Source organism: Petrimonas mucosa (assembly GCF_900095795.1).
In the GTDB taxonomy this organism is placed as follows: domain Bacteria; phylum Bacteroidota; class Bacteroidia; order Bacteroidales; family Dysgonomonadaceae; genus Petrimonas; species Petrimonas mucosa.
Genome location: NZ_LT608328.1, coordinates 2,635,025 through 2,865,710, shown reverse-complemented (window position 1 = coordinate 2,865,710; position 230,686 = coordinate 2,635,025). Strand labels below are relative to the sequence as shown.

Below are 230,686 nucleotides of genomic sequence, written 5' to 3'. Positions count from 1 at the left end.
CGGCGTGCCAAGCACGCGGACGTTGTATTTTTCGAGTATCTTCTTTCTGTAGAGTGCCACACCGCAGTTGAGTGCCGTCTGTCCACCAAACGAGAGGAAAATGCTGTCGGGACGCTCTTTTGCAATCACTCGCTCTACAAATTCAGGTGTTACCGGCAGAAAGTAGACCTTGTCGGCAATACCTTCCGATGTCTGAACGGTCGCGATGTTCGGATTGACCAGCACGGTCTCGATACCCTCCTCCTTAAGTGCCTTCAGGGCCTGCGAGCCGGAGTAGTCAAATTCACCGGCCTCACCTATCTTGAGGGCTCCCGAACCCAGCAGAAGTACTTTTTTAACCTCCCCTTTTTCTACCCCCTGATAGATCTGCTTGGCGACCAATTTAGCATCGAGTTCATCTTCGATCAGTTTCGGGATCGAAACGTTTTCCTCCTCAAGTGTCCGGATGAAGACATCGAATAGAAACTCGGTATCGGTTGGCCCTGCCGATGCTTCGGGGTGAAACTGGCATGAAAACCAAGGCTTGCTCTTATGCCGGATACCTTCGTTCGTGCCGTCGTTCATGTTTACAAAGAGAGGCTCCCACTCCGAGCCCAACGACTCATTGTCTACTGCAAAGCCGTGGTTTTGTGAGGTGACGAAGGCCCGTTGTCTCCCTGCAAGCTGCACCGGCTGATTGCAGCTGCGGTGACCATATTTCAGTTTATATGTCTTTGCTCCTCCTGCCAGCGACAGCAACTGGTTCCCCATGCAGATACCGAATATCGGCTTGCCGTTCTGCATCGCCTTGCGGATGTTGTCTATGGTTGCTGTACAGTACGCAGGATCGCCGGGACCGTTGGAGATGAACAATCCGTCGAACTCCATGCTGTTGAAATCGTAATCCCAGGGTACGCGAATGACCGTAGTGTCGCGTTTGAGCAGACAGCGGATGATGTTGTTTTTCACGCCACAATCAACAAGGACCACCTTGTGTTTCCCGTTGCCGTATACAATCACCTCCTTGCAGCTGGCCTTTGCTACCTGGTTCTCGTCATCGGGATTGACAAACGGTATGTCGGGCTCATCCGGAAAGACCAGCTTGCCGAGCATTGTCCCCTTCTCCCTTACCAGTTTGGTAAGTTCACGGGTATCGATGCCGTATACTGCCGGTACTTTGTTCTCCTTCAGCCAGTCGCTAAGACTTTTTGCCGCGTTCCAATGGCTGTATTCAAAAGAAAAATCGGAAACAATAAGACCGCTTGCCTGTATTCTTTCCGATTCATAAAAAGTGGAAATACCTTGCGTTGTTTCCTCTTTCGGTACGCCGTAATTACCAATCAGCGGGTAAGTGAGCGTTAAAATCTGTCCGAGATAAGACGGGTCTGAAAGACTTTCGGTGTACCCGACCATTCCGGTGCTAAAAACAACTTCACCGGCAACCGGGGCCTCGTAACCAAATGATTTTCCTTTAAATACTGTTCCGTCTTCTAAAATGAGGTGGAGTGATTTGTTATACATATATTGTCTGATGTGGATCCGATACTTGAGCTGAACAACCCGCCGTATCAAAAAGTTTGGCAAATTTACAAATTCTCTTTCATTCTGATTCAAAAAATGCGGTATTTTTGCACCTCCAAAAATGTTGCAGGCGGCTAAACTCACGTTCCGCCGCCTGCTCATCGTTTAAATATAAAAAAGAAAAAAGTTATTTGTGTTTATCCGCTTGGATTAAACCGGATCAGTTTTCTCTATCGTTGTCCTTATTCAACAGCGGTTCTTCCGCCCTCTTCTCCTGCAATGAGTCGGAGAGTTTAGAGATCGAATTGAGATCTATATTGCCCGAAACGGTAATGATGGTCAGTTTGCTCTCATTATCCAAAGCAATAAGAATCAGGTCCTGCATCTTCTCATCGCTCTTCCTTAACAGGATATTTATTTGCGATCCCTTCTCGTTGATCGAAGCCAGCTCCTCGAAATCGCTGAATTCGGCGGCTGCCATCTCCTTTGCCTTGTCGTAATAGTGTCTTGAATCTGACCTGTTTTCCGTTGTAATAATGCGTATGCTCTTCAGTTCACGAAAGGTCGCTTTCAGCTCTTCATCGCTGGTGTTTGCCGCCATCTTGTCGAGCATTGCCTTTCCGATGTTGACATTGCTAACGGGGCGTTCCGGTTCGACGCACTCCTTAAGGAATCTCGTGATAAAATCGCCGGCAAAGGCGGAAGATGCCATAAACAGCGTTAACAGGAACAAAAAGATTCTTTTCATGCAATTATACTCTTTTCAATTCTTTTTAATGAAACTCGCTTTTTTGCAGGCCAGCCTTACAGTCGTCCGGGTTTGACATCCTTGTTGAAATCGGGATCTATTGGCACAATTTCGGTACTCAGGGAGTCAATTTCAGACCAGTCCAGCTCCAGGTTGTCCAGCTGTTCCAGCGATTTGAGTGATGCCTCTTCGGTGGCCTGAATGGCCCTCGATAGCTTGTCGAGCGCCAAAGTAGCCTGTTGCATGGCAGCTTCCGGGTCGTTGTATGTCTCGGCAAATACCTGGCTGTTCTGTCTGGAAAAGAGATAAACCGAGATTCCGATCCCCGTCACAAGGAGTACCGATGCTGCGATACGCAGGAGGGGTTCAAATATCCTGATGGTGATGTACCGGTTTTGACGCTCTGCCTTGCGGATCGATCCGACTAGCCTCTCTTCGAAGCCATCCCCCGGTTTAAGGGCCTGTAGATTACGTCTGTATGTAAAGAGCGTGACATATGGCTGCAACTTTTCGGGAACATTGCCCGACCTGAAGAACTCCTGCAGCTCCATCTCCTCCGAAATCGAGGTCTCGCAAGCCCAATATTTATCAAGTAATTCAGTTATTCTTCCGTTATTCATTCTCGTCTGCCCGATAATTGTTTTTTTAATCTCCCCCGCGCCCTGAAGAGGCTGACTTTTACCATCTCCTCGCTCATCTGGAGGGTGTCGGCAATTTCCCTGTAGCTCATCCCCTCAATCTCCCGGAGTTGGAACACCATCTTCTGCTTTTCAGGGAGCTGATCGATACAGTTATATAATAATGTGTATCTTTCAGTCTCCTCCAGTTTGTTGAACGGCGTTACACGATCGGTAAAGGTTGAACTCTCCAGCTCGGGTGAAATGTTCTCAGTTTTTCGAATCTCCAGCGACTCCATCCGGTCGAGCGCCAAATTCTTTGTGGCGCGGAAGCAATAGGCTTCCAGATTTTCGATGTTATCCCATTCGTCAATTTTTGACCAAAGCTTGACAAACATGTCCTGCACAATGTCTTCTGCTTCGGCGGAATCTCTCACAATGCTCCACGCAAGGCGGAAGAGTTTATCCTTTAGCGGTAGAATGATCCGATGGAATTTATCGCGACTCATTACAAGGATGACGGTTAAGTACTGAAAAAGTTACACAGTTTTGCGAAAATAGTTTTTTTTTCTCATTTTTTCCGGTTTGATGATTTTTTTAGCGAGGAGGTTTCGGTATATGGATTGGCCCTCATCTGTAAAAATAGTTGAAAAAACACCCCTTATAATTTGCATATCATATTGATTCTTTGTAATTTTGTGCCGTTTTTAACCCCAGAAATGTCGTTTTTCGATATTAATTATTTGATTATATTTTAGTTATAATTAAAGGGGGATTGTGTATAGGATTTAATTCATCAGTAAAATAAAAGACAAAAAGAAAGTAGAAAAATGCCTACAATTCAACAATTAGTAAGAAAAGGCCGTACGGTTATTGAAGAGAAGAGTAAATCCCGCGCGCTTGATTCGTGTCCGCAAAGACGCGGTGTATGCGTTAGGGTTTATACTACCACTCCGAAAAAACCTAACTCAGCAATGAGAAAAGTGGCCCGTGTGCGTTTAACTAACACTAAGGAGGTGAATGCTTACATTCCGGGTGAAGGGCACAACTTGCAAGAGCACTCAATCGTATTGGTGCGTGGCGGTCGTGTAAAGGATCTTCCCGGTGTACGTTATCACATTGTTCGTGGAACATTGGATACTGCCGGAGTAAACGGCCGTACTCAGCGTCGTTCCAAGTACGGGGCTAAGCGTCCTAAGCCGGGAGCTGCTGCCAACTCGGGAGCAAAGAAAAAATAGTTCCGCTCAATAGAAGTACGCTTTAATTTATCGTTAAATTCATGTAGAATCGCTGTTGGAATTTTTGGGAAAAGCTACTATAGGTTGAGTAAATGGTTCAGAGGAACCGTTGAAGACAGATAAAAACGGCAACCAAACACAACACAAATCAGTAAAAACAATGAGAAAAACAAAACCTAAAAAAAGACAGGTTCTTCCAGATCCTGTATATGGTGATGTAAGGGTGACAAAGTTTGTTAACCACCTTATGTATGACGGAAAGAAAAGTATCTCTTATGATATCTTCTATTCCGCATTGAACACAGTAAAGGCTAAATTGCCCAACGAAGAAAAATCGGCTCTCGAAATCTGGAAAGCCGCACTCGACAATATTACACCGCAAGTAGAAGTTAAGTCACGCCGTGTTGGCGGAGCAACTTTTCAGGTTCCTACTGAAATTCGTCCCGAACGGAAAGAATCCATTTCAATGAAAAACCTCATTCTTTATGCTCGCAAAAGAGGAGGAAAAACGATGGCAGACAAATTGGCTGCCGAGATTGTTGACGCTTTCAACAATCAGGGTGGAGCATACAAACGTAAAGAGGACATGCACAGAATGGCAGAAGCAAATAGGGCTTTTGCTCACTTCAGATTTTAATTTAAAGACGGATAGGTAAAAAAGATGGCAAAAGGTTCAAAAGAAGCATTAGTTTTCACTCGCAACATCGGTATCATGGCTCACATCGATGCCGGAAAGACAACTACATCGGAGCGCATCCTGTTTTATACGGGGTTGACACATAAGATTGGAGAGGTGCACGATGGAGCAGCCACGATGGACTGGATGGAGCAGGAACAGGAGAGGGGTATCACCATCTCTTCCGCTGCAACTACAGCGAACTGGAAATATAATGACAAGACATACAAGATCAATCTGATTGACACTCCGGGACACGTTGACTTTACCGTGGAGGTTGAACGTTCACTGCGTATCCTCGATGGAGCTGTAGCTGCGTTTTGCGCCGTAGGAGGCGTGGAGCCGCAGTCTGAGACGGTGTGGCGTCAGGCTGACAAATACAAGGTGCCGCGTATCGGTTACGTGAACAAGATGGACCGTTCAGGCGCAAACTTTTACGAGGTGGTTCGCCAGGTAAAAGAGGTGCTTGGAGCAAACCCCTGTCCTATTCAGATTCCCATCGGTGCTGAAGAGAAATTCAAGGGCGTGGTAGACCTGATCAGGATGAAGGCGCTTTACTGGCACGATGAGACGATGGGGGCAGAATATCACATTGAGGATATTCCTGCCGATCTGGTTAACGAGGCCAACGAGTGGAGAGAAAAGATGCTCGAAACCATCGCCGAGTTCGATGATGTGTTGATGGAGAAGTTCTTCGACGATCCTTCAACTATTACCGAAGATGAGATCAGGAGTGCTGTAAGGAAGGGAACCCTTTCGATGCAGATCAACCCGATGATCTGCGGTTCTTCGTTTAAAAACAAGGGTGTGCAGCCATTGCTCGATTCAGTATGTGCCTATCTGCCCAGCCCGGTTGATACCGAGGCTATCGAAGGTACTGATCCGCGTGACTCGGAAAAGGTTGTCGTACGTCATCCCGATCCAAACGAACCGATGTGTGCGCTGGCATTCAAGATTGCTACCGACCCTTATGTTGGTCGTCTCTGCTTCTTCCGTGTCTATTCGGGAGAACTTGAAGCCGGTTCATATGTCTACAATTCCCGTTCGGGGAAAAAAGAGCGTATCTCGCGACTGTTCCAGATGCACTCCAATAAACAGAATTCAAGAGATTTTATCGGTTGCGGCGACATCGGTGCAGGGGTAGGATTCAAGGATATCCGTACCGGCGATACGCTCTGTGATGAAAATCACCCGATTGTACTGGAATCGATGGACTTCCCCGATCCGGTTATCGGTATCGCCATTGAGCCCAAAACCCAGAAGGATCTTGACAAACTTTCGGTTGGTCTGGCCAAGCTGGCAGAAGAAGATCCCACCTTTACCGTAAAAACCGACGAGGAGACGGGTCAGACGGTTATCTCCGGTATGGGTGAACTTCACCTGGAGATCATCATCGACCGCTTAAAACGTGAGTTCAAGGTTGAGGCCAACCAGGGACGTCCCCAGGTATCCTACAAGGAGGCTATTACCAAGGCGGTTGAATTGCGCGAGGTATACAAGAAACAGACAGGTGGTCGCGGTAAGTTTGCCGATATCATCGTACGGGTTGAACCGGCCGATCCCGATTTCGACGGCGAACTGCAGTTTATCGACGAGGTGAAGGGAGGAAATATTCCCAAGGAGTATATTCCTGCTATCCAGAAGGGCTTCCAACGTGCAATGAAAAATGGTGTTCTTGCCGGATATGCACTGGATAAACTCAAAGTCACGGTAATTGACGGATCTTACCATCCGGTCGACTCCGATCAGCTGTCGTTCGAGATCTGTGCAATGCAGGCCTTCAAGAATGCCTGTGAAAAAGCAGGACCGGTTCTGATGGAACCGATCATGAAAGTGGAAGTGGTAACTCCCGAAGAGAGTATGGGTGATGTGATTTCTGACTTGAACAAGCGTCGTGGACAGATCGAAGGAATGGAATCGAACCGTTCTGGAGCACGCATTGTAAAGGCCAAGACTCCTATGTCGGAAATGTTCGGTTACGTGACATCATTGCGTACAATTACTTCAGGAAGGGCTACATCTACAATGTCTTTCGACCATTTTGAGGAAGTATCACCCTCTATTGCAAGACAGGTGTTGACGGAAATAAAAGGTCGCGTTGATTTGATTAAATAACAATATTAAAATAATATGAGCCAAAAAATCAGAATTAAACTGAAGTCTTACGATTACAGCCTGGTTGATAAATCGGCAGAGAAGATCGTAAAAACCGTAAAAGCTACGGGTGCAGTTGTTAGCGGACCCATTCCGTTGCCCACGCACAAACGCATATTTACCGTGAACCGCTCTACATTTGTAAACAAGAAATCGCGCGAGCAATTCGAACTCTCATCATTCAAGCGGTTGATCGATATCTACAGTTCGACAGCCAAGACCGTTGATGCATTGATGAAGCTTGAGTTGCCGAGTGGAGTAGAGGTAGAGATTAAAGTGTGATAAACAGGAGAAGAGAGCCAGGGAAACCGATTTTCGTGAATCTCAGCTCCTGGCTCTTGCATCTAAATATTAATTAATTAAACAACAGAGAAATGCCAGGATTAATTGGAAAAAAAATCGGAATGACATCCGTTTTCAGTGCCGAGGGAAAAAATATTCCATGCACTGTTATCGAAGTAGGTCCTTGCGTGGTTACTCAGGTAAAAACCGTTGAAAAAGATGGTTATGACGCTATTCAGCTCGGGTTTGAAGATAAGAAGGACAAACACACACCGAGTGGAGAAAAGGGTCATTTCAAAAAAGCCGGAGTTACCCCGAAGAGACACTTGGCCGAGTTCAAAGGATTTGGAAACGACTACAAGTTGGGGTCTGAAATCACTGTTGATCTTTTTAGCGATGCCGTTTACGTGGATGTAATCGGTACATCGAAAGGAAAAGGTTTCCAGGGTGTAGTAAAACGTCACGGTTTCGGTGGGGTTGGACAGTCTACCCACGGTCAGCATAACCGTTTGCGTGCTCCGGGTTCAATCGGTGCCTGTTCTTATCCCGCAAAAGTATTCAAGGGAACCCGCATGGCCGGACAAATGGGAAACAAACGGGTGACCGTTCAAAATCTTCAGGTGATTAAAGTTATACCCGAACACAACCTTTTGCTGTTAAAGGGTTCGGTTCCGGGATGTAAAGGTTCAATTGTAGCAATAGAGAAATAAAATGGAATTAAGCATATACAATATCAACGGAGAGGTAACAGATAAAAAGGTGACACTCAACGATTCCATTTTCGGAATTGAACCTAACAATCATGTTATCTGGTTAGACGTAAAGCAATATCTGGCCAACCAACGTCAAGGTACACACAAATCGAAGGAGAGAAGCGAGATAACCGGAAGTACCCGCAAGCTCATTCGCCAGAAAGGTAGCGGTGGAGCCCGTCGTGGTGATATCAAATCGCCAGTGATGGTAGGTGGTGGAAGGGTATTCGGCCCCAAACCTCGCGATTACAGCTTCAAACTCAACAAGAAGGTAAAAGCGCTGGCACGTCGCTCGGCACTTTCGTTAAAGGCTAAAAATGAAGCAATTCTGGTAGTGGAGGACTTCAGTTTTGATGCACCCAAAACCAAGAGTTTTGTAGAGTTGACAAAAAAACTGCAAGTGGCTGATAAAAAGCTACTTTTCGTTTTGCCAAGTCAAAATAAAAATGTATATTTGTCGGCTCGAAATTTGCCGGGAGTTGAAATTATAACTGCCTCAGATATAAACACATACAAAATTATGAACTGTGCAAGCCTGGTGCTTACAGAGTCGTCTGTTGCGGTGATTGATGATTTACTTAAAGCATAAGGAGAGAAAACAATGGGAGTAATAATAAAGCCAATATTTACAGAAAAGCAGACCGCCCTTACCGAAAAATTCGAAAACAGGTACGGTTTCATTGTTGTGCCCGGTGCTAACAAGGTAGAGATCAAGAACGCCGTCGAGTCCCTTTACAATGTTCACGTAGAACAGGTAAACACGATGAAATACGATGGCAAGATAAGAAACCGCTATACCAAATCGGGGGTAGTAACCGGCAGCACGCCGGCCTATAAAAAGGCAATCGTAACCTTGAGAAAAGGTGAGACAATCGATTTATTCAGCAATATCTAGTTTAAAAAATGGCAATACGTAAATTAAAGCCCACAACACCGGGGCAAAGACACAAGATTATCGGTTCTTTTGATAATATCACTGCAACAGAACCGGAAAAGTCTCTTGTAGTTGGTAAAAAAAGTACAGGTGGACGCAACAATTACGGTAAGATGACTATCGGTTACATTGGCGGCGGACACAAAAAGCGCTTTCGTTTTATCGATTTCAAGAGAACAAAAGATGGAATTCCTGCCGTTGTAAAAAGCATTGAATATGATCCCAACCGTTCCGCACGCATCGCGTTGCTCTATTACGCCGACGGAGAAAAGACATATATCCTTGCTCCCAATGGACTGGAAGTAGGAACCACAGTGATGTCGGGACCGGAAGCCGCTCCCGAAGTTGGCAACACGCTGCCGCTGGCAAACATACCTCTCGGTACTGTAATTCACAATATCGAGTTGCGTCCTGGACAGGGAGCAAAGATGGTACGTTCAGCCGGAACATTCGCCCAGCTCGTTTCGCGTGAAGAAAACTATGCGATCATCAAAATGCCGTCGGGTGAGGTTCGTAAAATTCTTGCTACATGTAAAGCTACTATAGGAAGTGTTGGTAATTCAGACCATGCTCTGCAACAATCAGGTAAAGCCGGTCGTTCCAGATGGCTCGGACGTCGTCCGCACACGCGCGGGGTTGTTAAAAACCCGGTTGATCACCCCATGGGTGGTGGTGAAGGACGTGCATCGGGAGGTCATCCGCGTTCGGCAAAAGGCATCTATGCTAAGGGCTTGAAAACAAGAGCTCCGAAGAAGCATTCTTCTAAATATATCGTTGAAAGAAGAAAGAAAAAGTAATCCCTGACTAATAAGTAAAGACTATGAGCAGATCATTAAAAAAAGGTCCCTATATCAACATAAAATTGGAGAAGAAAGTGATCGAGATGAACGAAAGCGGTAAAAAAGCTGTCGTGAAAACTTGGGCACGTGCTTCAATGATTTCCCCCGATTTCGTGGGCCACACGATTGCCGTACACAACGGAAACAAGTTCATACCGGTGTACATTACCGAAAACATGGTAGGGCATAAGTTAGGAGAGTTTGCGCTGACACGCACATTCCGTGGACATTCAGGCAACAGGAAGAAATAATCGGGGCTTAACTGAATAAAAAATAGTAAAGAGATGAGTGCAAGAAAAAGAATATCAGCAGAACGACGCAAAGAGAGCCGCAAAGAGGTTGCTTTGGCTGTGTTGAAAAATGCCCCTTCATCGCCCCGTAAAATGCGATATGTTGCAGATATGGTGCGTGGAATGGAAGTGTTTAAAGCATTGGGTGTTTTGAAGTTCTCCACCAAGGAGGCTTCGAGAAGAGTTGAAAAACTGTTGCTTTCGGCTATTTCCAACTGGGAACAGAAAAACGAACGTAAAGCCGAAACAGGCGAACTTTTTATCAAAACAATTTCTGTAGACGAAGGTTCTACGCTGAAAAGACTTCGTCCCGCACCGCAAGGCCGCGGTTACAGAATCCGCAAACGTTCGAATCATGTGACAATTGTGGTAGATACTTATAAAAAAGAACAAGAACAAAATTAATAGAGGCAGATGGGACAAAAAGTAAATCCGATTGCAAATCGTTTGGGTATCATCAGAGGATGGGACTCTAATTGGTACGGTGGAGATAATTACGGCGAAATGATGCTGGAAGACAGCAAGATTCGCACTTATTTGAACGCTCGTCTGGCCAAAGCAAGTGTTTCTCGCATTGTCATTGAAAGAACGCTGAAACTGGTTACCATCACTATATGCACTGCCCGCCCGGGGATTATTATCGGTAAAGGCGGCCAGGAGGTGGATAAACTGAAGGAAGAGCTGAAGAAGATTACCGACAAGGATGTCCAGATCAATATCTTTGAGATAAAGAAACCTGAAATCGATGCGGTTATCGTTGCCAATAACGTGGCTCGTCAGCTTGAAGGAAAGATCGCTTACCGCCGTGCGGTGAAGATGGCTATTGCTTCTGCCATGAGAATGGGAGCTGAAGGTATAAAGATTCAGGTCTCAGGCCGGTTGAACGGTGCTGAAATGGCCCGCTCGGAGATGTACAAGGAGGGAAGAACTCCGCTTCATACCTTCCGTGCCGACATCGATTACGCACACGCTGAAGCGCTGACCAAAGTCGGGTTGATCGGTATCAAAGTCTGGATCTGCAAGGGAGAGGTTTACGGCAAGAAAGATCTGGCACCCTCGTTTGCATCGGCAAAGGAGAGCCGCTCACAAGGCGGTGCTGGACGCAGCGACAGAGGTAACCGTCCCGAAGGAGGCAGAGCCAGAAGAAACAGAAGAAATAACAACAAAAACGCATAAACCAATATGTTACAACCGAAAAAAACAAAATTTAGAAGACAGCAGAAAGGTCGTATGAAAGGCCTTGCCAGTCGCGGTAATCAGTTGGCATTCGGTTCGTTCGGGATTAAGTCGTTAGAATCAAAATGGATCACCGGTAACCAGATCGAGGCTGCCCGTGTGGCCGTTACACGATATATGCAACGCCAAGGACAAGTTTGGGTACGCATCTTCCCCGATAAGCCAATTACCAAAAAACCTGCTGAAGTACGTATGGGTAAAGGAAAAGGTAACCCTGAAGGATACGTGGCACCTGTTACTCCCGGTAGAATACTGTTCGAGATTGAAGGGGTACCCTACGATGTAGCAAAGGAAGCTCTCCGCCTGGCAGCTCAGAAATTGCCGGTTACGACAAAATTTATTGTCAGAAGAGATTATGAACAACCTCAAAACTAATTCGTAAGGTATGAAAAAAAATCAAGAATACAAAGAATTGTCCGATAAGGACTTGAGGGAGAGATTGGAAGCTGAGCAGTTAGACCTGATTCAGACAAAGATCTATCACAGCACGACTCCGCTCGACAATTCGGGTTCGATAAGAGAAAAACGAAGAAATATTGCACGTATTCAGACCGAATTGCGCGCTCGTGAATTGAAAAAAGATTAATAAACAATAATGGAAACGAGAAATTTAAGAAAAGAAAGAATCGGGGTCGTTTTCAGCAACAAGATGGATAAAACCATCACAGTTACTGTAAAATGGAAAGAGAAACACCCTATATATGGGAAGTTCGTTAATAAAACGAAAAAATTTCACGCCCATGATGAAAAGAACGACTGTAATATCGGAGATACAGTGCGTATAATGGAAACGCGTCCTTTGAGCAAAACAAAGAGATGGAGAGTGGTTGAAATAATAGAAAGGGCCAAGTAAGATGATACAGCAGGAATCAAGATTGAACGTGACCGATAACAGCGGAGCCAAGGAAGCCCTTTGCATTCGCGTATTAGGCGGAACAAGAAGACGCTATGCGTCTGTTGGGGATGTAATTGTTGTGGCAATCAAAAGCGTAATCCCTTCGAGTGACATTAAAAAAGGGGCCGTATCAAAGGCTATCATTGTTCGTACGAAAAAAGAGATTCGCCGTGCCGATGGTTCATATATCCGTTTCGACGATAACGCCTGCGTGTTGTTGAACAATGCCGGCGAGTTGAGAGCAAGCCGTATCTTTGGGCCGGTCGCACGCGAATTGCGTGCTACGAACATGAAGATTGTTTCATTAGCGCCCGAAGTACTTTAATCTATTAAACAATCACACACAATGAGTAAATTACATATCAAAAAAGGAGATACGGTTTATGTGAACTCCGGTGAGGACAAGGGCAAGACGGGACGTGTGCTCGAGGTAATCGTAGCCAAGAACCGCGCCATTGTCGAAGGTGTCAACATCGTGTCGAAGCATACAAAACCCAATGCACAGCATCCTAACGGAGGCATTGAAAAGAAAGAGGCTTCCATTCATATCTCGAAACTGAATCTGATAGATCCGAAGACCGGCAAGCCTACTCGCATTGGTAGAAAACTGGACAGTAAAGGTAAGTTAGTACGTTATGCAAAAAAATCAGGGGAGGTAATTAAGTAATGGCTAAAGAAGTAAATAAGGAAAAAGCGGCAAAAGCCGCAGTTCAGAACGAGGCTCAGGCTGCTCCCCAAAAAGATGGCCAGGGTGTAAGTACCGTTACGCTCAAGAAAGAGTATGCCGAAAGGATCGTCCCTGCTCTGATGAAGGAGTTCGGATACAAGTCGGTCATGCAGGCTCCAAAACTTGAGAAGATTGTTATCAACCAGGGATTGGGTATCGGAGTAGCCGACAAGAAGATCATCGAGACTGCGATTAATGAATTGACGGCAATAACCGGTCAGAAAGCAGTAGCAACCTACTCGAGAAAGGATATCTCAAACTTCAAGCTGCGTAAAAAGATGGCCATCGGTGCCCGTGTCACGCTGCGTCACGACAAGATGTATGAGTTTCTCGAAAGACTTATCCGTGTTGCTTTACCGCGTATCCGCGACTTCAGGGGAATTGAAGGTAAACTCGACGGAAGAGGAAACTACACCTTGGGAATCCAGGAGCAGATCATCTTCCCGGAGATCAATATCGACAGCATCTCCCGGTTGCTCGGTATGAACATTACGTTCGTAACCACCGCCGCAACCGATGAAGAGGGCTACGCACTCCTCAGAGAATTTGGATTACCATTTAGAAACGAAAAAAACAAGTAAGAGATGGCAAAAGAATCAATGAAAGCCCGCGAGGTGAAAAGAGCTAAAATGGTTGCCCGTTATGCCGAAAAGAGAGCGAAATATCTGGCAGAAGGCAATTATGAAGCACTTCAGACCATCCCTAAGAATGCGTCGCCGGTGCGTCTGCACAACCGTTGCAGCATCACTGGACGTCCGAAAGGATATATGCGTCAGTTTGGCATATCGCGTATTCAATTCAGGGAAATGGCTTCAAAAGGGCTTATTCCCGGAGTGAAAAAAGCAAGCTGGTAATTTAATCGGTGAATATAATATCAGGATTGAAAACGTTTTACTTCGCTTTTCAAGCTTGATTGAAGAAAATAAGAGATAAATATTGTCCCGGCAGTCGGGATCAATTTAAATTTTTTAATAATGACAGATCCAATAGCAGACTATTTGACGCGGTTGAGAAATGCGATCCAGGCGAAACATCGCGTGGTACAAATTCCCGCATCAAACTTAAAAAGAGATATCACCAAGATTCTCTACGACAAAGGCTACATACTTAATTACAAGTTTGTAGACGACGGACCGCAAGGCTCGATTATGATCGCCTTGAAGTACGATCCGGTTAATAAAGTGAATGCGATCAAGAAACTGATCCGTGTATCAACACCAGGGTTACGTAAGTATACCGGCTACAGGAATATGCCTAGGGTACTGAACGGTTTGGGTATTGCCATATTGTCTACTTCAAAAGGAGTAATGACGGATAAAGAAGCTGCTGTTCAGAAGATCGGCGGTGAAGTATTGTGTTACGTTTATTAATCAGGAGGAGAACAGTATGTCAAGAATAGGAAAATTGCCCATAACATTGCCTGCCGGCGTCTCAGTAGCGGTAGGAGAAGACAACGTGGTTACGTTGAAAGGCCCGAAAGGGGAACTGACACAGCGTGTAAATCCTGATATTAAAGTGGTAGTGGAAAATGGCGTTTTAACCGTCGAAAGACCTACCGACGACAAAGAACACAGAGCCATGCACGGTCTCTACCGTTCGTTGCTCAATAACATGGTGATTGGTGTTTCTGAAGGATTTCGTAAGGAACTGGAACTTGTGGGTGTTGGGTACCGTGTAGCCAACAACGGACAAATTCTGGAGCTGTCGCTGGGTTATACCCATAGTATATTTATGCAGTTACCCCAGGAGATTAAAGTGGAAACCAAAATGGAGAGGAACAAGAATCCGCTTATTATTCTGGAGTCTTCCGACAAACAGCTGCTCGGACAGGTTTGTGCAAAAATCCGTTCGTTCCGCAAACCCGAACCTTATAAAGGTAAAGGTGTTAAGTTTGTTGGTGAACAGATCCGTCGCAAGTCGGGCAAGACAGCAGGTAAATAATTTACGTAAACAGAAATCGCTATGTTAACAAAAACTGAAAGAAGACTAAAGATCAAAACTCGTGTTCGCGGTAAGATCAGCGGGACCAAGGAGCGTCCACGTCTCTCCGTGTACAGGAGCAACAAACAAATATATGCGCAGGTTATCGACGATGTTAGCGGTGTAACACTGGCATCGGCCTCCTCATTGAAACTTGAGGAGAAACTTCCTAAGAAAGAGATGGCTGCAAAAGTTGGCGAGATGATTGCCAAGAATGCCCTGGAGGCCGGTATCGAAAAGGTTGCTTTCGACAGGAACGGTTACCTGTATCACGGACGTATAAAAGAATTGGCAGATGCCGCTCGTAAAGGAGGACTTAAATTTTAAACAACTATGGCAGGAACAGATAAAAGAGTAAAATCGACAAACGATTTAGAATTGAAAGACAGGTTAGTGGCGATCAATCGTACGACCAAAGTGACTAAGGGAGGTCGCACGTTTACGTTTGCTGCTATGGTTGTAGTTGGGAACGAGGATGGTATCATCGGTTGGGGATTAGGTAAGGCCGGCGAGGTCACTACCGCTATCGCCAAAGGTGTTGAAGCGGCAAAAAAGAACCTGATGAAGGTACCCGTCTACAAAGGAACCATTCCTCACGAGCAGACTGCCCGCTTCGGTGGAGCTGAAGTGTTCCTGAAACCGGCCTTTACCGGAACAGGAGTAAAAGCAGGTGGTGCCATGCGTGCCGTTCTTGAAAGTGCAGGAATTACCGATATTCTGGCAAAATCAAAAGGATCGTCCAATCCTCATAACTTGGTGAAAGCTACCATAGCTGCTTTGTGTGAATTGAGAGATCCCATCACTGTTGCCCAGAATCGTGGTGTAAGTTTGGAAAAAGTATTTAAAGGATAAACCTGGAGGATATTGAAATGGCTACAATAAAAGTAAAACAGACAACCAGCAGAATTAACTGCCCGAAGGTTCAGAAGAGAACGTTGGATGCGTTGGGATTGACAAAAATGAACAGAGTTGTTGAACATGAAGATACTCCCGCCATCAGAGGTCTTATCCGTAAAGTTCATCACTTGGTAACGATTGTAGAATAATTTAGTTTATAACGATAAAAAATAGATAATAATGAATTTATCGAACTTAAAACCTGCTGAAGGCGCAACCAAAACCCGCAAAAGAATTGGACGTGGTCCGGGATCGGGCAGAGGAGGTACTTCAACAAGAGGACATAAAGGTGCAAAATCAAGATCGGGTTATTCCAGAAAGACAGGATTTGAAGGTGGACAGATGCCATTGCAGCGTCGTCTGCCCAAATTTGGATTTAATCCGCTCAACAGAGTTGAATATAAAGCGATCAATATTGAAACGCTTCAGGTGTTGGCAGACTCTCTGAAAATTGAAAAGATCTCTCCGGAGGTTTTAGTCAACGCCGGCCTTATTTCCAGAAAACACTTGGTTAAAATTCTTGGTAGAGGAACACTTTCTGCAAAACTGGAAGTAGAAGCTCATGCTTTCTCCAAGTCTGCTGAACAGGCGATCACCTCTGCAGGAGGAACAGCCGTAAAACTCTGAAAAGATGGGATTTGTACAGACTGTAAAAAATATTTGGAAAATTGAAGACTTGCGGATGAGGTTACTCATCACGTTGGGTTTTGTAGCCATCTACCGGTTTGGTTCGTTTGTCGTACTCCCGGGTGTTAATCCGTTGGAACTCCAGGCCCTGCAGGCGAATGCCAGTTCAGGTTTGCTCGGATTGCTCGATATGTTCTCGGGAGGTGCGTTTGCAAACGCCTCAATCTTTGCGTTGGGAATCATGCCCTACATCTCTGCATCCATCGTGATGCAGCTGTTGGGCATTGCAGTTCCTGCATTTCAGAAGTTGCAACGTGAGGGTGAGAGCGGACGTACGAAGATGAACCAGTACACCCGCTACCTGACGGTTGCCATTTTGCTCTTCCAGGGTCCCGCCTATATTTATGGTGCTTTGGGATCAGCAATTCCGGGTGGTCTGTTCGATTGGGTTATTCCATCCACGATCATTCTTGCCGGTGGTAGTATGTTTGTACTCTGGCTCGGTGAAAGGATTACCGACAAAGGTGTTGGAAATGGTATCTCCTTCATCATTCTAATTGGTATTATCGCCCGTCTTCCCCACGCCCTGGTGGCTGAGGTTGACCGGTTACTGAACGCCCCTGGTGGACTGGTGCTCTTCCTTTTGGAGATCATTTTCCTGATGGTTGTTATAGCTGGTGCCATCATGCTGGTGCAAGGCACAAGAAAGATACCTGTACAGTATGCAAAACGTATTGTCGGAAACAAGCAATATGGAGGCGTTCGTCAGTATATTCCCCTGAAAGTGAATGCAGCAAACGTAATGCCTATCATCTTTGCACAGGCTATCATGTTTATCCCGTTGACAGTTGCCCAGTTCTCGGTTAAGGATGGAGGCGGTTTTTGGGCTTCATTGATGAATTATACAAGTTTTTCGTATAATTTTATCTTTGCATTGCTTATCATTGCTTTCACCTATTTCTATACGGCCATTACGGTTAATCCCGTTCAAATGGCTGAAGACCTGAAGAGGAACAACGGCTTTATCCCGGGCATCAAACCTGGTAAAAAAACGGCAGAATATATCGACCTGGTCATGTCAAGAATAACCTTTCCCGGTTCTCTTTTCCTGGCACTGGTTGCCATCATGCCCGCTTTTGCCGGAATGACCGGGATCAATTCGCAGTTTGCGCAATTCTTCGGGGGAACTTCGTTGCTGATTCTTGTCGGCGTTGTTCTCGACACCTTGCAACAGATCGAGAGCCATCTGCTGATGCGTCATTACGACGGCTTCCTGAAATCGGGAGCCCGGATCAAAGGTAGGACCGGCTCAATTGCGGCTTATTAAGTTTCTTGTGGGTAAATTGGAATGAATAGTAAAACGATCATACTGAAAACTGACGAAGAGATCGAACTGATGCGTCACAGCAACCGTTTGGTTGGAATGACTCTGGGTGAGCTTTCCAAACACATCAAGCCGGGAGTGACGACACTTCAGCTCGACAAGATTGCTGAGGAGTTTATCAGGGATCATGGAGCTATTCCCACCTTTTTAGGATACGGCGGTTTTCCAAATTCCATCTGTGCTTCTGTAAATGAGCAGGTAGTACATGGAATTCCCAATAACCTCCCCCTGAAAGAGGGAGATATCGTTTCAATCGACTGCGGTACATGCTTGCAGGGATATTGTGGTGATTCGGCATACACGTTCTGCGTGGGTGAGGTGAAGGCGGAGGTCAGACGATTGCTCGACGTTACCCGGGAAGCTCTTTACAAGGGAATTGAGCAGGCGTGCCAGGATAAACGGATAGGAGATATCGCTTCGGCTATCCAGACCTACTGCGAATCACACGGTTATTCGGTTGTCAGGGAGTTGGTAGGTCACGGGATCGGCAGAAACATGCACGAAGCTCCGGAGGTGCCAAACTACGGCAGAAGGGGAACAGGACCGTTATTGAAAAACGGTATGTGCATTGCCATCGAACCGATGATCAATATGGGTAGCAAGAATGTGGTGTTTGAAAACGACGGATGGACAGTGCGGACCAAAGACCGCAAGCCTTCTGCCCATTTCGAGCACACTGTCGCAATCCGGAACGGGAAGGCTGAAATATTATCAACATTTGAATTTATTCAGGAAACTAGCAACAATTAAAAGGAACTACAATGGCGAAACAGGCAGCAATTGAACAAGACGGAACAATAGTGGAAGCATTGTCCAATGCCATGTTCCGTGTAGAATTGGAGAATGGGCACGAAATTACCGCACACATTTCCGGAAAGATGCGTATGCATTATATCCGGATATTACCCGGAGACCGGGTGCGTGTGGAAATGTCGCCTTACGATCTTTCGAAAGGAAGAATTTCATTCAGGTACAAATAAAAACAGACATTTAGACATCAGATATCGGTCATTGCACTGAGATCTGATATCTGACATCTAAAAAATAGAAATATGAAAGTAAGAGCATCTTTAAAAAAACGTACGGCAGACTGCAAGATCGTTCGCAGAAAAGGCCGCTTATACATTATCAACAAGAAGAATCCCAAGTTCAAACAACGTCAGGGATAAGTTTAGAAAATAACAATTTAAAAAAATCATATGGCTATAAGAATTGTAGGGGTCGATTTGCCGCAAAATAAGCGAGGCGAGATAGCGTTAACTTATATCTATGGCATCGGACGCAGCTCGGCAAACAGTATATTGGAAAAAGCCGAAGTTGACAGGGATATTAAAGTAAAAGATTGGACAGATGATCAGGCTGCGCGCATCCGCGAAATCATTTCAACCGAATACAAGGTGGAAGGTGATCTTCGCTCTGAAGTGCAGTTGAATATTAAACGGTTGATGGATATCGGTTGCTACCGCGGAATCCGTCACCGCCTCGGACTGCCTGTACGTGGACAAAGCACCAAAAACAATGCCCGTACACGTAAAGGAAGAAAGAAAACCGTTGCTAACAAGAAAAAAGCTACTAAATAATAGATAAGGAATATGGCAAAAAGAACAGTTGCAGCAAAAAAGAGAAACGTTAAAGTCAGCGCCGAAGGTCAGGCTCATATCTCTTCGTCGTTCAACAACATCATCATCTCGTTAACCAACGATAACGGAGAGGTGATTAGCTGGTCGTCTGCGGGGAAAATGGGCTTCAGAAGTTCAAAAAAGAACACTCCTTATGCAGCTCAAATGGTAGCGTCAGACTGTGCAAAAGTGGCATACGATCTTGGTCTCCGCAAAGTGAAAGCTTATGTGAAAGGCCCGGGTAATGGTCGCGAATCGGCTATCAGAACCATTCACGGTGCAGGGATTGAAGTGACGGAGATCATTGATGTTACGCCAATTCCGCACAACGGTTGCCGTCCACCCAAAGCCAGGAGGGTATAATCTGTCGGTAAGGATCTGTTGTTGAAAGATAACCGTAGACCTAAATGAATTCAAAAAAGTAGTAAATAATCATAAGTTTCAATCATACAGAAACTTGAGCTGTGATTTTGATTACAACACTAACTTCTCTGTAATCGCGGCTGACACAGTTTAGGCTTCAGTAGAAAAAAGTTTAATTTGTAAAAATGGCAAGATATACTGGTCCAAAAACAAAAATCGCCCGTAAATTTGGCGAACCCATTTTCGGTCCCGACAAGGTTCTTTCCAAGAAGAACTATCCTCCGGGACAGCACGGGAATACGCGCAGACGTAAAACGTCGGAGTACGGAATTCAGTTGCGTGAGAAACAGCGTGCAAAATATACGTACGGAGTGTTGGAGAAACAGTTCCGCTTAACTTTCGAAAAAGCTGCCCGCAGCCGCGGAATTACTGGTGAAGTATTGCTTCAGTTATTGGAATCACGTTTAGACAACGTAGTATTCCGCCTAGGCATTGCACCTACAAGAGCCGCTGCCCGTCAGCTGGTTTCGCACCGTCATATCACTGTAAACGGCAAGGTGGTAAATATCCCCTCTTATAGCGTTAAAGCTGGAGAGATTGTTGGTGTGCGGGAAAAATCGAAATCTTTGGAAGTCGTGTCAAATGCACTTGCCGGTTTCAATCACAGCAAATATCCTTGGTTAGAGTGGGACAAGGCATCTATGAGCGGCAAGTTTCTGCATTTGCCCGAGAGAGCAGATATCCCTGAAAATATTAAGGAGCAGTTGATCGTAGAGTTATATTCTAAACAATAATTTCATGGCTATATTAACATTCCAGAAACCCGATAAAGTAATCATGATCCAGGAGAACGCGTTCTCTGGAAAGTTCGAATTCCGTCCGCTGGAGCCGGGGTATGGTATTACCATCGGTAATGCACTGCGCCGTATTTTGCTTTCTTCGCTCGAAGGATATGCAATTACATCGGTAAAGTTTGATGGTGTTGAACATGAATTTGCTACTATTCCGGGTATAATTGAAGATGTAACATCTATTATTCTCAACCTGAAGAAAGTCAGGTTTAAAAGAGTAGTAGAGGATTTTGATACGGAAAAGGTAAGTCTCAATGTATCGGGCACGAATGTATTTAAAGCCGGAGATATTGGTAAATTACTGACCGGTTTTGAGGTTCTCAATCCCGAACTCGAGATCTGTCATTTGGATAAGAAGGCCGAATTACGGCTCGAACTGACGATCAACAAGGGACGCGGTTACGTTCCCGCTGAGGAGAATCGTGCTATGCTACCTTCTGATGACGTGCAAACTATAGCCATTGACTCCATTTACACGCCCATCAGAAACGTAAAATATGAAATTGAGAACTACCGTATAGAGCAGAAGACCGACTACGAAAAATTGATCATCGAAGTTACTACCGACGGTTCCATCCAACCCAAGGATGCTTTGAAAGAGGCTGCCAAAATACTTATCCAGCATTTTGCACTCTTCTCTGACGAGGCCAAGATGATGGTTGAGACCACCGGCACTGAAAACATCGAGGAGTTCGACGAAGAGGTGTTGCATATGCGCCAATTGCTGAAGCGCAAGTTATCCGACTTGAATCTTTCGGTACGGGCACTCAACTGCCTGAAGGCAGCAGAAGTGGAGACCCTTGGCCAATTGGTTATGCACAACAAAAACGATCTGTTGAAGTTCAGAAACTTCGGAAAGAAATCGCTTACTGAATTGGAAGAGCTGCTTGATAATTTAAGCCTGTCGTTCGGTATGGACATCTCGAAATATAAATTAGACAAAGATTAACGAAATGAGACACAATAAGAAAAATAATCATTTAGGACGTAAGGCTGCACATCGTGATGCCATGTTGTCGAACATGGCAACATCGCTTATCATGCACAAGCGTATTTTTACTACTGTGCCCAAAGCCAAGGAATTAAGGAAATTTGTAGAACCCATTATCACCAAATCGAAAGAAGACACTACCAGCTCACGGAGACATGTTTTCAGCATCCTGCAAAATAAATTTGCAGTTACCGAACTGTTCCAGAATATTTCGCAGAAGGTTGCTGACCGTCCCGGTGGCTATACCCGCATCATCAAAACCGGATATCGTCTGGGAGACAATGCGGCAATGTGCTTTATCGAACTGGTCGACTACAACGAGAATATGCTCGGAGATGGGGCTGCCAAGAAAGCAAAAACTCGCCGTTCACGCAGAAAGGGATCAGGTGCCGCAGCTGCAGCAACCGAACCCAAAGCTGCCAAGAGTGCGGCCAAGAAAGCCGACGAGGTAGTCGAAGAGGTACAACAGTCGGAAGCTACTGCTTCTGATACTCCTGTAGCGGAAGAATCCGCTGCACAGGAGTAAACGAAATCGCTGAGGGTGCATCTGTTGAAGGTGAAGAACTAAAAGACTGAGCCCAGATGTAACTACAGCGTAGCTGTGATTTTTAAAATGTTAAACATTAAGGAAGCGCCGCGAGTGATTCGTAGCGCTTTCTGCTTTTTATATATCCCCGGAATCTGCTGAAAGAACTTTTACGTCATCCCGTGCGTTCTAAACAAAAGGTAAAACTCACCGGCACCTCTTGAACAATGAAAAAAATAGTAGTCATAGGATGCGGTTTCGGGGGATTGCAGTTTATACGGCACTTGAAAAAGGAGAGCTTCGATATTCTCATTATCGACAAGATAAATCACCACCAGTTTCCTCCTCTCTTTTATCAGGTTGCTGCATCTCAAATTGAACCGTCAACCGTATCATTTCCCATCCGCAAGATATTTCAGAACAGGAGAGATGTCAGGGTCCGACTGGCAAAGGTGTTGTCTCTTGACGCGGAAGAGAAGAGGATAGAGACATCTATCGGCCCATTTTCATATGATTACCTGGTTATTGCTACCGGATCGCGTACCAACTTCTATGGGAATCGTCAGGTGGAGGAGTACGCATTGGGACTGAAATCGACCTACCAGGCAATCAAGGTGAGAAATTTTATCCTGACCAACTTTGAAAAGCTGCTTTATGAGCCAGACAAGGAGGGATTGTACAATATTGTTATTGTAGGCGCAGGTGCTACTGGTGTAGAGCTGGCAGGAGCGTTTGTTGAGATGAAACGGGAAGTGCTTCCGAAAGATTACCCCAATATTGACTATTCCAAGGTCAACGTCTACCTCCTTGAGGGTGGGTCGAACACCTTGTCGACCATGAGCAGCTTCGCGCAGAACTATTCCGAAAAATATCTCCGAGAGATGGGCGTGATCGTGAAGACCGGAGTTACAGTGACCAATTACGATGGGGCCGAGATCACGTTGAATAATGGAGAGACGATACGTTCCAGATGCGTTGTCTGGTCGGCCGGTGTCATCGCAAACACTCCCGAAGGGATTCCCCGATCGGCCATTGCGCGTGGCGGAAGAATAAAGGTAGACCGTATAAATCGGGTTGAGGGGCTCAATGACGTCTTTGCCATTGGAGATGTGGCCTATATGGAAACCCCCCGTTATCCAGACGGACACCCCCAAGTAGCCAATGTAGCCATCGGACAGGGTAAGAATCTTGCAAAAAATATCCAACGAATCGCTCGAGGAGAGAACAACCTCAGGCTGTACGAGTACCGCAATCTGGGAGCCATGGCCACCGTCAGCAGAAACAAGGCGGTGGTAGACCTTCCTTTCGCCAGGTTCAAAGGCCGTTTTGCCTGGCTGGTATGGATGTTCCTTCATCTGATGCTTATTCTCAGCGTACGTAATAAGATCATCGTTTTTATAAACTGGGCATGGAATTATATCACCCGGAACAATTCACTGCGATTGATCTTGAAAGATCAGGATTAAATCTCTATATTTGTACCAGTGGAGAACATATACTTAGCAACATTGTCAACCAGTATGTTTCTCGTGGACAGACGTTTGTGTGCGGCTATTCAGCCCGTTCCCGATTGAGCAATCATGCCGAAATCGTGATCGGGAAAAATCACGGCAGAGTGGTAACTTAACGCTTCGCTACATATTGAAAAATGGCGGAGGGGATATTCCTTGATGGGTAATCAGCATTGGATTATGATGAAATCCTGTTATCTACTGTTGTTCTTCCTGTTTTCGTTGCCACCCTTTTCCCAAACAAGAACCTATACCGCTATCCGTACTCGGCATGCTCCCGATATCGACAGGCAATTGAGAGACGATTGCTGGTCAAATGCCTGTTGGGTAGGCGATTTTGTGCAGTTTGACCCCCATTCGGGCAGTGAGCCGTCTCAACAGATTGTATATCGCCATAGAGCCGTTCGATACCGGGAGACACTCCTCAATATATCCTTTCGTCCATCAACCAGCATACAGCATCGGTGACGGTCCGGATCAACTACGGCATCACTCCCGATATCTCCTTGCAGTGGTACGCGCAGCCTTATCTCTTTTCAGGAGATTGTTATGGTTTTAAAACCGTAACAGAGCCCAAGGCCTCAAGATTTAACGATCGGTTTACGTTCATGAAGGAGTATCCGTACGATAATCCCGATTTTCACTTTCTTCAGTTCCGTTCCAATCTCGTATGCCGATCAATGATTTTGTGACTATTTTTCCCATCTACTCCTCCCACACCAGGTAGGCCGAAACAAGCCAGTGATTGAGTTTGTTCTCCTCTATGCTTCTCGATTCGGGGATGCTTATGGTAAGGGTATGGTTGCCGGCGGCGAGATTGGGAAGTTCCACCACTACAGGTGTGACGTCACTGCCCGGACACCAGTTGCTTCGCGACAGGTCGGATGAGGCCAGCGGCTCTTCTATCTCTTTTTCGGCGCGCTTTCCCTCGGGAGTGATATATGCTACGGTGCGCTTCTGTAGCCATACGCCCGACGTGGGATTGAACCGACGGAACGAAGCGCAGTCGGTACGCCAAGGTACAAAGTTCAACACTTCACTGCCATCTATTTTCAGGATGTTTCGCTGCGGACGGAACTCATCACCGCCGGAATGCCCCCCATGTCCGGTTGCGATATATTTCAACCGGACATTTCTGGCTTTTCGGGGAATGGTGAAAGGTATCTCTACATCTTTTCGCGAGAAAATGTCGGGATGTTGCTGCCCAATGTAATAATTGGTGTTGATCAACGGCACCACATGAAGATCCGGTTTTTTGTCGTTACGCAGGTTGCTTTCGGTAAAGGTGAGCTGAAGATCAATGCGGTACCCCTCTTTTGTCCAGGTGTCGATATAAACGCCAATATAGACTTCGCCCTCAAGCAGGGGGAGCAGATCGGTTATCTCCTGCTTCCATACCACGTTTTCTGCCCATCCGTCCACATAGACCGGACGACGTTTGGTCGAAACCGGATCATCGTTACTGCTGAAATGTCCTACACCGAAGGGTGTCATGAATCGCATCAGTTCCACTGTCGGCAGGTAATCCTTCCCTTGTACAATCCCTTTCAGTTGCTCATACTTTATGGTGTCTTGCTGTGGATATACGGCACTGTTTCGGGCAATGTCAATCATTGTGATCTTCGATGCCCTGGGGATTACGAAGCAGGAGCCCGACTTGTCCCATGGATCGCCGTTTGAAACGAGTGTGACCCTGATCTCGGCTTCCGTATAGTTGTTGAACCGGGGCAGGTTGATTTTTTTCAATACGATCCGTCCATTTCCCAGATAGATCAACCCATTTTTCTCTGTCACTCCGTCGGGATAATCCGACGGATTAAAGAGGATGGGTGTCTGTTGGAATATAGGCAGGTGGACCGGCCCTTTGCTTCTGCTCTGAGCAACAACCGTCAGATCGAGAATCAGCAGGCATATTGCGGTGAATAATAGTTTTTTCATAAGGCTGGAAAAGCAAGTTACTTCTGATATGCTAATTTGTTTGACGCAAAAATACGAAAAATGACCTATATTTGTAGATAAAACCGATAGTTGTTATGCGTATAAAAGAGATTTTGCAAACAATCGAGGCACTGGCCCCCGTTCCACTCCAGGAAGATTTCGACAACTGCGGACTGCAGGTGGGCGACATGAACCGGGAGGCAACTGCTCTCCTGCTCAGCCTTGACGTGACGGAGAGCGTGATTGACGAGGCGATTTCATTGGGATGCAACCTGATCATTTCGCATCATCCGTTAGCCTTTAAACCATTCAAGTCGCTGACGGGCAGGACTTATGTCGAGCGGTGCATGATCAAGGCCATCAGGCACGATATCGCAATTTATGCTGCGCATACCAATCTCGACAATGTTTTGCAGGGGGTAAATTTCAAGCTAGCCGAAATGCTTGGGCTGCAACAACTCAGGATATTGAGCCCCAAGAGAGGGTTACTGCTCAAATTGGTAACTTTTGTTCCGGAGTCGCATGCCGAGTATGTCCGCAACGCACTGTTCAATGCCGGTGCAGGCAATATCGGCAATTACGAATCATGCAGTTTCAATCTGCACGGGGAGGGTACTTTCAAGGCCGGAGCGACTGCAAATCCATTTGTAGGAACGGTTGGCAAGCTCCACTTCGAGAAGGAGGTACGGATAGAGACCGTCTTGCCAAGATTCAAACAGCCTGAGGTGCTCAGGGCCCTGCTATCGGTCCACCCCTATGAAGAGCCGGCATACGATTTCTATCCGATTGAAAACGAATGGCATCAGGTCGGGAGCGGTGTGGTGGGCGTTCTGCCCGAAGCAATTCCGGAACAGGAGTTTCTTTATCTGTTGAAAGATGTCTTTAACCTGCCCACTATTCGGCACACCAAGCTTCAGAACAGGGATATTCACGACGTGGCCTTGTGTGGTGGAGCTGGTGCATTCCTCATTCCCCAGGCTATCGCCTACGGGGCCGATGCTTTTGTCACAGGAGAGGCAAAATATAATGACTTCTACGATGTGGACAGCCGTTTATTGCTCGCTGTTGTAGGCCATTATGAATCGGAAGTCTGTACAAAAGAGATCTTTTTTGATGCAATTACGAAAAAATTTCCTACCTTTGCCGTACATAAGTCGGCATTCGATTCGAATCCCGTGAAATACCTGTAAAAGAGAGCGGTCAGACATTGTTCCCGCTATTACAGGCAATGTAGTGACGAAACGGCAAATTGCGTTTGGTTACTGCATTTTTTTATAAAGGATCCAGCTAATCCGGATCTGCCGAGTAGAAGTGTGACATCAAAAAAATGATAATTATGGCAACTAGAAAAAAAGCAACCGTAGAGGATATTGCGGTAGACGAAAAACTAAAATCGTTGTACAAGCTGCAATCCTATCTTTCCGAAATCGACAAGATAAAGACGTTAAGAGGTGAACTTCCTCTCGAAGTGGCTGACCTTGATGATGAGATTGCCGGGTTGGGAACCCGCATCAACAAGTTTGAACTCGACTTGAAAGAGTTGAGCGAGATGACCAAGCAGGAGAAGATCAAGATCGAAAACTGCAAGGCCAAGATCGAGCGTTACAACAAGCAGCTGGAGAATGTGCGCAACAGCAAGGAGTTTGACCATCTCTCGAAAGAGGTGGAGTTTGAAACGTTGGAGATTGAGTTGGCAGAAAAACACATTCGGGAGAATGCGCAGGCCGAAAAACAGATCAAGGAGCAGATTGCTGCAGCTCAGGAGCAGTTGAAGGAGAAGAATCTCGACCTGGAGGCGAAGAAAAAGGAGCTCGATGATATTGTCTCGGAGACCAAGGCGCAGGAGGAGAAGATCAGGGAGAAGGCCAAAAAGACCGAAACCACCATCGAACCGCGCCTGCTTGCAGCTTTCAAGCGGATCCGGAAAAATGCACGCAACGGTCTGGGTATTGTTCCCATTCAGCGTGGAGCCTGTGGCGGCTGCTTCAATAAGATTCCGCCACAGAAACAGATGGACATCAAGATGGGGAAGAAGATCATCGTGTGCGAATATTGCGGACGAATCATGATCGATCCCGAACTGGCCGGATTGGTTACGGAATGATATAGCTTCCGATCATAAAGCGGAGGGTGATCCAGTGAGTGGTTCCGTCGAACATTGATCCCTCTTCTTTATAACTGGGAAATTGGCATTGGTACCGGAATCCGATTTTTCGGATCGGGCCGATGCTTTCACCGGTGGTGTCGTAGTCGAGACCTATTCCCAGATTGAGACCCATCCCGTTGACCTTGAGAGTACCCAGTGCCGGGTTGGAGTTTGCAGTTTCCAGATTGGGTTCGATGAAATTGTATGCAACTCCTGCGAACGGATAGATAATGAATGGGTCTACATCGAAATTCATCCCCAGATTGGTGCCAATAAAAGCATGAATCGATCCCGTGCCGGCCGGCCATCGACTCTCACCCACCGGGATATCTTTTGCAATCTTACTGGTAGAGAATCCCCCGTTGACCATCAGAAACAGGTCGTGGTAATATCCGCCAACTTCGGTATCCAGTGCAAAGCCGGGATTGAAATGTGTAGCCAGGTTACCCTGAGGAACCATCGTTCCCATTCCTACGCCCCATGAATATGCCCAGATGGGTTCACTCTTGAAGCCGTGCTGTGCGTTTGCCATGCCCGAAACAAGCAGCGCAGAGAGCAGCAATAGGGTTATCTTTCTCTTCATATTTTTCTCTCTTTTTGTTTTATCGATTTGAAGATAAGGTATATTGCCGTCAAAAGCATGATGGCCAGCGCGCTGAATGCTATGGTGTCGGTTGTTTTAATGCTTGCCGGCTCAAACCTGAACTCCACGGTATGTTTCCCCTCAGGTATCGGCAAGGCTCGAAGCGTATAGTTGGCACGCAGCATCCGAGCAGGTTCTCCGTCGATGGTAATTCTCCATCCCTTCGGATAATAGACTTCGGAAAAGATGGCCAGCTCCCCTTTCTTGGCATCCACCTCATAGGTGATGTAGTTGGAGTCGTAGTCAGAGAGTGTGATGGTTGATGCCGGGTCGGCAGGCGATAGATCGAACTTTTCCAGCAACGCTTCATATTTTTTGTCGGCAACAGCCTGTCGGCGTAGATCGAGAGTGGCCAGCGCATCGATCTCTTCATCCGCATTATCGACAAAGGCAATGGTGTCTACAAACCAGGCATTCCCCATCGCATACGGGTTTTCCACAGGTGCGGTTCCCCCCTGTGTTGGCATGATGATCCATTTGGCATTCAGCATGTTCAACACCTTGAAACCATCGCTGTTTACTGAATCCATACGGCCTTGTGTACGGATGATCTCCTGTTGCAGGACGCCCATTTCTCTGACCAGATGTATGTCGATCAGGTCTTGGTAGCGCCGCAGCTTGGCGGCATGGTAGCCGCCAATTGATTTGTGGTGATAGGGTGTAATCCCGTCGTCGAACGTATTGGTAGCCATGTTAAGCACCCGGTAGTAGGTGGTGTCCTGCAGAATATACTGATCGGTGGGTGTTTGGGCGAATATCTGCTGTTCGTTTGCTTCAGGCGTGAAATCCTTGTCGCTGAGATAACGTTTGTTTACACTCCACATGTCGGCCAGGCAAAGGAGCAGAATTGCGGTAACCGTCCACTCCGCTTTCAGTTTCCCGGACATGAAGGCCAGCAGTATTGTCATTCCGCCCAGGATAATGTAAAAACTTCGCCAGGCATCGGCCTTGAATATCACTATGCGCATCTCGGTCAGGTTGTTGATGATGGGCCTGATATGTTCTGCCGGCAGCGATTGCAGCTGCTGCATTTCGAAGTTCGAAACGAACGATGGGAAGAATGCTTTGGGCAACAGCCAGAACAGCAGTGCAATACCCCCTGTAAGCGCCCAGCTGGTACCTACCTGCTTCATATTTCTTTTCAGGATTTCCGGTTTCTGTATGATCTCCTTGACTGCCAGGCAAGCAAGCAGCGGGATGCAAAACTCTGCCACCACCAGGATCGAGGAGACTGTCCTGAACTTATTGTACATGGGAATATAGTCGATAAAGAAATCGGTGAGCGGCATGAAATTCTTGCCCCATGAGAGCAGTACCGAGAAGAGGGTTCCAGCCAGCAGTGCCCATTTCACCGGGCCTTTCACGATAAAGAGACCGAGGATGAAGAGCGTCAGCACAAAGGCCCCCACGTAAACGGGTCCGGCTGTCCATGGTTGTTCTCCCCAATATTGCCCGATCTGTTTGTAAAGCTCGCGATATTCGGGACGGGCTTTCTCCATCGCTTTTGCATGATCGGCCATCCGGTGTGAAGAGGATCCCCCTTTGGTGTTCGGGATGAGAAAGGTCCAGGTCTCGTCTACGCCGTAACTCCATGCCGTGATATAGTCGCGCTCCAGGCCGTTGTTCGACTTGTTTTCGGTTCCGTGATGGGAGAGTTCCGATTTGCCGCGCATCGTCTCTTTGGAGTATTCATATGTATGGTAGAGGTTGGAAGCATTTGCCAGAACACCTATCAGTCCAGCAATGACAACAACGGCGGTGGATTTTGCAAATTGAGAAAGCCGCTTCTCCCGGATGGCTTCCACCAAGAAGGCGATGACCAGGAACAACATCATGAAGCCGAAGTAGTAGCTCATCTGGATGTGGTTCGACGAGATCTGGAAGGCGGTGAAGATCATGATCAGCAATGCCCCCGGCAGGTATTTTTTCCTGTAGACATGTATCATTCCGGCAATAGTGGGGGGGATGTATGCCAGCGTTATGAATTTCCAGATATGCCCAGCAGCGATGAGGATGAAAAAGTAGGAGGAGAAGGCCCACACAACCGCTCCCAAGGCACTGACCAGCGGCGATGCCCGGAACGCCCGCATCAGGATGTAGAACCCCAGTAGCATGATGAATAGAAGGTAAACGTAGCTGGGCAAAAAGAGGGAGTAGACCCTCTTCGCCAGATCCTGCGGCTTGCTCGAGTCGTATGTGGGACTCATCTGATACGACGGCATTCCCCCGAACATCGAAAGATTCCACCGTGTACGCTCGCCATCGTGGCGTTTCATGAAATCGCGCTGCTCCTGCCCCTGTCCGATTGCGGCCAGTGAGTCTCCCTGGGTGATTACGCGACCTTCAGTTACAGCCGGTACAAAATAGATAAATGAGATGAGGACAAACGCAACGATTGCGATCAGGTCGGGAAGAGATTTCTTTAGTCGGATGGAATTTTTCATCGTGCTGTTCTGTAAACGTTAATTCTTGAGCAAATTTAAGGAATAAACCCGAATGCATCCCAATCCGGACAAATAAAAATAGCGAAACAGGATTGTTCCGCTATTTTTGTATCACTGTTCGGCAACACTCCCGGTTCGGCTCCGGCCCGGGCGTTCGGGGAGATATGATTTCTCTTTATGAGGACCTGTTTAACAGATCTGACTTCCCGGCAATACTGCTTTTGACGGTTCAATCAGTGACAGTGACCCGTCGGCGTTTTCTGCCGAAAGAATCATCCCCTCGGAGAGAATGCCCCGCAATTTTCTCGGTTCCAGGTTGGCAATAAAGCAGACCTGTTTGCCCACCAGTTCCCCGGGATTGGGGTAATGGGCTGCAATTCCAGAGAGGATGGTGCGTTTGCCGATACCGTCGTCGAGCAGGAACCGCAGCAATTTGTCCGCTTTCGGTACCTTTTCGCACTCCAGTACTGTTCCCACACGGATATCCAGTTTGCTGAAATCGTCGAAAAGAATCTTTTCCTTGATTGGCTTGGCCTGGTATGACTCCTGCTCGTTGGCCTCCCTGGTTGCGTGAAGTTTTTCCACCTGTCTGGCTATGGCCTCATCTTCGATCTTCTCGAAAAGGAGCTCGGCCGTACCTAACTGGTGGCCGGCGGGAAGCAGGTCGAAGCTTCCCAGTTTTTCCCAATCGAACTTCTCGGCAAGGAGGAACGAGTAGATCTTCTTTGCCGAGAATGGGAGAAATGGTTCGCAGACGATGGCCAAATTGGCGACAATCTGCAATGAGAGATTCAGGATGGTGGCTGTACGTGCCATGTCGGTTTTTGCCGTTTTCCACGGTTCTGAGTCGGCCAGGTACTTGTTCCCGATACGTGCCAGGTTCATCGCCTCTTTTTGTGCTTCGCGGAAGTGGTAATTCTCCAGGTTGTATTCCACCGCTTGTTTCACTTGCTGACATTCGGCAATGGTTGCGCGGTCGTAGTCGGTAAGTTGGTCAGAAGCCGGAACCCGGTTGTCGAAGTATTTCTGGGTAAGCACCAGTGCCCGGTTGATGAAGTTGCCCAGTACGGCTACCAGCTCGTTGTTGTTGCGTGCCTGGAAATCCTTCCAGGTGAAGTCGTTGTCTTTAGTCTCGGGCGCATTTGCAGTGAGCACATAGCGCAGCACGTCCTGTTTGCCCGGAAACTCCTCCAGGTACTCATGCAGCCATACCGCCCAGTTTCGGGAGGTAGATATCTTGTCGTTTTCGAGATTGAGGAACTCGTTTGCCGGAACATTTTCAGGCAGTATGTATGAACCTTCGGCTTTGAGCATCGCCGGAAAAACGATGCAGTGGAACACGATGTTATCTTTTCCGATAAAGTGAACCAGCTTGGTCTCCTTCTCCTTCCACCACTTTTCCCAATCGTCTGGCAGCAATTCTTTCGTGTTGGAGATATAGCCGATGGGGGCGTCGAACCAGACGTAAAGCACCTTTCCTTCAGCACCTTTCAGCGGAACAGGTATTCCCCAGTCGAGGTCCCGACTGACAGCCCGTGGCTGCAGGCCCAAGTCGAGCCACGATTTACACTGTCCGTATACGTTCGATTTCCACTCTTTATGATCCTCCAGGATCCACTGACGTAGCCATGCTTCATGTTCATTCAACGGCAGATACCAATGTTTGGTCTTTCTCATCACCGGAACACTGCCGCTCAGTGCCGATTTGGGATCAATCAGTTCGTTGGGGCTGAGGGAGGTGCCGCACTGTTCACACTGGTCGCCATAGGCGCGTTGGTTACTGCAATGGGGACATGTACCGGTAATATAGCGGTCGGCCAGGAACTGTCCTGCCTCCTCGTCGTAATACTGTTCGCTCTCAATCTCTTGAAATCCACCATTCTCGTAGATCTTCAGAAACATTTCCGAAGCTGTCTTTCTGTGAATATCAGATGTTGTCCGCGAATAGATATCGAATGATATTCCAAACTCCTCGAACGATTTTTTTATCAGCTCGTGGTAGCGGTCTACGATATCCTGGGGCGTAACACCCTCTTTCCGGGCACGAATGGTAATGGGTATCCCGTGTTCGTCCGAACCGCCTACAAAAAGAGTCTCTTCCCCTTTCAGGCGTAAATACCTGGCATAAATATCTGCCGGAACATAGACCCCCGCCAGGTGTCCGATGTGAACCGGTCCGTTTGCATACGGCAATGCCGATGTGATCAGCGTACGTTTGAATTGTTTTGACATATCTGGGTTACGGGTTACTGGTTTCGGATCCCGGGTGTTGCGGTCCGATGATGCCGAAACGGTTGTAATTATCCTTTTTTTGAGGTGCAAAGATACGAAAAATAGCTGTTTTTTGTTTATTGAACCTGAAATATAAAACAAGATTGATGCTTCTGCGTTATTAAGAAAAAAAGCGTATGGAGTTTGACATTAGAGGTAAGGTGGCCATAGTTGGCGGAAGCAGTAAAGGATTGGGCAAGGCGTGCGCCGTAGCGTTGGCAAAAGAGGGTGTGAATATTGTCTTGTGTGCCCGTCAGGAGGAGGCATTGCAGGGAGCCAAAACAGAGATAGAGGCGTTGGGTGTTGAAGTGTTGGCCCTGTCGGTCGACATGGCATCGGAGGATGACAACCAACGGATTATTGATGAGACTCTCCGTAGGTTCGGGCGTATCGATATATTGATCAACAATTCCGGAGGACCCAAACCGGGTACTTTCAGGGAGATTACCCTGAGCGATCTGGACGAAGCCTACCAATCGGTCTTGAAGTACAATATCCGGATGATTCAGGGTTGCCTCACCTACATGGAGAGGAACGGGTGGGGCAGAATCGTGAACATCACATCCATCACTGTGAAGGAGCCTGCTCCCAATATGGTCCTTTCGAATATTTTCCGCTCGGCAGTGGTCAGTTACGCCAAGACAATCAGCAAGGAGATAATATCCAAGGGAATCACCATCAATAATGTGTCGCCGGGTTACTTCAAGACCGACCGGGTTACGCAGTTGATGAAAGTGCGTGCCGAGGCCGAGGGTATCTCCATGGCCGATTATGAGCAGATGGCCATTCTCGATTTTCCTCACAAGCGTTATATGGATCCGCAGGAGCTGGGCAGTTTGGTCTGTTTCCTCTGTTCGGAACAGGGCCGATCAATCAATGGAACTACCATCCAGGTCGACGGGGGGTTGCTAAGCGGATTATTTTAGGAGAATAAAATCTGGCCTCCAGCCGTTTGAGGGACATGCAGGCCGAGGTTGAGCCTTTGGTTCAGTTTTTTTATGAGGTATGCGGAGAGAAGGGGAGAGGAGACCTCTACGTTTTGATGCACAAAAAAGTTGAGCTGCCGTAACCCTTTCCCGTACCACTTTTCAATGCGATCGACCCACCCGTCGATCCGCTTAAGATCAATCTCATCCACGTTGCATCCCACAAAACGGATAAAGGCATTGGGGGTGGTCAACCGCATGTGCAACATATCGCGCCGTCCGGCCGTGTCCACAATGACATTGGATATCTTCCGCCCTTCCAGGAAATTGCAGTAGTCGTTCCAGACGGCCTTGTCTGAAAACCACTCCCGGCCACGCACCTCCACTGCCAGCGGAATAACTTCCGGAAAACTTGCGATAAAAGCTTTCAGTTTGTCATATCTTTTGGGTCCGAAATTTTCATGCAGCTGAAGGAAGCAACAGCCCAACTTCTCCTCGAAGTGTGCAATGGCATCGCAGTAAGCTGTTGTCAGATCCTCAACATTTTCCAGTCGTCTCGTGTGACTGATGACCTGGTTGATTTTCGGGAAGAATCTGAACCCGTCGGGCGTCCTGTTTTTCCACTTCACCACCTGGTCGGCTTTAGGCATGTTATAAAAGAGGGAGTTCATCTCGATGGAGTTGAATTGTTGTGAATAATAGGTCAATTCATCTTTGGTCCCTCTCGGATAAAACCCTTTCAGGTCGTTCCTGCCCCATTTGGCACAACCAACAAAAGCAGTGAATCCGCCTCCCGATGCATTGGCCAGGATTCTCCCGGTACCCGTATCATCGGCGGGAATTCCAAAATCGATGCCATCCGTATCGTCTACTCTTCCATATTTCATACTGCCGGTCGTAGTGCCTTTCTACACTCCCAAGGTTATTTTCCAGATCGCCTCGATCCAATCATCCGAGTAGTTCAGCGAGGGCACGAAGACAAACTTCTCGCCCCCCGCTTTCATGAAGATTTCACGGGCCTGGATGTCGATGTCGAACAACGTTTCCAGATTATCCACAGGAAAGCCTGGAGCGATTACCGCCACTCTCTTCCAACCTAGTCGCGGCAAATCGGCGATATCCGTAACCAGGAAAGGCTTCAGCCAATTGTTGCCGCGTTGTGATGCATAAAGGAGCAGCGTGTATTGCAACGGGATCTTGATCTTCTCGCAAAACAACCGGTTGGTCTCTTTCACCTGATAGACATAATCGAACTCTTTCCCCTTTTTCCACGCTGCCTCTACCTGATCGACCGGTAAACTGTGGTAGCTGAATACCAGCTTGTCGATATCTTCCAGGTAAGGCGCGGCGTTTTTGACAAGCGCATTTATAAACGCGGGGTGATTGAAATAGGGCTCTACCAGCTTTAACCGGTATGAGTGTGCCCGTTTGTAGAAAATACGTCCGATTTCGTCGATGGTTGTTTGTGTTGTGGACTGAGCATAATGCGGATAGAGAGGAAATATTATCACTTCGTGGATGAGCGGGCACCTCTTTTCAAGTCTCTTCAATCCCTGTTCAATCGTCGGTTCACCATACCTCATGGCAATCTCTACAGGAATATTCTTTTTCTCCTCCAACGATTGTGCGAGCTTTTGCATATTGTAGATCAGGGGCGAAATCAGAGGCTCCTCCTTCCGCCAGATTTGACGGTATTTATTTAACGATCTGCCTGACGAAAAAGGAGCAATAATTTTTCTCGCCAGAAAACGGGAGATCCACTCCGGCATACCGGTGATGAGCGGATCACTGAGCATGTCGCCCATAAATTTTCCTACAGCCGTTTTGCTGCAGACCGCGGGTGTTCCAATATTTACCAACAGAATCCCTTTCATTCAGCTCGGGGGTTACATGTTTCGGGTGTTGAATATCACTCTACAAATGTTTCTAACAATTTTGAGTTCTTGCCGGGGATAATATGGAGCGATCCGGTGTCGGCCGGGATCAGGACACTCTCACCCTGTTCAACGGTAAGCGAGTTTCCCTTGTTATCTTTCAACATGCAGTCTCCCTGTATGCATATATAGATCACAAATGAGTCGATCTCCTCGTAGTTCCGTTCTATCGGGCGATCTATCTCCAGCAGGGTAGTCGTGAAATATTCACATGATGCCAGTTGTACCGGCTGGTTCGGAGCTGCCGTGTATTGGGTCCGGTAATCATTGAAAAGACGGTAGTCGATGGCATCCTTTGCCAGTTCAGTGTGCAGTTCCCGGGTGTTACCCTCTGCATCTTTTCTGTTATAGTCGTAGATGCGGTATGTAATATTCGATGTTTGCTGAATCTCGGCAATGAAACATCCTGCACCGATGGCATGGACCCTGCCAGCAGGCAGGAAAAAGACATCTCCCGGTTTTACTTCATATTTCTGTAGCTTATCGGTAAAGGTGTTGTTCGCTACGGTTTCCACATACTCGTCTGGTGTGATCCGGGAGGAAAAACCGGAATAGAGATATGCGTCGGATGTTGCATTGATCACGTACCACATTTCGGTTTTCCCGAAGGAGTTGTGCCGTTTCATTGCAAGCTCATCGTTCGGATGAACCTGAATGGAGAGGTCGTCACGTGCGTCGATAAACTTGATCAGGAGCGGGAAGGTATCGCCAAATCTGTCGTATACCTTTTTTCCTACCAGCTGCTCCTTGAAGATCCGCAGCACTTCGTCGATCGGTTTTCCTGCCAGTTCTCCGTTATCGATAACTGAAATGTTACCCTCAACACCCGATATTTCCCAGCTTTCACCGATACCTTCCTGTACCGGGCTGATCTTTTTAAATTTGCAGATATCTGATCCGCCCCAGATCAACGACTTGAGAATGGGTTTGAACTTCAACGGATATAGGGAGCACCCCTCTTTCCCCTTCAGGGATTGGCTGTTGTGTGGTTTATGTTCGGTAGTATTCATATTTTTTTTATAACAGTTTGCAATTTCAAGTTTCGCCGGGAAGAGGCTAAAGCCTCTTCAGTACAAGAGCAGAACGGGCTGGCAGGTATATCCTGATCCACCCTTTGCCCTCATTGGCATATAACGGATCGCGGTGGGTAAAATGATGAACGGTGTCATCGTTCAGCCCGAAACCGCCAAATTCAGGATTGTCGGTGTTGAGCACGATGCCATATTCGCCCTCGGGCACCAACATGCCGTAGTCGCTAAACGATTTTATCGGATTAAAGTTGAAGACAAACAACAATTTTTCCCGCATATAGGCCAAGACGTTGTCGCTCTCTTTTTCCCAGATCTTCACTACGGGAGTAAGCTGGAAATCTGGAACTGATTTGATGAGACCGATCATTGCTCTGTCGAAGTCGCTCAGATAGTGATACTTGAGATTTTGGTCGTCAGCCAGCTGCCACTGGCGGCGGGCATATTTATGCGACCAGTTATTCCCTTCACGCGGAAAGTCGATCCATTCTGGATGACCGAACTCGTTCCCCATAAAATTGAGGTACCCGCCGTTAATGGTAGTAGCTGTAACCAGCCGTATCATCTTATGCAGAGCCATGCCGCGGTCTACCCGGTATGAACTCTCCATCAGTTTCGACATGTACCAGTACATGTCGGAATCAATCAGTCTGAATATGATTGTCTTGTCTCCAACCAATGCCTGATCGTGGCTCTCCACGTAAGATATTGTCTTCTCATCTAAGCGGCGGTTGGTCATTTCCCACCAGATGGCCGCAGGCGACCACTCCTCATCTTTTCGTTCCTTGATGGTCTTTATCCAGAAGTCGGGGATATTCATTGCCATCCGGTAATCAAAACCGAATCCTCCCGATTCAATTTTTAGTCCCAGTCCCGGCATGCCGCTTACCTCCTCGGCTATGGTGATGGCATTGGGGTTTACCTGGTGGATAAGTTTGTTGGCCAGTGTCAGGTAGCAGATGGCGTCGGAATCCTGGCCACCGTCGTAATAATCGTCATACTTGGTGAAACTCTCACCCAGTCCGTGACTATAGTACAGCATGGAGGTTACTCCGTCGAAGCGGAATCCGTCGAAGCGGTACTCCTCCATCCAGTATTTACAGTTGGAGAGCAGGAAGTGGACAACCTCGTTCTTGCCGTAATCGAAGCAGAATGAGTCCCATAGCGGATGATTCCGGCGGGTGGGATCACTCGGGAAATATTGGTCGTATGTCCCGTCGAAGCGGGCTAACCCCTCACATTCGTTCTTGACCGCATGAGAGTGTACGATATCCATAATCACCGCTATCCCCATTTCGTGTGCCGCATCAATCAATTGACGAAGTTCGTCGGGCGTACCGCAGCGAGACGTAGGTGCGAAGAAGTTGGATACATGATAACCGAATGATCCATAGTAGGGGTGCTCCTGGATAGCCATCAACTGGATTGCGTTGTAGCCGGCCTCCCTGATCCGGGGGAGAACGTTCTCCCTGAACTCATTATAGGTGCCTACTTTCTCCTCAGCTGTAGCCATTCCTACATGACATTCGTAGATAAGCAACGGTGAAGTGTCAGGTTTAAAGTCGGTTATCCTGAAAACATACGGATTGTCGGGCTCCCAGACCTGTGCGCTGAATATGTGTGTCTGTGCATCCTGCACAACCCTCCGGCACCAGGCAGGAATCCGTTCTCCTGATCCCCCTTCCCAGCAGACGAAGAGCTTGTAGAGATCGAGATGGCGGATGGAATCGAGCGGAATCCTTATCTCCCAGACACCGTTTTCCACTCTTGTCAACCGATAAGCCTCCTCACGCTGCCAGTTGTTGAATGTGCCGATCAGGTAAATCTCGGTAGCGTTGGGCGCCCATTCGCGAAAAACCCAACCCGCATCTGTCTTGTGCAGCCCGAAGTATAGATATCCGGTGGCGAAGTCAGACAACCCGATCTTCCCGTTCTGTGTCAACTCCTGCTCTTTTCTTAGAAAGTGGTTGCGCCGCTCTTCAATGCGTTGTCGAAAGGGGCTGAGCCAAGGATCTTTTTTTATGATATCCAACATATGTAGCTGACAGTTATGAAATTATTGGACGGATACCTTCAGAATAACCTTCCGGGTATTACCTTCACCTATTAGCGGTGCATGTGCATCTTCAGGGAAGAAGATAATGAATTGCCCCGGATTGACACGGATATAGGCCGACGGTTCATCATCAAACAGTTGAAAGTCGTTCTGGCTGTCAAACTCCCCCATCGGATCATTCAAGGTCTTCAAGGATCTCCAGCCGAAAATCTCTTCCTTGGCAACAGGAATCTGAATATCGATAAACCTTCTGTGAATTTCCAGTCGCGCTTCGGTTCTGCTCTTCAGGTCGGCCGATACAACCGAGCCTTTCAGGCTGTCGCCCTCGATTTCGAAACTGCCATCCGGCAGATTGCTTGCATCCAGCTGTTTGATAAATTGAAACGCCTTTTCAAACAAGGGGTTCAGGCCTACATAACGGGTCGCATTTTCGATACTATCCAATACCATCTCTATCTCTTGTTTCTTATTGTACAAAGATAGCGGAAATTATGGAGAGTTGATTTCATTTTGTCTCAAAATAAGGTGCCGGCGGTTTCCAATCGAAAAAAAAAACGTATCTTTGTTGTTCGATAAAACAATATTGCAATGAAACGAAGAGTACCAGCATTCATTACACTATTAATACTATCCGTTGCCCTCTATTCTCAAAACGACCAGGTTGTCTGTAACCTGGGATTCACCTTTAAAATAAGCAATAATCCCAATTGGGGTAACAACGAGCCGGTAGTGACCGACATTACCCCCGGTTCACCCGCCGACAAAGCCGGTCTGAAGGTGAATGACATCATACTCGAAGTGAACGGCAACGGCACCTATCTGAAGCCTGCACACACCATCATGTCGTGGTTCATGGAGAGACCTTCGGAGATGTCGATCGCCATACGTAACTTCGAGGCATCTTTCAAACCGATGCAGATTGCCAAGGATTGCCGGTTGAAAAACGCATTGAACGAGACGCAGCTGGCTCCGGTATTTGCCTTTTACAGCCTGGAAGATGTTCAGGAAAGAAAATTTACCATTCCGGTAAGAACAGTAATCAACCCGGATGCCGATTTCTTCAATTACCGTACTTACGACTTTGTCCCTTCCGATGACTCCTCACAGGAGTTGGACGAACGTATCAACTCAATCTTCGTAAGGGCTTTGTCCAAACTTGGGCTCAAACGTGACAGCAACGATCCCGACTTCCTCATTCAGACCTTCTACAGTTTTCAAGGCAATCCGATGTACAAAGCAGACTCCCCGACACGTGGCACCTATTCAGGAACATGGCGGTACGATCTCCGAAACAACCGGATGGTAAAGATTCCCGTGTTCGACCCTGTTCAACCGGTAAGAATTGAGGATGTGATGTTCGACCTGGAGTTCGGATACCGTTTTTATGACAGGAAGTTTACAGAACCAGGCAAGCCGATGCTGGTATGGGAGAGCGAGGTTAAGGAGAAACTGAGCGATACATACGGTCTATTGGATTACCTGGAGATGAATCTGCCCCTGATATTGCTGAAGTTCCCCAATCCAGGCAGTCCGGATAAGGCTACTTACCGTGTAAACCATCTGCGATATAACTATACGGGAATCAGTTACGATCTGAATGATCTGAAGACGGTGGTTTCTGTCGATGCCGGATCTCCTGCCGCCCGTGCCGGAATCAGGCCGGGGGATGTTGTCTTGAGAATTCAGGGTCACAGTTTCAACCATGATGCAGCATCGCTCACTGCCAGCTATCGGCGCTTTATTGCCGAGACGATGAAATATCGCGATCCTGCTACAAAATATACCGACTCTAACGGGTTTCAGAACGCCATGTATTGGGATATTCTCCATTATAATAATGTATCGCGCGAGTTAAACGACAAGAAGAGATACAAGGCGGGCTTCTCTTATCTGTTCAATTTCAATCAGTATATCGATTGGAGTACTCCGGACATGCTGGATATCGAGATTGAAAGAAGCGGCGAGAAGCTCTCGTTTCAGGTTAAGCCGGTTTTAACCCGACACTCCCGGGTATTGGTGGAATAGCTCTGTTTTTAGGCATCTTAGCTATTTGAGGGGTAAAAAAATCGAGAAAAAATCGAGAAAAATTTTGGCGATAAGAAAATATGCACTATCTTTGTAGCCCTTTCGCAATAGTCGAAGGGGTTTGTTATCGAGTTAACAAACAAAATTGAAATTGTGAGGTTGTAGAAGCAGCTGAAAATTGGTTGAAAAAATATTTTTCAAAAAAATTCAGATTTTGTTTTGCTAATTCAAAAATAGTTTCTACCTTTGCATCCGCTTTCCGAAAGCAACGAGTAATCGGGAGCGACACAGACGATCTTTGAAAGTTTTTCATATACGTTTTAGAAAAGACAAGCAGTATATTTACAAGATATATTGGTACCCGTTCAATTTAAGAACAAGGAATGAAATAGATTCGTGAATCGAGGGTTTGGGGATCACCGATTTTTTCGGGTTGCGTTGTTTTTACCGTTACTACTTGCCGCCATTTCCGTTTACCGGGATAATCGGGCGATAGTTCTGGACAAATAACAACTATACAACGAAGAGTTTGATCCTGGCTCAGGATGAACGCTAGCGATAGGCCTAACACATGCAAGTCGAGGGGCAGCACATGAGTAGCAATACGATGGTGGCGACCGGCGCACGGGTGAGTAACACGTATGCAACCTACCTCTAACAGGGGGATAACCCGTTGAAAGACGGACTAATACCCCATAATACAGGGGCTCCGCATGGAGATATTTGTTAAAGATTTTATCGGTTAGAGATGGGCATGCGTTCCATTAGCTAGTTGGTGAGGTAACGGCTCACCAAGGCGACGATGGATAGGGGAACTGAGAGGTTTATCCCCCACACTGGAACTGAGACACGGTCCAGACTCCTACGGGAGGCAGCAGTGAGGAATATTGGTCAATGGAGGCAACTCTGAACCAGCCAAGTCGCGTGAAGGATGAAGGTCTTATGGATTGTAAACTTCTTTTGCAGGGGAATAAATAGCGGTACGTGTACCGTTTTGCATGTACCCTGCGAATAAGGATCGGCTAACTCCGTGCCAGCAGCCGCGGTAATACGGAGGATCCGAGCGTTATCCGGATTTATTGGGTTTAAAGGGTGCGCAGGCGGGAGATTAAGTCGGCGGTGAAATTTTGCAGCTCAACTGTAAAAGTGCCTTCGATACTGGTTTCCTTGAGTGTGGATGAAGTAGGCGGAATTTGTGGTGTAGCGGTGAAATGCTTAGATATCACGAGGAACTCCGATTGCGCAGGCAGCTTACTAAACCACTACTGACGCTCAGGCACGAAGGCGTGGGGATCAAACAGGATTAGATACCCTGGTAGTCCACGCAGTAAACGATGATTACTGGCTGTTTGCGATACAATGTAAGCGGCTGAGCGAAAGCGTTAAGTAATCCACCTGGGGAGTACGTTCGCAAGAATGAAACTCAAAGGAATTGACGGGGGCCCGCACAAGCGGAGGAACATGTGGTTTAATTCGATGATACGCGAGGAACCTTACCCGGGCTTGAAATGCGGTGGACCGGCGGAGAGATCCGCCTTCCCTTCGGGGCCACCGTGTAGGTGCTGCATGGTTGTCGTCAGCTCGTGCCGTGAGGTGTCGGCTTAAGTGCCATAACGAGCGCAACCCTCATCATTAGTTACTAACAGGTAAAGCTGAGGACTCTAGTGAGACTGCCATCGTAAGATGCGAGGAAGGTGGGGATGACGTCAAATCAGCACGGCCCTTACGTCCGGGGCGACACACGTGTTACAATGGGTGGTACAAAGGGCAGCTACCTGGCGACAGGATGCCAATCCCCAAAACCACTCTCAGTTCGGATCGGAGTCTGCAACTCGACTCCGTGAAGCTGGATTCGCTAGTAATCGCGCATCAGCCACGGCGCGGTGAATACGTTCCCGGGCCTTGTACACACCGCCCGTCAAGCCATGGAAGCCGGGGGTACCTGAAGTCCGTAACCGCAAGGAGCGGCCTAGGGTAAAACTGGTGACTGGGGCTAAGTCGTAACAAGGTAGCCGTACCGGAAGGTGCGGCTGGAACACCTCCTTTCTGGAGAACATTGCCTGTCCGGACACGGTCCGGCGACAGGGAGGTATGAATGACCCGACGGACCTTCACGGTCCTGGTCTTCAGACGCTCGTTCACGTTTTTTTCATTACAACGGGGTACCGCTGCGATATCTTTTCAAGAAGCGTATATAAAAATATATACTCACCGGGCAGAACCGTGAGCACGGAGGCCGGGTCTAGATCCGCCTTCAGATGCGGTCATCGGCCGACACTGCAACCAGCACAGTCCTATAGCTCAGTTGGTTAGAGCGCTACACTGATAATGTAGAGGTCGGCAGTTCAACTCTGCCTGGGACTACTAAAAGGGTCAGGAGTAATGGAAACCGGGGGATTAGCTCAGCTGGCTAGAGCACCTGCTTTGCACGCAGGGGGTCAACGGTTCGAATCCGTTATTCTCCACCTGGTAGAAAAAAATGGGTACGGCATGCGAGCCGCGCCAGTAGAAGCGAAAACAGTTTTTTTGGATGATGTTTGACATGTCCGTCGGGGACAGGTCCTGTGCAGGAATCAGCGCGATTCTCCCTTTCAGGGTGTTGCGCCATTGCGGGGCCGGCGGTTCGAGACCGTATCAGACAACAGTCGGCATGCCTTGTGGCATTCCGGGACGATCTTTGACATGATGAATTGAAAGTAAGAAGAGCAAGAAAATAGTAAGTAACAAAAAGCCAAGTATTTATCAAGCCCTGCTACCGTCAATGACGGTACAGTCGGCACAAATACGGAAAATAAAGTAGTTAAGGGCACATGGGGGATGCCTAGGCTCTGGAAGGCGATGAAGGACGTGATAAGCTGCGATAAGCTGCGGGGATTGGCAAATACGAATTGATCCGCAGATTTCCGAATGGGGCAACCCGGTACGGGAAGACCGTACCATTCCATGCATATGGAAGGCGAACGCGGGGAACTGAAACATCTAAGTACCCGTAGGAGAAGAAAACAATAGTGATTCCCGGAGTAGTGGCGAGCGAAACGGGAGAAGCCCAAACCGATGCTGTTTCGGCAGTATCGGGGTTGTAGGACTGAGTGGTGGCAAGAAACCAATGAAGCGGAAGCATCTGGAAAGTTGCATCGTAGAGGGTGATAATCCCGTACGCGAATCGTTGGCGAAGTCTATCAGTATCCTGAGTAGCGCGGGACACGTGAAATCCTGTGTGAAACCGGCGGGACCATCCGCCAAGGCTAAATACTCTCCAGAGACCGATAGTGAACCAGTACCGTGAGGGAAAGGTGAAAAGAACCTCGAACAGAGGAGTGAAATAGACCCTGAAACCATGTGCTTGCAAGCGGTCGGAGCCCCTTAGAGGGGTGACGGCGTGCCTTTTGCATAATGAACCTACGAGTTACTCTTGTTGGCAAGGTTAAGCGCAATGATGCGTGTCAGCCGCAGCGAAAGCGAGTCCGAACAGGGCGCACAGTCAGCAGGAGTAGACGCGAAACCAAGTGATCTACCCTTGAGCAGGCTGAAGTTTTGGTAACACAACATGGAGGGCCGAACCGGTAAACGTTGAAAAGTTTTCGGATGACTTGAGGGTAGGGGTGAAAGGCTAATCAAACTTGGAGATAGCTCGTACTCCCCGAAATGCATTTAGGTGCAGCCTCGGATCATGAGCTTACATGAGGTAGAGCTACTGATTGGATGCGAGGGCTTCGCCGCCTATCAAGTCCAGACAAACTCCGAATGCGTGTAAGTGATCTCCGGGAGTGAGGGCGCGGGTGCTAAGGTCCGTGTCCGAGAGAGGAACAACTCAGACCATCAGCTAAGGTCCCCAAATATGTGCTAAGTTGCATTAAACGAAGTTCTGCCGCAGCGACAGCTAGGATGTTGGCTTGGAAGCAGCCATTCATTTAAAGAGTGCGTAACAGCTCACTAGTCGAGTGGCGGAGCGTGGATAATAATCGGGCATAAGCACATTACCGAAGCTATGGAATTCTAATGAATTGGTAGGGGAGCATTCCTGTCGGCGTTGAAGGCGTACCGGAAGGTATTCTGGAGCGTCAGGAAAAGCAAATGTAGGTATAAGTAACGACAAAGGGGGCGGGAAACCCCCTCGCCGAAAGACTAAGGTTTCCTGATCAACGCTAATCGGATCAGGGTTAGTCGGGGCCTAAGGATAAGCCTAGAGGCGATTCCGATGGAAGAAACGGTTAATATTCCGTTACTGCTTTGACAAGTTAAGTGGGGACGCAGGAGTGACACCGCTGCCATCTGACGGAATAGATGGTTGAAGGGAGTAGGTGTTGAAGGATGTAGGCAAATCCGCATCCTGAGCCGAACCTGAAAGTATGGCAAGTCTTCGGATGAGCCAATAATGCGGGTAAGCAGACTGCCGAGAAAATCCGCTAAGCGTTAATTGTCAACGCACCCGTACCGCAAACCGACACAGGTAGTTGGGTTGAAAATACTAAGGCGCTCGAGTGATTCACGGTTAAGGAACTAGGCAAAATAGTCCTGTAACTTCGGGAGAAAGGACGCCCGCAGCAATGCGGGCCGCAGAGAATAGATTCTGGCGACTGTTTAACAAAAACACATGGCTATGCGAATTCGAAAGAAGCTGTATATGGCCTGACACCTGCCCGGTGCTGGAAGGTTAAGAGGAGATGTCATCGCAAGAGAAGCATTGAATTGAAGCCCCAGTAAACGGCGGCCGTAACTATAACGGTCCTAAGGTAGCGAAATTCCTTGTCGGGTAAGTTCCGACCTGCACGAATGGTGTAACGATCAGAATACTGTCTCGACCGTGAGCTCGGTGAAATTGTAGTATCGGTGAAGATGCCGATTACCCGCGATGGGACGAAAAGACCCCGTGAACCTTTACTATAGCTTTACATTGAGTTTGGGCATTTGATGTGTAGGATAGGCCGGAGGCAGTGAAGCGGTGACGCCAGTCATCGTGGAGCCGACGTTGAAATACGGCCCTTCGGGTGTTTGAATTCTAACTCCGCGATGCGGAGGACACTGTATGGTGGGTAGTTTGACTGGGGTGGTCGCCTCCAAAAGAGTAACGGAGGCTTCTAAAGGTGCGCTCGGGACGATTGGTAACCGTTCTTAATGAGTGTAATGGCATAAGCGCGCTTGACTGGGAGACTCACAAGTCGATCAGGTAGGAAACTAGAGCATAGTGATCCGGTGGTTTCAGAATGGAATGGCCATCGCTCAAAGGATAAAAGGTACTCCGGGGATAACAGGCTGATCATTCCCAAGAGCTCATATCGACGGAATGGTTTGGCACCTCGATGTCGGCTCGTCACATCCTGGGGCTGGAGAAGGTCCCAAGGGTTGGGCTGTTCGCCCATTAAAGTGGCACGCGAGCTGGGTTCAGAACGTCGTGAGACAGTTCGGTCTCTATCTATCGTGGGCGTTAGAGATTTGAGAGGCCCCGACACTAGTACGAGAGGACCGTGTTGGACAGACCTCTGGTCTACCGGTTGTGGCGCCAGCTGCATTGCCGGGTAGCTAAGTCTGGGCAAGGATAAGTGCTGAAAGCATCTAAGCACGAAGCCTACCTCAAGATGAGATCTCTTTTAAGGGTGGTTGTAGACTACGACCTTGATAGGCTGCAGGTGGAAGTGCGGTAACGTATGTAGCCGAGCAGTACTAATTGCCCGTAAGCTTTATTTTCGTGCAGAGGCACGGGTTTGATAAATGCGGTTTTGGTGACTTTTCTGCCAGTATTGATCTTTTTACTTTTCATCGTGTCAATTCCTACATGGCGGGCAGCAATGCCTGCCGTAATCGAATTAAGGTGGTTGTAGCGTTGGGGATCCACCTCTTCCCATTCCGAACAGAGAAGTTAAGCCCAATAGCGCCGATGGTACTGCATCATGTGGGAGAGTAGGTAGCCGCCGTCCTTATCGAAAGCCCCCGATAGAAATATCGGGGGCTTTTTGTTTGCTATGCATGTTCATTATCTATAGGGTTAAAGTCCCGAGCGGGCTTATTTTGGCGAGAACCGTTAGTTGATGGCAAGGGTGTTACCGCGAGGTATAACCTGAAAGAAGCCTAAAACAAAAGTTGGTACTAACGAACAGAAACTGCATACTAAGGCTTACCCGGGGGGTAATGTGGCAATAAACACAGACGCCCTAAAGCCGTCCGTAACCCGGGGTAGTAAATGCAGTAGTATTAACAGGAAGATAATGCACTTAACGTAGGAGGTCTCTAACCCGAAAGGGGCAGAGAAGTCAGCAGAGGCCATAGTACCGCTATAAATATTGAGTAACGTCAATACAGGGAAGGGCTGAATTTTCAATTAAGGAGCAGTTATTTTGTAAATTGTAACGACCATTATGAACCCAGGTAAACACGGGAACTTACAGATGAGTCTTTTTGACGAATGGGAGCGTGGCCAAAAGGTGAAGGGGACTGACGTATTCAGTTCAGGAAGCGGTTTGGTACGGGACGAGTGGTTGTCAGGTTGCAAAGAGGAACGAGCCTTAACCCAAGATTTAATGAGTGATATAACGGACTTAAAGAATCTTGATGCCGCATTGCGGCAAGTAATCAGTAACAGGGGAAGTGCGGGCATTGACGGGATGACCGTTGACGAACTTAGAGATTGGCTTAACAGCCACCACCGAGAACTTCAACGCCAGTTAATGACAGGCACATACCAAGTTACGGCAGTTAAAGAGGTATTAATCCCGAAGCCTGATGGCGGGAAACGCCAACTGGGTATTCCCACGGTCAAAGATCGCTTGGTACAACAAGCGATAAGCCAAGTACTGTCGAAACGTTATGACCCTATATTCTCCGAATACAGCTACGGTTTTCGTCCACGGCGTAACGCTCATCAAGCATTACGTAAAGCGGGCGAATACGTGGCCGAAGGAAAGGATTGGGTTATCGACATAGACTTGGCAAAATTCTTTGACGAGGTGAATCACGACCGATTGCTTTGGCAGTTAAGTACTCGCGTTGGTGACAAGCGCGTACTTAAGTTGATAGGTAAATTTCTTCGAGCAGGAATGCTAATCGGGGGGATGGCCAATCAACGGGTGAAAGGGACACCGCAAGGCAGCCCACTATCACCCCTGTTGTCGAATATCGTCTTAGACGAACTGGACAAGGAGTTAGAGCGGAGAGGACACTGCTTTGTACGCTACGCCGATGATATTATCATAATGGTCGGAAGCGAACCAGCCGCGGAGCGATCGATGCAAAGCCTCTCCAAGTTTATCGAAAATCGGATGCGATTAAGAATAAACAAGGAAAAGAGCCATATCGTCCGTCCTCATCAACTCAATTATCTCGGTCATACTATCTTAAAAGGCGGGAGTTTAGGATTAAGCCGAAAGAGCGAACAACGCTTCAAGGCGAAACTAAAATCGCTTACCAAACGCAACAGGGGCATTAGCTTCGATCAGTTAATAAGCGAGCTAAATCCCGTTCTACGAGGCTGGCTAAACTACTTCAAGCACGCAAAGATGAAAAGTCGTCTTCGCAACCTTGAAGCTTGGCTTCGTCGTAGATTAAGATGCTATCGTTTAAAACAATGCAAACGGGCGTTGGGCATAGCCAGGTTCTTGACCAAGTTGGGCGTTCCTTGGAACCGGAGCTGGACAACGGCGGGAAGTTCTAAGGGATGGTTTAGACTGTCAATGACCCACGCTGCACACGAGGGAATGAACCTTGAATGGTTCAAGAAAACGGGACTTTACAGTTTAACGGCCAATTACGGTTAAACATTGAAGAAACCGCCTAATACGAGAGACGTACGTTGGGTGGTGTGAGAGGATAGCAGAGTTAGGAGTAATTACCTATCTTTGCATCCTACTCGATTTTGACATAACAGAGGATAATCTTCAATTTACTGGATAAAAAGAGAAAGAGACTCTCTCATCAGAAGAAGCCTCTCACAAGAATACCTGTAACAGTTATTTAGGAGCGATCATGTATCGTACCTTACTTTGTCGAGGATGATGGGGAGAATCTCCATATTAACCCCGGCTTCCCGAAGCTCGTCGAGATCCTCATCAAACAGCGTTTGAAAAGTGGAGAGGCTGCCTGCCGATCTCACCGCCTGAACGTAGAGTTCTACCGCTTTTTTTGTGTTTAGGAGACAAAGCTCCACATGCCCGGCATTCAGATAGTCATGGGTGTTGGGCCTGTTTTCAATTATCTGCGCATAGTAACGCTGGGCTACATCGAACTTGCGCGACAGAAATGCGCACCAGGCAATGGAGCGCCAGGCCCGGGTATTGTCGTGACTCAACAGATCCACCTTGAAGTAATAGTTCAGTGCCTCGGCGTACTGGTCTAGTTCCAGGTAACAATGGCCAATATTAAGCTGAATATTGAGGTCGTCAGGCGTCAATTGTTCCAGCCGGCGATAATAGTGCAATGCACTTTCCGGCTCTTTCAACAGGCGATAACAATGGGCAATGCGACGCAACACCCAAGTGTTGTTCTCGTCCATCAGATCAGCCTTCAGGTAGGCGTCGAGCCCCTTTTTTACCATGCCCAGCATCTGGTAGCAGTAGCCGATCTTCTGCCAGGTTTCGTTGGTTGCACTTCCCATCCCTGTCAGCATCAGATAGGCATCGGCCGCCTCCCTGAAGTTGTTTTTCTCAAAATAATAGAGGGCTATTCGTTCGAGGTTCGCCGTACGCTGAACAACCGGGTATAACGGTTGAAGACGGTGGTAATCGAGGGGGGCGCTAAAGATATCAACGAAGTCGTTTCTCCTCTGGAAAAGTTTAAAGAAACGGTAGAGATCCTGGATATACTGCTTGCAGATGGTCTCCTCCTGTTGATTTGGATTAAGCAGTAGCTCCTCTTCTGTCATCTTTTTCAGTTCATCGCTTTCCGCACCCAGCTGCGTTGCCATCATGTTGCGGTATTGTTCCGGCATAAGCATGAGACTGAAGCAAAACGAGTATTTGTCGGAATTGCAGATCATCGTCGTATTGAGCAGGGTTGATAGCAGGTTGTCGTCCTCCGGTCTTTCCGAAAAGAATGAATGAAGTGAACTGTGGCGCTTATCGAATGGCAGGAACCAGTTGCTCATCTCGTTGAAGAACGGGTAGTTCTTCAGGTTGGAGAAAGTGGAATGGAAGACATCCGCGCCACCTAACTGCATGTCGGCAAACTCCTGCAGTTTGTCGGTCAATCCTGCCTCGTCCAAAATTTTCTGCCACTCGGGATTCTTCTCCTCCAGCCCGCTTTCACCCATCCACTCCTCCAGATTAATCTTTTTACCGATCATCGGACTCAGTTTCATCATCCCGGGAAGGATCTCCTCGGTAAGTTTTTTTGTGATCTTTTCCGTCTCGTGAGCCTGGATAAATTGAATGATAACCGAAACGAGCCGGCGCGAGAAGATCGCGTCATCCGCCATGACCGACAACCTGCCGGTAATTTCGGGATAATGGATCCACCGCTTTTTGTACTCCCTTAAGACCGGAACTATCCCAACGACGGCACGTAATGCAATCTCCGATTCCGGGTGATAGCAACTTTCCAGCAGAAAATCGAACTTTTTCGGATCGAAACGTTGCAGCAGATTCATTGTAAGGGCTGAAATCAACATGCATTTGACACTGGTCGGGATAAGCGTATGGGAAGTAAAATCACGGTAGGCTTTTACCTCTTCGTCTGTTGCCCTTGGCGATGAGAAGAGACTGTAAAAGAGATCCTGTACGGTCTCCTCCTGTTTGATGCTGTTCTGGTGGAGACGGCTCTTTTTCTCCTCACCCTCCGGCATCAGTTCGATGATGGCAGAGGTATCTACCAGCTGACAGATGATATCGCGGTATTCATTCAGTGACAAAGGTTGCCTGATATTGGCTATTCTTGCCTTTTCGAAAAAAAGAGCGGAGCTGTTGCGGATTTGCCACTGTTCCGACAGATCGTCGGCCAGCAGATATATGCCGCGAACCAGACGGGAGTATATTTTCTGCTGATCAGGATCCTTCTTCCCTTCAACCAGGTAGTGGATCATATACCGGTAGTTGGTCTCCAGCTCGGATATCTTCTCTGCTGCCGACCAGTTCTGTAGGGCGGCTGCCCACGACTTCAAGGTGTCAAAAGCATCCTTTAGCCTGTTATTTTCAACATGATCCAGTACAGCAGCATATATCTTTGAGGTTTCGTTCGGGTTCATTTGAGTGCCTGTTTGCTATCTTTGATAATCAAGACCGAAGGAAGATGGGATGTCCATGAGAGTGGCGAACCGATCAGCTTTTCCCAACCGTTGAACCCGATAATCATCAGATCCTGCTGCTGGATGAAGTCGAGTTCGATCTTTTTGTTGTTGTCCCATAGCTTCACCTCTCCATCCGTTTTCTTTACGATAAACTGAAAAAGTTTCTGAAACTTCGGATCACTCTCCATAAGGCCGATGGCATCCCATATGGTCACCGTCACATCAGGGTTTTTTGCCAACTGGTAGAGATAGGGGAATACATAGGCATCCTCCTGATATAAAAGGGGGACAAATATCCGGTTACCATCTCTATAGTTGTTGTCGAGGAATATGCCTATTGAAAGCCGGTTTCGTGCAAGCAGCGAGGAGAAATCCAGCTCTGACATGCTGCTGCTCTCTTTCAACTGGAGGTACTTGTGCCAGAGTGCGGGATTGAAGAGGGAGCTGCCTATCCCAAGCAACACCAGATTGCAGTCGTATTCCTCGGCGGTACGCAATATCTCTTCCACATAATTTTCAGACTCCTTCACAAATGTTCGGATCGAGAGTCTATTCGCTTCGGCCGATGGGATGATGCCGGAAAAAAGTTCAGTTTTGTATCTGTTTTCGTCCTCGATATCTCTGGCCTGCTCCTTGTCGATCAGGTTCAACAGGGTGACGGACGACTTGTCCGGCCTGAACCGGGCCATCCTGCTTATCAATGCGCCCAGAGCCTTTCCCGTTGTCACTTTTGAAAAGCAGATAAGGGCATTGACAGGCTTTTTCAGTTCATTTTCTCCTTCGATCCGCTTAAGTAGAATATCGACAAATTCCATACCAATCTTTTTAGTTGTTTAGAGCAGAAAACAGAACAGCAAGAGTTGGGACCAGCCGGTAACCCACAGGTAGTAAACGACGGATTAACTTAAATTATGGGCATTGATACCTGGGAATAGATATCTTCAATCACTTCTTTTCCTATCTTATTGAAATCCTCTTCGCGAGCCGTAATAATCAGTCCGGCCATATCGATGGCGCCCGGACTGACGAGCAGCTGCCGTTTGCCCGTTTCGTAGAATTGACGCGGGCGGTGAGCTTTACGTGGAAAAACATGCAGCATGTAGCGATTGCTTTCCACAAAAGCAATGAGATTGAACAACGGCTCCTCCTCATCGGGTTGACGGCTGTGCAGGTATTGATAAACGTCCTCGAAGCGCTCTTCTACCTCCTGTTTAGAGGAGCTTTCGATAATCAGGCAGGAACGGAGCTCGTTCTCCCCGGTCATCAAAATAGGCGCTTTCAGTCCTGCCTGCAGATGAAAATGGTCGGGTGCCGATGCACCGCATTTCGGACCGTTGTAAAATACAATGTAGTCGGGTAGCAGTTCGGCGAGTGTAAGCATATCGCCAGTTTTTCTCCGGATACGTTGCGGAACATGCGAATGGATGGCTACTGTTAGATGATTCCGCAGGATCGGAAAAGGATTGATCAGTATAATATATTTATCGAGGAAAGGTATCCCCGATTGGATTTTTGGACGGTTCTTCCCGCACAGGAAACAGGGACGCTCTTCTATACTGCTATTGTCCACCTGAGACGATACCGATTCAATACGTGACGGATTGAACTGGACATTCACGTTGAGCCCGCTTCCCCAATTGAACTCTTTTACCTTCAGCCGATCAAGCTGTTCGATAGAGCTTTTCAACTCTGTCCAGTCTCTTTGTTGTTCAATGAACAGCCGGTCGATTTTTTGTTGAAGATGCATGATGCAGTTGTTTGAGTGACAATGGGAAGAGTGAAACTAAATCTTTCCGCTTCCCTTCCGTTTGATATATTCGAATGTAGGTGAAATATCGAAGTAAAGCTTATCCACTCCAAACCGGTTGGGAGCAAGAGTCAGGGAGTTGCAGTTGCAATTTCTCTCGATCTTGTCCTCTCCGCCGAACTTGAATCCAAGGAATCCCAGCAGATCATATTCGTGTGATACTTTTATCACGTAATAGGGAGTGGATTTCGACATTCCGTCACCCGTACTGATGATTGCCTGCTGGACGATGTTTCTTTGCTTAGCCGTCCTGCGATATGCCTCCACGTTGTTCTTTTGTGCGAAAACCAACAATTTGGCGTTGAGAGCACGCATATTGAAGGGATCTTCTTTGAGCAGCGCTTCTGCGTATTGCAGCACCTCCTCATAATCCTGGTCGGAGAAATATTGCTTGTTCAAAACGGTAGCCATCCGGGTATTGTATTGAGATGTGTCTGCAGGGTTGTATGACGGTTGAAATACATAGCCGAAATAGAGGTGTCTCTTCTCATCTATCGTCATGGTGGAGTCTCCCATCCTGTAGCGTTCCATCAGTACTTCGTAATTGAGATGTGAGGAACTGTTGTTGATGTTTTTCTCAATCGACTTGTAATCGGGTGCAGTTGGCTCGTCATATTGAGCGGAAAGAGTAATACTGCAGCAGATAAGCAGGGCGAGAATCGCGATTTTTTTCATTTTCAAACTTATTGATCTATAGTGCGACAAATCTATTCTTATATTGGTTATTGTTTTCCAGAAACGGTGACGCTGTTGTCAATCTTGGAGACCAGTCCTTGCAGCACGTTGCCGGGACCAAGCTCCACAAACTCGGTGGCTCCGTCGGCAATCATCTGCTGAACCGATTGGGTCCATTTTACCGGAGCGGTCAGTTGAGCCACAAGATTTGCCTTTATCACCTTCGGGTCGGTTTCGCCAACTGTAGAGACGTTCTGATAAATCGGACAACCAGGTTTGAAGAAGGTGGTTGCGGCAATCGCCTCCGACAATTCTTCGCGGGCGGGTTCCATGAGCGGCGAGTGGAACGCACCTCCCACTTTTAATGGGAGTGCTCTCTTGGCTCCGGCTTCCTTCATCTTTGCACAGGCAAGCTCGATACCTTTCATCGATCCGGAAATCACAATTTGTCCCGGGCAGTTGTAGTTGGCCGGTACCACCACCTCGTCGATTCCTGCGCAGATCTCCTCTACCTTGTCGTCCGGCAGGCCCAGGATGGCTGCCATGGTGGATGGATTCTTCTCACATGCTTTCTGCATGGCGAGAGCCCGTTTATAGACCAGTTTCAATCCATCTTCGAACGATAATGCGCCGGCTGCCACCAGTGCGGAAAACTCTCCCAGTGAATGGCCGGCAGCCATGTCGGGAGTAAACTCGTCACCCATGCTTTTTGCCAGAATGACTGAATGGAGAAAGATTGACGGTTGTGTGACCCTGGTCTGACGGAGATCCTCTTCACTCCCCTCGAACATCAGGTCGGTAATCCTGAAACCCAGGATCTCGTTGGCCTGTTCAAACAACTCTTTTGCCAGTGGCAATGTATCGTATAACGCTTTTCCCATGCCGACAAATTGTGCACCTTGTCCGGGAAATAGATATGCTCGTTTCATAAATTCTATTTTCTATTTTTCTGTTTAACGTTTCAATTGTTCTTTTGTTTGGGATCAGTTCCGCTTTTCCCTGATCTCCACCCGCCGGATCTTTCCGCTGATGGTTTTGGGCAGTTCATTGACAAATTCAATGATCCGCGGATACTTATAGGGTGCGGTCACTTTTTTCACATGCTCCTGAATGTCGCGTTTCAGTTCGTCGGATGCCTTCTCCTTGTATTGAGGCGCCAGAACGATGGTGGCCTTGATCACCTGGCCGCGGATCTCGTCGGGAACACCGGTGATGGCGCACTCCACTACAGCGGGATGGGTCATGACTGCACTCTCTACCTCAAATGGACCGATGCGGTATCCCGAGCTTTTGATGATATCGTCCTTCCGGCCTACAAACCAGTAGTACCCATCTTCGTCGCGCCAGGCCATATCGCCGGTATGGTAGAGGTTGTCGGCATAGACACTGCGCGTAAGCTCTTCATCGCGATAATATCCCATGAACAGGGATAGGGGACGGCCCCCGTCGGTACGGAAAACAATTTCACCCTGTTCGCCATCCTCGGCAGAGCGGCCGTCGTGCGTGAGCAGATCCATCTTGTAGAGCGGATTGGGCACACCCATTGAGCCGGGTTTGGGTTCGATCCAAGGAAAGGTGACGACAGTGGGTGCCGTTTCGGTCTGACCGAACGCTTCCATCATCTTAATACCCGTTTTTCGGTAGAAGGTCTCAAAGACCGACGGATTGAGTGCCTCCCCTGCAGTGGTGCAGTATTCCAGTGCCGACAGATCATACTTCTCCAGCTCTTCGCGGATAAGGAACCTGAAAATGGTTGGCGGAGCACAGAGTGAGGTTACACGATACTTTGAAATCACCTCCAGGACATCGGCCGGGATAAATCGCCCCTCAAAATCGTAGACAAATACGCATGCCCCCACAATCCACTGTCCGTACAGTTTCCCCCACACGGCTTTTGCCCATCCGGTATCGGCCAGCGTGAGATGTATACTGTTCTCGTGCAGGTTGTGCCAGAATTTCGCGGTGGTGATATGACCTAGGGGATAGGTGAAATCATGAATGACCATTTTGGGTTGTCCTGTCGTGCCCGACGTAAAGTAGAGGAGCATGATCTCCCCATTTGATGTACCCTCTGCCGGACGGACAAATTCCGGAGCCTGTTCCACACCTTTACTGAAATCGATCCACCCTTCGGGAATGGTATCCCCGATCACGATACGGTATTTTACCGAGGGGGAGGAGGCCATGGAGCGGTTGACATGATCAACCAGGTTGTCGTCGTATGTGGCGATTATCGCCTTGATATCGGCCGCGTTGGCGCGGTAGATGATGTCTTTGTCGGTAAGTAGGTGTGTGGCGGGAATGGCTACGGCCCCAATCTTGTGCAAGGCCAGTATGGTATACCAGAACTCGATGTTCCGTTTCAGTATCAACATCACCATGTCGCCTTTCCGGATACCCAGATCGAGAAGAAACGATGCTGTCTTGTCGGACAGCTCCTTTAATTCGGAGAAACTCATATCCCGATGCTGACCCTTGTCGTTTGTCCAGCACAATGCCCGTTTGAGAGGGGCCCTCTTTGCCCACTCATCCACTATATCGTAGGCAAAATTGAAATTCTCGGGGACACGAATCTCATAGTTCTCTACAAAATCCTGATGCGACTTGAATGAGGTTTGCTTTAAAAATCGTTCTAACATAAGATGTTGTTTCCCTTAAATTTGTTTGCTTGCGTGTCGCTTTTACGGTTCGATTACCACAGCCAGAAATTTCACAGCCTTGTTGTTCAACGCCTTCATTCCGTGAGGAAGTGAAGAGTCGAAATAGATGCTGTCGCCTTCGTTCAAGGTGATATTCTTGCCGTTGTGGTGGAACAGGAGGCTCCCCTCGAGCACCATGTTGAACTCCTGACCCGGATGGATGTTCAGGAAAAAATCGGAATCCGTGGACTTGGGCTCGACGGTTACAATGAAAATATCGGCGATGTTGTGGGTAAATCCTGCCGTCAACGACTGGTACTTATATGCGGCGACACGTTCGACGGCGAGCCCCTGATCCTTGCGTGTTACGAAGTAGGAGCTCATCTTCGGTTCGGTTCCGAACATCAGTGTGGCCAGATCCACGTTGAACTCCTTTTCGATCCGTTTGAGAAGTGAGATTGAGATGTCACCCTCTCCCTGTTCGTAAGCCAGGTATGCGCCTGTTTCCAGCTCAAGTTGTTGGGCCATCTCATCGGGTGTGAGATCGAGAGCGTCGCGCAACCCCTTTATGCGTTCCCCGATTGCTTTAATGTCGGTTGTCATATTCTCCTGATGTTAACTGGTAAGCAAAGATAGTCATAAGTTTTGATGTCGCAGGCAAAATCAGATAAAGAGATAGAGGCTGATTGCCATAATCACCATTCCGGTAACCAGACCGATGATAGAGAGGTGATGCTTCCCGTACTTTTCGGCACTTGGAAGCAATTCATCCAGCGATATGTAGATCATTACTCCGGCAATTATGGCCAGAATAAGTGCATCGAGCACCGGGTTCCAGAACCTGATCAGGAAGAAGTAGGCGATAATGGCTCCTATCGGTTCAGCCAGCCCCGACGAGAAGGAAAGCCAGAATGCTTTTTTTCTGCTTCCCGTGGCGTGATAGATGGGCACGGCCACTGCGATCCCTTCCGGAATATTGTGGATGGCTATGGCTACGGTGATCGGTATGGCCACCTCCAGCGAGTTGACCGCTGTCATGAATGTGGCAATTCCTTCGGGAAAGTTGTGGATTCCTATGGTGAGCGCGGTAATGATACCGGTGTGCCTTAGCCGCTGAGTATCTCGCTTCATCTCTTCCACGCCGTGCATCTCGTGCGGATTGCTCGACTTGGGTACAAGCAAGTCGATAAGTGCGATAAAGGCGATTCCGCCAAAGAGAGCCAGGAAGGTATAGAGGTTTGCTCTCTTCTCACCGAATGTTTCGGTTAGCATATTGAGTGAGCTGGGCAGCATCTCCATAAATGAGACGTAGATCATTACCCCGGCCGACAAACCCAATGCGATACTCAGAAAATTGGTGTTGGTGCGTTTGGCGATCAGGGAAATCAAGCTCCCGATACCGGTTGAGAGACCAGCAAAGAGCGTTAGAAGAAATGCGGTAGTAACAACTTGACTTTCCATTCAATATTATTATAGATTTCGGGTTATTTTCTGCCGTAATTGATGATCTTTTCCATTATCTCCTGATGAATCTTTCCGTTGCTGGCTACCAACTCCTTGTTGAAGAGATAGTCGCTCCCCCCGGAAAAGTCGGTACATCTACCTCCGGCACACTCCAGGATAAAGGTTCCGGCAGCCACATCCCAAGGCGACAGGCCCGAATGGAAATAGGCATCGCTCCTTCCGCAGGCTACGTAACAGATCTCAATGGCTGCCGATCCTTTTATCCGGAAGCTGCATTTGCGGTACTGTTCCGCTGCATTCCTGAGTATCTGCTCTCCCTGTTCATCCATCGAGTAGGGGATGCCAAACCCGATATATCCGTTGGTGAGGGTTGGCTGCGAGCTGGTTCTGACCGGTTGTCCGTTGAGTGTGGCATCCCCTCTGCTGCATGCCGAAAAGAGTTCGTCGGCAACAGGATCATATACAACACCCAGAATGGTTCTGAGGTCTTTCATCAGGGCAATACTTACCGAAAAGGGGGTGTCGCCATGAACGTAGTTAGTGGTTCCGTCCAGCGGATCAATGATCCATGTATAACGTCCGTCGGCATACTCAACAGTACCCTCTTCAGTGAGGAAGGTGGCATCGGGGATGAGCCCGTCCAACTTTTCCACCACCATTCTTTCAGCCTCGGTATCGATATGCGTCACGAAGTTTCGTGTGCCTTTCAATTCGATATCCGATTGGCGCAGCGCCGACTGTTGCTCTTTCAGAAAACTGCCCGCGATACGGGCAATCTCTTCAACGTTGCTACGAAGCTTGTCAATATCAATCATGCTTGTTCTTCTTTGTTTCAGGAACTATTTCTCTTTCTCTCCCTCTCCGAACATTGAATCCCACCATCGTGAGTCGCCTTTCAACCACTTGGCAAACCATGCGTAAATCGCATTGTTCCACGCGATACGCTTGTCGTAATTGTAGATGGCATGGTTCTCGCCTTCCACCTGGATGAATTCAACCGGCTTGTTCAGCAGCTTCAATGCCGTGTACATCTGTATACTCTCTCCAATGGGAACATTCGTATCGGCCGTACCGTGCAGCAGCAACAGAGGGGTATTTATCTTGTCCGCATGGAAGAGGGGGCTTTGTTCCGTGTAGAGCTTTGGATTGTTCCACGGATAGCTGCCAGCACTAGCACCGGCACTGTATGAATAGCCCCAATACCCTTCGCCCCAGTAGCTGGTAATGTTGCTGATTCCTGCATGCGAAACCGATGCGGTAAAGATATCGGTTTTAGTAATCAGGTACTGGGTCATGAAACCGCCGTAGGAAGCACCTATGTTTCCGACCTTCGTGCCGTCGACAAAGGGATGGGCCGCAACAAACTGTTGCACGCCTTCAATGATCTCTTCAGCTGTCCGTTCTCCCCAGGCATTCACGTGCCGGGCAGAGAACTCCTGCCCGTATCCGGTGGTGCCACTCGGTTGCAGCGTATAGACAACATAGTCCTGGGCAGCATACACGTGTAGAGGATAGGTGCTTTCGAACCCGCGGGAGGTGGGACTTGTACCGCCATAGTAATATACGATAAGCGGATATTTCTTGGCGGGATCGAAGTTAGGAGGCAGATAGTACCTGCCGTCAATCTCATCGCCGAAGCTGCTGGTGAACTTCCAGTCTACCACTTCGCCCAGCTCCAGGGTGTTGAGCTGTTTGGCGTAAGGATCTGAGATAAGGGTGGATTCGCCCGTTTTCAGATCGAGCAGATACCCCCTGTTGGAGTTTGAAACGCTCACTCCCGTATAGGTAGCCCACCTTCCGTTTCTGGAAATGTCGAACGAGCGGATCACATCCTCCTTCAACGGGAGTTTTTCAAACTTTCGTCTGTCGGGCATGTAGCGGTATACGTTCACACGATCCGCCTCCTCCACGCGGTAGTAGATGAAGTTATCACCTGGATTCCACTCCTGGGCAGTGATCGACGGGTTGAAATATTTCGTTACGGGGTCAACCTTGCGGGTTGCCAGATCCATGATGAACGACTGCGTATCGTAGCTGTTGGCTATCTGCCCTTCGTCGATATTCAGTCCGATGCCGTTAAATGCTTCGGGAGCGCCGTGAATCAGCAATTTTTTACCATCGGGAGAAAATTGTGCCGAATAGGTGTAGGCCTGATCTTTCCATATGGTGTCAACGGTCATGGTGGCAAGATCGAGCATGTAGAGGCTACTCTTTCTGAATGGCCGTTGTGACAGGTCTTCTTCCGAGGTAGAGAAAAGCAGATACCTCACATCGTCGGTGATGTCGTTGAGCGAGGCGCTTTGCCTACCGAAAGTGATCTGCTGGACAACTCCTGTCTCGAAGAAATATCGGTAGATGTAGGTCCTGTCGCGGTAACCGGTCTGCCGGTCGTCGATACCGATCATCCTCCTTAGTCCGCTTGGCGTGGTGACCGAAAGGGTCTCTCTGGAGGAGTAGAACATCGATTTTTCGTCCGGTGCGATATGGAATCTTTCTTTGGGGAGCCGTTCCGCCATGACCTTTGTCTCCGATGTCAACGGATCTAGCAGGTAGATCGTTCTGCCATCGCTGTTGTCTGACACGTAGTAAAGCTGGTCGGATTTCGGCATCCAACCGAGTTGCGAACGGTTTGCAATCTCCGACAGGAGAGTACGCTTCTGTTTCGTATCGTAAATCTCTATATAATCGCGGTTTTCTCCACCTTTCATCGTCTCCCGCAGGTTGAGCAACAGAAATCTGCCGCTAGGCGAGATGGAAGAGCCGTTTATCCGTTTTCCCTCCAGGATATCGTTGATTGTAATGCGCCGCTTATCGGTGTTGTTGAAGGTGAATTGGAGCAGTGAGTCCTCCTGCTCGGGTTTCAGTTCAATCTTGACTGCCGGCCCGGCTTTGCTTTCTGCAGATGCCAGCAGTTTGATGATGACCCGTGCATTGTTTGTAAACCCGTTCAGGGTGGCGTCGACCGATCCCGAGTGATGCAGGCTGTCGTTTGCCGTTGTTTTGGTAGCTCGCTTTACGTCGTTTACGTACAGTTCAAGCAGATTAGGCGATGTGATGGTCAGCTTTCCTTTCCCGTAACGGTTGCCGTTAACGAAAAAGGAGAGCAACTGGAGCGTGTACCCCTTATCCGGTTTCGGTAGGTGGAAGAATCCGGCAGTGTCGGGCTTGAGTTCTGTAGTGAAACGCTCATGGGCCGGAAACGAAACGAAGTAGGAGAGCAGTGTCTCGTCTGAAAACTTGCTCGCTTTGAGATCGGTGCTGTCGAGTAATACCGGCTGATAAACGGTAACGGGCGCAAACGAACGGATGCCGGCAGGCATATATTTCTGTTGCGCTGAGAGCGGCAAAAGCATGCCGAGTGCGATCAATAGGATGTTATGTCTCATAATTCTTTGTTTTTCCATACCCAACAGTTGTCGAATCTGATCTCCGTCGCCTTCTCAAAAAGAGCATAAACCGAAGATCCGGAGCCGGACATGGAGGCATATAGCGCTCCGTTGGCGTACAATTCTTCTTTTATCTTGCAAATTTCGGGATATTTTTTGAAAACCGAGGGCTCGAAATCGTTTTTCATAAGTTCTTTCCACTCGGAGACCGGCCTTTTGACTACCTCCTCCAGCGGCACCTCGGGGATCGAAGGCGAAACCAGGGCGTATGCCTCTCTCGTTGAGACGGTAATGTTGGGTTTTACCAGCACGAAGAAGTAACCGCTCAAGTCGAGCTCAACCTCTTCCAACAGGTTGCCGATGCCTTTTGCCAGGGCGGGTCTGTTTCTGATAAAGAAAGGAGAGTCGGCGCCGATCCTTGCCGCCCTCTCTTCCAGCTCCGGCAAGGTGTAACCGAGCGAGAAGGTGTCGTTCAACAATTTCAGCATGAAGGCGGCATCGGATGAACCACCACCCAGTCCTGCTCCGAAAGGGATCCTTTTGAGCAGGTGAATATCGATGGCTGGAATTCTCTTTTCCGCCGAGATCACCTTCAGGGCCTTCACTACCAGGTTCTCCCCGGTCTCTCCCTCAATTTTCAGGCCTCTCTGAAAGAACCGGTATCCGGTATCTTCCCCCGTTGGAATGATCTCCAGTGCATCCCTTACCCCGACGGGATAGAAAAGGGTCTCAAGGTTGTGGTACCCGTCGGTTCGTCTCGAAACTATGTTCAGTCCTAAGTTTATTTTAGCGTTGGGAAAACAGATCATGCATGAAACTCTATATGGGTGTAACTTCTTCCCTGACCTCCACCATCAGCCGGTATAAGTCGGCCAGATGCGTAAAATCGTCTGCCAGCAGGCTGGCGAGTTCTTGGGTGTAAATTCTTTTGTCGGAGACGGGAAGCTTCTTCATCACGTAAACCGCCTTCCGGTTCATCCAGGGTTGAAAAAAATCGGGCAGCGAATTGTTGATCGGCTTTTTGTAGCATTCACCTTCGACTGAAAATCCGCGTCCGATCACCTTCTCCTCCACCATCTCCCGAAAGGCCCCGGGCTCGGTTTCAACTCTCTCCCTGAAGGCATCCATCACTTTCCGTTTGGGAGCATAGAGTCCCATACCCAACAATACCTGCTCGGTATTGAGTTCCATGAAATATCCCGGAAAATTCTCCCACGACGTACCCATACGCTGGAAACTCATCCAGAGGCAGGTGTTGTAGGGATCCTTGTTCCTTGAGAAGCGGATATCGCGGTAAATACGCGACAACACTTTGTGTGGACGGAGCTCAAACAACGGATCGATGGCATACATTACCGGTGATAGTGTGTTGACCAATGCCCGGAATGGCTGTAACAGTTCAATCTCGTAAAGTTCGCGATGATCCTCGAACCACTGGCGAAAGTTGTTCTCCTTGAGATCGACCAGAAACTGAATGGTGTCGGGGGTGAAACCCGAGAATGGAGGCACGCTTTTCATTTTTCTACAACACTGTAGGAGTTGGCAGCAATGTGATAGAACGAGAGGTAATCTTTCCCCTCAGAAGCTTTACGCTCGGCAAGCCTTTCCCGGAACTGGTTCACGCGATCCATTTCGGAACTGCCTGCCGCCACACCCTCGGCCTTCTGTTCGGTTTCGCAAGCTTCACCATCTTCACCATGGGTTACGGATCTGTTTTCGACAATCTCCTCCTCCATTTTCTTGAGATCTGCTTCGGTGATTTTCTCTTCTACCAGGATGCCTTTCACCACCACTTCATTATCTACACATGCCTTGTCGAATTTACCCAGCGTACTGTTCGACTCCACACGGATGGTATGGACCTCTCTACTCCCCTCCAAAAAAAGTTTCATCCCGCTTTTAGCACATACATGCGTGGCCTTTCCTTTTACGGTGACCGTCTGCCCTACATACTCATCCGGGGTTGTCAATATATTGTCTACCGTCAGGGGCTCTTTCTCTGCATTTGAGCAGCCGTAAAGCATCAGAAGCGAGAAAACGACAAAATAAAATGCAAATGAGGTGTTCTGTTTCATCTTGATTGATTCGATTAATGATTATTACCCAAAGGTATCGGTTTTTCGTCAAAAACAGAAAGATTGGATAGAAAAATTGAACTCCTTTTTTCTTCATTCGTCGGGGAAAATAGCCTCTTTTACCGATTTTCTCTTGTCATACCGTCACATTGTACCTATCTTTGTTTCAATTAGTTTTAAACGATGAGATCTATGGAAAATGGTAAAGAACAATTGAAATTGTCAGGCAGATCCAAAGGCGGCCTTTTCGGTTTTCTGCTTGTTCTGGTAGGGACGTTGCTTCTTGCATTTAATTTTGGCTGGATCGACCCTACATTGCGTTACGTCATCTTCTCCTGGCCCGCCCTGTTTCTCCTGTTTACAATTGTTGCCCTGTTCAGGAGAGAATTCCTGGCCATGTTTTTCTGGCTTGCCCTGGCTGCTTTCTTTCTGTTGCCCCGTATAGCACAACTCTACCCTGATGCTTTGCCGGGAGTGGACGAGAGTTTTGCCGAAACATACTGGCCTATACTATTGATACTTTTCGGAGTAGGGGTAATCCTGAAAATTGTGTTTGGTACAAAAAGTTGCCGGCATCGTCATCTCCATCGCCCGTATGAAAATGTGAAGGTGGATGGAGGCAACGGGGTCTATATCCGTGAAGTTCTCTTCAGCGGAATTGAGGATATCTTTCTCGAGCCTCTCTTCAGGGGAGGGCAGATACAGGTGGTTTTTGGCGGAGTTGAGCTCGACCTGCGTCGTACGACACTGCCCGAAGGCGATACCATCCTGCATGTGGAAGCTGTCTTTGGCGGGATTAAACTTTATCTTCCCGACGACTGGGTGGTAATACCGAAGGTAAGAACAGTCATGGGTGGAGTGGAGAATAAGCATTTCTCCAGATCGACGGGCGAAGGTGCCTCGCGCAGGTTGATCATCACGGGTGAGATGGTTTTCGGAGGATGTGAAATCGGGTAGCTTTTCGACAAGATGAGCCTCTTTCTTCCGAATAATCTCTCCCGTATGCTGGCGATATCGGGTCTCTGTATCGTCTATGCGACCGTGCAGGCATGGGCATTCGGTTGGCTTGTATCTTTCCCGTTTCTTCAGCTGATGTTGGACGGGATGGTGAACGGATTGTGTCTCACCGCTCTGAGCTACCTGCTCTGGAAGGTGATTAAATATGGAAATTTTGAAACACTGGAGTTTTACCAGCGGCTGATCAATTATGCCGCACTCGGTCTTCTGAGCATAGCAATATGGACAGGTCTCTGCTACCTCTCGGCCTATTCTATTTTCGATCCGGATAAATGGTCTGAAGCTATCAGCATGCTTCCGCTGAAAGCTTTCATTGCATTACTGATCTACCTGCTGATGATACAGCTTTTCAGGATGGGTCTTGCAGTAGCGGGTGTGGAGTCTCAACGGCAAACCGAAGAGGAGACCGAAGAGGAGACCGAGGAGGAGATAGCAGGTATGGATAACCACAGGACAGAAGAGATCGAGATGCTTGAACGCATTGTGGTAAAGTCGGGACAGAAAATAGATGTGATACGGGTTGCGGAGATTGTCTATTTTCAGGCCGAAGGTGATTATGTGAGGATTTTTACCGACTCCGGAAAGTATCTGAAAGAGGAAACCATGAAATATTTCCAATCTCATCTGCCAGACGGTCAGTTTATCAGGGTACATCGTTCTTATCTGGTCAACACATCGAAAATCCTGCGTATCGAGTTGTATGAAAAGCAAAATCAGTTGCTCACCCTAAGTAATGGCGACAAGATAAAAATCAGCGCTTCCGGCTATAAACGGCTACGGGAAAAGTTGGGCTTATAGCCGGCTCTTTATGTAAAGTATGTTAAAACTTAGAAAACCGATTTGATATTTTGAGTTTTTAGATTACCTTTGTGCCGCTTTTTTTTTAAAGAAAAAATGACACTAAAAGAACGAATCGTATCAAAAGCGGGCACTCTTTTTTACCAGTACGGAATTAAAAGTGTTTCCATGGACGACCTTGCCTCTTCCTTGGGGATCTCAAAACGAACACTTTACGAGAACTTCCGGGATAAGGAGGAGGTGTTGCTGACCTATCTGGCTGCATTGCGGGAGGAGAGGAACAACAAGATTCTGGAGGTAATAAACCGCTCGGAAAACATGATAGAGGTGTTTCTTTATTTCATTGAGTACCACAAGAACAAGGAACTGCCCTCCATCAAGTTTTATGAAGATATCTACAAATATTATCCCCGGATCTACAAGCTGATCCAACAGGATAATGAAGAGAACAAGGTACATATTAGGGAGTATCTTCAGAAAGGAATTGAGCAGGGGTATATCCGTGAGAACCTGAATGTGGATGTTGCGGCTTTTTTGGTTGAGGAGAGCACATATACCTATATCCGTGCCGCCTATCTCAAAAAACCACCTTTCTCTTTTCAGGAGCTGTTTTTTACGATGATGGTGAATTTTATCCGTGGAATCTCCACCCATAAAGGAATTCAGATCATTGATAATTATCTGGCAAGTAAATCATAAGAAAACAACTAAATTTTGTATATGAGAGTTAAACAGTTAAGCATCATTTTATTGATGGCCTGTGGAGGGTTGAGATTGTCCACAGCAGTTGCACAAGGTTCAGACAGTTTGCGGATTGATCTGAACACCGCTTTGGAGATCGCCCTCAGCGAGAATCCCAAGGTGAAGGTTGCCGATATGGAGATCACGAAAAAGGTGTATGCCAAGAAATCGGCCTATGGAGCACTGCTTCCACAGTTCGATCTCATCGGTCAATACCAGCGCGCCATACAACGTCAAACCGTCTATTTCGACGGGGGACTCGGATTGGGCGGCAGTATAGACCCGACCAAATTTACTGAAGATGAGTTGAAAATTGTGGAAACGGTGGGGAAGATGTTCGCGTCCGATCCGGAAAGTGCAGATGAGGGTTTTCAGATGGGTCGTCTGAATGTCTATACCGCCGGATTGAACGTAAGCATGCCGTTGGTTGTTCCCTCGCTCTGGAAAAACATTCAGATGAGCCAGGTAGATATTGAACTTGCCATGGAGAAGGCCCGTTCTTCGCGCATCGACCTGGCGAACCAGGTGAAGAAGTCGTTTTACTCCCTGTTGCTGGCACAGGACAGCTACGAGGTGTTCAAGAAGACATATGCCACCGATTCGCTCAACCTGGAAAATATCCGCGACCGGTTCAAACAGGGCATTGTAGCCGAATATGATGTGATTACTGCCGATGTGAGGCTTAAAAGCCTGATCCCAAGTATTCTCCAGTCTGAAAACATGATGAAGATTGCTGAATTGCAGCTGAAGATGCTTATGGGGATGGACAGCGATATCCCGTTGAAGGTTGTAGGGTCGCTCGACGACTACCGCGACTCCATGTTCGATACGATTATCCCCGCAGATACCACGCTCATGGATAATAGTGATATTAAACAGTTTGATCTGCAGACCGATATGGCAAGAAAGGGGTATGAGATGCAGAAACTGCAGTTTGCCCCTTCGCTTGTTTCTACCTTCAACTATCTCTACATGAGCCAGAACAACGACTTCAAGTTCGGTCAATACCGCTGGGATCCATATTCCACGCTGGGTATCACGCTCTCCATCCCGCTGTTTAACGGCGGACAGCGCTACAACAACCTGAAACAGTCTGGAATACAGCTCCATCAGCTGAGTGAGCAGCGAAAAGAGGTGGAGCGCGGCCTGAAACTCTCCATCAAGAACAATTGGAACCTGATGGCAAAAAGCATGGAGCAGGTAGTGGCCTCCGAATCGGCTGTGGAACAGGCCCGTAAAGGATACCAGATCACACAGAAACGGTACGAGACAGGTATGGGCACCATTGTTGAAGTAAATTCTGCGGCACTGGCCATTACCAATGCAGAACTGCAGTACCGCAATGCCATTTACGATTACCTGGCTGCCAAGGCCGACCTGGAAAAGGTGTTGGGCTACGATATTACACCATTGCAAATCAAGGAATGAATAAATAATAGATACAGATAACAGAGATTCAGATGAAAAAGCACAATTTAGTGAAGTTACTCCCTGTGCTGGCAGCAGCACTGCTTGCCTCCTGTGCAGGAAAAGGGGCTTCGGAGAATACCGAAGGCGAGGCATCCAAGAAGAGAAGCGTTCGTGTAGAGACGGTACAACTGGTACCCGTGGATCAGATTACCACTTTTACCGCATCGGTCGAGGCCGATCAGGTAAACAACATAGCCCCGGCCATGGGCGGTCGAATCCGTAAGATCTATGTGGATGTGGGTTCAAAGGTTCGCATGGGGCAAGCTGTCGCGGCCATGGATGCTGCAAGTTATACCCAACAGGAGACGCAGGTCTCCACACTCCGGAGAGATTTCGAACGTTACCAGGAGCTCTATGCAGTGGGTGGCATCTCCAAGCAGCAGCTCGACCAGCTCCGTACCCAGCTTGAAGTTGCCGAGACGGCCCTTAAGAATCTGGGCGAGAATACCACCCTGGTGAGTCCCATCAACGGTGTGGTAACCGCACGCAACTACGATCCGGGAGATGTGGCCATGCAGCTGCCTATCCTCACCATCGAGAATATCAACCCGGTGAAGGTGGTGGTCAACGTTTCGGAATCTTATTACAGCCGGGTCCAGTTGGGCATGCCGGTTGAGGTGACCGTCGATGCGCTGGGGAGTGAAACCTTTACTGGAAAGGTGTCGCTTATCCATCCGACATTTGATCCGGTTTCCCATACATTTACCGTTGAGATTTCCGTTGCCAATTCCGATATGCGGCTTCGTCCAGGGATGTATGCCCGCGTAAAGATGAACTTCGGTACCATCGAACGGCCCCTTATCACCGATATGGCGGTGCTGAAGCAGGTGGGTTCGAACGACCGTTATGTCTTCGTGGAGAAAGATGGGAAGGCCCACTACGTGGTAGTAGAGCTGGGCGCCAGGATCGGCAACAAGTATGAGATCATTTCGGGACTGAATGCCGACGACCGGATCATCATCCAGGGCAACAACGGCCTGATTGACGGAACCGAAGTTGAAGTGGTGGAATAAGCTATAAACCGAATAAAACAGAGATAACATATGAAACCATATGAAACCGCGGTGAAAAACCCCGTGGGGACGGCACTGATCTTTATCGGTGTCGTGCTGATCGGGTTGATGTTTTACCGGCAGCTGCCGATAGACCTTTACCCGAACATTGACATGAACATTGTTTCAGTAATGACCTCCTATTCGGGTGCGGGTGCTGAGGATGTTGAGGCAAACGTGACGCGTCCGCTGGAAGATGCACTCAACTCGACCGAGAAACTGAAGGAGATCACCTCCCAGTCGAAAGATGGAATCTCCATCATCATACTCGAGTTTGAGTATGGTACCAATATGGACGAGGTGATGAACGACGTGCGGGACAAGGTGAGCATGATTTCCGGTTACCTGCCGGACGGGACCGAGGACCCGATGATTCTCAAGTTCAGTTCCGACATGATCCCGGTGGTAATCCTTTCGGCTACGGCCCGGGAGAGTTCGGCCGCCCTGTACAAGATACTTGATGAACAGGTGGCCAACCCGCTCAACAGGATCTCCGGCGTGGGAACTGTCTCGGTGTCGGGTGCCCCGGAACGGGAGGTGCAGGTCAATGTGATTCCGCAAAAACTGGAAGCCTACAACCTGTCGGTCGAACAGATCGCGCAGGTGATTGCCGCCGAGAATGTGAACGTGCCGGCCGGTAACATCGATATCGGCTCACAGACCTACATGCTCCGCCTCGAAGGTCAGTTCAGCAACAGTGACCAGCTGAACAACATCATCGTGGGCAGCAGCCTGGGCAAACCGATCTACCTGCGTGATGTGGCCACGGTGAGCGATACACTCGAGTCGCGCATTCAGGAGAGCTATACCAATGGAGAGAGGAGTGCCACCATTGTAGTGCAGAAGCAGTCGGGTGCCAACTCGGTGCAGATTGCCGATGCGGTAAAGGCTGAACTCACCGTTTTGCAGAAGAACCTGCCGCCAGATATCAAGCTGGTGACGGTAATGGATACGTCGGACTATATCAAGGTGTCGATCAACAGTCTGCTGGAGACCATCATCCTGGCATTGATCATAGTGGGAATCATCGTGCTCCTCTTCCTGGGTAGATGGCGTGCCACCATCATCGTGATGGTGACCATCCCGATCTCGCTGATCGGCTCCTTCATCTACCTCTATCTTACCGGCAATACGATCAATATCATCTCGCTCTCGGCGCTCTCCATTACCATCGGTATGGTGGTGGACGATGCGATCGTGGTGCTGGAGAATATCACTTCGCATATCGAAAGGGGGAGCCGTCCGAAGCAGGCCGCTATTTACGGAACCGAGGAGGTATCCCTGTCGGTAATTGCTTCCACGCTGACCATCATCGCGGTATTCCTGCCGATGACCATGGTAGGCGGTTTTGCCGGTGTGATGTTCAAGCAGCTGGGCTGGATGGTGACCATCATCATCTCCCTGTCGCTGATCATCGCTCTTACACTTACTCCCATGATGAGTTCAGGTATGCTGCGTGCGACCAAGGATATCACAATGAACGGTTTCGACCGCTGGTACAGTCAACGGATATTGCCCCTGCTCGACGCGATCGACAATCTCTATGCCCGTTTGGTAAACCAGGTAGCTCGCAGGCGGAAGACCACTCTTGTTACCATTATATTGATCTTCCTGGTAAGTGTGGTAATCAGCGCCCTCACCCTGAAGACCGAATTCATGCCGGCATCCGACAACAACTCCATCGCCATAACAGTGGAGATGCCCACCGGTACCCGGATGGAGCTGGCCAGGGAGACTGGACACCGCTTTGCCGAACAGATGAAAGGCAAATATCCGGAGATCGAGATCATCTCCTTCAGCGTGGGTGCCGCCAGTGAGGATAATACCTGGGCTGCCATGCAGGATAACGCATCCAACATCATCACCTACCGGATCCGTCTCACCGAGGCGAAAAACCGGAAAAAGAGCATTTACGATGTATCTGACGAGATGCGCCAGGATCTGGCCGCCATGCCGGAGGTCCGCCGTTTCAAGGTGCAACCGGGCGGAGGTGAGATGGGAATGACCGGAGGCAGCAATGTGGAACTGGAGATTTACGGTTACGACCTGCTGCTGACCAGCAGGGTGGCCGAAGAGCTGCAGGCAAGAATGGAAGAGGTAAAGGGGTTGCGCGATATCACCATCTCCCGCAAGGATTACCGTCTGGAATACCAGGTGCAGTTCGACCGGGAGAAGCTGGCGCTTAACGGCCTTAGCATGAGTACCGCTGCAGGTGCCATCCGTAACCGGATCAACGGGCTTGTCCTCTCCCGTTACCGGGAAGAGGGCGAGGAGTATGACATCCGGGTGCGCTTTGACGAGAAGTACAGGGAGTCGATTGAAGATATCGAGAACATTCTGATCTACAATCCAATGGGTGTTGGCGTGAGGATTCGCGACCTGGGTACGGTAGTGGAGACATCAACCCTTCCGCAGATCGATCGTCAAGACCGCCAACGTATTGTGAAGGTGAGCGGTACAATCTATGGTCGTGCCCTGAGTGAGGTGGTGGCCGATGTGAACAGCGTGCTCGACAGCTATGATCTTCCCTCAGGCGTACAGATCGAGATCGGCGGATCGATGGAGGAGCAGCAGGAATCATTCTCCCAACTGGGGCTGTTATTGATCCTCGTTTCGTTGCTGGTCTACATCGTACTGGCATCGCAGTTTGAGTCGCTCACCTATCCCTTCATGATTATCCTGACGGTACCCTTTGCCTTCACCGGCTCGATCCTGCTGTTGTCGCTCTCCGGCGAACCGTTGGGAATCATGGGCTTCGTGGGGTTGATCATGCTGGTGGGTATGGTGGTGAAGAACGCCATCGTGCTGATCGACTACATCAACCTGAACCGTGAGAGAGGCATGTCGATCATCACGGCAGTAGTACATGGCGGACGCTCCCGCTTGCGGCCTGTACTGATGACAACCCTTACCACCATCCTCGGTATGATACCGCTGGCTATCGGTACCGGACAGGGCTCGGAGATGTGGAAGGCTCTCGGTATCTCCATTATCGGAGGTATGACCTTCTCCACCATCATCACGCTGGTATTGATACCGGCTCTCTATTCCATAATGGCGGGTAACGGTGTGCGCCGCAGACGCAGGAAACACCGCAATCTACTGGTAAAAAAACAGCTGAACGGATAACTTTAAAAACTAGATGAAATGAAGGCAGTAATGATTATGCTCGACCAGGCGCACTACGATCAGATCGTGGAGAACCTGAGCCGGCTCAATATACGCGGCTTTACCTCCTGGAAAGAGGTATACGGCAGGGGCAGCAGTGATGGTATTCCCCATTACGGGAGCCACGCCTGGCCCTCGGTGAACAATGCCATCCTCACCATCGTGGAGGATGATAAGGTGAGAAGCCTGTTGTCCTTCCTGCGGGAACTGGATAGTGAATCGGAAAACCTGGGTCTACGTGCATTTGTCTGGAACGTGGAAGGGATGATTTAATGGCCACCGGCAGTTATTGAAAAGGCAGTTGCCCGTCGGGGTAACTGCCTTTTTTGGTATGTCGGGCATGGTATTAAGCTAACAGGATGAAAGTTCCTGTATGTGCCGAGTTGATAGGAAACATTAGTGATTGGCAAAGGTGTTGCGGGCGACCGCAAATCTGAAAGAAGCCATTAGCAAATCTGCAGTTCTGACGAACAGAAACCAGATATAAGGCTCATTTGAGCGGGCAACCGAGCCATAGATTGGGAACGCCCAAAATTCAACCGTAACTCAACGTGAGTAAATCAGGCAGAACTCAGAGAAAGTTTAGTATCTTATCCCGAGAGGTCTTGCAGAGGCGCACCAACAGTGCACGAACAACAGCGATGTTGTTTTCACCTTTCAAGAAGTCAGCAGAAGACATAGTATTCGGTGTGTGTACACCATCGAAGAAGGTCTGAATCTTTTAATTTAAGGAGCAGTTAGTTCAAAATTTCTTTTATGGCGCAACCGCAAGCGATAACGTACCAATATGACCTGTTTAGTGAGCAGCGTCAGGATGTTATCCGCCCTTTTCCCACGAGTGAAACCGTATGTGGAGCTTCGGGAACAAAGGCGTTTCAAGTAAAAGAAGCAGGCGAACAGGAACGAGCCTTAACCCCCGATTTAATGAGCTTGGTGTTGTCTCACGACAATATCAAGGCAGCCTACAAACAGGTAAAACGCAACAAAGGCGTTGCGGGTATTGACCAAATGCCGACAGGAGATTTTGCTGAATGGTATTCTCAAAATGCAGAAACGTTGCAAAGCGAACTTTACAACGGCGCTTACCAACCGCAAGGGGTAAAACAGGTCGAAATCCCGAAACCCAACGGCGGCAAACGCAAATTGGGTATCCCGACGGTAACGGACAGGATAATCCAACAAGCGATTTCCCAGGTGCTCAATCCTATTTACGAACGAAAATTTTCCGACCACAGTTATGGTTTTCGCCCCAACCGCAAAGCACACCAAGCATTAAAGAAAGGCAGCGAATACGTATCAGAGGGTAGAGTAATCGTTGTAGATATGGATTTGAAAACGTTTTTCGATGTGGTCAACCACGACCGTTTAATGTATCTGCTATCAACCACCATCAGCGATAAAACGCTTTTGTGGCTGATACGCAAATACCTTCAAAGCGGTATACTGATAGACGGGGTTGTAAGCCAACGTACCGAAGGGATGCCGCAGGGCAGTCCTCTTTCACCCTTGCTGTCCAACATCGTTTTAGACGAACTGGACAAAGAGTTGGAAAGGCGGGGACACAAATTTGTTCGCTACGCGGACGATTGCAACATCTACGTACGCAGCCAACGGGCAGGCGAGAGATTGTTGGCATCGATAAGCGTATTTATCGAAACCAAGTTGAAATTACTAGTAAACAAAGAGAAAAGCCGGGTATGTCCGGTCAATCACACCAAATTCTTGGGCTATACCATTCAAAGGGATGGCAGTCTGAGCATAGCCAACGAAAGTGTAAAACGCTTTAAGGAAAAGGTACGGAAGTTAACCAAACGCAATAGGGGCGTGAATTTTGAACAAATTATTGTGGAACTCGAACCTGTGATGCGCGGTTGGCTTAACTACTTTCGGCATGCACGCTGTAAACGCCTGTTGGAGAATATAGATTCTTGGATACGGCGAAAACTTCGGTGCTATCGCTTAAAGCAATGCAAGCGTGTAATTACGCTTCAGCAATTTTTGAAAAGCCACGGTGTGGAGACTTGGCAAAGTTGGATATTGGCTCTTTCGGGGAAAGGGCTTTGGTGTAAATCGGGATGCCCGCAAGCGCATCAAGCCTTGTCCAACCGGTGGTTCAACGATGTAGGTCTTTACAATCTCTCATTAAATTATGCAAGGTTAAACCATTAAAAGAAACCGCCGTGTGCGAGAGCATGCACGGTGGTGTGAGAGGGCGGGGGAGTAATCCCCCTACCTACTCGATTAAAAATAGCTATCTTTGTGGTAAAAAATCAAGCAAATGATCTATATCGTCAACAAGTCTACAAAACCCGATTACAACATCGCACTGGAGGAGTATTGCTTTAAACGATTGCTGCAGCACGATAAGATATTTATCCTGTGGATAAATGAGCCGGCCATCATTGTAGGGAAGCATCAGAACACGATCGAGGAGATCAATCCCGAATATGTGAAAGAGCACGGCATCCATGTGGTGCGTCGCATATCGGGTGGTGGAGCGGTTTATCACGACCTGAACAACCTCAATTATACCATCATCTCAAACGAGGACAAGGGGGCAGATTTCGACTTCAGGAGTTTCTCGAAGCCGGTTATCGACACCCTGGCCGAATTAGGTGTAAAAGCCGAGTTTACAGGAAGGAACGACCTTGTCATTGATGGAAAGAAGATTTGCGGAAATGCACAGGCATATATTCCGGGTAGGGTCATGCATCACGGTTGCCTGCTTTTCAATACCGACCTGACCGTCCTCTCCAAAGCTCTTGAGGTACCCAAAGACAAGATCGAGAGCAAGAGCGTGAAATCGGTGCGCAGCGTGGTGGACAATATTCTGCCTCACTTGCCGGAAAAGATAACGATCAATGAGTTTGCCGATAAGTTGTTGGAGCAGATGAAAACCAGATTCCCGGAGATGCGCGGGTACTCTTTTACTGAAAAGGAACTGGCCGAGATTGAGCAGTTGCGGGCCACTAAATTTGGTACTTGGGAGTGGAATTACGGACACTCTCCCAAATTCGGTATCGAGCGGCAATCCCGTTTCACGGCCGGAAAGATTCAGGTCTTTGCCGATGTGAAGAATGCCAAGATTCAGCAGATCAGATTTTATGGAACCTTCTTCGGTAACAACAGCGACTTGTCGGAAGTGGAGAATCTGCTCGTTGGGGTCAGGTATACCCCTGAGGATGTCCGTGAAGCACTTTCCACCATCGGGTTCAACCACTACTTTGCCGGATTCTCGCTGGATGAACTGACGGAGGCAATTGTTGGGTGACCCTATTTTGATTTCCTGAACGATTCCGACAGGCGGTGATAGGCTTTGGTACGGAAAGCCAGCAGCGACAGGAGAAGCATGAAGATTCCGGACAGGAGGAAGGTGAGCGCGATACCCCGGGCATTGCCCTCTCCCAGCAGCCAGCCAAACGCCTCTTTGCCAGCACCACTCTCCATAAAGGGAATGATGGAAAATTGTGCGACAGGGCCAATCAGGTAGCTCGAAATGGGTGTGGCTGCCGACTCCACTGTCTGAGCAAAACCGAAAACCCGGCCCTGTTTGATCTTGGGTACAACGGTCTGTATGATGGTCTGCTCTGCCGCTTCAATAAACGGTACGGAAAACATGTAGAGAAAGATTCCTGCCAGAAAGAGCCATGGCCATTCGCGGATCGTGAAGAGCAGGCAGATAAGGCTTCCGATCACGTAGCCGTAGAGCAACGTCCGTAACGGTTGTTTACCCAATCCTTTTCTGGTAATCGCCATGCCCCCGAAAATAAAACCTGTGCCGGTGAAGCCCAGGAGGAGGCCCCACAACTCCACCGAAAACATTTCCAGTCCGTACGGATCGAGCAGAACCATGAATATACCGCCAATGAAGTTGTTGAAAGTAGTGAAAATGATCAGGGCCATCAATCCCGGAACAGAATGTATCGCTTTCAGGGCCCCTTTAAAGTCCACCTGCTTGTTCAATACTTCGGGATCGTGATGCAGCCGCTCTTCAGGTATCGGGACAAAGAAGAGGTGGATCAGTGCCGCGAACGACAACCCAACCGTTATGAAGGTAGCCCACTCGATTCCCAGTCTTCCGATGACCAGTCCGCTGAAAACAGTGTTGGCAATCATGCCAAAGCCTTGTACCATGCCCACCATCCCGTTTGCCCGGGCATAATCCTCCTTGGGTACGAGGATCGATACAGTGGTGGACAGCGCTATTGCACGAAGGTTACTAACCAGGGCACTCAACAGGATGGAAAGCGAGAAGATCCAGAAGGCGGGCGACGAGATATCGGCAATCGCTTCCCGGTCGTAAACCAGGAAAAGCGAAACGGCAAGCAACAGAAAGATGAGGGCAACTGCAGACGAAACGGCAATGACCCGCTTCTTCCGGTGTTTATCCACAATCGTGCCGAAAAACATGCCCGACAGGGTAACCAGTATCATGAAGGTACCACTGAGTAGCGAGAGGATCAGTACCGAGTGGGTTTCGAGGTAGAGCCAGAAAGAGAGTGCACTCCACAGAAAGAAGGTGGAGGTATTGGCTATGGCAGTATTGATGAGAATATTGAGAAAACGTTTCATTCGTACATCCGGTGAAAGAGTCGATTAAACAACGCAACTGATTTTTTTGTTCGTATGTCGGTTTGATGGCGAGCGCGAGTCGATCTTGTTGTGTGAACCGATTCTCTTCTCATGTGTTTAAAACTGAAATAAATCAGTTGCAAATATGGCGATAATAAAAAGTATTCTCGATACAGACCTCTACAAATTTACCACAGGTTACGCTTACAGCAAACTTTTCCCACGTGCTTGGGGCCAGTTTATGTTTGTGGACAGGAACAACGGTGATTATCCCGCAGGTTTTGATGAACTGGTGAGGCATGAGCTGAATAATATGAAGGAGTTGAGTCTGACGAGGGAGGAAGAGGAGTTTGTCAGGAAAAAAATGCCATACCTGCCGCCCACCTACATCGATTTTCTGAAGGGATTTCGCTTCGATCCATCGGAGGTGGAGGTCTCCCTGGAGAACCGTAAACTGAAAATCAGCGCCACAGGGTTGCTTTACCGCGTTACGCTGTGGGAAACGCCGATTCTTGCAACAGTTTCCGAACTCTATTTCAGGGAGAAAGGTCAATACCCCGACCTGCAGTATATGGAGAGAGTTGCCATTGACAAGGCTTTAAAACTGAAAGAGAACAATATCACCTTTTCGCTTTTCGGCATGCGTCGCCGGTTCAGTTTCGAGGTTGAGGACCGGGTCACCGCATTGATGAAGGAGCATGCCGGCGATGCATTCTTCGGCACCAGCAATGTCTACCTGGCCTACAAGCACAATGTGAATGTTTCCGGTACACACCCGCACGAGTGGGTGCAGTTTCATGGATCGGTCTATGGCTACAAGATGGCCAACTATATGTCGATGGAAAACTGGATCAACGTCTATGATGGCGATCTGGGAACGGTGCTGACCGATACCTATACCACCGATGTTTTCCTGAGGAATTTCAGCAAGAAACATGCTGCGCTCTTTACCAGCCTAAGGCAAGATAGCGGTGATCCGTTGGCTTTTGTCGACAAGGTTATTCGCCGTTATGAAGAGCTGCGGATCGATCCGCGACTGAAATATATTGTTTTTTCAGACAGCCTGAACGTGGAGAGGGCCATTCAGATCAAAAACTACTGTGGCGGGCGTATCGGGGCTACCTTCGGCATTGGAACCAACCTGACCAATGATGTGGGCAACAACATCAAGGGGATGAACATCGTGATGAAGCTCTTCCGTTGCAAGATGACCGAGAAGGAGCAGTGGCAAGAGTGCGTTAAGCTCTCGGACGTGGAAGGGAAACACACCGGAAGCGAAAGTGAGATACGCCTGGCAATGGAGACATTGGCGCTACAAGGCTAAAACTGCAAGCTGTTCAATATTCGAATGAGTAACCATATTCAGCAATGTTGCCTGCTCCATCGGTGGCCACGAAGTGAAACTCCTGGCTTTTCCCCTTTTCGAGTCTGGAGTCATCGAAGATATAGGTGTAGAGTGATGATTTCATATCGTGTGAAAAGAGGATAAATTTTCCGTTGATGGTTCCTCTAAATGAAGAGACTCCGCTTTTATCGTCTGTCAGCCGGATCTCTATCCTTCTGCCATTCACCCACTTTTCAGGGTTGACGGGAGAGATCATTGGGGGAACTGTATCCCTGTCTACGGCATATCTCCTACCCAGTTCATAAATGGAGGTCTCCATCCCCCCTCCTTTGTAGACTCCTCCAATCCAGCTGCTCCTGCCCGATTCCGAAACCTCTACAATGCCATACTGTCGTCTGTTGTCGAGTGTGTCTGCAGTTAACTTTATCCATAATGTAGCCCGGTGATGGAGTGGAACCGGCGAGCTGTTCACCTGATGTATATCGGAATAGTAAGCAGTGGAGGCACTTTTCCGGTACGAGAAGCAGACATTGTTATAGAGATTGCCCGGCGGGATGTCGAGCATGAAGTCGACATTCATGATTCTATTATGCAATGTCCACGGCATGAATGTTTCACACATGGGCGGCGGTGAAATGGATTGTTGCTTCCCCCTTACCAGGAAAGGGTAGACGAGAATATTGCCATGGTGGTCCTCCAGTTCATATCGCATCCGGTAGTCCCGTTCCTCGTCGATATCGATATATCCGTTGCCGGTACTGTTGTAGAAGCCGAGGGTGTTGCCAGGTTCCACAAAGGATCTCATGAAAAATGAACCCTCTTTTCTCCAAGTCTCGTAATCGATAAAAGAGTTGAGCATGCGCGACTTACTGAATGGAAACCTGTCGATTGTACTGCTAAACACCAGCTTTTCGTCCACATAGAGCCTGACATGTTTCACTCCATAGATGTTGGACTGGCCGTTCATCCGGTCGTACGCCCTTACGCCTATGCCGATTCTGCCCCAGGCGTCTATCGGCCGGGAGAGCGCCATCGGTTGACCCGACTTGCTTTTCGATATTCCAAGTCGAAGGGGGGTATTGCTGCCGTTCACCGCACCCTTGCCTGTTACCGGATAAAATGCAATGCCCCGAATATCGGGATTTTGTGTATCGGGAATAATCGGGCTGTAAAAGAGCAGCGGATCGAGCGGGTCTTGCGACGGGGTGTCACGTATTTCAAAGTGGAGATGAGGCCCTCCAGAACTGCCTGTATTTCCACTCAGTCCGATTTGTTGCCCCTTTTTTATCTCCAGAAGCCCTGGCTCGGGATAGAGCTCAACCCGATAACTCTCCTGTTCATACTGTTTCTCTTTGACATAATCTGCAATTTGAGGCGAGAAACTGTTCAGGTGCGCGTAAACGCTGGTGTGTCCGGTGGGGTGTTCAATATAGAGCGCCAGGCCATATCCCCCTGGAGATACACTTATTCGCGATATATACCCGTCGTCGATGGCCAGTACAGGCTTGTTGACTGCCTGTTCTGTCTTGAAATCGATTCCCGAATGGAAGTGGTTGCTCCGTAACTCCCCGAAATTGGCACTCAGTGCCGGGGTGACGTTCAACGGACTTGTGTAGGATTGTGCAGAGGCAGAAGTGAGTGCCAGCAAAAAGAGAAATGAAAAATATAGTGTTCGTCTCTTGGGTTTCATAAATTGCGTTTGTTGTGCAAACTTAAGGATAAAAGCGCTAAATTCCAACAAACGGCTTCCGCTTATGCGGGGGATTGCCCTTTGTGGGCACGGTATCCGATACCATTTTGTAGTTCGGAAATGGCTCATTTTTCAGTGGTAATCTTATTAAATAAAGTTAAAATGAGAATAATCATTGGTACTTTGCATTGCATATTACCTTGTTTAGTTTAACTTTGCGCTATTGATAGCAGTATAAATATAAAAAAAACAAAAATGAATATAGAAAATACCCAGAGTCAGATGAGGAAGGGGGTTCTGGAGTACTGCATTTTGGCGATAATCCGGCGGAACGAAGCATATCCGGGCGATATAATCGACGAGATGAAAAGTGCGGGGCTTCAACTTCTTGAGGGGACCCTCTACCCGTTGCTCAACCGGTTGAAGAATGCCGAGATACTCACATACCGTTGGGTAGAGAGTACGTCTGGCCCTCCACGGAAATATTTTATTCTGACAGAGAAAGGTGAAGAGTTTTATCAACTATTGGAGGCGACATGGATTGAGCTGTCATCCGGAGTTGAAGCCGTTGTTAAAGCCAACTACAAAAAAGCAGATAATGAATCAAACACCACCGAACAATGAAAAAAGTAATCAACATTAATTTCCAGGGGCAGGTCATCGCAATTGAGGAGACTGCATATGAATTGTTGAAACAGTATATAGAGAGTCTGAAAAGGTATTTTTCGCGCGAAGATGGGGGAGATGAGATCGTAAACGATATTGAGAACCGTATTGCCGAACTGTTTGGAAACCGGTTGAAACTCGGAATCAACTGCATCACCGATGAAGATGTCCATTCCATTATTTCCAGCATAGGGAGACCGGAGGATTTCGATACCGAATATGTCGAGTCAGATTACATCGGTGGCAGATCAGCTTCAGACCACTCCAATACTGCCATGGGAGCCGACCACTCTGAGCCTGCCACTGGTAGAGAGGGGAGTTCGCACACCCTGTATCGCAACAGTAATGATAAGGTTATTGCCGGTGTCTGCAGCGGTCTGGCGCATTATTTCAAGCTCGATCCGGTATGGATGCGAATCCTGTTTGTCATACTTTCCAGTGCCCTGTTCTGGGTGTATATTATCTTATGGATTATTCTGAAATCAAAACCGTTGGAGACCAATGTGGCCAGAAGGCTTTACCGGAATCCGAACGATCGGATATTGGGTGGTGTGTGCAGTGGAATTGCGGCTAACCTCAAGATCGAAACCTGGATTCCCCGGTTACTCTTTGTCGTGCCACTATTTGTGAATATGATCGGTATGGTATCGATGCCCTTCTTTCCGTGGAGCCGGTTTTTGGATGATATCGACTTTAACTGGGGGATCAACATGTCGGTAGTGGTGATCTATGCCGTTCTTTGGGTTATCATACCGAGAGCAAATACTGTAAAGCAGAAACTGGAGATGATGGGTGAGGAGGAGTATATCAAATCCATTCGGGAGACTGTAAGCGACAATGTGGCGAGCGTAAAGAGCAGAACCGATGAGACTCCTGGCAAGGTGGCCGTGGGATCAATGCCGCCCGAGCCTCCGAAACAGCGCGTGGCAAAAAGTGCCTCAAACGGAGCAGTTGTCGGATCCGGAAGTGGGGGGTGTCTGAATGCGTTGGGAATCCTTTTTAAAATTCTCTTCTTTGCGTTTGCAGGAATCTTTGCCTTGACAATGATCGGGATCGTGATTGCTTTCCTGGTTGCAGGTACCAGCTTTATCCCCTTGAAATCACTCTTTATCGATCACGGTTATGAGAACAGCCTGATGTGGCTCTCTGCAGGGCTTCTGTTTGCGGTGCCCCTGATTGCAGTTGTCGTATGGATCATACGCCGGTCGGTAAAAGCAAAGTCGCGTCCCCTCATCGGAATAGTGGCAATCATACTCTGGATCGGTGGCGTTATAACAGCTTCGCTTCTTGGATTCAAGGTTGCCGAAAAATTTAGTGTGGAGTCGTCGACCGAGAAAGTTGAGACACTTGCCGGATTCAACGGCAACAAACTTTATGTGGACATGGCTGTCTATCCCAATGATTATTACTCTTTCAACCGTGGAATCGGATCTGATTTCGACCTGGACGACTTTCCCTACTACACCATCAACAAAGATTCACTGTTGTTTTCAAACATTGAGTTGTTGATCGTGCAGAGCCCAGACTCGTTGTATCGGGTGAGGACAATCTCCTCGAGCGCGGGCAAGGATCTTAAGGTTGCCAGAAAGAATACCGAATCGTTCACCTATCCGTTGCAATTGAGAGACTCATTGCTTTTGTTGCCTGAATTTTTCTCAGTGCCAATTTCGCAAGGTTTTCGCCAACAGGGAATGATTGTGGAGATCGAGGTGCCTCAGGGCAAGAAGATCGAGATTGATGAGAGACTGGACGATTACGATGATTTTGAAACAAACTCCTCTGTCTACCGGAAATTGAGAAAAAACCGGAAGAATAAGGTGCTCGATTGGGATTATGATGAAGAGTATATCCTCGAAAATGGGGGATTGCACAAAACGGTAAGATTTGAAGACTCTATGTAAATTCTACTTTTGCATTAATAATTTCATGTGTTCAGACAGCAGCCGGATAGATTTCCGGCTGTTGTTTTGTCAAAAAAGGGAAAAAATCACCTTTTTTTGTAGTTTTGTAGAAACGATAGCATGATTATGGAAAAACAGGTCCGGAAACTTATTTCAATTTTCAACCTTCATTCGGAATTGGAGGATTACGAAACCATTCACAACGAAATCGAAAAAGGGATCCAGTTCAAAGGTACCAACCTCTGGATCCTGATGTTTGCCATCGTTGTAGCATCGGTGGGGTTGAACATGAACTCCACAGCTGTAATTATTGGAGCCATGCTTATCTCGCCGCTGATGGGTCCGATAAACGGGATGGGGTATAGTTTGGCAACTTATGACTTTTACCTTTTCAGGCGTTCACTTAAGAATCTTGTCTATGCTGTGGGAGTAAGCCTGCTCACATCCGCCCTCTATTTTTTACTATCCCCGTTAAATGAGGCGCACTCTGAATTGCTCGCACGTACCAGTCCCACAATCTACGATGTCTTGATAGCGCTATTCGGCGGATTAGCCGGCATTGTTGCCATCAGCAGCAAGCTAAAAGGCAACGTCATCCCCGGAGTAGCCATTGCTACAGCGCTTATGCCCCCTATCTGTACTGCCGGGTATGGATTGGCTACCTTGCAATTCAACTTCTTCTTCGGCGCATTGTATCTCTTCACGATCAATACGGTTTTTATTGCATTTGCGGCATTGCTCGTATGCCAGTACCTGAAATTTCCCATCAGAAGTATTGTTGATCCCGACAGAAAGAAGCGTGTAAATCAGGCTCTATCGGCTGTAATGCTGATTACCGCAATCCCAAGTGTCTATTTCGGATATCAACTTGTGCAGAACGAAAAATTTAGCCAGCACGCCGAAAATTTTATCAGTCAAGTTTCGGTAGTGGAGGGAAACTACCTCCAAAAAAGCAGCGTAACCCCGTCGAATAAACATGTAGATTTGGTATATAGCGGTTACGGGCTTTCAACTAAAATCATCGATTCCATCAAGATGGTCGCATTTCTTAACAAGATTGATACTGCGAAATTGAGAATCAGTCAGGGATTTGATGCCTCGTTCGTGCAGGAAAATACAAGGAGATATCAGTCTGAAACCGAACTGCTTAGTAACAGACTGAATGCTGTAACCTTTGCCCTGAAGCAGGCCGAAGCCAGGGTAGACAGCATAAGAAATATTCCTTCCCTGGGTAAGAGGTTATTATCGGAGATTGAGCCGCTCTATCCTCAGATAAGCGGTTGTTCCTATACGGAAACTTTCTCTTACTCTCTTCAAAAGGATACCATTCGTCGCAGCGAGAGAATTCCGCTCGTTGTTTTCACCCTGCCCCGGAACACGTTGCGTGCTGCCGATAAGAAGAAGATAGCAGAGTGGCTCAAAAGCCGGTTGGAAGAAGCGGAAGTACTTACCTATTTCGATGAGGTGCAATAAGCAGAAGGCGGTCATCTACAGCTCGAACGATGCCTTGAACCCTACTTCCCTGAAATTGGTCCTATGGAATGAACAGAAGATTGCGGCGTTGGCCGTCTTGAAAAAACGGTTGCCAACGCCATACCCAAACTCGGTGTAGGAACCGATGTTGGGAGTGTATAACTGACTTGCGTAGAGCCGTTCCCGGTTGATGTAGTCGGAAATCAACGGAATATTACGTACTATCAGGAATGGGGTTTCAAGCATGATGTGCCCCTGGATATAGGAGTCTGACGCATTGTAGAGGTGGCGGTTCAGCAGGCTGAATGTGCCTCCGATCCCGTCTTGCCAGTTGTCGGGGAAGTTGTTCTTGGCAAAAAAGGTGAAGTCGGCAAAATACTCGGTGCTCTGATTGATAAACCGTCCCGCACCTACGTGATACTGGAACGAACTCATGGGGCCAAGTGGGATGTTCTGACTCATGTCAAACTCTATCCGGTTGTATTGTGACGTACTGCCGAAAACATCCCGGTAACTTCTTGACAACTCAATCTTGAATGTGGGGAAACGGGAGCGGACATAGATCTTCTGTCGGCCTTCGTACCGGTAGTACTGTTCCGGAGTCCAGCTGAGCCTCAGGTAAGGGGCAAATGCTTTTTTGGTTACCAGGATATCCTCAATGGGATTTTCCTCTCTTGAGACAGGAGAGGCTGCAGGGCGGTTGTTTTTTAGTGGCTGCCGGATGTGGTATTCGACACCGATGGTGGAGACAAAACCGTTGAACAGTTCATAATCGTTGAACAGTTTCACATAATAGTCCTTGAAGTAATCTACTGCGATGTCCTCGAATTGAATGGTGCTGTTTTCCAGATTTTTTTCGATTTCATCGATAAAGAGTGAGCTGTAGGTGGGATTCCCTATTCCTGCCGACAAGGAGACGTTCCCCTGATAGAAAGGTTCGTAATTCCAGGTGCTGGTCACGTCGGTAAAAAACTCCTTACGTCTGAACATGTAACCGGCAAAGGCATTTACATTGAATGTCCTGCTTTTTTTCAGATCGAAGTTGAACGAGAGTTTCTGCCTGTAGGTGACGCCGTCGATCGATGAGTAGCCCAACATGAGCGGATTCAATAGGCCGCTGTACCCGATCATGGTGGACTTAACCTTATATTTCGAGTTCAAAGCCATCCGTTGAGCAAACAACTGAACCCTCTTTCCGTTTTGTTGTGAGCTGTTCACCGTATCGCCGACCGGTTTTTGTTGGTTTGCTAGTTTGAAGTTCCGGATAACCTCCGCTTCCCTGGCTTGCAATGGTATTGTCCTGTGCCGGGCCCAGAAGGCCGAATCGTTGTTGACCGGAACCGAATCCAGTCTAACCCTGAAAAAATCGCTGATGTTCAGTATTTTCTCCTTTTTCTGCTTTTCACGTAACTTGACGTCACGGTAATTCAGGGTAGCAAGGTGCCGGCTGGCCACCACGTTTCCCAGGTAGCTGGCGGTATGGTAGATGACAAAATGGACCGGCAGATAGTTGGTTATCCATGTATCGCCCATCGTTATCTCGAACGAGAAATCGGAAAAAGACTCTACCCCCTCCGCGCTGAAATGGACAATACGCCAGGTGCCGCTCTCGATCACAAAATTGCCCTTCAGCAGTTTCTGATTGCTGTAGATCGGGTCGAATCCAATGGTGTAATAGGTCCTGTTATTGTCAGACTCTACCTGTTTCAGGTGATAGGTGTAGTATCTTGCAGTGGAGAACCTGAGAGGCATGAAGAAACTTTCGGTATTTGTCGTTTCGCCGTATACGTTGATATTCAGCATGTAGAAGGGAATCATGTCGATCTCTTTCTTGCTGGTTAGTGTCCCGGTTACGTTTTTGATATCCTGGAGGTAGTTGTTTGGATAATCGAATCTCAGGGTACTGAGGGTCTCAATCACCGCCTCGTCAGATTTGGGATCATGAAGCACAAAACGTGGCACGAGGTGCGTATACTTATAGAGGAAGTTCTTTTTTAAAGTCTCTACATAAGTACGCATGTAGACATCGGCCGTGTACTGTTCAACCAGACCGTTGTATTTCTCTGCTGCACTCATCGATCTTTTCAAGATGGTATCAAGCGGGATCACCGTCTGACCCGACAAGCTTGAAACGAAAAAAACCGACAATATCAATATGGCTTCTCTGATTTTCATTTTCGGACTACAAATCTAATTAATTTTCAAAAGAGAACAGTTTTTTGACACGCCGATTTTTTCCCATCCCATTATTGTCAAGTTTTTCTCCTTTTTTTGATTTTAAAGTGAATAATTTCTTATTTTTGTGTTCTATAACATAGTTTTCAAACATGTGATGGGCAGAAAAGCAAAAGAAATTATCGATTTATCATCCTCGTTGGCGGACATATGGCGTGTGTTGTCGGAAGAGGAGCGAGATTTGATCAGGAAAAATGCCAGGTTCGTTCATTATAAGAAAAATGAAGCTATTTATATTGAAGAGGAGCAACCGCAGGACCTGATGTGTTTGCTGAAGGGAAAAGTGAAGATCTTTAAAAATGGGGTGGGGGGTAGAGTTCAAATTATCAGAATGATACGCCCCATCCAGTATTTCGGGTATCGGGCCTATTTTGCGCGTGAACCGTATGTTACGGCAGCATCGGCGTTTGAACCCTCTACCGTCTGCCTGATCTCGATGGAGCTTATCGAGGAGATGCTGAGGAAAAACGGTAACCTGGCCCTCCTTTTCATTCAAATGTTATCCTGCGATCTGGGAGTGGCCGATAACCGTGTGGTTAATCTTACACAGAAACATGTCCGGGGACGTCTTGCCGAATCGCTGATCTTCCTGAAAGAGAGCTATGGGCTGGAAGAGGATGGGGCAACAATAAACATCTATCTCGCACGCGAAGACCTGGCCAATCTCTCTAATATGACTACAGCAAATGCCATCAGGACGCTTGCCAACTTTGTAAACGAGCGGATCATATCGCTCGACGGAAGGAAGATTAAAATAATTGACGAGGATAAGTTATTGAAAATAAGCAAAATAGGATAGAAATAAGATGAATGTACCCGATATGCCATTCCTGAAAAAGATTGATGCCGTTGTTCTGGTTTTTATGCTGTCGACTCTGATGTTCGGCGTATCGGCCCAGGAGAAGGTGGAGAATAGGGGTATCCTCCAGCAGATGAGGGATCTCTTTTCAGGCTCTTCGCTATTGGAGAGGGATCTTGTGGGTGGTTGGGAATACAGGAGGACAGCCTGCATGTTCGAGACCGAAAACCTGTTGAAGAAGGCCGGAGGTGCGGTAGTGGCATCGCAAGTTGAAAAAACATTCGACGAATATTGCACCCGGATCGGAATCAAGGACGGCAAGTGCGAATTTACTTTCAAGGAAGACAGTACCTATACTGCAAAACTTGGTTTGTTGAAGTTCTCGGGAAAGTTCAGGGTGGATGAAAAAGGGAAGATCCTCTCCATGAGCTACCTGCAAGGTCTGGGCAGTGTGAAGGCATATCCGATCCGGTCGCGTTCGGGACTGAAACTGTTGTTTGATGCCGACGGGTTTCTACAGATGATGAAAACAGCCAGCATGTTTACAAAAAATAACTCGGTTGAAGTGTTGGCTGCCATGGCCGATCTGTATGATGGAATGTTGCTGGGATTTGACCTGGAACTGAAAAAGGGGCAATGACTTTTGCGGGTTCCGAAACTCCTTCTTACCTTTGTGCCGGCAAATCAAAACATCGTTGTTGATGATCAAGCAAATTACGAGAGCTGTTTTCAGATCTTATTATAATTCGGTCGAGAAGTTTATCGACCATCCCCACGCCACGCAGGAGAAAATTCTGAATTACCTGCTGGAGCACGGGAGAAATACACGTTACGGTTCGGAACATCAATTTGATGAGATCCGTTCTGTCTCCGATTTTCAAAGGAGAGTTCCCGTTACAACCTATGAAGATTTACGGCCCTACCTCAATAAGATCATCAGGGAAAAAGAGCGGAACGTGCTTTGGGACTCGCCCGTGAAGTGGTTTGCCATGTCGAGCGGGACTACCGAGGACAAGAGTAAATATATTCCCGTTACACGGGAGTCGTTACAACATTGCCACTACAGGTGCGGGTACCATATGTTGGGTCTCTACGCCAACAGCTATCCCGATACGGAATTTTTTCTGGGAAAGACATTGGTACTGGGTGGGAGCAAGCAGGTCAACAGCATCGGGAACAGCACATTTACCGGTGATATTTCGGCCATCCTGATGAAGAACCTCCCCGCTATTGTCAAGTTGGCCCGCACGCCGGAGAGGATCGCCCTGCTGCCCGACTGGGAGGAGAAGTTGAAGAGGCTGTCTGAATACGCAAAAGGAGCAGATATCCGTGCCCTCCTCGGGGTTCCCTCCTGGATGCTGGTTCTGTTGAAGAAGATTTCAGAGGAGACCGGAAAGGAGTTACCCGAACTGTGGAAAAATCTGGAAGTATTCTTTCACGGCGGAGTAAGTTTCACCCCGTTCCGCCAGCAATATGAGAGACTGATTCCTTCAGCCAGGATGCGCTACTGGGAAACTTACAACGCCTCGGAAGGTTTTTTCGGAGTCCAGTTCTCGGACAGGTCCAATGAGATGTTGCTCTTGCTGGATAACGAGGTGTATTATGAATTTTTGCCGGTAGGGGAGTGGGATAAGGTCTCCCCGCAGACCGTGACACTCTCGGAGGTAGAGGTTGGAAAGCAATATGCCCTGGTCATCTCAACGAGCGGTGGTTTGTGGCGTTACAAAATTGGCGATACCATCGAATTTACCTCTACCAACCCTTACCTGTTCAGGATTACGGGCAGAACGCGACAGTATATCAATGCTTTTGGCGAAGAACTGATTGTAGATAATGCCGACCGGGCAATGGCGGAGGCTTGCCGGATTACCCGGGCAAAAGTGACCGAATATACGGCTGCACCGATCTATTTCGACGACCAACATGGTGGCGCGCACGAATGGCTGATCGAATTCGAGGAGAGCCCAGCCGATATGGACCAGTTCAAAATGGTTCTGGATGAGCAGTTGAAAAAATTGAACTCCGATTATGAAGCCAAACGATCCTATAACCTGTCGCTCGGCATGCCGGTGATTAGGGTTCTGGAACAGGGTTGTTTTTATAAGTGGATGAAATACAGGGAGAAAGTGGGTGGACAAAACAAGGTGCCTAAATTGTCGAACGACAGGAAGTATGTTGATAGCATCCTGGAAGCGTTGGATTTAAAATCCTAAAATAGAATAAAATTGGCCTCGGGTGAACTAAAACTGAGAAAGTTTCCGTAAATTTGCGCACTAAAATGGATAGTACGAAATGAGAGCAAAACCTGTATGTTTTTTATTGCTTGTTGTATTGATGGCCTCTTGCGGTGAATATAACAAGATATTGAAAAGTACCGATAGAGAGATGAAATACACGTATGCAAAGAAGTATTTCGAAGAAGGTAAATACAGTCGCTCAATAACCCTGCTCGAGGAGCTGGTACCCTTTTTCAAGGGAACCGACAAGGCTGAGGAGTCGTTATATCTGTTGGGTCAAAGCTATTACAATTCAAAAGACTATCTCTCCGCGACAGAGATGTTCACTACATATTACAATACTTACCCCAAAGGTGAATATGCCGAGCCAGCCCTCTTCTACGCAGCCTATGGCCTCTATCTCGATTCGCCCGATGCCAAGCTGGACCAGTCCAAGACCTACAAGGCGATTGCTGAATTCCAACGTTACATTGAGGAGTATCCTCAAAGCGAACGATCGGAACAGGCCAAGGAGTATATGTTTGAACTGCAGGAGAAACTGGCATACAAGGAGCTTCTGTCGGCACAGCTCTACCTCAACTTGGGAAACTACATGGGTAACAACTACGAGGCGGCTGTCATTACTGCCCGTGAAGCGATGAAAAGTTATCCCTTTTCGAAATACAACGAGGAGTATCAGATGATTATTCTGCGAGCACGCTTTGAATATGCTGAGCGGAGTACATTGGAAACCCAGCCCGAAAGGTACCGCATGGTGCTTGATGAGTACTACAACTATAAGAATACATTCCCGGACGGGAAATATATGGCTGAAGCCGAAAGGTACTACAAGAGGGCGCAAAGCAAGATTGAAGCGTTACCTTCATAAAATGGCTGGTTGAGATTGATAAATATAATTTAGAATTACATAATATATAAGATGGATTACAGAAAAACAAATGCACCTCAAAACACCGAAACGCGCGATGTGATGAAACTTGCCGAGCCGGTTGGGAATGTCTACGAGATGGTTCGCATCATCAGCAAGAGAGCCAATCAGCTCTCTGTTGAAATGAAGCAGGATCTGGACGCCAAACTGCAGGAATTTGCTTCTTATACGGACAACTTGGAGGAGGTTTTTGAAAATCATGAGCAGATAGAGATCTCCCGTTTTTATGAAAAACTACCCAAGCCAAGCCTGATTGCCCTGCAAGAGTGGAAAGAGGGAGAGATATATTACCGAAATCCGGCAAAAGAAAAGGAACAGTTTTAACAATACAGTATGTTGCAGAGAATTCAGACCCTCTATTTGCTGCTTGCCTCTATCTGTATGCTGGTAGCTACGGTAACTCCTTTGGCATCTTTCCTCTATAATGGTGAAACCGTAGTTTTTGAAGCGATGGGGATCTATCGGAACGGTGGTCTTGAAAGTTCAACCTGGGCGCTGTTTGCCATAGGTGCGATTGGCTCCCTTTTGCCGTTCGTAACGCTCTTCCTCTACAAAACCCGTATCCTGCAAATCAGGTTTTCCGTCTTCAATATTTTTCTGATGATTGGGTTTTACCTCTATTTCGGTTTCCTGATTTACAGGATCAATCCCGAGGCCGGGTTACAGTTTCAGACGATCGGGATCGGATCAATCATGCCGGTCATTGCCATCATCCTGACCTATCTTGCCATTCGCAGGATCGGTGCAGATGAGATGATGGTCAGGTCGTTCCACCGGCTGCGAAAATAGCGCGCTCAATAAGATATTGATTCAGGTTTCGTTTGCTACGGAGATAGCTCCCCATGCAAGCGAAACCTGATTTTTTATCTCACTCTATTTTTCGTGGCTGGATCATCTTTTCCGGTTTCAGGATCTCCTCCAGTCTCTCTTTCTCGATCAGCTTGTTCTCCAGTACGATATCATAAACTCCCTTGCCGGTTCTCAACGCTTCGGCAGCTACCCGGGTGGAGTTTTCATACCCCAGATAGGGGTTCAGCGCAGTGACCAGTCCAATACTGTTCAGTACCATCTCCCTGCAACGATCCCTGTTTGCCGTAATCCCTGTCACGCATCTGCTGCGCAGCGTATTGATGCCGTTGATCAGCATCTCGATACTCTCCATCACCGAATAGGCGATGATCGGCTCCATCACGTTCAACTGGAGTTGTCCAGCTTCAGAAGCCATGGTGACGGTCAGGTCGTTACCAATCACCTTGTAGGCTATCTGGTTGACTACCTCTGGAATGACTGGATTTACCTTGCCGGGCATGATGGAGGAGCCGGGCTGCATGGGCGGCAGATTGATCTCGTTCAGCCCTGTTCTCGGTCCAGATGAGAGTAATCGCAGATCGTTACAGATCTTCGACAATTTTACGGCCAGCCGTTTGATGACCGATGAGTTCATGATGAAGACACCCGTATCGCCGGTGGCTTCAATCAGGTTGGCAGCCGGAACTACATCAATACCCGATATTTCTGCCAGGTAGCGGGTACAGACGGCTGTATATTCGGGATCGGCATTGATGCCGGTACCTATTGCGGTTGCACCCATATTGATCTCCAGCAGCAGTTTACGGTTTTCGCCCAGGCGAGAGACCTCCTCTTCCAGTGTGGTGGCAAACGCTTCAAACTCCTGTCCCAGTGTCATCGGTACTGCGTCCTGCAATTGGGTGCGTCCCATCTTGATGACCCCGGCAAACTCCTCCCCTTTTTTCCGGAAAGCAACGACCAGCTCCTTCAATGCATTGATCAGTTCGCCGATACTCCGGTAGAGGGCAATCTTAAGTGCCGTAGGATAGGCATCGTTGGTCGATTGGGAGAGGTTGACATGGTTATTGGGATGGCAATGGGTGTAATCTCCTTTCATGAATCCCATGATCTCCAATGCCCGGTTGGCAATCACTTCGTTGGCATTCATATTGGTTGAGGTGCCTGCACCGCCCTGTACCATATCCACCACAAACTGATCGTGGAGATGGCCAGCTTTGATTTCGTTGCAGGCCGTGACAATGGCATCGGCGATGACAGGGTCCAGCAGTCCCAACTCCTTGTTGGCCATTGCGGCTGCTGCTTTCACATCGGCCAGTCCCCTGATGAATTGAGGGTAATGATAGAGTTTTGAACGGCTGATTCCGAAGTTTTCAACTGCCCGTAGGGTCTGGATGCCGTAATAGTGTGTTGAGGGAACCTCCATTTCACCGATCAGATCATGTTCGGTGCGTGTCTCCCCGCTCTGAGAAAAGGTTTTCCTGTTCATAACTATAAGATTAGGATAGATAGATGTTAGATGGTACAAAGTTAGCCATTATTACAGGTTAAAGCCAATTTATCGGGCCTAAAAACAGTTTCGCTCATCTATCCATTTCAACCAGTTCCTCCGGTGATACCCAAGACTATGAAAAAGTAGCACCAAATTGGCTCAAAATAATAGGCAGAATAAAATAGTTTTAGGAAAAACAGTATCTTTGCAGAATCACAATCAAATAAAAATAAGATAAACGTTTGCTCTAAATTGATTGCTTCTGCAGATTGAACCAATAATAATCATAAAACATGAAGAAAACGATCTTTTTGCTGATTGCCCTGTTGTGTATATCAGCCACAGTAAAGAATGGGCCGAAGGAGTCCGGGACAACTTATGCAAAAACAGTACTGCAACCCTACGTGGATAGTGGTCAGCTGGCAGGTGCCATTAGTGTATTCTATAAGGACGGTGTACAGGAGACCTGCTGCATAGGCTATGCCGACGTCTCCAAAAAACGTCCGATAAAGATGGACAATCTATTCATGCAATGTTCACAGACAAAAGGATTCTGCGGTGTCACAATCGCCAAGCTGGTGGAAGAGGGGCGGATTTCACTCGACGATCCGGTTTCAAAGTATCTTCCGGAGTTTTCAGAACTATGGGTGCTGGATGGAGAAAACGACACTGTCAAGACCCTTCGCAAGGCAAAGAACGTCCTTACCGTTCGTATGGTGCTCAACCATACTGGAGGTTTTCCATTCGAAATTAGTGCCAAGCGCCCCGATGTCAGGGGTGGGGGATGGTCAGGAGGGGCTCCTCTTCGCCAGACGGCCTCCATTGCCGCCGCATCGCCCATCATGTTCGAGCCCGGTACCCGCGAGCTCTATTCCAATACGGGAATTGACATTGGTGCAGCTATCGTCGAAGTTGTTACAGGGATGAAGTGGGAACAGTATCTCAAGAAAGAGGTACTTGATCCTCTGGGAATGAAGTCCACTTCGTTCTGGCCAACCGACAAACAGCTCCAGAACAAGATAGAACTCTATCTGACCAAAGAGAATGGTCCAGCAGAGTGGCGTGAAGAGATGGAATGGCAACAACGGCCCTATAATGACTCCCATGTATTTCCATCTGCCGGTGCCGGTCTCTGGACCACTGCCAGCGACCAGTTGAAATTCTATAAGATGCTGATGAATCTTGGTTTGGGAGAGAATGGCGTGCGCATCTTGAAAGAGGAAACGGTGAAGAATCTTCTCGCTCTTTCCACCCGTCCCAAGGGTATGGGGGGGTACTCCCTCGGCTTGTCAGCTCCTGAAGAGGAGAGTGAAGATGCTTGGTTTGGTCACGGTGGCGCCTGGGGTACCAACTGCTCCGTCAATTGGCACAAGAAACAGCTTAAGCTTTGGGTGGTTCAATCCGCCGGAGGGGGACAGCCCTGGCTTGCCGAAGTCGACAAAGCGGCCGAGAAGTTCTTCGCGCAGCCATTAGGCAAATCTGGCGTTGACGCATATACTGGAAGGATGAAGTAATTCCTGCAGGCAATTCCGAAAAAAAAGCAAGCTCTCACGAAAAATGAGAGCTTGCTTTCTTGTTTGCTATGCATGTTCATTATCTATAGGGTTAAAGTCCCGAGCGGGCTTATTTTGGCGAGAACCGTTAGTTGATGGCAAGGGTGTTACCGCGAGGTATAACCTGAAAGAAGCCTAAAACAAAAGTTGGTACTAACGAACAGAAACTGCATACTAAGGCTTACCCGGGGGGTAATGTGGCAATAAACACAGACGCCCTAAAGCCGTCCGTAACCCGGGGTAGTAAATGCAGTAGTATTAACAGGAAGATAATGCACTTAACGTAGGAGGTCTCTAACCCGAAAGGGGCAGAGAAGTCAGCAGAGGCCATAGTACCGCTATAAATATTGAGTAACGTCAATACAGGGAAGGGCTGAATTTTCAATTAAGGAGCAGTTATTTTGTAAATTGTAACGACCATTATGAACCCAGGTAAACACGGGAACTTACAGATGAGTCTTTTTGACGAATGGGAGCGTGGCCAAAAGGTGAAGGGGACTGACGTATTCAGTTCAGGAAGCGGTTTGGTACGGGACGAGTGGTTGTCAGGTTGCAAAGAGGAACGAGCCTTAACCCAAGATTTAATGAGTGATATAACGGACTTAAAGAATCTTGATGCCGCATTGCGGCAAGTAATCAGTAACAGGGGAAGTGCGGGCATTGACGGGATGACCGTTGACGAACTTAGAGATTGGCTTAACAGCCACCAACGAGAACTTCAACGCCAGTTAATGACAGGCACATACCAAGTTACGGCAGTTAAAGAGGTATTAATCCCGAAGCCTGATGGCGGGAAACGCCAACTGGGTATTCCCACGGTCAAAGATCGCTTGGTACAACAAGCGATAAGCCAAGTACTGTCGAAACGTTATGACCCTATATTCTCCGAATACAGCTACGGTTTTCGTCCACGGCGTAACGCTCATCAAGCATTACGTAAAGCGGGCGAATACGTGGCCGAAGGAAAGGATTGGGTTATCGACATAGACTTGGCAAAATTCTTTGACGAGGTGAATCACGACCGATTGCTTTGGCAGTTAAGTACTCGCGTTGGTGACAAGCGCGTACTTAAGTTGATAGGTAAATTTCTTCGAGCAGGAATGCTAATCGGGGGGATGGCCAATCAACGGGTGAAAGGGACACCGCAAGGCAGCCCACTATCACCCCTGTTGTCGAATATCGTCTTAGACGAACTGGACAAGGAGTTAGAGCGGAGAGGACACTGCTTTGTACGCTACGCCGATGATATTATCATAATGGTCGGAAGCGAACCAGCCGCGGAGCGATCGATGCAAAGCCTCTCCAAGTTTATCGAAAATCGGATGCGATTAAGAATAAACAAGGAAAAGAGCCATATCGTCCGTCCTCATCAACTCAATTATCTCGGTCATACTATCTTAAAAGGCGGGAGTTTAGGATTAAGCCGAAAGAGCGAACAACGCTTCAAGGCGAAACTAAAATCGCTTACCAAACGCAACAGGGGCATTAGCTTCGATCAGTTAATAAGCGAGCTAAATCCCGTTCTACGAGGCTGGCTAAACTACTTCAAGCACGCAAAGATGAAAAGTCGTCTTCGCAACCTTGAAGCTTGGCTTCGTCGTAGATTAAGATGCTATCGTTTAAAACAATGCAAACGGGCGTTGGGCATAGCCAGGTTCTTGACCAAGTTGGGCGTTCCTTGGAACCGGAGCTGGACAACGGCGGGAAGTTCTAAGGGATGGTTTAGACTGTCAATGACCCACGCTGCACACGAGGGAATGAACCTTGAATGGTTCAAGAAAACGGGACTTTACAGTTTAACGGCCAATTACGGTTAAACATTGAAGAAACCGCCTAATACGAGAGACGTACGTTGGGTGGTGTGAGAGGATAGCAGAGTTAGGAGTAATTACCTATCTTTGCATCCTACTCGATTATGGTGTGTCGAAATGCTAAAATGTCCACTCTTTGGAGGTTTTAGGCTCTTCTGTTTTTGCAGGAACCGAGGTTTGGGTTTTGATGGGTTGGTTTGTGGTGTTCTGAATGCCGCTTCCTTTATAGTATTGCAGGATATTGGGCATGATTTGCTCTAACCTGGCGATCCGTTTTTCATCCGTTGGGTGGGTGCTGAGAAATTCGGGAACAGTGCCCTGGGAGCTTTGTGCCATTCTTGTCCAGAACGGGATGGCTGCCCGGGGATCATATCCCGCCATAGCCATGACGATAAGACCGATCTCATCGGCCTCGTACTCCTGTTTGCGTGCGTATGGCAGCATTACGCCATATTGTGCGCCGAGCCCGAACACCTGCTGTCCGATCTGACCGCCCACCGAACTACCCAGCAAGCTACCGGCAATGGCACCTCCATATTCCAGTGCCATCTGTTGACTAACCCTTTCCTGGGCATGGCGAGCAATGACGTGGGCAATCTCATGTCCGACCACTACGGCCAATGCCTCCTCTGTCTGTGTCACCGGCAGAAGCCCGCTGTAGATGACAATCTTGCCGCCAGGCATGGCAAATGCATTAACGCTGTTATCCTTCACCAGATTGAATTCCCACTGGTAATACTGCAATTCAGATTCGTAACCATTGTTTCTGTAGAAGGTTTCCACGGCATTGGCCACCCGTGATCCCACTCTTTGAACCATCTGGGCATTGGTTGTGTTCCTCTCGACAGGAGCCGAGCGCATAAAGTCTTGGTACTGCTGCAGACTCAGCGCTACCACCTGTTCGTTGGAAACCAGGCTTAACTGGCTTCTACCCGTAAACGGGACGCTTCCGCATGCCTGCAGAAAAATGAGAGTGACGATCATCACAAAGGAGAATTTCATTGGTCGATCTGTTCTTTTAAGTTCCATAGTTGTTGTTTTGAAGAAATTTTGCTTTTAATTGCTTTTTTGTGCCGTTAAATTTAACAGAATGGTTTCTATTAATAAACATTTTTTTGCTGAAGTAGTTTAACCCGAGATCCGATATTTTTATATGCTGCGGCAAGCCTCCCTTTTTTCGTTTGTAGATCACGCAAAAAAAAGGTAACTTTGGGTGTTTTTTCAACCTAAAACAGTATATGTCGTCAAAAGATCACAACGAAGAAGAATTTGAAGAAAAAGATATGCAATTGAATCCGGTAGAGGAGGAGGATATCGTTCTCACCGGTTCATCGCAACACTCCAACCCGAAGATTATTACACGGTTATCTGAAGACTCGCCCATGAACCTGAGTAAAATGTATCAGGACTGGTTTCTGGATTACGCTTCATATGTGATTCTGGAGCGTGCGGTTCCGAATGTGGTTGACGGTCTGAAGCCGGTGCAGCGACGCATCCTGCATGCCATGAAGCGGATGGATGACGGGAGATACAACAAGGTTGCCAATATTATCGGCTTTACGATGCAATTCCACCCTCACGGGGATGCTTCCATCGGCGATGCTCTCGTTCAGCTCGGGCAGAAGGATCTGCTGATCGATTGCCAGGGTAACTGGGGAAATGTACACACCGGTGACGGGGCGGCCGCACCCAGGTATATTGAGGCGAGGCTGACCAAATTTGCGCTCGAGGTGCTCTTTAATCCCAAAACCACCGAGTGGAAACCATCCTACGACGGTAGAAACAAGGAGCCCATAGCACTCCCGGCCAAGTTCCCGCTACTGTTGGCACAAGGTACTGAGGGTATTGCCGTGGGGTTGACCTCGAAAATATTGCCGCACAACTTCAATGAACTGTGTGATGCCGCCGTTGCATACTTGCAAGGGAAAAGTTTCAGGCTCTATCCCGATTTTCAAACCGGTGGCTATATCGACGTTGAAAAGTACAACGATGGAGAGCGGGGCGGATCGGTGAAGGTCAGGGCTGCAATAAAAAAGCTGGATAACAAGACGTTGGTCATTACCAGTCTGCCCTATGGAAGAACAACGGCTTCCGTCGTGGATTCGATCATCAAGGCGAATGACCGGGGGAAGATCAAGATCAAGAAAGTGGATGATATCACGGCTGAAAATGTGGAGATCCATGTACAGCTGGCACCCGGTGTTTCATCCGACAGGACCATCGACGCCCTATACGCCTTTACCGATTGTGAGATCAGCATCTCTCCCAATTGCTGCATCATTGACGGTGACAAGCCCCATTTTCTTACGGTCAGCGATGTGCTCCGGATCTCAACCGACCGTACAAGGGAGCTGCTCCGGCAGGAGCTGGAGATCGACAAGCAGGAGAAACAGGAGGCACTCCTTTTTGCTTCACTGGAGAAGATATTTATTGAAGAACGCATCTACAAGGACAAGGAGTTTGAAAATGCTCCGGACATGGAGAAGGCCATCTCCCATATCGATAAAAGATTGGAGCGGTATAAACCATCATTCGTCCGTGAAATAACTCCGGAAGATATCCTGAAGTTGATGGAGATAAAGATGGCACGTATCCTGAAATTCAATTCCGACAAGGCTGAGGAGAATATTGCCCGTTTCCGGAGTGAAATTGAAGAGATCGACCACAACCTGAACAACCTGACCGACTATACCATCGCCTGGTACCTGATGCTGAAGGAGAAGTATGGCAAGAACTATCCGAGACGTACCGAGATCCGGAGTTTTGAAAATATCGAGGCTGTTAAGGTTGCCGAGGCAAACGAGAAGTTGTATATCAACCGCGAAGAGGGATTTATAGGGACCGGACTTAAGAAGGATGAGTTCGTCTGCAACTGTTCCGATATCGACGATATTATCGTCTTCTTCAAGGATGGAAAGTACAAGGTGGTGAAGGTGAGCGACAAGATGTTCGTAGGGAAAGGGATTCTCTATGCCAACGTCTTCAAGAAGAACGATAACAGAACCATCTACAACGTGGTTTACCGTGATGGGAAAAACGGCCCCAACTATATTAAACGTTTCCCGGTAACCGGAGTTACCCGGGACAAGGATTATGACCTGACGAAGGGTAACCCGGGTTCACGTATCCTCTACTTCAGTGCCAATCCCAACGGCGAAGCCGAGACGGTGCGTGTGATTCTCAAACCCAAGCCCCGTCAGCGGATCTTGCAGTTTGAGAAAGATTTCAGCGAGATAGCCATCAAGGGTAGGGGAGCGATGGGAAATATCCTTACAAAAGCCGATGTGCACCGCATCATGCTCAAGCAGAAGGGACTTTCAACATTGGGTGGGCGTAAGGTCTGGTTCGACCCCGACGTGCTGCGGCTCAATTATGATGAAGAGGGTATATACCTGGGAGAGTTTCTGGGCTCCGACCGGATACTGGTGGTTAACCGAAACGGCGACTTCTATACCTGTAATTTTGATCTGAGCAACCATTTTGAACCCGGTTATCTCCGCATCGAGAAGTACGATGAACAGAAGATATGGTCTGCCGCTCTTTTTGATGCCGACCAGGGGTATGCCTATTTGAAACGCTTCACGCTGGATGCTACCGACAAGGTAGCCAATTTCCTGGGCGAAAATCCGGCTTCAAGACTCTTCTTGCTGACCGATACGGTCTTCCCGCGTGTGGAAGCGATCTTTGGTGGCGGTGATGCTTTCCGTGAACCGCTGGAGATCGATGTGGAGTCGTTTATCGGTGTCAAAAGCTATAAGGCCAAGGGTAAGCGGATCTCCAATTACGAGGTGAGCGAGGTGAAGGAGTTGGAACCGACACGTTTTCCGGAGCCGGAGACCCCTGAGAGCGATAAGCCGTCGAAGGTGGAGATTGAGGCGGAAGAGCCGCTCACCATCAACGAGGCCGACCTGCTCGACGAGATTACCGGGCAGATGAGCCTTTTTGACGGAGTATGATACCAGATTAAAGGAGTGGCCCCGGTTACCCGAATGGGTTGCCGGAGCCACACTACCTGTAAAAAAAAGATGCCTATTTACAAATCATCACCCCATAGCGTTATTTCGCCCAAATTCACACAATTTGAACCTTGCCAGTTGGGGCTTTTTATAACTAAACGAATGTACCTGACATCACCGACTGATTCGTTAACCGGAAATTCCCATCCCTCATTCCATGCTTTAGTCTGATCAGAAGTTGAAGAGGGTTTCACAATTTCATGATCACCCATCAACTTCCAGTCCGCTTTCCACTCATCCGTCGTCCAGTAACTTGCATCATCGGCAGACCTTTTCAACTCATCTGTGCCCCAGATCTCAAAAAATCTGGGACTGTGACCATTGAAAGGACCAACATCTGTCCTCGGCCAGATCCTGAAACGGCTGACTTCAGCCAACACATTCATATCGAAGGTGAAATGATGCGGAAAGTTGAAATTCGGATCATTATCAACCGTATGCAATATGCCTGGATTTGCTGTAGTTCCATCCCATATCTTCGAGAGGTCCCTTCCGTTGGTATTGGTGGTATTATCCCCTGCCAGTACTGTGGTGGTGAATTTGGCTTTATTGATCTCTCTCTCAAATTTTGGCATGGTATATTCACTAAAGGGAGCTTGCATCTCATCCAATGAATTTTCGGGAAAATATGTGGTAGATACACGAATTACATCTCCTGAATCCAGACCTGTCAATACTGTTTCATTGTCACTGTTTTCTACTCTCACACTCTGTTCTACTCCATTGCTCTCATATGTTATGGTAACATATTTAATGGCAATGCTGGAGATAGGTTCCCAATGAACCAGCATGGTCCCGTCATCCCTGTGATCAATACTGGAGATTTTTCTGTTTCTTAATGACTCTCTGTAAAATTCGCCATATACGAGTACAATAACCTCTTTTGGAAGGGAAAAATGTCCGTCATTATCACGGGTGATGAATTCGAAAATATAATTTCCTTCCCTTAGATCGTCTAATTGATAGGTCATCGGCAAGCGTCCGCTTTGAGTGCGGTTAACATTGATCACGATGGAATCGGTTCGTTGATTCCAGTATATTAACGTGAGTTCGGGATAAGAAAATCATAAAAAAAGTTGTGATATAGGGAGATTATTTGTATATTTATAGCTGATAATCAAACAAATAACAAACATCAACCCTATGATCACAACAGACAAAGTTATTGAAATATTTTGTATTGCCGACGATTTTTGTGCAGAATATGAGAATGAAATCCGGAATCACCAACTTCAAGCAGGTGACATAACGAAAAGGAGAAACAGGAAAACGCAAATGTCTCAGAGCGAGATTATTGCCGTGATGGTCTGCTTCCACTGTGGAACCTTTCATAATTTCAAGAATTATTACCTGTTTTATATTTGCAAGCACATGAAGAGCTATTTTCCAAATGCCGTTTCCTACAACCGTTTTGTCGAGTTGCAACCCAGGGTGATTGTACCTTTCATGCTGTTGCTCAAACTCTTTGGATTTGGTGAATGCACAGGCATTACATATGTGGATAGCACTCCAATCAAAGTATGTCATAACAAGCGTATCCACTCGAATAAAGTATTCAGGGATCTGGCACAAAGAGGGAAAAGTACGATGGGCTGGTTTTTTGGATTCAAGCTTCATCTGGTCTGTAATGAAAAGGGTGAATTGCTGAATTTCTCTCTCACAAAAGGCAATGTCGACGATAGAAACCCTGACGTAATCAATGTTCTTACCAAAGATCTTTTCGGTAAACTATATGCAGACAAGGGTTACATCAGCACAAAGCTCTTCGAGATGCTGTTTGACCAGGGAGTTCATTTAGTGACCGGTATACGCTCAAATATGAAAAATTCCCTGATGTCATTCCGCGACAAGATTCTCTTACGCAAAAGATCTGTAATTGAGTCCATCAATGATGAACTGAAGAATATCTGCCAGATAGAACATTCAAGGCATCGTTCCACACATAATTTCATCATGAACATAATTGCTGCATTGGTGGCATATTGTTTCTTTCCCAAAAAGCCTTCAATCAAACTTGAAGTGGAAAAGTCAAGTCAATTAACCATTTGGGGATAATATGTTATCCCGAACTCACGTTAATAAATATGTTGTAGAAAACGTCCTGAATGGCATCTTTACACAGTTCGTCACGGAAACCCAGGTGGATTCCATAGGCATACAATACCTCTACATAGGTATCGTATACAATGGAGAAAGAGAGATCGTCCTTTTCATCGATAAATTTCTTCCAAATCAAATCTGTATTCATCATTAACGGTAGGGTATCTAATGTTCCAACCTCCCCAAAAGATAGTTTCCTCGCCACATATCGGTTGGTATAACCTGATTATCTGTGTCGTGCTTTGTGAAATTATCTGCAAAGATGCAAAAAATCTTTGTTAAGCCAAATGGAAGGTTGCTGATTTTGCATTCCCGTCCAACTGACCGGCGTTGTTTTCGAAAGTACGTTGGGTGGCTACATTCTTGCCAGGAGGTAATAGTCGAGGATAACCATGGCTGCCATTGCTTCAACAATGGGAACGGCACGTGGCAGGACGCATGCATCGTGTCGTCCGCGCGCCTTGATGGTGGTCTCGTTTCCGTGGATATCCACGGTCTGCTGCTCCTTCAGGATGGTGGAGACAGGCTTGAAGGCGACCCGGAAGTAGATGTCCTGCCCGTTGGAGATACCTGCCTGGATGCCCCCTGAATAGTTACTCCGAGTAGAGACCTTACCATTGTCATTGAAGAACGGATCGTTCAGTTCAGATCCCCGGCGGCTCACGTCGAAGCCGTGTCCATATTCGAACCCTTTCACGGCATTGATGCTGAGCATGGCTGCACCCAAGGCAGCATGCAGTTTCCCGAAAACCGGTTCGCCGAGCCCGGCCGGTACTCCCTGAATGACACAGGTAACCACCCCCCCGATCGTGTCCCCGTTGAACTGGACCTCCTTGATTAGACTGATCATCTCGTTTGCCTTCTGGGCATCGGGACAGCGGACGGGCGTATCTTCGATCGTATTCAGGTCATATTTCGTGTAGTTGTTTTCCAGTTTAATTTCACCCACTTGCGATGTATAGGCGGTCACCGATACTCCAATCTGTTTCAGGTATAATTTGGCGAGAGCCCCTGCTACTACCCGGGCAATGGTTTCGCGTGCCGAAGATCGGCCGCCGCCCCGGTGATCACGGATGCCATATTTCTGGAAATAGGTAAAATCGGCGTGTGATGGTCGGAAAACATCTTTCAGGTTATTGTAGTCGGCCGAATGGTGGTTCTCGTTCTTTACCATGAATCCGATAGGTGTGCCGGTTGTCTTGCCCTCGAAGATGCCGGAAAGGAAAACCACCTTGTCCGGTTCAACCCTGGGCGTGGTGATGCGCGACTGACCCGGGCGACGCCGGTCGAGTTCGCTTTGGATGAATTCCATATCCAGTTCGATGCCCGGAGGGAAACCGTCGATAACACCCCCCACGGCCTCGCCATGTGATTCTCCGAATGATGTGAGTCTGAAGATATTTCCGAAACTGTTCATCTTTGAGTTCTTTTATGCAAAAATACGATCAATTAACGTGAAAAAAAAATCGCAGGCATGATCCATACCTGTGATTTTTTATATATCAGCCGGAAAAGGGTTAGCAGCTGCAACCGCCTCCACAGCCTCCGTCTCCGCTTCCACAACCACATGAATCGCCTTCATCGCCGCATCCGCAACTGTCGTTTCCGCATCCACATCCTCCGCCGGAGAACAAGGCTGCGATCTCTTCGGGGGAAGCATCCCTGACTCCCTGTATAACCCCTTCAAAATGCATGGTCTCTCCCGCCAGCGGATGGTTGAAATCCATGGTAACCGTATCTTCGGTGATGGAGACAACCGATCCCGTCAGCCGGTTGCCGTCGGAGTCCATCATGGGCAAAGTGTTGCCTTCAAAAAGCATCTGGTGATCTATCTTGCCATCCACCTCGAAGATGCTTTTCGGAAGATCGATGATCCTTGTTTCGTCATAATCACCGTACGCTTCATCTGGAGTCAGGGAAAACTTGAAACTGTCACCTTCCGAAAGTCCGTAAATATTGTCCTCGAATGCCTTCAGCATTGAATTTGTCCCGAAGATAAATTCGAGTGGCCTTTCGGGGGTGGCCTGTTCCATGAGTTCACGCTCGTCGCCTTCGCCTACGTTGAGATCGTATGTCAGGGTTACGTACTTGCTGTCAGTAATTTTCATCTAGTCTGTTTTTTAAATTAAGTATGTAGTCTTTTAACAACCTGCGGTAAAAATAGTTTTAGCCGTTTATCGCTTTTCTCAATTTATCGAGGGCTTTTTCAAGGGTCGAAAGGGTAGTGCCTACGTTCAACCGCATAAAGCCCTCTCCCTCCTTCCCGAAGATTGTGCCGTTGTTGAGGGCCAGCCCCGCCTTGTGAACAAAGAGGTATACCAGCTCCTTCTGTGTGAGATGTAATTCCCTGCAATCGAGCCAGAGCAGGAAGGTGGCCTCCGGCCTGATCACCTTGATTTGCGGAATATGCTCCTTCAGGAAACTCTCCACAAAGGTGATATTCTTCTGAATGTAGGCTATGGCTTCATCGAGCCATTCTCTGCCCTCACGATAGGCCGCCTCGGTGGCAACCAAGGCATGGATGGTGGGCTGATCGAGTTCGCGGGGAGACAGATAGCCCAGATACTGCTTCCTGATTTCCGGATTGTGTGTTACGGCGAAAGAGCTGACAATCCCGGCAATGTTGAAGGTTTTGCTTGGCGCCATCAAGGTGATGCTGTTCTTTCTGGCCTTCTCCGAGACGGTAGCAAACGGACGGTGTCTGTATCCCGGTAGGGTGAGATCGGAGTGGATCTCGTCGGAAATAACCAGGATATTGTTGTCGTAACAGATCTCGGCCAGTTGTTTCAGCTCATCTTCATGCCACACTCTTCCTGCAGGATTGTGGGGGCTGCAGAGGAGCAGTATCTTGCACTCATTTTCTGCAACGATTCTTCTCAATCCATCAAAATCGATGGAGTATCTTCCGTTATCGAACAGGAGCGGATTGTTGATTACCTCACGGCCAAGCGACTCGGGAACTATCCGGAACGGATGGTAGACAGGTGGCTGGATGATGATTTTATCGTTCTTCCGTGTAAATGCGTCGATGGCAAAAGCAATCCCTTTCACCACCCCCGGAACGAAAGTTATCTCTTCACGGCGTACCTCATAACTGTGCCGCTGCCTGAGCCAGTCGATGATAGAGTTGTAGTAACCGTTGTCGGGAACCGTATATCCGAAGATGCCATGCCGGGTTCTCTCGATCAGCGCTTCGGCGATGGCTGGAGGCGAGAGGAAATCCATGTCGGCTACCCAGAGGGGAATGAGATCATCGCGTCCGAAAACCGCTTTCAGTCTGTCAATTTTCACACAGTGGGAAGCTGAACGGTCGATGATTTCGTCGAAATTATATTTCATTTTCAATTTGCGTTGAACTTGGAGTAATAACCTAATAAAAACTGCTTTTGATATCTCTGTTGTCTCTTGCCCTTTTTCCGCCAAAATTGAGTGACTCTACGGCCATGCCTACCACAAACTGGTGTGAAACGATGGTTGTGACAATCTCACTGACATCGGTCCTGTAGTAATCACCCAGGTATCCGGCGCGGAGGGTAATGTTGTTGAAGGGAATATCGAGGGTGAAATAGTTGCGTAGCGCCTGCTGGTTCTGGAACCACGCAAACCGTACCGTCCCCTTGTCGTTGCCCAGGGAGAAGATCTCGTAATAGGATTGCCCGTAGGCAGGTGAAAAGAAGACGCCCGTGAACGGGGTGGTCAGCTGCCAGCGGAGAGTGACCTTCCGCAAGGAGTAGATTGCCATTGCGGAGAGATCGAGGTTCACGGAAGTTTTGAGTGAACCCGGATTATTGGAGTTGCGTACGTTATAGATGCCGCCCAGTGAGGCATCTCCTCCAAATCCGCCGAAAAAGCTGAACCGGCCGTTTCGGAAGAAGGGATAAAATGCATTGATGTTGTATGAAACGTCGCCGGCATATTCCGATGCGGATGCCGAGGGATTGCGGGTAAATGCCAGATCAATCTGGAACTGCTGCTGCAGCAGCAACTTGTTGTTGAAGTGTCGGGTGGGACCGATGCGGTCGTGCAACAGGGAAGTGGTTAACCCTGCATATTCCAGCGGTGATAGATAGGTGTCGGTCAGAAAAGCCTTGCCTACCCCCAGAAGCGTGGCTTGATTGACCGATTTGAATTCACCTTCCTGTGCGAAAAGTGAGATCGAACAAACCGTTACGAATAGAGTGACCGTAATTCTGATCGCCTCGGGGAACCTTTTCATGTTTGCTTGTAATTCGACATTCGAATTACAAATGTAACAAAATTTTATATAAAAGCCTAACCCCCCTTTAAAAGTCGATCTTCCTCTTCGGTTAATTTATCCGTAACGGTTTGTAGAATGGCTCTGTCATTATTTGGAGACTAATGTATAGCTGCCGGATCCCAGTACTATCTCGATCCCCGATTCGGTCTCCGTTACGTTTCTTACGCCGGGTTGATCGGGTGTCGCGATCTGCAGCTCTTTTGGCAATTTAACCACGGCCGAGGAGTTGCCCGGGATGGTGATATTCCAGCTGAACTTGCCGTTCTCTCTGCTCCATTCGCTTCGTATTTCACCGTATGCCGACTTGTACGAAGCTTTTACATGACTCAAGCCTTCGGGGAACTTGGGCTCCATCCACAATTTCTTGTAGGCTACGCTGCCAGGATAGTTTTTGATTCCGGCCAGATCTTCGTAATACCAGATGATCAGGTCGCCCAGCAACATGACATGGTTGGCCGAGTTCATCGCAGGGTCTGCAGTATCACCGTTCCAGAGTTCCCAGATGGTGGTGGCTCCTTTCTTGATCATGTAACCCCAGCTCGGGTAAGTTTCGTTTGTGGCGATCTTGTAAGCCAAATCAACGTTTCCGTGCTGTGTCAGCCCACGCATCAACTGCTGGATACCCAGCACTCCCGTGCTTACATGTCCGTCGAAGTCAACTTCGGTTTTCTGTACGATATTGTCGAATACCTGTTGCTCCTTCCCTTCGGGAACCAGACCCAGCTGGAGCGACAAGATATTGGCCGTTACCGTGTTGTTGTCATATTTTGCCGAGTCCGCATTGAAGAACCGTGCATTGTATGCCTCCCTTATCTTGCCTGCAAGTTCCTGGAATCCGGGGATATCCTGCTCGTTTCCTGTTAATTGTGCAAATTCCACCATCAGATTGAGCAAACTGTAGTACATGGTGGTGCTCAGCACCGCACCGGCAGTCTTGCGTGCAGGATCCTGCGAGTGAATCAGCTCCTGCCTTTCGGGCGGCATACACCAGTCGCCATAAGCATCCTTGGTAAGAATGAAATCCTGCATGGATACCTCCTGAACGCGCTCCAGATAGCGCTTCATCGAAGCGTAATGTTTCCGGATCGGTTCACTATCGCCATACTGGTGGTAGAGCATCTTTGCGGCGTAGAAATAGGCTGCCGGCCAGGTTACGTCGTCATGATAGATGGTCCAGTAGCGGGGTGAAACCACCGAGATGCTTCCCTCTGGGCTTTGAGAATCCTCAATATCCTGTGTCCATTTGCTGTAGAGGTGAGCATTGTCGAAAATGAATGCTTCACCGAAACATCCGGTTGCCCTGTCACCTAGCCAGCCTTGCCGTTCATCGCGTTGCGGACAGTCGGTGGGCATTCCACGATAGTTGCCCCTGATTCCCCAGTAGGCATTCTTGAAGGTCTGGTTGATAACCTGATTTGAGGTTTCGAACCATCCGGTAGTCTCCATCCTGTCGTAGACCACCTTCCCGGTGAAGTTGCTCAATGCGGGCTCTTCATCCAATCCCGAGATCTCAACAAAACGGAAGCCGTGGTATACAAAAGAGGGTTCCCAGCTGAACGCTCCGTCACGGGCAGGAGTATAGATATCGGTCACCTTCGCAGAGCGGATATTTGCCAGATAGATGGTGCTGTCGGGATTCAGTATCTCGGCAAAACGGAACGTTATTGGCTGATCCTTTTTCCCGTTCAGGTTGTTGACCTTCAGCCATCCCACCATGTTCTGTCCCATGTCGAGAATAAACTTGCCGTCAGAAAGAGGGGTGATGCTTACCGGCTTGATCTCTTCCATTACCCTGAGATTGGGGTTGGTTTGGGCTGTGAGCTTGCCTCCGGGCGCATCCATGATATCTGCCTGGAGCCAGGAGGAGTCATCGTAGCCTGCAGATTCCCATCCGGCAAGTTCGAGGCGGGCGTCGTACTCCTCTCCATCAAACTCGTTGTTGGCAACGATAGGACCTTTTGAGGTCACTTTCCAGGTTTCATCACTGACGATCACCTCTTTGGAACCGTCGGCATATTCAATCTCGAGTTGAGCCAGCAGGCGGGGCAATCCAAACACCTGGGTGGGAGATTCACGCATCCCGAAAAATCTGCCGTTACCCAGCTTGACGGCCAGCAGATTCGCACCCTTCTTCACAAGGGGAGTTACGTCGAAAGTGTTGTAGTAGACACGGTTGGGATACCAGGAGACGGTAGGAGCCAGTACATCTTCCGAAACCCGTTTTCCGTTAAGGTAGGCTTCATAGGATCCAAGTCCCGAAACATAGATGACGGCACTTTGAATGTTACCCTTGTTCGCCTCGAACGGTTTCCTCAGGTAGCGTGCGGCCAATCTTGTGTTTTTCGCAGCTGTCTCGCCGGGATTGGAGAGTGAATCCTCACCGATCCATTTGGCCTGCCAGTCCGAATCGTCCAGCAGTGCCATCGACCAATGAGCGATTTTGCTCCAGTCGCTACTGCCCTGGTTGCTGTTTACTTTTACGCGCCAGTAATATTTGCCTCTCGACACGAGGGATTCTCCCCGGTAGGGGATAAGTACAGATAGGTCGCTATCGACAACTCCCGAATCCCACAACAGATTGATACCCTTTTTCAGCTCCTCTTCCGTCAGGGCAACCTGAATCTGGTAAGATTGCTGAACCAGATCGGGTGTTGTTGAGCTTATTTGCCAGGAAAACCGTGGTGCAAGGGTGTTCAGTCCTACCGGATTTTCCTGCATCTCTACTTTGAGGGAGGTTACCTTTAACTTCCCTCCGCTACATCCGACCAAGAGAACGGATAGTAGGATTGCAGTGAATAAAATGGTGTGTCTCATAAAATTAGTACAGTTTATTATTTATTAATTCTCAAAGATATAGTTTCCTGAAGATATTTCAAACAGCCGGTATCCATTCTTCTTGCCGGCCACTTTTGCCAAACCGGAGTTTTCACGTATGCTCCTGCCTGTTTCATCGGGGAAATAGACCGTAGCCGAGCAGTTGGGCGGAACAGTTACTACAAGCATGGTTTTTCCGTTTTCTCTTTTCCAGTACGACTCGATCGTGCCGGCCGGGGAGTTGAAACGTGTCTTTGCCCAAGATAGCTTTTCTTCCGGTAATTTCGGAACACGGATATCAACCTTCCTGAATCCGGGTGAATCGTCCCTTCTCCTGATGCCGCCAACGCCATCGATGTACCATGCCCCGGGATAGAGGTAGGAGCTGTGAAGCAGGGAGTGTCCGGGAAGATCCTTTTCCCACATCTCCCAGATGGTGGTGGCGCCGTTCTCGCGCATGAATCCCCAGCTGGGGTAAGTGGTCTGTGAGGTCATGGCATAGATAAGGTCGTCACGACCCTCTTCGCGCAACACCTTGAAAAGCATCGCTCCTGCGGTGATTCCCACATCGATATGGCCGTTCCGGTTGAGCAGAATCTCTCTTTCCAGCCGTTGCATCACCAGTGGACGAATCTCTTGGGGCATGATATCTCCATAGAGCGCAGCCGAAAGACTCCGCATGGTCCGATCGGAATAGTTATGGTCATCGGCATGGTAATATTTGTCGTGAAGAGCCTGGGAAGATATTTCGGCTTGACGTTTCCATTTTCCGGCTTCAGCCCTCCTCCCAATGGTTTCGGCCACCTTCGCCGCCGTTTTCAGGTTGTAAATCCAGTAACAGTTGTTGAAGAAGAGGTTTTCGTCGGAATAGTTGTTCATCCCCTGCGCCGTTGCCCCTGGCCAGAGCCAGTCGCCCAGAAAGTCCCACTGTCCGCCATAGCGTTTCAACAGGTTGTTTTCGACATGAATATCCAGAAAGGCGAGCCATCCTTTTATCATCTCGAAATTCTCCTCCAGGACACGCAGGTCGCCCTGATACTGGTACATGAACCAGGGTAGGGTGACCACAATTCCACCCCAGGCCGGTCCACCACCGCCATGGTAGGTGGGAGCTGTCTGGGGGAGAATCCCTCCGCCGAGCTTCCTGCCACTCCCCTCCTGTCTCCTCGCCCAGCTGGGGTCGTTCATGTTTCCAACCATCGGTTCGGTTCCCTGCACATCCCGCCAATCTTCAAGCCATTTGTTGTAGAAGGCGCCCAGGCTATAGTTGAGCATTCCGGTTTCGGAGGTGGCATGGGCATCACCGCCATACCCGAACCGTTCACGCTGCGGACAGTCCACGATGTACCCGCCAAGGGAGAGATTCTCGAATGTCCAGTTGACGGTATTGTAGATCCAGTTTTGCAACGGGTCGGAGCATGTGAAGGAGGTGGCGTCAGCATAGTCGGTCCGTACCATCCACCCTTTGATATCCTCCATTGCAGGAGCCGATGTGAGTCCCTTTACCGTAATCCATCTTCCGGAACTGTAATTGAACCTGTTCCTGAAGGTCCCCTTGCCTGAAGGTCCAACCACGTAGAGGTTATGCAAGCCGAAGGTCATATCATCCTGTTGCCGCTCTGAGAACTGGAAGCTGATCGTGTCGCCCGGCTTCCCTTCCACGGCAATTTCGGTCCATCCAGCAAAATTGACTCCCATATCGATCCGGTATGTACCGTCGGGGCGGCTCTCTATTGCGACAGGTTTAATCTCGGCAGAGAGTCTGTTAGGTTCCACACGTTGGGCAGAGATCTTCAATGCTGGGTTATAGACCGTTGCATTGCTCCATGACTGGTCGTTGTAGCTTGCCAGGTTCCACTCCTCGATCTCCTTGTTGGCATCCCATATCTCTCCGCCATATCCGCCAACGCCGAATCCCCAGTTGCCGATCAGCTTGTTGGGACTAGGATGTGTTTTCCACGACTCGTCGGTGATGATGCTGGCCAGTTTTTCACCTCTCTTGCCGAAGATGTCGCCCTGGGCCGTCACAATAGGTGTCCTGGGTTTGTCGGGGGTTGCATAGGGTGCGAAGATCGACCAGGAAGTACCTAGCCAGATTGCAATTACATTTGTCCCCTCTTCCAATGCCGGTGCAATATCGTAGGCAATGTAGCGTGCACGTTGTGTATGGTCGGTTACTGCGGGTGCCAGTACATGGTCGCCGATTTTCAGGCCGTTCACGTAGACTTCGTGATAACCTACCGATGCCACAAAGAGGGTGGCCTTGGCAGGTTTCCCGGTCAGGTTGACCGACTTCCTGAACCAGGGATCATAGATCTTGTTGGGACCGGCTGCAGGATCGTAGATCTCCCGGGTGCCGATCCACTTTGCCCTCCACTCCGTCTCGCTGAACAGCCCGGTAGTAAATGAGGCCGTTTCACTGAATGTTGAGGGAATTCCCTTTTCATCCTTGACCGCCACTTTCCAGAAGTAGGTCTGATCTGACTGCAACGGTTTCCCCTGATAGCTGACAAGTTGCATCTTGTCTGATGAGATCCAGCCGGTATCCCATACATTGCCCCTCTCTTTGTCGAGATCCTCTTTCGACGTGCTCACCAGAATACGGTAGGCCGTTTGCAGCTGTCCAAATGCCTGCCGGTCTGTAGTGGTTAGCTTCCAGCTGAAACGCGGATCCCGGACATCCAGGCCTGTTGGATTGGTCAGATACTCGGTGGTCAGCTCCGTCGGATAGAGCCTTGTCTGTTTATACTCCTTGCTCTCCAGATCGATCAGCCGGTATTTGCTCCGGTTTTCAACCGTCACTTCGTAACCGGAGGGAACCTGCAGGCGATAGAGGATCTGCTCTCCCGCTTTTCTCCATTCAAGCCTGATCACTTCACTTCCCACGGGAATGGAGCCGCTGCAGTGGTCCAGATCGAGATCGGTAAACCTGATCGTGACCTTGTTGTCGAGATAGTCGATATTGCTGATGCCGAGTACGTCGCGATACAGCACATGGGCGATATAGGAGGCAAAACCGTGATTGCAGCTGGCCTGGCTGTGGACATTCTCCCAGAGGGTGCCGGTCCGTTCGGCCATATAGAAGAAATACTCCTCAATCTCCGAGATCAGTTGTTCCTGAAGCCCATACCGTGAAAGGATATCCACCCGGAGGTAATTGCCGATAAATGCATTGGCAATGGCAACGTGGGGATAGGTGGTCTCGGTATCCCGGTTGGGTCCGAACTCTTCCGTCAGCTTTTTCCACAGGGCGGGGTGGCTCTCCGGAGTGGCTACATTGAAGAAGAAGGCGTAATATTGACACACTTCGGTGATCTGGTCGGTCACCTTCAACTTGCCGTTCTCCCTGACGGCATTGTCAATAAAGAACTCGCCGTTAAAGGACTGCTTCAGTATCTGATCGCGGAGATGTTCAGACTTTCTCTTCCACTCTTCGCGGCCGTATAGACGGGCGGCACTCTCGAGCGCGGAGCTGTAGAGCATGTTGGTGGGATAGTTCACATCCTGTACCAGGCTGTTTGCTTTTGACCACTCCACAAATATCCAGCTCTCTAGCTTCTCCAGTAATCCATCTTCATTCTCGAACCTCTCGAAATATTTCAGCAGATCGGAGATCCTCTCCTGCAGGTCGGCCACCAGTTTCGGGTCGCCACCCCTTTGAGCATAATCGTCGATCTGGATGATGAACCAGAGCGTCCAGTTGGGGATAAAATCCCCATTGTAGTGATCGGCGGGATAACACATCGGAAGCATACCTTCCGGAAGGAATTCGAACTTCTCGGGCAGTGCGTAGTTCTGATAAAAGTTGTAGGCCACTTTGGATGCTCCGGTGAACTCCTTCTCCATGATTGCCGTGAAGTAGCTGTCGCATAGCCAGCCGGCACGTTCCCTCGAGGGGCAGTCCATAAAGATGTCGAGGGCGTTCTGACGGTAGGTCTGTTTGGCCGCATCGTAGATCCGGTTTAGCTTTTCATTGCTGCTTGTGAAGGTGGCATTCGGGTTTTCAGGCGAAGCAAACTCCCTCAGGTAGATATCCGCTACCTGACAGGCACCCTTGGTTACCATGATCTTCAGGAATTTTAAGGTGTAGGGTTCGAACGACTCGATGTGATATTCCCCAGGTTGGAGTTCATATACCACCTGGTTGTTGACATCCGACATCCGTCTCTTGCTGATCACATCGTCGTCGGTCAACATCTCATCGAAATGAAACCACAGCTCGGTAGGTTCGCTGCAGCGGACTACAGCACCGATGAATCCGGTCTGGTTGATGCCGAAATCGAGAATTGAAAATTCACTCTCTCCAACGACAATCGGAGAGGAGCCGGTATAGGGAGTATTCAGCCGCTCCCGGGTTACCGTTTGCAACTCCTGGATCCGTTGTGAGGGAGTTACCTCCAATGTTGCTACGGTATACCCCTTGAGCTTTTCACTGATATTGACCAGCGACCGGTCTCTGCGGTAACTCTTGGGAATTTGCTTGGTAAAGGTTCCCTTGGAGTATTGCTTTACCGGTCTCAGCATGGTATAGGTGGGGTGATCTACACCACGTGGCAGAAGATTAACCTTTGGCTGTTGTGTCAGTTTGACCTTTTTCAGGGCTTGACCCTTATCCGATCTCCACCGGTCGTATCCCTCTTCCAGCCGGTAATACTCGGTAAACGGCCGTTGATAGCTATAACGCTCCACTTTCTGGAGTCGCTCCCTGATCTCGGTCGCCTCGAATTGGTCGTTGTCGCCGGTATGCAGCACCACCTTGCCGTTCACCGTTGCCTCGGCCTGCAAAAAGGAGGGCTGGTCGATGGTGTAGAAGGTGTTGATGTTGTATCCGGCCACTTCAATTGCCACGATATTCTCGCCGCTCCTTACCCGGTCGGAAAGGTCATACCGGTCTACCCGGTAATAGCCGTGACCGGCGCGGGCAGGTCCCGATCCCACAAATTCACCGTTGAGGAAGACCCGGTAAACGGTGGAGGCAGCAATCTGCAGGACAGTTTGCGATTGCGGGGTGGTCTCAATGACCCCGCGAAATCCCAGGGTAAGGTTCATCTCCTTCTCACGCCCCTCGGCCCATACAGGAACTGCCTTCTGCATCAATTGCTCCGGTTCCTGTTTTTTTGTGTTGTTTACAGCACAACCTCCCAGTAACAGGGTGAGCAGGCAGAGATAAAAGGAGCCGACAACCCGGCGGTGGCCTTTGATTGATAATTTCTTCATTACTTGTCTGTACATCATAGCTAGTTATATGTTATCTATTTATTAATTTCTCCATCGACATCCATCGGATAAGACGTGGAAACCACTCTTCAAATTCCGGGAACTGGATAAATCCATGATCACCTCTGGAGTAGATGTGCAACTCGGCAGGGATACCATGGTGGTGCAGTTGCCGGTAAAAGAGAAAACTGTTCATGACCGAAACTACCTGATCATCGTCTGTATGAAAAAGGATGCTTCTTGGTGTTTTACTGCTGACGTGGAGTTGATTGGAGAAGAACTGCACCAGTTCTTCCGACTCGTTTTCTCCCAGCAGGATGCTGCGCAATCCGGAATGGCCGGTCTCACTGTCAAAGCTGATGACGGGATTGACTAGGATAAGAAAGTCGGGTCTCTCCATCCCAGTGTTGTAATGTACTCCCAGCGTGGCTGCCAGATGACCGCCGGCAGAAAATCCCATGATCCCCACCTTCGACGGGTCGATTCCCCAGGCGTCGGCATTTTCCCGAACCATCCGGATGGCACGCTGTGCATCTTTCAAGGGTGCCAAGGGGTCGGTTACTCCGGTCTCTTCACCCGGAAGCCGGTACTTGAGAAGAAAGGCGGCAACGCCCTCCCGGGCAAACCTCTCTGCCACCTGGCTCCCTTCCCTTTCCATGAGCAGGGTGTGATAACCACCACCGGGGCAGATGATCACGGCACTTTTCAGCTTGACCCCCTCCTGGGGGATAAAGAGGGAGAGGGTGGGATTGGTCACCTTGCTCACCAGCAGTCCGAAGAGGGAGTCGTTGCGATGAACCTCCTCCATCTGCTCCTTTACTGGAGGAAAGAGCGGTAATGTGGCCTGTTTCACCGGCCTGTCGGGTCTGCTTCCCCGGCCTTTGCCCTCAACGGCGACAAAACTGGAGAAGCCCTGGAGAGAAAAGATGAACAGGAGGGAGAGGAGGAATATATGTTTTGATATACTGGTCATATTTAATCGAATAGGTTGATTCTCTTATTTGGAAATTGAGGGGTTGAGAATAGTCCCGGCCCGATAACGGACAGTGAACCTGTGCTCTCCAGGCTGAAGTTCCATAATCACCTTTCCCCCCTTTTCCCCTGTTACTTCAAGAAGAGGGGAGGAGGTCAGGCCCTTGTTCCCGACCCGAACCGCGGCGCGTTCCGGGGCAGGGAGGTATAACGTGGCGGTTGTATTTGCCGGTACCTTAAAGCGATAGTTGCATCTGTCACCGGTAAGGCGCCATTCGCTCTCGATTCTTCCATAGGGCGAGTCGTAACTCCCCTTTGCCCAGGTCATTTCGCCAGTGGGGTCGGGCTCGGGCTGAAGAATGAAATGTTTGAAGCCCGGTTCGTTCTCGTCCCGTTCAATACCTGCCGAGTGATTGAGCATCCATGATCCGATTGCTCCGAAAGAGTAGTGGTTGAATGAGTTCATGGAGTTGTTTCCGCTAAAACCGTGTTCCCGGGTATAGGAGTTGAGCCGTTCCCAAATGGTTGTTGCTCCCTGGTCAACTGAATAGAGCCATGAAGGATAACTGGTCTGCTGAAAAATCCGGTAGGCTGTTTCGGAGTGTCCCAGGTCCGACAGGACCCGATTGAGCCACGCCGTACCGATAAAGCCGGTCATCAGGGAGTAGGGGGGAAACTCCTCCTTCCCCGGATGCTCGATACGGGCCAGCAGCTGGTCTACCATACGCTCCCTTACTGTATCGTTACAGATGTCAAAAGCGAGCGGAAGCAGATATGAGGTCTGTGTCCCGATCGTCTCCCCCTTCCGGTGGGGCTCCCTGAAACCGGAATGTATCGTTTTCCCACTTTCCCGATCGATATAGGTCCGGTTGAAAAAGGCTTTCCTGGCTGTGAGAAGTTCCCGGAACCGGGCTGCATCTTGCTGTTTTCCCAGAACGGTAGCAATCCGTTCCATCAGTTGCAGGTCATAAATAAAATAGGCTTCCCATAATAGGGAGTTATCGTTTTTCTCCTGTTCCGGGCCTAACCAGTCTCCCAGGGTCCCTTCGGTCATGATGCCTGTCTCCGGATCGATATGTCGCATCAGATAGTCGATATATGCATCCATTGCCCCATAATGTTCTTCGAGCAACTCCCGGTCGTTGTACTGCAGGTAGCTCTCCCAGGCTACGGTAATGCCTGCGCTGCCCCAGAGGATTCCGCCGAACCCGCCGCCTATCGGCGCTACGTCGGCAAACCGCCCATCTTTCCGTTGTGTGTCGCGCATGGCCACCATATGACGGCGCAGAAATTGTGGCAGGTAACCCATGTAGGTGGCTGTACGGGAGAAGACCGAGATATCTCCGCTCCATCCCATGCGTTCGTTACGTTGAGGACAATCGGTGGGGATGGAGATGAAGTTTCCCCTGCTCGACCACACAATGTTCTCCCACAACCGGTTGATTTTTGGGTTGGAACTCCTGTAGTTAGAAGTCGGTTCATGGATCGAACTGAGTACCCATCCCTTTACGGCTTCAAGCGGTAGCGGATGTTCGGTTCCGGTGATCTCGACATAGCGATAGCCGTGTAATGTGAAGCGGGGATGAATTACCTCGTGGTCTCCCCCCCGGGTGATATAGATCTCCTGTGCCATGGCTCCCCTGATGTTCTCCAGCATGACCATCCCCACGTTTTCCTGGAACTCCGGCAGGTTGGGATATCTCACCTCCGCGAAGCGCAGACGGATCTCTTTCCCGGCCGGAAGCCCCTTCAGTTCGATATGGGGTATCCCTGCCATATTCTGTCCCATGTCATATACAAAGAGACCGGGTCTCACCTCCTCCATCCCGATCGCGGTAAGTTCAGCTACCTTCTTGACGGTTGGACCCATCTGACCGATCAGCTTCAAGTCGGAGAAATCATTCACTGCCGGCATCTGCTGCTGTTCGATCACCTCATCATGGGTGATCTCTCCCTCCGGGGTGATCTCGACCGCCTTCTTCCAGGCAGAGTCATCGTATCGGCTTTCGCTCCATCCCTCAATCAACGGCTCTTTACGGGCGTCATACACCTCTCCCTGGAAAAAGCTGCTGTAGACGACCGGTCCCTCATCATAAAAGGACCAGGAGCGGGGATCCGAGACCACACTCTCCTCCGTGCCGTCGGTATAGGTGATGACCAGCATGGAGAGCAGCGACTGCCTGTCGCCGAACAGATTCCAGAGGTAGCCCATATAGGTTACGGCACCGCTCCACCAACCCTCTCCCAGGATTACCCCCATGGCGTTGGCTCCGGGACGGAGATGTTCCGTTACGTCGTAGGTCTGGTACATCTGATGCTTGTTGTACTGTGTCAGCCCTGGATTGAAATGGTCGTCGCCGATCTGTATTCCATTGATATAGGCCTGATAGATCCCGCGCGAGGTGATGTAGAGGCGCGCCTTGGCAATTGGCGACTTGCGGGCCTGGAAGGTAGTCCGCAACATGGGCATCGACTTTCTCCGGATATTGGCAGTGACGAAGCAACCCGAATCGCCTCCTTTAACTTCAAACATTCCGTCGCGGAAGGTTATCCGGTTGTTTTCCAAAAATGGAGCCCACTGTTCCCGGTACTCAGGTGTTGTGGCAAAGAGGGTACGGTTGGGAACACGGTAGTTTGCCACCTCAATCTGCGTGAATGTTGCCTGCTGGTTAGGCCCGACCGATAGCCCGATCTCGCAAAGCTGGGGAAAAGTGATGAAATCCCAGCCGTTACCGATGGGATTGATGATTGCACTACCCAACCTGTTGTTCTCCTCTTGCCCGTCGATATAGCATTCGGTTGAACCGTACATGGTCTTGAGCGTGATGGTATGCGGCTCGTACCGGTTATCGGGACCGATCAGCGATCGGGAGACAGGCAGCCGGTGCAACGGCACCTCCTTCCGGTCACCCGGGGCATAACCAACCCGGTAGATGTTCAGGAGGGCTGTCTCCCCCTTCTCCAGACCCGAGATATCGAGTTCCACCTCCACGTACGATTCATCCCTGTCGAGCTGCAGGTTATAGATATTCCTGTTTCTGTTCAGCAACCGCGGGTCGTTTGCACCGAATATGAAACCGGCTTTTGTCGAAAGGCTTGCCTGGTCGATCCGGAGGGTATAGCTGATGTTGAAGAGGGGGAGATAGTCGGGATAAAGAACCAGCTCCTTTTCTCCTCCTCCGATCCATTTTGCCTCGTTCCATGCCCTGATGGAGGTATCCATGAGTCCGGTTTCGAACCATGAAGATGCCGTTACTGCCTTCTCATGACGGGTCCACACCTTAACCTCCCAGTTGTAGCCTGTTCTGGGCTGCAGCGGTCTACCCCCGTAGGGGATGTTGAGCGACAGGGTAGAAGATACCTTGCCGCTGTTCCACACCTCATCTCCCTTCTCGTCGGTGACAATGATCTGATAGGCGCTTTGCGACTCCCCATCTCTTGAGGAGACCATCTGCCAGCTGAAGCGGGGTTTTCCCACATCGATCCCCAACGGTCTCTCCTCATACTCGACCCTCAGGGAAACTAGTCGGGTGGTTGAACAGGCCAGTGAGGCAAACAGGAGTGCCAGAAGTATCAATTTTCTTGTGACGATCTCCATGATGGCTCTATTTGAGTGGAATCTCCAACTGCCGGTTTGTCCCGATCATCCAGTTCAGGACAGTCAGTTTCTTTACGCCTTCGGCACGATAGACCATTTGCGCGATGTTCTGGTTGAGCTGAACAGCACCTCCTCCGATTGAGACCGTAATAGGCAGTGAACTGATGTTGGTCAGCTCGATGGTGCCGGGAGTGATCGTTTTCATCATTACCGAGGCCTTGAAGAGTTTCGGTAACCAGGGGTCGCGCCCCCAAATCATATTGGCCGCCCAGGCAATTGTCCTTTTTGCGAACAGGGCCTCCCTTACACTCTCTACGCTCCTCTCCTTGGCCAGTACCAGGGTGATCGGTCGTGCAGGGTTCTGGATGCCGTAGTGGTTCAGTTCACTGGCATGGATATCGCTGTTGGCAAAGATGGCCAGGTCACGTTCATTGCACCAGTCGGAGACAATGGGGTAACACTCGGTACTGTTGAAGATCTCGATCCCGTGCATCCAGCCTCGTTTGCGGACATCCTCATGCGCATCGGTAAACCGCAGGGGGGCCCCTTTTTCTATCCCGCCGTTTTGGGGTGCCTGCCATCCGGGATGGTTCCATATCAGAAAGCATCCCTGATCGGCTGCCACCTCCAACATCTTCTGCCAGGTATCTGCTTTGGCGATAAGGGTTGCATCCTGTGTGAAGAGCGCGTTGAAGTGCCCTGGTGGCATCTGGAACTTGGTAATCTCCGTTCCGGGTATCAGCAGCAGCTTCTTTTTCTCCGCTTCCGGTTTGGCTGTTTCATACGAGATGTTAAAGTTACCTCCCTTTTCATCGGTCATTCTCCACCTGCCTACGTTGCTGAAGAAGGGACGCACTTCGATGTGGTCGGTAATCGCAATAACGTCCAGCCCGTTCTGTACCGCCTCATTGACACGGTCGGCCGGCATCACCTGCCCATCCGAAAAGAGGGTATGCATGTGAAAATCCCCTTTCAGCACCTTGAATCCGGCGGTATCGGGTATGGTGATTGTCCGCGGTGTGATCACCGGTATCTGCATGGCCGAACGCATGCTCACCGTATAACTCTCAATGGACGATGCGGTTTTGGTGACCGGCTTGACCGGCTTCTTCCCCATGATATAAGAGGGCGAGAAGGCCACCGCACTTGCGGCAGCCGTTCTCTTTAGAAATTCGCGACGATTTGTCATGATAATCTATTATGGTTTTTCTAATTCCTGTAAATAAAGTTCAAACGTCCTCCAGGCGCAACATCCCCGTTGATGTACCAATCCATGGGATCCTCCTGTTGCATGTTGTCGCTCCATTTAAACTCGAAACTGATCGTGCCGTTCTTGCCGGCAATCACTTCAAGCGGAATAGTGTACATCAGTCTGTTTCCTTCGATCTTCAGATTCACCGGAGCGAGGGTTTCCCATTTCTCGCCGGTAAACTTCTGGAGCTCCTTGCCACCGTTTACCCGCAGGTCGTAGCCGTGCCACCCGGTAGTGTGGTCGCTGTCCTGGTTGATATAGAGCCTCATCCAGGTTTCATCATCTCCACGTACGATCGGTTCTGCCGTTTCGGCCAGGAAGAAGATCTCGGTTTTGCTTCGGGCCACCTTCATGTTTACAAAGTCGTTCCGCCCGGTCTTGTTGACATAGCGTCTGGGCGGATTGGATTCAGCTCCCGGGTGATCCCTCATTTGAGTGTCTCCCCGGTAATCGGTATAGAGCAGCTTTACCTTGTTCCAGTCGGCCCATTTTGTAATGTTCCGCTCTCCGCCGGCTTGGGGTATCTGACTCATCCCTTTGTATTTTCGGATATTGGCTATCATCTGCATGTAGTAGTTATCCTTGAGTCCTGCCGTCAGGGTAGGCTCGATATCGCGGCTATACTCGGGACTGGCCTGATCGCAGAAATAGGAGTGCTCCGGATTGTTGTCGGTACTGCCCCATCTGCCGGCCACCCATTCATTCCAACCGGTGATGAAGATGAAGGGAAGATCCTGTTCAAGGGCATAATCCCACTGCTCCTGGAAGTTATAACCCCAGAAAATATCGGTTTCGGGATTCCCCATCTCACCGTTCCGGTAACTGCGTCCCCAGTTATCCATGTTCCCGTAGAAGGCTGATCCTCCCATCCCTGCCTCGGGATTGGGATGTTGACATACGGAGACATTGATGATCTCCCTTTCACCTTTCAAGTTGCTGAAAACATGCTGGGGACGGGTAAAATCGATCCAGGGCCATCCGTTATCCTGATTAGGCTCATTGGGCCATTGCGCCTCCCTGAAGGTGAAGAACGACCAATACTCCTTATCTTGTGCCTCTTTTGTCCTGCCAATGATCAGGGGTTTTCCCTCCAGGTAGTACCAGGTTTCGGGAAACCTGACAGGTGCACCCTCCCGGTAGAAGGTGTCGTAGATCTTCTGCATCGTTTTACCCGATTCGGTATTTGTATAATAGACCAGTCTGGGAGGATTGGCTCCCTGCTCCTGGAGAGTGCGAATCGCCTTCATCAGTGCGTGCGACTGTCTCTCGTAGATCAACGCGTTGGTCGCGTCGAGTACCAGAAAGTCTACCTGGGCATCGGTCAACAGTTGCATGTTCTTGAGGTGGACCCAGTAATCATCACCCCGGTAATATCCGTAGATAGGCTCTCCCCAGAAGTAATAGCGTCCTCTCTCACGGGATCCCCAGTTTTCATGGTCGCCATCTTCCAGTACTTCGGGGTGGTTCGGGATAATTTTGCTCAGATCCCACTTGTATTCCGAAGTTTTTGAAGCATTATCTCCTTGCCAGAGAAAGTAGAAGATGCCCACATTCCGGTTCTCTTTCACCCCACCCACTTCGTCGTAGAGGGGCAATACCCGTCCCAGTTCGTCCCAGCCCGCCAGGGGTTGTGGTGGGGAAATCGCCTTTTCCCCCTCCTTGCCTGCCTTGCAAGAGCCGCTCATGGTAAGCATGGCGACAAATATAATAAAAATGGAATGGATTGTTTTCATTTTTTTTAGTTTATGGGTTCAAAAATATCCCTTACAGCCTCCAGGTATCCATATTTCCAGGTGGTGTCGGGCTCAAGGTAGCTTCCTTCCGACCATTCGTTCCAGGCGTTGATGGTGACAATTCTTGGCTCAATCTGGTTGTCGTCGATATACCTTTTTGCTTTAGAAAGGTATTTCTTGAATTTTTCCGGCGTAGAGTTGTTGATGTATCCTGTCTTGAACGGAAAACGGGGATTGGCATCCCAGCTTATGGTTACGTTGGGGAAATAGGTCATCGAGAACCTTTCCCTGAACTGGTTCCACATATCGGTAGAGGCATCGCCCCAAACCTCATAATCGCCGTCGGGATTCTGGAGATGTGCCCAACAGTAGTTGGTGAGACTCTTGAAACCGAAGTAACTCAATACATCATCCTGGCTTTTAATGGGATCGCCCGGAACCCCTTCAATGCTCGAAGGCAACGCGTCCCACAGTATGCCCTGCAGGTGAAGTCCTGGAAATCCCGCCTCTACCGTTTTCTTTCTGAAATGATCGAGGGCGTCCTTTGTCGGCTCGGCTCCCCCAAGTCCCTGGATGAGCGTATTGAGCTCATAGATGCAGAAGACCGGTTCCCCGTCGATTTTCAGGTAGGCAGGATCCTTGAAGTATTGCGATATAACCCTGTCGACCACGATATCGAACTGCTCCCTGTCCACCTCACCATCCCAGTAGATGGAGTCGACCCTCGGATTCTTCACATCCCAGTAGGTTGTGGCATCGTGATTGGCCCACATCAGGTAAAAATTCATCCTGCCCTTGTTTGCTTTCAGGAATCCGTCGTTGATGCACCTCTCCAGAAAGGGAGCCTTCTCGAACCAGTACCAGTCGAAAATAAAGGTGTTCACACCATACTCGAGGGCAGTAGTGATCTTCAGCTCCATATCTTTCGGATCAGCTTCATCCAGGTAGCCCCAAAGGGGAACCTTGGGTTGTTGATGTCCCTCCTCCTTGGGTACGGCATTTCTGATAATCTCCCACTCTCCGGTTTTCTCGGGGAAGAGGAATTCTGACCTCGGTTCGTAGTGGTAGGCAGGCCAATAAAAGGCAGCCACTGTATACCCCTCCTTCGCCTCCTCTCCCGTCCTGGAGTTGCAGGCGGAGAACAGTGCAAGGAACATGCCCCATAACAGGGGATAAATAGATTTTTTCATATTGATTGATCGGATTATCTTTTCCATTTTAAACGGTAGTTGAATCTTCTGTTGGGAGCAGTATCTCCATTGAGTGCAAATGAGATGGGATCTTCCAGCTTCTCGGGATTGTCGCTCCATTTAAAGTCGATGGTCAATTGATCTCCCTCGAGCGGCAGCAGACTGGCGGGAATTTCAATCTCCATCTTGTTGCCGTTGTAGCGATATGCGAGGTCTCCCACTTCAACCCATTCATCCTGCTGGAATTTCATGAGTGTAGTCAGCGTCTCGCTCTTGACCCGGCCGTTGACAAGGAGATCGTAGCCATGCCATCCCGTATCGGGATTGTTGTCCGCATCTATCAGCAGCAACATCCAGTTCTTGTCGGTGTGGGGAGTAAGTGGCGAAGCTGTTTCCACGTAGAATGAGATCTTATCCTTTGCAACTGCCACTTTGCCGGTAATGATGTCGTTTCGGCCCGACTGGTTTACATATCTGATGCCTGCGTAACCGATGGCATCCCTGTGCCAGATATCTCCCCTGGTGTCACGGAACTCGTTTTTCACCTTCTCCCAGTCGTTAAACTCCCCATCGATGCGGATAGTGTTGTAACCACGCTGCACCGGAATGGGACGCACCCCTTTGTATCTTCTGATGTTTTGAGCCATCTGCATGTAGTAGTTGTCGGTATAGCCTCCCTTCATCGGCTGGATGCCCCGGTTGAATTCGGCATTGTACTGGTCCACAAAGAAAAAGGGATTGTCTCTTCCAAGCCATGGGGTTGTTCCTCCGTTATTCGGCTGGTATTTGCCTGCCGTCCACTCATTCCAGTCGTTGATGTAGAGAAACTCCGGATTTGCAGCCAGCGCCTCGTCCCATCTCTCCTGGAAGTAGATGCCGTAGGCGGTGGGATTCTCTACCACCTTGTCCAACCAGGGAACATAGGCTGATTTGGGCATGTCATACTCATCCAGTTCAGGTTCTCCGTACTGACGCGACCACGATTTACCCACGCCCATGTTCTCGTCGGTCATGGTGACGGGATGCTGGGCTGTGGTCACAGCGGCCTGTTCCCGCTTGCCGTTATGCAGCGAGAGCAACTGATCCGGCGGGAGATTTTTTACCCGCTCGTCGGCCATGCTATAGCCGAAACTCCAGTTGTCTTCCGTGCCGACAAACCGTTTGCCTCCCCATTCGTAATATCCCCACCACATGGTCCGAAGGGTGAAGAACTCCTTTACCTCCTTGGTATAATCGGCATAGAACTCTTCAGCGTAATCGGGATCCTTATAGTGTGGGTGATTGGGATCGGTTGCAGCGGCCGGATCATAATGGGGGTTGGGGTGCTTGATCCCCGAGCCGTTGGCATCGAATGACGGAGTTCCGTTATAGAGTAGAAGGGGCTTGCCATCCCAGTAGAACCAGAGCTCCTTGTATTTCCCCTCCTTATAGATCTTGTCGTAAAGATCCTGGACAACGGTGATGGCCGGTCCGTTAAACGACCAGAAGGCAAACTGGGGCACCTTGTTGCCCTCCTTTTTCATCTCCTGCATGATGCGGAAGGTGACATCCCATTCATCCCAATACCTGACGGCATTGGTCACATCCATGATCAGCACGTCCACTCCCGCATCTGCAAGCATGGAGATGTCTTTCCGGATGACATACTCATCCTGGCTCAGGAAGTAACCCATCTCCGGTTCTCCCCAATGGTAGGAACCGGTATACCAGAGTGGGTGATCTGCCTTGAACCTGGCTGTAGGATCTTTTGCCAGAATCTTTGTAACATCGGCTTCATACGGTTGCCGCTGGTTGGCCAGATTCTGGGTATGCCAGGTGATATAGAAGATGCCTACCACACGCCGTTGGTCCTTTTTCACGGGACCAACCTCTTCGTAATCGGGCATCTCTCGTCCTACGCCATCGGTGGCCACCCAGGTGTCGCTATAAAGATCCCTGTAGTAACTCTCATTCTCAATCACCGCTCCCTCTTTCTGTGCCTTGTGTGAAAGACCACATGAGAGAAACAGCAGTGAGGTGGCGAGCAATAGGGTAAACTTGTTCATAATAGGCTTTTTTTGTGTGATAAAATTAAGATCTAGTTGCCTTGATATTGAAGCGACTGGATGGTGACAGGTCCGAAAAGACCTGAGGGTTGCAACGGGCTCTTGGCGTTATAGGGATTGACGTAACACCATGTTTCCCGTTGGTCTTCAGGTAGGTTGAGATCCCCGATCAACCGGTTCATCCAGTTGTTGACAACCTCGATCTCCAGGTCATTCTGACCCGGTTTCACCCACTGGGTGATATCGAGTCTGTAGGGATGTGTCCATACTCCACCGGCATAATTGCCGTTCACTTTCACCTTGGCCATTGCGGTCAGGTTCCCCAGATCCAGCATGATTGATCTATCTCCATTCTCTTCCGTCAAAGTAAACGTAATGTTATAACGTGCCGTTCCGGAGTAATATCTTATCGAGTCGTTGGAAGAGGTTGTCCAGTCGACCAGCGTTTCGAAGAGTACCGGAGCAGCAGGTCCCCTGAATGCAGGATCAAAAGTGACCATCCAGGGTCCTTGCAGTACTTTCACGGTGTCGGGTGAAGGATAGTTGAGGGCGATATCGTTGCCGGCACTTTTACCCGCCTTGTTCCTGAAGACCACGAAGAGGCTTTCATAAGGTGCCAGTTTCAGGGGAACAGTTGTCTGTTCTCCACTGATTTCGAATGCCGGAAGCGATCTGATCGTTCCGCTGGTGGCATCCCAAACTTCCGGCTGTTTGCCGGTTACCCTGAATTGGGGCTGGATTATCCTCTCCTTATCGGTCTGGTTAGAGAGGAAATAGATCTCGATTCCGGCCATTGTCCGGTGACCGTAGTGGATGGAGTTCTCCTCCGGCAATTTGCAGTCGGGCAGAAGGGCAATCTTTTCGAAAACTTCCTCCATGGTGAGTCCGCTCATCACGACTCCCTTTCCAAATTTCCTTTCCTTGACCGTTTCACCGTCAATATCACCCCAGAGTTCGCTGGCCATCTGCTTTACCTGGTTATCGGCCTCCGGCTGGTTCTGCAGGCTGGGAGAGCGTTTGGGTGCCGGACCCAGTATGCAGGCTCCTGCGGCAACCAGATCCTTGATCTTTGCCAGCAGTTCGGGACGCATCGTTTCCAGTTTGGGGAGGACAAGCACCCGGTATTGAGTGCCGTGTGGCAGTGTCAACATGCCATCCTTGACGGTCATGTCGCGCAGGATCACCTCGGCGTTGATATAATCGAACTGGTAGCCTAACGGAAGAGCCGGATCTGCTACTCCGGTCATCTTGGGAGCATCCTCGCCGATGAAATATGCCACGTCGGCCACGTTGAGGCCCTGTTGCAGCATGAAGTTGACCCGTTTCAGGTACTGGGTGAAAAGATCGATCTGCGTGAACCAGGTGTTCTTCCGGTCGAATTCATTCCCGAACCAGGCATTCACGCCAGGGTTCTTATCCTCGTAGGGTTGCATGATATAGACATGCAGGAGGGTATTGTTGATTCCTTCCGCAAAGAACCGGTCGGTACGTTGCTTCATCATCGCAGGATGTCTCGAATAGGCCGGTCCGCCCGAGGTGTTCGACTCGGCCGAGATCCTGGTCTTCCCGTAGATGTGTCCTGCCGATGTGGCCGCCCGGTTTTCGATATCACCCAGATCGCCCTGGCTCCAGAATTCACCACCGATCTCATCCGACTGACCGCCGTACATCAGGAATTCGCTGGGGAATCCCCAGTGTCCGTAATTTTCCAGCCAGGTGGTCAGACCGTGCTGATGACTTACCTCCCTCAGTCCGCCGACATAGTCATACGCCACCTTGTCTGCAATCATTCTTCTCAGGTCCCAGAGGAAGCGGTCGGATTCCATCCGGCTGTTGACCACATATCCGTTGAAGACAGGCAGGTAGGGCGACGGGTCGTATCCGTAGCGCTCCTTGAACTCCTCGATCATTCCGTCGGTGAAGTTCTGTCCTCCAGTTTCATAGCTGTCTTGGACAACCACCTTGAATGTCTTCCTCTCCTCTTCAGGTATCCTTCTGAGGATCTCGCCGATAAATCGGTCGAAATGGAGGGCAGTCCATTTTTTGCTCATCTTGTCCACTTCCAGGCCGGTTGCCTCGGGAGAGGCCGGACCGTTAGTGACGCCGGTGGGGGCCATACCCATCCTTAAGATTGTCCACGCCCCTTCGGGAACGTCCCAGTTGAGAACCCCGTCGGACGACATCTTGTCCGTAAGGTCGATAATCCGGGACTCCTGGATGATCAGGCTATTGTCGTCCACTTCCGGTTGATCCGGCCAGAGGTAATCGTGCCAGTAGGGCAGCGGGGTGGGGTGCATCTTGGCCAATGTCTTTTCGCTGTAACGTTCCATACGGGGGATGCCGCTCAAGCTGATCTCTGCCACTCCACTCCCGCTTGAATGGTAATTGAGCTGCAGCCTGAACTCGCTGGAGGTGGTGGCAGGTATGGCGATGGTTACGGGTGCATACGGATCGAAACCTACGTTCAATGCAGGGTTCGACCGGTTGATGACAAATTTTGAAACGGTGTTGAACTTCTCTCCCTCCCTGGCCTCCAGCACAGCTTCAGCCATAAGCGGAGAGCGGGTTGATTGGAGAGTAAGGCTTCTGGCCGTAAACGGCTCTTTCGACTTGAAGCTGATGGTCACACTATTCCCACCGGGCAGGTTGACTCCCGTTTCTGGATCGTTGTCTGTCAGTCTTGCGAGGTTAGGAAGCTGAGGCTCACTTTCGATAACCGCATTCTTGTGTGTTAGCGTCAACTCTTCGCGTGTCACGTCGGGGATGGCGATCACCTTTACATCCTGAAAATCCTCGTTTGGCTTCGGCAAGGTCAGGGTGACGGTCCGAGAACCTTTCACCTTTGTTTCGGATGAGGCCAGATAGCGCATCGACTGTTCCGGCTCGATCCACGGACCTCCAGATTGGCTCCAGCCTGGCGAGTTGAAGATGCCGATCTCGATATCCAGCTCGGTAGCGGTTTTTAAAGCGGTATGCATGATCTCCCACCACTCATCACTGAACATCTTTACTTTACCGTACGGGAGATCCTCAATCCCGATGTTGCCGATGAAAGCCCGGTTGATTCCTGCTTTTTTCATGGCATGAAGATCTCTCACGGCACCCTCTTTTGAGATATTGTCGGAGATCCAATACCAATAGACGCTTGTCTGGATGGAACTGGGTGGCGTTACAAATCCCTTTTCCAACTCCTGCGACAACTGAACCGGGGCATTCATCCGGTCATGCTTGCACCCGACCAGCAGAATAATGCTGATCACGGCAAATAACATCAATGTCTTAATTCTCATACTGTTTTCTCTTATGTTTAGTTGTTTTCAAATATTTCCATATTTCAACGATAACTCTCTCAACCGACCAGACCATCCTGATCGTTGAGGGTGAGCCGGTAGTTCCCTGACGGAAAGATATAGTGTGCCTTCTCTTCCTGCTTTTCCAGCATCAGGAATGAACAGGATCCGATCTCCTTGCCATTCACGTTCCATTTTCCTCCATAGGGCAATACTACCAGTCCGGAAGAGTTGGGCGGGATGGAGATCTCCCACTTCAGGGATTCACCACTTCTTGTCCAGTTGCTCGATACCGTGCCGTAGGGCGTCTCTATCCGGCCCTTGGCCCAGGGAAGGTAGTCGCAGAAGAGCGGTTCAAAACGGATAACCTTGAATCCGAAACCGGATGGATCGGGAGCGATACCGGCAATATCCTCAAAGAATGTGATATCGTAACCTGCCTGCATCGGATGGTTGTAGGAGGCACTCAGTGCGTTTTTCCTGCTCATCTCGTTGACGGGCAAACCTTCCCAAAGGGAGGTGGCATCTGCTGCTTTCCACATCCATTCAAAGCTGTTCTCACCCTTTTTGGTATAGAGCAGCCATGCAGCTTCGGCATTTCCGTGCCGTGCAAGCATGCTTCCGACTCTGCTTAACCCGAAAATGCCACAGTTCATGAACCCTTCGCTGAAGGTGTTCATATTCTTGACAATTGAGTTGCTTACTTCAACTTCATCCCCATCGGGGACAAATCCAAGATCGAGCGCCATGGCATCTGCCGTCTGGGTGCCGAATGTCTTGTTCACCGGATCGTACATGGTGCGGACCAGCTCCTCGGCAATCTCCTCCTTCATCTTTGTAAACAGCGCAGCATCTTCCTCAATTCCAAGGATGCGGGCAACTTCCGACATGATCTTGACATCGAGATAGTGAAAAGCAGTTGAGGTGAACTCTACCGGGGTTCTCTTCTCAACGGCATACTTTGGGGGGCACCAGTCCCCCAAACCCTGGTAGACAATCGATTGGGTCTCCATGTTGTATCCCTTCTTCCTCTCGTTGCTCTTGGCCAGTGAATTGACATAGAGTGCCCACTGCCTCATCTGGGGGTAGTATTCAGCTAGATATTGCTCCTTGCCGTAATAGACATAGAGCCACCAGGGAAGTTGAACCTGCACTGTTCCCCAATCGGGCGATGCAACGCCACACAACCGCTTTCCCGGAGCGATCATGTAGGGTATGCCGGCTGGCTTGCGGGTGAAATAAAATGTATTGTTGTACCGTTCGTGAAAGAGGGTGTTCTCTTCTTCCCTGGCCGCACCGGAACGGATATCCTCGAGATATTTGTGCCAGAAGTTCTCCATCTGGAAATTGACGTTTGCCATCTTTACGTAGGCATGTACGTCGCCCAGCCATCCGCACTTTTCGCGGATGGGGCAGTCGGTCGGTATGCCGTGCAGGTTACTCTTTACGGTACGGATGGCCAGTTCGTGCAGTTTGTTGATCTGTTCGTCGGCACATTCGAACTCTCCCGTGTTGAGTAGATCGGAGTGTACCACAATCAGCTTCAACGTCCCGGAATCGGGCTTTCCAGTCACTCCCGACAGCTCGGCGTAGCGATATCCGTGGTAGGTGAAGCGTGGCGACCACTCTTCGGTCCCCTCTCCCTTACAGATATATTGATCCTTGAAGATGGCACCATGATGTATCCATCCCGTTGACTGGAAGTCGAGGCCGTTCGACTGATCGATCCCTTCGGCATAACGGATGGTCACTGTCGTACCTTTGGGCTCGTTTACTCTCAGCAACGGAATTCCCGCCACATTTACTCCAAAGTCGTAGATCCAGTTACCCAGTGAATCCTGCCATATCTTTTTTGCTGTAATGGTCTCCCGCTTCCTGATCGGGGGCATCTGCTGGGGAACCAGACGGGGCGGAGTATTTGTGGTGGCCAGTTGAGCTTTGTGCCACCTATCGGAGGCTGAGCCCGCCATGTTCCAGCCATCAATCTCATAATTGGCGTCATATACCTCACCCAGGTAGATATTGCTTTTGCGTATGGGCCCTTCACCCCATTCCCACTCTTCATCGCTGCAGACCTGCATATGACTCCCATCACTGTAGGAGATATCGAGTTGCAGCCGAAGCATCGGATCACCATAGGCGAAGTTTGCGCCCCCCCATGCCTCATCCTGGGCAAACCAGCCGTCACCCAGCATCACCCCTACGCTGTTTTCACCCGGTCTGACGAGATGGGTAACGTCGAAGGTGCTGTAAAGTGCGTACTGGTCGTAATTGGTTTGCGCGGGATCGAGGAACCGGGTCGGATCTACCGGCTGTCCGTTCAGGTAGAGTTCTCCTGCACCCAGCCCGCAAAAATGGATCAAGGCTCTCTCGATCCCTTCTCCCTTTCCGGATAGAAAGGTTTTCCTGAAGTAGGGGAGTGGACGCGCTCCGGCATCGGGGAAGGTGATCCATTTGGCTTTCCATGACTCCTCATGAAGAAGCCCCATGGAGAACCTGGCCGGTTCGCTCCATGGGGTATTTTGATCGTCGTTGTCCCAGATCCTGACTCTCCAGAAATAGGTGCCACCTTCGGTAAAACCGGTGGCCGGTTGAATGCCGAACTGGATGTCCGATACCTGCTTGCCAGATTTCCAGATGTCTGCCGCCCCCTCCTTGAGCAGTTTCCTGGTCGAGGCTATCTCAACCTCCCACGCCGTCTGGATCACTCCCGATCGTGACGATTTGATTTTCCAGCTCAGTAGGGGTGTATCGATCCCTTCCGGATCACTCATATTATTGCATTGCAGCTCATCGACATATGTACTTCGGTTATTCTGCAAACATGCGACCATGAGCAACATGCATACGACAGGGAGAAGTATCGTATGGCTGAATCTGATAATTGAAGATCTGTTTTCGTTTTTCATATTTTTCCTAAATGATTATCCGCAGTTATTCCTAAAGAATTTAACGGGAAAAAGTTATAAATAAGTTTCAAAAACACTTGCACAATTCACTGATATTCATTATATTTACATCGCTAACGATATAAAGATTCAAACTATGAATATCCTGGATTTTGCTATAAATTACCCCGATGAGGAATCCTGTCGGAAAAAATTCAAAGAACAAAGAGACCAAATGGGAGTAACCTGTCGTCATTGTAATTGTAAAGAACATTATTGGCTGGAAAACAAGCAGGCCTATGAATGCAAGCGTTGTCGCGCACGCCAAACCTTGCGTTCAGGCACCGTCATGCAGCACTCCAACCTGCCTTACCGTTACTGGTTCGTGGCCATGCACCTGCTCACGGCGACCAAGGGCTCCTTTTCCGCGGCGGAGCTGCAGCGCCAGCTGGGGCACAAGCGTTACCAGCCCATATGGGAAATGGTCAATAAACTGCGTGACGTGATGGGCAAACGCGATGATGAGTACACCCTCGAGGGAGCCATCGAGTTGGACGACGCCTTCTTTTCCACCGAAATATCCCTTGAAGAGAGGGACAAACCGTTGAAGCGCGGCCGCGGGAGCCAAAAAAAGACCAAAGTGCTGGTAATGGCTGAAAGCAAAACGGTTGAAAACCCCAAGCCGGGTAAGAAACCCAAGAAGGTTAGATACCTGAAAATGAAAGTGATCAGTGACTTGAAGTCCGGTACAATTACAAGGAATGTCAAAGAGCACGTTGAAAGCACGGCGGATCTGACCACCGATGACTCAACATCTTACACTAAATTGAAAGAGCATGTTCATTCACATACGGCATCTGTTATTCCACACCAGGATCTTTCCAAGGTGCTGCCCTGGGTGCATACCGCGATCAGCAATGCCAAACGACAGCTCCTGGGCGTGTATTACAAGATAAAACCAGAATACTTGCAATATTACCTCAACCAGTTCTGTTATAAATTCAACAGGCGTTACTTCGGGGAAAACCAGTTTGAAAGACTGTTGATAGCCGCTGTAACGTATGCTCCTGATTTCAAGTCAAGAATTTACAATAGGAACTATTGCGGATAATCATTTTTTCCTATTTCTGCCGGTAGGTAAGCTCGAGCCATCTGCCGGACATGGATTTGTCTACTTGGAATATCAGGTTGCCCGCCTCGATCCTGTTCTTGACTGTCTGTTTCCCGTTTTTCAACGTTGCACGGGTTGCTCCGTCCGGAGCAGGCAGGGAAATCTCTCCTTCTCCGGTGATGCGGAGGATATAGTGGTTCGGCTTATCTCCTGTCGGGAGATAGTCGATATCGACCGGTTGTTGGGCAAACCGGTAGTGAACCCGGTTCAGCATAAGATCTGTACAGTTATTCCCGATAAAGGCTATTAGCCGTTTGTTCCTGTCGGTCCGGAATGAGATGTTCAATCTCCCCCTGTAGGTGATTTCGTGGCCGTTAACCTTCAGATCCTGAATGTCGAGCAGGTCAGAGGGCATCGGATTGGCTGCAAGTGCCGCTGCATCGGCTGCTTCGTTCCGCGAGAAGCCGCCTTCCCAGTTTTCACGGTGTGTGCGGTAATGTTTCACAATGGCTGTGGCACCGTTAGGAAATGTTGTTGCAAAAAAATCGGTCGTTCGCGACACGTAGGTTGGATTGTCGTTCACCGGGAAATTGCCGCTGGAGGGATAAGCACCTGCGGCATCGAGGATTTCAAACAGTGTCCTCGATTCATATCCAAGGCTGGCCGACTGATCATCGCGGGGACGAAAACCGCAATAGTAAACGTATCCGTTCCCCTTTTTCATTCTGGTGCCCACAATCTTCTCCTCCACCTTTGCCACCACTTCAATGTCGGCAGACAGAGGTGTGACGGGGTAAATGCGGTCGACCAGAAAGTCGGTCAGTATGGTCTGCTCACCGATCTCTACAAAAGCGTTTTGAAACGCGATCTTCTTGCCTGATGCAATCTCGCCCAAATATTGATCGAAGCGGTATTCTACACCGAAGAGTTGTTGCCAGCTGCTGCGGCAATCGTTCCCATCGCTATCAATCAGGGGTGGGGTGCTGAACCAGATCACATTGCCGCCCTTTTCGGCCATCCGGCCCATCATCTCCAGCAGTTTGGCATGGGGCAGGGGTTCGAACATGGCAACCACCGTCCGGTATCTCTTTTCAGCTACCTGTACAGAGCCATCCTCCAGCACCTTGCCCATCTCCACGAACTTGTCCGTTGTCAGGTAGTTTGCGTAGCCATATTGTGTCATCCAGCTTCCGAACCGCTCTTCCACAGCTACCAGACTCATGGGGTAAAGGATCAATACCTCGATGTCGCGGTGGACGTTCCCCGTCATGAGCCGCATGGGATGTGAAGGTTGTGCACCGAATGCCTCGTTCAGCCTGTTTTTCCAGTGAAGTGCCTCTTTTGGAAATCCCCAGGCGGCGGCATATGCATTGGGGTATCTGTTAACCACACCGATGGATGCGCCCATGGCCGCACCGTAGTAGTTCCGGTCGCCCCAGCCGGTCTCTGCAAAATCATTGCCGGTAGGTTGCAGGTATTCACCCCACTTGAAATAGTCGTAGCAGGCAGCCGCGGCCTGGTGAACCGTGTTGCCCCATACATAATTTGAGGTAAACTCATACTTGTAGGCATTGGCGTGCAGTTTCTCCGTATCCCAGTAGTCGATGGTGGGACTCTCTGCCCAAGATGCATGAGCGCTGGTCGGCATTTCGTGGCCGTAGATCTTCTCGGCGTAACTCCTGGCATCCTTGAAGAGATCTACCACCCCGTGATTCAACATCTTATAGTAGCGGTCCCTGAGAAGAAAGGTGCGATGAATTGCCTCAGGGGTTTCACCCATTACATATTGCACGTTCCGAACAGCACTTGCTGTTGCCTGGTAGTAGGGGGCACCGTAGACAAAATAGAGCATGTACTTGTCATCGAACGGCTGATTATATCTCTGTTGATATTTCTGCGAAAAACCGCTGGTGAGAAACCGGATGTTGAACTGTCCACCCTCGTGGTGGGAGAAGTAGGCCCAGTCCTGCTGTATATGCATCTCGTCGGAGTAGAATGATGTCAGGTTGACGTTGTTTTCCTTGTATTTGTCGATGAGGCGGTGAAGGAAAACCGGAGCCTTGTCGCTGAAGTAGTCCATCTCGGGGGTCTCATACTCAAGCAGTACCATCACCCGGGTGTAACCCTCCATTTTTTCATCCTTGTTGCCATATACCCTCAGCCTCCTGATGGGGAAGATCATGTCAGTAGGCGAATTCTTGAGTCCATACTCACCACCATCCACATCAATGGTATCTCCACCTTCATAATGTACATCATTGATTTTCACAATATCATCGGGATCGACCGCAATCAGATGGGACGATTTCAACGGTTTTTCACGGAATGCATACGCTTTTACACCTTTCAGCTTGATCTGGAACTTGCCTTTGTTGTTGGTCCAGTACATCTGTTGCCACATATCTACCGAAAATGAGCCGTCACTGGCATTCATCAGGCCCACTTTATATCCCAGCCACCGGCCCGACTCGTTTGTCTGGTTCTTGTATGCCGGACCCAGTTCAAGGGGGGAGAGCAGGCTCAGACAGATTCCCATGTCGTACTTTCCGGCAAAGTTGCTGATGAACCTGATCATTTTGACATACTCGTCCATGTCGGGTGTGAGCCGTCTCTCCGTACCTGCTTGCGGGCGGTACTGCCTGAAGAATTCATCAAAGGCTATGGTCAGTTCCTTGTCGCCCCTCCGTTTGGCTGATTCACAAACTTCGCGCAGGCTCATGAAGGTGCTGTTGTACCCCAGTGACATATCGATTTTCTTGTCCGGATCCATCAGGTCATATAACTGCTGGTCACTGGTCAGTATAATTACTGCCGCATCCATTGCCGGTACGCATAAGAGCGAACAGATGGCGATCAAAACAATTCTTTTTATCACTTTCATATCGGTATTTTTTTTAAGTATCCAACCTGCCGCCACTTACCCTGTCTTGTTTGTCCGGATCGGCGCGGACAGGCAGCGTGCAGGTTTTTCAATCCATGTGAAACAACTCTTCCAGTTCGATGGAGACAGGAGAGTTGTCATCGTTTACCTCCATAATATCCGCCATGAAGTCCCACCATCTCTGCACGATCGGGTTGGTGCCGATCTCCTGGGAGGATTGTTCTCCATGGTTCTTCTGTACTGCAAACAATACATTGGTCTCCTTATCCCAGAAAATGGAATAATCTTCCACTCCGTTTTGCGATAAGAGTGCTTTCAACTCGGGCCAGATCTCGGCATGCCGCTTTCTATACTCCTCGCTGAATCCCGGTTTCAGATACATTTTAAAAGCTACGCGTTTCATGTTATTTTTTATTTAATTGTTAATCGATCCTTGTCACTCCTTCAAAACTGAGGTAGTTTTCCGAAATATTCAGAGCTTCAATGGTATTGCGTGTCTCTATCGTTGTAAGGATATGGGTGTTGAACCCTTTTCCGGCATCGTTGTCATATACCCAGGTGGGAGTAGGCCACAGACAGGCGCGAAACTTCACCGTACGGTAGAAATCCATCGATACGCCACTCTGTCCGTGGTGCGACATCTGAATATAATCGCAGTCCAGTTGATCGCGATAAGGTCCATAGAGCAGCTTGTCGCCCGACTCTTTTCCCAGATCACCGAGGAAGAGCACCGATTTCAGCGGATCCCAGACCTTGATGACCATGCTCGAATTGTTATAGGGGTTACTTTTCAGCTCTTCATTCTTGATGCCGAGTATACGGAGGGTGGTCTGTCCGAATGCGAAGGTCATGCCCAATGTCGCTTCGGTCACGGTAGCGCCCGATTTTTTTGCCGCTTCGTAATAGTTAAGTGCCTCTCCCTTGTAATTGGGTTCACCGTTAAGCAGTGAATCGGAAAATGTGGAGTGGCAGATTTGCCGCACCCCTATTCCCTTGGGATTTTCCAATATGCGGGTAAGGGCTCCGATATGGTCGGGATGAGGATGGGTGACGAACCAGCAATCGACAATGTTTCCCAAGGCTCCGATAAAACCGCGCAGGTATCCCTCTTCCTCCTTGACTCCGCCATCGATTACAATCACCTTGCCATCATCGGTACGTATGATGTACGAATTGCCGATGGTGTTGATCTGTGATGGCAGCTGCCACAAGGTAAAGGTGTCGTCCTGCCTGGTGTAGGTCGGTTGCTGGTTGATGTAACCCATTTTCCGCCATCGGCGTTCGGTCTTTTTCATGCGGTGGCGGAACTCGTCGTAGTTTTTATCTTCGGCCTTTGTCCATCCGCATTCTGCATAGGCGGCAATACGTGGAAACGTCTGATAGTAGATCCGGGTCTGGTTGGGGGTGTACTCTCCCCACATCTGGCAACCGAGTCCGACAATTGCACCCACTTTCTCTCCTGCGATGCCGTCCGGTACCGGATGGAAGGAGTAGGCCTTCTCCAGCGGGGTCACCTCGTAGGGGTAGTCGAGATAAGTATAGTGTCGGTTGGAGTTCACCACACTGTATCCTTCGTTGATGGCCTTGTTTATCAGTCCGATGTCTCCGTCCCAGAAATGAACCAATGTCCCTTTGGCCAGTTTTTCGGATTGGCTCGCTTCGAGATGTGCCTCACCGCGGATGTTGTCTCCGGTGATCTCGTTCCATCCCATCGTGCGGACCCCTTTTGATGCCAGGTAGTTGGAGAGCCGGTTAATCGACCATACCTGCAGGTCGGCATAGGTAGGTATCTTTTGATCCTTCATGAACTGTACGATCTCCGGATTATTCGCCCAATGGGTATAATTGGCTTCGTCGCCGCCGATATGGATGATCTTCGAGGGGAACAGTGTGATCATCTCATCCAGGATGTCGTGGATAAAAGCCTCTACTTCAGGGTTAGTGACGTTGTAAAGATCTCCCCAAACACCCTTTCCCTGACGCTTGCTGCTTGCCCCGAGCCAAGGGTAGGCTGCGATGGAGGCGGATGCATGGCCGGGTACCTCGATCTCGGGAACAACCTGGATTCCCCGCTCATCTGCATATTGCACGATCTCGCGGATCTCGTCCTGTGTATAGTACATCTTTTTCCCGGGAAACTGTTCATCCCACTGGGCCGGTGTCAACTCCCGGTGCGAGAAATCGCGTTTCGATCCGATGGTTGTCAGTTCCGGGTATTTCCTGATCTCGATTCTCCATCCGGGATCATCTACCAGGTGCCAATGGAAAGTGTTCAGTTTCAGGTAGCTCATCTCATCCAGGAGCTTCTTCACCATTTCCATTCCATGAAAGTGCCGGCTCTCATCCAGCATGAATGCACGCCAGGAGAAGGCCGGCTCGTCGATGATGCGGCAAACGGGAATAGTAATCCCGTTTGCCTGACAGTTGATCAGCTGCCGGAGGGTCTGGAGGGCATGGAGCAGTCCATTGCGTGTGGTTGCAGATACCTGGATCTCTCCCCTGGCGGAAACCGATATGCGGTAAGCCTCCCGATTTTTTGAGATCTTCTTGTCGATAGCAAGTATCAGGTTAGCCTCGTTCCGCTGTTCAGTAATGGAGGGCTCCACGCCGCACCCTTTCAGGAGCTCCGTCATATAGGTTGAACTTCCCGTCGCCTCCCGATCGATGTAGATTTTCCAGTGGCTGCCGACCGTGATCTCTTCGCCTGTAACCATCTCCTGTTGCGGTTTGGGCACGATGGGGAGAGTGTTACTGTCGGTTGCGAAGAGACTGCCAGTTGAAAAAAGGGTAATTAAGGTCAAAAATATCAATCGCATATTCATCTTCTTATTTTACTTCATGCAACACTTCAGACCAATCACTGACTCCTATAACCGATTTGTAGGGTTCAAAAACTTTATCTTCCTGTGGAGTGTCGGCTGCCTGATAGAGGTACCATACCGGCTTTTTGCCCGCTGGATCGTTCTCATCGTCGGGGTATTTTCGAAGGCCGATCCGGAGGCCGAATTCACCTCGTCCATCCATCCAGTTGTGCCATTGAAACGCATCAATCCCGTCCAGATGCTTCATCTTCTTCCATGCATATGCGAAGCCGGCTGCCTGCTCCTTCAGGTCCTGTTCGCCATAGGTGCGGGAGTTGGTGCCGTTCTCCGACAGCCAGACCGTTCTCTTCTGCGAGCCCAGGTAGAGGTTCTCCGGCTGTTTGATCCATCTGTCCAACACCTCAAGATTCTTGAAGGTGATCATCGGACTATTCATGGAAAAGGTGGCCGAGCGGTCGTTCCATGTTTTGGGCTCATTCAGGTCTTCCGGGTAGGGGTGGTAGGCAATGCCCCACCGGAAGTCACCCTCTACTGCCGAATATTTCAACAAACCCTTGAGCAGGTCGAGTGTGGCATAGTCACCATCTACCGGTACCGGTTCAGACCAGGAGTGGGTGAAGGAGGCCAGCACCTCGCTGTTGGCATCGTATTTGCGCGCGATGTTGTAGCAGAGCCGCATCGACCTGTGGTATGCATCCAGGAAGACCTGCAGGGGCCTGTCATCTCCCATATTGGTCCATACGTTGCCGGCATCCACTTCGTTATGGATAATCCAGTGGTGGATACGTCCGAACTTGTTGTCCTTCCTGCTGTAGCGGCTGGCCAGAAAATCCAGTGCGGCCGCATAACAGTGTACGCTTTCGGCAGAGCCCATGTTGGGCATTGTATAGAATGCATGTTCTCCACCGAAGTTCTCATCCTGAAGCAGTTCGCCTACCTTCGGGTCGGCAGATTGATCTGCCGAATTCACCAGAATGATCGCGGCAACTACAATATCATGTTTGAGTGCCTCTAAAAGTGTCTTGTCGTAACCATCCACCACCTTGGCATCGAAATAGTAGCTCCTCCCATTGAACCGGTGTTCGATGGTGTTCTCCTTCCTGTCGAGATGGAGGAAACGGGAGAGCCAGACATTGACCGTGATACTGGTGACCGGGATATCTACAAGATCGGAGCTGTGTCCCCTTGAAATATGGTATCCTCCGATGCCCTTTCTCCCCTTCAGGACCCCTTTCGGCATCATCTCCCGTGGGGTGATGCTGTCGGCATAACGGGCCGATGAGAGGATCCCCTCTTTGCCGGCAATCATCCATCTGGAGAGTGCGTGATCATAGTTGAATCCGTCGATCTCCTCATACCTGGGTCTCTCCACGGTGAAGGATTTCCCGGTTATTTCCGTACCATCAAGCTCTCCGGCGTTGAGGGGACTCTCCCAGGGCCTTACTGCACAGAGCAGCCTGCTGCCTTTGCCGGCATCAACATTTCCCTGGATGAGGATCGTGGAATCGTACACCTCTACCCGGGTAATCGATGCGGGATAGGTAGTGGAAAGGTAACCCTCCAACCGGTTGTTCTGTTGCCTGTCGGATACCCTGAAAGCCTCCCACTCCTTGAAGATGGCATCTTCAGCCCTGTTGCGTCTACGGAAGTGGATATTCCGGATAGTGACCCGGGTATCGGGCTGATCTCCAAAATCGATCCGCAACAGATCCTTCTCCGGGTTCCAGTTGGCCTTTGCAACGGCCTCGCCCAGGTCGACCGAGTAACTGGTCATCTCACCGGCCGGTATCAATCCAGGGCATTTCAGCATGCCTGCCACATTCGATCCAACGGAGCCTGTCTCCCGTGTGAGAAAATATATCTCCATGAAGTTTACCCCTTTCTCGCTGATGTATTCAAAGGTGAGCACCGTTTTTCCGTCGGCGGGCGACAGATCCTGCTCCTTCAGCGTGACATAGGGGTCGTTTCCAAGGGTGGTAATGCCAAACTGGTTCCCATTGAGCGAGTCAATGGCCAGGTGATTGGCCGACTGCCGGTCGAAACTCAAGTATCTGCCACTCTCCTTGCCGCAGCTTACACTTAGCGTCAGCAGGAGGAGAAAAAGGGCGGTTGGGTAACTTCGTCTCATTTCGCGCTCTCCGAATAAACAAAATTGAATCTTCCTCCAGGAGCAGTATCACCATTTACGTAGAAATCCATGATGTTGCCATTCTCCTGCATGTTGTCGTTCCACTTGAATTCAAAGTCGAGACTTTTCCCCTTCACTCCGACGGTTGCTCTATTTACTTTGATCTCCAGCCGGTTTCCGGCAACAATATATCGCTCCCGTTTCACCTCTTCCCATTCCCATCGATTGCCGACGTTCTTTTCCACGATCACCTCCTTTGAGGTCGGGCTCTGCCGGTTGATGATGTAGTCGTAACCGTTCCATCCGGTAGATTTGTCCCTGTCGATATCGATAAAGAGCATCATCCAGTTGCGCTCTTTTCTGGAGGTAAGGGGTTCGGCACACTCCACGTAGAAATAGAGAAATTCCTGATCCCTGGCCACTTTAGCCTTGACGATGTCGTTGCGACCGGTATTGTTGGTATAGTAGGTGTTGTTCCTGCCGGGGTGATCGCGATGGAAGGTGTTGCCTTTGTAGTGGTTGTAGGATGGAGCCACATCGTCCCACTGACCGGGCTTTCCGATCTTGATGGTCTTGGGGGCGGAGATTTTTGCAGGTGGGGACATCCCCTTGAATTTCCTTACATTGTCCACCAGTTGCAGGTAATAGGAATCCCCCTTGTCTCCCCATCCCTTGTTGGGTTCGATATCTCTGCTCCGTTTCCAGTCAAACTGATCCACAAATGAGAAGGGATCTCCTGTCCAGCCATCTTTGGGGAGCCACTGACCGGCGATATATTCATTCCATCCGGTAACAAACACCAGTTCGGGATCAATCTCAAAGGCACGATCCCACTGTTCCTGAAAGTTCCATCCGTAGAGATAACCGTCGACCCTTGGGTCAAATCCGTTCCTGAAGGAGAAGTCCCTACCCTGGGAGCCGGGCAGGTTGAAAGCACTGCAATGACCGTTGGTTTCAGGAGCTGCATTCTGTGCCACTCCCACGGCTACCTGTTCAAACGTGCCATCGGGTTGTGGCACATATCCTTTCTGGGGATAGTTCTCGAGCCATGCCCAATGGTCTTTCCGTTTGGGACCATCCACATAGTCCGGCTGACCAGGTCTGAAGGTGAAGAAATTGGCAATCTCCTTATCCTCCTCCGAATCGGTGAGGTTGTCGGGGTAGGCCATGATTCCCGGTTTTCCTTTCCAGATAAACCATAGGTTCTGATATCTTCCCGGTTTGTATACGTCCCGGTAGAGCTGTCTCAGTGATACCAGCGAGTGGGGAGCCGGGCCGAAAGGCAGCATAAATGCAATCTTCGGTACATTCACACCCTCTTTTTGTGCCTGATCCCAGGTTTTCATCAACGCTTCATATGACTCTATCCAGGTGAGACTTCCGTTTGTGCAGTCGAAGAAGACCACATCAACCTTGGCGTCCGCCAACATTTCAGCATGCTTTCTCAGTACCCACGGGTCGGTTGTCTTGTAGTAACCTAGCAATGGCTGCTCCCAGTAAAAGAAGCCCGGTTTTGCTTTCCCCCATGCCGGATGATTATAGTCCTTCATGGCTTCCGGGTGCTTGCGTACAATCTCGGTAATGTTTTTTACCGTAGTGGTAGTATCATCTTTTCCCTGGTGCCAGGTCCAATAGAACATGGCGACAAACTTCTCCCGTTTGTCTCCGGCATCGGAGTATGTTCTGACACCTCTGCCAAGTCCATCGGTAGCCGACCACTGGTCGCTGTCTACCTGTTGTGCCGCGATGGTAAAAGTTGTTCCCAAAATCAGGAAAAGAGTGAGTAAATTGCGTTGTAATGCCCGTTTCATAATCTATCTCTTTTTGGCTTTCTGTTAATTATTACCGGGTCAACCGGATACTTCTAATTGTTGCGTTTCCCTTTTCGGAGAAAGCGATCTTAATGCCCTTCATCGATTCAAGATAATCCGATATGTCGTTCAGCCCGATCCGGTAGCTCCGGTTTACCCCGTCGGCGATGATCTGCTGCTGCTTTACGATTGGCTGTTTTTCGGGATATAGTCCGGCCTTCTCCCGTTTTTCATCTTCCATGCTGAATTCCCCCTCGCTCCAGTTTAACCAGTCGGTGAAATCCGACTTGCCTACCGGCTGCAGTTCAACGGTGATATCCAGGGTACCGCTGGTGGTGAGAAAACTGCCCTCGATCTCGAGAGAAGCTGCATTGCTTGCTTTCCAGAAGGTCTCCGGGCCCACGAGTGAGCCCCCTTTCCCGAATTGCACCTCCAAGCCCTCCTTCACCGGGAAGCCGTTATCGCTGATTTCCCCCTGATAGTACCAGTGGTTGCGCGACTGGCTGAAATCCCATACGGGATTGTCGGGACGTGTACGGTTGGTCCGGACAAACGATCTGATATCGTCGAGAGTGCCGAGGATAAATGTTGTCTTATAGGTCAGACGTATGTTGTGATCAAGGATCTCTTTCCCGATAGGCGCAATATGTCCTGTCTGGCCATCTTTTTCACCACCATGCCCCTTGAACGAATCGTTGGGGTGGAATCCGCCGTTGAACCTGACCACCTCCGGTTGAAAGACCCCGATTCCGTAACCGTTGTCGTCGAGTAAGGCTGCCCAGTTTTCAGGTGTATAGAAGTTGACCCAGGGCCATCCTCTCTTGTTGTTTTTGTCGACAATCACGGTAACCGGTTCATCGGCAAAGGGGTTGTCGCCCAGGTAGGTGACCAGCTTGTACCAAGGTCCGTTGGTATATACTGCCGGCATCTCCTGCGGACAGGCCCGATACTGTTTCTTGTCCTCTCTCTGGTTCACCAGGGTGGCCTCCATGGTGATTACGTTGCCCGTCAGGGTATAGAGGCATTCAAACCGGCACTCACCCGGTACGCCACTCTTGTGTGGCCACTGCATCGGGATGCTGCTCACGAAGATTGCATTGTTGCCCCGTTTTTCGTAAGCAACAATCTTGGAACGGTTTCCACCTGCGTCGCCCGACTGGATCGGGTTCCATCCCAGCCCCTCCCACTCAGGTGCGGGTCGTTCCCCGTTGGGACCGATATATGGCCATGGTCCGCTGTAGTAGGACATCTGGATCTGTCTGCCCCAGTCATAACTGTTGATCATGTTCTTCCCGCCATTTGCCTTGTCGGAGAGGTAGGTGACCGCTCCACCCAGGGAAAGGTCGACTCCCAGTTTTATCCGGTCATTCTCGATGTAGAGCATCGATCTCTCTTTATCCGGCAAGGTATCTTCAGTACCATTGGCAGGTTTGCCGGATGTGCAGGCGACAGAGAGTGTCGCGCAGAGGTAGATGATGAGGAGATGATTTGTATTCAGCATGTTGTAAGTGATTTAAGGATCCTGTCAACCCGTTTGGTAACATTAAGCGTTTTTGAAGTCTTGAATCTTTATTTTCATTACCTTCTTTTTTTAAGATTATTGCTGTCGCAGTATATCAGTAATTTATGTTTGCCGGCGTCAATCGGGTAGATCAGATGTGACGAGCATCTACTTCAGGCGAAGATTATAACATTATACAGATTGCACTCTCCTGTAAAGTTTTTACAAATGTAACATATCAGGCCAGATGATAACTGATAGAATTGATAAATGAGGTAAGAAAAATGACCGATAACGCTTGCATGAGTGCGATCTATTGATCAAATTCATTACCTTAGCGCCCCGGACTCTGTCTAAGCCATGTTATGCCATCTCACCGTAACCGGTTGGCAGCGTCGATATTTGCGGAAACAGTCGACCATCAGTGAAATTTGAACTTATATATTTAAAACATTTGAAAAACTTATGAGAAAGTATCTGTTTTTATTAGCAGCTATTGCAATGCTATGCAGTTGCAGCGGTGAAAAAACTGAAATGCCGGAGAATAGTGGCGACCAATTTCCGATAATGGCGTGGATAGGGGTTCCGGAAAGCAAGACAACCGTTGAACGGTTCAAGGAGTTGAAAGAGTCGGGAATCAACATCAACTTTTCGGTATATTCCAGTCTCGAGGCGGTGGAAAAGGCGTTGGAGGTTGCCCGGCAAACCGGCGTCAAACTGATGCCAGCATGTCCCGAATTGAGCATGGATACCGAAAATGCCGTCAAACGGCTGATGAATCATCCCGCTTTGGCCGGCTATCACCTGAGGGATGAACCGGGCGCGGATGATTTCTCCATGCTGGGAGAGTGGGTGCGGAAGATTCAAGCGATAGACAGCAGGCATCCCTGCTATATCAATCTCTTTCCCAATTATGCGGGACAGGAGGTATTGATAGGGAAGGAGGGGGTGTTGGCGCCCGGTGAAGATCCATATGCAAAACATGTGGAGATGTTTCTTGCTGAGGTTCCGGTCCAGTTTATCTCGTTTGATCACTATCCGGTGGTGGAGGAGAACGGGATGAGGAGTCTGCGCCCGGGCTGGTATAAAAATCTTGAGATCATTGCAGAAGCCTCCAGAACCTCTTCGAAACCTTTCTGGGCCTTTGCTCTTGCCATCGCCCATAAACCCTATCCAATTCCAACGGTTGCGGAGTTGCGGCTTCAGATGTTCAGTAACCTGGCATACGGCGCACAGGCATTGCAATACTTCACATACTGGCATCCGGGAGATGACACGCCCTGGGATTTTCATGACTCTCCCATTAACCTGGATGGTTCCCGGACGGTTGTTTACGACCGCATACAGGAGGTAAACCGGGAGATACACTCGCTCTCTCACCTATTTCTTGGAGCCGAACTGCTATCGGTTTGGCACACTGGCAGTCAGATACCTGAAGGGACCCGGCCGATTGATCAGTTACCCGCGGAGATAAGAAGACTGGATACCGGTGATGGTGGCGCAGTTGTATCGTTATTGAAAAACGGTGAACGGCACTACCTGGTGGTGGTTAACCGCGATTTTTAATCGCCCATGTCGCTTTCTGCCGTGACGGAAAAAAAGGTGAAACGGGTGTTGAAGGATGGAACCATGGCTTCTGCGAGGGAATTCCCAGCGGTTGAAATGGTCGGGCCTGGTGATATGGTAATTTTTACCTGGGGAAAGTAATTCCCCAGGTCTTTACCACTCAATCTCCACCCACCTTGTCTTCCACCTTCCCCATGTGCCTATCCCATAGGCATAGGAGAGATATTGCGGTGTTCCTTTCCGGATGTGTCCTTTTCCATCACCACTCCATCCACAGTTGTGAATGCCGGGCATCAGGTTTTTTCTCACCTCTCCGATCTTATTGAAGGTCAACCCGTCTTCCGACTCCCAGATCACAAGGTAACCCTTTTCGCTCATCCTGTCGGCAGTATGAATCGCCTGGAATTTTCCAGTAACCTCGCAGTATTTTACATCTGCGTGGTCCGCTCCGGCAATATGGCTCTTGTCGATGGCCACCCCCCGCTCGTTCAGCTTCCCGGGCCAGTCGGGATCATCGGCAGGTGCGGTAGCCACCCGGGTTGTGGTCCCTACATCGTTCCAGGAGTAGTAAAAGTATATGGTGTTGTCTACCACCACGATGGAGGGTTCACCGGCACCGAACTTTTCGGGATTGCCATCGTATCGTATTACCGGTTCGGGATTCACTCCCCATTTCTCTCCGTCCCACTTCTCCCAGGGACCGGTCTGACTTTTGCTCCGTGCCACATAGACATTGTTTTGCGTCATGGCAATATTTTCAGTCGAAGTATATCCAATGTAATAGTACCCGTTCCAGTAGGCTGCTCCCGGATCACATACTGAATAGTGATCGGATGAGAATTCGGTGGGGAGCAATGAGATTACCTCCCGGGTCCAGCTTTTGCCCCCGTCGGTGGAGCGCTGATAGGATGCCTGGTCCCAAAAGATATCACCGCTGGTCTCCTCTTCCGACCACATGGCTTCCCAATGGCTCTTTTCGATTATAGGAGCACCATTCCGGTAGCTGGTGACACCGGCGACCTCTCCTTCACGCAACCATACGCCCGATTGGTCGGTAAGGCTCTCTGACAATTCCCAAAGATAGGTTCCGGGCGGAAACTTCTCCGATCTTGTAATTCCCAGTTTCTCTCCGTCGGCATAGTTTGTATACCTCTCCGTGGCAATCGCAGGTTGTGCAACCACGTCGGCGTAACTCATCGACGGATCATCCCATTTAAAGAGTTTCAGGGTCAATCCACAGGGTTGTCCGTGCCAGTTGGGGCTTACTACCTTTACGCCCCAGAATGGAACATCGGCTGTAAATTTCTGGCCGACGGTACCGTATGCCGAGACCGGATATGCCGTATTTTTTCCGGTTTTATTGTACAACTCGTGCCACTTGCCGTAAAAATCACCCACTGCGGCAAACCAGGCGTCGATCGACCCATCGTCGTTGATGATGATGGAGGGGCCGTAGCGATAATTCTCCCCCTCATATATGTCCCATCCACTGTTCTTTAATTTGAAGACCTTCACGGCTTTTGGGCCTGTTTCCTCCTGGCCTCCCTTCTCCTGTTCACTGCAGCAGGGGAGCAACAGTAAGGAGATAAGTAGCGGTAATAACCAACGCTTCTTCATCATAACGCTATTTACCATGTGATTCACCCTCCTTTATCGGAAGCCATGTGCAGATATGCATGCCATTGTTCCAGTTATCCACGGAGGCGTAGTCGGTCATGGTAATATATCCGCCATCTTCCAAGGGTACCGAGAACTGCAGGTTGCTTCTGCCGGCAGCAGGCTTCTCCTGGACTGCATTGATGAAACCGTTCTCCGATGCCAGACGTACCGGTTTGTCGTAGTTGCTGTCGATCTGCTCATCCCTTGCCAACACTACCGGTCCGTAGATCACCGCCTGGAAATTGTCGCCAGCGCGATTGCTTCCACGTGGTGCGTCAATCACCCTGCACCTCATATCCAACTCCAACCTGATAGAGTCGCCCGATTCCCATTTGCGGCTTATTTCCGTATAGCTGCCGGGGGTCACCTCAACCGGCCCGTTGTTCACGGTGAGCGTTGTGGCGAGACTCCATTCCGGAATCCGTAAACGGATTGTAAATGTTTCACTCTTGTCAAGCGCCACCTTAACCTCTATTTTGCCAGAAACCGGATAGTCGGTGTTGATGGCAATGGAGCCCGATCTCTTGCCGGGAGTTTCAAAAACAAAATCTCCCCTGTTATAGAGATTGATAACCGGTCCACTGTCGGAATTCATTACTGCCACGTAGGGAATATATGCCAGTCCCATCGGTCCGTTGAGATTGCAACAGGTTACCTGCAGCGAGTCGAATTTCCAACCCCAACCCTCATCGGTCACCTTCGAGCCATTCAGCAGGTTGACGTAACTGAATCCATCGCCTGTAGGTTTCATCGCACCAATCAGTCCGTTATAGGCATACTTTTCAATGTAGCCGGCGATGGCAGGATCGCCCGTCAGGCGGAGCAACTGGCTGCAAAACTTCATCCAGGTCACCCCTACGCAAGTCTCCATCATGCGGGTAATGTCGGGATTGGTCTGCTCCAGTGCAGTGTTTCCCCATGCCTCACCATAGACGTAAGGGTGATAGGGCTGATCCGATCCCCCGTTACCGATGATGGTGATCTCCTTGGATGCGATGTTCCGGAACATATTCATCAGCATCTCCTTGTGTTCCGGTTTTCCCACCACCCTGTAATATTCGGCCAAACCTTCGAAGAGCGACATCATTTCGTAGGCTTTGGGGTAGTGACCGGCCATTTCCCAGGGATTGACGTTGTTCAGGGCATTCTGGAAAAGGTTGTACTCTTTTGTGCCTCCCGATTCTATGATGTAAGCGGCGAAGTCGAGAAAACGTTTCTCCCCGGTCCATTTATAGAGTCGCATGAAAGGTTCCAGCAGGGTACTGGATTCAATGTGGCAAGGTTCATGTCCGATATTGGTGGCACTCCATCCCACGTCCGTGATTTCAGTTTTCGGTGAGGGGCCGATCAGGGAGATAATATTGTCGGCCTGGCTGATCAGGGCGTCAAGGACTTGAGGATCGGGATTTACCCACTCGTAATACTCCTCCAGACCCAACATTACATACTTCCGTTCCCACAACTCACTCTCCTCGGGCTGATTTTCAATTGGGACACAGCTGATGCTGCCATTCTCCCTCCGGGTGGTAAGCAGGTCGTTGACGGTTGTCTCCAGAATCTGACGAAGCTCAGGGTCGTTGGTATACCGGTAAAACATGCTGCCGGAACGAACTGCTTTTCCCCACATCTCGCCCAATGCGAACTGGGGTCGCCCGTTTCTGAAGAAGTCTACAAACTGGTCGTAAGGCAGATCGCCCTTGTTCCAATGGTTAATGGAGTGCTGGATGTACTGTTCGAAAAAGCCCTCCAGCCTTGCCGAACCGGGCGGTAGCGGAGACATTGTATCCCGGACGGCTTCCTTTTCTTTGTGATCACTGCACGAAACAAGGATTGCAAGTGAAACAACCGTGATAAGTGTGATGATGCTTGAAATTCGTTTCATTTGTAATGATAGTTATTTAGGGTATGACATTGTGCATGATTTCATTCCATTGCCGGATACCGATGATTGATCTGTAGGGCTCGAAAACCTCATCTTCCCTCTCCGTGCCGGCAGCCTGGTAGGCGTACCAGACCGGCTTGACACCTCCCGGCTCCGTCTCGTCATCTGGAAAGCGTCGTAAGCCAATTCTCAAACCGAATTCTGTCCGGTTATCGATCCAGTTGTGCCATTGTATGGCATCGATTCCCTCCAGGAGAGACAACTTTTTCCAGGCATAGGCAAAACCGGCAGCCTGCTCCATCAGATCCTTGTTGCTGTAGCTCCTGGAGTTGGTTCCGTTCTCGGAGAGCCACAATGTTCTTTTCTGGCTTGAGAGGTAACGGTTTTCATTTTTTCGGATCCAGTAGTCGATTACTTCGAGATTCTTGAAGGTGACCAGGGGAGTGTTGATGCTGAATGTGGCTCTTGTATCGTTCCATGTTTTGGGTTCGTTCAGGTCTTGCGGATAGGGATGGTAGGCCACACCCCATTGAAAGTCCCCCTCCCTGATACTGAACTTTTGCATGGCTGTCAGCATCTCCTTGGAGGAGTAGAGCTCCACCGGCTCTGACCACGAATGGGTGAACGACCCCATCACTTCACTGTGGGGATCATATTGCCGGGTGACGGCATGGCAGATCCGCATGGAGCTGAGGTAGCTCTCCAGGTAAATCATCATTGGCTTCCGTCCCATGTTGGTCCAGGTGAGACCGGCGTCCACCTCATTGTGCATGATCCATTTGTGTATTCTCCCGTTACCGTTGTCGGGCCTGTTGTAACGGGACGCAAGGAAATCGAGCGCCGCGGCGTAACAGTTGACTCCCCGATCGGTTGTCAGGTTGGGCATTGTATAGATTCCTTCCGGGGTATATGCGGGATGCTGTAGCAGCCTGCCAATTTCCGGATCCACACACTCGGCCGCTTTCTGTATCAGGATAATTGCCGCAACCACAATCTCTCTGGAGGCTGTCAGTCTCAATGCTTCATCGATGCCATTGAGGTAGTTTCTCGAGAAGTAGTACCTCCTGCCCCCATACTCATGCTCGATTGTATTTGCTGCCGGATAGGTGTACATCATTGCGGTTATGGGAATATTGATGGTGATGCTGGTGATGCCGAGGAGGTCCAAGTCGCTTGCGAAACTGTTCATGAAAAAGCCTCCCAACCCCTTTTTGCTCTTTAACACTCCCGGAGGCATCGATTGTTGGGCGGCAATGAGATCTGGATACCGGGCATGAGAATCAATTAAGAGGCCGTTTCCGCCCTCCTTGACGATCACCCACCTGGATAGCAATCGGTCGTAATTCAATCCGTTACGGGTGACGAACCTGGGTAGCGTGACCTGGAAGGAGCGGCTATCCAGGGGTGTTCTCTCTCTGAAACTCTTCATGGCAACCAACGTGTCCATTGGCACCACCTCGCACAAGCTGAACGCTCCGTCACCATTGTATTCGCCCGTGATGGTCACCGTTGTGGCATCAATCTTCACTTCGCTAATCTTCGATGCGTAATCTTTCGCCAAGTACTCCTCCCATGCGCGCTGGATCGACTCTTCCTGCCTGATGCGAGCCTCCTCCTCCTCAAACGCATGGAGTTCCAAGGCATTCATCTTTCTGAAGTAGATGTTTCTGATAGCCAGATTCACGCCACTCTCGGTGCCAAAATCAAACCGGAGAATATCACCCGCTTTTCCCCAGGAGAATTTTTCCAACTCTTTTGGCATGATCAACGAATAGGTTCTCCATCCGGAGGAGGCACTCAGCAATGGGCCAAAGAGAGAACGCGATTCTGCAATGTCGGGGCCAAAGAAAACCTGTAGCCGGTCGATATCTTTTGAGCTTTTGTATTCAAAAGAGAGCACCACGGAATCTGCGTGCCTCGCCTTTGATATCTCCTCGGTCATGATATAGGGATCACCGCCTGTAGTGGTGATCGAGTAGCCATTTTTGTCATCCTTGCTGATGGTCAGCTGGTTTGCCGATGCAAGGTTAAACTTCAGGTATTGGGTGTTTGATTTGACAATTATCGGCGCTCCTGTTTTCCCTTCCTCCTTCTGACAAGCCTGGAAGATACCGGATGAAATGATCAGCACGGCCATGTAGAGCCGGCATCTTCCAAGTGCACGATTTCGTCTATTTGTTATAGCTTGTTGCATACGAGATGATGGCTTCTATATTGATTGCACTTTCCCAAGGCCTGTAGTTACAACCCATGGGGACCCCGTTGTTATAATATTCCACCCAGGCTCCGGTTTCATCCACGATGGAGAGCATGTCGGCAAGAATCCTTGCTGCAAGCGGCTCCTTGTACCTGCTCAGCGCGTAGAGAAAGAAGCCATACTCGTATCCGATGGTTATGGCGGATCCTTCGCGCGAGGAGACCTCTCCTTTCCTCTTGTAATTGTCAATGATAAGTGCCAGGTTGTGATCCAGAATCTTCCGGGGGATCACGGTAGAACGCAGATAGAGTGGGGTCAGCGCCAGCGAGGGGAGGAAATAGCTTTTCCGCTCGATCACCGGGAGGGTTAACCCCTCGGCGATACATTTGGGACAGAGGTAATTGCCTCCGCTATCCTTTCTGGTCTCCAACACGCCGTGTGATCCGGCGCAGAAGCCATGACGGTATTCAGGCATCGATTCAATATCCATCCGCAAAGGGTTGTTGGCCATAATTTGTCTGCCGGATACGAAGTTCTGCAGATAAGCTCTCTCGGTCTGATGGAGTAGTCTCCTGTCGGATAGGATGGTTGAACTGTTCCATAACCCGTACTTCTCCACGAAGGAGAGGAGCTTTTTCCCCGATTCGATGAAAAGGAGAGTCGCTTCGGCAGAACCGTCGTTCAGTGCACTTCGGGGCAATATCCCACCGGCCACGTAGGTCTCATCTCCGTTGAAGGGCAACATCCCTTTGATCAGGTGTCTTTTTTGCGCCTGCCAGGCCCACTCCAACATGGGGAGGATCTCCCTTGTAAAAGCGACATCGTTTGTGTTGTTCAAGTAGTCGAAAGCTTGAATGATCAGGTATCCGGTAATTTCAACCTCGTCATTTTCATGCTGGTGGAAGATGCCGGGAATTCCAATAGCCTGGGCGTTGCGGATATATCCGAAATGTTGCCAGATATCCCAGTAGAATTGCAGAATTTTCCGGGCTTCCTCAAAATATCCCATCGCCAGGAATCCCCTTGAGACACCGTACTGGTCCCTTACATATCCCAGGTGGTAGCGGTGTCCGGCAATCACCGCTCCCTGGGTAGCCTGTTGGGTCTTCAAGATAATGGCCACGTTGTCGATCTGGTCGAGCACCTTCCGCCTCATGGGGAAGCTCTCCGGAATGAGCTTCTCGAATGCCTTTCGTCGGTTTGTATAGTTCTCCCAATATTTTTTGGTTCTCTCCAGCAGGAATGGAGCCGTGGCTGTCAATGCCAGGCGGCTGTTCTCGTCACACTCCTGAAATGAGGCTCCACCAATGCAGTAGAGTTCGCTTTTTCCCGGTTTGAAACTGAGCGAGAAGAGATCGGGTTCAACCTGATTCAGTTCACTGTTACCCGTTGAGCAGATATTTTGAAATTGCTCATATGGATGATTATAATCACCGTAAAAGGGTAATCCCCTCCCTTTGTAGAGCAGCAGGGATGAGGTGTGGTGGAGGGTGATCCTGTCGCTTTCCTCTATATGGATATTGATGGCAAAAGGCTTGAGGCACTCCACCATCCGGGTATAGATTGCCGATTTGCTGTCGATGAAATCCTTGAATCTCGCCACAATCTCCCCTCCCTTGTAGAGCGTATGCTCCCAGATAGCAGTTCCCGGTATCCGTGAACTGCTGGTGGAGTCCATATCCTGCACGATCAGCCGGATGTATGAGGGTGAACTGTATCCCGGCCCGAATATGCTCTCAATGTCTGCTCCCTGGCCGAATACACAGTAGTTTCCGTTTCCCAGGCAGTGGAGCTGTGCTGGCCTGCCGGCATAAACAGATAGCATGCAGAGGCACATGGTGACAATAGAGAGCAATCTATGCCTGCATTCAACAGGTATCTGGCTGTCTGCTTTCATACGGGAGGCGTAATCCAATAAAACAATTCTCCCTATCTTATAACGCCTGTGCCCGTCGTGATTGCCATATGGCAGTTCATAGATGGGGGTCCCGTCGAGTTTGCCGGCCGACAGATACAGGTCGTAGGTTCCGGGCTTGCATGTGCGGAAAAATGTTCCCTTGTGATCCCGGTGAGCAGGTGCAATGGTGAAGGTGGAGGTGATCTCCCTGCTCTTCAGGTTGTCGGCCTCACTTACGGGGAGCTCCTTCAGGTTGCAGGAAGAGTCGGTAAGAACCGATACGATTCCGCCCTTCTCATCCTTAAGGGTGAAACAGGGATAACCACCCCCGTAGCATGGTGCAACCCCGGCGTTGGCCCACCTGCTCTTGATGGTAAACTTTTCCCCTTTTCTTACGGTTCGGGGCCAGGTGATTTCCGGTACCTGCAGGCGGTAGCCGATACGCCTGTTTATCCGTCGGATGATCTCCTTGTTTGCTTCGTAAAAACGATCGGGCCACCAGTGGATCGAGAGGAACGAAGCGTGATAATCCTCTACCGCTTTCATGAGCAGATCGTTGTCCCAAGCTCCCCTTTCGACCGATCCTCCATAGTGCTCATGTTCCAGGACCACCGGAAGAGTGGGCCAGAAGAGCTGTGCCATTTCGCTGTGAAACCAACTGTTTGGAGGTGGTTGTACCAGAATGCTGTCGTCATGTATGGTCACTCCCTGTGAAAAGGCGTAGTCCGTGATCGGGAAACGTTCTCCTCGCTGGTCATGTCCCGCATAATCATCCGATATGCAGAGCGTGGTGTGCTTGAAGTGCCTGCGGTAGAGGTCGATCATCCTTTTCTGTGTCTCCACTCCCCACGATTTGCCATGTTTGGGTGTGGTCAATACGGTATGGCCTTCGCCCCACATTCCGTAATGACCCACAAACAGGTAGGCCACGTTGGGATTGTTGTCATATCTGGCAGCCAGTACCCGGACGAAATTCTCCACCTTTTCCAGAAAGATCGGATCGTCGTAGTCCGGCTCAAGATATCCATCCACTTCGTATGACTTGGCCCCCGCATCGTAGATCCATTTAGGGGTTCCCGATCCCATCCAGTTTTCAGTCGCGGTGATGCAGATTCCCACCTGGCCACCCTGTTCAATCCATCGTTGGGCGGGGGTGTCCAGGATTTCCCATACATACTGTCCCTCTTCCGGCTCCACGAATGCCCAGGGTATACGAAGAAAGACGGTGTTCATTCCGGGAAAGTAGCGGACCGTATCGGAGGGTTCCAACTTTGAACCGTAATTCTGGTACAGATTTGAATAGTAATAGGTCACCCATCCCATTCCGGGGTTGATCAAAGCTTCACCATGGTCGGTAAGGCGTGCGTGCAACTGACCCGAAGGTAGCGGTTCAATCTCCGGCTCGATAGCTGAGGTTGGACTGCTGTTCAAGGGCATGCCATGCAGATCGCTCCGGATGGCAGTGGCCAGGCCCAGGGAGGCGATACTCCATTTCTTGATAAATGTTCTTCTGTCACTCTTCATTGTTCTGTTTTTTATAAATTTCAGGTATCTCGGGACGTGGTCCGTTATCTGTGACATTTATCCTCCAGTCGAGATTATTGATATAGAGGTGACGGAAGTCGAAAGGTTGAGGGAGCCATACCCTGAACAGGTTGCCCGCTTTCCAGCTGTTTCCGGCTGAGGCGTAGTCGCACATGGGCAACTCGTGCTGCTTCCCGCTTTCATCCGTTACCGGCACCTGGAATGTCATCCATATCTCTTTCACCGGGGGATTATCGACCAGTGTGAGATCGATCGAGCCATCCCGGTTTTTCCTGAAGCTGTAACGATACATTGGCGGAACCTCCACCCCATGACGAAACGGTATCAGCCGGGTATCGGATGCCAGTATCACCGGACCGCGCCGGATTGCCGCATCCGGAACCCCTGACGGTGCATTCACCACATAGCCGGTCATGTCGAAGCTCACCTCAATCTTGTCCCGGTTGCACCATTCCCGCTTGAGGGTCAGATAGCTTCCCGGGGAGACTTTCTTCCGGTAACGTTCACCGTTGACTGTAACCACCGTTTTTTTGCTCCATTCGGGAATGCGAAGGCGGATATCAAAGCGCTCCTTCTTCGGGATGGAGAGGGTGATTGCCACATTGCCACCAACCGGATAGCGGGTCGACATCTCTAGGGTGAAGGGTTGATTGCCGGGCGACTGCATCTTGCCTTGCATGGGAGCATAGAGGTTTACCGCAAATCCGTTTTCCGATCTCATGACGGCCCATGAAGGTGTCAGCAACATTGCCCTGGGACCGTTGGCCACGCAACAGCTCATCACGACATCTGCAAACTGGAGGTGACTGGGCACCCTTTCTCCCATCAGTCCGGTGTAGTATGACCACCACTCGCCATCCGGTGTCTGGGATGCCAAAAGTGCATTGTAGAGACTGATTTCTAGCTGATCGGCATACATGCTGTCACCGGTGAGACGCAACATCTGGTAGAGAAGTTTCATCCAGGTTACGGTGACACAGGTCTCCAGACCCTGATACATCGGGTCGTTCTGACGCATCTTCCCATTGCACCAGATCTCATGCAGGGAGCCCGAACCCACCAGCATGATCTCGTCGCGGATAATCGATTTGACCAGCTGCCGGGTTGCTTTGAGGTAGTCTTGGTTTCCGGTGATCCGATAGAGCTCGCAGAGACCTTCGAAGCACGACATCATCTCATATGCCTTGGGTGCGCCGGCCATCTCCCAGAGCGGGGTCTCTGCAACTGCTTCATCCACAAGCCTGATGCCTGTCGGTGTCAGCTTGTTGGGACTTTTCCAGAGTTGTACGATATGTTCGGCAAGGTCGAGATATTTCTGTTTGCCGGTTCTCTGGTAAAGCAGGGCAATCGGCTCCAGTACCGAGCTGGAGGCGAGTCCTTTCCACCCGATCCACCCGGTTTCTGCCAGATTTACACTGCTGCCGGGACCGGCCTCGCCTATCAGGTGATCCGCCACCCGTTCCGCAGCTTCAAGTGTTGCCGGGTCGCCAATCTGGTCGTAATAGGCCAATAGTCCCAGCAGCACATATTTACGGCCCCAAATGTCCCAATCTTTCAAATGGTGCTGATCGGGATATGTGCCAATATATCCATCTGCAGTCTGTGTGAGTAGCAACCCGTTTACCGCGTTGTCGATAATCTCCCGATATGGCGGCACAGGTTTATATCCATATCCGAGCATGGCCGATGTAACCCATTTCCCCCAGAATTCGCACCTGAACCCCCAATTCTCGTCGTTTCTGAGCTGGAAGGGGAGGATGAGGCGTCCGATATCCTGTGCCATTACCCTGTTCTCGATGCAGAGGTCGATTTTCTCACCTACTTCTCCTCCAATTGAGAGTGATCCGTAGGGTAGGGCGGTGAACTTATCCTGTCCGTTTACCGGGAAAAATGAAGCGATACCGATCAGAACGGAGAGGAGTGGTGTCAAATGTATGCGCATACCAGATATATGGATAGTCAGAGTTAATAAGTCGAGAATTGACTGTTAAGCCAGTTCATGTGATTGATGAAGAATTGCCGGTCGCAATCCACTTCAGCCTTGTAGGAGCCCAGGGGTATGCCTCCGACACTCACGCGCTCGTTCAGGATATTCCAACGTTTGAAATTGAGCTGTTGTGATTGGTCAAGCATTTCGGCGGTCTCATCGATGAAGTTGAGAATTTCATCGGTGACAGCCGTACTGTTCCACAAATTCCTGATCTCTGCCTTGAATGCCGGATCCTGTAAAAGCTTGTCGTAATAGAATGCGTTGGATTCCCATACGTAATAATTGGCCGGGCGGGGCCGGGCGCCATCGTACCAGCCAATGCCTAGAGACCACTCGAAGTCCCACACCGGGTACATTTCGATTTTTGAATTTCCCATATCCTCCTTGACCATGTAGACATTTGTGTCCATGTTGGCCAGGATATTGTGGTAAACGAACCAGCGTACAAAACTGGCAACGTCAATGAAACGTGCATATCCGTCTTGCGGGTCATTGAACGTGGAAGAGGCGAGTACACCCTCAAAGGTGTCGACATAATTTTTGATATATTCCCATTGCTGGGGAGTCAGGTCTTCCTCCGGATCTGGGTTCTTGAAAGAGAATCCATACCCCCTAGAGGATACGAAATAGTTGACCTCCTGATTATAGTATCCGTCACGTTCGAAGAGAAAACCATCGTCCGGAATATCTACACGGTTAGTTCCCTGTTCAACCGGTTCCACCAGCTGATAGTTGCCTAGGTATTCGCCGTTAAGCACCAACTCTACGAAACGGTCGTCCGGAGTCCACGGGAATCTCATCAACCTGCTTAACTTGAATGCAATGGCCGTGCGGAGAAGCGTCTTGTCGCAGTAGTTTGCCAGTAAAACCCAATCTTTAGCCTCTTCCATACCCAGGATGGATGCCTTCTTGTCGAGTTTGATCTTATAGGGTTTCTTGGGGTAGGTCCATGTTGCATTACCCCTGCCCTTGATACGCATGCTCTTTTCGGTGACAGTTTTTCCATTCTCCTTGATTACCAGCGTACCTTCAACATAGTTATCTTTTGATGCAACGGGAGCCTGATCCACCGTCTCTATGTAGACAACAGGAAGGCCGGTATCCACGAGATCGCCTCCAAAGGAGATCTCGAAGGTGGCACGTCGTCCTCTTGCAGTAACGGTTGCCTGGGTGGTGCCACGCTTGAAAATATCGGTCGACCAGTCGATTTTAAAGTTGTTGTTTGGTTTTTTCGTTCCGTCTGTATAGATCTCCTGAACTTCTATTCCTGTGAAATCAGGTGTTTCGCCCAGCCGGAAGGTTGTCTTGTCGGGAAGTTTTGAGATTTCGATATCGAGGAATATCTCTTCAACTTTCCCGGTCTCCTCTTTATCACAAGCATTGAAAAATAGTGGAATGGCAAAGAGGAGGAGGAATAACGTTGTCTGAGAGTATGTTTTTTTGGAATTGTGCATGCGGTTTTTGATGATACTCATCGCTTTATTATTGATTGATAGGTTGATGTAACTGAATATGTAATCTGGTATCAGGAATGGAATGTCAAAAAGAAGGGGGAAACAAGTTCCCCCTTCCGTTGATTCTCCTAATATGGGGTAATCTCACCGAAGTAAGTCCACGGACTCGCTCCCCAGGTTGCCTTGATCTCTACTTTCAGATAACGGCCAGGGACAGGATTGGTTGTCCTGTAGTCCAACTCCTTGGAATAATCGTTAGACAAGTTGGTCTCCTCGAGTACAACGGTCCAGTTTTCGTTGTCCTCGCTGACAGAGAATACAACATGCTTGGGCTCCATACCATGATCGTCCTGACGTTGCCAGATCAGGAATCCCCTGATGGCAGGCCTCACCTTCTTCATGTCTACCACGAACCATTGAGGCATGCCGTTGATCTCTTCATTGAACGGATCGCTGTGCCAGGTGCTATTCTTATCCCCATCAAAAATTTTTGATACGGCCCAGTCGTCGTTCCATTGCGAACGGTAGGCAATCACCTTCCAGCTCTTTTTCTCCCAGTCGTACTCCTTGCCTTTAACCACATAGTATACAGTCCTCAACTCCTCGTTCAGCGGAACCTTTCCTTCGGTAACCGATTGAATGGTTACCGGCAGGAGGTATTCATGTTCGAAATTGATCTTCTGCGCTTCAATGGTCACCACTATCGGATCGGATATCCTGCTGCCGTTCTCGATTGTCACGCTGGTCTTGTCCAACGAGAAGGAACCTTCGGGCAACTGCAAATAGCTGGTGTTGTTGGTGCTGTTGTAACTTGAAACAAGCGAGTTGTCAACCGCAATTTGCGCTACATATTCACCCTGGTTGTAATTGGTGGTGCCACCGTAGGAGATGGTGATGGGAAAGGTTGTGTTTCTATCCACCTCCACCGCTTTGATTACCGGGTTGTCTGCTGCTCCTGACAATGAAATGTACATAAACTGTTCCAGTTCGATTGTTTCAGGATAGGGGTCATTGCATGAGTTGAGGGCAAAAATTCCCCAACAGGCACAGAGAAGCAATGCTATTCTATTTTTCATATGCTAAAAATTTTCGATAATTAATTCCATCCGGGGTTCTGCCAATCCATACCTGTGTGAGTAAACATCTTGTCGATTTCACTTTGCGGGATCGGATAGAAGTACATTTTTTCCTTATAAGATTCGCGTTCGAAACCGATACGCTCATAGTTGAAACTACCATCATCGTTTTTGGTGATGCGCATGCCGGTCACGTAACGTTCACTCTGCTCCATGATTTTCCACCTGCGGACATCGAAATAGCGGTGACCTTCGTAGGCAAGTTCCACACGGCGTTCATTCCTGTAACGTTTCTCGAATTCATCTTTTGACAATCCTGCCGGTATGTCGGGCATTCCTACCCTGCGACGGATGGCGTTTACTGCATCACGGGCGCTCATCGTTATACCGTTTCCAATATTGATTGCCGTTTCCGGATTACCGGTAGCCTGATATGCTGCTTCAGCAAAGTTGAGGTACATCTCTGCAAGGCGGAACATGCGGATTTCGCCATCTGCATCGTTATCGCGACCCGATTTCCAGTTATTATATTTGCGGAGATAGTATCCGGTGAAGGTTGCTCTCCGGTTAGTGTTGGAGATGCCGTCCACGCCGCCTACAAAGCTTTCGCAGGGATCTGCAGGAACTGACTCGACCCTTACATTGATCTCGATATCTTTAATCTCTACGATATTTCCAGCATCTGCACCCACGTCAAAACGGAGGTAGTGCCCAGGTTTTCCCCATTTCCACCAGCTATTGTTCCTGTAGGGGGTGAGATCCAGTTCAAAGTCGGTCCATTCAGTTGCTTTGTTCAGCACCACGTTTTCCGGTGTCGACTCTCCACCTGCAGGGTTAGGAGCAGCAAAGAAGAACTGGGCATTGGTGATGTTGTTGTTGCTCTTGTACTTGAATTTGAGCAGAATCGAGCCGGTAGTGGCGTTGATGTCCTGGGTGAGCGGGGTGGTTGGGATATAGGGATCTCCTCCCGTTGTCTCAAGCCTGAATGCGCCCTCCTCTTCAAGTTCGGTTGCATCGATACTATGGCTGCCGCCTGCCAGCGATATGCTCAACGGATAGTGGTCGTCCCTGGCCAAACCTCCGGAGGGTCCGAGATCCCGAACAGCTCCATTGAAATAGATGGTTGCATAGAAACGGGGATCACGTCCTTCGTAGGGATTGTTCGGATCATACCCCGACGCCGTATTGATGATGGGTTGCAGGTGTTGCTGATCTGAATAGCCCGAGATAGGAAGCATGCCGGTGGCCTGCATTTCATAGCAGTCTACCAGCTCCTGTGTCGGACAAGCGCCGGCTGTTGTCTGTCCCGGGGTAGAGGGCATACCGTGGTTTCCCCAGATGTTTACCCTGTTGCCGGGATAGATGGTCTCCTTGTCACGGGCACGCTGTTCATCGTGCGGGGTGATAAAATAGAGTTCATACAGGTTCTGTGCGCTGTTGTTCTCCGGTTCCTCGGTCCAGAGTTTGTAATCGTTAACCAGCAGGTTGGAGAGTGCGTTGCCGGTGATTTCTGCGGCATCCTGCCATGTGTAGGTGCCATCGGCATAGAGCGGGCTGGCAGCGTAAAGAATGGCTTGCGAGCGAATAGCCTGGACAACCGCCCTGTTCATGATAAAGTTCTCCCCGGTCCTGACTGTCCAGGAGAAGCTGAGGGTTGAAACGGGTTCGCTCATTGCTGCATCGCAGTCGTCAAGAATCTGTTTTACTACAGCCGAAACCGGTGCGCGGAGATCTTTCGAGAAATCGTGATTGATTTCGTAGGGTTCGGTGATCAAGGGAACAGACCCGTAACGTTTCATCAACTGCAGGTAATAGAGTGCTCTCAGGGTATGAGCCTGTGCCCTCCAGGAGGAGAGTTCCTCTTCGAGGGAGGCCAGTTCGTTTGCGGTGACCCCTTCGATCCTGTTGAGAAAGATGTTGCAGCGACGTATCGCCTGGTAGATGGAACCCCAGGGTTGACCATCCACATTCGAGTAGTTGGATGCGTTGAATGCATCCACGTACCAGAGGGCAGCATGTGATCCCTGAAAAAGCATGTCCGAACTTTGAGATTCGTCGGTAAGGGTCGCCCGGTTGATATCGGGCATGATCCTGGCTCCGTAGCAGGAGTTGAGGTATCCCCTTACTCCGTTTCGCGTCTTGAATAGTTCATCCAGCGAGGTGCGCCCGTCGTATTCCAGCTCCAGCGCCTCATTGCAGGAGGTGGCGAATCCCAGCGCCAATAAGATAAACAATATCTGGATATATGTTTTCATTACTTTCATGTTTTAAAATTTAATACTGAGTCCAACATTGTAGAGACGGTAGACGGGAACAGCTTCCAAACTGCCTGCATAGTGCGCTTCAGGACCATAGAGATCATGTTTCAGCTTATCCCAGGTAATCAGGTTCTGTCCGCTGAAATAGAGCCTCGTGCCGTTAAACAGATCAAAAGTATAACCGATCTCCAGATTCTTCAGCCGGAGGTAAGATTTATCCTCAAGGAAGAAGTTGCTCGCTTCGTGGTTTGAATTCTTTTGTGCCGACAATGCCGGATAGGTAATCTTTTCGCCGTTGGCATACCTCTCAGCGGTCCAGGCGTTCTTATGCCACTCCGAGTAGACACCCTCAAACGAATATTCAACACGTCCCATCGACATATCTACCGTCCAGTAGTCGGCAATACCCTGGAAGAGTACGCTCATGTCGAAGTTCTTGTACTTCAGTCCGCCATTGAACGCGTAGAAGAACTGTGGCATTGAACCGTTTCCAAGCGGAGCCTTGTCCTTGTCATTGATTTTGCCGTCTGCATTCAGGTCGTAATATTTCAGGTATCCCGGTCTGGGTGTGCCGATCTCATATACCAGCCCACTGTTGTCGATCTCTTCCTGGCTATTGAAGTAGCCGTTGCCGTTGTGATCATCAACGATGTAACCCCAGGCCTGTCCAAGAGGATATCCTTCGGTGCGGATGCGGTAGGCAAAATCCTCGACTCTCTGGCTTTCATCCCAGAAGATCACCTTGTTCTTGTTTTGTGCCAACCATCCACCCAAGGTGAGGTTGAGATCGCGGGTGATATCCTTGTTGTACCCCAGCGAGATTTCGTAACCCTTGTTTTCAAAGATACCCACATTCGCTCTGGGGTAGTTGCCCAGGGGAACACCCTGGTATTCGGGTGTTTTTGAAGTTGCGCTGGTCACACCATTTTCTGTCCTTTCATTGTAGATGTCAACTGTAAGTGTGAAGTTGTTCAGCAGTGAGAGATCGATACCGAGGTTTTTCTTGGTGATGATTTCGGGATCCAGAAATGGATTGGCCACCTGTCCCTCGTTCACGTTGTGTCCCCCGAGGAAGCCTAAGCCACCACCGGTCAGGGTGACGTTGTCGAGGTAGACATAACGTCCGATCCCCCGGTCGTTACCGGTTTTTCCCCATGATCCCCTCAGTTTCAGATAGGTCAATAGCTGATTTTCTTCAAGAAACTCCTCGTTGGTGGCAACCCATCCGGCAGAGAGAGCCGGGAAGGCGGTAAAGCGGTTATTACGTGAATACTGCTCTGAACCGGAATAACCGAGATCAACCCTTACGAGATAGCGATCGTCATATCCGTAGCCAACACCGATCCCCGAGTTTGACCGTTTATAGGGCAGACCACCACCCGCCTTGTTCAGGTGCTGATAGAAGCTGTATGCCATTGCGTTGATATCGTGTACACCGTTGAAACGGCGCTGGTAGTTGAGAGTCCCTTTGTAGTTCAGGTTGTAATAGAAACTTGCGCTGGATCTGTATTGCAGCGGTGAGTTAACCTGGGTGCCGATTTTCTGGAACTCCAGCTCGCTATAATCCCTTGTGCGAACCCAGCCTTCGTAGGTCCGGTTTACAAACAGCCCTTTCACGGCATTTGTCTGATAACCGTAGCTGCCGCTGATGCTGAGTCCAGGAGTAATGAAACTGAGGTCCAGTTTCGGCATGAACTGTGCATAGATGTTGGTAACCGTATATTGGTCATAACCCAGTCTGTTGATCAGGGCCCACGATGTAACCGGTTCGGTCTCCGTAATCACCACGTCGCCTCCGCTGATCTCTCCAGTCTCAGGATCTTGTACCAGTGGGGTGGTCGGTCCGTATACGTAGGGTGGCAATGAGTAGAAGCGGTACCATATTTTGTTTGCGAAACCGTCCCAGCTTCCGCCGTGTGCCAGTTCCACGCCATGACCACCCGGAGTCCTTTCCCGTTTGATGTTACCGCTCAGGTTCAACCCCACTGAGAGGTATTTTGCCAGTTGCACATCAACATTGGAGCGGATGTTGGCCCAGATGAACTGGTTATTGGGGTTATACTGTGTGGTTCCCGGATCCACCTTCCACATGCCGTCCTGGTTCAACACATTGACGTTGGTATAGAAGACAGCCTTGTCGTTACCTCCGGTGAGGTTCATGTTGAGGCGACTCATCTGGGTAATGTCCTTGGCGTTCATCTCCCGCCAGTTGTTATTGGGGAAATATTGCGGATTGTCCCCAGCAAGGAAGCCCTCCACTGTTGTTTTGCTGAAATAGGAGTATTCACCGTTACCATCGTTGAATCCGGCCTGGTTGCGTAACTGTACAAAGTCGGCCGAATTGATATGGGAAGGAGTAGTGGTGCGCTGCTCCAGGGTATGATTGACAGTCACATCAATCTTCAGTGGCTGCTTGATCCCCCTTTTGGTGGTGATCACGATTACCCCGTTAGCTCCCTGAATTCCGTAGAGCGCCTGTGCTGAAGCATCTTTCAGGACGCTTATCGATTCCACTTCATTGGCAGTGATGTATTCAAAAAGCTGATTTGCGTTATAATCGTAGGGGAAGCCGTCGATTACAACCAATGCTGTACCGCCGTTGGGAGAGGTTGACCCCCTGACCCAAAGTTCGGTATTTGTACGTGCCGGTTCGGAATAGGTTTCGCGGGTGAAAAGTCCCGGCAACCTACCTGCCAGCGACATCGACAAGCTTCCTACCGGTGAACGTTCCAGTTCCTTTCCCGTTACACGTGAGATCGATCCTGTAACCTTCTCCTTGTTCTGCTTGTAATTGCCGGTAAAGACCTGCTCATCGAGATCGAAAGTCTCTGCCCTCTCAAGGGTAACATCAGTCTTCTCCTCGAAGATAGCCTCGGTTAAGTCAACACGATGTGAGATATAACCCTCCAGGGAGTATGTGATGTACCCGCTCTCGTCGTTGACCGTGAGGTCGTAATTTCCGTTCTTGTCTGTAATGGTAATGTTCTTTTCATTCTCAGAGACAATCAAGACTCCTTGAAGGATACGGCCATATCCATCTTTAACCGTCCCTCTTACCTGGGCATTCAGCGAGAAGACCCATAGCAGTAAACAGGTGAACGACCAAAGAATTTTTTTATTATAATTATTCATAGATAGATCTATTTAAAAATTTATAAGTATGGTTACCAACCCGGATTTTGCCAGTTTTCACCGGTGAGTGCCAGCATGATATTGACATCATTCAGCGGAATCGGGAATTTTAAAAACTTATTTTGATAGCATAAGCGCTCCTTCGAGACGGGGCCCCGATTGTAGGTATAAGAGCCATCCAAGTTACGGGTCACATAAGCTGCAGTAATCCAGCGGTCTGTCGTTTCGAGTGTCTCGTCCGGCTTGTGCCAGCGGCGTACATCAAAATAGCGGTGTGCCTCGAAAGCCAGCTCCACCCTGCGTTCGTTGCGGATACGGAGAACCAGTTGCTCTTTCGAAAGACCGGCGGGAAGCGGTGGCATGTCAACCCTGCGGCGGATTGTATTTACAGCTTCGTAGGCCTCTTCCAGGTGGTTGGCCTCTGCAGCGGCTTCTGCCAGATTGAGGTAGATCTCACCCAGGCGCATCACTTTGGCCTTGGCGTGTGCGGCAGTAACCACTTCCTGTCCTGAATTGGGATGCAGGAATTTGCGGAGGAAGTAGCCCGTACGGGTAGCTTTACGTGTGGTCGGATGTCTGCCGGTCTGGGGTTCGCCTGCCCAGGTGGCAATGATACGGGTGCGATATCCCTTATTAGCCGGGTAATTCTCCACGCTTTCTGACGTCTCATCGAAAATCCAGAAGCAGGTCCGTTTCGATCCGTTATAATAGATCGATGCATAGAAGCGGGGATCCCTGTTTGCATATGGATCCTGCGGATCATACAGCGTATTTGCCGGGTTGTAGTTGGGTTGCAGGTGTGTCACCTCATCTACATACGGTTTGGCAAGATCAAGGATAGGCTGGCCGTCAACGGTCTCAAAGCAGTCCACAATCTCCTGTGAGGGGCACGATCCCGATTTGTAGCCCATTACGGCACCGATACCCTCGGTGTTGATCCAGTCCTGGCCGGCACTGGTCTGATAGATGGTCTCTTTGTCGGTCGGATTGGTTTCAAAGCCCATGTTGTTGCAGAAATATTCATTGAACAGCTTGGCTGCATCGTTGGGCAGATGAACATCCGGGTTGTCTTTCCACGATGGGAAGTTGACCTTGTCGTACAGTTCGTAACCGTTCTTTTTTAAATTCTCCAGTGCGTTTTTGCTGATCTGGTAAGCTTCTTCCCAATGGTTCTGGCCATCGTTGTAAAGCGGGCTGGCCGCATAGAGTGACATTCTCGATTTGATTGCTTCAGCAACAGCTTTTGTAAACCGGTATCCTTCGGCATTAGAGGTGATTCGCCAAGGGAGATGGGGGCTAGCAAGAGCCGCATCGCAGTCTTCGATGATGAATTTCACCACATCGTAGTATGAGCTGCGTTCAGTGGTGGAGAAATCATCGGTGTAGGAGTATGCAGTCCGTTCAATCGGGAGCGGGCATCCGAAGAATTTGAGCAGGAACATGTAGTAATAGGCCCGTAACAGGTGAGCCTCCGCTTTCCATCTCGAACGGTTATTCTCGTCCTTAACTTTCGCGGTCTCGATATTGTCGAGGAAGACAGTACATTTCCGTATGCCTGTCCACATCCGCACCCAGTAGTTGCCGTTTCCGTTTTCGGCCCAACTGGTATTGAAGTGCGACGCAGCCGATACGTTTCCATTATAGAGCAGACCCGATGTGATCCACGACTCGGCTTCGGCGTCGGTATCCCACGCTTCGTCACTCCAGTCTACAGGTCCGCGCATCCAGAAGAAGTAGGTATGTCCCTCTGCAGGGATGTAAAGGTAACAGCTGTTAAGGTATGCTGCTGTCTTTTCATCATCATTAAAAACATCGGCAAGCGATATTTTTCCATCGGGGGCCTGATCCAGCACATCACTGCATGAAAAGAGAAATAGCGATAGCAGAAGCGCCATACCTCCGATTTTGATTATCTTGTTATTCTTCATCATTATATCTCCAATTTATCTTGTTAACAAATTTAAAACTTGATATTCGTACCGAAGCTGAAAACGCTTGTTTGCGGATAACCGATCGAGTCATCATTTTCAGGATCCAGGTGAGCTGGTCTGAATTTGGGAGACCATGTCAGTACATTCTGTCCATTCAGGAACAGCCTGAGATTGGTAACTCCAAGTTTCTTGAGCGAGTTTTTCGGCAAGGTATACCCGATCTCGAAGTTCTTCAAGCGGAAGAGGTCGCGGTCAAACACAAAGAATGAGTTAGCCTTGTGGTTGGTCGATTCACCTGTGTGAAGTGCCGGATAGGTGATTTTCTCGCCATTTTCCCACCGTTCTTGTGTCCATGCAGTTTTATGGTAGGGGAAGTAGGTTCCTCTGATGATATATTCATATGTACCCTGCTGTGCGTAGGTAGAGTTGAACTTCGCCAGACCCTGGAAGAAGATGTAGGCGTCAAATCCTTTCCACTGTGCCGAGAAGGAGGCACCGTAGCTGTATTGCGGAATATTTCCCACACCGATGGGAGCCTGGTCCTTATCATTGACTACGCCGTCACCGTTGAGATCCTTGTAAACAAAGTCCCCAGGCCCCGGGGTTCCGAAGTCGTAAGTTACCCTGTCGGGGTTGGCCAACGTCTCTTCAGTCCAGTATCCGCCATCCTGATCCCAGTCGATCAGGTAACCCCAGCTCTGTCCGATCGGGTAGCCAGTTGACCTGTATCTGTACGCATAGGTTTCGTCACGAGGAACTTCGTCCATCACAATCCGTTTGTTCCGGTTGTAGGAGAGTTGCCCCTTTACATTGATGAAGAGGTCGTTGTTGATCTGTTTGTTATATCCTAACTCGATTTCATATCCTTTGTTGGTTATCTCGCCCATATTCACCTTGGGAATATTGCTGAGCGGTGTTCCCTGCCATGCGGGGATACTTTGTCTGGAAAGAAGGATATCCGAACGATCTTCACGGAAGAGTTCGAATTGACCGGTAATATCTTTCATGATGGAGAAGTCGATACCAAAGTTATACTTGTCGGCCGTTTCCCAGGTCAGCATCTTGTTACCCAGTAACCCCTCGTTTACACCCTTGCCGGCTGCAAGGCTTCCAGAGAAACCGTCTCCCATGGTAATATCATCCAGGTATAGGAAGCGCGCTCCACCCATCTTGTCATTACCTACCTTTCCGTAGGAGGCACGAAGCTTCAGGAAGGTGAGGGTCGGGTTGTCCTGAAGGAAGGATTCGTTTGAAACAGCCCAGCCGACTGCAGCCGATGGGAAGAACCCGAAACGTTTTTCCGGTGAGAACTGCTCGGAACCGTTATAACCGAAGTTGACCTCGGCAAAATAGCGGGATGCATAGTCGTAAGTAGCGCGTCCGGAGAAACCCAACACGTTGAAGGGGATCTCGCTGCCGCCCGAATCCCAGTAATCACGTTCTGTTCTCAACATACCGCCAACGGTGTGATCTCCAAAGGTGCGGTTGTAGAGAAGTTGTCCCTGCAGGTTGACATTGTATCGTGATCCTTCGGCATAAGACATGTAGAAGTTATCCTGTTTCAACTCGTGAACCGAGAAGGTGAGTTCATCCGTTTTCGGGTCAACAAAAGCTTGGTAGTCGGTTTGAAACATGTTTCCACGGGTCATGTTGTTGCCATAGGCGTCGTAGGAGATCATACCTTTCAATGCGAGGCCCTTGGTAATACCTCCCAAGTCGAAATCCAGACCAAAAGAGGAGTTGAGGTTCGAACGGGTATCGAGGTTGTAACCATACCAGTTCATGATCATCACCGGCGAGCGGTCGGCATAGTGTCCCACATTCAGATAGGTCGGGTCGAGCGGGAGGTTGGCTGGAACGCCGAATCCCTCAATTGTAGACGGACCCGGCGAGATGGGAAGGATGGTCTGTGCCTGGTATAGCATGTCGCGTACCAGCCAGTTGCGGTCACCTCCATACATTACACCCGGGTTGGGCATATTTACCTTTTCGATATAGCTACCCAGGTTAAGGTAGGCTTTCATCCATTTGGTCACCTTGTAGTCTATGTTGGAGCGGAAACTGTAGCGATCCAGCTTAAAGGAGGGATCATACTTCAGGATATCCTTGGAGAGGGTGTTCATGTTTCCGCCCTGGTGGAGGTAGCCCACATTCATGAAGTAGGAGATCTTATCCGTTCCACCGCTCATGTTGGCATTGACGGTGGTTTGCGGTGACCAACGCTTGATCAGCATCCGGTACCAGTTGTTATTCGGATACATCCATTTTCTGATAGCAGCTTTCGATTCATAGTCGGGATCATTCGGATCGAGTCCTGCCAACGGATTTTCGAACTTGGCAATGATGTCGGGGGTGAAAGCCGGTTCCAATCCGTCGTTCGCCATCGCCTCATTACGAAGGTTCATATACTCTACAGATCCTGGCATATCAGGTTCACGGGTAAGTTTCGAATAACTTTGTGTGACATTTACCGAAAGTTCCGGTTTCCCTTCCGATCCACGTTTGGTAGTAATGATCAGGACACCATTGGCACCACGGACTCCAAATACGGCTGTAGCAGATGCATCCTTCAATACCGAGATAGATTCTACCTCATTGATGTCAAGTGTACGGATATTGTCGCGGGGAACTCCGTCAATCAGAATCAACGGGTTGGTGCCGTTTGTGGTACTTGCCGATACTGTTCCAAAAAGTGTGTCTGTACCTGTAAAAAAAGAACATAGTCTAAAAACTTTATTAGTTTTGCAAATAACCATAACAAACAATAAAATTCAAAGACTATGTTACTATCAAAGGAACAGCTTTCTTCCGTAATGGCCAAACATTCAGAGCGCGAAAACGGGTTACACGATTTAATGGAAATCATGCTTGAGAGTATGATGCTGGCAGAGCGTCGCGAGTTTTTAGACCAGTCAAAAGGTAACAAAGGGAATGGTTACCGTCAGGGTCGCAGTTTCGGGCATGGCCGTGTTCTGGAATTCAGGATTCCACGTGACCGTTACGGCAACTTCCATCCAAAGATTCTTGCATTGTTGCGTGACCAGGAACTGGAGTGCGAACGTTTGGCCGGCAGCCTTTATTGCAGGGGTTTGACCCAGGGGCAGGTCGGCGAGATCTTCGGTGAGATTTACGGTGAGCATTACAGCAAAGCCAGCATTTCGCGCATGATTGACTACTTGCGCTCCGATGTGCAGGAGTGGCTGAACCGTCCGTTGGAGGGTTATTACCCGATTGTATTGGTGGATGCCATCCATATCAAGATCCACCGTAAACGTTCAGTAGCCACTGAGGCTTTCTATGTGGTCCTGGGGGTGAAAGAGGACAAGAAGCGTGAGGTGCTGGGTATTTACAACCGCCCCACGGAGAGTGCCGCGGGCTGGGAAGATATCTTCCGGGATGTCCAAAGTCGTGGGGCAGGTCATATAGGACTGCTGGTAAGCGACGGGCTGACAGGCCTGGACTCGGCCCTGTCGGTCGTTTATCCGAAGACCCTGCTGCAGCGGTGCGTCACCCATTTGAAGCGCAACATGCTCTCCAAAGTGCGCCATGGTGACAAAATGGAGCTGGCGGAGGATTTACGCGAAGTGTTCCGTACGGGCCAGAAAGACTACACCAAGTGCGAAGCCTGGCAAAACTGGACGGCACTTTGCCAAAAATGGGGAAAGGATTACAGGAGCATCAAAAGGATGGGGGAGGATATTTCCTACAAATATTACTTCACCTATCTGCAATTCCACCCCCGTATCCAGTCAATGGTCTACACCACAAATTGGATAGAGCGGCTTAACAAGGACTTCCGGCGCGTATTGAAGATGCGAGGGGCAATGCCCAATGAGGAGTCGGTACTGGTACTCATCGGTAAAGTGGCGATGGACAAGGATGCTTATAACAGGGAATTACCCGGTATTGACAGGGACAAGACGTTGTTCCCCGGTGAGTGAAGGTATTTCCCGCCAACCCATGACAAAGGTCCTTAATTCCTCTTACTTGCACAAGGACAAGCAAGTTGCATGCTGCGCATGTAATCCTTGTGCAAGTATCGGAATTAAAAAATACATGTCATGGATTAGGTGAAATTAAAAAAAAGAAATAAATTTGTTATAAGACTGATAAAGCAATAGACTAGAGACACACTAAATGTAACACTACCTACTTGCCCCGCGTAGGTACATTGTGGCATCGTCCACCCCCGGTTGTCCTCCAACACGTTGCATTGAGGTAAGACCGGCGATACGGCCAGCAAGTGCGTTTGCAAGGCTGGGAGAAGTGGAGACCCTTAAATCCTTTGTGCTGACGGTGGAAATTGCACCTGTTACGGAAACTTTCTTCTGTACACCGTAAGCAACAACTACAACTTCATCCAGAAGCTCGGTATCTTCGCTCATGACGATATTTATCGTTTTTCTACCCTTGAGCTCGATCACCTGCTTCTGCATGCCTACATAAGATACTTCGATCTTTGCGTTTGACGGAACATTCGTAAGGATAAATTTCCCGTCGAAATCAGTTACCGTTCCTTTCTCGCTTTCGCCGATAACTTTCAAGGTTACCCCGATGAGAGGCTCATTCTTTGCATCGGTTACATAACCTGTAACATCGACGTTCTGTGCGAATATTCCGAAAGAATACAAACACAAAAAAAAGAACATGAGCCTTCTCCCAATATTTACTGGAATTGTCTTTTTCATTCTTTCTTTTTTTTAGATTATTGATGACAAAAACTTACTTTTTTAAGGTTTTAAAAAACAGAATCATTGCTAATTTTCATTCTTAGGTTAATTAACTGCTTGGCATAGTTTACACGTTTTATGGGTTTAGAAATTAAAAAATGTGGCTTAAATTTTATTAATTCTTTACAAAAGTAGAAGATTGGCTACATTCTGGGGCTGTAATTTATGATATTTAAATAAAGATAAATGATATTATCGTTAGTGTCCACTAAAAATTAGAAAATGTTCTTTGAAATTATTGATATACTATACTTTACAGTACTTTTTTCGGCGTGACGATTTGAATTTTTATTTTTGTTCTTTTTATTATGAAGGAACAATGAACAAAGGCAAATTCGTATATGCTCAGATTGTAGAATTCTTACCTCAGCGAGTTTTTGACACCATTGTCTTAAAGTATGATGGTAACAGATATGTAAAACATTTTACATGTTGGAATCAACTTCTTGTAATGGTGTTCGGGCAACTTACCAACCGTGACAGTTTACGTGATTTGATTGTGGCAATTGAAGCCCACAGCAGAAAAAGTTACCATCTCGGTTTTGGAAAAAGTGTTACCCGTAGTAATCTTTCAAAAGCAAATGAAAATCGCGATTATAGGATCTTTGAAGAATTTGCTTATTATCTCATCGGAGTTGCCAGACAAAAGCTGGAAAACAATGATTTTGAGATAAAAGGTAAAGTCTATGCTTTCGATTCCACAACCGTCGATTTATGCTTGTCAGTATTCTGGTGGGCTAAGTTTCGCAAGAATAAGGGTGGAGTAAAAATCCACACTCTTCTGGATATAACCACACAAATACCGGTTTTTGTGCATATTACAACTGCTTCGGTTAATGACATGAATGCAATGGATGTAATTCCATATGAGGTGGGTGCCTATTATATCTTCGACAGAGGATATGTTGATTACACCCGTCTTTATAGGATTACAAAACTGGAATCTTCATTTGTAGTCAGAGCCAAAAAGAACCTGAAGTTTGAAGTTAAGTCTCATAATCCGGTAGATGAAACTACAGGTGTCATGACCGATCAGACAGGTTTCTTGAAAGGATTCTACACATCTAAAGATTATCCTGAAAGCCTCAGGAGAGTTGCATTTTATGACAGGGATAAGAACACGACGCTCATATTCCTTACAAATAATTTTGAACTCACAGCCGATCAGGTTGCAATGCTTTATAAGAACCGTTGGCAAATAGAACTGTTCTTCAAATGGATCAAACAGCATCTAAAGATCAAATCTTTTTGGGGAACTTCCCGGAATGCGGTTAGAATCCAAATATACAGCGCAATTATCGCATATTGTTTGGTTGCGATTGTAGGACACGATTTACAAATCAAGCGAACAACTTACGAGATTTTGCAAATTTTAGGAATCTCTCTTTTAGATAGAACTCCTGTAAATGAACTATTTACCAATATAGATATCAATGATGTCAAAGATCGAAATGATAATCAACTGACGCTCAATTTATTTTAAGTGGACAGTAGTGTGATATTATCGTTAAAGTCGCTGCGTGAAAAAATTATGATTCAATTATATAGCGGATCGCATAATTTTAAAAAATCGTTAAATCGTTTTATCCAGGCGTGCAACTGTGGCAGTAACACAATGAAGTGTTAATTAAAAAGAGTGGTTATTGGGCAGGTCTGCTCACTTGTCTAAAAATGAGAACTTCGATAACTTTCATCCCTCTTATGAAAGCTATCGAAGTTCAGTAAAATGAATGCCTAACTATTCAAGAGTCAATTACCAGCCCGGATTCTGCCAGTTTACGCCAGTAAATGATTCCATCTTGGATGCTTCCGACAGGCTGATCGGGAGAATCAGGTACTTGTCGGCATTGGTTCCCCTTTCCTGCAACTTGAATCTGTTGTAGATAAATTTGTCGTTCTCCTTGACTATTCTCATACCGGTGACAAATTTATCGGTTTCGTTCAGGATCTTCCATCTTCTCACGTCAAAGAAGCGATGCTCCTCGAAGGCAAGTTCCACCTGTCGTTCGTTGCGGTAACGTACCTGGAACTCCTCTGGAGTTAGTCCGGTTGGAAGGGGAGGCATCTCGGCGCGAGCTCTTACAATATTTACAGCCTCTCTTGCTGAAAGAGGTGCTGCGCCGGGAGTTGTTCCGGCTACGGCCGTTTCGTGACCCACTGCATTGGAGGCTGCCTCGGCGAAATTGAGATAGAGTTCGGCCAGCCTGAACACCTTCATGAAACCGTCACCATCTACATTGACATTGGATTTGTAGTTGTTGAACTTTCTGAGATAGTATCCTGTACGGGTATAGCGTGTCTCGGTTATATCATCGGATATTCCACAGTTACCACCAACGAAGGTCTCCACTGGAACGGGAGCAGGTGGAGGGGTAAATGCTTCAATACGGAGGTTCCGGATAGTGATCTCGTAACCTGCCCCTCCGGTAAGATCGAACCGCAAGAAGTGATTTTCAGGTTGTGCTCCTCCGTTTGCGTTGACCCCGAATCCCCATCTTGCAATGGCATCACTCAAGTCATATTCGAAACGTTTCCATTCGGAGGATGCTTCAATGCGGATATTCTCACCTGTTGAAACACCTCCCTGCGGACCGCCAGCCACGCAAAAGAAGAATTCGACACTGGAGACAGTCTGGCTACTCTTATATTCAAAGCTAACTACCCTTTTTTCTGCATTCGAGAGTTTTCTTCCTATTGGATTACCATGTATCCAAGGGTCGCTGCCGGTAGTTGTCAGGGTGATCTCATCTCCCTGACGGGTTACAGTCACGTTGTTCTTTACACCTTCGTTCAGGCTCATCGGGTAGAGATCCTTTTCGATATTCCCTGTAGAGAGAGACCGTGGGGAATTATTGTAGTAGATGGATGCATAGAAGCGGGGATCTCTCCCTTCATAAGGATTGGAGGGGTCATATCCGGAAGCTGTATTGATGATGGGCTGCAGGTGATCCTGATCGTTATAGCCTAAAATCGCCATTTCACCCGTAGCTTGCATGCCGTAGGCGTCAACCAGTTCCTGGGAGGGACCGGCTCCGGCTTTCTCTGCCCCTTCGGTGATGGGCGTTCCGGCATATTTCCATACGTTGGTACGGCTGCTGGTACTTTCAAAGATTGTCTCCTTGTCGACCGAGCGGCTCGGATCTGAACGGAGAATAAAGTAATAGGCATATGCATTTTGTGCAATATCTTCAGCAGGTTTGGTGTTAAACAGTTCAAATCCATGTGCCAGACATTGATCCAATGCCTCTTTGGTAATTTCAGTAGCCTTTTGCCAGTCATATTTGCTCTCGCCCGTTTTCCACAAGGGGCTCGCTGCATAGAGTGCAGCCTGCGATTTGACGGCATATGCAAAAGCCCGGGTAATCACACCCCGTTCATTGTCATTGATGTACCACCTGAACCCGATGTCCGACTTTTCACTCTCGGGGATTGCCAGAGCTGCATCACAATCTGCCATGATAAAGTCGACACACTCCTCGAAAGAGGCCCTTCTGTCTTGCGAGAAGTCGTGAGTGACCTCATAAGGCGTATCGATGATGGGTACGCCGCCGTAGCGCTTGATCAATTGCAGGTAGTAGAATGCGCGCAAAACAAGTATCTCGCCGATCCATCCATTCTTTTCATCCTCGTCGATGACTGCTGTTGCCAGTTCCGGGTCATTGATGCTGGCCAGGAATGTATTGCATTTCCTGATACCTTGAAAATAGTGTGCCCAGGAGTAGCTTCCGGCAACAGGATTGTTTGAAGAGGAGGTGCGGTTGTTGTACCAGTCGAAAACTGCACCGCTTACACCATCACTGGCATCGTGTGCTTCATCGCTGAAGGAGGCCAATGGTGTGCGTTGCTCCTGATACATGAATCCTACCTGGGGAAAATATGCCTTGCAGGAGTTGTAATAGTTCTTTGTTCTCTGATAGCTGCTGAACATGTCCTTGAGTGTCAACCTTCCATCGGATGGCAGGTCCAGGTCGGCGCACGACTGTATGCAGAGTAAGATTAATGCGGTAAATATTAACTTGATATATTCTTTCTTCATGATCTATTGTATTAGAAGTTTGCACTGATGCCAATATTGAAAACCCGGTAGGGCTGGAACGTATTCATGCTGCCAATCTCCGGATCAATGTATTTAGACTTCATCTTGTCGAATGTCAGCAGATTCTGGATATTCAATGCTACCCGGATGTTTTCGGCCGTAATCTTTTTCGACAGATGTTGTGGCAAGCTGTAAGCCAGCTCGACATTCCGTAAGCGCAAGTAGGAGCGATCGCTCAAAAAGAAATCATTGGCTACATGGTTGGTTGATGGAGAGAGAGAGAGGGCCGGGAATGTGATCTCTTCTCCCGCGGCATACCGTTCGGGAGTCCATGCCTTCAGGTGGATATCGTTGAAGATTCCTTTTCCCAGACTCTCGTATGCTCCAACACCGCTCAGGAATTGTGAACATTTGCTTATACCGTGGAGCAGGAAGGAGAAGTCCCAGTTTTTCCACTGGAAACCACCGGTCAGACTGAACTCCTGTTGAGGCAACGAACCGTAACCAAGCGGAGCTTTGTCCTTTTCATCGATGATGCCATCATTATTGAGATCGGTATAGATAAAGTCTCCCACACGCGGATTGCCGAATGAGTAGGTGAGTCCGGAGGCGTCCAGCTCTTCGAGACTGTTGAACATGCCATTTCCGTTGGAGCGATCAATCTTATACCCCCAGAGCTGACCGATGGAGTACCCTTCGGTACGCAACGGATATGCATAGTCGCTGCCAAGTGGTGCCTCATTGATGTCGATCACTTTGTTGACAGCCTGCATCATGTTTGCTTGTGCGAAGATAGAGAACTCTTCGGTGAGATTTGTCCTGTAACCCAGCGAGAGTTCAAAGCCCTTGTTCTCCATTACACCACCATTCAATTTCGGAAAATATCCGAGCGGGATTCCCTGGTACTCTGGAATTCTGTAGTTGCTATTGATTAACATGTTGTCAACATGGTCCTTGAAATAATCAAAGTCAACAGTGAACCTATTGAGTAATCCCAGATTAATTCCCAGATTCAACTTCTTGATCTTCTCCGCTTCGAGGCTCGGGTTTCCTCTTTCCAGCTCGGAACCGTCGGATCTGATATTGTCCAGATAAAGGAATCTGGAGTCGCCGAGCTGATCGTTCCCGCTGATTCCATAGGAGGCCCTCAACTTCAGGAGAGAGATCAGGCTGGAAGTAAAGAAATCTTCATTCGAAGCGATCCAGGCACCCGATATTGCCGGTGTCGTGCTATAACGGTTATCCGGGTGAAACTGTTCCGAACCGGAATAGCCCATGTCGCCCTTGAGGTAATAACGATCCTTGTATCCGTAGAGGGCAGTGACACCAAAGTTCTGGCGTTTGTACGGGAGAACACTATTTGAGGAGCCTGCCGCCTCCTTCTCCTGCCTCAGGTAGTAGGTGTGGGCCGACGCGTCGATGGAGTGGTCTCCGAAACGGCGACTGTAATCGATACTTCCTTTGAAGTTCAGGTAATAGAAGAAGACCGCGGATTTGTTATAACTCAACGGCGTATTTTCAAACGTCTTGTAGGGTACAAAGTTATCTAAAGTGGAAAAATCACTTTCCCGGATCAGTCGCTTATAGCTTTGGGTGGTTCCGGTCTCGTTTCGAACGTAGGTCTGGTAAGCCATACCTCCGCTCAATGATAATCCCTTGGTGAGGAAACCGAGATCAAATTTCAGACCGGTCTGTGCCAGAATATTTGTTTCGATCACGGTACGATATCCAGAGCGGTTCAACATCCCGTATACAGGATTGTCTACCCCGTCGACAGTCACAACCTGTTCACTCAGGTCGGGATTCTCTTCATTGACCGGAGAGAGCGGGCCATACATCGTAGGAGGCTGGTTGAAGATCTGGCTGTAAATGTTCCAGCCGAGATTGCCGCCGGCCAGCACCTCCCGTTTCACATTTCCGGTCAGGCGCATATATCCCGAGATGTAATTGTTGAATCTTACATCCATGTTGGTTCTGAAGTTCCCGATGTTGACATTGGGTGTGGGATCATATTTCCTATTGGGTTCATCAACGATCTTGAACGGCTCCTCCTGATGTACGAAACTCAGGTTGGAGTAGTAGCGGAACTTCTCTGTTCCTCCGGATACGTTTACGCCAACTCTCTGTCTCATTACAACATCCTTGATAAACATGTCGTACCAATTGTTGTTGGGATAGCGCGGATCATCTCCTGCCCTGAACAGATCGATCTCTTCCTGGCTGAATTGTGAATAGGGAGCCAGTCCGTCACGTTCGGCCGCTTCATTACGCAGAGTGGCATATTGCGCAGAATTGATGAAGAGCGGTTTTCGGGTCTGCTGTTGGAACGATTGATCGGCATAGGCCTCTACATTCAGGCTGCCGTCATGCCCCCTTTTGGTAGTGATGACAATTACCCCTGCCGATCCCTGGATTCCGTATGCCGCGGTGGCAGATGCATCTTTCAGCACAGCGATGCTCTCGATCTCCTTGGGGGAGATGAACTCGATGTACTGGGTGGGTGCAATTACTCCATCAATAATTACCAAGGGGGTGTTTCCGTTGATTGAGGAGTATCCCCTGATGGATTTACTGAAGTTGCCATATCCGAAGAAGGTCAATTCGGCAATGTTGTTGATTACCGTCAAACCAGGTAGTCTTCCTTCATATGTGTCAGAGAGTACATTTGATGGGGTTTTGTCCAGTATCGCCCCCGACACCGTGGCAACGGCACCGGTTACCGACTCTTTTGTCTGTGCCAGATATCCATAATTGACCTTTCCTCCCATGCCATGCGGATCGAAGGCAAGCACAACATCTCCCTCTTCCGGGAGATCGGCAATTGTGACCCTGGAGTTGAGGTACCCGTCTGCGGAGATGGATATGGCTTCACTTAAATACTCCGCAGGCAATCTGAATGTGCCGTCGGAGGCTGTTTTTGAAATATATTTTCCATCTTCCGTCTCAATCAATGCATCTTTCACCGGCTGGTTATACTTGTTGACTATCCGGTTCAATATGTTGTTCTTGTTCTGTGCGACAGATGGCACAGTCATGAAAAAGCAAATAAGAACTGACGTTATGATTACTATTATTCTCTTCATTGTTTTCAGAATTATTGAATTTACCATCCCGGATTTTGCCATTTTTGACCTGTTACCGATTCAAGGGTTGCTGCTTCGTTCAGTGGCAGAGGAAGCAACAGATCCCTGTTTTGCCAGCCACCTCTTGGATTGTTTGTAATACTCTGACGTTTATAGCTGAAAGTGCCGTCGCCGTTTTTAGTGATGACCATGGCAGTAAGCCATTTGCAGGTCTCGCTCAAATCGCCGTCGGGCTTCTGCCAGCGCCTCAGGTCGAAATAGCGTTGTTCTTCCCAGGCAAGTTCAACCCTGCGCTCGTTGCGGATGCGCAGAATCAGTTCCTGTTGCGACAATCCCGATGGCAGGTTGGGCATGCCTGAACGGGCCCTTACTTCATTTGCAGCTGATCTGGCCTCTTCCAGATGGCCGGCCTCGGCCGCCGCTTCGGCAAAGTCGAGTATTGTTTCACCCAAACGGTAATATTTCCAGTTGGAGTTATTGATCTGGTTGTTGCCGCTTGCACCCGGTGTAACCATCTTGCAGTGGTAATATCCAGTTCTGGAAGATCCGCGGTTGGTGACATCAAAACTGAGTTGGTGAGCTCCACCGATATAGGTTTCGATGGTTACCGGCTTGCTGTCGAACTGTATAACGCTTCCGTTTATCAATACGGTTTGGTACAGACGCGGGTCGCGGTTTGCATAGGGATTGTTCGGATCGTAAACTGTATTTGCGGTATTGTAATTTGGTTCCAGGTGCTTTTCATCATGATAGGGCTTTGCCAAGTTAAGCACCGGTTGGCCGTCGATAGTCTCGAAAGCGTCTACCAATTCCTGGGTAGGAGAGGTCCCACACTTGTAGGTATTTGCCATATTGCTCCCGATATAACCGATATGCCATACGAAAACGCTGCCCGACCTGACCTGGAAAATTGTCTCCTTGTCGCGTGGCGTAGCCGAGTAGTCGGCATTTTGTGTGACCAGTTGACGGAAGGCTGCCGCGGGACCATCTCCATAAACTGCAGGTTGTGTGGTCTTGGTGAAGAGCTCATATCCATTAGCTTTAAGCCGGGTTACAGCATCTTTTGCGGTGGTGTAGGCCTCCTCCCAATGGTTTTGGCCTTCGTTGTGTAACGGACTGGCGGCAAATAACATCGCTTTTGTCTTCAGGGCAAGAGCCAATGCCTTGGTGACGCGCATTGCATCATTTGGATTATCTATTCTCCAAGGCAAGTTGGGCTCTGCTAGTGCAGCGTCGCAGTCGGCGACAATAAACTTGGCCACATCGTAAACCGATGCCCGGGTCATTGTCGAAAAATCTGCATCAAACGGGATCGTGCTTTCCAATACGGGAACTTTTCCAAACCATTTGATCAGTTCCATATAGAAGAATGCCCTCAGCACCCTTGCTTCTGCCTTGAAACGTCCTCTGTCGGTCTCCTTGTTGACCGCAGCCTGATCGATCAGTTCAATAAACTGCGAACAGAGGCGGATCTGTTCCCATGAGCGGTTCCAGTAACCGGTGTTGCCTCCGCCGTGACCGTCATGCGCGTCACGAAGATGATGGTTGCTGGCTGAGTTGTTGTCGCTGTAAAGCCCGGTGGTAGGTACCCCTTGTGCTTCATCCGAGGTGTAACCGTCGTCACTTGCAGCTACCACGAGCGATTCGAAAAACCAATAGGAATATCCTTTCTGGGGAATATTGTTGTAACAAGTGTTCAGAAGCGCTTCCACCTTGTCCGGATCAGATAGTACATCTTCCATCTGCATGTTTCCGTCGGGAGCCATATTGAGTACATCGGCACAGCTGGTGAAGAAAAGTAGTAAGGTCAATATGGTGATTAAAAACTTAAATGATTATCCGCAATAGTTCCTATTGTAAATTCTTGACTTGAAATCAGGAGCATACGTTACAGCGGCTATCAACAGTCTTTCAAACTGGTTTTCCCCGAAGTAACGCCTGTTGAATTTATAACAGAACTGGTTGAGGTAATATTGCAAGTATTCTGGTTTTATCTTGTAATACACGCCCAGGAGCTGTCGTTTGGCATTGCTGATCGCGGTATGCACCCAGGGCAGCACCTTGGAAAGATCCTGGTGTGGAATAACAGATGCCGTATGTGAATGAACATGCTCTTTCAATTTAGTGTAAGATGTTGAGTCATCGGTGGTCAGATCCGCCGTGCTTTCAACGTGCTCTTTGACATTCCTTGTAATTGTACCGGACTTCAAGTCACTGATCACTTTCATTTTCAGGTATCTAACCTTCTTGGGTTTCTTACCCGGCTTGGGGTTTTCAACCGTTTTGCTTTCAGCCATTACCAGCACTTTGGTCTTTTTTTGGCTCCCGCGGCCGCGCTTCAACGGTTTGTCCCTCTCTTCAAGGGATATTTCGGTGGAAAAGAAGGCGTCGTCCAACTCGATGGCTCCCTCGAGGGTGTACTCATCATCGCGTTTGCCCATCACGTCACGCAGTTTATTGACCATTTCCCATATGGGCTGGTAACGCTTGTGCCCCAGCTGGCGCTGCAGCTCCGCCGCGGAAAAGGAGCCCTTGGTCGCCGTGAGCAGGTGCATGGCCACGAACCAGTAACGGTAAGGCAGGTTGGAGTGCTGCATGACGGTGCCTGAACGCAAGGTTTGGCGTGCGCGACAACGCTTGCATTCATAGGCCTGCTTGTTTTCCAGCCAATAATGTTCTTTACAATTACAATGACGACAGGTTACTCCCATTTGGTCTCTTTGTTCTTTGAATTTTTTCCGACAGGATTCCTCATCGGGGTAATTTATAGCAAAATCCAGGATATTCATAGTTTGAATCTTTATATCGTTAGCGATGTAAATATAATGAATATCAGTGAATTGTGCAAGTGTTTTTGAAACTTATTTATAACTTTTTCCCGTTAAATTCTTTAGGAATAACTGCGGATAATCATTAAAACTTATTTAGTTTCATATTCTCTGTATTTATGTGTTAAAACGTGATGTTGAGCCCAAAATTGAACATTCTGGTCAAGGGATACACCAATGCATCGGATTGTTCCGGGTCTACCGTGTTTATCGGCATCTTCTTGAAAGTGAGTAGATTGTTGCCATTCATGTAAACCCTGACATTCTCAACTCGCAGCGGGTTCAAAATCTTTTTCGGGACTGTATATCCAATCTCAACTGTTTTAAGGCGCAGGAACGAGCGATTCATGATGAAGAAGTCGTTGGGCTGATGGCTTACACCACTTGACATACCCAATGCCGGATATAGTATCTCTTCTCCGTTGGCGTACCTTTCGGCTGTCCAGGCCTGTTTATGCCATCCGGTGTAGAAGCCCACCAGCGCAAATTCATTTACACCCCATCCGTTGGTGTAACGGTGTGTCTGTCCCACGCCCGTGAGGAGGAACGAAAAATCGACCTTCTTGTAGTTCAGTGAACCGGAGAGTGCATAGGTTACTCGCGGAATTGTGGGATATCCGATGGGAACCATGTCACGGTCATTGATTACCCCATCTTTGTTGACATCAACATATTTAAAGTCTCCCAAGCGGGGCGTGCCGCCTACCTGGTATTCGGGTAGATTATCCAGCTCCTCCTGGGTGTTGATATAGCCGTTGCCGTTGCTATAGTCGATCTTATAACCGAATTGCTGACCAATGCTGAATCCTGTGACACGGTTCCGGTATGCATAATCTTCGCCATATTGTACCTCGTCGGCATAAACAACCCTATTCTTGTTGTAGGCATAGTTCCCTTTGATCAGGAAATTGAAATCCTTGTTTACAACCTTTCTGTAGGTAAGCTCTGCTTCAAACCCCTTATTGTCCACTTCTCCGATATTGACTCTTGGTATGTTGCCGAGGGGGACACCCTGCAACTGAGGTATGGTATTGCGGCCGATGAGGATCTTGTTGCGGTCTTCCTTAAAGAGATCTACGGTCAATCCCAGACTCTGCAGGATTTCTACATCAACACCCAAGTTGGTCTTTTTGGCCATTTCCCACTGCAGGGATTCATTTCCCATTCTTCCTTGTATTACACTTTGACCTCTTCCAAGGGTCGGGAAGACGCCTGCTCCCATATTGATGAAACTTTGATAGAGGAAACGTTGCGAACCCAGCTTGTCATTTCCGGTCAACCCTCTTGAAGCCCTCAGTTTGAGGTTGGTCAGCACGTTATTGTCAAGAAGGAATTTTTCGTTGCTGACAACCCATCCGAACGAGAATGCCGGAAATGATCCGAACCGGTTGTTGGGTGCAAACTGTTCAGAACCGTTGTAGCCGTAGTTGAACTCGGCCAGGTAGCGGTTGTCGTAGTTGTAGGTGGCTCGACCGACGATACCGACCACATTGTATGGAAGATCTGCGCCGTACTGGTCCCAGTTGTCTCGCTGGTATAGAAACATACCCGTCACATTATGGCTTCCGAACGACCTTGCATAGTTCAGTGAGGTCTGGATGTTCATGTAGTAACGGGTCCTCATCTCTTTGGACAAACGTATGGCCGGATCCTGGTTGGTACGGATTGCATTGTAGCCGCTGGTCTCGTCTGCACTTCTGGCTACTTGAAAAGCATAGGTGTCCAGGCTGCGTACCCCTTGCAAGACCGTACTGGCGTGGCTGTCGAAAGCAATCATCCCCTTTGCCGACAATCCCTTGGTGATAAAGTCGAGGCCCCAGTCCAGCGAAAGTGATGAGTTGAGGTTGTTGGTCATCTCCTCGCGATATCCCCGGCGGTTGATTTCACCATAAGTATTTCTGTCCTGCCCCGATTGTGCAACAATCTCATTGCCAGGCACGCCATAACCCTCAACGGTTGTGGGGCCCGGATCGGTTGGTGGTGTTGCCCAGGTGTAGGCAATCATGTTCTGCACCATCCCGGCTACACTTCCACCAAACAGGTCGATTGTCTGAGGGGTGTTCATTTTTTCCAGGTAGGTAGCAATATTGAGTGCTGCCTTCAAATTGCTGGCAATACTATAGTCGATATTTCCGCGGAAATTGTAACGGTCCATTTTATAGCTGGGGTCGTATCCCAGAAAACTTTTGGGTTCCGTATTGAAGTTACCTCCCTGTCCGATATAACCGGCATTGAGGAAGTAGCTGAATCGATCGCCACCACCGTTGAAATTGGCATTCACCCTCGTCTGGGGTGCCCAGTCGGTAAAATAGTCGTGAAATACATCACGGTCGGGATAGAATACCGGATCCTCTCCGCTGATGTATTTGTCGATCATGTATTGAGTAAATGGCAACTGATCATCGGAAGCACCCGGATTGTCATTGAGAAAAGCCTGGTTGCGGAGTCGTGCAAATTCCCAGGAGTGGATTCTGTCGGCTTGCGCCAGGAATTTCTGGATACTGTGGTCTACCGTAATGTTGAGCTCAGACTTCCCGGGTTGTCCCCTGCGGGTTGTGATCATGATAACCCCGTTTGCTCCACGCACCCCGAAGACTGCTGTAGCAGAAGCATCTTTGAGGATGCTGACCGACTCGATCTCGTTAGGGTCGATCTTGCTGATGTTGCTTCTAGGTACCCCATCGATCAGGATCAAGGGAGAAGCATCATTCAGTGTTCCGGCTCCGCGGAGATATAGATTGACCACATCATTTCCCGGCTGTCCCGAGGTCTGCATGGCTGTCAATCCGGGGAGACGGCCTGCCAATGCTGCCGATAGGTTGGCTGATGAGCTCTGTTTCAAGCTTTTGGTGTCGACGCTCGAAATGGCAGCCGTTACCGATGCCTTTTTCTGGATACCATATCCAACAACTACAACCTCCTCCAGGATTTCACTATCTTCCTTAAGTACGATATCTATAACCTTCCGGTTATTGACATCAATCACCTGCTTCTGCATGCCTACATAAGAGACCTCTATCTTTGCGTCTGACGGAATATTTGGCAGGATGAATTTCCCGTCGAAATCGGTTACCGTTCCCTTCTCGCTTTCACCGAGAACTTTCACGGTTACTCCGATGAGCGGTTCATTGTTTTCGTCTGTTACGTGGCCTGTTACATCGATGTTCTGTGCAAATATTCCGATGGAATATAGGCACAAAAAAAAGAACATGAGTTTTCTACCGACATTTACTGGAACTGTCCTTTTCATTCTTTCTTTTTTTAGGTTAATTAGATGATAAAACTTGCTTTAAGGTTTTAAATAAAATCATTAATAATTCTAGATCATGGATTAAATATTAACTCTCTGGCATAGTCTATTCGTTTTTTGTGGGTTATAAATTAAAAGGGTTCAAACTCGTTGATGCCTCGCAAAAATAAACGATTGTCCAAACTGCACGACTGTAATTTATGATATTTTAATAGAGACAAATGATACAGTCATTACAATTTACCCTACACTTTTTGCTATTTTGCCAGTTTGATGGTTACAGGTCCCAACAGTCCGGATTTCACCAGAGGATCTCTCTTTGTATAATGGGGATAGGTGGTAAAGGAGATCCGTTCTCCCGTTCTACTTTGCCGGTTTGTCAGCCAGTCGGGCCATTGTCCCTTCTCGATACCGTCCGAAGGGAGAAATTCATCTCCGATCAGCCTGTTCACCCAAAGGTTTGCCACCTCTATCTCCAACCGGTTGACCCCCTTTTTTGCCAGGGATGTAATTTCCAGCTTCCACGGAGAGGTCCATACTATGCCAGCCTCCTTGCCGTTCACCTTTACCCGGGCCATATGGTAAACCTCTCCAAGGTCGATGAAGATGGACCGCTTTCCGCCAGAGAAGCAGGAGTCGGGTAATGTAAACTCCTTTTTATAAGTGGCTATGCCCGAATAGTACCTTATACCGTCGTCGGGATGTTGCGTCCAGTCGATCAGTGAATGGAAACGGTTTTCCCCGGGTCCTCCAAGGTCAGGATCAAAGGCTACCTCCCACGATCCCTCAAGTGTGGAGATGAGTCGCTCCTCTCCAGGAAACGAGGTGTACCGTTTGGTTGACTCCTTTCCCTTCCGGTCAAATACCAGGAAGAAGCTTTGATAAGGCTCAAATTGCAAGGATGCCAGGAAGGAGTTGTTTGCAAACCGGCCATCTTCTATCCGGTAGCTCTTTCCATTAACGGGATCCCAGAGGGTAGCCGTTCCGCCATTTACCCTGAATTGACAGTTGGCTGCCAGGCGTTGATCGGTCTTGTTGGACAAAAAATAGATATCCCAGTCGGAATGGGTCCGGTGGGTATAGCGGATAGTGTTGTTGTCGGACCGAAAATCCTCCGACACTCCCATCTCCTGAAGTATCGATGCCAGCATGTCATAATGGGGATAAAGATTATCTATCCTCTGTTCCAATCCTTTCCCGCTGATTACGATGCCTTTTCCGTATGGAACTTTCATGATCTCTTCGGAAAGTCTGCCTCTGCTCCATATCTTCCGGCTCAACTGCATCACTTCTGTATCGCATTGCGGATATCCGGAGAGACTGGGCGATTTGACTGGAGGTATACCCACCACTACTGCTCCGTCGGCAATCAACTTCCCGATCTTTTCCAGCAACTCGGGGGTCATGGTTTCAATCAGCGGTAAAACCAGCATGCGGTATCGTGCACCACTGGGAAAGAGGATCATGCCGTTCTCGACGCTGGCTCTCATCAATTGGCCCGGGGCCACCCCGTCGAAGTTGTATCCCTTTCTGTCGGGTATGGTATCTGAACCTGTCATTGCCGACAGTGGCGGGGTAAAGACGTGTGGAGCCCCTTCGGGTGTGAGAAAGAGGATGTCGGCCACGGCCCGTCCCTGCTGCAGCAGGTATTGACAACGGGAGAGGTATTCGTGATATGCATGAACCATTGGCCACCAGGTCTGGTTCCTGTCCCAATGAACACCGTAGGGTCCCATGGTTGCCCCCGGTCTGAGCGAATCTGCGAGGAACTGATTCTGGAAAGTATGGAATACAAAACGGTTGATGCCTGTGGACAACGCCCAATCTCCCTGATTTTTCATGACTGCCGGATACTGTTTCCATCCCTCACCCGGATCGGCAGTAAATGCTTCTGCCGCAATAATGGAACTTCCGTTTATATGCCCTATGGAGGTAGCTTCAATGCAACTGAATGCCGAGTTGAACCCGTACCCCTTGCTCCAGAATTCACACATGGGGATATCCGCAACGTCGCCCAGTTCCAGATCGGCTGTAGGGTTCATGTCGTAAGGCTCAATGGAGAAATCCATCTGGTGTTTTCTGGCATATCTTTTCGCCTCTTTTGCGTGATTCTCAATTACCAGCTCCTGGGCGGTCTGACGCAGGTCCCAAAGGAACCGTTCGCTGATCTCCCTGTTTTCTACCGTGATTCCACAGAAGAGAGGGTAGAAGGGGAGTGGGTCATATCCTCTTTTTGAGCGGAACTCTTCCCTGAAGTTCCCACTCCAGTTCTGTGCCCCCATCTCCCAGCTGTCCATATGCAACCGCTTCAATCCTCCTCGTTTGTTCCTGTCGGGTGTTCCGCTCTTCATTAACAATGAACCGATGAAATGATCGAGATGCCTGTTTAGCGATACCTTGTCGAATTTGTCCGACTCAAACCCCAGTCCCGGTAATGGGGCCGGCCTAGTGGAAGCACCGTTGTTGCGGCTGACGAAGCGCATCAGGATCCATTCGCCGGGAGGAGCCTCCCAGCGGAGCTTCCCATTTTTATCCATCAAATGTGAAATGTCAAGGATATGTGATCTGTCCAACCCTTTGGTGCCGGTTGCAGGGTAGTGACCGGATGAAATAAAATAGGGCTTGACGCCAGCTACCGAAGTATAGGGGGGACGGTAATAGAGCGCTTTTTCGTCGATATCGGGAACCGAATCCCTGATCTCGCTCCGGGGAATGGCCAACAGCGCAATATCCTCATAGTAGTTCTCCCACTGCTCCTTCATCTCCTCCGGTATGCCAAAATAGGGGGCTTTGGGTGATGGTACCGGTAGTGTGAGCTCAATTGTTTTTCCACCGCTTACATCAACAGATCCTGCCACGATATGCTTCATCGATTCCTCCGGTTTGACCCAAGGACCACCGCTTCCGGTCCAGCCCGGTCCCAAACCGAGTGATATCTCGATATCCAACCGTTCTGCCTCTTTTACCGCATGAGCAAAGAGAGATTGCCACTCTTCACTGAAAAAATCGACGTTCCCTCTCGGGACACCCACATTCACCTCCAGAAACATCAGGTTGCCGATACCTGCCTCTTTCATCGACTCCAGGTCTTTTGTCATCGACTCCCTGGAGAGATTACCGTCCATGAAATACCAGTATACACCGGGCTTTGCCGAATCGGGAGGGGATAGAAAACCTTTTTTGAGGTTTTCAATACTTTGCGCCTGTATGGTTGCGCTACAGAAACAAAAGAGGATAAACAGAAAGGGGCAGCAATTTTTCATCTTTTCAGTTTTTTGGTTTTACACGTTGCAGGTCAATCATGTTGGATAACAGAATATTCAATCGTTCATTTTGATCAGGATAACAGTATGGCATGCCTCTTTGCCATTTATATCCAGGTCGATTCCACCATTTGCATCCGTAGTGAGACAAGTCGTGCCTGCAAGATCCCAGCAGGAATCAAAAATGGTGGCCACCCACTTTCCTTTCCTGATTCCCTCCAGTCGGGTAGTGGTCCTCTCCCTGAAGGCATTGACAATAACTACCGTGTCGCTTTTGTACGATGCATCAACCAGCCCGGGAATAGCTTCGAAAAAACCGAAAAAGGTTTTTTTGGTTCCTTCGATCTTGATTGCGGCGGAGGGAGGGGTGGGTAACAGGGGCGTCATCCTTCCCAAGATCAGATCCTCCTTGTTCGCATCGTAAAACTGCAGCCATTTTCTGATAATTGCATCGTGTCTGGGCGGAGAATCTGTCAATATGTTCGAGAGGGCGGGTACCCCTGCTAACGATATGCTGGCCATCTGGCGGGCAACGTTCAGATCACTCTCGCTGATGGCCCAACTGGTACAGCAGGCGTGCGTAAGTACTCCGTTCCCCAATCTTTTCATAAAGAGCACATCTCTGCGATTCATGTTGTAGTCCTGTGGAACATCCATGGGCCATACATGCGTAGAGTAGCACTTTGCATTCAGGTTGGCATAAGGCCTGCGGAGGATGATCACCGCGTCAGGATTCAGTTCCATGGCCTTGTCGTAAAGCGACTGCATCAGCAGGGTATAGGCCGAATAGATATCGGTAGAGATCAGATCGTGTGTGGAGTCTGGCAGGTCCGCATCGTTGGGAAATTCCAGAAAATCGTACCACAAGCCGTCAATATCGTAGGCCCGGAAGAGAAAGTCCCAGGAGGCGACCAGGTAGTCATGCACCTTTTTTAGTCTTGGATCGAGGTAGGGGGTTGCATTTCCGTCTACTTTTATCAGGCAATCCTTCATCTCCTGCCAAGCCTTGGCGTTTTTACCCATAATCAGGGGTGCCACATGCAAAACAACACGTTGACCCGATTGATGTATCTCCCAGATCATCTCCGCTCCCCGCGGAAAACGATCAGAAAAAGAGTAATCCCCCTCGTTCTCGAAGCTATAATTTTGTCCAGTTGGGATGTTCCATCCCGCATCTATCTGGATGGTCTTCATCCCCAGTCGGTTTGCCAGGATGGCGTCTTTCCGGATCTTCTCCTCGTCTATGTCGTCTGCATGTGCATACCACGAATGCCACATGGGATTCATTGCCCATTCACTGATCTTTCCGGGAACAAACGAGCGCTCCTTGTCGACAGCTTCACTATACGCTTCCAGGGCGTCGTGCCACTCTTGCCGGGGGTTTGCATTAAGGTACAAGGCATCGCTGTACTGCCTTGCACCGTTGCCCGACAATGGTGGCTGCCGCCTGAAAAGCACCCGGACATAACTGTTGGCAATACCGGGTGCTTCTCCGCCATTGGCAGTGTCATAGGTGGATCCTTCTATCACCGTATACGGTTGTTGGTCGATCAACCCCAACGTAAGGGTGTTTTTCCCCTCCGTATCTTGCATCCATACAACCGGATAGTTGTCGTGGACTGTTGCAGTGTGGTTGAAGCGAAATGGCAGGTCCACAAAATAGCTTTGCTGGCTCATCCGGTGAGGGGTGAAAAGCTTGTAAACACCCGAATAGCTGGTTTTGCATTCAATTGTGTTTTCCGTGACCCTAAACGGTAGTCCCCCCTCTCTTTTTATCTCCCACCGGATAATGCTGGAGAGGGAGTCGGGAGAAGATTCGGTGACAACCAGTTCATAATCTCCGCTGGTGTATCTGCCAGAAGGTGATTCATCGTCTCTTTTCCGGTGAAAGAGCCATGGACCGGCAGCCGGTTCCAATCCGATGGTCATCCTGAAATGTCCCCTAAATGTGACCCAGTCAATCGTCTCGCTAATCTTGTTGGACAACGGTTCCCTTTCGTGAGGCACAGCTGCCAGCAGTTGCACTTCTCCCAGACCGCAACTCTGAACAGGCGAATAACCGCTGGTGACCACAATACGAACTTTGCGGTATCGCTTTTCACCGGTCTCACAGCTCCATCTTGCATTCGACTCGTCGGGCAGTTCTCCACTGGCAATTTCAGTAAATTTCTCCCCGTCGGCAGACCCTTCGATACAAAACCCCCTGGTGTGATACATGCTTCCGATCCAGGAAGATTGATAGAGATTGATCCGGGAGATTGGATAGGGTCTGTCGAAGCTGAAAGTGACGGTTTGGGGATAGGGAACATTGTCTCCACTGAGCCAACTGTTCCCTTTCTCAAACCGATCGTCAGTCAGGTTATAAGCCCCATGCTGCGAGGAGTATGTCGATGAGGCTGTTACTGTTGTTCCCCACGCCGGATGGGCAATGTTGACAATCTTCTGGGGAGTACCGTTCGCCGAGAGCAGCATCCAGTAAAACCATAAAAAGATAAAGATGCGTTGCTTGTACATATAGCGATGGGGAAAAGTGATCAACTCTATTATTTTATTAACGGATAATCTTGATTCCTTCCGGAGCCTCGATCTCGCTGGCAACTTTCCCGTTTGCCTGTTTCACATGCTTGACCTTTATCGTGCCGAGAGGTGTGGGGTAGGTGCCTTCTGCATATTGAAGCTTGCCGAGATTGGGTCGGATCTGGACCACTTTGGATCCGGGTTCCAGCACTTTGATTCCCAATACATGAGAGGTCAGCCACGATGTGGGGCCGGAAGCCCATCCGTGACAGAGGCTACCCCGTAATCCGATGTAGCAATGGTCTCCGCCATCTGCATGAATATTGAACTTGCCAGAAATCGGCAACTGGTCGATCGGTAATGCATTTACACTCTCTGCATACTCAAAGTTTTCCCAGAATGTAGTGGCACCCAGGTCAAGCATTGCACCCCAATAGTCGGAAATGATATCCATTGCCTCCTGATACTTCCCGGCCTTGGCCAGCGCCTCCAGCATGTAGTATCCGTAGAAGGTGGCAAACCCGTTTGCACCCTCCTTGAGGATTACCTCGGCTGCCTTTTTCGGTGAGATGAGATCTACCAGCGAGAGCAGTGCTGCTGCCTGTTTGTTTCCCTGATCGGATGGTCTATGTTTCTTAAGCGCGTTGGCGGTAGTGGTGCAGAGTTTTTTCAGTTCCTGGTCGCCAACCCATCCGGCAATATCGGCGCCAGCCTCCATGGCCAACAGGGAGAGTGCCTGCAGTCCGGAGTGAATTACCTCATCGTTTTTTGCGGTTGGCCAATCCAGGAAGCGGCCACCATCGAGGTTCTCCTTTCCATCCGAAACCTTGGCTGCAATCTGTGGAACCAGCTTTTTGAGATAAGCCTGTTGCTCCTTCAGATAGGCCAAGTCACCCTGGTGCAGATAGTAGTCCCTGTGAAGAATGATCCACCAGAGAGAGTAGGAGGAGATGCCGTTCATCCATCCGGGCAGGGGAGTGGTATTACGGGCAAAATCGAGACTCTTCTTCACCACATCGTTGTCTCCAAATACAGTGTTGATGGTCATAACTTCCGGATGCATGTCGCCCACCCATACCAGACGGTCGCGTTTTATGCCGTCCCACAGATAATCTTGCATGTTGAGGTGTACGGTATAGGCTCCCGTTTCCCAAATCTTGTTTAGCCGTTCATCACTCGATTTGAAGGATCCCAGATAGGGGATATCCCTGTAGCGGGCAATGGCCCTGACAGCCCTTATCGGAAGATCTACCCCCTTGTCGAGCAGGTCGATCCGTGCAAACCGGAAACCTGAATTGCCGATCTCGATGCTGCCCAGCCAAGGAATCTCCAGTGTGAAATCCCTAAGGGAGTGTTCGTTGGTGGCCGACTGCATTCCGGGACGGCTGTTGTCGATGGCATCGCTCATCGCTTCCGACACCGATTCACCTAACCGTACCCTCACCTTGACCGGATCTTTTACACCCCGGATTGCGGCTGAAATTTCAATTCCTCCGTACAGCTCCGTGCCGAAGTCCAGCAAGATGGAGGCCTGTCTGTTATCGTCCGATCTGAGCACGCACATCCCCGCGCCACTGGTGGAGAGTTGACCCTCATAACCGGTCAGAAGTACCTCCGGATTGATAACCTGTTTTCCCTCCGTATCCGATTGCCAAAGGATCTTCACCGGGGTGACGTAACTTCTGGTAATCACGTCTTGTGTGAGACCCTGTTTGAATTGATTCTTCAGAATGTTCGACTGGGCCGTTGCATGTGTTGTAAGCGCTGCAATCAGCGGTAAGATTAAAAAGATTTTTTTCATAAATGAGGTTCAAATTTTGCTGTTATAATATATTAGTGATCAAGATATGCAAAAGAGATTTCAGGGCAATTTGACACGTAACTCTCCATTACTGTTGAAGTAGATTCTACTCATATAGACAATGCGGTCATCCGAAGGTCGTGGGCCGTTATAATCGCGGTGTGCATGATATACAATGTACTGTTCTTTTCCATTTGGAGAGGTAATCAGACAAGAGTGACCGGGAGATGATATCTGAAGTGAGTCGTTGGATGCAAGTATCGGGTTATCCATGTCCTTTATCCAGGGCCCAAGGGGATGAACCGCCTTTGCCGTACCTACTCCATAATGCGAGTATGAGGTGTGATTGGCCGAATAGGTGATGTGGTACTCACCCGCATGCTTGAAGGCGAATACCCCCTCGTTGCACCGGTTGGTTCCGTAATCCACTTTCTCCCACTGCTGGCTGGCTTCTCCTACGATTACGGGGTTTCCGACAAAACCGGAGAGGTCCGGTAACAATTCTACCACATAGTTTTTGCCGTAGGAATACCCCGCTTCCTCACCGTTTTGACTGAAAAAGAGATAGGGCGTCTGTTCCGGGTTGTCGTCGACAAAAATATGGCAGTCGATTGCAGATTGTCCGGTGTTGAACCAGGGAGCGAAGAGCTCCCTGTAGGGACCATCCGGATTGTCACTTACTGCCAGGGCCGGAAGAAGAAGTCCGCTTGCTTCGTCACGGGATGAGTAGGTGAGATAAAACTTGTTGCGATAAAATTTGACTTCCGGTGCCCAGAAATACCCCTTCCCGTAATGGTTTTCGGAGGGACGGAAGAGCGCTCCCCGAAACTCCCAGGTGATCAGGTCTGTCGACGTGTAATAGTTAAATCCACTGTCGGGAACTGAGGTGCCGGTCATATAATAGGTTCCCTCATGTTGATATACAAATGGATCACCGAGGCCGATGAATCGGCCATCGGTTGTTTTCAGCGGGGCCGTGACATACTGGTCTGGTTGAGAACATTGTATCCAGGCAAAACAGATGATAGTGATAAAAATGAATCTGTACCCCCGTATCATTGTGGAAAATTTATCTCTTTTCATTGTTATTCAAAATATTGTTACCCATTCTTCCTTACCTTCCAGATGATTGCCAATGCAGCCCCAACTCCTTACTGAAATGATATTTCCCGCCTTTAACGGTGGTATATCCGGTTTCCCGAGGCAGATATACTTTCGCTTCACAATTGACCGGAACCTCGATATCCATCACGAACTGACCATTATCTACCTTCCATTTTACGCTAATGGTGCCGTACAAGGTGTTGTAGGAAGCCTCCACATCCGTCAGGTCTCCCACAACCTGTGGAGCGATCTTGAAACTTTTGAATCCGCTGTAAGCGTTTTCCTCCAGATCAATGCCTGCCAGCGACCTGTAGAACCACTCCTCAATTTGTCCCATCATGAAATGGTTCCAGGAAGCTCCCTTTCTCGGATCCCAAAGTTCTGTAAGCGTGGTAGCGCCAAACTGAAGCTGGAAACCGTAACCTGGAACCTCGCTGTGATTGTGCATCCTGTACATCATTTCATTCAGTCCATTTCTCGCCAATGCCTGAAACAGGTAGCGGTTTCCAACATCTCCGGTGGAGAGCCAGTATCCGTTTGCCTCGATACTTTTGATCAGGTTCTCGATAACTGCCTCCTTCTGCTCCGGATCGACCAATCCTGCAAAGAGCGAGATGGCATTGGATGCCTGGCTTCCGGTTCCGTACTGTCCGGTAGCCTTATCGAAAAATGCGTTGTTATAAGCGCTCTTAACATCTTCCCTGAGACGGGAATAGTATGCCAAATCCTCTTCCCGCCCTGTCATCTCTGCCGCTTGTGCCAAGTAATCGATTACCATATAATAGTGGGCGGTTGCAGATAGCGGAACGGGGGTATTGTGCGACACTCCGTAAGGCTGGTCTTCCCGATAGTCGCACCAATCGCCCAGCCCGTGCGATACAATGTGCTCTTTCGCTGTCGTACCCAAGTAATCCACATACCTTTTCATTACATCATAGTGTTTGACGATCAGTGAATTGTCGCCATAAAACTGATAGTACATAAACGGGAAGATCACCCCTGCGCTTCCCCACTCGGGCGAGTCCCTGAAGCCCCCTTCAAAAATCACATACTCGGGAGCGATACTGGTGATTAGCCCATTTGGAAGTTGGGCGTCGTGGATATCCTGCATGATTTTGGGCGCAAGCCGGCCCAGGTTGAAGTTGTAGTAGAGGCCGGGTCCATTCAGGTGGATCTGCTCGAGCCATCCCAGTTTTTCCCGGTGGGGGCAATCGGTAAAGACAGCATGCATATTGCTCTTGATGGCATTCACGATCAAGGTATGCGCATTGTTGAAAATCTCGTTCGATGAATGAAAACGCCCTGCCGGTTCGGCCGAGTTGTAAACAAAACAGGAGCGTATCTCCCTTATTACCGGGATATCCCTGTTATCTGGCGATTTTGCCGGCTTGGCTCCTTCTATCTGGATATATCTGTAGCCATAGTAGGAGAATCTGGGGTGCCAACTCTCTTCTCCCTCCCCTTTCAGGGTATATTCGTAATAGTAGGGTCCGCCCGATTGGGTCTGGTTGATGCTTCCATCATCGTTAATCCGTTCAGCAACCGTCAGGCGGATCTTGTCGCCCCGTTTTCCCGTTACCGTAAAGGCGGGATAACCGGAAAGATTTTGCCCCATATCGAGGATATACGATTCGCCGATTCTTCTGATTTCCCGTACAGTGAAATATTCCATCTCCTTTACCGGTGTTGCGGTTTGTGCTCTCAATTCCCCTTTCGGACCATCATCCACAACTACCGGCCTCCAGTTGGAATCGTCGAAATCGGGCTTGTCCCATCCGGGCTGTTCCAGGCGCGCATCGTAATCTTCACCTCCGTACATGCTGTTGAAGAGAATGGGGCTGGGCGAATATTTCCACTTGTTGTCGGAGATGATCTCGGCTGTTGATCCGTCTGCATAGGTGATGCACAATTTCAGAAAGAGGGTGGGAGGGCCAAAGCTTACCTGCATCTTTTTGTACCGTCCGCCCTGCTCGTTGTAGAATCCATTTCCAAGAAGTACGCCCACTGCATTTTCCCCTCGGGTCAACTCGGCTGTCAGATCGTAGCCATTGTAGTAGACGGTCTTATCGTAATCGCTCCATAACGGATTGAACTGGTCGTTGCCAATTTTCTTGCCGTTGAGTGAAAGCTCATAGTGTCCCAATCCGCTAATATAGACAATTGCACTCTTGACCCTTTTTTGAACCTTAAAGGTTCTCCTCAGGTAGATGCTTCTCTTCGACAAGGGGTTGGTCGCCCTCCAGCGCTCTCCTTTCTCTGACGAGTCGGAGACACTGTGATAGTCTCTCCCTTCCGGAAGGTTTGAATCTTTACGTTTGATGGCTCCAATCCATTGCGCGTTGAGCTTATTCAGATCAGGCGCCATGCGGAACTGACTCATTTTACTCCATGGCGAACCGTTACCTTTGTTGTCCCAGACACGCACTCGCCAACCATATTGCTCTCCCGCTTCCAGCGGTCTCTCCCCACTGTAGGGGATATGCTGGCTTTGGTCTGAGATGACCTTCCCCGATTTCCAGACGATATTGCCTCCACTGTCGAAAATTTCCAGCTCGTAAGCTGTTTGCGAAACTCCGTTCTCGGTTGAATGGAGTTGCCATCCGAAACGTGGGGTGGGTGTGTCAACCAGCAGGGGAGCCTCTTCAAGCTCACACAGCTGCTTGCCGATGGTCAAGCTCCCGCTTGGACCGGCCAGGTTGCAGTTAAGATGGATTGTAGCTACAAGCAGTAAGAGAATGCAATTCATAAGTTTTTTCACCTTTTCTCGATTTCTTTGCAGACGTTTACCATGGGAATATTGAGCAGGGATGCCACCTTCTCAATTTTCCGGGCAACATGACCTACCCCGATTGCACAATGGTGTGAAGGACCATAACTGCTCCAGCTGTTTACGAAGTCGCGGATATTGCATGGGAAACTGTAACGACTGTTGGTGTTGCCCGTCTTTAGAACGGGACCTTCAACCGATTCGCCCTCAGCTACAAGCAGGAAGACCGAATCATTGCTCTCTGCTACTGAAAGAAGAGTTACCGGCCCATGTTTTACTGACATCTGTATCGACAACCCCTTGCCCGGTTTCCCGTGATATACCGGCAGCGGTACCAGTCTAACGGCTCCTTCGGCAATATTGAAATGGGCGGGACCGTCGTGTCCGAGAAGCAGAACGTTCTCTTTGAAATCCATAAGATAGAACTCCGAGAAAGATCCCCCGGCACCCAACTCACTCATCAGTTTCATTGCATGGGCATTTTTTACTTCGCATTCGCCTGCAACGGGAATATTTTTGCCGGTAAGCAGTGTGTTGCCTGCAATTACAGAGGTAATGATATTTTCATATTCATTTCCCGGTTGTCCTTCGTAATAATAGGCCAGAGCGCCCAGTTGATACTTGGAAACCAGCTTGTCGAGTGCCACCGACGTCTTTGCGGCTCTTTCGATTTCTGCAGGATCACACATCGGATCGATATCGAATACAGACTCGAATTCAGAGATCTTTTCCCGTAATTCCGCTGCCGATACATTTTCACGCAACTCTTTCAACTCGCACATTTCGAGTAATTCGAAGTGCGTACCGAAGGTCACGCTCTGTTTTGTCAGGTCGGTATATACATCGAGCATCCCTCCATAGTAGTTTCCCAATACCCCCATCCGGTTTGCCCGGAGTCTCCTTGAGACCTTTGCCGCATCGATCCAGTCGCTGATCTCATCCCACACATCCGGTTCGTCAAGATATCCGGTGATGGTGTGATAACGGCTATTGGCCCTGTTCATTACGCAGGCAATTTCGGGGATGGCACATGCCTGGCAATGCTCGAGCCAGATTCCGGTTTTCTGCGTATAGTCGTCGAGCTGATTGAATGTATCATAATCGAGACTCTCCGCCGGTTGCAGGTTCAGCAAAATAAAGGGGACATTTGCCTGTCTGGCGATCGGAAGAACGGTGGACGACAGTGCATAGGTCGACACGAACAGAAAAATTAGATCTACATCGCTGTTTTTCAGCAATGTTGCCGCATCTTGTGATTTGTCTATATTATCCACCATTCCGGCATCTACAACCTCAACGCCCAGCTCCGACAATTTTTTCTTAATCTGGTTGTGGTAACCCGTCAGGTTTTCCAGCAGATTGTCGAACTGTCCCCAATAGGTGTCCAATCCGACACTAAAAAGACCCGCTTTTCCCATTTTTTTATTGTTTTAACTTGTAAATCAGAACAACCATCTACGGTTTTCCCACGTTTCATTGTTTTATTTTATGGAAAAGGTATATGATCCGGCCTTCAGTCCCAGGATATATTGATTTTGCCCCTTCTCCCTTACTTCAATCAGTTTGTTCTTTTCAAGCGGTGCATTCTTCTCCCTGATACTCTTTCCTTTCAGACAGAGGGTGGCGCTACTGTTTGCAGGGACTGTGACATGATACTCTATCGTCTTGCCCTTTCGTTTCCAGGAGGAGATGATATTGCCGTATGGTCCCTCGTGGGTAGCCTCGAAGTGGGATAGTCCTTCCACAAAATTGGGTTTAAGCAGTATGTTTTTGAAACCAGGAGCTTGCTCATCCGGGAAGATACCACCCAATGCCTTGTAGTACCAGGCGTTAATTTCACCAAACATGATGTGATTCAGCGATATGTCGCTCTTGGCGTCGAGCGGCCAGTTTTCATAGAAGGTGGTAGCTCCGTTTACTATCCACCAGCCCCATGAGGGGTAGGTCTCCTGTGATGCCACCTCGTAGGCCAGTTGTGCATATCCGTTCTCGCTCAGGGCGTTCAGGATGGTTTTGGTACCCAGCAGTCCCACATCGATATGTTTCTTGTCTGCTATTACACGCTTGGCCAGGTTGTCTGCCACTTTGCTCCTCAACTCTTCCGGAACCAGACCCCAGTGGAGGGCTACGCTGAGTTCAGTCTGCAGTCCGCTCCCATAGATCCCCGTTTCGTAGTCGAGGTATTTTTCGTTGATTGCCGTTCTAATTTTCTCTGCCAGCGCGAAATAGTGGTCGGCATCTTCAGTTTTTCCGAAAAGTCGGGCTGTTTTCGCCAGGATCAACGCATCGATGTAGAAATAGGTGCTGGAGGTATACTCCTTGGAACTTACCGATTTTACGGGCACCCAGTCGCCAAGTCCCCAGTCGGTCAGCCCTGAAGGATAGTGTTCATCGATATGGTTCACATACCGTTTGATGTTGTCGTAGCACAACTCCAACAATCGGGTGTCGCCGTAGAAGAGATAGATGTTCCATGGGATGATGGCGATGGTGCTTGTCCAGTCAGGCCCGTTTGCCCATTGGTATCCCCAGCCGCTGGAGGGGATGATGGCCGGCAGCACCCCGTTGGGTTGCTGTTCGTCGCGATGGTCGGCCAGCCATTTTTCGTAGACAGTGATTCCGTCAAAGTTATACAATCCCGTCTCGATGGCGATATGTGCGTCGCCGGTCCACCCGTTCTTCTCCCGCTGGGGACAGTCGGTGGGGTAACTGAACAGGTTGGAGAGGTAGGAGGCATTTGATGCCGCCCAGGCTTTGTTGAGGGTGAGATTGGAGGAGTTTATGCTGCCAACCGGCGGCACATCGCTGTGCATAAAGTAGGCCGTCAGGTTCTCTGTAGTCAGATTCAGCGGTTTATCGGCGGTTACCTCTACATACTGGAATCCCTTGTAGTTGAACCGGGGCATGAACTCATCCTCTTTCTTGCCGCTCAGGATAAGGATATCGGTCTGGAAGGGATCGGACTCGTCCGTAGGGCGGTAATGCACGTCGATGTTCGACATGTCGGCACGTCCTGCCGAATCGAGCCGCTCCACATGTTTCAGCCAGATGGTGGTACCCTCGGGGCCTTCGACTCTTATCCGGGTTACTCCCGACATGTTTTGTCCGAAGTCGTAGAGCCAGGTCGAGGCATCGATCTGCTTCAAACTTACTGGCTTATATTCCCTTACATTTCGGATTGGATGCAATGCCTGGGCTACGATGTTGTTGGAGGGGGCTCCGGTGGTGTAGATATTGTTCCATTGTCCCGCATCAAATTCCGGGGTGTCCCATCCCGGCTGTTCTTTTCTGGCATCGTAGTGTTCAGCCGTATAGATGCTGTTGAAGATTACCGGACTTGGCGAGGTTCTCCACTGTTCGTCGGTTGCTATGATCTCCTTCGTTCCATCCGAATAGGTGATGTGCAGATCGAGGCAAAATTTTGGACGCGCACGCCAGGGGGCCTTGTCGAAATACCAGACGGCAGTAGACTGGTGGTTGTACCAGCCGTTTCCCAACAGGACGCCGACCGCATTGTTTCCCTGCTGTAAAGCTGCGGTGACGTCGTACGTTACATAGAGGTTGCGCCTGTCGAAACGGGTGTAGGAGGGGTCAAGCCGGTGATCCCCGATACGTTGTCCGTTGATGGAGAGTTCGTATAGACCTGCAGCAGCAATATAGACCCGTGCCGACCTGATGGTTTTATCGGTGCGGAATGCCCTGCGGAAGTAGGCTGCAGGTTTTACGTTGAAATCGTAAGTGTCGGTAATCCATTTTCCTTTCCAGTTGTGCTGGCAGATCATGCCGGTCTCGAAAAAGAGAGGTTCGGACCAGGCAGACCACTGTTGTTCCTCATCCTTTACCCTCACGCTCCAGAAATAGCGGGTAAAGGGTTCCAGCTCCTTACCCTTGTAGAGAACAGGAATCACGGAGCTGTTAACCTCTCCCGATTCCCACATATCTCCCCTCCCCAACGCAACTCCGGTCTCTGTTGTACCCACAACCAGTTCATATGCTGTCTGGTGTGATCCCGGTTTTTCGAGTTCCATCTGCCATGTGAAGCGAGGATGAGGCTCGTCAATTCCGATGGGATTTTCGAGGTATTCGCACTTCAGGTTCTTTACGGTCACCTGGGAAAAACTTTGAAAGCTGATTACAACTATCAAGAGGATTGAGAACGGAAATGATATTTTTTTCATGCCAATCTATTGTTTTTGATTTAGTGCCGTCCGGTTCATATCTGCTGTTAGCGGAAGTTGAATCGGCAGTTCTACCCTGTCCGGAGCAGGAGAGTATTGTTCATAGAGATTAAATTAGCAACTGTATCTGGGCAAAGTTAATACCGGATACCCCTTTAAACCTGTGAAAAATGATATTTTGACTGTAGGAATTGCATTTGCGTTTTTGCTGCCCTCCTGTTTCGGGGTTGTCACTGCAGTGGGTACTCCACACTGTACTTTCCGCTTGACAATATCACAAGCTGCCCTACGGCGGTTTGCAGTTCGCGGTTGACCGTTGCTTCGGTGACATTGTCAGGAAGTTTAATGTTGGCCCGGGAGCCTACGGGAATCTCCAGCTCCATTTTCATTCGGCTTTCCGAACTCTCCCAATGGAGTGAAACCCAGCCGTTCGGAGTGTTGATCCTGGTTTTGGCCCAGGTTACACCCGAGGGGATCTGGGGATCGATAAGCAGTTCACTGTATGCCGTTTTCCCTTCAATTTGCCTGATCCCTCCTACCGATTCGTAGAACCATTGTCCTACACCGTTAAAGCAGTTGTGAATCCGGCTTCTCGCTCCGTTCCAATGTTCCCAGGTGGTGGTAGCCCCATTTTCCAGCATGAACAGGTAGCCGGGGTAGGTTCTCTTTTTCAGCATGGAGTAGACAAAATCGGGCTGATTGTTGCTTGTGGCCCATTCCATCACGACGGGTATGCCCACAAGCCCGGTATTGAGGTGGCCGCCACTCTCCTGTTCCGTCTTCTCTTTCAATGTCTCGATCAACTTGTCACGTAACTCCGTGGGCACTGCCCCTGCAAGCATCGGGAAGGTCAGGTCGATCTGCGATCCGGTGGCGTAGTAGCCCTTCTCGTTATCGAAGTAGGTTTCGTGAATTCGACGGTTAAGTTGCTCCTTCTTCTCCAGATAAACCCTCCTTTCATCACTTTTTCCCAGGTATCCGGCAATCTCCGCCATCTGGCTGAAGCAGACCGACAGATAACAGTTGTTGACCAGGTCGACCGACCTCTCATCCAGATGGTTGGGGTTTCCTACTCCGTCAGGGGTGGCCCAGTCTCCCAGGTACCAGTTTCTGTAGTCGGTATCGGGCCACCGTTTTAACAGACCCTCCGGACTGTACTTGTCGACATATTCGAGCCACTTCTGCATTACCGGATAGTATCTCTCCAATATGCGGATGTCACCATAATTCCGGTAGGTATGCCATGATGCTGAAATAATGAAGCCGCACCAGTAGGGCCCTCCACCAGCTGCATAGGGATTGGGAGCGGTGTGTGGCATGCTGCCGTCTTCCCTGATCACGTCAGACCATGCATCCAGCCAGTTGTTGTAGAGCGGGGCCAGGTTGAACATCGTCTGGGCGGTAAGGGTGGAGGCGTTGCCGTCTCCTCCGTATCCCAACCGTTCAATCTGGGGGCAGTCTACCAGGTAGCCACCTAGCCCCAGACACCGCAACGTGTAGTGAATCATGTCGTGAATGCGGTTCAGGTCGGTGTCGGAACATTCAAAATCTGAAGCGGTTTCAAAATCGGTATGTATGAGGAGTGCCTTGATGGCGGATTTTTCGGGTGCTTCACGAAGGTTGGATATCTTCACATATCTGAATCCATGATAGTTGAATCTGTTTCTGAACCGTTCAGTACCGTTTCCCGAGGCAATGTAACGATCGATCTGCCCCTGCTTTGCGATCTGCCCGTTTTCGTCCAGATGGTCGGCATACTCCATGACCACCTGGTCTCCCTTTTCCAGTCGGGGAAAAGTTATCTCGAACCACCCTGTGAGGGTTGTTCCCATATCAACCAGGAAGGTGCTGTCGTTCAACCTAACGATTGTTGAGGGAGTGAACTCCTGCATGATTCTGTTGGGTTCAACCATCTGGGGGGTTGCCGTATGGTTTGGAACCTCCACCAGGGTTACCTTGTTCCAGGTCAGCTTCTCCGGTTCCGTGAAAGGGAGGTTCTGAGTCTCCAGGTTGCCGGATATCTCCTCGCCTCCATATCTTCCAGTCCACCAGTTGCTGATCCGGGTATATTCGCTGTTGCGCGCCGACCAGCTGTCGTCGGTTACAACAATGGTCTCCGCAGGCCGGTTTCCAGAGACCTTTGCCAGCTGGGCCCTGACTGCGGGACCTTTCCCGGTCACTCCGGGTAACCCTTCCGAGTACCAGCCGCTACCCAGCCAGATAATCAGGTTGTTCTCCCCTCTCTTTATGTAGGAGGTAACGTCGTAGGTGTTGATCAGTGAACGTTTGTTAAACTGTGATACTGCCGGAGAGAGCACGGCATCTCCTACCTTTTGTCCGTTGATATGGATTTCGTGATACCCCAGGCTGTTGACATGCAACAGATAGACCTCATCACGGCCGGCTTTTTCTGCCTTGAAGAGTCTCCTGAACTGGGGAGTCTGGAAAAATCCATCTTCAGAAGGATATCCGATATAGGCGGCTTTCCAGTTGCTTTCATCAAGCAAGCCAATGCCGAAGCTGGCTGTTTTGCTCCAATCGGAAACATTGTCGTTCTCATCCCACACGCGGACTTTCCAGTAGAACAACTCTCCGGGTTGAAGTTCCTTGCCCTTGTAGTCGATCATGATTTTCTCGGGCGACAAGATCTTTCCGGAATTCCAGCAGTCGGCCTGCTCTTCGCTCAGATTACCCGGAGTGCTCGCTACAAGTAGCTGGTATGCCGTTTGTCGGCTGCCGTTTGTCTCGGAGTTAAGCTTCCAGCTAAAGCGGGGTCGTGATGTGTTTATCGCTAGTGGATCACGTAGATTTTCACACTTCGGGTCAACAACTTTCAGGGCTGAGGTTTGCGAACAGGCAATCATGCCCAGAACATTCAGTAAACAGAGCAGTTTTACTAATTTTGTTAATTTCATTTGGAATTGGATTTATGATATTTGTGTAATTAACGCTATCTTACTTCCATTTCAAATATCCGTCCACCACCGTGTGTATGGATATGCAACCTGAACGGGGTGGGGGATCCGTCGGAAGATTTGATATTGGCAAGCGGAAATGAGGCATAGAACTTCTCGGTGTACCCCGGAGGATCACCCTCTCTGGAGTGGCTGAAATGGAGGTCGATATCCTTGGATCGGGTGTCGCGAAACAGTCCCACAACGTGTCTTTTTTCAAAATATTCGATCTCGAGAATCATGTTCAGGTGATTTCCTCCAACCCATACACTTTGTATCTTTACCGGATCCTTGATAAGGGTGCTCAGGTCATCACTCTCCCTGATAATCCCGGTGAAGATATCGTTGACACTGTTGATCTGGATGGTGTCGCCACGTAATGGGCTGTAGTTGAGGATAACACGCTGTCCATCCTTGCCGGAGTAGCCTCGCGGATCAATCGGAACAAGTGTCTTGAAGTTGTCCAGTTGAAATGTCAGCCGGTCGGCCGTTTGGATCACTGTGGCAAACTCTACGAGGAAGTTATCGATACGTTCGTCATCTTTCTCACATGCCCCGAAGATAAGAAGAATAACGGTCAGATATGCGATAATTCTCCGTCTCATGGCTCTTTTCATGTTACCGAAACAAAATTCTTCACGGTATTTCCGTACATCTCGACCAGCTTTTCACGTAAGAAAGCATGATCCTTTCCAGGAATCTCAATCTTGGCAATCTGTCCTGCAATGTAATTTTCGAAAAATTGTCGATCCTTATCGGTATAATGGGCAGAAAAGGTGTTGCTCTTCTCCATCAAGTCGTAGGCAACATAGTTGATGGGGAAGAAGACGTAGTTCCTGTAGATCTCCCTGTCAATGGCTTCTCTTGCAATTTCTAGCACTTCAGACCGTCCGGTCTCGGGGTCAATTTGCGACAGTGTGTCATTGATCCGGTTTCCAAACGAGAAAGAGACCCTGCCTTTGTATCCCATAATACCCGTCCGCATATTCTCGATATCGTCGGCCTGGCTTTTCCTGTATTCGGGATTATCCCTCTTCAGCTGGTACTCTTTGGCCTTGAGGTAGTCACACGGGTCGAACTCGTAAGTGATGGCGAGCGGAACTATGTCGAGCGACCTCAGCGCTTCGGACGGCTTTGCGCTGTTGTGTAGTGTCAGCATTTTCAGCAGGCTTGTCTGTGTCTTATCGTCCGAATCCTTTGCCCGGCCCTCGCGTTGGGCAATCCATACCGACTGCCGGCGATTCGCTATGGTGTCGAAAATATATTCAGACAGATGTCTGGAGGTGTCCAGCATCTCCCTGACGGAGACACCCCGTTTCACGATAAAGCTCTTGTTGAGTCTGACCAGGTCGGTAATCCATCGATAGATCAGGAGATTATCGCCAATGGCTATCTCGCAGGTGTCTGTTCCCCTGTCGAACAGCAAAATGTTGAGAAAGGCTGCATCCAGTACAATATCACGGTGGTTGGAGATGTAGAGGTGACTGGAGCCGTCGTTGTACTTCTCAAACCCTACACAGGAGAGTTCCGAGGTGGTTTTGGCAATCAGCTGCTTCATGAACGGATGGATGATGCTCCTTTGAAAGTCGAAAATCGTTCGACAGGCCATCATCGACCGGCTGAACATCTCCCAGGTGAGCGGCCTGATCAGCGGTTCGGTTGCTCTTCGAAAATAGGGGTCGTTCACCAGGGATTGGATGACCGAAGGGACTTCACTGTCGTACAGGGGACGTATATCGTCGAAATTTTTCATCTTTTCTGTTTGCATACTCTGTTCGGTGATTTATAGCCTTATTTTCTTACCTTGCTGTATTCGTATTCAATAATATCGCTCATCACGTTGGAGATGTCGAGACCGGCAGCACGAACCTGCTGTGGAATGAAGCTGGTTTCTGTCATTCCGGGTGTAGTGTTTACTTCAAGTAGAAAAGGAACGCCATCGGAGATGATATAGTCTGCCCTGATGATACCTTTCGCCCCGATAATCCGGTAAATTCTTTCGGTTAGCCCCTGGATCTCTGCCGCCAGATTGTCCGGGATACGTGCCGGGGTGATCTCTTCGACCTCGCCGTTGTATTTGGCATTGTAGTCGAAAAACTCGTTACGGGTGACAACTTCGGTAAGCGGCAGGTGTTGAAATCCATTCCCGGTCTGGAAGCATCCACAGGTCACTTCCGTCCCCGCGATAAAACTCTCGATCATCACTTCTGATGCCTCCTTGAAAGCTTCATCTATTGCGTTTGCCAGTAAAGGAGCCTCTTTTACCTTGGTGGTGGCGAAACTGGAGCCGCCGATGTTGGGTTTTACAAAGAGTGGCAGGCCCAGCTGCTGAACGATCGATCCGGCATCAAACGATTCACCTGACCGGAGCATCACCGATTCGGCGACGTTGAACCCGAAACTTTTCAGAAAACGGTTGCAGGTGAATTTGTTGAATGTGAGTGCTGAAGCCAGTACCCCGCAGCAGGAATAGGGAATGTCGAGCATATCGAGGTATCCCTGCAATACACCATCCTCTCCCGGAGTGCCGTGAATGGTAATATAGGCAAAGTCAAATACCGTTTTTGTTCCATTCGCCGTGAAGCTGAAATCGTTCCTGTCGATGGGATAGCTACCGTTTTCATATTCTGCTTCCCAGCCCGCTTTGTCGATCCTTACCTTGAAGAGGTTGTATCTCTCCTTGTCTATAAATGAAAATATCCCTCTGGCACTTCGTTCCGAAACCTCCTTTTCGGATGAATATCCTCCCCAGATAATGGCGATGTTTTTTTTCATACTCTATCGTTGTGGTGTTATTTGCCTCAGTTTACTGTTCTCCCGATTCGCGTGCGGCGGTATAGGTGCGCCAGCGATCGATAACCTCCTGCATGTCCTTGGGAATATCGCTTTCGAAGAACATCTCCTTGCCCGTACGGGGATGTACGAAACCAAGTGTCTGTGCATGCAGGCACTGCCTCGGACAGAGTGCGAAACAGTTATAGACAAACTGTTTGTATTTGGCAAAATGTGTGCCGCGCAACACCTCGTTACCTCCATAGCGTTCATCGTTAAAGAGCGTGTGTCCGATCTGTTTCATGTGTATACGTATCTGGTGGGTGCGGCCTGTCTCCAGTTCGCACTGTACAAGCGTTACGTAACCGAACCTTTCCAATACCTTGTAGTGCGTAACTGCAGGTTTTCCCTGTTCCCCGTCCGGGAAAACGCGCATCAGCATCCTGTCTTTAGGGTCGCGGCCGATATTGCCGGTAACGGTCCCCTCTTCATTTGCAACATTTCCCCACACCAGTGCGATATACCTTCTCTTGGTTGTCTTGTGGAAAAACTGTGCGGAGAGATCTGTCTTGGCCTCGGGTGTTTTGGCAACCAGAAGCAGTCCTGAGGTGTCCTTGTCGATACGGTGTACCAGTCCCAGACGGGGATCGGTCATCTCCATACCGTGCTCATATTTCAGATGGTATGCGATCGCGTTGACCAGTGTACCTGTATAATTGCCATGTCCGGGATGCACCACCATGCCGGGTGGCTTGTTGATCACCATCAGGTCTTCATCTTCGTATACAATATCTAACGGGATCTCTTCAGGGAGAATGACCAGCTCCCTTCGCGGGCGATCCATTACAATGGTAACTACATCCAGTGGTTTGACTCGGTAGTTGGATTTTACGGCAACGCCGTTTACCAGGATACATTGGGCTTCGGCGGCCTGTTGGATCCGGTTTCTTGAAATCCCTTCAATGCGGTCGGCCAGGAACTTATCGATCCGCAACAGGCTCTGTCCCTTGTCGGCAACGAACCGGAAATGTTCATATCTTGTACCCTCTACGGAATCCCCCGCAAGATCATCTTCATCCTCCGGATAGTCCTGAATGTCGTATAATTCCTCTTTTTTCACTCGTAGATCATTTATCTTTCCCGGATCAATGGTTTAAAAAAACGATTCATCCATGCGAGACGGTTGTGCGGGCTTGTTTTGGGTTGATCCGGTTACTGCTTCCCCGTTTGCGGGGGGAACAACGATCTCCCCGCTCATGTTTAACGAATCTTTGGCCATCCCGCTTCCAACTACCAGTTTTAATGGCGAACCGGCCGGAATCTGTTCGTCGGGTAAAAGTTTTCTCCCACGGTATTCAACCGAAATGACCAGCCCGCTGTATTGTGCCGGTACCTCTTCAATCGCAATTTGGGTGAAGCCGATGGAGTTGAGAAGCGCTATGGCCTGTCGCGAGGAAAAATCAACCAGTCCGGGTACGGAAACCTGTTGCGGATTCCGGGAGTAGATGGTGACATAGATCTCGCGACCCTCCTTCACCTTGTTGTTCGGTTTCGGGGTCTGATCGATAATTGAGCCCGGAACCGCATCCTTTTTGTATATCGAGTCGACAACCCGGATGTGCAATCCTTTTGACCTGAGAATGGCTGCGGCCTCTTCCTCCTGAAACCCCTGCAATTGGGGAACCACCACGTTTTGTCCGTGTCTGGTATATATATTGAGGAAAAGATTGGTGACAAGGAGCAGCAATATTGCAACAACGCAGATCGCTACAAGATTGAAGAAAATGCTGTTGCTCCGATTTTTTTTGGCAGTTGGTTTTGCACTCATAATTGAATGTAATATTGAGATTTCAATGCAAAAATACAAAAAAGATGCCTTTCCTCTAGTGAAGTGCAATAAAAAAAGCAGGAATATGCATCACATACTCCTGCTTTCCATACAAGCTCTTTTTTCGTTAGTCGGAAACTGTCAGTCTAGCTCTTCCTTTTGCACGACGTGCCGCCAGTACTTTTCTTCCGTTCTTGGTTGCCATTCTTGAAAGGAACCCGTGTTTGTTCTTTCTCTTTCTGTTTGAGGGTTGGAATGTTCTTTTCATTTTATTATCTGATGTTTTATTTTGTTGCTGAAAATATAGGGGCGCAAAGTTAACGATTATTTTTTAATTACACAATTTATGGGGTTTAAAATTGGTTTTCGTCTCCCTTTCTACGGTGCAGCGGGGGTGTTGATCAATTTTTTTGAAAAAAGTTCAAATAAAATTTTGTCGGTCTAAAAAAAGCTCCTATCTTTGCACTCGCAATTTGAGGGGTGGTCGATTCACTTTCGGGTTCGCAATTCAAATGGCCCATTCGTCTATCGGTTAGGACGCAAGATTTTCATTCTTGAAAGAGGGGTTCGATTCCCCTATGGGCTACAAGAAAAAGATTTAAACAGTCAAGCGATAATGGCAAATCACAAATCAGCAGAAAAAAGGATCAGGCAAACGAAAGTTCGTCGTATATCAAATCGTTACGTTTCACGTACAACCAGGAATTCTGTGCGCGCTTTGCGTGCGCTAACCTCAAAAGAGGAGGCTGCGGCAATGTATCCTGGAGTTTGCTCGATGTTGGATAAGCTGGCGAAGAAGAGAATTATTCACCAGAACAAAGCCAATAATCTGAAATCTAAATTAGCTGCGCACATCAGCAAGCTGAACTGATCAACGTTATAGATAGCATAGACGAAACCGGATATTTTCATATCCGGTTTTGTTTGTTTGCTATGCATGTTCATTATCTATAGGGTTAAAGTCCCGAGCGGGCTTATTTTGGCGAGAACCGTTAGTTGATGGCAAGGGTGTTACCGCGAGGTATAACCTGAAAGAAGCCTAAAACAAAAGTTGGTACTAACGAACAGAAACTGCATACTAAGGCTTACCCGGGGGGTAATGTGGCAATAAACACAGACGCCCTAAAGCCGTCCGTAACCCGGGGTAGTAAATGCAGTAGTATTAACAGGAAGATAATGCACTTAACGTAGGAGGTCTCTAACCCGAAAGGGGCAGAGAAGTCAGCAGAGGCCATAGTACCGCTATAAATATTGAGTAACGTCAATACAGGGAAGGGCTGAATTTTCAATTAAGGAGCAGTTATTTTGTAAATTGTAACGACCATTATGAACCCAGGTAAACACGGGAACTTACAGATGAGTCTTTTTGACGAATGGGAGCGTGGCCAAAAGGTGAAGGGGACTGACGTATTCAGTTCAGGAAGCGGTTTGGTACGGGACGAGTGGTTGTCAGGTTGCAAAGAGGAACGAGCCTTAACCCAAGATTTAATGAGTGATATAACGGACTTAAAGAATCTTGATGCCGCATTGCGGCAAGTAATCAGTAACAGGGGAAGTGCGGGCATTGACGGGATGACCGTTGACGAACTTAGAGATTGGCTTAACAGCCACCACCGAGAACTTCAACGCCAGTTAATGACAGGCACATACCAAGTTACGGCAGTTAAAGAGGTATTAATCCCGAAGCCTGATGGCGGGAAACGCCAACTGGGTATTCCCACGGTCAAAGATCGCTTGGTACAACAAGCGATAAGCCAAGTACTGTCGAAACGTTATGACCCTATATTCTCCGAATACAGCTACGGTTTTCGTCCACGGCGTAACGCTCATCAAGCATTACGTAAAGCGGGCGAATACGTGGCCGAAGGAAAGGATTGGGTTATCGACATAGACTTGGCAAAATTCTTTGACGAGGTGAATCACGACCGATTGCTTTGGCAGTTAAGTACTCGCGTTGGTGACAAGCGCGTACTTAAGTTGATAGGTAAATTTCTTCGAGCAGGAATGCTAATCGGGGGGATGGCCAATCAACGGGTGAAAGGGACACCGCAAGGCAGCCCACTATCACCCCTGTTGTCGAATATCGTCTTAGACGAACTGGACAAGGAGTTAGAGCGGAGAGGACACTGCTTTGTACGCTACGCCGATGATATTATCATAATGGTCGGAAGCGAACCAGCCGCGGAGCGATCGATGCAAAGCCTCTCCAAGTTTATCGAAAATCGGATGCGATTAAGAATAAACAAGGAAAAGAGCCATATCGTCCGTCCTCATCAACTCAATTATCTCGGTCATACTATCTTAAAAGGCGGGAGTTTAGGATTAAGCCGAAAGAGCGAACAACGCTTCAAGGCGAAACTAAAATCGCTTACCAAACGCAACAGGGGCATTAGCTTCGATCAGTTAATAAGCGAGCTAAATCCCGTTCTACGAGGCTGGCTAAACTACTTCAAGCACGCAAAGATGAAAAGTCGTCTTCGCAACCTTGAAGCTTGGCTTCGTCGTAGATTAAGATGCTATCGTTTAAAACAATGCAAACGGGCGTTGGGCATAGCCAGGTTCTTGACCAAGTTGGGCGTTCCTTGGAACCGGAGCTGGACAACGGCGGGAAGTTCTAAGGGATGGTTTAGACTGTCAATGACCCACGCTGCACACGAGGGAATGAACCTTGAATGGTTCAAGAAAACGGGACTTTACAGTTTAACGGCCAATTACGGTTAAACATTGAAGAAACCGCCTAATACGAGAGACGTACGTTGGGTGGTGTGAGAGGATAGCAGAGTTAGGAGTAATTACCTATCTTTGCATCCTACTCGATTTTTGTCTCTCTCCCGGATCTCATCTTTCTCCCGCTTACCGGGTAAAACTGGCAGCTACTTTTTCTCCTTGAATCTTCTTCTTCTCTTTCTGCTGGCGCTGTAATACTGAATGAACGCCAGCGCTATTACCACGATTACTACAACGGTGATGATTGTTCCTATTTCCATAACAGTTTAATTTAGTTGATTTTGGTGTCGTCTGACAAAGTTACGAAAAACAGATTCATTTTTTTGATTTTCGGCTCGATGTTTTTTTGTAATTTTGGGTTTTTCAATATCCCGGGTTTTACCCGGATCATTTTTCAAGTTGCTTCCTTATGATTAAACATATTGTACTTTTTAAATTGGCTGATGAAGCCGAAGGTAACTCAAAAACCACAAATGCGGCAATAATCAGGCAGCGTCTCGAATCGTTGAAGGAGCTCATCCCCGAAATCCGGAAAATGGAGGTGTTGATCAATCATGCAGATGCTCCTGCTGGTAATTACGATATCATGCTCGACAGTGAATTTTGCAATCTGGAAGATTTGGAAGTATATATTTCTCATCCGGAGCATCAAAAAGTGGCGGCTTTTATCGGCAAGGTGAGGAGTGAACGTGCGGCTATCGACTACGAGTTTTAAAGGTCTCTTCAACGGACTCCCCCTCTCTGCTAAAAAAACGAAAAAGGATTGGCTAGACGCCGTTTTTTTCGTATATTTGTTCGTTTTTTAAACCAAAAAAACGAACAGAATCATTATATAAATTCTCAACGAGGTATTCATTAAGACAACATGACAGAACAAGAGAAAAAGGAGGCAAGCGGAAATTATTCCGCACAGAACATTCAGGTGCTTGAAGGATTGGAGGCGGTTCGCAAACGTCCGGCCATGTACATTGGGGACGTGGGCGAGAAAGGACTTCACCACCTTGTTTATGAAGTGGTGGATAACTCCATTGACGAGGCGCTTGCCGGATATTGCAACGAAATAAATGTAACCATCAACGAAGATAACTCAATCACCGTTACCGATAATGGACGCGGAATCCCTGTAGATTTCCACGACAAGGAGAAAAAATCTGCCTTGGAAGTGGTGCTTACCGTGCTGCATGCAGGTGGAAAGTTCGACAAGGGCACCTACAAGGTGTCGGGTGGTCTGCACGGTGTGGGTGTGTCGTGTGTGAATGCCCTTTCGGTCTATCTCAAGGCCGAGATTCACCGCGACGGCAAGATTCATGTGCAGGAGTACTCGCGCGGTAAACCATACGCCGATCTAAAGGTTATTGGTGATACCGACAAAACCGGAACCATCATCACCTTCAAGCCAGACGATACCATTTTTACCGTTTCGGAGTACCGATACGATGTGCTGGCAACCCGCCTGCGTGAACTGGCTTTCCTGAATGCCGGAGTGACGATGACTCTCACCGACAAGCGGACTCCCCGCGAGGATGGCACCTTCAAGACGGAGCGCTTCTATTCCGAAAATGGATTGGAGGAGTTTGTGCGTTATATCGACAAGGCGAAGGAGCCACTTATCTCCGAACCGATTCATATCGTAACCGAGAAGCAGGGGATTCCCATCGAGATAGCGATGACCTACAACACGACCTATAATGAAAATATCTTCTCTTACGTCAACAACATCAATACCATTGAAGGGGGCACGCACCTTACCGGCTTCCGGAGAGGTCTTTCACGGACGCTGAAGAAGTATGCCGAGGACTCCAAGATGTTGGAGAAGGTGAAGGTGGAGATTAGCGGCGATGACTTCCGTGAAGGTCTTACAGCCGTCTTGTCGGTGAAAGTGGCCGAGCCTCAATTTGAGGGACAGACTAAAACCAAACTGGGAAACAGCGAGGTGATCGGTGCCGTAGATCAGGCCATTGGTGAGGCATTGAACAACTACCTGGAGGAGCATCCAAAAGAGGCAAAAATTATTGTAGAGAAGGTGATTCTCGCCGCAACTGCTCGTCACGCTGCCCGCAAGGCCAGGGAAATGATCCAACGGAAATCTCCCCTGTCGGGTGGAGGACTCCCCGGAAAACTGGCCGACTGTTCCGACAAGGATGCTGAAAAGTGCGAACTCTTTATCGTGGAGGGAGATTCTGCAGGGGGTACAGCCAAGCAGGGACGTGATCGTACATTCCAGGCTATCCTCCCGTTGCGCGGAAAGATCCTGAATGTGGAGAAGGTGATGACTCACCGCGTTTTCGAGAACGAGGAGATCAGAAACATATATACTGCATTGGGTGTAACCATCGGAACTGAAGAGGATTCAAAGGCGCTGAACATCGAGAAACTGAGATACCATAAGGTAGTGATTATGACCGATGCTGACGTGGATGGAAGTCATATCGCAACGCTGATCCTCACCTTCTTTTTCCGTTACATGAAGCCGCTTATCGAGAACGGTTATGTCTATATTGCCACTCCGCCGCTTTACCTATGCAAGAAAGGCAAGATAGAAGAGTATTGCTGGGACGACCGTCAACGCCAGGCATTCATCGAGAAATATGCCGACGGGAATGAAAATGCGATTCACACACAGCGTTACAAAGGGTTGGGCGAGATGAATGCCGAACAGCTTTGGGAAACGACGATGAATCCCGAAAAGCGTACGCTCCGTCAGGTGACTATTGAAAATGCGGCGGATGCCGATATGATCTTCTCCATGCTGATGGGTGAAGATGTGGGACCGCGTCGGGAGTTTATCGAGGAGAATGCTACCTACGCGCATATAGATGCATAAAACGACAACAATCTTATGCTCCAACCTCCAACTTTGCAAGCCGGTGATAAAGCGGTTATTCTTTCACCAGCAGGGAAGATAGAACCAGGATTGGTAAACGGTGCTGCCACCTTGCTGCGGAGCTGGGGGTTGAGTGTTGAGATTGCCGGGAATGCATTATGCGAGGCAGGGCGTTTCAGCGGTTCTGTCGACCAGCGGCTGGATGATCTCCAACATGCAATGGATGATCCTACAGTGAGACTGATCTTCTGTTCCCGTGGAGGATACGGGACAGTACATCTCCTGGATAGACTCGATTTCGAGATGATCAGGCAATATCCTAAATGGGTTGTGGGCTACAGCGATATTACCGCGCTGCACGCTGCCTTGCAGAGCCACGGAATCATCTCTCTTCATGGGCCTATGGCAAAACACTTTGCCGAGGAGGGGCCCGACGATATTGCCGTAAGATATACCAAAGCCATCCTTACAGGAGAACCTGTAAACTACGACATCCCTGTAACTGATGATGCCAGACTCAACCGGAAAGGCGAAGCAGCTGGAAGGCTGTTTGGTGGAAATCTTTCTGTCTTTTGCGGTGTTTTTGGCACGCGATTTGCTTACACACCCAAGAACGGAATACTCTTTATTGAAGATATTGGCGAGGAGCCTTACAAGATCGACCGTTATATTCATCAATTGAAGCTCTCGGGCATCTTTGAGCGGATATCTGGATTGATAGTCGGTCAATTCACCAATTATAGCGAGGATGGCGGCATGTATGCTACACTTAATGAGTCGATTGCCTTTGCCGTCTCGGGTTATGCTTTTCCCGTCTGTTTCAATTTCCCGGTAGGGCATGTCAGGGAGAATTTCCCGCTTCTTATGGGAAAAGAGGCAAAATTCATTGTTGAAGAGAATGGTCTGATATTCAAACAAAATTAATTCAGAAAGATGGAAGTTTCAACTGAACTCATTTTACTCATCGGTTCCTTTCTTTTTTTCGTAAGTATGTTGGTCGGAAAGGCCGGACATAGATTCGGGGTTCCGGTTCTGTTACTCTTTCTGTTGGTTGGTATGGTTTTCGGGGGAGATGGATTTGGACTCGACTTCGAGAATATTCAAATAGCACAGGCCATCGGGACGATCTGTCTGACTGTCATCCTTTTTTCGGGCGGACTCGATACTAAGTTCAGGGAGATAAAGCCGGTCATTCAACCGGGAGTTGTTCTGGCTACATTGGGGGTATTCATTACGGCTATCATTACTGGCGTCTTTATCTGGTGGCTATCTGACAGGGTTTATGCCGGACTGGGAATGGGCTTCTTGACGGCAATGTTACTTGCCTCTACTGTTTCATCAACCGACTCGGCATCCGTTTTCGGTATTTTGCGTTCTAAAGGACTTGCATTGAAAAATAATCTCCGCCCCTTACTTGAGCTTGAGAGTGGGAGCAACGATCCCATGGCCTATATGTTGACCGTCACCTTTATCAGCATTGTCAATTCTGGGAACGACCCCAATTTCCTGATGGTGATCGTCAATATTGTTGTTCAGCTTGTGGTAGGATCGTTGCTGGGATATTTCCTTGGGAAACTTTCGGTTGGCATCATCAACCGTATCCGGATGGATAATGCCTCGCTCTATCCGGTCCTGTTGCTGATCACCGGAATATTCATATTCTCAATTACATACTATTTGAAAGGTAACGGATACCTGGCAGTATATATTGCTGGGCTGGTTATCGGAAACTCCAAGTTTGTTCATAAGCGTACATCGATGAGTTTTATGGATGGATTTGCCTGGATGAGTCAGATCCTGCTCTTCCTTACCTTGGGACTGCTTGTCAACCCCAGTGAACTGATACCGGTGTTGATGCCAGGCATTATCATAGCGCTTTTCATGATATTTGTAGCACGCCCCATTACAGTCTATCTCTGCCTTATTCCGTTCAGACGGATATCATTCAGGGATAAAACCTATATTTCATGGGTTGGGTTGCGTGGCGCCGTACCCATCATCTTTGCCATATTGCCGCTGGCGGCAGATGTACCCGGGGCCAGAACGGTATTCAATGTGGTCTTCGTGATTACCATCGTATCCCTCCTGTTTCAGGGTACATCGTTACCCATTGTTGCCAGCTGGCTGGGACTGGCGGAAAAACCGAGTAACTATAAAAGCCTCGAAGATTTCGACGTTGAATTTTCAGAAGAGATCAAGTCGGCAATGACAGAGATCTGTATAACAGAAGAGACATTGAAGCATGGCAAGAACTTGTTGGAGATGCCGCTGCCCGATAATACACTGGCCGTTATGGTGAAACGGGGAGAGCGGTTCTTTGTCCCCACCGGACAGACTGCACTGCAGGATGGTGACCGGTTACTGGTTATCTCCGACGATGAAGAGGCGTTGAAAGAGACATACAAGAATATCGGAATCTCTGAATTCTCCTACCGGAAGAATGACTGATGGAAAGATTGAATACGCTTTTGGCCAACCTGGTGCTGACGGTTGTTTTTCTGTTTCCCGTATCGTGCAACTCTTGTCAGTCGCAAAAGAATGCGGGTAAGGAGATGGTTGTCCAAACCTACACGAAAGTGTCGCCCGATTTCAATGCGGATAGTGCCTACCACTTTGTCGAAAGACAGGTCAGTTTTGGCCCCAGGGTTCCGGGTACAGTTGCACATGAAGCTTGTGGAGATTATCTTTTGGAGAAACTGGCCAGCTTCGGTGCAGAAGTTTTTGAACAAAAGGCCCAGGTTACGCATTATAACGGACAAGATATTCCGATACGCAATATTATTGGAAGTTTTCTACCGGAAAAGGAGAAACGTCTGTTGCTGTTTGCCCATTGGGATACCCGTCCGTTTGCCGATGAGGAGTCTGATCCCGACGCTCAAACCACACCAATTTCAGGTGCCGACGACGGTGCGAGCGGGGTAGGGGTACTCCTGGAGGTTGCACGCCAATTGCAACAGCAATCGCCAGATATTGGTGTAGATATTGCTTTCTTTGATCTGGAAGATTGGGGACAGCCATCATTCGACAAGAAATTTGTGCCGGGAGAGTGGTGGTGCGTTGGATCGAGATACTGGTCGGAAGATCCACACAAGGCTGGCTACAAGGCATCTTTTGGTATTCTGCTCGATATGGTCGGTGCTGCAGATGCCACTTTTCTGCGCGAGGGATATTCGATGCAACATGCACCCTCTGTTGTTTCCAATATCTGGAGTACCGCATCCCTTCTAGGATATGGAAATTTCTTTCTCCAGCGCAACGGCGGCTATATCACCGATGATCATCTACCCGTGATCGAGATAAGAGGTATTCCCTGCGCAAATATTATCAATCTGAAAGGCGATGGCTTTGCACCTCATTGGCATACACGCCGTGACGATATGAGAAATATCAGCAGGGAGACATTGCGTGCGGTGGGAGAAACAGTACTGGAGGTGGTCTACCGCGAATAAAATGAACATACAAAAAATATGACAATCAACGAAACTGAACAAGAGATTATTGATGAATTCAGCATCTACGATGACTGGATGGACAAATATGCCTACATCATTGAACAGGGGAATCTGCTCCCTCCGCTGGACGAGAGATATAAGGTGCCGGAGAATATTATCCAGGGTTGCCAGAGCCGCGTCTGGCTGCAGACCGATTTCAAGGGGGGGAAACTGCTTTTCCAGGCCGAGAGTGATGCCGTAATTGTAAAAGGGTTGTTGGCTCTGGTGCTGCGCGTTTTCAACAACCGTACCCCGGACGAGATCCTAGCCTCCGATCTACGTTTCATGAAGGAGATAGGTCTCACCGAACACCTTTCCCCAACCCGCTCGAACGGCTTGCTCTCGGTTATCAAGCAGATCCGCTTCTATGCGATGGCGTACAAGGCTAAAGGCGAACAGGCAAGGCAATGAGCCAATTATAAAATTCAACATATGAAACAACTTTTTTTACTGTTATTGGTTATGACCACACTGACCTCCGCTTCACCTGCGGACGAAAATCCATTTTTCAAACCATTCGATACTCCCCACGGTACACCTCCGTTCGACAAGATCAGGATAGAGCATTACGAACCCGCATTTGATGAGGCCATCCGACAACACAAGGTCGAGATTGAAACCATTGCTGCCAATCCGTTTGCGCCGACTTTTCAGAATACCATTGCTGCAATGGAGTATTCCGGAGAGATGTTGAATCGTGTAAGCGGTGTCTTTTTCAATCTGCTAAGCGCCGAGAGCAATGATGAGATGATGGCGATCTCACAGCGTGTGAGTCCGAAATTATCGGAACACTCAAACAATATCAATCTGAACAAGAAACTGTTTGAAAGGGTAAAGGCGGTTTATGATAACCGGCTGGCTTCAGGTTTGCTTCCCGAACAGATACGTTTGGTAGAGCACTATTACGAACAGTTTGAAAATAGCGGTGCTACACTTTCGGACGAAGATAAGGAGACCTACCGCAAACTGTCGATGGAGTTGAGCAAGGCAACCCTCGAATTCGGACAAAACAACCTGAAAGAGACCAACCGGTTTGAAATGTTGCTTACCGACGAATCTGAGTTGGCAGGATTGCCGGCGAGTGTGCGGGATGCTGCGGCTGCCAAAGCAAAAGCAAAAGGAAAAGAGGGATGGATGTTTGATCTTTCAGCTCCCAGCTATATCGGTTTTATGAAATACTCCACGAGAAGAGACCTGCGAGAGAAGCTCTACATGGCCTACAACACTAAGAGTGTCATGGGAGGAGAGTTTGACAACAGAGCCAATGTTCAGAAGATTGTGAACCTTCGACTGCAGATTGCCAAACTGCTGGGTTACCCCAATTATGCGGCCTATGCCCTGAAAAACAGAATGGCGAAAAACGAAACAGGGGTTTATAACCTGCTTGGTCAGCTGGCAAAGGCTTACGGTGAGACGGCACGCCGAGAAGTGAAGGAGGTGGAGGCTTTCGCTGCCAGGCTTGAGGGGAAACCGTTTGATATTCAACCATGGGACTGGAGTTTCTATTCGGATAAACTGAAAGATGAACGTTTCGACCTGAACGACGAGATGACTCGTCCCTATTTTGAACTTGAAAATGTAAAAAAAGGTGTATTTGGATTGGCGACCGATCTCTACGGGCTGACTTTTGTGAAGAATCCCAATACCCCGGTCTATCATCCCGAGGTAGAAGCGTTTGATGTAATGGATGCCAACGGTGATTTTCTGGCGGTTCTATTTACCGACTTCCATCCGAGAGAAGGAAAACGCTCGGGTGCATGGATGTCCTCTTTCAAGTCTCAATTTGTGAAGAACGGCATCGACAGCCGTCCGCATATCACCATCGTGATGAATTTTACACGTCCCACCGAAACTGCGCCGGCGCTGCTCACTTTCGACGAAGTGGAAACTTTCCTCCATGAGTTCGGTCATGCCCTGCACGGTATGTTGGCAAAGTCTACTTACGAATCCCTGTCGGGAACGAGTGTCTATCGTGATTTTGTGGAATTGCCGTCGCAGATCATGGAAAACTGGCTGGTAGAAAAAGAGTATCTCGATAAATTTGCATTCCATTACCAGACGGGCGAGCGGATGCCTGCTGTATTGGTACAGAAGATCATCGATGCAGCCAATTACAACACCGGTTATTTGACCTATCGTCAACTTTCGTTCGGATACCTAGATATGGCCTGGCACACCCTGGAGAACCCGTTCGAGGGCGATGTCCGTCAATTTGAACAGGAGGCAATGCGCTCCGTACAGTTGCTTCCCGTTGTTCCTGAAGCCTGCATGTCTACCTCTTTCGGGCATATCTTCTCAGGTGGATACGCCGCCGGATATTATAGTTATAAATGGGCAGAAGTGCTCGATGCGGATGCATTTGCAGCCTTTAAGGAGAATGGGATTTTTGACAGGAAAACCGCCCATTCGTTCCGGGTAAATATCCTGGAGAGAGGGAATACCGAAGATCCGATGACGCTCTACAAGAGGTTTCGCGGGCATGAACCAACCATTGACGCCTTGCTCGAAAGGAACGGTGTGAAACAGTAAGAAAGGGGCCTCCGGAATTTTTTTTATTATCCGGAGGCTTTTTTTTGTTAATTTGTTTTGTTACAATAAATTTATTCCTATCTTTGTCATCGCAAAAGTATTTTATAGCAGAAACGGGTTCTTGGTTATTTTCTTCTTTTCTTTGAAGCAAATCAATTCTTTTAGCCTTATCTTTTATACAAATTTCTTCTGCACCAATTAATTTTTTATTTATTTTATTTTTTATTTTATTACATGAACATTTTTGTAGCAGGCTTAAGTTATCAAATTAACGATGCCGATTTAAAAGAGCTGTTTGAGGAATACGGAGAGATTACCTCAGCCAAAATTATTACTGACAGGGAAACACGCAGGTCGAAAGGTTACGGTTTTGTTGAGATGGCTGACGAAGATGGTCAGCGCGCTATTGAAGAATTGAACGGAGCTGAATATGACGGTCGCACACTTTCTGTATCCGAAGCTCGTCCCCGCACCGAAGGTGATTATCCTCGCGGCAACAGAGGCGGTGGTAACAGAGGTGGTTACGGAAACCGTGAAAGAAGGTACTGAAATTGTCCGATAAACCGAAAAAAACGAGACTGCACATTCATGTGCAGTCTTTTTTTTTTGTACCTTCGTCACCTTAAATGTGAATCAGAAAATATGCCCACTATCATACACATAGAAACAGCAACGGAAGTGTGTTCTGCCGCCTTGTCGTCAGCTGGCGAAGTGTTGCTTCTGAAAGAGAATCTGAATGGCCAGTCGCACGCCACCTCACTGGGCGTTTATGTGGAAGAGATGATGCAGTACGTCCGTGAGAAAGGGATAAGGATTGATGCAATATCGGTAAGTAGCGGTCCCGGATCCTACACCGGATTACGTATTGGCGTATCGGAAGCCAAAGGGTTGAGTTACGGTCTGGACATTCCGCTTATTGCCATTCCTACCCACAAGATCATGGCTTCCCTGATGAGAGGGAAAGCTGGCTCCGATTATCTGCTCTGCCCGATGATTGATGCCCGGCGGATGGAGGTTTACACCACCATCTACGATATCGATCTCAATATTGTCCGTGCCACCTCTGCAGATATTGTGGATGGAGAAAGCTACGCCGATTTGCTGGAAAAGCGGAAGATCCTTTTTTTCGGTAATGGGGCTGAAAAATGCAGTGAGATTATTCAACATCCGAACGCAACGTTTGTGCCGGGGATAAAACCAACGGCAGCCGCCATGACCGATCTGGCAGAAAAGGCGTTTGCGGTTGCCGATTTTGTCGATTCCGCCTATTTTGAACCCTTCTACCTGAAAGAGTTCATTGCTACTATCCCGCGGAACAAAGTGATTTGAGAATCTTGCAACTCGCTTCGCTTATCCTGTAAACATTTTTGGCAGATAGAGACAATAGAACAGGTTGCTCCACATTGCATGGGCAACCTGTTTTATCCTTTAATCTATGCTTATTCCGTGCAATCTACTACACGACGGGCATCGATATGAATCCCGTAATAGGGATATGCATCGACCGTTACGACCGGTGAATTGCCCTTATAGGTGGTGAATTGTCCAGGAGCCGGATTACCGCTGGGCGGGGTATCGTATCCCTGAATTTTTACTGCTTCGGCAACATCCTGCAACTGGCCTCCATTGAGCGAGGCAAGGGTAATGGTCACTTTCCCATTCACCACTTCGGAGAATGTGACGGTTCCCACCAGGTAGTGCTGACCGGCATAAACTTCAATCGGAGTGTTGGCCACGTATGGGGTATAGGTTGCCCAATTGCCCTGGTCGGTATAACGGGGACCTGCAGCCCAAGCGGTCTCGTCCTGGTAGCATACCTGTACCTCTGGTTCATCCTCGCAGACTGCGATACAATATTCAAATTTCATGAACCAGTTTTTCCCGGTCTTTTCTCCTTCACCAAAGGCAGTCTCACTTTGAACGGTCTTGCCATTCTCAACTTTTACAACCTCGGCATGTGCAGCTACGCATATGCAGCCCTCAGGAAGAGCGTCCAGCGGGATTTCAAAGTAATAGAAAGTCTCCAGTCCGTCGAACTCAACCTTATAGGGGAACTGTCCCGGTACAAGATTGCCTTGCTTGTTAGCCGGCAGGTTATCGCAGGCACCGACAAAAAGATGAATAGCTTTCATCTTCCAATTCCCGGTAGTTTCGTAAGCCACGTACAATTTCTCCTTGTTGTTGACTACATAAACACTACCAGCCTCGTGGTGTTGTCCTGCCAACAGGCGAACTTCCTGTACATCACGACAAGGATCTACACATGCGGGTACTTCAATGGCACGTGTGCCGGCCGTTAATGCAACCACACTCTCTTCCTCGCCAACAAGCACTTCATTGGAACAGGAGGAGTAGGTGAGCGAAACAGCCACCACGGCAGCAAAGGCAAAAAACAGTACAATTTTTCTCATACAGGTCATTTTTAAATATTAACGTGAGTTCGGGATAACATATTATCCCCAAATGGTTAATTGACTTGACTTTTCCACTTCAAATTTGATTGAAGGCTTTTTGGGAAAGAAACAATATGCCACCAATGCAGCAATTATGTTCATGATGAAATTATGTGTGGAACGATGCCTTGAATGTTCTATCTGGCAGATATTCTTCAGTTCATCATTGATGGACTCAATTACAGATCTTTTGCGTAAGAGAATCTTGTCGCGGAATGACATCAGGGAATTTTTCATATTTGAGCGTATACCGGTCACTAAATGAACTCCCTGGTCAAACAGCATCTCGAAGAGCTTTGTGCTGATGTAACCCTTGTCTGCATATAGTTTACCGAAAAGATCTTTGGTAAGAACATTGATTACGTCAGGGTTTCTATCGTCGACATTGCCTTTTGTGAGAGAGAAATTCAGCAATTCACCCTTTTCATTACAGACCAGATGAAGCTTGAATCCAAAAAACCAGCCCATCGTACTTTTCCCTCTTTGTGCCAGATCCCTGAATACTTTATTCGAGTGGATACGCTTGTTATGACATACTTTGATTGGAGTGCTATCCACATATGTAATGCCTGTGCATTCACCAAATCCAAAGAGTTTGAGCAACAGCATGAAAGGTACAATCACCCTGGGTTGCAACTCGACAAAACGGTTGTAGGAAACGGCATTTGGAAAATAGCTCTTCATGTGCTTGCAAATATAAAACAGGTAATAATTCTTGAAATTATGAAAGGTTCCACAGTGGAAGCAGACCATCACGGCAATAATCTCGCTCTGAGACATTTGCGTTTTCCTGTTTCTCCTTTTCGTTATGTCACCTGCTTGAAGTTGGTGATTCCGGATTTCATTCTCATATTCTGCACAAAAATCGTCGGCAATACAAAATATTTCAATAACTTTGTCTGTTGTGATCATAGGGTTGATGTTTGTTATTTGTTTGATTAACAGCTATAAATATACAAATAATCTCCCTATATCACAACTTTTTTTATGATTTTCTTATCCCGAACTCACGTTATTAAACATTAAGTTGAAAGAAAGTAGAAAGATCACTCTTCCATTTACGTCGTCAAAAGTAGATCGGATCCTTTCTTTCTGTTATAACTGTAGAGACATTTTTTGTATTCCGGCAGCATTGAGGAAAACAATTATGACTGTGCGTGCATTTGTGTGATATAAGTAATTGTTGTACAGTATAATAAAATTCAATTTTTATTGCTGGATCTTGTATTGAAATCACTCCTGTAGATGAGGCATTCGCTGATATTTTGACGGCGTAATTCCAAACTCCTTCTTGAAGGTTCTTGAGAAATAGGCGAAATCGTTGAACCCGCAATCCATCGCGATCTCACCGATCGGTTTCTGGGAGGTGGTCAACAGTTTTTTTGCACGGTTCAACCTCACTTTCAGGATGTAATTGGTTGCATTCAATCCAGATATCGATTTGATTTTCCGGTTGAGCTGGGAAGGACTTATACACATTTCTGAGGCCAATCCTTGCGGGAAAAATTCGATGTTCCTCATCTCCCGGTATATGATATCGGTTACCCGTTGCAAAAATTCGAAGTTGGAATCATTTGTTATATCGGATGAAACATTTTGACTCTCCAACACAACCTGGCCATACTTCTCCCTCAAATCCTTCCTGCTCTTCAAGAGTTGACTGATTTTAGCCTTTAACTCCTCCTCGATGAAAGGTTTGGTGATATATGCATCCACACCCGCCTTTATCAGATCGATTCTCTCTTCTGTAGATGTTTTGGCTGTCAGTACAATGATGGGGATATGGCTGGTCATAACCGATTTCTTCAGGTGGCAGCAGAAGCTGTTGCCATCCATGGCCGGCATCATCAGATCGGAGATGATGAGGTCGGGAACCTTCTCCTCGGCAATTTCCAGCGCCCGTTGTCCGTCGTGGGCCACAATGATGTTGTAGTCATCCCGGAGTATGGTGGTGAGGTAAAAGACCATGTCGCGATTATCTTCAACTATCAGCAGCAACGGTCTGCCAGACTCTCCTTTACTTTCTCCCGATTCCACAGGATCGTATGCAGATTGTCGCATTACTGGTGCTGTCTCCTCTGCAGGTGTGATGCTCGCGGACTTACGATAATTGGTTACAGGGATTTCCACAGTAAAGACTGTTTCATTGAAAGGTACACTGCGCACCTGGATTTTTCCACCCAGGCTCTCAACAACCTGTTTGGTGAAAGCCAGGCCGATTCCTACTCCTATCTTCTCTCTCAAATCGGTATCACCCTGATAGAACGTCCTGAAGATATGAGGCAGGTCTTTGGCTGCAATTCCTTCGCCGTTATCGGCAACTTCGATGATACACTTTTTTTGTTTTTTATCCTCCCTTACCATAAGGAGAATCTTGTTGCCGGCGGAACAGTGCTTGATGGAGTTGGCAAGCAGATTATTGACAATCACCCAGATCTGTTCGCGGGAGTAGTCCATGATAATCTCGTCGGAACTGCTATGGAAGAGATAGTTGATTTTCTTGGCTTCGGCAACATCCTGATAACAGCTATGGAGGTATCTCAAATGACTCACAATGTTGCCGTTTACCCAGTGGATCTGGTTGCTGGATTGAATCTTGGAGACGGTAAGTATTTCATTGACAAGGAACAGCAGGTTTTCTGATTGCCTGCCAATAATATCCAGGTCGATCAGGTTATGTGCCGACTTACTCTCCCCGATCGTTTTTTTCAGTTTCTCTGCCAGGCCAATAATGATGCTGATCGGCGTTTTAAACTCGTGGGTAATGTTTGTGTAAAAATCGGATTTCAGTTTAGTTATCTCTACCAGCGATTTTTCATTCTGTTTCTTGTTTGTTATATACTGGTTGTAGATGAGGAAAATGGCAATTAAGAGAACAATTATCAGAAAGCAGGAGAAAATGAGAAACTTATGCTGGATGTTTTTGGTAACATATATTGTCTCCACTCCTGCGATCAGTCTCTCGCTTTCGGTCCTCTGGTAATCGGTAAATGCGTTGAATAGAGCGTTTTGCATCTTTTCCCGTTTGATCAGCCCCTCATATTGGAGTGAAGCAATATGGTGCTGCTGGGCTACTGTTGGCTTATTTTGCAGATAGTAGATATCGGTCAGTTCGGAATATGCTGTTTTCAGATAAAAGGGGAGATTCATCTCTTTGGCAATCTCCAGCCCCTCCAACAGAAATTTCTCGGCATCTGCATATTGTGCGAGCTTCTTATATGCCTCGCCAGAGGCAAAACAGACCTCCATCTGTTTGATCCAGTCGTTTGTCTCTTTTAACGTATTGTAGGCATTGTTCAGGAAAATGAGCGCTTCGCGGTAATTGCCCTGTTTTGTACTCAGTTTGCCAAATGAAAGGAAGATCAAGCCAAGGCCGGAACGGGAATTTGTTGCGATGTGAAAATTTGAGGATTTGTTGAAGTAAACCCTGGCCGAGTCGTACCGTTCCTTGTTGCTGTATGCGATACCCATTCCTGTCAGATTGTCGGCAAGAAGTTCCGTATCACTGATATTTTTTTCTAAATATTGATACGATTGATTAAATGAGTTCAGTGCTTCGTCCGGGAAATCGAGCATGGAGTAGATCCATCCAATCCCGTTAAGGGTTTCAGCTTTTGCCTTGAAGATGATACTATCCGATTGTTGCAGGTTGTCCAGGATCTTTCTTGCACGAAAAGAGTGGCGAATGGCATGCTCCAGCTGGTAGGCCTTGCGGTAGTTGGAAGCCAACAGGTTCAATGCTTTTACTATCTGAAGCGAATCGGCAAGTTGTTCCGATAACCTTAGATAATCTTCATGGTTTTTTATGGCGTCGTCAAAACGGAAGCTTTTCAGATGTATATCCCCTATCTTTTGGTTCAAAACCAGCTGACTTATCAAGTCGTTTGAGAGATGGCTCTCTTTCATCGCCACCTGGAGCTGTACATAATCGTTTTTGATCGGCTCCAAGGAGAGTTCAATCTCATTGATGGAGTCTTGTAGTGAATGTCGATAAGCTTCCGTACTCTTATTTGAACCAGTACCCTGTGAACATGAATATATAAGCACGAGCAGGAGGACGTGTAGCAGGCCTAGACAGAAGGGACGAGTAACAGACATAAACTTAAAATATATTAACAACAAAATATTATTCAACTGTGAATAATGCCGATTTATTAAATTACCCTTTAGAAAAAACTGTGATTTTTATACTTTAATTTATTAGTCGGCTTACAAATGTAATTTAAATATTCAATAAATTGTCCCTTTTTTGTTATTTTTTTTCCGTTTTTTATCAAAAATGAGGAAAAAGTTAACACCCTTCAAAATGAAGAGGTTGACTCAAATGTGAAAATATGTTGATGAATTGACGGCCAGAAGCCAATTTCAGGTCTTTTTTGTCACGAGATCGTTTTTTTTTCCGGCAAGCAGGGTATTTTTCAACAGCGACACGATGGTCATTGGACCCACCCCCCCGGGAACCGGAGTGATGTAGCTACATTTGGGGGCTACTTCATCAAAAGCAACGTCACCCGTAAGCTTGAATCCAGATTTGGTCTTGTCACTTGGTACACGCGTAGTTCCAACATCGATAACCACAGCCCCCTCCTTTACCATGTCGGCTTTTAGAAACTCCGGGACACCCAATGCGGCAACGATGATATCTGCCTGACGACAAATCTCCTTGATGTTTTTCGTCCGGCTGTGACAAACAGTGACCGTACAGTCGCCGGGATATCCTTTCTGCATCATCAACAATGCAGCAGGCTTACCAACGATGTTGCTTCTGCCCAAGATGACACACTGCTTGCCTCGGGTTTCGATTTCGTACCGCTTAAGAAGCTCCATGATGCCCGACGGGGTGGCCGATAGGAAGCAGGGAAGTCCGATGGCCATGCGTCCTACATTCACCGGATGAAATCCGTCCACATCCTTCCGGTAATCGATCGCTTCGGTGACCTTCTCTTCGGAAATGTGTCCCGGTAAAGGTAGCTGGACAATAAATCCATCCACGTCATCATCGTTGTTGAGCCGATCTACACAGGCTAAGAGCTCTTCTTCGGTGACATCCGACTCATACCGGATCAGGGTTGATCGGAATCCCACCTCCTCGCAGGCCCGCACTTTGTTGGCCACGTAAGTTTCACTACCACCATCGTGGCCGACCAGCACCGCTGCCAAATGGGGTGTTTTTCCACCCTTTGCCTTAATCAGTGCCACCTCTTCGGCAATCTCCTTTTTGATCTGGGCCGCTACGGCCTTTCCGTCAATTAATTGCATCTCGGTTCTTTTTTCTGGTTGTTATCTTCTCCTCATGTTTCTCAGCATCGCTTTGCCGCCCCCGGATGTCATGGCACGCATCATTTTCCGGGTCTGATCGAACTGTTTGATCAGGTTGTTCACCTCCTGTATATTGGTTCCGCTCCCTTTGGCTATACGGGCCCTGCGGCTTCCATTGAGAATCTCGGGGTTGCTCCGCTCTTTGGGTGTCATCGAGCAGATGATCGCCTCGATGCTCTTGAAAGCGTCATCATCGATATCGAGATCTTTGATCTGTTTCCCCACACCTGGAATCATTGAAGCCAGATCTTTCAAATTACCCATCTTTTTGATCTGCTGGATCTGCGCAATGAAGTCGTTGAAGTCGAACTGGTTCTTGGCTATCTTCTTCTGCAACCGACGCGCCTCTTCCTCGTTGTATTGCTCCTGTGCCTTTTCAACCAGTGAAACGATATCGCCCATCCCCAGTATACGGTCGGCCATACGCTCAGGATGGAAGATATCTATGGCATCAAGTTTTTCACCTGTCCCCACAAACTTGATCGGTTTGTTCACCACCGAACGGATAGACAAGGCGGCACCCCCTCGAGTGTCACCGTCGAGCTTGGTCAGTACAACGCCGTTGAAATCTAGCCGCTCGTTGAACTCCTTTGCCGTATTCACGGCGTCCTGACCGGTCATAGCATCCACCACAAAGAGAATCTCCTGCGGGTTTACTGCATTCTTGATGGCCGTAATCTCGGTCATCATGGCTTCATCGATAGCCAAACGTCCGGCAGTATCTATGATCACCAGGTCTTTTCCGTGCTGTTTGGCGAACTGAACGGCATGCTGGGCAATTTCCACCGGATTTTTGTTCTCCTCTTCAGCGTATACTGGAATTCCGATCTGTTCACCCAATATCTTCAACTGCTCAATTGCGGCCGGTCGATAGACGTCGCAAGCAACCAACAACGGGTTTTTGCCCCGTTTCGATTTCAGCAGGTTGGCCAACTTACCCGAAAAAGTAGTTTTTCCCGAACCTTGCAGACCCGACATCAGGATGATGGCCGGATTGCCCTTTATATTGACGTCAGTTGCGGTGGCTCCCATCAGAAGAGCCAGTTCGTCGTGAACAATCTTGATCATCAACTGGTGTGGCTTCACAGCAGTGAGTACCTCCTGGCCCAGCGCCTTTTGCCGGACACTCTCGGTGAACTCCTTGGCAGTTTTGTAGTTTACGTCGGCATCAAGCAGTGCGCGACGAACATCTTTCAATGTCTCTGCGACGTTGATCTCGGTGATTTTTCCCTCGCCTTTCAGTATCTTGAACGACCTTTCCAGTCTGTCACTTAAATTTTCGAACATAGCCATGTAACCTTTTTTATTTAGGAGACAAAGATAAGGAAAAAATGTGGAATTTGGCTGCTCAGCGATTCAAAAGAGCCTCCCCAAAAAGAGATCCGTTCCTTGTAATGGCGTGTCGGGCAGCAAGTGACAGGGGATGATGGAGCCTCCATATTTGGAAATGATTTTTTCTTTTGTTATATTGGGGCATTAACTCTTAAATGTAATGTGTATGAAGACGAATCATCTTTTTCTTTTATTGGCGCTTCTTCTGTTTTCCTGCGAAGGTGAAAGAATTGATTATACAATCATTGAGAGAAGCATCAAGGTGAGTGGCCATATCAGTGGCGTGAGAACGAGGGCAACTGGCGATAGCTGGTCGGAGGGCGATGCCATTGGAATTTATATGGTGGAGGCAGGGAAGGGGCTTGCTGTAGAGTCAATCTTGGCCCAAAATGCAAAATATGTGACAGAGTCTGATGGTCTCTTTTATCCCGCCGCTGTCGATTACGATGTGAAGTTCCCGCTCGACGGTTCCGATGTAGATTTTATTGCATACTATCCCTACGGGACTATCTCCTCCAATTTCGAATACATGATCGATGTGGCCGATCAGGCCGACCAGAGCACAATTGATCTGCTCTATGCGGATAATGCGAGGGGGTTGAACAAGGATTCCTCATTTGTGGATCTTACCTTTACCCACCAATTGTCAAAACTGCTGGTCTATCTTAATACCACGGACGGATCGCCATTGCGTGACGCTGCAGTTACTGTCAGAGGGGTTAACACCAAGGGAACGTTTTCACTGGTAAACCGAACAATCACAACTTCCGACAAGGGGGATATTGCAATGAAGATGAATGGCGACGGAGCTGTTGCCGAAGCCATTGTTTTGCCGGCCGAGACCCTGGGGGGTGCAAGCCTGGAGATCATCAACGGAGAGTATGGTTACCGATACGACCTGGGCAGCTCTTCCGCTGTCACCGCATTTGAACCCGGATATAAATATACCTATACGATTGAACTGGATACCCGGTCGCCACTCGACGTAAAGACCGAAGTGACCGATTGGCAGGATGGACCCTCGGTAACGGTTACGGTGGAAAAGGAGTTCGAGGTCTATCGCCCTGTTGGCGAAGGAACGCCCGAGAATCCATATACCCTTGAGGATGCCCGTAACATCGCGCCGGTAAGCGGGGTCTGGGTAGAGGGATTTATTGTAGGATATTACAGCGGTACCTCCGTCGGCTCTTTCACCAACGATTTGACAGATACTACCAAGATCAAGATGACCTCAATGGCGCTGGCCGATTCACCGGATGAGACCAACGCTGCAAAAACCTTTCCGGTCTCTCTCCCTTCCGGTGAGATCAGGAATAACCTAAACCTGAAGTCGCACCCTGAAAACCTGGGCAAGGCCGTCAAGATCAAAGGTAAGATCGACTCCTATTATGGGACGAGAGGTATGCCAGATGTTACTTCCTACATGTTTGTTGCGGATCATTGAGGTGAATCTTTGCTTCAGGAGGCTCTCTGCCCGACATACCGGTCTGTAAAACCGGGAAGATTGATGCTGATTGTTCCGGTTCTGAAGAACAATTGACGCTCTTGACCGTTCTAACGGGTAAAAAAATTATGGGAAAAACAGCATGCAAAGATAAAAAATATGAGCCTCCAAAAGAGCCCAGATTTATTTGCAAAAAGTGTGGAGTAACGGCCAGAAAGGAGAAGGAGATCTGTAAGCCGCAGAAAATCTGACAAGAGATTCTGCGGCTTTCGTCGATGGATTTTCGCAGTCTGTCGATTTTAGATTTTAAAAAAGTTTAAATAATTGGGCCGGATCTCCCTGTTATGGTTTTTAATAGCTAATTTTGGTCAAATTTGCGCTAAGTAATGAACAGAAATACCAAAATTACACTTTTTGCAGTGATTGGTCTGCTGATTTTGGGAATGGCTTTTTTCCCGAAAATACGATCAATTTTTTCAACGGAGAAACCACAGACTGAAAACCGGGGACGATCTCCCAGGGGCGGAAGCGGAGCTGGAAGAGAGCAGTTGAGTGTTACCGCAATGATCATCCAGCCGCAAGTTCTGCGGAGCGATCTATATTGCCCGGGGCGTATTGTTGCCGGAAGAGGAGGTTGATCTTACCTTTGAAACCTCTGGCAAGATAACCCACATCTATTTCAAGGAGGGCTCTTTCGTGAACCAGGGTGAATTGCTTGCCAAGGTTAACGATGCACCTCTACAGGCCGAACTGAGAAAATTGCAGGCGCAGCTCCCGCTGGCACAGGACAGGGTATACCGACAGGGGACATTGCTGGAAAAAGATGCCATCAGCCAGGAGACTTATCAGACAGTGGCCACTGAACTGGAAAAACTGAGAGCCGATATCGACCTGATCGAGTCGCGTATTGCTCAAACCGAATTGCGTGCCCCATTCAGCGGTGTTATCGGGTTACGACAGGTTAGCGTGGGGGCCTATGCGTCACCATCGGTGGTTGTTTCGAAACTGACCAAAATTTCACCATTGAAACTGGAGTTCTCCATGAACGAAAATCAGGTCAGCCACATACCCCCGGGAACCAGAATCACCTTTACGGTTGCCAACGATCTCACCATATATGAAGCTGAAGTCTACGCCGTGGAGTCGCAGTTGGATCCCAAGACGCTCACGTTGAAAGCCCGGGCCCGTTATGAGAATCCCAACGGTAAACTGAAGCCTGGTATTTCTGCCTCCATCCAGACATTGATCCGGGAGATTCCCGACGCCATTGTTATTCCCAGTATCTCAAGCATTACCGAATTGGGCAGAGATATTGTATATGTTTACAGGAATGGTGTGGCGCAGGAAGTGGAGATAACCAAAGGATACCGTACCGCCTCTTCGGTGCAGGTGCTCTCCGGACTCTCAGCGGGGGATACGTTGCTAACTACCGGTGTGATGCAGTTGAGGAATGGATTGCCGGTAAAGATTTCAGAACTAATTTCCAACCCAACAGAGTAACAGCATGACCTTATCCGAACTCAGTATAAATCGTCCGGTACTGGCTACGGTGATGATGCTGGTCATCATCATTTTCGGTGTGATCGGGTATAACAGCCTGGCCGTACGTGAATATCCCAATGTGGACAATCCCATCATCACGGTTTCCGTAACCTATCCCGGAGCGAATGCCGAAGTGATAGAGAACCAGATCACTGAGCCGCTTGAACAGAATATTAACGGTATCCCGGGCATCCGGTCGCTGATGAGTCAGAGTAGCCAGGGAAGCGCAAGAATTACCGTTGAGTTTGAATTGAGTGTTGATATGGAGACCGCGGCCAACGATGTGCGAGACAAGGTCTCCAGGGCTCAGCGTTATCTGCCGCGTGATGCCGATCCCCCAACTGTTGCCAAGGCGGATGCCGATGCCGATCCGATCATGCAGGTAACGGTGGAGAGTCCCGTACGTTCTCTACTGCAGCTCTCAGAAATTGCCGAATTGACGGTAAAGGAGCGGCTGCAGACCATCTCTAACGTAAGTGCAGTAGAGATCTGGGGTGAGAACCGATATTCGATGCGGTTGTGGCTCGACCCGGTCAGGATGGCTTCCTACAACATCACCCCGATGGATGTCAAGAATGCGCTGGACAGGGAGAACATTGAGCTGCCTGCCGGCAGTATCGAGGGGGATCATATCGAGCAGT

171 protein-coding genes, 3 tRNA genes, 3 rRNA genes and 1 pseudogene (2 of these 178 cut by a window edge) are annotated in these 230,686 nt (G+C 48.8%); 89 read left to right on the top strand and 89 right to left on the bottom strand.

What is annotated here, in order from left to right:
• The 4 genes from carB to ING2E5A_RS11440 all read right to left on the bottom strand — a co-directional run.
• Window positions 1–1,500: the 5' end (the start) of a carbamoyl-phosphate synthase (glutamine-hydrolyzing) large subunit gene (carB, locus tag ING2E5A_RS11455; protein WP_083373432.1), read on the bottom strand. The gene continues 2,856 nt to the left of window position 1, outside the view; only the first 1,500 of its 4,356 coding nucleotides appear in the window; its start codon is at window positions 1,498–1,500; the stop codon falls past the left edge of the window.
• Between the two features lie 220 nt (window positions 1,501–1,720).
• Window positions 1,721–2,248 carry a DUF4252 domain-containing protein gene (locus ING2E5A_RS11450; RefSeq protein WP_071137507.1) on the bottom strand — a complete coding sequence of 176 codons (528 nt, stop codon included), beginning with the start codon at window positions 2,246–2,248 and terminating at the stop codon, window positions 1,721–1,723.
• Between the two features lie 56 nt (window positions 2,249–2,304).
• Complete coding sequence (locus tag ING2E5A_RS11445) at window positions 2,305–2,868, bottom strand: hypothetical protein (RefSeq protein WP_071137506.1); 564 nt, start codon at window positions 2,866–2,868, stop codon at window positions 2,305–2,307.
• Complete coding sequence (locus tag ING2E5A_RS11440) at window positions 2,865–3,374, bottom strand: RNA polymerase sigma factor (protein WP_071137505.1); 510 nt, start codon at window positions 3,372–3,374, stop codon at window positions 2,865–2,867. The genes ING2E5A_RS11445 and ING2E5A_RS11440 overlap by 4 nt, the downstream gene beginning before the upstream one ends.
• A 321-nt stretch (window positions 3,375–3,695) precedes the next feature.
• Between ING2E5A_RS11440 and rpsL the strand changes: the two genes are divergently transcribed.
• The 35 genes from rpsL (at window position 3,696) to ING2E5A_RS15395 (ending at window position 24,105) form a co-directional block, all read left to right on the top strand.
• Window positions 3,696–4,103 (top strand): 30S ribosomal protein S12, encoded by a 408-nt coding sequence (gene rpsL / locus ING2E5A_RS11435; protein WP_071137504.1) that lies wholly within the window; start codon window positions 3,696–3,698, stop codon window positions 4,101–4,103.
• A 160-nt stretch (window positions 4,104–4,263) separates the two neighbouring features.
• Entirely contained in the window at window positions 4,264–4,740 is a 477-nt protein-coding gene (rpsG, locus tag ING2E5A_RS11430; RefSeq protein ID WP_071138343.1) for a 30S ribosomal protein S7, read from the top strand.
• A gap of 24 nt (window positions 4,741–4,764) precedes the next feature.
• Window positions 4,765–6,894, top strand: a complete 2,130-nt coding sequence (fusA, locus tag ING2E5A_RS11425; protein WP_071137503.1) for an elongation factor G — start codon at window positions 4,765–4,767, stop codon at window positions 6,892–6,894.
• Window positions 6,895–6,909: 15 nt separating this feature from the next.
• Entirely contained in the window at window positions 6,910–7,215 is a 306-nt protein-coding gene (gene rpsJ / locus ING2E5A_RS11420; RefSeq protein WP_071137502.1) for a 30S ribosomal protein S10, read from the top strand.
• 92 nt (window positions 7,216–7,307) lie between these two features.
• Complete coding sequence (rplC, locus tag ING2E5A_RS11415) at window positions 7,308–7,925, top strand: 50S ribosomal protein L3 (protein WP_071137501.1); 618 nt, start codon at window positions 7,308–7,310, stop codon at window positions 7,923–7,925.
• 1 nt (window position 7,926) lies between these two features.
• On the top strand, window positions 7,927–8,556 hold the full coding sequence (gene rplD, locus ING2E5A_RS11410) for a 50S ribosomal protein L4 (RefSeq protein ID WP_071137500.1): 630 nt from the start codon (window positions 7,927–7,929) through the stop codon (window positions 8,554–8,556).
• A gap of 12 nt (window positions 8,557–8,568) precedes the next feature.
• A complete protein-coding gene (gene rplW / locus ING2E5A_RS11405; RefSeq protein WP_071137499.1) occupies window positions 8,569–8,862 on the top strand; it encodes a 50S ribosomal protein L23 in 294 nt (97 codons plus the stop codon).
• A gap of 8 nt (window positions 8,863–8,870) precedes the next feature.
• A complete protein-coding gene (gene rplB, locus ING2E5A_RS11400) occupies window positions 8,871–9,698 on the top strand; it encodes a 50S ribosomal protein L2 (protein ID WP_071137498.1) in 828 nt (275 codons plus the stop codon).
• Window positions 9,699–9,721: 23 nt separating this feature from the next.
• Window positions 9,722–9,991, top strand: coding sequence for a 30S ribosomal protein S19 (rpsS, locus tag ING2E5A_RS11395; RefSeq protein ID WP_071137497.1), 270 nt, complete (start codon window positions 9,722–9,724; stop codon window positions 9,989–9,991).
• A gap of 33 nt (window positions 9,992–10,024) precedes the next feature.
• Window positions 10,025–10,435 (top strand): 50S ribosomal protein L22, encoded by a 411-nt coding sequence (gene rplV, locus ING2E5A_RS11390; RefSeq protein ID WP_071137496.1) that lies wholly within the window; start codon window positions 10,025–10,027, stop codon window positions 10,433–10,435.
• A 9-nt stretch (window positions 10,436–10,444) separates the two neighbouring features.
• A complete protein-coding gene (gene rpsC, locus ING2E5A_RS11385) occupies window positions 10,445–11,206 on the top strand; it encodes a 30S ribosomal protein S3 (RefSeq protein ID WP_071137495.1) in 762 nt (253 codons plus the stop codon).
• A gap of 6 nt (window positions 11,207–11,212) precedes the next feature.
• Window positions 11,213–11,641, top strand: a complete 429-nt coding sequence (rplP, locus tag ING2E5A_RS11380) for a 50S ribosomal protein L16 (RefSeq protein WP_071137494.1) — start codon at window positions 11,213–11,215, stop codon at window positions 11,639–11,641.
• A gap of 10 nt (window positions 11,642–11,651) precedes the next feature.
• On the top strand, window positions 11,652–11,852 hold the full coding sequence (gene rpmC, locus ING2E5A_RS11375) for a 50S ribosomal protein L29 (protein ID WP_071137493.1): 201 nt from the start codon (window positions 11,652–11,654) through the stop codon (window positions 11,850–11,852).
• A gap of 9 nt (window positions 11,853–11,861) precedes the next feature.
• Window positions 11,862–12,119, top strand: coding sequence for a 30S ribosomal protein S17 (gene rpsQ / locus ING2E5A_RS11370; RefSeq protein ID WP_071137492.1), 258 nt, complete (start codon window positions 11,862–11,864; stop codon window positions 12,117–12,119).
• A gap of 1 nt (window position 12,120) precedes the next feature.
• The gene (rplN, locus tag ING2E5A_RS11365; protein ID WP_071137491.1) at window positions 12,121–12,486 is read left to right on the top strand and encodes a 50S ribosomal protein L14; all 366 of its coding nucleotides are present in this window, start codon (window positions 12,121–12,123) and stop codon (window positions 12,484–12,486) included.
• 21 nt (window positions 12,487–12,507) lie between these two features.
• Window positions 12,508–12,828 (top strand): 50S ribosomal protein L24, encoded by a 321-nt coding sequence (gene rplX / locus ING2E5A_RS11360; protein ID WP_071137490.1) that lies wholly within the window; start codon window positions 12,508–12,510, stop codon window positions 12,826–12,828.
• The gene (gene rplE / locus ING2E5A_RS11355) at window positions 12,828–13,469 is read left to right on the top strand and encodes a 50S ribosomal protein L5 (protein ID WP_083373326.1); all 642 of its coding nucleotides are present in this window, start codon (window positions 12,828–12,830) and stop codon (window positions 13,467–13,469) included. The genes rplX and rplE overlap by 1 nt, the downstream gene beginning before the upstream one ends.
• Before the next feature lie 3 nt (window positions 13,470–13,472).
• On the top strand, window positions 13,473–13,742 hold the full coding sequence (gene rpsN, locus ING2E5A_RS11350; protein ID WP_071137489.1) for a 30S ribosomal protein S14: 270 nt from the start codon (window positions 13,473–13,475) through the stop codon (window positions 13,740–13,742).
• A gap of 120 nt (window positions 13,743–13,862) precedes the next feature.
• Window positions 13,863–14,258: a 30S ribosomal protein S8 gene (gene rpsH / locus ING2E5A_RS11345; protein WP_071137488.1), complete on the top strand. Its 396-nt coding sequence runs from the start codon at window positions 13,863–13,865 to the stop codon at window positions 14,256–14,258.
• 16 nt (window positions 14,259–14,274) lie between these two features.
• Window positions 14,275–14,829 carry a 50S ribosomal protein L6 gene (rplF, locus tag ING2E5A_RS11340; RefSeq protein ID WP_071137487.1) on the top strand — a complete coding sequence of 185 codons (555 nt, stop codon included), beginning with the start codon at window positions 14,275–14,277 and terminating at the stop codon, window positions 14,827–14,829.
• A gap of 21 nt (window positions 14,830–14,850) precedes the next feature.
• Window positions 14,851–15,195: a 50S ribosomal protein L18 gene (gene rplR / locus ING2E5A_RS11335; RefSeq protein WP_071137486.1), complete on the top strand. Its 345-nt coding sequence runs from the start codon at window positions 14,851–14,853 to the stop codon at window positions 15,193–15,195.
• Between the two features lie 6 nt (window positions 15,196–15,201).
• On the top strand, window positions 15,202–15,720 hold the full coding sequence (gene rpsE / locus ING2E5A_RS11330; RefSeq protein ID WP_071137485.1) for a 30S ribosomal protein S5: 519 nt from the start codon (window positions 15,202–15,204) through the stop codon (window positions 15,718–15,720).
• Between the two features lie 17 nt (window positions 15,721–15,737).
• On the top strand, window positions 15,738–15,914 hold the full coding sequence (rpmD, locus tag ING2E5A_RS15100; RefSeq protein ID WP_083373325.1) for a 50S ribosomal protein L30: 177 nt from the start codon (window positions 15,738–15,740) through the stop codon (window positions 15,912–15,914).
• 31 nt (window positions 15,915–15,945) lie between these two features.
• A complete protein-coding gene (gene rplO, locus ING2E5A_RS11325) occupies window positions 15,946–16,392 on the top strand; it encodes a 50S ribosomal protein L15 (protein ID WP_071137484.1) in 447 nt (148 codons plus the stop codon).
• Between the two features lie 4 nt (window positions 16,393–16,396).
• Window positions 16,397–17,719: a preprotein translocase subunit SecY gene (secY, locus tag ING2E5A_RS11320; protein ID WP_071137483.1), complete on the top strand. Its 1,323-nt coding sequence runs from the start codon at window positions 16,397–16,399 to the stop codon at window positions 17,717–17,719.
• Between the two features lie 21 nt (window positions 17,720–17,740).
• Window positions 17,741–18,526, top strand: a complete 786-nt coding sequence (map, locus tag ING2E5A_RS11315; RefSeq protein WP_071137482.1) for a type I methionyl aminopeptidase — start codon at window positions 17,741–17,743, stop codon at window positions 18,524–18,526.
• A gap of 11 nt (window positions 18,527–18,537) precedes the next feature.
• On the top strand, window positions 18,538–18,756 hold the full coding sequence (infA, locus tag ING2E5A_RS11310; RefSeq protein WP_071137481.1) for a translation initiation factor IF-1: 219 nt from the start codon (window positions 18,538–18,540) through the stop codon (window positions 18,754–18,756).
• A gap of 72 nt (window positions 18,757–18,828) precedes the next feature.
• Window positions 18,829–18,945, top strand: coding sequence for a type B 50S ribosomal protein L36 (gene ykgO / locus ING2E5A_RS15095; RefSeq protein WP_076929107.1), 117 nt, complete (start codon window positions 18,829–18,831; stop codon window positions 18,943–18,945).
• 30 nt (window positions 18,946–18,975) lie between these two features.
• On the top strand, window positions 18,976–19,356 hold the full coding sequence (gene rpsM / locus ING2E5A_RS11305; RefSeq protein WP_071137480.1) for a 30S ribosomal protein S13: 381 nt from the start codon (window positions 18,976–18,978) through the stop codon (window positions 19,354–19,356).
• Window positions 19,357–19,368: 12 nt separating this feature from the next.
• A complete protein-coding gene (gene rpsK / locus ING2E5A_RS11300; RefSeq protein WP_071137479.1) occupies window positions 19,369–19,758 on the top strand; it encodes a 30S ribosomal protein S11 in 390 nt (129 codons plus the stop codon).
• A 185-nt stretch (window positions 19,759–19,943) separates the two neighbouring features.
• Entirely contained in the window at window positions 19,944–20,552 is a 609-nt protein-coding gene (gene rpsD / locus ING2E5A_RS11295) for a 30S ribosomal protein S4 (protein WP_071137478.1), read from the top strand.
• A 4-nt stretch (window positions 20,553–20,556) separates the two neighbouring features.
• Window positions 20,557–21,558 (top strand): DNA-directed RNA polymerase subunit alpha, encoded by a 1,002-nt coding sequence (locus ING2E5A_RS11290; RefSeq protein WP_071137477.1) that lies wholly within the window; start codon window positions 20,557–20,559, stop codon window positions 21,556–21,558.
• 4 nt (window positions 21,559–21,562) lie between these two features.
• Entirely contained in the window at window positions 21,563–22,126 is a 564-nt protein-coding gene (gene rplQ, locus ING2E5A_RS11285) for a 50S ribosomal protein L17 (RefSeq protein ID WP_071137476.1), read from the top strand.
• 227 nt (window positions 22,127–22,353) lie between these two features.
• Window positions 22,354–23,592 carry an NAD(P)/FAD-dependent oxidoreductase gene (locus ING2E5A_RS11280; protein WP_071137475.1) on the top strand — a complete coding sequence of 413 codons (1,239 nt, stop codon included), beginning with the start codon at window positions 22,354–22,356 and terminating at the stop codon, window positions 23,590–23,592.
• 225 nt (window positions 23,593–23,817) lie between these two features.
• Window positions 23,818–24,105 (top strand): DOMON domain-containing protein, encoded by a 288-nt coding sequence (locus ING2E5A_RS15395; protein ID WP_143102465.1) that lies wholly within the window; start codon window positions 23,818–23,820, stop codon window positions 24,103–24,105.
• Between the two features lie 237 nt (window positions 24,106–24,342).
• Here the strand turns inward: ING2E5A_RS15395 and ING2E5A_RS11275 are convergent, their stop codons facing one another.
• The gene (locus ING2E5A_RS11275) at window positions 24,343–25,575 is read right to left on the bottom strand and encodes a PNGase F N-terminal domain-containing protein (protein ID WP_071137474.1); all 1,233 of its coding nucleotides are present in this window, start codon (window positions 25,573–25,575) and stop codon (window positions 24,343–24,345) included.
• A 95-nt stretch (window positions 25,576–25,670) separates the two neighbouring features.
• Between ING2E5A_RS11275 and ING2E5A_RS11270 the strand changes: the two genes are divergently transcribed.
• A complete protein-coding gene (locus ING2E5A_RS11270) occupies window positions 25,671–26,765 on the top strand; it encodes a Nif3-like dinuclear metal center hexameric protein (protein ID WP_071137473.1) in 1,095 nt (364 codons plus the stop codon).
• A gap of 146 nt (window positions 26,766–26,911) precedes the next feature.
• Complete coding sequence (locus ING2E5A_RS11265) at window positions 26,912–27,679, top strand: zinc ribbon domain-containing protein (protein WP_071137472.1); 768 nt, start codon at window positions 26,912–26,914, stop codon at window positions 27,677–27,679.
• Here ING2E5A_RS11265 and ING2E5A_RS11260 read toward each other — a convergent pair.
• The 3 genes from ING2E5A_RS11260 to metG all read right to left on the bottom strand — a co-directional run bounded on the left by ING2E5A_RS11260 (window position 27,669) and on the right by metG (window position 33,040).
• Window positions 27,669–28,304 carry a hypothetical protein gene (locus ING2E5A_RS11260; RefSeq protein ID WP_071137471.1) on the bottom strand — a complete coding sequence of 212 codons (636 nt, stop codon included), beginning with the start codon at window positions 28,302–28,304 and terminating at the stop codon, window positions 27,669–27,671. The two genes, ING2E5A_RS11265 and ING2E5A_RS11260, sit on opposite strands and share 11 nt — an antisense overlap.
• Entirely contained in the window at window positions 28,301–30,808 is a 2,508-nt protein-coding gene (locus tag ING2E5A_RS11255) for a YfhO family protein (RefSeq protein ID WP_071137470.1), read from the bottom strand. Before ING2E5A_RS11255 ends, ING2E5A_RS11260 begins: the two co-directional genes overlap by 4 nt.
• A gap of 189 nt (window positions 30,809–30,997) precedes the next feature.
• Window positions 30,998–33,040 carry a methionine--tRNA ligase gene (gene metG / locus ING2E5A_RS11250; protein WP_071138341.1) on the bottom strand — a complete coding sequence of 681 codons (2,043 nt, stop codon included), beginning with the start codon at window positions 33,038–33,040 and terminating at the stop codon, window positions 30,998–31,000.
• A gap of 176 nt (window positions 33,041–33,216) precedes the next feature.
• Here metG and ING2E5A_RS11245 point away from each other — a divergent pair, with 176 nt between their 5' ends.
• A complete protein-coding gene (locus ING2E5A_RS11245) occupies window positions 33,217–34,005 on the top strand; it encodes an SDR family oxidoreductase (RefSeq protein WP_071137469.1) in 789 nt (262 codons plus the stop codon).
• Here ING2E5A_RS11245 and ING2E5A_RS11240 read toward each other — a convergent pair.
• The 5 genes from ING2E5A_RS11240 to ING2E5A_RS11220 are packed head-to-tail and all read right to left on the bottom strand — an operon-like array spanning window position 34,002 to window position 39,473.
• Window positions 34,002–34,892 (bottom strand): DUF72 domain-containing protein, encoded by an 891-nt coding sequence (locus ING2E5A_RS11240; protein ID WP_071137468.1) that lies wholly within the window; start codon window positions 34,890–34,892, stop codon window positions 34,002–34,004. The genes ING2E5A_RS11245 and ING2E5A_RS11240 overlap by 4 nt on opposite strands.
• 21 nt (window positions 34,893–34,913) lie before the next feature.
• A complete protein-coding gene (gene hemH / locus ING2E5A_RS11235) occupies window positions 34,914–35,879 on the bottom strand; it encodes a ferrochelatase (protein WP_071137467.1) in 966 nt (321 codons plus the stop codon).
• A 35-nt stretch (window positions 35,880–35,914) separates the two neighbouring features.
• Window positions 35,915–36,949: a type I phosphomannose isomerase catalytic subunit gene (locus tag ING2E5A_RS11230; RefSeq protein WP_083373324.1), complete on the bottom strand. Its 1,035-nt coding sequence runs from the start codon at window positions 36,947–36,949 to the stop codon at window positions 35,915–35,917.
• Between the two features lie 46 nt (window positions 36,950–36,995).
• Window positions 36,996–39,002 (bottom strand): alpha amylase C-terminal domain-containing protein, encoded by a 2,007-nt coding sequence (locus ING2E5A_RS11225; protein WP_071137466.1) that lies wholly within the window; start codon window positions 39,000–39,002, stop codon window positions 36,996–36,998.
• 21 nt (window positions 39,003–39,023) lie between these two features.
• Window positions 39,024–39,473: a YhcH/YjgK/YiaL family protein gene (locus tag ING2E5A_RS11220; RefSeq protein WP_071137465.1), complete on the bottom strand. Its 450-nt coding sequence runs from the start codon at window positions 39,471–39,473 to the stop codon at window positions 39,024–39,026.
• 138 nt (window positions 39,474–39,611) lie between these two features.
• On the opposite strand from ING2E5A_RS11220, the gene ING2E5A_RS11215 reads away from it, so the two are divergent.
• The 8 genes from ING2E5A_RS11215 to ltrA (ING2E5A_RS11185) all read left to right on the top strand — a co-directional run bounded on the left by ING2E5A_RS11215 (window position 39,612) and on the right by ltrA (ING2E5A_RS11185) (window position 48,796).
• Entirely contained in the window at window positions 39,612–41,048 is a 1,437-nt protein-coding gene (locus ING2E5A_RS11215) for a PDZ domain-containing protein (protein ID WP_071137464.1), read from the top strand.
• A gap of 517 nt (window positions 41,049–41,565) precedes the next feature.
• Window positions 41,566–43,094 (top strand): 16S ribosomal RNA (locus tag ING2E5A_RS11210).
• 244 nt (window positions 43,095–43,338) lie between these two features.
• Window positions 43,339–43,412, top strand: a tRNA-Ile gene (locus ING2E5A_RS11205).
• Window positions 43,413–43,439: 27 nt separating this feature from the next.
• Window positions 43,440–43,513 (top strand) — tRNA-Ala (locus ING2E5A_RS11200).
• Between the two features lie 65 nt (window positions 43,514–43,578).
• Entirely contained in the window at window positions 43,579–43,734 is a 156-nt protein-coding gene (locus tag ING2E5A_RS15390) for a hypothetical protein (protein WP_154670011.1), read from the top strand.
• Window positions 43,735–43,838: 104 nt separating this feature from the next.
• Window positions 43,839–46,733 (top strand): 23S ribosomal RNA (locus ING2E5A_RS11195).
• A gap of 120 nt (window positions 46,734–46,853) precedes the next feature.
• Window positions 46,854–46,963, top strand: a 5S ribosomal RNA gene (rrf, locus tag ING2E5A_RS11190).
• Together the 16S, 23S and 5S rRNA genes with 2 tRNA genes alongside form the textbook arrangement of a ribosomal RNA operon.
• 438 nt (window positions 46,964–47,401) lie before the next feature.
• Window positions 47,402–48,796, top strand: a complete 1,395-nt coding sequence (gene ltrA, locus ING2E5A_RS11185) for a group II intron reverse transcriptase/maturase (protein WP_154669989.1) — start codon at window positions 47,402–47,404, stop codon at window positions 48,794–48,796.
• 206 nt (window positions 48,797–49,002) lie between these two features.
• On the opposite strand, the gene ING2E5A_RS11180 is transcribed toward ltrA (ING2E5A_RS11185), so the two are convergent.
• From ING2E5A_RS11180 to ING2E5A_RS11120, 13 genes are all read right to left on the bottom strand, one after another.
• Complete coding sequence (locus ING2E5A_RS11180) at window positions 49,003–51,216, bottom strand: tetratricopeptide repeat protein (protein ID WP_071137463.1); 2,214 nt, start codon at window positions 51,214–51,216, stop codon at window positions 49,003–49,005.
• On the bottom strand, window positions 51,213–52,073 hold the full coding sequence (locus ING2E5A_RS11175; RefSeq protein ID WP_071137462.1) for a hypothetical protein: 861 nt from the start codon (window positions 52,071–52,073) through the stop codon (window positions 51,213–51,215). Before ING2E5A_RS11175 ends, ING2E5A_RS11180 begins: the two co-directional genes overlap by 4 nt.
• Window positions 52,074–52,162: 89 nt before the next feature.
• Window positions 52,163–53,005 carry a DUF4922 domain-containing protein gene (locus ING2E5A_RS11170; RefSeq protein WP_071137461.1) on the bottom strand — a complete coding sequence of 281 codons (843 nt, stop codon included), beginning with the start codon at window positions 53,003–53,005 and terminating at the stop codon, window positions 52,163–52,165.
• 36 nt (window positions 53,006–53,041) lie between these two features.
• Window positions 53,042–53,740 (bottom strand): DUF4919 domain-containing protein, encoded by a 699-nt coding sequence (locus ING2E5A_RS11165; protein ID WP_071137460.1) that lies wholly within the window; start codon window positions 53,738–53,740, stop codon window positions 53,042–53,044.
• 47 nt (window positions 53,741–53,787) lie between these two features.
• Window positions 53,788–54,669 carry an ACP S-malonyltransferase gene (fabD, locus tag ING2E5A_RS11160; protein WP_071137459.1) on the bottom strand — a complete coding sequence of 294 codons (882 nt, stop codon included), beginning with the start codon at window positions 54,667–54,669 and terminating at the stop codon, window positions 53,788–53,790.
• Between the two features lie 54 nt (window positions 54,670–54,723).
• Complete coding sequence (locus tag ING2E5A_RS11155) at window positions 54,724–56,379, bottom strand: AMP-binding protein (RefSeq protein WP_071137458.1); 1,656 nt, start codon at window positions 56,377–56,379, stop codon at window positions 54,724–54,726.
• 42 nt (window positions 56,380–56,421) lie between these two features.
• Window positions 56,422–56,982 (bottom strand): helix-turn-helix domain-containing protein, encoded by a 561-nt coding sequence (locus ING2E5A_RS11150; RefSeq protein WP_071137457.1) that lies wholly within the window; start codon window positions 56,980–56,982, stop codon window positions 56,422–56,424.
• Between the two features lie 60 nt (window positions 56,983–57,042).
• On the bottom strand, window positions 57,043–57,840 hold the full coding sequence (zupT, locus tag ING2E5A_RS11145) for a zinc transporter ZupT (protein WP_071137456.1): 798 nt from the start codon (window positions 57,838–57,840) through the stop codon (window positions 57,043–57,045).
• A gap of 23 nt (window positions 57,841–57,863) precedes the next feature.
• Window positions 57,864–58,658, bottom strand: coding sequence for an inositol monophosphatase family protein (locus ING2E5A_RS11140; RefSeq protein WP_071137455.1), 795 nt, complete (start codon window positions 58,656–58,658; stop codon window positions 57,864–57,866).
• Between the two features lie 24 nt (window positions 58,659–58,682).
• A complete protein-coding gene (locus ING2E5A_RS11135) occupies window positions 58,683–61,229 on the bottom strand; it encodes a S9 family peptidase (RefSeq protein WP_071138339.1) in 2,547 nt (848 codons plus the stop codon).
• A complete protein-coding gene (gene ispE, locus ING2E5A_RS11130) occupies window positions 61,226–62,038 on the bottom strand; it encodes a 4-(cytidine 5'-diphospho)-2-C-methyl-D-erythritol kinase (RefSeq protein WP_071137454.1) in 813 nt (270 codons plus the stop codon). The genes ING2E5A_RS11135 and ispE overlap by 4 nt, the downstream gene beginning before the upstream one ends.
• Window positions 62,039–62,048: 10 nt before the next feature.
• On the bottom strand, window positions 62,049–62,747 hold the full coding sequence (locus ING2E5A_RS11125) for a DUF2461 domain-containing protein (RefSeq protein ID WP_071137453.1): 699 nt from the start codon (window positions 62,745–62,747) through the stop codon (window positions 62,049–62,051).
• Window positions 62,744–63,304, bottom strand: coding sequence for a hypothetical protein (locus ING2E5A_RS11120; RefSeq protein WP_071137452.1), 561 nt, complete (start codon window positions 63,302–63,304; stop codon window positions 62,744–62,746). The genes ING2E5A_RS11125 and ING2E5A_RS11120 overlap by 4 nt, the downstream gene beginning before the upstream one ends.
• A gap of 192 nt (window positions 63,305–63,496) precedes the next feature.
• Here ING2E5A_RS11120 and ING2E5A_RS11115 point away from each other — a divergent pair, with 192 nt between their 5' ends.
• From ING2E5A_RS11115 to ING2E5A_RS11075, 9 genes are all read left to right on the top strand, one after another.
• Window positions 63,497–64,261: a LiaF domain-containing protein gene (locus tag ING2E5A_RS11115; protein WP_071137451.1), complete on the top strand. Its 765-nt coding sequence runs from the start codon at window positions 63,497–63,499 to the stop codon at window positions 64,259–64,261.
• A 45-nt stretch (window positions 64,262–64,306) separates the two neighbouring features.
• Window positions 64,307–65,119, top strand: a complete 813-nt coding sequence (locus ING2E5A_RS11110) for a LytR/AlgR family response regulator transcription factor (protein ID WP_161942013.1) — start codon at window positions 64,307–64,309, stop codon at window positions 65,117–65,119.
• Between the two features lie 96 nt (window positions 65,120–65,215).
• Window positions 65,216–65,818, top strand: coding sequence for a TetR/AcrR family transcriptional regulator (locus ING2E5A_RS11105; RefSeq protein WP_083373322.1), 603 nt, complete (start codon window positions 65,216–65,218; stop codon window positions 65,816–65,818).
• Window positions 65,819–65,839: 21 nt separating this feature from the next.
• A complete protein-coding gene (locus tag ING2E5A_RS11100; RefSeq protein ID WP_071137448.1) occupies window positions 65,840–67,288 on the top strand; it encodes a TolC family protein in 1,449 nt (482 codons plus the stop codon).
• A gap of 32 nt (window positions 67,289–67,320) precedes the next feature.
• The gene (locus ING2E5A_RS11095) at window positions 67,321–68,343 is read left to right on the top strand and encodes an efflux RND transporter periplasmic adaptor subunit (protein ID WP_071137447.1); all 1,023 of its coding nucleotides are present in this window, start codon (window positions 67,321–67,323) and stop codon (window positions 68,341–68,343) included.
• Window positions 68,344–68,373: 30 nt separating this feature from the next.
• Entirely contained in the window at window positions 68,374–71,511 is a 3,138-nt protein-coding gene (locus ING2E5A_RS11090) for an efflux RND transporter permease subunit (protein WP_071137446.1), read from the top strand.
• 18 nt (window positions 71,512–71,529) lie between these two features.
• The gene (locus ING2E5A_RS11085; protein ID WP_071137445.1) at window positions 71,530–71,823 is read left to right on the top strand and encodes a PG0541 family transporter-associated protein; all 294 of its coding nucleotides are present in this window, start codon (window positions 71,530–71,532) and stop codon (window positions 71,821–71,823) included.
• A 483-nt stretch (window positions 71,824–72,306) separates the two neighbouring features.
• Window positions 72,307–73,719 carry a group II intron reverse transcriptase/maturase gene (gene ltrA, locus ING2E5A_RS11080; RefSeq protein ID WP_197678501.1) on the top strand — a complete coding sequence of 471 codons (1,413 nt, stop codon included), beginning with the start codon at window positions 72,307–72,309 and terminating at the stop codon, window positions 73,717–73,719.
• Window positions 73,720–73,828: 109 nt separating this feature from the next.
• Window positions 73,829–74,821 (top strand): lipoate--protein ligase, encoded by a 993-nt coding sequence (locus ING2E5A_RS11075; RefSeq protein WP_071137444.1) that lies wholly within the window; start codon window positions 73,829–73,831, stop codon window positions 74,819–74,821.
• A gap of 2 nt (window positions 74,822–74,823) precedes the next feature.
• On the opposite strand, the gene ING2E5A_RS11070 is transcribed toward ING2E5A_RS11075, so the two are convergent.
• Window positions 74,824–76,122 carry an MFS transporter gene (locus ING2E5A_RS11070; RefSeq protein WP_071137443.1) on the bottom strand — a complete coding sequence of 433 codons (1,299 nt, stop codon included), beginning with the start codon at window positions 76,120–76,122 and terminating at the stop codon, window positions 74,824–74,826.
• A gap of 145 nt (window positions 76,123–76,267) precedes the next feature.
• Here ING2E5A_RS11070 and pncB point away from each other — a divergent pair, with 145 nt between their 5' ends.
• Window positions 76,268–77,446 carry a nicotinate phosphoribosyltransferase gene (gene pncB / locus ING2E5A_RS11065; RefSeq protein ID WP_071137442.1) on the top strand — a complete coding sequence of 393 codons (1,179 nt, stop codon included), beginning with the start codon at window positions 76,268–76,270 and terminating at the stop codon, window positions 77,444–77,446.
• Between the two features lie 13 nt (window positions 77,447–77,459).
• Here the strand turns inward: pncB and ING2E5A_RS11060 are convergent, their stop codons facing one another.
• Window positions 77,460–79,157 (bottom strand): M23 family metallopeptidase, encoded by a 1,698-nt coding sequence (locus ING2E5A_RS11060; RefSeq protein WP_071137441.1) that lies wholly within the window; start codon window positions 79,155–79,157, stop codon window positions 77,460–77,462.
• Between the two features lie 255 nt (window positions 79,158–79,412).
• Here ING2E5A_RS11060 and ING2E5A_RS11055 point away from each other — a divergent pair, with 255 nt between their 5' ends.
• The 3 genes from ING2E5A_RS11055 (at window position 79,413) to ING2E5A_RS11045 (ending at window position 83,197) form a co-directional block, all read left to right on the top strand.
• Window positions 79,413–79,781, top strand: coding sequence for a PadR family transcriptional regulator (locus ING2E5A_RS11055; protein ID WP_071137440.1), 369 nt, complete (start codon window positions 79,413–79,415; stop codon window positions 79,779–79,781).
• Window positions 79,778–81,724 (top strand): PspC domain-containing protein, encoded by a 1,947-nt coding sequence (locus ING2E5A_RS11050; protein WP_071137439.1) that lies wholly within the window; start codon window positions 79,778–79,780, stop codon window positions 81,722–81,724. The genes ING2E5A_RS11055 and ING2E5A_RS11050 overlap by 4 nt, the downstream gene beginning before the upstream one ends.
• A gap of 126 nt (window positions 81,725–81,850) precedes the next feature.
• Window positions 81,851–83,197, top strand: coding sequence for a DUF389 domain-containing protein (locus ING2E5A_RS11045; protein ID WP_071138337.1), 1,347 nt, complete (start codon window positions 81,851–81,853; stop codon window positions 83,195–83,197).
• Between the two features lie 15 nt (window positions 83,198–83,212).
• On the opposite strand, the gene ING2E5A_RS11040 is transcribed toward ING2E5A_RS11045, so the two are convergent.
• Window positions 83,213–85,372 (bottom strand): DUF5686 family protein, encoded by a 2,160-nt coding sequence (locus tag ING2E5A_RS11040; RefSeq protein ID WP_071137438.1) that lies wholly within the window; start codon window positions 85,370–85,372, stop codon window positions 83,213–83,215.
• Window positions 85,373–85,529: 157 nt separating this feature from the next.
• On the opposite strand from ING2E5A_RS11040, the gene ING2E5A_RS11035 reads away from it, so the two are divergent.
• From ING2E5A_RS11035 to ING2E5A_RS11010, 6 genes are all read left to right on the top strand, one after another.
• Window positions 85,530–86,231 (top strand): Crp/Fnr family transcriptional regulator, encoded by a 702-nt coding sequence (locus tag ING2E5A_RS11035; RefSeq protein ID WP_071137437.1) that lies wholly within the window; start codon window positions 85,530–85,532, stop codon window positions 86,229–86,231.
• Window positions 86,232–86,238: 7 nt separating this feature from the next.
• Complete coding sequence (locus ING2E5A_RS11030; protein WP_071137436.1) at window positions 86,239–86,871, top strand: lipocalin-like domain-containing protein; 633 nt, start codon at window positions 86,239–86,241, stop codon at window positions 86,869–86,871.
• Between the two features lie 61 nt (window positions 86,872–86,932).
• Window positions 86,933–88,444: a GH3 auxin-responsive promoter family protein gene (locus ING2E5A_RS11025; RefSeq protein WP_071137435.1), complete on the top strand. Its 1,512-nt coding sequence runs from the start codon at window positions 86,933–86,935 to the stop codon at window positions 88,442–88,444.
• A 79-nt stretch (window positions 88,445–88,523) separates the two neighbouring features.
• On the top strand, window positions 88,524–89,336 hold the full coding sequence (locus ING2E5A_RS11020) for an outer membrane protein assembly factor BamD (protein ID WP_071137434.1): 813 nt from the start codon (window positions 88,524–88,526) through the stop codon (window positions 89,334–89,336).
• Window positions 89,337–89,387: 51 nt separating this feature from the next.
• Window positions 89,388–89,720: a DNA-directed RNA polymerase subunit omega gene (locus ING2E5A_RS11015; RefSeq protein ID WP_071137433.1), complete on the top strand. Its 333-nt coding sequence runs from the start codon at window positions 89,388–89,390 to the stop codon at window positions 89,718–89,720.
• 9 nt (window positions 89,721–89,729) lie between these two features.
• A complete protein-coding gene (locus ING2E5A_RS11010; protein ID WP_071137432.1) occupies window positions 89,730–90,185 on the top strand; it encodes a DUF4293 domain-containing protein in 456 nt (151 codons plus the stop codon).
• Window positions 90,186–90,264: 79 nt separating this feature from the next.
• Here the strand turns inward: ING2E5A_RS11010 and aspA are convergent, their stop codons facing one another.
• Entirely contained in the window at window positions 90,265–91,692 is a 1,428-nt protein-coding gene (aspA, locus tag ING2E5A_RS11005; RefSeq protein ID WP_071137431.1) for an aspartate ammonia-lyase, read from the bottom strand.
• A gap of 296 nt (window positions 91,693–91,988) precedes the next feature.
• Between aspA and ING2E5A_RS11000 the strand changes: the two genes are divergently transcribed.
• Window positions 91,989–93,209, top strand: a complete 1,221-nt coding sequence (locus ING2E5A_RS11000; RefSeq protein WP_071137430.1) for a serine hydrolase domain-containing protein — start codon at window positions 91,989–91,991, stop codon at window positions 93,207–93,209.
• A gap of 461 nt (window positions 93,210–93,670) precedes the next feature.
• Window positions 93,671–95,065, top strand: a complete 1,395-nt coding sequence (gene ltrA, locus ING2E5A_RS10995; RefSeq protein WP_154670083.1) for a group II intron reverse transcriptase/maturase — start codon at window positions 93,671–93,673, stop codon at window positions 95,063–95,065.
• A 114-nt stretch (window positions 95,066–95,179) separates the two neighbouring features.
• On the opposite strand, the gene ING2E5A_RS10990 is transcribed toward ltrA (ING2E5A_RS10995), so the two are convergent.
• A complete protein-coding gene (locus ING2E5A_RS10990; protein WP_092033579.1) occupies window positions 95,180–96,061 on the bottom strand; it encodes a M48 family metallopeptidase in 882 nt (293 codons plus the stop codon).
• Window positions 96,062–96,342: 281 nt separating this feature from the next.
• On the opposite strand from ING2E5A_RS10990, the gene ING2E5A_RS10980 reads away from it, so the two are divergent.
• Window positions 96,343–99,015 carry a DNA gyrase/topoisomerase IV subunit A gene (locus ING2E5A_RS10980; protein WP_231960475.1) on the top strand — a complete coding sequence of 891 codons (2,673 nt, stop codon included), beginning with the start codon at window positions 96,343–96,345 and terminating at the stop codon, window positions 99,013–99,015.
• A gap of 77 nt (window positions 99,016–99,092) precedes the next feature.
• Here ING2E5A_RS10980 and ING2E5A_RS10975 read toward each other — a convergent pair whose 3' ends face one another.
• Window positions 99,093–100,115 (bottom strand): DUF4998 domain-containing protein, encoded by a 1,023-nt coding sequence (locus tag ING2E5A_RS10975; protein ID WP_276745162.1) that lies wholly within the window; start codon window positions 100,113–100,115, stop codon window positions 99,093–99,095.
• Between the two features lie 103 nt (window positions 100,116–100,218).
• On the opposite strand from ING2E5A_RS10975, the gene ING2E5A_RS10970 reads away from it, so the two are divergent.
• Complete coding sequence (locus ING2E5A_RS10970; protein ID WP_071137425.1) at window positions 100,219–101,130, top strand: IS982 family transposase; 912 nt, start codon at window positions 100,219–100,221, stop codon at window positions 101,128–101,130.
• A 4-nt stretch (window positions 101,131–101,134) separates the two neighbouring features.
• Here ING2E5A_RS10970 and ING2E5A_RS10965 read toward each other — a convergent pair whose 3' ends face one another.
• The 15 genes from ING2E5A_RS10965 to ING2E5A_RS10895 all read right to left on the bottom strand — a co-directional run bounded on the left by ING2E5A_RS10965 (window position 101,135) and on the right by ING2E5A_RS10895 (window position 130,453).
• Complete coding sequence (locus tag ING2E5A_RS10965) at window positions 101,135–101,326, bottom strand: RNA polymerase sigma factor (RefSeq protein WP_071137424.1); 192 nt, start codon at window positions 101,324–101,326, stop codon at window positions 101,135–101,137.
• 204 nt (window positions 101,327–101,530) lie between these two features.
• Window positions 101,531–102,592 carry a chorismate synthase gene (gene aroC / locus ING2E5A_RS10960; protein ID WP_071137423.1) on the bottom strand — a complete coding sequence of 354 codons (1,062 nt, stop codon included), beginning with the start codon at window positions 102,590–102,592 and terminating at the stop codon, window positions 101,531–101,533.
• Window positions 102,593–102,692: 100 nt separating this feature from the next.
• On the bottom strand, window positions 102,693–103,283 hold the full coding sequence (locus tag ING2E5A_RS10955; protein WP_071137422.1) for an FKBP-type peptidyl-prolyl cis-trans isomerase: 591 nt from the start codon (window positions 103,281–103,283) through the stop codon (window positions 102,693–102,695).
• Between the two features lie 58 nt (window positions 103,284–103,341).
• A complete protein-coding gene (locus tag ING2E5A_RS10950) occupies window positions 103,342–104,514 on the bottom strand; it encodes a MalY/PatB family protein (RefSeq protein WP_071137421.1) in 1,173 nt (390 codons plus the stop codon).
• A gap of 31 nt (window positions 104,515–104,545) precedes the next feature.
• Window positions 104,546–105,391 carry a DUF3316 domain-containing protein gene (locus ING2E5A_RS10945; protein WP_083373320.1) on the bottom strand — a complete coding sequence of 282 codons (846 nt, stop codon included), beginning with the start codon at window positions 105,389–105,391 and terminating at the stop codon, window positions 104,546–104,548.
• A gap of 129 nt (window positions 105,392–105,520) precedes the next feature.
• Entirely contained in the window at window positions 105,521–108,247 is a 2,727-nt protein-coding gene (locus ING2E5A_RS10940) for an alpha-L-rhamnosidase (RefSeq protein WP_071137420.1), read from the bottom strand.
• A gap of 24 nt (window positions 108,248–108,271) precedes the next feature.
• The gene (locus tag ING2E5A_RS15745) at window positions 108,272–113,464 is read right to left on the bottom strand and encodes a family 78 glycoside hydrolase catalytic domain (protein WP_231960379.1); all 5,193 of its coding nucleotides are present in this window, start codon (window positions 113,462–113,464) and stop codon (window positions 108,272–108,274) included.
• A 31-nt stretch (window positions 113,465–113,495) separates the two neighbouring features.
• Window positions 113,496–114,437: an alpha/beta hydrolase gene (locus tag ING2E5A_RS10930; protein WP_071137419.1), complete on the bottom strand. Its 942-nt coding sequence runs from the start codon at window positions 114,435–114,437 to the stop codon at window positions 113,496–113,498.
• 24 nt (window positions 114,438–114,461) lie between these two features.
• Window positions 114,462–118,034 carry a family 78 glycoside hydrolase catalytic domain gene (locus tag ING2E5A_RS10925; RefSeq protein ID WP_071137418.1) on the bottom strand — a complete coding sequence of 1,191 codons (3,573 nt, stop codon included), beginning with the start codon at window positions 118,032–118,034 and terminating at the stop codon, window positions 114,462–114,464.
• Window positions 118,035–118,041: 7 nt separating this feature from the next.
• The gene (locus ING2E5A_RS10920; RefSeq protein WP_071137417.1) at window positions 118,042–119,223 is read right to left on the bottom strand and encodes a PHP domain-containing protein; all 1,182 of its coding nucleotides are present in this window, start codon (window positions 119,221–119,223) and stop codon (window positions 118,042–118,044) included.
• A gap of 20 nt (window positions 119,224–119,243) precedes the next feature.
• On the bottom strand, window positions 119,244–121,019 hold the full coding sequence (locus ING2E5A_RS10915) for a hypothetical protein (protein WP_071137416.1): 1,776 nt from the start codon (window positions 121,017–121,019) through the stop codon (window positions 119,244–119,246).
• 5 nt (window positions 121,020–121,024) lie between these two features.
• Window positions 121,025–122,209 (bottom strand): glycosyltransferase WbsX family protein, encoded by a 1,185-nt coding sequence (locus ING2E5A_RS10910; RefSeq protein WP_083373430.1) that lies wholly within the window; start codon window positions 122,207–122,209, stop codon window positions 121,025–121,027.
• Between the two features lie 14 nt (window positions 122,210–122,223).
• Window positions 122,224–124,254: a hypothetical protein gene (locus ING2E5A_RS10905; protein ID WP_071137415.1), complete on the bottom strand. Its 2,031-nt coding sequence runs from the start codon at window positions 124,252–124,254 to the stop codon at window positions 122,224–122,226.
• A 32-nt stretch (window positions 124,255–124,286) separates the two neighbouring features.
• Window positions 124,287–127,544, bottom strand: a complete 3,258-nt coding sequence (locus tag ING2E5A_RS10900; protein ID WP_071137414.1) for a glycosyl hydrolase — start codon at window positions 127,542–127,544, stop codon at window positions 124,287–124,289.
• A 59-nt stretch (window positions 127,545–127,603) separates the two neighbouring features.
• The gene (locus ING2E5A_RS10895) at window positions 127,604–130,453 is read right to left on the bottom strand and encodes an alpha-L-rhamnosidase (RefSeq protein ID WP_083373318.1); all 2,850 of its coding nucleotides are present in this window, start codon (window positions 130,451–130,453) and stop codon (window positions 127,604–127,606) included.
• Between the two features lie 136 nt (window positions 130,454–130,589).
• Here ING2E5A_RS10895 and ING2E5A_RS10890 point away from each other — a divergent pair, with 136 nt between their 5' ends.
• Complete coding sequence (locus ING2E5A_RS10890) at window positions 130,590–131,543, top strand: IS1595 family transposase (protein WP_071136336.1); 954 nt, start codon at window positions 130,590–130,592, stop codon at window positions 131,541–131,543.
• A 10-nt stretch (window positions 131,544–131,553) separates the two neighbouring features.
• Here the strand turns inward: ING2E5A_RS10890 and ING2E5A_RS10885 are convergent, their stop codons facing one another.
• The 6 genes from ING2E5A_RS10885 to ING2E5A_RS10860 form a co-directional block, all read right to left on the bottom strand.
• On the bottom strand, window positions 131,554–134,424 hold the full coding sequence (locus ING2E5A_RS10885) for a hypothetical protein (protein WP_071138331.1): 2,871 nt from the start codon (window positions 134,422–134,424) through the stop codon (window positions 131,554–131,556).
• An 88-nt stretch (window positions 134,425–134,512) separates the two neighbouring features.
• On the bottom strand, window positions 134,513–134,827 hold the full coding sequence (gene rhaM, locus ING2E5A_RS10880) for an L-rhamnose mutarotase (protein WP_071137413.1): 315 nt from the start codon (window positions 134,825–134,827) through the stop codon (window positions 134,513–134,515).
• A gap of 19 nt (window positions 134,828–134,846) precedes the next feature.
• Entirely contained in the window at window positions 134,847–137,240 is a 2,394-nt protein-coding gene (locus tag ING2E5A_RS10875; RefSeq protein ID WP_161942011.1) for a family 20 glycosylhydrolase, read from the bottom strand.
• A gap of 10 nt (window positions 137,241–137,250) precedes the next feature.
• Window positions 137,251–139,374, bottom strand: coding sequence for a DUF5722 domain-containing protein (locus tag ING2E5A_RS10870; protein ID WP_083373317.1), 2,124 nt, complete (start codon window positions 139,372–139,374; stop codon window positions 137,251–137,253).
• On the bottom strand, window positions 139,371–141,185 hold the full coding sequence (locus ING2E5A_RS10865; protein WP_071137411.1) for a hypothetical protein: 1,815 nt from the start codon (window positions 141,183–141,185) through the stop codon (window positions 139,371–139,373). The genes ING2E5A_RS10870 and ING2E5A_RS10865 overlap by 4 nt, the downstream gene beginning before the upstream one ends.
• A gap of 31 nt (window positions 141,186–141,216) precedes the next feature.
• A complete protein-coding gene (locus tag ING2E5A_RS10860) occupies window positions 141,217–142,686 on the bottom strand; it encodes a hypothetical protein (protein WP_071137410.1) in 1,470 nt (489 codons plus the stop codon).
• A gap of 465 nt (window positions 142,687–143,151) precedes the next feature.
• On the opposite strand from ING2E5A_RS10860, the gene ING2E5A_RS10855 reads away from it, so the two are divergent.
• Entirely contained in the window at window positions 143,152–144,252 is a 1,101-nt protein-coding gene (locus tag ING2E5A_RS10855; protein WP_154670082.1) for a hypothetical protein, read from the top strand.
• A gap of 153 nt (window positions 144,253–144,405) precedes the next feature.
• Here ING2E5A_RS10855 and ING2E5A_RS10850 read toward each other — a convergent pair whose 3' ends face one another.
• The 11 genes from ING2E5A_RS10850 to ING2E5A_RS10800 all read right to left on the bottom strand — a co-directional run bounded on the left by ING2E5A_RS10850 (window position 144,406) and on the right by ING2E5A_RS10800 (window position 168,029).
• Window positions 144,406–145,887, bottom strand: a complete 1,482-nt coding sequence (locus tag ING2E5A_RS10850; RefSeq protein ID WP_071137409.1) for a glycoside hydrolase family protein — start codon at window positions 145,885–145,887, stop codon at window positions 144,406–144,408.
• Entirely contained in the window at window positions 145,877–147,793 is a 1,917-nt protein-coding gene (locus tag ING2E5A_RS10845) for a glycoside hydrolase family 127 protein (RefSeq protein ID WP_071137408.1), read from the bottom strand. Before ING2E5A_RS10845 ends, ING2E5A_RS10850 begins: the two co-directional genes overlap by 11 nt.
• A 16-nt stretch (window positions 147,794–147,809) precedes the next feature.
• Window positions 147,810–149,987, bottom strand: coding sequence for a DUF5722 domain-containing protein (locus ING2E5A_RS10840; protein WP_071137407.1), 2,178 nt, complete (start codon window positions 149,985–149,987; stop codon window positions 147,810–147,812).
• On the bottom strand, window positions 149,965–153,411 hold the full coding sequence (locus tag ING2E5A_RS10835; protein WP_071137406.1) for a DUF4832 domain-containing protein: 3,447 nt from the start codon (window positions 153,409–153,411) through the stop codon (window positions 149,965–149,967). The genes ING2E5A_RS10840 and ING2E5A_RS10835 overlap by 23 nt, the downstream gene beginning before the upstream one ends.
• Entirely contained in the window at window positions 153,401–155,374 is a 1,974-nt protein-coding gene (locus tag ING2E5A_RS10830) for a glycoside hydrolase family 127 protein (protein ID WP_071137405.1), read from the bottom strand. The genes ING2E5A_RS10835 and ING2E5A_RS10830 overlap by 11 nt, the downstream gene beginning before the upstream one ends.
• A gap of 23 nt (window positions 155,375–155,397) precedes the next feature.
• Window positions 155,398–156,897, bottom strand: a complete 1,500-nt coding sequence (locus tag ING2E5A_RS10825; RefSeq protein WP_071137404.1) for a CotH kinase family protein — start codon at window positions 156,895–156,897, stop codon at window positions 155,398–155,400.
• A 107-nt stretch (window positions 156,898–157,004) separates the two neighbouring features.
• Window positions 157,005–157,952, bottom strand: a complete 948-nt coding sequence (locus tag ING2E5A_RS10820) for a BT_3987 domain-containing protein (RefSeq protein ID WP_071137403.1) — start codon at window positions 157,950–157,952, stop codon at window positions 157,005–157,007.
• A 20-nt stretch (window positions 157,953–157,972) separates the two neighbouring features.
• Window positions 157,973–160,207 (bottom strand): RagB/SusD family nutrient uptake outer membrane protein, encoded by a 2,235-nt coding sequence (locus ING2E5A_RS10815; protein WP_161942009.1) that lies wholly within the window; start codon window positions 160,205–160,207, stop codon window positions 157,973–157,975.
• A gap of 12 nt (window positions 160,208–160,219) precedes the next feature.
• Complete coding sequence (locus ING2E5A_RS10810; protein ID WP_071137402.1) at window positions 160,220–163,342, bottom strand: SusC/RagA family TonB-linked outer membrane protein; 3,123 nt, start codon at window positions 163,340–163,342, stop codon at window positions 160,220–160,222.
• Window positions 163,343–163,374: 32 nt separating this feature from the next.
• Entirely contained in the window at window positions 163,375–165,273 is a 1,899-nt protein-coding gene (locus ING2E5A_RS10805) for a RagB/SusD family nutrient uptake outer membrane protein (protein WP_083373313.1), read from the bottom strand.
• 29 nt (window positions 165,274–165,302) lie between these two features.
• The gene (locus ING2E5A_RS10800) at window positions 165,303–168,029 is read right to left on the bottom strand and encodes a SusC/RagA family TonB-linked outer membrane protein (protein WP_071137401.1); all 2,727 of its coding nucleotides are present in this window, start codon (window positions 168,027–168,029) and stop codon (window positions 165,303–165,305) included.
• A gap of 24 nt (window positions 168,030–168,053) precedes the next feature.
• On the opposite strand from ING2E5A_RS10800, the gene ING2E5A_RS10795 reads away from it, so the two are divergent.
• Complete coding sequence (locus ING2E5A_RS10795; protein WP_071136337.1) at window positions 168,054–169,214, top strand: IS256 family transposase; 1,161 nt, start codon at window positions 168,054–168,056, stop codon at window positions 169,212–169,214.
• Window positions 169,215–169,418: 204 nt separating this feature from the next.
• Here the strand turns inward: ING2E5A_RS10795 and ING2E5A_RS10790 are convergent, their stop codons facing one another.
• Window positions 169,419–169,961, bottom strand: coding sequence for a carboxypeptidase-like regulatory domain-containing protein (locus tag ING2E5A_RS10790; RefSeq protein ID WP_071137400.1), 543 nt, complete (start codon window positions 169,959–169,961; stop codon window positions 169,419–169,421).
• Between the two features lie 361 nt (window positions 169,962–170,322).
• Between ING2E5A_RS10790 and ING2E5A_RS10785 the strand changes: the two genes are divergently transcribed.
• Window positions 170,323–171,486: an IS4 family transposase gene (locus tag ING2E5A_RS10785; RefSeq protein WP_071137399.1), complete on the top strand. Its 1,164-nt coding sequence runs from the start codon at window positions 170,323–170,325 to the stop codon at window positions 171,484–171,486.
• Window positions 171,487–171,756: 270 nt separating this feature from the next.
• Here the strand turns inward: ING2E5A_RS10785 and ING2E5A_RS10780 are convergent, their stop codons facing one another.
• The 19 genes from ING2E5A_RS10780 to rpmH form a co-directional block, all read right to left on the bottom strand.
• Complete coding sequence (locus ING2E5A_RS10780; protein WP_231960378.1) at window positions 171,757–174,039, bottom strand: RagB/SusD family nutrient uptake outer membrane protein; 2,283 nt, start codon at window positions 174,037–174,039, stop codon at window positions 171,757–171,759.
• A gap of 11 nt (window positions 174,040–174,050) precedes the next feature.
• Window positions 174,051–177,122: a SusC/RagA family TonB-linked outer membrane protein gene (locus tag ING2E5A_RS10775; RefSeq protein WP_071138326.1), complete on the bottom strand. Its 3,072-nt coding sequence runs from the start codon at window positions 177,120–177,122 to the stop codon at window positions 174,051–174,053.
• Window positions 177,123–177,142: 20 nt separating this feature from the next.
• Window positions 177,143–178,933 (bottom strand): RagB/SusD family nutrient uptake outer membrane protein, encoded by a 1,791-nt coding sequence (locus ING2E5A_RS10770; RefSeq protein WP_231960377.1) that lies wholly within the window; start codon window positions 178,931–178,933, stop codon window positions 177,143–177,145.
• A 24-nt stretch (window positions 178,934–178,957) separates the two neighbouring features.
• Entirely contained in the window at window positions 178,958–179,911 is a 954-nt protein-coding gene (locus ING2E5A_RS10765) for an IS1595 family transposase (protein WP_071136336.1), read from the bottom strand.
• A gap of 163 nt (window positions 179,912–180,074) precedes the next feature.
• On the bottom strand, window positions 180,075–183,200 hold the full coding sequence (locus ING2E5A_RS10760) for a SusC/RagA family TonB-linked outer membrane protein (protein WP_083373311.1): 3,126 nt from the start codon (window positions 183,198–183,200) through the stop codon (window positions 180,075–180,077).
• 257 nt (window positions 183,201–183,457) lie between these two features.
• Complete coding sequence (locus ING2E5A_RS10755; protein WP_071137397.1) at window positions 183,458–186,463, bottom strand: glycosyl hydrolase; 3,006 nt, start codon at window positions 186,461–186,463, stop codon at window positions 183,458–183,460.
• A gap of 57 nt (window positions 186,464–186,520) precedes the next feature.
• Window positions 186,521–189,001, bottom strand: coding sequence for a discoidin domain-containing protein (locus ING2E5A_RS10750; protein WP_143102452.1), 2,481 nt, complete (start codon window positions 188,999–189,001; stop codon window positions 186,521–186,523).
• A gap of 13 nt (window positions 189,002–189,014) precedes the next feature.
• Window positions 189,015–190,781: an alpha-L-rhamnosidase-related protein gene (locus tag ING2E5A_RS10745; protein WP_083373310.1), complete on the bottom strand. Its 1,767-nt coding sequence runs from the start codon at window positions 190,779–190,781 to the stop codon at window positions 189,015–189,017.
• Between the two features lie 60 nt (window positions 190,782–190,841).
• Window positions 190,842–191,864 carry a glycoside hydrolase family 43 protein gene (locus tag ING2E5A_RS10740; protein WP_071137395.1) on the bottom strand — a complete coding sequence of 341 codons (1,023 nt, stop codon included), beginning with the start codon at window positions 191,862–191,864 and terminating at the stop codon, window positions 190,842–190,844.
• A 31-nt stretch (window positions 191,865–191,895) separates the two neighbouring features.
• Entirely contained in the window at window positions 191,896–194,631 is a 2,736-nt protein-coding gene (locus tag ING2E5A_RS10735) for a glycoside hydrolase family 78 protein (RefSeq protein WP_071138323.1), read from the bottom strand.
• Window positions 194,632–194,639: 8 nt separating this feature from the next.
• Window positions 194,640–196,070 carry an L-fucose/L-arabinose isomerase family protein gene (locus ING2E5A_RS10730; protein ID WP_071137394.1) on the bottom strand — a complete coding sequence of 477 codons (1,431 nt, stop codon included), beginning with the start codon at window positions 196,068–196,070 and terminating at the stop codon, window positions 194,640–194,642.
• A gap of 63 nt (window positions 196,071–196,133) precedes the next feature.
• On the bottom strand, window positions 196,134–198,830 hold the full coding sequence (locus tag ING2E5A_RS10725) for an alpha-L-rhamnosidase (RefSeq protein WP_071137393.1): 2,697 nt from the start codon (window positions 198,828–198,830) through the stop codon (window positions 196,134–196,136).
• Between the two features lie 230 nt (window positions 198,831–199,060).
• On the bottom strand, window positions 199,061–201,745 hold the full coding sequence (locus tag ING2E5A_RS10720) for an alpha-L-rhamnosidase (protein WP_083373309.1): 2,685 nt from the start codon (window positions 201,743–201,745) through the stop codon (window positions 199,061–199,063).
• A 35-nt stretch (window positions 201,746–201,780) separates the two neighbouring features.
• The gene (locus ING2E5A_RS10715; protein WP_161942005.1) at window positions 201,781–202,389 is read right to left on the bottom strand and encodes a NigD1/NigD2 family lipoprotein; all 609 of its coding nucleotides are present in this window, start codon (window positions 202,387–202,389) and stop codon (window positions 201,781–201,783) included.
• Between the two features lie 8 nt (window positions 202,390–202,397).
• Window positions 202,398–203,552 carry a 1-acyl-sn-glycerol-3-phosphate acyltransferase gene (locus ING2E5A_RS10710; RefSeq protein WP_071137391.1) on the bottom strand — a complete coding sequence of 385 codons (1,155 nt, stop codon included), beginning with the start codon at window positions 203,550–203,552 and terminating at the stop codon, window positions 202,398–202,400.
• Window positions 203,553–203,575: 23 nt separating this feature from the next.
• Window positions 203,576–204,559 carry a D-alanine--D-alanine ligase gene (locus ING2E5A_RS10705; RefSeq protein ID WP_071137390.1) on the bottom strand — a complete coding sequence of 328 codons (984 nt, stop codon included), beginning with the start codon at window positions 204,557–204,559 and terminating at the stop codon, window positions 203,576–203,578.
• 31 nt (window positions 204,560–204,590) lie between these two features.
• Window positions 204,591–205,676: an RluA family pseudouridine synthase gene (locus ING2E5A_RS10700; protein ID WP_083373308.1), complete on the bottom strand. Its 1,086-nt coding sequence runs from the start codon at window positions 205,674–205,676 to the stop codon at window positions 204,591–204,593.
• A gap of 33 nt (window positions 205,677–205,709) precedes the next feature.
• Window positions 205,710–206,384: a PASTA domain-containing protein gene (locus ING2E5A_RS10695; protein ID WP_071137389.1), complete on the bottom strand. Its 675-nt coding sequence runs from the start codon at window positions 206,382–206,384 to the stop codon at window positions 205,710–205,712.
• Between the two features lie 127 nt (window positions 206,385–206,511).
• Window positions 206,512–206,652, bottom strand: a complete 141-nt coding sequence (gene rpmH / locus ING2E5A_RS10690; RefSeq protein WP_071137388.1) for a 50S ribosomal protein L34 — start codon at window positions 206,650–206,652, stop codon at window positions 206,512–206,514.
• Window positions 206,653–206,898: 246 nt separating this feature from the next.
• Here rpmH and ING2E5A_RS10685 point away from each other — a divergent pair.
• The 12 genes from ING2E5A_RS10685 to tsaB all read left to right on the top strand — a co-directional run bounded on the left by ING2E5A_RS10685 (window position 206,899) and on the right by tsaB (window position 219,284).
• A tRNA-Glu gene (locus tag ING2E5A_RS10685) sits at window positions 206,899–206,970 on the top strand.
• A gap of 30 nt (window positions 206,971–207,000) precedes the next feature.
• Entirely contained in the window at window positions 207,001–207,255 is a 255-nt protein-coding gene (gene rpsT, locus ING2E5A_RS10680; RefSeq protein WP_071137387.1) for a 30S ribosomal protein S20, read from the top strand.
• 455 nt (window positions 207,256–207,710) lie between these two features.
• Window positions 207,711–209,105: a group II intron reverse transcriptase/maturase gene (gene ltrA, locus ING2E5A_RS10675; RefSeq protein ID WP_154669989.1), complete on the top strand. Its 1,395-nt coding sequence runs from the start codon at window positions 207,711–207,713 to the stop codon at window positions 209,103–209,105.
• Window positions 209,106–209,520: 415 nt separating this feature from the next.
• Window positions 209,521–209,826, top strand: a complete 306-nt coding sequence (locus tag ING2E5A_RS10670) for a Dabb family protein (RefSeq protein WP_071137386.1) — start codon at window positions 209,521–209,523, stop codon at window positions 209,824–209,826.
• Between the two features lie 150 nt (window positions 209,827–209,976).
• Window positions 209,977–211,935: a DNA topoisomerase (ATP-hydrolyzing) subunit B gene (gene gyrB, locus ING2E5A_RS10665; protein WP_071137385.1), complete on the top strand. Its 1,959-nt coding sequence runs from the start codon at window positions 209,977–209,979 to the stop codon at window positions 211,933–211,935.
• Between the two features lie 15 nt (window positions 211,936–211,950).
• The gene (locus tag ING2E5A_RS10660) at window positions 211,951–212,859 is read left to right on the top strand and encodes a S66 peptidase family protein (protein ID WP_071137384.1); all 909 of its coding nucleotides are present in this window, start codon (window positions 211,951–211,953) and stop codon (window positions 212,857–212,859) included.
• Window positions 212,860–212,868: 9 nt separating this feature from the next.
• Entirely contained in the window at window positions 212,869–214,383 is a 1,515-nt protein-coding gene (locus tag ING2E5A_RS10655) for a potassium/proton antiporter (RefSeq protein WP_071137383.1), read from the top strand.
• Window positions 214,383–215,384, top strand: a complete 1,002-nt coding sequence (locus tag ING2E5A_RS10650; protein ID WP_071137382.1) for a M28 family peptidase — start codon at window positions 214,383–214,385, stop codon at window positions 215,382–215,384. The genes ING2E5A_RS10655 and ING2E5A_RS10650 overlap by 1 nt, the downstream gene beginning before the upstream one ends.
• Window positions 215,385–215,402: 18 nt before the next feature.
• Window positions 215,403–215,837, top strand: coding sequence for a SufE family protein (locus ING2E5A_RS10645; RefSeq protein WP_071137381.1), 435 nt, complete (start codon window positions 215,403–215,405; stop codon window positions 215,835–215,837).
• Between the two features lie 51 nt (window positions 215,838–215,888).
• Complete coding sequence (locus ING2E5A_RS10640; protein WP_071137380.1) at window positions 215,889–217,955, top strand: M3 family metallopeptidase; 2,067 nt, start codon at window positions 215,889–215,891, stop codon at window positions 217,953–217,955.
• Between the two features lie 234 nt (window positions 217,956–218,189).
• Window positions 218,190–218,504, top strand: coding sequence for an RNA recognition motif domain-containing protein (locus tag ING2E5A_RS10635; protein WP_071137379.1), 315 nt, complete (start codon window positions 218,190–218,192; stop codon window positions 218,502–218,504).
• 93 nt (window positions 218,505–218,597) lie between these two features.
• Entirely contained in the window at window positions 218,598–219,284 is a 687-nt protein-coding gene (gene tsaB, locus ING2E5A_RS10630; protein WP_071137378.1) for a tRNA (adenosine(37)-N6)-threonylcarbamoyltransferase complex dimerization subunit type 1 TsaB, read from the top strand.
• Window positions 219,285–219,394: 110 nt separating this feature from the next.
• Here the strand turns inward: tsaB and ING2E5A_RS10625 are convergent, their stop codons facing one another.
• From ING2E5A_RS10625 to ffh, 5 genes are all read right to left on the bottom strand, one after another.
• A complete protein-coding gene (locus ING2E5A_RS10625; protein WP_071137377.1) occupies window positions 219,395–220,366 on the bottom strand; it encodes a hypothetical protein in 972 nt (323 codons plus the stop codon).
• Between the two features lie 42 nt (window positions 220,367–220,408).
• On the bottom strand, window positions 220,409–221,320 hold the full coding sequence (locus ING2E5A_RS10620) for an IS982 family transposase (protein WP_005842164.1): 912 nt from the start codon (window positions 221,318–221,320) through the stop codon (window positions 220,409–220,411).
• A gap of 321 nt (window positions 221,321–221,641) precedes the next feature.
• Window positions 221,642–224,356: a hybrid sensor histidine kinase/response regulator transcription factor gene (locus ING2E5A_RS10615; protein WP_071137376.1), complete on the bottom strand. Its 2,715-nt coding sequence runs from the start codon at window positions 224,354–224,356 to the stop codon at window positions 221,642–221,644.
• A gap of 417 nt (window positions 224,357–224,773) precedes the next feature.
• Entirely contained in the window at window positions 224,774–225,667 is an 894-nt protein-coding gene (gene folD, locus ING2E5A_RS10610) for a bifunctional methylenetetrahydrofolate dehydrogenase/methenyltetrahydrofolate cyclohydrolase FolD (protein ID WP_071137375.1), read from the bottom strand.
• A gap of 21 nt (window positions 225,668–225,688) precedes the next feature.
• Window positions 225,689–227,014, bottom strand: coding sequence for a signal recognition particle protein (gene ffh / locus ING2E5A_RS10605; RefSeq protein ID WP_071137374.1), 1,326 nt, complete (start codon window positions 227,012–227,014; stop codon window positions 225,689–225,691).
• 211 nt (window positions 227,015–227,225) lie between these two features.
• Here ffh and ING2E5A_RS10600 point away from each other — a divergent pair, with 211 nt between their 5' ends.
• The 4 genes and pseudogenes from ING2E5A_RS10600 to ING2E5A_RS10590 form a co-directional block, all read left to right on the top strand.
• Window positions 227,226–228,503 carry a fimbrillin family protein gene (locus ING2E5A_RS10600; RefSeq protein ID WP_071137373.1) on the top strand — a complete coding sequence of 426 codons (1,278 nt, stop codon included), beginning with the start codon at window positions 227,226–227,228 and terminating at the stop codon, window positions 228,501–228,503.
• A 128-nt stretch (window positions 228,504–228,631) separates the two neighbouring features.
• A complete protein-coding gene (locus ING2E5A_RS15835; RefSeq protein WP_262502177.1) occupies window positions 228,632–228,754 on the top strand; it encodes a hypothetical protein in 123 nt (40 codons plus the stop codon).
• A 135-nt stretch (window positions 228,755–228,889) separates the two neighbouring features.
• A pseudogene (locus tag ING2E5A_RS10595) lies at window positions 228,890–230,003 on the top strand (efflux RND transporter periplasmic adaptor subunit).
• A 4-nt stretch (window positions 230,004–230,007) separates the two neighbouring features.
• Window positions 230,008–230,686, top strand: partial view of an efflux RND transporter permease subunit gene (locus ING2E5A_RS10590; RefSeq protein ID WP_071137372.1) — the beginning only. It continues 2,375 nt past the right edge of the window; 679 of the gene's 3,054 nt are visible here — the first part of the coding sequence; its start codon is at window positions 230,008–230,010; its stop codon lies beyond the right edge, outside the window.

Excerpts from the sequence above, each read along its gene's own strand:
- ING2E5A_RS11450 (WP_071137507.1), bottom strand. The coding sequence starts at position 2,248 with ATGAAAAGAATCTTTTTGTTCCTGTTAACGCTGTTTATGGCATCTTCC.
- ING2E5A_RS11445 (WP_071137506.1), bottom strand. The coding sequence starts at position 2,868 with ATGAATAACGGAAGAATAACTGAATTACTTGATAAATATTGGGCTTGC.
- ING2E5A_RS11440 (WP_071137505.1), bottom strand. The coding sequence starts at position 3,374 with ATGAGTCGCGATAAATTCCATCGGATCATTCTACCGCTAAAGGATAAA.
- rpsL (WP_071137504.1), top strand. The coding sequence starts at position 3,696 with ATGCCTACAATTCAACAATTAGTAAGAAAAGGCCGTACGGTTATTGAA.
- rpsG (WP_071138343.1), top strand. The coding sequence starts at position 4,264 with ATGAGAAAAACAAAACCTAAAAAAAGACAGGTTCTTCCAGATCCTGTA.
- fusA (WP_071137503.1), top strand. The coding sequence starts at position 4,765 with ATGGCAAAAGGTTCAAAAGAAGCATTAGTTTTCACTCGCAACATCGGT.
- rpsJ (WP_071137502.1), top strand. The coding sequence starts at position 6,910 with ATGAGCCAAAAAATCAGAATTAAACTGAAGTCTTACGATTACAGCCTG.
- rplC (WP_071137501.1), top strand. The coding sequence starts at position 7,308 with ATGCCAGGATTAATTGGAAAAAAAATCGGAATGACATCCGTTTTCAGT.
- rplD (WP_071137500.1), top strand. The coding sequence starts at position 7,927 with ATGGAATTAAGCATATACAATATCAACGGAGAGGTAACAGATAAAAAG.
- rplW (WP_071137499.1), top strand. The coding sequence starts at position 8,569 with ATGGGAGTAATAATAAAGCCAATATTTACAGAAAAGCAGACCGCCCTT.
- rplB (WP_071137498.1), top strand. The coding sequence starts at position 8,871 with ATGGCAATACGTAAATTAAAGCCCACAACACCGGGGCAAAGACACAAG.
- rpsS (WP_071137497.1), top strand. The coding sequence starts at position 9,722 with ATGAGCAGATCATTAAAAAAAGGTCCCTATATCAACATAAAATTGGAG.
- rplV (WP_071137496.1), top strand. The coding sequence starts at position 10,025 with ATGAGTGCAAGAAAAAGAATATCAGCAGAACGACGCAAAGAGAGCCGC.
- rpsC (WP_071137495.1), top strand. The coding sequence starts at position 10,445 with ATGGGACAAAAAGTAAATCCGATTGCAAATCGTTTGGGTATCATCAGA.
- rplP (WP_071137494.1), top strand. The coding sequence starts at position 11,213 with ATGTTACAACCGAAAAAAACAAAATTTAGAAGACAGCAGAAAGGTCGT.
- rpmC (WP_071137493.1), top strand. The coding sequence starts at position 11,652 with ATGAAAAAAAATCAAGAATACAAAGAATTGTCCGATAAGGACTTGAGG.
- rpsQ (WP_071137492.1), top strand. The coding sequence starts at position 11,862 with ATGGAAACGAGAAATTTAAGAAAAGAAAGAATCGGGGTCGTTTTCAGC.
- rplN (WP_071137491.1), top strand. The coding sequence starts at position 12,121 with ATGATACAGCAGGAATCAAGATTGAACGTGACCGATAACAGCGGAGCC.
- rplX (WP_071137490.1), top strand. The coding sequence starts at position 12,508 with ATGAGTAAATTACATATCAAAAAAGGAGATACGGTTTATGTGAACTCC.
- rplE (WP_083373326.1), top strand. The coding sequence starts at position 12,828 with ATGGCTAAAGAAGTAAATAAGGAAAAAGCGGCAAAAGCCGCAGTTCAG.
- rpsN (WP_071137489.1), top strand. The coding sequence starts at position 13,473 with ATGGCAAAAGAATCAATGAAAGCCCGCGAGGTGAAAAGAGCTAAAATG.
- rpsH (WP_071137488.1), top strand. The coding sequence starts at position 13,863 with ATGACAGATCCAATAGCAGACTATTTGACGCGGTTGAGAAATGCGATC.
- rplF (WP_071137487.1), top strand. The coding sequence starts at position 14,275 with ATGTCAAGAATAGGAAAATTGCCCATAACATTGCCTGCCGGCGTCTCA.
- rplR (WP_071137486.1), top strand. The coding sequence starts at position 14,851 with ATGTTAACAAAAACTGAAAGAAGACTAAAGATCAAAACTCGTGTTCGC.
- rpsE (WP_071137485.1), top strand. The coding sequence starts at position 15,202 with ATGGCAGGAACAGATAAAAGAGTAAAATCGACAAACGATTTAGAATTG.
- rpmD (WP_083373325.1), top strand. The coding sequence starts at position 15,738 with ATGGCTACAATAAAAGTAAAACAGACAACCAGCAGAATTAACTGCCCG.
- rplO (WP_071137484.1), top strand. The coding sequence starts at position 15,946 with ATGAATTTATCGAACTTAAAACCTGCTGAAGGCGCAACCAAAACCCGC.
- secY (WP_071137483.1), top strand. The coding sequence starts at position 16,397 with ATGGGATTTGTACAGACTGTAAAAAATATTTGGAAAATTGAAGACTTG.
- map (WP_071137482.1), top strand. The coding sequence starts at position 17,741 with ATGAATAGTAAAACGATCATACTGAAAACTGACGAAGAGATCGAACTG.
- infA (WP_071137481.1), top strand. The coding sequence starts at position 18,538 with ATGGCGAAACAGGCAGCAATTGAACAAGACGGAACAATAGTGGAAGCA.
- ykgO (WP_076929107.1), top strand. The coding sequence starts at position 18,829 with ATGAAAGTAAGAGCATCTTTAAAAAAACGTACGGCAGACTGCAAGATC.
- rpsM (WP_071137480.1), top strand. The coding sequence starts at position 18,976 with ATGGCTATAAGAATTGTAGGGGTCGATTTGCCGCAAAATAAGCGAGGC.
- rpsK (WP_071137479.1), top strand. The coding sequence starts at position 19,369 with ATGGCAAAAAGAACAGTTGCAGCAAAAAAGAGAAACGTTAAAGTCAGC.
- rpsD (WP_071137478.1), top strand. The coding sequence starts at position 19,944 with ATGGCAAGATATACTGGTCCAAAAACAAAAATCGCCCGTAAATTTGGC.
- ING2E5A_RS11290 (WP_071137477.1), top strand. The coding sequence starts at position 20,557 with ATGGCTATATTAACATTCCAGAAACCCGATAAAGTAATCATGATCCAG.
- rplQ (WP_071137476.1), top strand. The coding sequence starts at position 21,563 with ATGAGACACAATAAGAAAAATAATCATTTAGGACGTAAGGCTGCACAT.
- ING2E5A_RS11280 (WP_071137475.1), top strand. The coding sequence starts at position 22,354 with ATGAAAAAAATAGTAGTCATAGGATGCGGTTTCGGGGGATTGCAGTTT.
- ING2E5A_RS15395 (WP_143102465.1), top strand. The coding sequence starts at position 23,818 with ATGATGAAATCCTGTTATCTACTGTTGTTCTTCCTGTTTTCGTTGCCA.
- ING2E5A_RS11275 (WP_071137474.1), bottom strand. The coding sequence starts at position 25,575 with ATGAAAAAACTATTATTCACCGCAATATGCCTGCTGATTCTCGATCTG.
- ING2E5A_RS11270 (WP_071137473.1), top strand. The coding sequence starts at position 25,671 with ATGCGTATAAAAGAGATTTTGCAAACAATCGAGGCACTGGCCCCCGTT.
- ING2E5A_RS11265 (WP_071137472.1), top strand. The coding sequence starts at position 26,912 with ATGGCAACTAGAAAAAAAGCAACCGTAGAGGATATTGCGGTAGACGAA.
- ING2E5A_RS11260 (WP_071137471.1), bottom strand. The coding sequence starts at position 28,304 with ATGAAGAGAAAGATAACCCTATTGCTGCTCTCTGCGCTGCTTGTTTCG.
- ING2E5A_RS11255 (WP_071137470.1), bottom strand. The coding sequence starts at position 30,808 with ATGAAAAATTCCATCCGACTAAAGAAATCTCTTCCCGACCTGATCGCA.
- metG (WP_071138341.1), bottom strand. The coding sequence starts at position 33,040 with ATGTCAAAACAATTCAAACGTACGCTGATCACATCGGCATTGCCGTAT.
- ING2E5A_RS11245 (WP_071137469.1), top strand. The coding sequence starts at position 33,217 with ATGGAGTTTGACATTAGAGGTAAGGTGGCCATAGTTGGCGGAAGCAGT.
- ING2E5A_RS11240 (WP_071137468.1), bottom strand. The coding sequence starts at position 34,892 with ATGAAATATGGAAGAGTAGACGATACGGATGGCATCGATTTTGGAATT.
- hemH (WP_071137467.1), bottom strand. The coding sequence starts at position 35,879 with ATGAAAGGGATTCTGTTGGTAAATATTGGAACACCCGCGGTCTGCAGC.
- ING2E5A_RS11230 (WP_083373324.1), bottom strand. The coding sequence starts at position 36,949 with ATGAATACTACCGAACATAAACCACACAACAGCCAATCCCTGAAGGGG.
- ING2E5A_RS11225 (WP_071137466.1), bottom strand. The coding sequence starts at position 39,002 with ATGTTGGATATCATAAAAAAAGATCCTTGGCTCAGCCCCTTTCGACAA.
- ING2E5A_RS11220 (WP_071137465.1), bottom strand. The coding sequence starts at position 39,473 with ATGGTATTGGATAGTATCGAAAATGCGACCCGTTATGTAGGCCTGAAC.
- ING2E5A_RS11215 (WP_071137464.1), top strand. The coding sequence starts at position 39,612 with ATGAAACGAAGAGTACCAGCATTCATTACACTATTAATACTATCCGTT.
- ING2E5A_RS15390 (WP_154670011.1), top strand. The coding sequence starts at position 43,579 with ATGATGTTTGACATGTCCGTCGGGGACAGGTCCTGTGCAGGAATCAGC.
- ltrA (WP_154669989.1), top strand. The coding sequence starts at position 47,402 with ATGAACCCAGGTAAACACGGGAACTTACAGATGAGTCTTTTTGACGAA.
- ING2E5A_RS11180 (WP_071137463.1), bottom strand. The coding sequence starts at position 51,216 with ATGAACCCGAACGAAACCTCAAAGATATATGCTGCTGTACTGGATCAT.
- ING2E5A_RS11175 (WP_071137462.1), bottom strand. The coding sequence starts at position 52,073 with ATGGAATTTGTCGATATTCTACTTAAGCGGATCGAAGGAGAAAATGAA.
- ING2E5A_RS11170 (WP_071137461.1), bottom strand. The coding sequence starts at position 53,005 with ATGCATCTTCAACAAAAAATCGACCGGCTGTTCATTGAACAACAAAGA.
- ING2E5A_RS11165 (WP_071137460.1), bottom strand. The coding sequence starts at position 53,740 with ATGAAAAAAATCGCGATTCTCGCCCTGCTTATCTGCTGCAGTATTACT.
- fabD (WP_071137459.1), bottom strand. The coding sequence starts at position 54,669 with ATGAAACGAGCATATCTATTTCCCGGACAAGGTGCACAATTTGTCGGC.
- ING2E5A_RS11155 (WP_071137458.1), bottom strand. The coding sequence starts at position 56,379 with ATGTTAGAACGATTTTTAAAGCAAACCTCATTCAAGTCGCATCAGGAT.
- ING2E5A_RS11150 (WP_071137457.1), bottom strand. The coding sequence starts at position 56,982 with ATGACAACCGACATTAAAGCAATCGGGGAACGCATAAAGGGGTTGCGC.
- zupT (WP_071137456.1), bottom strand. The coding sequence starts at position 57,840 with ATGGAAAGTCAAGTTGTTACTACCGCATTTCTTCTAACGCTCTTTGCT.
- ING2E5A_RS11140 (WP_071137455.1), bottom strand. The coding sequence starts at position 58,658 with ATGATTGATATTGACAAGCTTCGTAGCAACGTTGAAGAGATTGCCCGT.
- ING2E5A_RS11135 (WP_071138339.1), bottom strand. The coding sequence starts at position 61,229 with ATGAGACATAACATCCTATTGATCGCACTCGGCATGCTTTTGCCGCTC.
- ispE (WP_071137454.1), bottom strand. The coding sequence starts at position 62,038 with ATGATCTGTTTTCCCAACGCTAAAATAAACTTAGGACTGAACATAGTT.
- ING2E5A_RS11125 (WP_071137453.1), bottom strand. The coding sequence starts at position 62,747 with ATGAAAAGCGTGCCTCCATTCTCGGGTTTCACCCCCGACACCATTCAG.
- ING2E5A_RS11120 (WP_071137452.1), bottom strand. The coding sequence starts at position 63,304 with ATGAAACAGAACACCTCATTTGCATTTTATTTTGTCGTTTTCTCGCTT.
- ING2E5A_RS11115 (WP_071137451.1), top strand. The coding sequence starts at position 63,497 with ATGGAAAATGGTAAAGAACAATTGAAATTGTCAGGCAGATCCAAAGGC.
- ING2E5A_RS11110 (WP_161942013.1), top strand. The coding sequence starts at position 64,307 with ATGCTGGCGATATCGGGTCTCTGTATCGTCTATGCGACCGTGCAGGCA.
- ING2E5A_RS11105 (WP_083373322.1), top strand. The coding sequence starts at position 65,216 with ATGACACTAAAAGAACGAATCGTATCAAAAGCGGGCACTCTTTTTTAC.
- ING2E5A_RS11100 (WP_071137448.1), top strand. The coding sequence starts at position 65,840 with ATGAGAGTTAAACAGTTAAGCATCATTTTATTGATGGCCTGTGGAGGG.
- ING2E5A_RS11095 (WP_071137447.1), top strand. The coding sequence starts at position 67,321 with ATGAAAAAGCACAATTTAGTGAAGTTACTCCCTGTGCTGGCAGCAGCA.
- ING2E5A_RS11090 (WP_071137446.1), top strand. The coding sequence starts at position 68,374 with ATGAAACCATATGAAACCGCGGTGAAAAACCCCGTGGGGACGGCACTG.
- ING2E5A_RS11085 (WP_071137445.1), top strand. The coding sequence starts at position 71,530 with ATGAAGGCAGTAATGATTATGCTCGACCAGGCGCACTACGATCAGATC.
- ltrA (WP_197678501.1), top strand. The coding sequence starts at position 72,307 with ATGGCGCAACCGCAAGCGATAACGTACCAATATGACCTGTTTAGTGAG.
- ING2E5A_RS11075 (WP_071137444.1), top strand. The coding sequence starts at position 73,829 with ATGATCTATATCGTCAACAAGTCTACAAAACCCGATTACAACATCGCA.
- ING2E5A_RS11070 (WP_071137443.1), bottom strand. The coding sequence starts at position 76,122 with ATGAAACGTTTTCTCAATATTCTCATCAATACTGCCATAGCCAATACC.
- pncB (WP_071137442.1), top strand. The coding sequence starts at position 76,268 with ATGGCGATAATAAAAAGTATTCTCGATACAGACCTCTACAAATTTACC.
- ING2E5A_RS11060 (WP_071137441.1), bottom strand. The coding sequence starts at position 79,157 with ATGAAACCCAAGAGACGAACACTATATTTTTCATTTCTCTTTTTGCTG.
- ING2E5A_RS11055 (WP_071137440.1), top strand. The coding sequence starts at position 79,413 with ATGAATATAGAAAATACCCAGAGTCAGATGAGGAAGGGGGTTCTGGAG.
- ING2E5A_RS11050 (WP_071137439.1), top strand. The coding sequence starts at position 79,778 with ATGAAAAAAGTAATCAACATTAATTTCCAGGGGCAGGTCATCGCAATT.
- ING2E5A_RS11045 (WP_071138337.1), top strand. The coding sequence starts at position 81,851 with ATGGAAAAACAGGTCCGGAAACTTATTTCAATTTTCAACCTTCATTCG.
- ING2E5A_RS11040 (WP_071137438.1), bottom strand. The coding sequence starts at position 85,372 with ATGAAAATCAGAGAAGCCATATTGATATTGTCGGTTTTTTTCGTTTCA.
- ING2E5A_RS11035 (WP_071137437.1), top strand. The coding sequence starts at position 85,530 with ATGGGCAGAAAAGCAAAAGAAATTATCGATTTATCATCCTCGTTGGCG.
- ING2E5A_RS11030 (WP_071137436.1), top strand. The coding sequence starts at position 86,239 with ATGAATGTACCCGATATGCCATTCCTGAAAAAGATTGATGCCGTTGTT.
- ING2E5A_RS11025 (WP_071137435.1), top strand. The coding sequence starts at position 86,933 with ATGATCAAGCAAATTACGAGAGCTGTTTTCAGATCTTATTATAATTCG.
- ING2E5A_RS11020 (WP_071137434.1), top strand. The coding sequence starts at position 88,524 with ATGAGAGCAAAACCTGTATGTTTTTTATTGCTTGTTGTATTGATGGCC.
- ING2E5A_RS11015 (WP_071137433.1), top strand. The coding sequence starts at position 89,388 with ATGGATTACAGAAAAACAAATGCACCTCAAAACACCGAAACGCGCGAT.
- ING2E5A_RS11010 (WP_071137432.1), top strand. The coding sequence starts at position 89,730 with ATGTTGCAGAGAATTCAGACCCTCTATTTGCTGCTTGCCTCTATCTGT.
- aspA (WP_071137431.1), bottom strand. The coding sequence starts at position 91,692 with ATGAACAGGAAAACCTTTTCTCAGAGCGGGGAGACACGCACCGAACAT.
- ING2E5A_RS11000 (WP_071137430.1), top strand. The coding sequence starts at position 91,989 with ATGAAGAAAACGATCTTTTTGCTGATTGCCCTGTTGTGTATATCAGCC.
- ltrA (WP_154670083.1), top strand. The coding sequence starts at position 93,671 with ATGAACCCAGGTAAACACGGGAACTTACAGATGAGTCTTTTTGACGAA.
- ING2E5A_RS10990 (WP_092033579.1), bottom strand. The coding sequence starts at position 96,061 with ATGAAATTCTCCTTTGTGATGATCGTCACTCTCATTTTTCTGCAGGCA.
- ING2E5A_RS10980 (WP_231960475.1), top strand. The coding sequence starts at position 96,343 with ATGCAATTGAATCCGGTAGAGGAGGAGGATATCGTTCTCACCGGTTCA.
- ING2E5A_RS10970 (WP_071137425.1), top strand. The coding sequence starts at position 100,219 with ATGATCACAACAGACAAAGTTATTGAAATATTTTGTATTGCCGACGAT.
- ING2E5A_RS10965 (WP_071137424.1), bottom strand. The coding sequence starts at position 101,326 with ATGATGAATACAGATTTGATTTGGAAGAAATTTATCGATGAAAAGGAC.
- aroC (WP_071137423.1), bottom strand. The coding sequence starts at position 102,592 with ATGAACAGTTTCGGAAATATCTTCAGACTCACATCATTCGGAGAATCA.
- ING2E5A_RS10955 (WP_071137422.1), bottom strand. The coding sequence starts at position 103,283 with ATGAAAATTACTGACAGCAAGTACGTAACCCTGACATACGATCTCAAC.
- ING2E5A_RS10950 (WP_071137421.1), bottom strand. The coding sequence starts at position 104,514 with ATGAAATATAATTTCGACGAAATCATCGACCGTTCAGCTTCCCACTGT.
- ING2E5A_RS10945 (WP_083373320.1), bottom strand. The coding sequence starts at position 105,391 with ATGAAAAGGTTCCCCGAGGCGATCAGAATTACGGTCACTCTATTCGTA.
- ING2E5A_RS10940 (WP_071137420.1), bottom strand. The coding sequence starts at position 108,247 with ATGAGACACACCATTTTATTCACTGCAATCCTACTATCCGTTCTCTTG.
- ING2E5A_RS15745 (WP_231960379.1), bottom strand. The coding sequence starts at position 113,464 with ATGAAGAAATTATCAATCAAAGGCCACCGCCGGGTTGTCGGCTCCTTT.
- ING2E5A_RS10930 (WP_071137419.1), bottom strand. The coding sequence starts at position 114,437 with ATGACCAGTATATCAAAACATATATTCCTCCTCTCCCTCCTGTTCATC.
- ING2E5A_RS10925 (WP_071137418.1), bottom strand. The coding sequence starts at position 118,034 with ATGGAGATCGTCACAAGAAAATTGATACTTCTGGCACTCCTGTTTGCC.
- ING2E5A_RS10920 (WP_071137417.1), bottom strand. The coding sequence starts at position 119,223 with ATGACAAATCGTCGCGAATTTCTAAAGAGAACGGCTGCCGCAAGTGCG.
- ING2E5A_RS10915 (WP_071137416.1), bottom strand. The coding sequence starts at position 121,019 with ATGAAAACAATCCATTCCATTTTTATTATATTTGTCGCCATGCTTACC.
- ING2E5A_RS10910 (WP_083373430.1), bottom strand. The coding sequence starts at position 122,209 with ATGAAAAAATCTATTTATCCCCTGTTATGGGGCATGTTCCTTGCACTG.
- ING2E5A_RS10905 (WP_071137415.1), bottom strand. The coding sequence starts at position 124,254 with ATGAACAAGTTTACCCTATTGCTCGCCACCTCACTGCTGTTTCTCTCA.
- ING2E5A_RS10900 (WP_071137414.1), bottom strand. The coding sequence starts at position 127,544 with ATGAGAATTAAGACATTGATGTTATTTGCCGTGATCAGCATTATTCTG.
- ING2E5A_RS10895 (WP_083373318.1), bottom strand. The coding sequence starts at position 130,453 with ATGAAAAACGAAAACAGATCTTCAATTATCAGATTCAGCCATACGATA.
- ING2E5A_RS10890 (WP_071136336.1), top strand. The coding sequence starts at position 130,590 with ATGAATATCCTGGATTTTGCTATAAATTACCCCGATGAGGAATCCTGT.
- ING2E5A_RS10885 (WP_071138331.1), bottom strand. The coding sequence starts at position 134,424 with ATGAAAGTGATAAAAAGAATTGTTTTGATCGCCATCTGTTCGCTCTTA.
- rhaM (WP_071137413.1), bottom strand. The coding sequence starts at position 134,827 with ATGAAACGCGTAGCTTTTAAAATGTATCTGAAACCGGGATTCAGCGAG.
- ING2E5A_RS10875 (WP_161942011.1), bottom strand. The coding sequence starts at position 137,240 with ATGCGATTGATATTTTTGACCTTAATTACCCTTTTTTCAACTGGCAGT.
- ING2E5A_RS10870 (WP_083373317.1), bottom strand. The coding sequence starts at position 139,374 with ATGAGACGAAGTTACCCAACCGCCCTTTTTCTCCTCCTGCTGACGCTA.
- ING2E5A_RS10865 (WP_071137411.1), bottom strand. The coding sequence starts at position 141,185 with ATGAAACGGGCATTACAACGCAATTTACTCACTCTTTTCCTGATTTTG.
- ING2E5A_RS10860 (WP_071137410.1), bottom strand. The coding sequence starts at position 142,686 with ATGCTGAATACAAATCATCTCCTCATCATCTACCTCTGCGCGACACTC.
- ING2E5A_RS10855 (WP_154670082.1), top strand. The coding sequence starts at position 143,152 with ATGAGAAAGTATCTGTTTTTATTAGCAGCTATTGCAATGCTATGCAGT.
- ING2E5A_RS10850 (WP_071137409.1), bottom strand. The coding sequence starts at position 145,887 with ATGGTAAATAGCGTTATGATGAAGAAGCGTTGGTTATTACCGCTACTT.
- ING2E5A_RS10845 (WP_071137408.1), bottom strand. The coding sequence starts at position 147,793 with ATGAAACGAATTTCAAGCATCATCACACTTATCACGGTTGTTTCACTT.
- ING2E5A_RS10840 (WP_071137407.1), bottom strand. The coding sequence starts at position 149,987 with ATGCAACAAGCTATAACAAATAGACGAAATCGTGCACTTGGAAGATGC.
- ING2E5A_RS10835 (WP_071137406.1), bottom strand. The coding sequence starts at position 153,411 with ATGAAGAGTGACAGAAGAACATTTATCAAGAAATGGAGTATCGCCTCC.
- ING2E5A_RS10830 (WP_071137405.1), bottom strand. The coding sequence starts at position 155,374 with ATGCGCATACATTTGACACCACTCCTCTCCGTTCTGATCGGTATCGCT.
- ING2E5A_RS10825 (WP_071137404.1), bottom strand. The coding sequence starts at position 156,897 with ATGAGTATCATCAAAAACCGCATGCACAATTCCAAAAAAACATACTCT.
- ING2E5A_RS10820 (WP_071137403.1), bottom strand. The coding sequence starts at position 157,952 with ATGAAAAATAGAATAGCATTGCTTCTCTGTGCCTGTTGGGGAATTTTT.
- ING2E5A_RS10815 (WP_161942009.1), bottom strand. The coding sequence starts at position 160,207 with ATGAAAACATATATCCAGATATTGTTTATCTTATTGGCGCTGGGATTC.
- ING2E5A_RS10810 (WP_071137402.1), bottom strand. The coding sequence starts at position 163,342 with ATGAATAATTATAATAAAAAAATTCTTTGGTCGTTCACCTGTTTACTG.
- ING2E5A_RS10805 (WP_083373313.1), bottom strand. The coding sequence starts at position 165,273 with ATGATGAAGAATAACAAGATAATCAAAATCGGAGGTATGGCGCTTCTG.
- ING2E5A_RS10800 (WP_071137401.1), bottom strand. The coding sequence starts at position 168,029 with ATGGTTATTTGCAAAACTAATAAAGTTTTTAGACTATGTTCTTTTTTT.
- ING2E5A_RS10795 (WP_071136337.1), top strand. The coding sequence starts at position 168,054 with ATGTTACTATCAAAGGAACAGCTTTCTTCCGTAATGGCCAAACATTCA.
- ING2E5A_RS10790 (WP_071137400.1), bottom strand. The coding sequence starts at position 169,961 with ATGAAAAAGACAATTCCAGTAAATATTGGGAGAAGGCTCATGTTCTTT.
- ING2E5A_RS10785 (WP_071137399.1), top strand. The coding sequence starts at position 170,323 with ATGAACAAAGGCAAATTCGTATATGCTCAGATTGTAGAATTCTTACCT.
- ING2E5A_RS10780 (WP_231960378.1), bottom strand. The coding sequence starts at position 174,039 with ATGAAGAAAGAATATATCAAGTTAATATTTACCGCATTAATCTTACTC.
- ING2E5A_RS10775 (WP_071138326.1), bottom strand. The coding sequence starts at position 177,122 with ATGAAGAGAATAATAGTAATCATAACGTCAGTTCTTATTTGCTTTTTC.
- ING2E5A_RS10765 (WP_071136336.1), bottom strand. The coding sequence starts at position 179,911 with ATGAATATCCTGGATTTTGCTATAAATTACCCCGATGAGGAATCCTGT.
- ING2E5A_RS10760 (WP_083373311.1), bottom strand. The coding sequence starts at position 183,200 with ATGAAAAGGACAGTTCCAGTAAATGTCGGTAGAAAACTCATGTTCTTT.
- ING2E5A_RS10755 (WP_071137397.1), bottom strand. The coding sequence starts at position 186,463 with ATGAAAAATTGCTGCCCCTTTCTGTTTATCCTCTTTTGTTTCTGTAGC.
- ING2E5A_RS10745 (WP_083373310.1), bottom strand. The coding sequence starts at position 190,781 with ATGAAAAAAATCTTTTTAATCTTACCGCTGATTGCAGCGCTTACAACA.
- ING2E5A_RS10740 (WP_071137395.1), bottom strand. The coding sequence starts at position 191,864 with ATGAAAAGAGATAAATTTTCCACAATGATACGGGGGTACAGATTCATT.
- ING2E5A_RS10735 (WP_071138323.1), bottom strand. The coding sequence starts at position 194,631 with ATGAATTGCATTCTCTTACTGCTTGTAGCTACAATCCATCTTAACTGC.
- ING2E5A_RS10730 (WP_071137394.1), bottom strand. The coding sequence starts at position 196,070 with ATGGGAAAAGCGGGTCTTTTTAGTGTCGGATTGGACACCTATTGGGGA.
- ING2E5A_RS10725 (WP_071137393.1), bottom strand. The coding sequence starts at position 198,830 with ATGAAAAAAATATCATTTCCGTTCTCAATCCTCTTGATAGTTGTAATC.
- ING2E5A_RS10720 (WP_083373309.1), bottom strand. The coding sequence starts at position 201,745 with ATGAAATTAACAAAATTAGTAAAACTGCTCTGTTTACTGAATGTTCTG.
- ING2E5A_RS10715 (WP_161942005.1), bottom strand. The coding sequence starts at position 202,389 with ATGAGACGGAGAATTATCGCATATCTGACCGTTATTCTTCTTATCTTC.
- ING2E5A_RS10710 (WP_071137391.1), bottom strand. The coding sequence starts at position 203,552 with ATGCAAACAGAAAAGATGAAAAATTTCGACGATATACGTCCCCTGTAC.
- ING2E5A_RS10705 (WP_071137390.1), bottom strand. The coding sequence starts at position 204,559 with ATGAAAAAAAACATCGCCATTATCTGGGGAGGATATTCATCCGAAAAG.
- ING2E5A_RS10695 (WP_071137389.1), bottom strand. The coding sequence starts at position 206,384 with ATGAGTGCAAAACCAACTGCCAAAAAAAATCGGAGCAACAGCATTTTC.
- rpmH (WP_071137388.1), bottom strand. The coding sequence starts at position 206,652 with ATGAAAAGAACATTCCAACCCTCAAACAGAAAGAGAAAGAACAAACAC.
- rpsT (WP_071137387.1), top strand. The coding sequence starts at position 207,001 with ATGGCAAATCACAAATCAGCAGAAAAAAGGATCAGGCAAACGAAAGTT.
- ltrA (WP_154669989.1), top strand. The coding sequence starts at position 207,711 with ATGAACCCAGGTAAACACGGGAACTTACAGATGAGTCTTTTTGACGAA.
- ING2E5A_RS10670 (WP_071137386.1), top strand. The coding sequence starts at position 209,521 with ATGATTAAACATATTGTACTTTTTAAATTGGCTGATGAAGCCGAAGGT.
- gyrB (WP_071137385.1), top strand. The coding sequence starts at position 209,977 with ATGACAGAACAAGAGAAAAAGGAGGCAAGCGGAAATTATTCCGCACAG.
- ING2E5A_RS10660 (WP_071137384.1), top strand. The coding sequence starts at position 211,951 with ATGCTCCAACCTCCAACTTTGCAAGCCGGTGATAAAGCGGTTATTCTT.
- ING2E5A_RS10655 (WP_071137383.1), top strand. The coding sequence starts at position 212,869 with ATGGAAGTTTCAACTGAACTCATTTTACTCATCGGTTCCTTTCTTTTT.
- ING2E5A_RS10650 (WP_071137382.1), top strand. The coding sequence starts at position 214,383 with ATGGAAAGATTGAATACGCTTTTGGCCAACCTGGTGCTGACGGTTGTT.
- ING2E5A_RS10645 (WP_071137381.1), top strand. The coding sequence starts at position 215,403 with ATGACAATCAACGAAACTGAACAAGAGATTATTGATGAATTCAGCATC.
- ING2E5A_RS10640 (WP_071137380.1), top strand. The coding sequence starts at position 215,889 with ATGACCACACTGACCTCCGCTTCACCTGCGGACGAAAATCCATTTTTC.
- ING2E5A_RS10635 (WP_071137379.1), top strand. The coding sequence starts at position 218,190 with ATGAACATTTTTGTAGCAGGCTTAAGTTATCAAATTAACGATGCCGAT.
- tsaB (WP_071137378.1), top strand. The coding sequence starts at position 218,598 with ATGCCCACTATCATACACATAGAAACAGCAACGGAAGTGTGTTCTGCC.
- ING2E5A_RS10625 (WP_071137377.1), bottom strand. The coding sequence starts at position 220,366 with ATGAGAAAAATTGTACTGTTTTTTGCCTTTGCTGCCGTGGTGGCTGTT.
- ING2E5A_RS10620 (WP_005842164.1), bottom strand. The coding sequence starts at position 221,320 with ATGATCACAACAGACAAAGTTATTGAAATATTTTGTATTGCCGACGAT.
- folD (WP_071137375.1), bottom strand. The coding sequence starts at position 225,667 with ATGCAATTAATTGACGGAAAGGCCGTAGCGGCCCAGATCAAAAAGGAG.
- ffh (WP_071137374.1), bottom strand. The coding sequence starts at position 227,014 with ATGTTCGAAAATTTAAGTGACAGACTGGAAAGGTCGTTCAAGATACTG.
- ING2E5A_RS10600 (WP_071137373.1), top strand. The coding sequence starts at position 227,226 with ATGAAGACGAATCATCTTTTTCTTTTATTGGCGCTTCTTCTGTTTTCC.
- ING2E5A_RS15835 (WP_262502177.1), top strand. The coding sequence starts at position 228,632 with ATGGGAAAAACAGCATGCAAAGATAAAAAATATGAGCCTCCAAAAGAG.